Origin of the sequence: Salipiger abyssi (assembly GCF_001975705.1) — a bacterium.
Classification (GTDB): Bacteria; Pseudomonadota; Alphaproteobacteria; order Rhodobacterales; family Rhodobacteraceae; genus Salipiger; species Salipiger abyssi.
The window spans coordinates 112,675-331,340 of record NZ_CP015093.1; the positions used below are offsets into that span (position 1 = coordinate 112,675).

Here is a 218,666-nt window from a genome sequence, read left to right on the forward strand (position 1 = left end):
GGCCTGGCTTCTCTGGGTGATGGCAGGTGTGGCCGGGACAGCCGCGGCAGCTGCCGTAGGCGGGCTGGCGCTGGCGCTGGCGGTCACTCTCTCCGTCCCACGTCTGCCCTCGGCCGCCCGCTGGCCGATCGTCGCCGCATGCGCCGGGCTGTCCCTGATCGCAGTTCCCCAGTTGACCAAAACGGAAGCGACCGAAGTCGCGGTCTCTTCGCTCAGCTGGATGCCCTTCGACCGGGCGGAAATCGCGCGGCGCGTGTCGCGCGGAGAGGTCGTCTTCGTCGATGTTACGGCCGACTGGTGCCTCACCTGCAAGGCCAACAAGGCACTGGTCATCGAGCGCGATCCCGTGCTGACCGCGCTGCGCGCCGAGGGCACCGTCCCGATGCAGGCCGACTGGACGCGACCGGACGAGACCATTTCTCGCTATCTCGAAAGTTTCGATCGCTACGGCATCCCGTTCAACGCCGTCTACGGCCCGGGCGCCCCTGACGGTATCGTGCTGTCGGAAATCCTGTCGGGTGAGGCGGTGATCAACGCGCTGCGCTCCGCCTCGGGCGGCCGGGCGACCACGTCTGGCCTTTTTGATCAGGACTGGTGACCACCGACGCTACGCGGACGCTGCCTGGCATTGGCACGGGTGAACCGCGATATTCGGGGTGTCCCGCGTGGTCTGCCAGGTGAGCAGGAACCCGGCGAACAGCAGGAGCGCACCACCATAAACGGTGCTCGCCGCCGGGATTTCCGCCAGGATCAGGAAACCAAGCAGGGTCGCCACGACCGGCGAGACGATAATGTCGATCAGCGAATAGACATTGGCGTTCAGCCTCTTGAGGACCAGAGAGATCCCGAAATAGGCGAAGCCCGTTGAGACGAGTCCCAGCGCCAGAGCCCATATGCCGACCGGGACCCCGCCCTCCCCCATGCCTGGCGTTGGTGAAAAGACCTGTCCGGGCCCAAAGATCAGCACCGAAGGGGCAAGGATCAGCGCGGCCACCAGCATCGACCAGGCAATGTCGTTTCCGGTCTCGGATTTTCCCTCGTGCCGCATGTAGGTGACCATCGCGGCATGGACGGCTCCATCAGCCAGCGCCACGAGATTGCCGAGCATGTGTCCGCCGGACAGCGGCTTGGCAAGAACGATGCCGACGATCGCGATCCCGAAGGTCAGGACGTTCCCGAGGGTCGCTCTTTCTTTCAGGAAAATGGCCGACAAGATGAACGTAAAGAACGGTGCAACGCTCCAGAAAATCACGGCGTTCGCGATAGGAACAAGCGTCATCGCCAGGTTGAAGACGCTGATCTGCGTCGCAATGAGCACGCCGATGATCACGGTGTCGGTCATGTTTCCCCAAGGCAGCCGCAAAGGCTCACCATTCAGGACGGGCATCGTCAGCATGAGGAACAATGTCGCCGTCAGCAACGCGTAGAAGTTCAAGGTGTGGATGGGAATCAGTCCGCCGGTGAGCTTGACGAATATGCCGATCGTCGCCTCGGAGACGGTGATCAGGGCCAGCAGCAGTAGCGTGCGCATGAAACCTCCAGCCTAAACAGACCGTGCCCGCGCTGCCCAGCACATGTCGCAGACGGAGTCGCCGTGCGACAGCGTGTGCGGACGACGGTAATGGCCCCGCGAAGCATCGCTTGCAATCAGGTCGGCGCCCGGCCAATCGTAGGTGCACCAGCTCCGGCGGAAGGTCTCCAGCGCGTAGGGATCGCCCTCCGTCTCGGCCACCCGGCGAACGAAACTCTGGGGCGGACAGCAGGTGAAATGGGTCAGGATGTCATCGCCCTCACGCCACGCTTTCACCTCGTATCCGGGCGCTCCGGGGGCGCTGAAGGGAAAGACCAGCAGCATTCGGATGGTCCACCTCAGGCGCTGTCCGGGATCCCTCGCCACGAGCCGCACGGGCAGAGAGCTGAGGCTCAGCATCCTGCTGTAGATTTCCCAGCCGAGGTCGGCCACCACCTGTCGCGCGGTCTCGGGCGAAATGCCGGATTTCCTCAATGCGCGGTCGGCGGCGGCGGTCCAGATCGCCATTTCGACCATCAGGCGGTTCCCGAAGCGGTCAAGTTCGTCCAACCGCGCGTGCCGGCGAAGAGCAACCGCTTCCGCATCCATTGCGGCCAGGTAGGACTGGATCTCAGGACCGAGCCAGCGGATCGGGTGGCCTTGCGTGTCCGTCATCTGCCGGTTGGCAATGCCGCTGCGCACTGCACATCTGACAGTCTGCCGGATGACTTGTCGCGTGACACGAAGCCGAAGTGACGGCTGCGATCCTCGGACTCTTGCGGTCATGGTTCGTCTACTGTCTCGGCAGGGCCACTGGTCACGTCGATCTTCTCGGCGCCGCTCTCATCCAGGCACCGGGTTTCGATCTGAAGAGTGACGAAGAAGAAACCGAAATCCGATTTCAACATCGTATTCGCATCTTTCAGCACTGCCTGCGTATCGGCGTCTTGAGAAACCCTCAGATGTCCGGAAAACACGTTGCGCCCGCTGGTCAGAGTCCAGGCGTGGACATGATGGGCATCCTGCACTCCGTCCATTGCCTCCAGCGCCTCGATCACCCCTCGCAAATCCACCTCGTCGGGCGTGCCCTCCATCAGCAGCCGCGCCGCGTCGCGCAGGATGCCCCAGCTCGCCCATAGCAGCACGACCCCGAATGCCATGCCGAGGATCGGGTCGATCAGTAAGAATCCAGTAAACTTGATGACCAGTGCCGTTACGATGATCAGAAGGCTCCCGACGAAGGTCTGGATGATGTGCCAGAGAGCGCCACGCACGTTGAGGTCGGTCTTGCTCTGCTGCCAGATCAGCCAGAGCGAGATCACCTCGGTGAAGAGCCCGCCCGCGGCCGCGATCAGCATCGGCCCGGTCGGCAGGTCTATCGGCGACCCGAGGCGCATCGCGGCCATGTAGATGACGACCAGTGCCATGCCGAGCAGAAAGCCACCGTTGACCAGCGCACCGATGATCTCCGAGCGATACCAGCCGAAACTGAAGGTTTCGTCTGCCGGGCGCTTGGCAAGCCGAGCCGCGGCAATTGCGACCAGCACGCCGCCGACAGCCGAAAAGGTATGAAACGCGTCCGAGATTACCGCGATCGACCCGGTCCACAAGCCGATGCCCATCTCGATCACGAAATACACGCCCGTCAGCCAGGCCGAAATTGCCATGCCCCGACCGCCCGAAGGCATGTGGCCGGCGTGCGGGTTGCCACGCGAACTCATCACTCTCTCCTCCTTGCCGTGTCCTTCACCATCGATCCAGCGGGCGGCCGCCTTGTCCGACAGATGACCTCGGCAGATCCTAAAAAAGGCCATCTCAGGCCCCTTCGGCACTACGTCACCCCTGGAGATCCCGGAGAGCTTTCTCGACGATCTGTCTTCGAGGGTCGTCTTGAGCCGCGGCTTCCAGCAGTTCCTGCGCACGGCTGTAGGCCTCGATGGCGTTCTTGCGCTCGTTCAGGACCTTGTAGGCATTGCCAAGCCTCATCCACCCGTCCAGGTCGTCCGGTTCCGCTTCCAGCCGGGATGCAAGACGATCGACCATAGACCTGATAAAGTCGGCTCTGTCGCCCTCGGACATGTCGCGCGCCGCCGCAACGTCTGCGGCACTGGGACCGCGCGGAGCTTCGGACGCGTAGTCCGAAACCGCGACGCGCGGCTTGCCTGTCTCCTGTGCGAGACGATTGATCCGGGCCACGTAGCTATCCATCCAGGCCGCATATCCGTTCGCTTCCGTCAAGCGGGTCGTGAGCAGATCGTAGGCCTTGGCATCGTCGCCTCCCTGGCTTTCGGCCAGCGCGGCGTAGAATGTGGCCGCCGGGTTCATTGCGTCGATCTCCAGGGCTTGTTCGATTGCCGCCTCTGCGCGCGGAACCACCGTCCCGGCGTTGGCCCCGATCAAGGCTTCTGCCAGCATCGACCAGGTCGCCGAGGTTGCATCCGAGCGATCCGCGACCGTCTCGAAGGCCCTCACGGCGTCCTCGAAGCGCTGCATCCGCATGTAGGTCTGACCGAGAAGCATCCAGCCTTCGCTCGCGCCGCCATTCGGATCGTTCTGCAAGCGATCATGGAGTTGCTGCGCCATGTCCACGATCCGGGCCTCCTCCGCGCGCTCGGGGGCCCTCTCCGCGAATGCCAGGGCCGGGACGTCAGGAGCCCCGTTCACGGTGTAGTATCCAAAGGCCATGAGCGGGACGAAAAGCGCGGCAAGGATCGCGCCGGCCCGTCCGCCGCCTGCGCCGGGACCATGTTCTTCACTCGTTGTTCTGCGAACGACAGACAGAATGCGTTTCTTGATCTCCAGCTCCGCAGCCTTGGCTTCGGCGGCGGAAATAAGACCACGGTCCAGATCACGCCGGACTTCTTCCAGCTGATCGGCGAGCACCGCCGGGATCGCGTCGGAGCGAACGACGGCCGCCGTATCCGGCCTGAAGATCGGAAAGAGCGCGAAAGCTGTCGCGACAAGAGCCATCACAAGGAAAGCAACCCAGATCATTTTTCGTCTCTCCTACCATGTCTTGCGAGGACCTCGGCGACGAGCGCCTCTTCCTCATCGCTGAGGTCCTCGACCGAAGCGGGTCGCCGTGCTCTCCAGAGGAGTATTCCGCCAATCACGAATGCGGCAGCGGGCAGAGCGAACGGCGCGATCCAGAGCGCGTAGGTCTGCGGTTTGAACGGAGGTTTGAACAGGACGAAATCACCATAGCGGGCGCGGACGAAGTCGATGACCTCCGTGTCGCTGTCGCCCGCCGTCAACCGCTCGCGCACCAGAAGGCGAAGGTCGCGCGCTACGCCTGCATTCGAACTGTCTATATCCTGGTTCTGACAGACGACGCAGCGCAGCTCCCTCGATATCTCGCGGGCCCGCGCTTCGAGGTTCGGGTCAGCCAGCATCTCGTCCGGCTCCACGGCATTCGCCAGCCCAGGCAACCCCAGCATGATGATCAGAAACAGGGCCCGGATCATGAGCCCAACTCCCGGTCAAGGGCCCCGGCCTGGGTCAGTGCGGTGGTGAACTTCGCGACAGCCTCCTCCCCCACGATGGGGCCGACATAGCGGTAGAGCACCGTCCCATCGCGGCCGACGATGAAGGTTTCGGGGACGCCGGATATGCCCCATTCGATGCCCGCGCGTCCTGAACGATCCGAGCCGATCCGCGCGTAGGGGTTGCCCAGATCCGAGAGCCAGGTCGCGGCGTCCTTGGGTTCGTCCTTGTAATTGATCCCGAAGAGACGCAGGCCGTAACGCTCGACGAACCGCGTCAGCACGGCATGCTCGGCCTTGCACGGGACGCACCACGAGGCGAAGACGTTGATGACCACGGGGCCCGGGGTGTCCGTCAGGTCTGCGCGCCCCAGGCCCGGCACATCGACACCGGGAACGGAAGGCAGATCGAATTCCGGTGCGGGCTGCGAAATCAGGACCGACGGAATTTCGCTCGGGTCGCGTTCGGGATTCAGCCCCCAGAGGAAAAATCCTCCGAGCACTACGGCGACAACCAACGGCACCACTGCAAACAGGCGTTTCATGGGGTCTCCTATTCTGCAGGCAGGCGCAGGTCGCCATGGGGGCGGGTTCGACGCGGCACCCCCACGCGCAGCCTCCGATCCGATAGCGAGAGCGCGCCGCCTGCCACCAGCATCAAGGCACCGAGCCAGATGAAATTGACCAGCGGTTCGTAGAGAATGCGCAGCGTCCAGGCTTCGCCGCTGGCCGCCTCTTCCGAGGCGGGCTCACTGATCGAAGCATAAAGGTCGCCCGCAAGTGTCGACCGGATCGCGGATTCCGTGGTCGTGCTTTGCGCCACGGGATAGCTCCGCCGCTCCGGGTAGAGCGTTGTCACCGGCTCGCCGTCTCGCCGGACCTCGAGCCTGCCGCGATCCGCGATGTAATTCGGGCCGCGCAGACGCTCGGCACCGGTAAAGGTCACGTCGAATCCGGCGATCGTTACGTCGGTCCCCGGCGTGACGAAGACGATCTCTTCGCTCTTCCAAGCGCTTGATCCGATCATGCCGATCATTGCCACGGCGAGGCCGACGTGCGCCAGCGTCATGCCGTGCGATGCACGCGGCAGATTGCGCGCCCGGCGCAGCGTCTCGCTCAGAGGAGCTTCCATGAATTTGATCCGCAACGCCCATTCCCGGAGAGTCGCCAGAAGCAGCCATACCGCGATCAGAATGGAAACATAGGCCAGGAAAGGACCGCCGCTGATCAGGTACCAGACGGCGAGCGTGACAAGAACCGCCAGCCCGGCGACGAACCGGATCCGTTGAAGAACGCCGGCAAGATCCGCGCGCTTCCATGACAGGAAGGGGCCGGCACCCATGAAAAGGCCGAGCACGAGCATCATGGGCACGAACGCCGCGTTGAAGAAGGGCGGTCCGACGGAGATCTTGTCGCCCGTGAGGGCCTCGAGGAGCAAGGGATACAAGGTTCCGAACAGGACGGTTCCGGTTGCGGCCGCCAGGATCAGATTATTGACCAAAAGCCCGGCCTCGCGGCTGATTGGACGGAACAATCCGCCGCCCTCCATGACCGGCGCGCGCCAAGCGTAGAGCGTCAGCGAGCCGCCGATGGAAAGGGCCAGGAGCCCGAGGATGTAGATCCCCCGCTCCGGATCCACGGCGAAGGCATGGACCGAGGTTAGCAGCCCCGAGCGCACGATGAAGGTGCCCAGAAGCGACAGCGAGAACGTCAGGATGGCCAGGAGAATGGTCCAGCTTTTGAATGCATCGCGTTTCTCGGTCACGATGGCCGAATGCAGGAGTGCCGTGCCGAGCAACCAGGGCATAAAGCTGACGTTCTCGACCGGATCCCAGAACCACCAGCCGCCCCAGCCCAGCTCGTAATAGGCCCACCACGACCCAAGGGCGATCCCCGCGGTCAGGCTCATCCATGCGGCCAGGGTCCAGGGCCGGACCCATCTCGCCCAGGCGGCATCGATGCGTCCCTCGATCAGGGCCGCGACGGCGAAGGAAAACACGATCGAGAACCCGACATAGCCGAAATAGAGCAAGGGCGGATGCATCGCGAGCCCCACGTCCTGCAGCAGGGGATTGAGGTCGCTGCCGTCCGCGGGAGGCGGGAATACGCGGTCGAACGGATTGGAGGTGAACAGCAGGAAAGACAGGAACCCGACGCTGATCCAGGCCTGCACGGACAGCGTGCGCGCCTTCGTGGCTGCCGGGATGTTCGATCCCAGCACGGCCACGCCGGCACCGAATACCGTCAGGATCAGCACCCAAAGAAGTAACGAGCCTTCGTGACTGCCCCAGGTCCCCGCGATCTTGAACAGCAGTGGCTTCAGGGAATGCGAGTTCTCCGCCACGTTCCTGACGGTGAAGTCGCTGACCACGAATGACCGCATCAGCGCCGCGAAGGCCACTCCAACGAAAAACACCTGCCCGATCGCGGAAGACCGGGCAGACTGCATCCACCGCACGTTGCCGCGTGAGGCCCCGAGGATTGGCATGACGCTCTGGACCACAGCGAGGGACAAGGCCAACGCGAGGGCGAAATGCCCGATTTCAGGTATCATGATGTCTGTCCCTCTGTCTGTCTTTCACTGGTCCTGATGCGTCACGCCTCGCGCCTCACTCCTCGAGCGCGGCCTTCCGCCGCCGGAACTCCTCTTCGTCGATTTCACCTTTCGCCAGCCGCTGACGCAGGGTTTCGAGCGCGTCCGAGGACTTGCCGCCGATGCCGCTGTTGTCGCGCAGCCAGTGAACCGCCAGCACGATCAGGGCGATGATCACGCCCCAGAAGACCAGCATCATCAGGCCGCCGAAGACGCCGTAGCCGCCGCCCCACATCATGTGCCCGTCCCATGAACCGTCGGGATCGGCCAGGGCCGGCGAGGCGGCAAGGCTCGCAAGGGCGGTCATGCTCCAGAGTTTGAAGGTCATCGTTCTCTCCTTTCTTCAGGTGGTTTCGGGGCGAGCGGGATCGAGATCGCCGCGCGCAGCCCGCCGGTTTCCCGGTTTTCGAGCGTGATGTCACCGCCATGCGCCTGGACGATTGTCCGCGCGATCGACAGGCCCAGGCCGTGCCCCCCGGTTTCGAGCGAGCGCGACTCCTCGATCCGGTAGAAGGGGTCGAAGACCTTCTCGAGCTTGTCCCGGGGAATGCCGGGACCATCGTCCTCGACCGTCACCACGAGGGTATCGCCCTGGCGATGCCAACCGACTGTGGCGCCGCCCCCGTAGCGGATGGCGTTCTCGATCAGGTTGCGCAGCGCCCGCCGCATGGCATTCGGCCGCAGGCGCGCTTCGATCCGGGGGCCGGCGTCGATGGCGAACCCGCCGGGCATGTCCGCGCACAGGGCCTGGAGGAAGTCGTGCAGATCGACGGTCTCGGGCGGCTCGGACCCGGTCAACCCGCGCGCGAAGGTCAGCGTCGCATCGACCATGCCCTGCATTTCCTCGACCGAGGCGACGAGGCTGTCGCGCGTCTCGGTGTCGTCGACCATCTCGGCCTGCACGCGCATGGCGGTCAGCGGCGAGCGCAGGTCGTGCCCCAGCGCGGCCAGCATCCGCGTCCGGTCGCCCACGAACCGCGTCAGGCGGTCCTGCATGCGGTTGAAGGCCCCGGTCAGGTCGCGCACTTCGGTCGGTCCCGCCACGGGAAGCTCGGCCACGTCCTCGCCCCGGCCAAGGCTGTCGGTCGCTCGGGCCAGCCGCCGCAACGGGCCGGTCAGGCGCGTCATGACGAACCAGATCACCACGACGAGCAGAAGCCCCGCCGACATGGCGAAGGTCAGCATCGAGTAAAGCGGCCACTGGATCGGCGGACGCTCGAACCGGGTTCCGACGTTCAGCCACTGTCCGCCCCGGATCGCGATGGAGAGGTTCATCTCGACCGCCGTCAATTCGCCCCGCATCATCGCCATGTGCATGTCGGTCATTTCACGCGACAGGTTCGGCAACGGCATCAGTTGGCCTTCGACCTCGTGCAGTTCGACACGGATATCGCGGCTGTAGCTGTCGTCGAGCAGGGTCCGGATCCGGGCCTCGACAAGACCGCCGTCGGAATGATCCGAATGCTGAACCGATGCGATTCCGGACAGATCGAAGCGCACGAGCGGCGAATTCGCGGCCCTGACGATCGAAGGGTGAAGGTCGGACGGCGCCTCCTCGATCAGCCGCGCCACGTTCGCCGCCCGGCCTGCCGCCTCGAACCCCAGGGCGGCGCGGATCGCAAGGCTTCGCTCATCGGCAAAGAGAAACAGGCTGACCAGTTGGCCCGCGACAAGTGCCGCGACGACGAGCAGAATCAACTGGACCCGCAGTGAACTGATATGTCGCGAGATCACGCCTGCTCCTCCACGTCCGTGGCCAGGCAATAGCCGCCGTTGCGCACCGTCCTGATGATCCTCGGACGCAGGACATCCGGCTCGATCTTGCGGCGCAGGCGGCTGATCTGGTTGTCGATCGTCCGGTCGAGCGGTCCCGCCGTGCGGCCGGCCGTCAGGTCGAGCAGCTGGTCGCGGCTCAGCACCATCCGCGCGCGCTCGAGCATGACGACCAGCAGCCGGAACTCGGAGTCGGTGAGAGGGATCTCGCCCTGTTCGTCGTCGACGAGGATCTGCCGGTCGGTGTCGAGCACGAGATGCTCGAACCGCACCCTCCGCCCGGCCAGCTTGCCGGCGAGGGGCTCACCCCGGCTGCTCCGCCGCAGGACCGACCTGATCCGGGCCAGCAGTTCGCGCGGGTTGAACGGCTTGGCGAGGTAGTCGTCGGCCCCGATCTCGAGCCCTGCGATACGGTCCGGCTCTTCTCCGAGAGCGGTCAGCATGATGACCGGCACCGCGCCCTCGGCGGCCAGCCTGCGGCAAGCCGAGAGCCCGTCTTCGCCGGGCATCATCACGTCCAGAACGACGAGATCGAAATGACCGGCCGCGAGCTTCGCATCCATGTCGGCGGCGTCCTTCGCCGCGGTCGCGCGCATCCCGTTCTTCGCGAGATAGCGCGTCACGCTCTCGCGGATCTGCGCGTGATCGTCCACGACAAGAATATGCGGAGGCTGGCCCATGCCCCTGATTTTACCGGAATACAGGACCGGGTTTCATCAATGGAATTGTAGCGGTTTGTATCAGGCAACCGCTCTGCGACAGACCGTTACAATTCCGCTGATGCACTTACATTCAATTTTGCGCAATCATGGCGATGTCATGGGTTATCGACCCGAACAAAGGAGGATTCCATGCCGACACTGGCACGAACAGCAAGCATTCTCGCGATCACCGTGCTGACCACCGGAGCAGCCCTGGCCGACAGCGGCCACCACGATCGCGATGGCTCGGGGCCTCGCATGGGCGCCGACGAGCCGCGCATGGGCCGCGACGCCATGCCGATGGGCGGCGACGGGCACGAGATGATGGAGCACATGATGCGCATGATGATGCAGATGCACGGCTCGGACGCGATGGGCCCGGGCACGGGCATGGGGTTCATGGGCGGCCCCGGCATGGGCGGAATGTCCATGATGGACCGCGACATGATGCAGATGATGATGGGACCGGACATGATGAACGACATGCCCGGCCAGATGATGCAGTCGCGCCTCGAGGACTACGACGCGGGTGGCGACGGCGCGCTGAACCTCGACGAGTTCGCCGAGTGGCACGCCGCGATGCTGCGCGAGACCATGGTCGACCGCTTCCAGCATCTTGACGCGGACGGTGATGGCACGATCACCTCCGGGGAAATGAAGGCCCTCGCCGGCCGCGTGGCCCGGATGCGCGGCGGCGAGCCTGACAGGCGGCCGATGATGCAGGGCGATGACACGGGCGACCGCCCGATGATGCAGGGCATGCCGGACCAGAACTGAATCGGCTGCACTGCGTTGACCCGTGGCCCGGTCCGCCGGACCGGGCCCGACCAATCGGAAAGGAGCAGTTCCATGAGCTACACGCACGACCGCCTGCTGAAAGGCGTCTCCATCGACGATGCCGAGGCGCGCCTCCGCGCGTCGCTCTCGGATGCCGGCTTTGGCGTCCTGACCGAAATCGACGTCCGGGAGACGATGAAGAAGAAGATCGGCGCCGAAATGGACGGCTACCGCATCCTCGGCGCCTGCAACCCGAAGATGGCCTACGAGGCGATCGGGATCGAGCCCCGCGTCGGCGCGATGCTACCCTGCAACGTGATCCTGCGCGAGACCGATGGCGGGACCGAGATCAGCGCGATCGACCCCGTCGCCTCGATGACGGCCATCGACAACGACGACCTGCACACCGTCGCCGGCCAGGTCCGCGACATGCTGATCGGTGCCGTCGATGCCGCCTGATCCCGTCCGGTCATGACACTTGCCGCGATTGCCATAGGAGTGGGCCTCGTCGCCCTCGTGGGCCTTGTCCACCACTACGCCCTCTACGCCCTCGGACGGGCGGCGCCGCGGCCGGATTCCAGCTCGACGATGGCGATACAGTCGACCTTCATCGGTCTGCTGCTTCTCCACGTCGCCGAGATCCTTGGCCTCGCCGCGGCGAACCGGTGGCTGCTGGGCTGGGACGGCCTGGGCGGACCCGCCTCCGCCCCCCTGTCCTGGGCCGACCTCATCTACCTGACCGGGGTGAACTTCACCACGCTGGGCTACACGCAGATCGAGCTCGCCGGTGACATCAGGATCGTGACCATGCTTCAATCCCTGGGCGGCTTCATGATCCTGACCTGGTCGGCCACCTACCTCTTCACCGTGTGCCAGAGGAGCTGGCGACGCGCCGAGAACGAATGACGGAAGCCACGGGGAAGCGGACACTCAGGATCGTCGCGGCGGGCGCCGGGGTCCTGCTGCTGGCCGCGTTGGTCGTGGCCTGGCTGGCCGGCTGGCCACCCGATGGCCTCGACCGTGAGACCGTCGCCCGCTGGGTCGCGGGCGCCGGACCGTGGGGGCCGCTTGCCGTGATCGGCCTGATGACGGCGGCGGTCGTGGCCAGCCCGCTGCCCAGTGCGCCGATCGCGCTCGCCGCCGGGGCGGCCTACGGACATTACGCGGGTGCGGCCTATGTCGCGCTCGGCTCCGAGCTCGGCGCGGTCTCGGCCTTTCTCATCGCGCGCGGGGCCGGCCGCGGCGCGGTCGAGCGCATGCTCGGCGACAAGCGCGACTACGGCCTGCTCGGCTCGCAGAACGCGCTGACGCTGACCGTCTTCGTCAGCCGCCTGCTGCCCTTCGTGTCCTTCGACGCGATGAGCTACGCCGCCGGGCTGAGCCGCCTGCACTTCTGGCGCTTCGCGCTGGCCACCCTGGCCGGGATCCTGCCGGCCAGCTTCGTGCTCGCGCATTTCGGCAGCGTGGCCGTGCAGGGCGATTTCGGCACGGCGGAATGGATCGCCCTCGGCCTCGGGCTGCTGACCGCGGTGCCGCTGGTGCTGCTCGCCCTGCGCGGCGGAACGGGCGCGAACCGACGGCAGACCGAACAGATACAGGACAAGGAACACATCAGATGAGCTCCGACTACCGGGAAAACAGCATCACCCTTCTCGACGCCATCGCCATGGGCACCGGCGTGATGATCGGCGCCGGCATCCTCGCGCTGACAGGGCAGATCGCCGACCTGGCCGGCCCGCTCTTTCCCTTCGCCTTCATCGCCGGCGCGGTCGTGACCGCCTTCAGCGCCTATACCTACATCAAGATGTCGAACGCCTACCCCTCGGCGGGCGGGATCGGGATGATCCTGCAGAAGGCTTATGGGCCCACCACCGTCGCCGCCGGCGCCGCGCTGCTGATGGCGCTTTCGATGGTGATCAATGAAAGCCTCGTGGCGCGGACCTTCGCCAACTACCTGCTGCGCGGTCTCGACATGCCCCGCGACACCTGGCTGGTGCCCGCGATCAGTGTCGGCGTGATCTTCTTCGCGTGGCTGGTCAACATCTCGGGGAACCGTTCGGTCGGGTGGCTGTCGGTCCTCATGGCCGCCCTCAAGGTCGGGGGCATCACGCTCTTCGGCGCGGCGGCGCTCTGGGCCGGCGGGTTCAGCTTCGAGGCCACGGGCCGCGGCGGCGAAACGACGGGTGCAGCCGGCTTTGTCGCCTCGATGGCGCTGGCCATCCTCGCCTTCAAGGGCTTCACCACCATCACCAACAGCGGCGCCGAGATCACCAAGCCGCACCGCAACGTCGGCCGCGCCATCGTCATCTCCATCGCGGTCTGCACGCTGGTCTACCTGCTGGTCGCCTTTGCCGTCGGCAGCAGTCTGCCGCTCGACCGGATCGTGGCTGCCAAGGACTATGCCTTGGCCGAGGCCGCCGAACCCGCGCTCGGGCGCACCGGCTTCTACCTCACAGTCGCGCTTGCACTGGTTGCCACGGCTTCGGGCCTGATTGCGAGCGTCTTTGCCGTGTCGCGGATGCTGGCGATGCTCACCGACATGAAGATGATCCCGCACAGCCATTTCGGGATGCCCGGCGTCATCCGCGACCACACGCTGGTCTACACGGTGGTGATCGCCTCGCTGCTGACGGTCTTCTTTGACCTCAGCCGCATCGCCTCGCTCGGGGCGTTCTTCTACCTGGTCATGGACATCCTCATCCACTGGGGCGTTTTCCGTAACCTGCGCGAGGAAGTCGGCGCCCGCGGCTGGATCCTGCTGACGGCCATCGGGCTCGACGCCGTGGTGCTTGCTGCTTTCGCGGCGATGAAATGGCAGGCAGACCCGTCGATCGTGCTGATCGCCGTCGCCGGGATGGCGGTGGTCTTCGTCTTCGAGCACGTCTTCCTGCGGCTGCGCCCGCCGCCGCGTCATCACCATCAACATGGCCCTTGACCCTTCAGTGACTGGAAGCCCTATGCCTTGTCGTGTGAGAAGGAGACGGTCATGTCCGAACACGCGAAACACCACCACCATCACTCTCATCACGACCATGACGCGCATATCTCCGAAGGCGCGCAGACCGCGACGGACCCGGTCTGCGGCATGACCGTCGAGGTGACCGGCGACACCCGGACGCAGGCGTTCGGCGGCGAGACCTATCATTTCTGCTCGGAAGGCTGCGAGGAGAAGTTCAAGGCCGATCCGTGGTTCTACGCCTCGGGCAACGCCGACAAGGCCGGGCAGCAGGTCCAGCCGGGCACGCAGTGGACCTGCCCGATGCACCCCGAGATCGTGCGCGACGAGCCCGGCGCCTGTCCGATCTGCGGCATGGCGCTGGAGCCCATGGTGCCCACCGACGAGCCCTCCGAGGAGCTGACCGACTTCACCCGCCGCATGTGGATCAGCGCGGCGGCGGCCGTACCGCTCATCATCCTGACCATGGGCGAGCTGGTGGGCCTGCCGGTGCGCGACTGGCTCGGCCACCGCATCGCCACCTACATCGAGTTCCTGCTGGCCACCCCCATCGTCCTCTGGGCGGCGCTGCCCTTCTTCAGGCGCGGACTCGACTCGTTCCGCAACATGTCGCCCAACATGTGGACGCTGATCTCGCTCGGCGTCGGCGCGGCCTATGTCTACTCGCTCTTCGCCACCTTCCTGCCCGGCGTCTTCCCCGAGGATTACCGGATGGGCGAAGGCGTCGGCACCTATTTCGAGGCCTCCGTCGTGATCGTCGCGCTGATCTTCGTGGGCCAGGTGCTCGAGCTGCGCGCCCGCGAACGCACCGGCGACGCGATCCGCGCGCTGCTGGACCTCGCCCCCAAGACCGCGCGGCGCATCCTGCCGGACGGAGCCGAATACGATGCCCCGCTCGAGAACGTGGTCGCGGGCGACATGCTCCGCGTTCGCCCCGGCGACAGCATCCCCGTGGATGCCGAGGTCGTCGAGGGCCGCTCCTCGGTCGACGAAAGCATGATCACCGGCGAGCCGGTCCCGGTCGAGAAGACCGAGGGCGACCGCGTCACCGGCGGCACGATCAACAGGAACGGCACGCTGGCGATCCGCGCCACGCAGGTGGGCGCCGACACGGTGCTGGCACAGATCGTCGACATGGTCGCGGGCGCCCGCCGGTCGCGCGCGCCGATCCAGGGCCTCGCCGACCGCGTGTCCGCGATCTTCGTGCCCACGGTGGTCGGCATCGCGGTGCTCGCCTTCTTCACCTGGCTGGCTTTCGGTCCGGACCCGGCCCTCGCCTTCGCCATCGCCTCGGCGGTCTCGGTTCTCATCATCGCCTGCCCCTGCGCACTGGGCCTCGCGACGCCGATCTCGATCACCACCGCCGCCGGGCGCGGCGCTCAGGCGGGCGTGCTCATCAAGGACGCCGAGGCGCTCGAGCGCATGGCGCGGGTCGACACCGTGATCGTCGACAAGACCGGCACGCTGACCATGGGCAAGCCCAGTCTGACCGACGTGGTCGCGCTCGGGCAGACCGGCGAGGCCGAGGTGCTCGCCCTCGCCGCGGCCCTCGAGCGCGGCTCGGAACATCCGCTGGCCGAAGCGATCCTGCAGGGCGCGCGGGAGCGCAACGCCGAACGGCGCGACGTCACCGACTTCGACGCGGTCACCGGCAAGGGCGTCACGGGCCGCGTTTCCGGCCGGGACGTGGCCCTCGGCAACCGCGCGCTGATGGAGGCGCTGAAGATCGACGCCGCCTCCGCCGAGGACAGCGCCGACGCCCTGCGCGCGGACGGCAAGACGGCGATGTATGTGGCGGTGGACGGCACCCTCGTCGGCCTCGTGGCCGTGGCCGACCCGATCAAGGAAACGACCGAGGGCGCCATCCGCGACCTGCACGCGCTCGGCCTGCGGGTCATCATGGCGACCGGCGACAACCAGCGCACCGCCGAGGCCGTCGCGCGCCGTCTCGGCATCGACGATGTGCGCGCCGGCGTCCTGCCCCAGGACAAGAAGGCGCTGGTCGAGGAGCTGCGCGCGCAGGGCGCCTACATCGCCATGGCGGGCGACGGCGTGAACGACGCTCCTGCACTCGCCGCCGCCGATGTCGGCATCGCCATGGGCACCGGCGCCGACGTCGCGGTCGAGAGCGCGGGGATCACCCTGCTCGGCGGTGATCTCGTCGGCATCGTCCGCGCCCGCAAGCTGGCCACCGCGACGCTGCGCAACATCAAGGAGAACCTCTTCTTCGCCTTCGCCTACAACGCCGCCGGCGTGCCCGTCGCGGCGGGGATCCTCTATCCCTTCATCGGGCTCCTGCTGTCGCCCATGATCGCCGCCGCGGCGATGAGCCTGTCCTCGGTCTCGGTCATCACAAACGCGCTGCGCCTGCGCCGGGTGAAGCTTTGACACCCCCTTGTCACGGGCCTGTGACCACCAACGGAAGCCAGGCGTGAAGATACCTCTTGCCTGTTTCTTTGTACGCGGCAATGGTCGCCGCACGATGACAAGTCTCCGCGCAATCATGGCAAAATACGTGCTCGTCCTGGCCCTTCTGGTGCTTGGGGTCGAGCCCGTGATGGCACGGACCGCGGCGCTGGACTGCGTGGCGAGGACCGCCCCCACGGTCGCCGTCATGCAGGGTGTGCACGAGACGCACCGGCTCCACGCCGATCACGCGGCGGAAGAGCAGACAGAGACGTCGGACGCGCAAGCGGCGCCCGGCATATGCTGCATCGGCATGTGCGGTCTTGCCATGAACCTTTTGCCGCATGTGGACCGGACTGAGTCCACCCTCATCATCGCACGGCATCACGGGATGAGTGAGATCGGCGCGAACCTCGTCGATCCCAAAGGCCCGAGGAAATCGCCCAAGGGCTGAGTGTCCCATGCCGGCTCCGCCGGCACGCGCGACACTCATCCCAGGAAGCATTCCATGATATTCCGAATTGCGGCCACGGTGCCGCTTGTTCTGGCCGACTGCGCAACGTTGCCGGACCTTCCCGAGACCGCCGCTCTCATCGAGCCGGCGGTGTCGCTGCAAACCGCCCCGCCGCCGACCCACGCCATCGTCACGCAAAAGTCCCGACGGATCGAGGCACCCGCCGACTGGAGGAGCCTGAACGACGCACAGGGGCCGGGAGGCGGAGCGTGAGGGTGCTGGGCATGACCGTTCTTGCGGTCCCCGCGCTGCTCGCCGCCTGCGCCGACACCGCCACCGTTTCCGAGGCCGCCGGCCCTCGTCCGGGCTTCGTGATGGTGGATACGACCGCGCGCGCAGCTACCGGGTCAAGCCCGACCTGGGCCCAGAGCAGCGCCGAGATCGAGGAGCGCGTCAGGGCGCTGATCCACGGCAAGACGATCGGTCCCGAAACCGCCGTCCAGGTCGCCCTGATCAACAACCGCGCGCTTCAGGCCGCCTTTGCCGATCTCGGCCTTGCCGCGACCGACCTCTGGGAGGTCGCGCTTGGCCCCAACCCGAGCCTCGGCGGCACGATCAGCGGCATCGGCGAGGTCGGGATCGCGCGAAGCGTCGAGGCGGCGGTCGTCGGCTCCCTGCTCGAGCTTGCGACGCGGAACCAGCGGCGCGCCATCGCCCGGACAGTCTCGCGCTCCGAATCGAGCCAGGCGCCCAGGCGATCGAGAGCGATTTCGAGGTGGGAGACGTCGGGCGCAGGCGCGGCGACATGGGTTAGGACGATCGAGTTCATGCGAACCTCCGTAGCGATGTGTCCGGGGCATTCCGCCCGAGGGCCGCGTCGGAAACGACGGCGAGGGTTACCGCTGCGGCCGTCAAGAAGGGGTCGCAAGGTCTTGAATGAGGGGTCCGGGTCTCCGTCTGTCGCTCCGTTCGGAGGGGATTTTGTCCGGCCGCCGGACTGGCGAAGAAGAAAATGCACCCGGCCCGGCGGTTTAGCGTTCCAGCCCGGAAGCGCCGCAGGCCCTCCGTATGGCTTAGAGCATCTGCAGTTCGTCGTGGGCGGAGACGGGCCGGCGCGGCGCCACCTCGTAGACGTCGCGCTCGGGCTCAAGCTCAACCGCGTAGCCGAGGCGCTCCAGGAGATCGCTTGCCTCGGCGCGGACCCGGCGGCGCCGGTCGCGGTCCTCGTCGACCCCGTGAACCACGACGAACGCGATGCGGTTCGGCGGGCCGACATGCGCCTGCGCGTAAATGCGCAGGTGCGGCAGGTCGCGGTTGGCAGCCCGCAAGGCACTCTGGGACCAGCCCAAGCGATCGGGCGGGTATCCTGTATGGAGCGCATGTCGCTCCTCTTGCTCCATGCAATGGAGCTTGGCCAGATCGGGCATCGACGAGACCGAGAACCTTTTCCCTCGGTCGGGTCCCGCGCGCGACATGATGTGTCGGCATTTCTCGATCAACGACGATCGCCGACGACGGCCAAATGTTGTTGCTATTTTTCTGCTACTTGACTCTGCGAGGCGTATTATTCAATTAAGATCAATGACCTACGAAGCGTTGCTCCAATCCATCATGGGGGCAACAGACAGCCGAGAGGCCGCTGATGCATTTGATTTTTCTGAACTTTCCAGAGTCATCGAGTCATACCACTTCGGCGCATTCTGCCCCATTTACCCCATCTAGGCACACCGTACGACTCTCAGTCATACAAATTTTGGCGGAGGCATACGAGATGGCGAGCATCAGAGAACGCACCCTCGGGGATGGATCGAAGGCATGGGCTCCCCCGAAATTCGGACACTGACATAAGCTACGATTTGCAGTCAGCTGATCTTTGACGAGAAGGAGATCAGAGATGTCGAAACGCAAGAAGCACGCGCCTGAGTTCAAGGCGAAGGTCGCGCTGGAAGCCCTGAAGGGCGAGGGTTGGAGGGACCGTCGCGCCAGTGGCGCGGCGTAAGCCCGAACAACGCCGCCGAGCTGGCAAGCCGGTTCGGGGTGCATCTAGGACCGGCAGGTGTTTGCATGCAAACACCGAGAGGCGACGATGATCCATCAATGGAAGCGGGCCCTGCTCGAAGGCGCGTCCGGCGTGTTCGAGCGCGGGGGCCGCAAGAAGCCGGAGATCGACGAGGAGCAGGTGAAGGAGCTCCATGCCAAGATCAGGGAGCTGGCGGTGGCCAACTCTCTTTTGGAACGAAAGCTGAAGCCCTGGGGCGGTAAGTGAGGCACGGCATGATCGAGCCTGACCACCCGGACTTGTCGATCGGCCAGCAGTGTAAGCTGTTGTCGATCGCGCGCTCGTCTTTCTACTACACCCCCAAGGGCGAGTCTGATCAGAACCTCGGCCTGATGCGGCAGATCGACGAGCAGTTCCTGGAGACCCCGTTCTTCGGCGTTCGGCAGATGACCTGGCATCTGCGTAACGACGGACACCTTGTGAACGAGAAGCGAATACGGCGACTGATGCGCCTGATGGGGCTCATGCCGATTTACCAGAAGCCCAACACGAGCAGGCCGGCGAAGGGGCACAAGACCTATCCCTACCTGCTACGAGGTCTGCGGGTGGATCGCCCGAACCAGGTCTGGTGCTCGGACATCACCTATCTGCCCATGCGGCGCGGGTTCCTCTACTTGGTGGCGATCATGGACTGGCATACCCGCAAGGTTCTGTCCTGGCGGATCTCGAACACGCTGGAGGCCGACTTCTGTGTCGAGGCGCTGACCGAGACCATCCACAAGTTCGGGCCGCCAGAGATCATGAATACAGATCAAGGATCCCGGTTCACGTCCTTCGCCTGGACGGACCGGCTCCGCCGATCCGGCGTGCGCATTTCGATGGATTGGAAAGGCCGGTTCCTCCCCTCTCATGGTTTGCAGGCAAACCACTGCAAGGCAGTGGACAACATCTTCATCGAGAGGCTGGGCGCACCCTGAAATACGAGTGCGCCTACCTGCATGCCTGGGAGACAGGATCGGAAACGAAGGCGGCCATCCGAACATGGATGACTTTCCACAACCACCAGGGCCCGCACTCAGCACTCGGCGGCAAGCCACCGGCGCGGGTCTACTGGCAGAGAAATGATATCAACCAACCCGATCAGCAGGTGCAACGAGTAGCTTAAATTACGCCAGATCCTGTCCAACGATCGGGGAGTAGCTCAGCCCCTTTGGCTCCGCCATTTGTCAAAATGACCTGAAGCTTAACGCCTGCCCCGAACTCCCGCGAGTTCCTCTCGTCCCGCTGGTTTGCTTGCCCCCGCCCTGCACCGCCGGATTACGGGCAACGGTCTCTAGCTGATCGCACGCGAACGTTCCCGGGAGCGGAACAAGCCCAACATCTTCAAAGGGCGGTTGTTGCGAGAGGCCCAGTCCTCTGCCGATGGCCGTCGGTCGACGCTCAAGAGCGCACCCGGTCGCGCGGCTGAAACCCCGACAGGCCGATCTGGGCCGGCAGGTGGCGCTCAAGCTCCGCGGCATCCAGAAACCCCTCGCGCATAATCGCCTCCCTCAGGGAAATACCCTGTTTCAGCGCCAGCTTGGCGGCAAAGGCGGCTTTCTCGTAGCCGATGACCGGCACCAGCGAGGCGGCCATCGCAAAGCTCTTGTTCAGCAGCTCGGCGCAGCGTGCCTCGTCGGCCTCTATGCCCGCGACGCATTTTTCATTCAGCATGTTGGCCGCGCGGGTCAGCAACCGTGTGGAATTGAGGATGCTGTAAAAGATCACCGGCTCCATGGCATTCAGTTGCAACTGCCCCGCTTCGGCGGCCATCGTCACGGTGACATCCCGGCCAATGACCTCATAGGCGACCTGGTTCACCGCCTCGGGGATGACCGGGTTCACCTTGCCCGGCATGATGGAGGAGCCCGCCTGAACCGGCGGCAGACGGATTTCGCCGATACCGGCAAGCGGGCCGCTGCTGAGCAGCCGCAGGTCATTGCTGATTTTTGACAGCTTCACCGCGACCCGCTTCAGGATGCCCGAATAGGTGACAAAGGCGCTTTGATCGTAAGACGCCGCCAGAAGATTCCTGTGCGGCGTCAGCGGCGTTCCGAAAATCTCCGAAAGGCGAGCGACCGCCAGTTCCTGATACCCCCCGGGGGCGTTCACCCCGGTTCCCACTGCCGTGCCGCCCAGGTTCACCTCTCTCAGCACTTCGGAAATCTGCAACAGCCGCCGGATGTCGTTCTGGATGGCGTCCGAAAAGGCCGCGAACTCTTCGCCTAGGGAAATCGGAACGGCATCCTGAAGCTGGGTACGCCCGACTTTCTGAATATCGGCAAACTCCCTCGCCTTGAGATCGAAAGACCGGCACACACCCTCAAGCGCCTCCACCAGCGCGGCGCATTTGCTCATCACCGCCAGCCGCATGGCGGTGGGATAGACGTCATTGGTGGATTGCGAGCGGTTCACCGTGTCATTGGGGTGAATCTCGCTGTGATCCCCGAGCCTCCTGCCCAGTTTCAGCGAGGCGAGATTGGCGATGACCTCATTGGCATTCATGTTGGTGGAGGTGCCCGCACCGCCCTGAATGACATCCACGGCAAACGCATCGTGATGCTTGCCCTCGATGATCTCGTCACAGGCGGCAACGATCGCCGCCGATGCCCGGGCGGAAATCGCCCCCAGCTCGGCATTGGCGAGCGCGGCGGCCTTTTTCACCATGGCGAGCGACACGACGATTTCGGGAAAGTCCTTCAGATGGACGTCCGAGAGGTTGAAATTGTCCAGCGCGCGGGCGGTCTGAATGCCATAGAGCGCATCAGCGGGCACCGTCCATGTGCCGATGTTGTCTGTTTCCTCGCGGTAATTGCGTGCCATTCGTGCCGTCTCCGTTGTCTTCAGCTTGCCCGGGGTGGCGCAAGACACCGAAGTTGCGTCACAAGGCGCGCCGTCCATCAACAGCCTTTCGACAGTCCGGACCACCTGCCGTGCGGATATCCTGCCAATTTCCGGCTGCGCATAATTTTTTCTTCTTCTGACGCACGGCCAAAACTCATGGCACCCGCCCCTGCCACCGCCCGGCCTCCGCTGAGCGCGACCTGATTCTTGGGAAGGTGAAATGCGCCGGATGCGCGCTCCCTTGGGCGATGCCCGCTGCCCGGCTTCGATCAGGGCAAGACGCCCGGCCCGGACACATAACAAAATGTACACCATCCAAGCTGCATTAGTCGGTTGTTTCACGGCGGGATGGGCGGCCTACTAAGGAAAACAGAGAAACACGGGGAGACGGAAATGGCGGAAGCCTGCGGAAAAGAGGCGCTTATTTCGCTGACCGGGATAGACAAGATCTACCCCGGTGCGGTGGCGCTTTCCGGTGTCGATTTCGATCTGGCCAGGGGAGAGATCCACGCCCTGATCGGAGAAAACGGGGCCGGAAAATCCTCTCTGATCAAGATCCTGTCCGGCGACACCATGCCCAGCGCGGGCCAGATCAGAGTCGGCGGGTCGCTTGCGAAATTCACCTCGCCGCAGGATGCGAGAGACGCCGGAATCGTTACCGTTTTCCAGGAGCTTACGATCATTCCCAGCCTGACGGTCGCGGAAAACGTCGTGCTTGGAAAGCTGCCGATGGCCGGGCCGCTGAAGTCCGTCTACTCAAGAAAAACGGCGCGCCAGATTGCCCTGCGCATCTTTGACCGGATGGGGATCGACCTGGATCCGGACGCCAGGGCCGAGACCCTCTCCACCGGTGAAATGCAGCTTGTCGAGATCGCGCGCGGGCTGACCCTGGACCCGCCCGTGCTGATCCTCGACGAGCCGACGGCGTCGCTGTCCGACGTCGAAGCTGCACAGCTTTTGGGCATCATGAAGCAGTTGCGCGATGCCGGGCACAGCATGATCTTCGTCTCTCACCGCCTCGACGAGGTTCTGGAGGTGTCCGACCGGATCACCTGCCTTCGCAACGGGGAACGGATCGACGTTCGCGACCGCCGCGATGTGCGCGACACCAACGAGCTTGTCAGCATGATGGTCGGCGGGGTGCTCGAAAAACTGTTTCCGCAGGTCAATACGAACATCGGCGGCGTCCATTTCCGCGCCGAAGGCCTCACCCGGGCGGGGGTCTTTGAAGACGTCTCTTTCGAGGTGCGCTCCGGCGAGATCCTGGGCTTCAGCGGGCTGGTCGGCGCCGGCCGGACCGAGGTCATGCGGACCATCATCGGTGCGGATCCACTCGACAGCGGCACTATCGTCAAGAACGGCGTTCACTTCCGGGCGCGCAATCCGCGCCACGCCATCGAGGCGGGCATTTCCTACCTGTCCGAGGATCGCAAGGGCTCGGGCGTGGTGCTGTCCATGTCCGGATACGAAAATGTGGTGATGTCGGCCATGCCGCGGATCTTTCCCTCCGGTTTCGTCAACTGGAGAAAGGTCCGGTCCGTGGCAGAGGAAATCGCGACGCGGATGCGGTTTCGCGGGCAGCTCTCCAATGACACCTCGACCTATTCCGGCGGCAACCAGCAAAAGATCGCAATCGGGAAACTGATCCTGTCGGGCGCGGATCTGCTCATACTGGATGAACCGACCCGCGGTGTGGATGTCGGCGCAAAGGCAGAGATCTATCAACTCATCCACGAGGCCGCCGAAGACGGCGCCGCCATCGTGGTCGTGTCCTCCGAACTGCCGGAACTCCTGAATGTGTGCCACCGCATCGTCACGATGTCGGCGGGCCGGATCATCCGGGAATTCACACGCGATGCGTTCGACGAGCAAGACATCCTGCAAGCGGCCTTCGCGGGCCATGCGACCGGCCACGGAACGCCGGCCTGACGCCCAAGAACGCCCTAGACATCAAGGAGCCAGCCAATGACGCAAGAGACAGCAAACGCGCCCTCCGCGCTCAACACCCGTTCAAAACTCAAGGACTCCCTGATGAACCGAGCTCGCGAGCTCGGGATGCCGGTGGCCCTTGTCCTGCTCATCATCTACTTCTCGGCGAATTCGGACGTCTTCCTGACCGCCCAGAACTTTCGCAATGTCGCGCTTCAGGCCGCGGCCCTCGCCGCGGTGGCGATCGGGCAGACATTTGTCGTTCTGAATGCCGATCTCGACCTCTCCGTCGGATCCATCGTGGCTTTGGTCAGTGTCGTCGCGAGCATGGCGATGGCGGCCTATGGCGCGCCGGTGGGTATTCTGGCCGGGCTGGTCACGGGCGCTCTGGTCGGCCTGATCAACGGCGTGATCGTGACGCGTTTTCGGGTGATGGCCTTTATCGCCACGCTGGCGATGCTGTCCATCGCGCAGGGCGTCGCGCTGAACATCAGCAAAGGTATTCCGATCACGGGGATGCCCGGCAGCTTTGCCGATATCGCCTTTTCCCGGTTCCTCGGTGTGCCGGTGCCCTTTCTGATCTCGCTGGCGCTGTTCATCGCGGCGGCGATCACGCTCCACTACACCCGGCTCGGTCGCAATATCTATGCGGTCGGCGGCAATGCGGCAGCGGCGCGGCTTTCCGGCGTTCCGGTGCGAAAAACCAAGACCTGGGCCTACGTCATCTCCGGCATTTGCGCGGCGGTTGCATCGCTGATCCTGACCGCGCGGGTCGGGTCCGGTCAGCCGACCCTCGGCTCGTCCCTGGCGCTGGAATCCGTGGCTGCGGTCGTGCTGGGCGGTGTCTCGCTCTTTGGCGGCCGGGGGACGATCATCGGGGTCGGCATCGGCGTGGCCTTTGTGTCCATCCTCTCCAACGGCCTGAATCTGCTGAATGTCTCGTCCTACACCCAGCTGATGATCGTCGGCATCGCGCTGATCGCGGCGGTGGCTGTCGATCAGGCCATGTCCAAACAGAAGTAATCCAAAAGATCCCCGACAGGAGGGGCAACCATGCCCAACAGCATCAAGATCGTTTCAGGCGTCAACGGAACCTGTCTCGGTCGCCCTTCACCACACCGTACAGACGGCTGGAAGAAAGGCGCCCGCGTTGATGGGCGATATTGAGCCCACCTCCCGGGGCCCGAAGCACCAATCCAAAAAACCGAAAGCAACAGGGAATACGACAATGAAAAAAGACCTAAAGACATGGCTCGCAAAAGGCTCGGCAACGGCAGCGGCCCTGCTGATGACCGCAAGCGCCGTCGCGGCAGACGGAAAGACACTGGGTGTCTCGATGCCCATTCTTGCCGGGCCGTGGTACACGGCCATCCTCTACGGGGTCGAAACCAAGGCCGAAGAGCTGGGCTATGAGGTTGTCGTGCTCGATGCCGGTGGCTATTCCAACATCGACCGGCAGCTCTCGCAGGTGCAGAACCTGATCACGCAGCAGGTCGACGCGATCCTCGTGGACCCCGCCAACCCCAGCGCGTTCAACGGCGTGGCCCGCGAAGCGCGCGGCGCGGGTATCCCCCTGATCGGGGTGTCCAGCCCCATCGTCGCAAGCGACGTTCCGCCCGATGGCGCGGTGTCGTCCAGCCATTGCACCCTGGGCGAGATGATGGCCGACGGTGCAGAAGCGGTCCTGCCCGAGGGCGGCACGATCGGCGTTCTGGCCGGTCCGGGCGGCGCCTTCTGGGCCGAAGAGCGCCTGCGCTGCTTCAAGGAAAACACCGCGGACAGCGGCATCGAGATCGTGGCATCGCTGTCCACGGAGCAGGATGTCGCCACCGCGCTGACCACCGCCAATGACATCATCCAGCGCTTCCCCGACGTGTCGATGCTCTACGCCGCCGATGACACCTATGGCGTGGGCGCGGCGCGCGCGGTTCAGCAGGCCGGGAAATGCGGAGAGATCAAGGTGCTCTTTGCCGTACTCGGCGAAGCGGCTCAGGATCTGATGGAACAGGGCTGCGTCGATTACGTCGTTGCGCAGAAGCCTGTCACCATCGGGGCGCAATCCGTCGATCTCGCGGACAAGCTGATCTCCGGAAGCGCCGAGCACGGCGCGGTGCGGACGATTTCGCCCGTGGCGGTCTATCCCGAAAATCTGGCCGAGATCGACCTGACCGAGATCAGGCAACCCAAAGGCTGGCGCCCGAAGAATTGACACATCGCCAGGGCGGGGCTGCGCGTCACCGCCCTGGCAAACCATCGTCCAATCGCCTCGGTGACCCGAGGCGGTTTGGCGGAAACTTCCGGAATACCGGCGAAAATCGCTCCGGCGAACCAAGTGGTGATCAGAATGACCAAAGAGAAACAACCAATCAAAGTGGCCGTTGGCGGGTTTGGCGCCATCGGAAAATTCGTCGCCAAAGCCCTCGATGACGGCATCGAGGGACTGGAGCTGGTTGCGGTTTCCGCACATAATGTCGCCAAGGCCGAAGCGCATATCGCCGCGAACTTTTCCCGTCATTACAACGTCGTGGCTCTGGAAGAGCTGGCGCAGGACGCGGATGTTGTGGTGGAATGCTGTCCCGCCGAATTGCTGTCCAATGTGGCATCGCCCGCGCTGATGCAGGGCAAGACCGTTGTCGTGATCAGCGTCGGGGCGCTGCTGTCCAACCCGCATCTGGAAAAGCTCGCCCGGGACTATGGCGGCAGGATCCTGGTCCCCTCCGGTGCGCTGCTTGGGCTGGACGCGGTTCAATCCGTCGGACAGGGCGAGATCTACGAGGTCAACATGATCACGCAAAAGCCGCCGATCGGTCTCAATGGCGCTCCGGCGCTTGTCGCGCAGGGGTTTGACCCGGCGGCGATCAAGGAACCGACCAAGGTTTTCGACGGAACCGCGGAACAGGCCATCGTCGGTTTCCCGGCAAACCTGAATGTTGCCGTGGCACTGGGACTGGCCGGCTCCGGTGTCGCCAACACCCATCTTGAAATCTGGGCCGATCCGACCGTCGTGCGCAATACGCACACCATCACCGTCCGGTCGGACAGCGCGGATCTGACCCTGAAGATCGAGAACATTCCCACCGAAGACAATCCGAAGACGGGAAAAATCACGCCGCTCAGCGTTATTTCGACGCTGCGCAGACTGTCGGCCCCGGTTGTGATCGGCGCCTGATCCGGCGGACACCCAACAGGGGCGGCAGAGGCGCCAAGCGCCTCGCCGCCTCTCTCGGAACCAGGGGGCCGCGGCAATACGTGTCGCGGCCTTTCCCGCTGTCATCACATCGCGAACAGATGTGGGCAATTGCGAGAGACGACGGCCCTCGGGCAGCGGTCATATCTGGTCGCAACAGAGCGCCGATCCCTGATCCGCCCGAACATGATCGGGATGCGGTTGCGCCGCCGACAAAACGGATCGGACGACGCCAGCCATCGCAGATGGCATGCCGCCTGGCGGTCATCCTCCGCTGGCATGTCCGACCATACCGCGCTCAGACCGACCGCATGACGACGCGCCTTCCGCCAGGTCGCACAGGTCATGACCGCTTTCTCCCTGCCCTGCTCGACCGCCAGCCCCGCCAACATCCGAGAAAAGACACCCGACCTTGGATGGAGACCCATGGATTTGGGGCGATCCCCGCACCGACAGGTCTCACCTCCTGAATGTCAGGCGGCGTGAGAGGTGCCCCCCCGGCTGACCAAGTCGCAATCGGCGCCCTTGCCCCCGACCCTCCCCAATACCGTCGCTGGCCCCGGATGCGGAGGAACAGGAATGCCGGCAAGCCGGTCGCGGTTGCGTTCGGGCCGGATGTCGGAACGGTGATTACCCAGGTCCGCTGCGCGCCGGGCGTTGGGCGGGTCTCGCACCGATACCGGCGACGATGCGGGTGCGAGACAGAGCTGCGGAGAGGCCCGCCCGCCTCAGACAAGGGCGGCGACGCTGACCGATGCAGACACGCTTTCAATCCGGGCGGAGATACACCGCAATCGCGGGGCGGGCGCAGTGCAGGACCGCCCTCACATGCGAAAGGGGCGGACGGCCTGTCCACCCCTCTCATCGAGACTTGGGTCTGTTGGCGCTGAGGCCGGACAGGGATCTACTTGTCCTTGAACAGGACCAGCTCGTCATACTCTGCGCTGCTGACCAGCGCTTCGATGATCACCGGGCCATCCGTGGCGAAGCCTTCTTCCAGCTTCGCCCGCAGTTCCTCAGGATCGCGCGCCTGCATCACCGGCACGCCAAAGAGGTTGTCCCCGCCGATATTGCCTTCGCGTTCGCGGACCGGCGTGCCGAAGATCGGATTGCCCTTGCGCTGTTGCTTGATGCGGATAAGCGCAAGGTCGTTGTCGGTCAGAATGACAATCACGATGTTGAGGTTCTCGCGCACCGCCGTCGAGAGCTCGCCGGCGGTCATCAGGAACCCGCCATCGCCCAGCACCGCACAGACCGGCGTTTCGGGGCGGCACAGCTTGGCCGCGATCGCCGCGGGAAGCCCAAACCCCATCGCCGACCAGCCGTTGGTCATGAGCTGCGTCATCGGCGCGCGGGTTTCCCACTTCTGACCGATCAGATGGGTATGAGCCCCCACGTCGCAGCTCATGATGCCGTCATCCGGCAGGACATCGCGCAGGGTATCCAGCACGGCGCAGGGACCGAACTCTGCATTGTTCGGGCGCATCTGCGCAAAGATCTCATCCATGCGCCGACGGACATCGGCCATATCCCAGTCGTTGCCGGTCTCTTCGAGCGTGGCAAAGCTGCGGAAATTGGACGCGATGTCACCGCCCAGATGCAGGGTGTCCTGATAGACCGACCTGTCGATATCCAGCGCCGCGTCGTCGATATTGATCAACGTCATCGGGTGCAGCCAGTTTTCGTAATTGAATTCGACCGGATCATAGCCCACGGCCACCATGAGATCTGCCTGAGCGTGGATACCGCCCACCTTGTCGCTCAGGGCGTGGAACACGACGCCGGCATAGGAGGGATGGGATTCCGGGATCATGCCCTTGGCCATCGGCGTCAGGATCACGGGAATATCGTGCCTCTCGGCGAACCGCAGCACATCGGCCTGAAGCCCTGCGCGAACCGCACCGAGGCCCAGGACCATCGCGGGCTTGCGAGCGCCGGCAAATGCGGCCCGTGCCGCCTCGACGCTGGCGGTCGATGCAAGCGCCGGTCGCGCGGTGATGTCAGACGCACTTTCCGTGAGCGTCGCGGGTTGGCCGGTCAGGTCGACCGGCATGCCGATATGCACCGCGCCGGGACGGCCCGAGGTCGCCACCTCAAAGGCCTTGTCCAGCGTCTCCGTCACATTGTCCGTGGTCAGACGGGTGGTCATCTTGGTGATCGGCGCCATCAGTGCCTGATGGTCGATATTCATCTGCACGACGCGGTCGCGGTTGGTGGCCGACATTTCATCGGTCAGCGCGATCAGCGGCGAGCGGTCCAGCTGGGCAGAGCCCACGCCGGTCGCCAGGTTGGTGGCGCCAGGCCCGAATGTCGCGAAACAGACACCCGGCACGCCGGTCAGCCGGCCCGCCACATCCGCCATGAAGCCCGCACCGCCTTCATGTGCCGTCAGAACAAAGTCGATCCCGTCGGTGTTCCGGATGGCTTCCATGAAGTCGACCCAGCCTCCGCTGGGGACACCGAAGACATGTTTGACACCGCGGTCACGCAGGCCTTCGATCATTGCTTGAGCTACTTTTTTGGTCATGATTTTTGTTCCCTCATAAAGATGGTCAGGCCTGAATGCAGACATATTGCGGTTCGGTGTATTCGAGGATGCCGAGGCGCGAGCCCTCGCGACCGATGCCCGACTGCTTGACCCCGCCAAACGGAATGGGCGCCCCGGTCAGCTTGGCCGTGTTGACGGCAACCATGCCGTATTCCAGCCGCGAGGGCAGTGTCTGAGCGCGCGATGCATCGCTGGTATAGGCATAGGCCACGAGGCCGTATTCGGTGTCGTTTGCGGCCTCGACAACCGCATCCTCGTCATCGAAGGGGATCAGGGCAGCGACGGGGCCAAAGGTCTCTTCCCAGGTGATGCGCATGTCCGGGGTGACATCGGCCAGCACCGTTGGATTGAAGAAAAGACCCCCCTCCTCGGGCTGGTCGCCGCCGCACATCAGGCGCGCACCCTTGGAGACCGCATCCTCGACATGCTCCATCGACTTTCGCAGCGTCGGCGAAGAGGCCAGCGGGCCGATATCGACCCCTTCCGCAAAGCCATCGCCGAGTACCAGCTTTTGCGCCTCCTCGGTGAAGCGGGTGACGAAGCGGTCATAAAGGCTGCGGGCCACATAGATGCGGTTCGCAGCCAGACAATCCTGCCCGCCGGTCTGGTACTTGGCCGCGATCGCGCCCGCCACCGCGGCCTCGAAATCCGCGTCGCCGAACACGATGAAGGGCGCGTGCCCGCCCAGCTCCAGCGACACACGCTTCACCGTGGCGGCGCATTGTTCCATGATATTGCGGCCCACTTCGGTGGACCCGGTATAGGAGACGGCGCGCACGGCGGTGTGCGCGCACAGCTCGGCCACCAGTTCCCGCGCATGGCCGGTCACGACCTGGAACACCCCCTCGGGCACCCCGGCCTCATGCGCCAGCATCTCAAGCGCAAGCGCGGAGAACGGGGTCACCTTGGACGGGATCGACACGACCGGACAGCCGGCGGCCATGGCGGCTGCCGCCTTGCGCGTCAGCATCGCCGAAGGAAAGTTCCAGGGGGTGATCGCGCCCACGACACCCACCGGTTGCTGGGTCACTTTCATGGATTTTCCCGGCAGATGGCTGGGAATGGTGTCGGCGTAGAGGCGGTTTCCCTCCTCCGCGAACCACTCGACAAAGCTGGCGGCGTAAGCGATCTCACCTCTGGCATCATCGACAGGCTTTCCCTGCTCCAATGTCAGCAGTGCCGCGAGACGGTCGGCGTTCTCCAGCATGAGCCGGTGCCAGCGCATCATGATCGCGCCGCGCTCTCTGGGCAGCAGGGCCGACCATGCGGTCAACGCCAGGCTTGCCCGCTCGACGGCCCGCGCGACACCATTTGCCCCCTCGTTGGCGACAACACCGATCACCTCTCCGGTGCTGGGGTTTTCGACTTCGATCACCTCGCCAGAGTTGGCGCGACACCGTCTGCCGCCCATCACTTTGTCCAGCATGAGGACGGCAGCCGCCTTCGTGCTGTCATCGAGAAGCAGGTCGATTTGAGAGCTGTGGTTCATGTTTTCATCCGGTGCCATCAGGGTTACGCCTCTGGACAAACTGCCGCAGGCCACGCATCCGGACAAACGACAATCGGACAGACACACCCGCATAAAAGGTTATGCATGATTGCGAATGAGATCTATAAATATACAGTACGATAAACTATTTCTCATATATTGAACCGAAAGACCCGGCGTTCGGGCCAACCGGGCCTTCCGCTCATGAGCAGCACCCCTCCGGCGCGATCTGGCGGATGAACGTGTCTGTCCCGGGCGTCGTTCAGGACTGGCCGGGCGATTGACGCAGCGCGGCGTCAAGCGCGCAGGCGAGCGTCAGCAATGCCCGGTCAGAACCGGGCGCGCCGACGATCTGCACCGCGGCAGGGACCGCCTCATTGACGGGGATCGGGATGCTGATCGCGGGCAGACCCAGCAGGTTGACCCAGCGATTGAGCGACAACAGCTCCAGCGAGAGCCTGCCGATTGCTTGCGGACCCCCGCCTTCGCCCATTTCCGAAACCTTGAGACCATGGCGATTGACCACCGGCGCCAGTATCCAGCCGCAGCCCGTGAAGATGTCCCGGCGAACGCGCCCCAGACAGGCGGACCGGTTCGCCTGCGCAATGCCGTAGACAGGGTCGGACACCGCCAGACCGACTGTCAGACGGCGCCGAACACTGTCCGGGTATTGATCGGGATGCTGCGCCATGCGCGGACCGTGAAAGCGCGCCGCTTCGTAGCCGGTGATCAGGCCCGCCGCCGCGTTCATCCGCTCAAGATCGAGCTCCGCGACAGCCCGATGTTCGATTCCAAGGCCTCTCAGCGCTTTGGTCAGGCGGTCACGCCCGAATTGAGCTTGCGGGCTGGCCTGGCTGAAAAGCCCGTCGGGGATGCCGGCAACGGGCCTGGGCAGTGTCGATCCGTCTTCGGGCAGTGTCGTCAGAACCTCGAAGACCGACCGCAGCACCGAAGGATAGTTCGCCAGCAGCCCGATAGTGTCCTGGGTATCGCCCAGCGGCACGGCCCCTCGCTCGGGAATGGCGCCCTTGCTGGGCTTGAAACCATAGACACCGGACAACGCCGCCGGGATGCGGATCGACCCGCCGGTGTCGCTGCCGAGGGCGACCTGAACGGCCCCGGACGCAACCGCCGCCGCAGAGCCGCTGGAAGACCCGCCCAGCAAGAGCCCTTCACCGAGCGGATTGCGCGGCGGGTCTACATCGTCGTTCAGCTCAAGCGGCAGGTAGCACCAGGCGGAAAGCTTGGTGGTCGCCGCAATATGACCTCCGGCGGCGCGCAGCCGCGCGATCAGGGGGGACGGAGGCAGGCCAAGGTCATCCGGTGCGTGCGCCAGCCCCGCGGTCGGATAGTGATCGTCAAAGCGGAAAATATCCTTGATCGCGATCTTCAGACCGTCCCCCGCCTCTGCCGGAGGGAAAATCTTCAGAAAGCACCCGGACTCTTCTTGCGCCTGCGCCACGGAGGTCTCGGTCGCGGCGACCGGCTTTGCAAGCAGTCCGTGAACGGCCCGCTTGGAAAACCGCTTCTCTTCGTTTGGTGCCGTTTGCGGAGCGGGCGCGGCGGTCGGATCGAGCCGCCGGAACTGATCCGCCACCGCCATGGCTGCGGCGTCCTTTTCCGCGAGGCCGATCTCCATGCCAAAGCGTTCGAGCTTCAGATCAAGGCAGGCGCGCGCCTGCATGAAAGTGTCTCCGTGCATCGCCTGACCGCCCGCCCAACTATGTCGGCTAGTTACCGGAGGCCGGAAACAGGCCCGCGTAGTGGTCGGCAATCTCGCCCGCCGTGGCAAACCAGATGTCATCGGAATGCTGGTTCAGGAAATCGAGAACGCGCCGGAACTGGCGGATGCGGAACGGCTGGCCGACGATGAACGAGTGGATGGTGATGCCGCAAGCCAGCGGCTGGCGTTTGGACTGCTCCAGCATCTCGGCGACATTGTCGATACACATATCCGCGAAAGCCGATGCGGTGCCATCGTGCAGCACGATCATCGGCACGTCGTTGACCTCATGCGGATAGGGCACGCTGAGGAGCGGGCCGTTCTTTGTCGACATCCATGTCGGCTGATCGTCGATGGGCCAGTCCAGCGAGTATTCGTAGCCGAACTCCGCCAGCAGATCCTCGGTGACCGCGCTGGGATGCGCGCCGGGGCTCATCCAGCCCCTGGGCTGGGTGCCACCGTTGCTCTTGATCGCCTCGGTGACCTCCCGGATCATTTCGCGCTCGTCTGCGGGCGTCAACTGGTTGGGATGCTCGGAATTCGTCTGGCCATGCGCGACGATTTCGTCGCCCCGCGCCGCAAAGGCCCGGATCAGTTCGGGGCAATGATCGTAGCAGGCGGTGTTCAGCAAGACGCTCAGCGGCAGCTTGTACTCTTCATAGAGCTCCATAAGCCGCCAGCCGCCAACCCGGTTGCCGTATTCCCGCCAGCCCCAGTTGTAGGAGTTGGGGTGATCCAGCCCCGGCGAATACGGCAGGCCGCCTCCGGTCCCGTAGGAAAAGTGCTCCACGCAGAGCGCCGTATAGACGGCGAGCCTCTTGCCCCCGGGCCAGGAGAAATCCGGGCGGTCGGTGATTGCGCGGTAGGGAAACCTGGTGTTCGGCTGGATTTTCATCAGTGGATCTCAACTCTTTGGCGTCGCCCCGAAACGGTCGCAGACAACGGTGGGACGCCAGGGTTCCGTCAGGGGTCATCCGCACCCGGCCTGGCATGGATGTTAATCATGCCACCATCGGATTGACTTGTGCAAAAGAGTTTTCCTGCTACGGTGTATTACTTTGAATTATCCACCTCTGGGGGCAAGATGGCGCGCCGGTTTCCTTCGCTCAATGCGCTTCGGACCTTCGAAGCGGCTGCACGGCATCTCAGTTTTTCGGCGGCGGCGGATGAGCTGAGCGTGACGCAGGCGGCGGTGTCCCGTCAGATCCGCGCTCTGGAAGAGGATCTCGGCGTCCGGCTGTTCAAGCGCATGACCCGCGCCGTCGATCTGACCGAAGAGGGCACCCTGCTCTTCCCGCCGCTGCGCGATGCGCTGGATCAGATCGAACGCGCCACCAACCGGATCTGGGGCAACAAGGGCAGCGGGATCCTTACGATTTCCGTTCTGCCGACATTTTCGGTGAAGTGGCTCATGCCGCGGCTTCTGGATTTCTCGGAGAAGCATCCGGATATCGAGGTTCATCTGGTGAACTCAATCAAGCCCGTGGATTTCGAGAAGGAGGAAATCGACCTAGCCATTCGCGTCGGAACCGTCGAGGCCGGGCTGAAGACCGAAGGCAGGCCGCGCATTGACCTGGTGATGGCCAAGGCCTGGGCACAGCTTCAGGTCGAGCCGCTCCTGCCCGACGAGCTGATCGCCGTGGCCTCACCGGGCTATATCGAGCGGCATGGCGAGCTGACCGACGCAGCACAGGTCAGCGGTGTGACCCTGATCAACATGGCGACACGGCCGAATGCCTGGAGCGATTTCTTCAAGGCCATCCGCTGGGACGTCGACATGCGGCAGCACGATCTTTCCTACGGGCATTTCTTCATGTCGATGCAGGCCGCGATCGAAGGGCGCGGGATCGCGCTGGTGCCCCAGGTTCTGGCGCAGGGCGATCTTGCCGCCGGCCTGCTCGTCCCCGCCATGCACCGCCGGATTACCAGCGACGGCATGTACTTCCTGATCGGGCGAAAGCGCTCGTGGGAACAGGGCAAGGTCAAGATCTTCAGGGACTGGCTGTTGCAGGAGGTGAAATCCTCTGCCGGCGGTCGCCGAATGACGGCCACGTCCGAAATCGGCCGGGCGGCGGCGAAGCCGGCTGGCTGACCCGGGCTTGCAGGTCACGTTCAGACTTCGACACTTCCCGCACACGCTCGCGCACCGCCTCCCGCAGCGATCTGCCAAGCGTCAGGGCCAGCCTGGCGGTAGATGACACCTTTCTGTAACAACCGAGGATCGCGGTGGCGCGACGAAGGCCAGTCACAGCGCGACCGGCGCGCCGCGAGTTCATCGGGGCGCAAACCGAAACCGCTTGGGTGATCGGTCGAAATGCGGGCCGGTTCTGGCTCGCTGCGCCGCTCAGTCTAGTTCAGAAAACCTCTGAACGACCTCAGCGACACGACGAAGAACACCGCCGCGATCCCGGTGAGCCACAGCATCTGCGGCCAGACCACATCCAGACCGGCGCCGCGGAACAGCACCGATTGCGACAGAATCACGTAGTGGGTGTTGGGCGCGATGAGCATGATGTTCTGCACCAGCTCCGGCATCGACTCGCGCGGGGTCTGGGCGCCGGAAAGCACCTGCAAGGGCAGCAACACGAGGATCATCATGATGCCGAATTGCGGCATCGAGCGCGCGAAGGTTGCCAGAAAGATCCCCAGCGAGGCGGTGGCGAAGAGATGCAGCGCCGTGCCCAGCATGAAGAGCGCCAGAGAGCCCTGTAGCGGGATGCCCAGCACCATGTTGCACATCACCACCAGCGCGAACAGCGTGCCCAGGATCACCACGAGCGACATCGACCAGAGCTTGCTGATCATGATCTCCAGCGGCGTGACCGGCATCACCAGAAGATGCTCGATCGTGCCGTGTTCGCGCTCGCGGATCAGCGCCGCGCCGGCGAGGATCAGCGCCAGCAGGGTCACGCTGTTGGCGATGCCCATCACCGCCTGGAACCAGCCGCCGTTGAGTTCGGGATTGAACCGGGCGCGCAGTTGCAGATCGACGGGCGGCTGCGGGTCCGCGCGGTAGCCGTCGAGGAATTCGGAGACCTCTTCGGACACGATGGTCTGGACATAGCCCGCGCCGGAAAACGCCTGGGCCATCTGAGTGGCGTCGACATTGAGCTGAATCTCCGGGCGCTTGCCGGCCAGTAGATCGGCCTGGAAATCCGGCGGGATATCCAGCGCGAAGGTGTCGAGCCCCTCGTCCATGCGCCGGTCCATCTCGTGCCAGCCGATGCGGCGGGGCTCGGTGAAAAACGGCGGCTGAAACGCCTGCTCGATGCGCAGACTGAGCGGTGACTGGTCCTCATCGACGATGGCGATGGGGGCGTGATTCAGTGTCTCGCTGGCGGAGTTCGCCGACGAGGTGATTTGCAGGGTGAAGGAGAACAGGATCAGGAACATCATGATCGGATCGCGCGCCAGCCCACGCAGTTCCTTGATCCCGAGATGAAAGACATTGCCCAGATCCATCTCACTTCTCCTGTTTGCGCATCAAGAGCGCGCCGAGGCCGATCAGCACCGGGATCGACAGCGCCAGCGGCCAGAGCGCCGAGGACAGCTCGGAAAATCCCAGCCCCTTGGAAAAGGCGCCGCGCGAGATGGTCATGAAATGGGTGGTGGGATAGGCGCTGGATATCAGCGCGCTGAGCCCCTCCATCGAGGAGACGGGCGTGACCATGCCGGAAAACTGCACGGCGGGCAGGATCGTCCCCAGCGCGGTGGCAAAGACCGCCGCAAGCTGGCTTTTCACGAAGGCCGAGATCACCAGCCCCATGGCGGTGGCCGCCGAGACATAGAGCACGCCCGCCAGAAGGAAGAAGGCCAGATCGCCGGTGAAGGGCACCCGGAAGAGAAAGATCGCCAGCAGTGTCAGAAGGATCAGATTGACCACGGCCAGCACCGTATAGGGCAGTTGCTTGCCGAGCAGGAATTCCAGCCGGGTCACCGGAGTGACGTAGAAATTGGTGATCGAGCCCAGCTCGCGCTCGCGCACCACCGAGAGGGCCGAGAGCATGGCGGGAATGAGCAGCAGGAGGATCGGGATCACCGCCGGCACCATGGCCACGAGGCTCTTGATGTCGGGATTGTAGCGATAGCGCAGTTCCAGCCCGAAATCACCCGCCACCGCGGCGGGCCCGTAGGCCTCGCGCATGCCGGAGCTCAGCCAGCTCTGATGCATGCCCTGCACATAGCCCATCGCGGTTTCCGCCCGCGTCGGGTTCGATCCGTCGATCCAGCCGCCGACCTCCACATCGCGGCCCCGCAGCATGTCGCGCCCGAATTCGGGCGGGATCTCCAGCGCGAGATCGAGCAGGCCCGCGCGCATGCGCCGGTCCATGTCGGCGTAGCTGGTGATCGGATCCTGTTCGACGAAATAGCGCGAGCCGGAAATCTGGTCGATGTAATCGCGGCTCACCGTGGACTGGTCGTAATCGAGCACGGCAAAGCGCAGATCCTCGACATCCATGTTGATGCCGTAGCCGATCACCAGCATCAGCAGCAGCGAGCCGAAGACCGCCAGCGCCGCGCGGATCGGATCGCGGCGCAGCTCCATCGCCTCGCGCATCGCATAGCTCAGCATCCGGCGCAGCCCGAAGGTCGCGGGGCCGGAAGCCGGCTCATGCGGCGCGGGTGCGCCCGGGGTTGCCTCGGGCGCCTCTTCGGTGACGGTTTCGCCGGTGGCCTCTTCCAGATGTGCGATGAACGCCTCTTCCAGCGTCTCCGCGCCGGAGTCCGCGACGATCTGCGCCGGGCGGTCCGAGACCAGCACCCGGCCCGCATGCATCAGCGAGATGCGGTCGCACATCATCGCCTCGTTCATGAAATGGGTCGAGACAAAGATCGTCACCCCGTCGTTGCGCGACAGGTCCGCGAGGCTCTGCCAGAACGCATCGCGCGCCACCGGATCGACGCCGGAGGTCGGCTCGTCGAGGATCAGGATGTCGGGCGCGTGGATCATCGCCACCGCCAGAGACAGCCGCTGACGCAGCCCCAGCGGCAGCGCATCGGGGCGGGAATTCAGCACCTCGCCCAGATCGAAGCGGGCGACCATCTCGTCGATGCGGCCCGGAATGTCTTCGAGCGGGATCTTGAACAGCCGTGCATGCAGGTCGAGGTTCTGCGCCACGGTCAGCTCGCCATAAAGCGAAAACGCCTGGCTCATATAGCCCACGCGCCGGCGCACGGCGATGTCCTGCGGGTCGACCTCCTTGCCGAAAAGCTTCGCGGTGCCGTCGCTTGCCTCCAGCAGCCCGGTGAGCATTTTCATCGTGGTGGTCTTGCCGCAGCCGTTGGAGCCGAGAAAGCCAAAGATCTCGCCCCGGGGAATGCGGAAACTCACCCGGTCCACGGCGGTGAAATCGCCGAAACGCTTGGTCAGCCCCTCGGCCTCGATGGCGTAATCGCCGTCCTCTTCGCGGATCGGCGGGATCACCACCTCCTTATGCGCGGCGCGCTCGTCCTCGGGCAGAAGCGCGATGAAGGCGGCGTCGAGCGTATCGGTGCGTGTGCGCGCCATCAGCGCGTCGGGCGCACCGGTGTCGAGCACCCGCCCGGCATTCATCGCGATCAGCCAGTCGAAGCGCGCCGCCTCTTCCATATAGGCGGTCGCCACCAGCACGCTCATGCCGGGGCGCCCGGCGCGGATGCGGTCGATCAGATCCCAGAACTGCCGGCGCGACAGCGGGTCGACGCCGGTGGTGGGCTCGTCGAGGATCAGCAGGTCGGGGTCGTGGATCAGCGCGCAGCAGAGCCCCAGCTTCTGCTTCATCCCACCCGAGAGCTTGCCCGCCGGGCGGCCGCGAAACGGCTCCAGCCCGGTGGCGCGCAGCAGATCGGCGATCCGGCCCTCACGCTCGGCGCGGTCCTGATTGAAGAGCCGCCCGAAGAAGTCCACGTTCTCGAAGACCGACAGCGTCTCGTAGAGGTTTTTCCCCAGCCCCTGCGGCATATAGGCGATGCGGGGGCAGACCTGCTGGCGATGCCGGGCCGACCGCATGTCGCCGCCCAGAACGGTCAGCGTGCCCTCCTGCATCGTCCGGGCGCCCGAGATCAGCGCCAGCAGGCTGGATTTGCCGACCCCGTCCGGGCCGATCAGCCCGACCATGTGGCCGGAAGGGATATCCGTGGACACGCTGTCGAGCGCCTGCACCTTGCGGTAGGAGAGGCTGACATCGCGGATTTCTGCGATGGCGGAAGGCGTGGTCATTCGGCGAGCGTCTGCTGAAGAAACTCAGGCCACTCTGCCTCGGGATCGACACGCACATAGGCCATGCCGGGCAGGCCGGTCTTCACCTGCGTGATATAGCGCTGCAACAGATCCGGGTCGATCCGGGCGCGGACCCGGAAGGTCAGTTTCAGCCGTTCCTGCTCGGTTTCGACGGTGCGCGGGGTGAACTGCGCCACATCCGACACGAAGGAGACGCTGGCCGGAATGGCGATCTCCGGCGCGGCATCCATGACCAGCCGGACCTCGGTGCCGATGCCGGTGCGGCCGGCCTCTTCGGTGGGCAGGAAGAAGCTCATATAGACATTGGAGACGTCGATCATGTTGATCACCCGCCCGCCGGCGCCCAGCACCTCGCCGGGTTCGGCGAGGCGATACTGCACCCGCCCGTCGCGCGGCGCGGTGAGCGTGGCATCTGCGATCTGCACCTCGATCCGGGTGACCGAGGCCTGCGCCGCCTCGACCGCGGCCTGCGCATCGACGATCATCGCCTCGGCAGAGCCGATCGCCACCTTGGCGGCGGCCCGCGACGCCTGCGCCGAGGCCAGCGCGGCGCGGGCCCGGCGTTCGGCGGCGCGGTCGTCATCCAGCGTCTGCTGCGAGACGGTATTGCTCTCGGCGAGGCGCTCGGAGCGTTCCAGGCGCGTGGCGGCGGCATCCAGATCGGCCTGCTGCAATTCGACGGTCGCCTCGGCGGCGTCGAATTCCGCCTGCCGCTGCGCCACGAGGCTTTTCGCTGTCTCCACGGAGATTTTTGCCCGGCGAAGCTGCGCGGCGGCCTCGGCGCGCTGCGCGGTAAGCTCGGTGGTGTCCATCTGCGCCAGCACGTCGCCCGCGGTGACGAAATCGCCCTCGGAGACCAGAACATCCTCCAGCCGCCCGCCGGTCTTGGCCGCGATGTCGATATCCACGGCCTCGAGCCGGCCATTGGCGCTCACGAGCCCCTCCGGCTGCCCGTTTGTCGCCAGCCCCTGAAAGGCCATCCAGCCCACCAGAGCCACGATCACGACCCCCAGAGCCAGCCATTTCGGTTGCAGTTTCATTCAAACCCTCATTTCTGGACAGGCACGGACCCCGATCCGGTCTGCCTGTTTCCCGTCTCTTGCCGATGACGCAGGCCGGCCGTCATCCCAGACCTGCGATAGTGTCGCGCGGCGTGTCGCGACCCGCCTCTGAAAGGGCCAGATGCTCTGTGGTCACACGCCGGATATTCTCCAGATACCGTGCCACCACCTCCAGCTCCGCCGCGGTGAATTCATCCGTGATCTGCGTATAATGCGCGTGCAGCGCGGTATAGTCCTGCAAGGACTGCGCGGCGGCCTCTTTATCCAGAGAGATCAGTACGCCGCGTCGGTCCTTCGGGTTCGGCTGGCGCGAGATCAGGCCGGCCGTCTCCAGTCTCAGAAGCAGGGCGGTGACCGCGCCCGATGTCAGCCCGAGCGCATGCCCGATCTCTGTCGGGCTCATCGGGGCCTCGTATTCCCCCAGCAGGCAAACCGCCCGAAAGTCCGTCGAATGCATTTCACTCGACTGCGCGCTATGCTCATAAACCACCTCGATCTGCTGCATGAGACGCAGCAGCGCCTTGCCCACGCGGCGCACGGCGCCGTATCTGTCTGGCCTGTCACTCATACTTTATCTTAATGGAAAAGATACTTTACCGTAAAGGAAGTTTTCGGTCACCCGTCATGCAAAAAGCGGGGATAGCAAACGAGGGCGAGCGCGGTGATCTGAAGGCCGGGCTTTGAGCTGTGGGAATCGGTCTCGCCGGACACACGGTTCGGGCTCCGCCTGCACCGGGCCGACCGGGGAGAGCTGGATCTCGACGAGCGGCTGAGCCTGACCGGCGCGCGCCCCTCGGTCGCCGCGATACACGTCACCCCGACCCGGGCGCCCTTTTTCGGGCGCCCTATGGTTTTCCTGCCGGAAACCCGTGGTCCCGCGCCGCAAAGCTCAGCCCCCAGGCCAGGGCGATCAGGATCAACAGGCTCGGCGCCAGGCTCTCCGGCCCCAGGCGCCCGAGCAGCAGCCCGCCCGCCAGCCCGCCGCCGGCAATCGCGGTGTTCCACATGGTCACCAGCATGGATTGTGCCAGATCCGCCGCCGGGCCGGCAGCCTTGGCGCTGGCGGTCTGGAACAGCGTCGCGCAGCCGCCGAAGGCCAGCCCCCAGATCGCGCTGGCCGCATAGATCGCCGGCGGCGCATCGCGCCAGAGCCAGAACATCCCCGCCGCCAGCGCGAAAAGCGCGATACTGGCAAGGGTGAGCGCCCGCAGCCGGCTGTCGATCAGCACCCCGACGATCCAGATGCTGACCAGCGAGGCAAGGCCGAAGACCAACAGCACGGCATCCGTGCGTTCGACCATCCCGGCGCCGGCTAGGAAAGGCGCGATGTAGGTATAGAGGATGTTGTGGGCCAGCACGAAGCTCAGCACCACGCCGAGCACCGGGCGGATGCCGGGGAGCCTCAGAACGCTGCGCAGGGTGCGGCGCCGGCCTGCGGGCGCTCCGGCGAAATCGGGCACCTTGGCCAGCACCCAGACGATCAGGACCAGCGTCAGAAGGCTCATCAGGCCGAAACAGGCGCGCCAGCCGAGGATCGCCCCGAGGAAGGTGCCGGCGGGCACGCCGAGCGACAGGGCGAGCGGCGTGCCCGCCATGGCGACGGCAATCGCCCGCCCTTTCAGGTGATCGGGCGCCATGCGCGCGGCATAGCCCGCCGCCAGCGCCCAGAGCAGCCCCGCCGCGACCCCGGCGACGAAGCGCGCCAGCAGCGTCAGCGCATAGCTGGTCGACAACGCCGTGACCGTGTTCGCGATCAGGAAGCCGACGATGGCAGTCATCAGCAGCGGCCTTCGGCGCAGGCCCTGCGTCAGGGTCGTCAGCGGGATCGCGGCCACCAGCGAGCCGATGGCATAGACCGTCACCAACTGCCCGGCCCCGGCCTCCGAGACGCCCAGCCCCTGCCCGATGGCAGGCAGCAGCCCCGCCGGCAGGGCTTCGGTCAGGATGGTGATGAAAGCCGCCATGGAGAGCGCCAGCAGACCCGCCCAGGGAAACGCTGCCCCGGTGGCGCGGGCCGTGGCTGTCATGGGCATATCACTCATGGGTGGCCTCCCGCGCATCGGGGGCGGAGCGCCCATCGGGCAGAGCACGGCCTGTCACCCGAGCCGATCGGAAAGTGCAGATCATCTTGTGTCCTCAGTCGGTTGAAATGTCTGAGCGACTCTGAGGGCTTTGCCATTGCGGAAAAACAGGCTTCAATTCCGATGACTTCGGACTAAAATGTCCGCCATGCCGATCCCCACGGACAGCCTCGGCGCCCTGAACGTCTTTGTGCAAGCGGCGGAAACGCGCAGCTTCACCGTCACCGGGCGGCAGCTCGGCGTGTCCCCGTCGGCGGTGGGCAAAGCGATCGCGCGGCTCGAGGACCGGCTCGGTGTGCGACTGTTCCACCGCTCGACCCGGGCGATCACGCTGACGCCGGAGGGGCAGATGTTCCTCGAACGCTGCCGCCGCGTGCTGAGCGAGATGGCGGCGGCGGAGGCGGAGCTGGCACAGACCCGCACGCGCCCCGCCGGGCAGTTGCGCGTCAGCCTGCCACGGGTCGGGATGCTGATGATGCCGACCCTCTCGGCCTTCATGCGGGCCTGGCCCGAGATCGCGCTGGATCTCGATTTCAGCGACCGTCTGGTCGATGTGATCGAGGAGGGATTCGACGCGGTGATCCGCACCGGCGCGCCAACGGATTCGCGCCTGATGACGCGCCGTCTCGGCACTTCGCGCTTTCGCATCGTCGGCGCACCGGCCTATTTCGAGCGGCACGGCATGCCCCGGAGCGTCTCGGACCTGACCCGGCATCGCTGCCTTCATCACCGCTATCCCAGCACCGGCAAGCTCGAACCCTGGCATATCGACGGAGTGCCGGATAGCGCGCTGCCCCGCACGGCGATCACCAGCGCCATAGAGCCGCTGCTCGACATGGCCGAGCACGGCCAGGGCATCGCCTGCCTGCCCGATTTCGCCGTGCGCGCCCATTGCGCCGACGGGCGGCTTGTCGCGCTGTTCGACACTGCGGTGACAGGCACCGCCGAGTTCCGCATCTACTGGCCGTCGAGCCGGCACATGTCGCCGAAGCTGCGGGTCTTTGTCGACTTCATGGCCGGGACGCTGTTTGCGGACGAGCCGAAAGGATGACCGGCACACAACGGCCCGGAGGCGGCCATATCCCGACCTCCCGCTGATCGCCGGCGCGGCAAAGCTCTGACTCTGCCCCTTGCCGAGAATAAGATACGCGGGCGTCCGATGTCCGAAAACGCCCCGCTCAATGGTCTTGTTGTCGAGGCAAATGACGAGGCGAGACATCATGAGCGACGGCAGTCCCGACCCGAAAGGGACCGACCGGCATCGGCTTCAGACGGCACTTGAGGCGATTGCGCTACCCGGCGGCGCCCGCGCCTCCTGCGATATCTCAGAATCGGCCCGTAACGGACTGACATGTCATGATTATTTCACGGACGACGCGGCGCTGGAGGAGGCCTTTGCCTACCAGCGCAGCTTTTGCGAAGGCGCCGACCGCAAGGCCTGCGCGACCTTCATGCTGTCGGATTATCTCGCGACGCTGATGGCGGTGCTCGCGCCGCTTTTCGTCATCCACCGGATCGTGCCAAGCCTCGCCCCGGACGACGTGGCGCTGCGGTTTCAGACCGAAGCGACGCCGCCCGACCACCCCGGGCCGCCGCTGCGGCGGATGCATCTCTGCTTTCTCTCGCCCGATCCCGCCGCGACCGGCGGGCAGGCCGAGCGCGCCCCGACGCCGGAGCTCACCGACCGGTTCCGCAGCGAGATCGAGCGTCATTCCGCGCCGCTGATCTCGCGGCTGAGTGCTCTCACCGGCCTTGCCCCCGCCGCGTTCTGGCGACTGGTCGCCGATGCGATCGCGGCGGCGTTTCTCATGGCCGGAAGGGAGATCGGAAGGCAGCCCATGACCAAGGATCTGGCGCTGAAGATCATGAAAGGCGCGGGCTCGCCGCTGCACAACCCGCAACTGCATTTCTTCGAGCTCGATCTGGCCGATGGCAGCGAACCGCCCCGACTCATGTCCTTTCGCGGGCGCGGCGGGTGCTGCCGGTTCTATGCGGTCGAGGGCGGCCGGCTCTACGCCACCTGCGTGCTGAAAGCCCCTGCCCCGCGCGACCGGGATCTGCGCAGCGCCATGCGGCGACGGCTGGGTCTCGGCGGCTGACAGGCCGGAGTCCCATAAATTTTGTAAGTTTTTTCTTCGCCGCATGTCCCGGGCATGTCGTGCCAATCGTCATCTAGACGGACGAATCAAAGGGGCGCGCAGACCGGCGCCGATCCGAACGCGGCGCGCACCGACCGACATGCCGGACGAGACCGGATGCTCCGCCTAGATATGCAAGGCAAGGCCGCGTCCAGAAAGCGCCGCTTCCTGTAGCGTCTCGCCCAGCGTGGGATGGGCGTGGATCGTTTCCGCGATATCCGTCAGGGTCGCGCACATTTCGATGGCCAGCGCGAATTCCCCGGCCATTTCGGCGCAACCGGCGCCCACCGCCTGAATGCCCAGAACAAGCTCGTTCTGCTTGTCATAGACCACCCGGACAAAGCCGTCCTTGCGCTCCAGTGTCAGTGCCCGCCCGTTGGCCTGAAGCGGAAAGACGGCGGTGGCGGTTGTCTCCTGCGCCGCGCGGGCGGCGTCGGGCAGAAGGCCCACGGTGACGATCTCGGGATCGGTGTAACAGACGGCGGGGATGCAGCGCTTGTCCCAGTGCGCGCTGTCTCCGGCCAGGTGTTTCGCCACGATCTCGCCCTGTGCAAAGGCACGATGCGCCAGCATCGGGTCGCCGGTCACGTCGCCGATGGCATAGACGCCCCGCATCGACGTTTGGCACTGCGTGTCGATCCTGATGAACCGGCCCTCCATATCGAGCGACAGGGACTCGATCCCCGTCCCCTCGATCACGGGGCGGCGCCCGACCGCGACCATGACCTTCTCCGCCGCGATACCGGTCTCCTCATCACCGCGCGCCACGGTCAGGACAGCTTTCTCGGCATCATGCGCCTTTGCCTGTACGCCAAGCTCGAAGGCGACGCCAAGCGCCTTCATCCGCGCCATGACAGGCTTGGTCAGCGCGGTGTCGTATTGCGGGAGGATCGTCTCTGCCGCCTCGACCACGGTGACCTTGGTGCCGAGCTTGGCATAGGCGCCGCCGATCTCCAGCCCGATATAGCCACCGCCGACGATGGCCAGCGTCTCGGGCCGTTCGGTCAGGCCCAGCGCGTCGGTCGAGGACAGCACCGCCCCGCCAAAGGGCAGCCCCGGCAGGTCTGCGGGCACCGACCCGGTGGCAAGCACCAGCGCCTCGCAGCGGATGGTGACCGGCTCGGCATCGGTCTCGACGCGCACGGTCTTGCCGTCGACGATGGTGGCGGTGCCCTCGATCTGCCGGACGCCGGCCTTGCGCAGGAGCCCCGCCACCCCGGATGTCAGGCCCTCGACGATGCCGTCTTTCCAGACCTGCGTGCGGGAAAGGTCAATCCCCGGCGCGCTCGCGCTCAGCCCCAGGGCGGAGTCTCCCCGCGCGGCTTCGGTCAGAACATGGTGCTTTTCCGCGACATGGATCAGCGCCTTGGACGGGATGCAGCCGACATTGAGGCAGGTGCCGCCGACGCGGGCCTTCTCCACGACGATGGTGTCGAGCCCCGCCTGTCCCGCGCGCACCGCGCAGACATAGCCGCCCGGGCCGCCGCCGATCACCAGCACCTTGCAGTTGAGAGTGTTCATGGGCTCAGCCTTTCACAAAGATCATGGCGGGGGTTTCCAGCATGGATTTGATCCGGTTGACGAACAGCGCCGCGTCCCAGCCGTCGATCACGCGATGATCGAAGCTGGCCGAGATATTCATCATTTTGCGCGGCACGAAGCGGGTGCCGTCCCAGTGCGGCCGCGTGGCCATGCGGTTGACGCCGAGGATGGCCACTTCGGGCCGGTTGATGATCGGGGTGGTGGCCAGCGCGCCGAGCGGGCCCAGCGAGGTGATGGTGATGGTCGAGCCCGTGAGCTCCTCGCGCCGGGCCTTGCCGGCGCGGCAGGCCTCGGCCAGCCGTCCGATTTCCGCCGCCGTATCGAACAGATCGCGCCGTTCCGCGTGCCGCAGGACGGGCACGATCAGCCCGGTATCGGTCATCGTCGCGATCCCCGCATGCACCGCGCCATACCGGTGGACCGCGCCGGCATCGTCGTCGTAATGCGCGTTCATCTCGGGGTGTTGTTCGCGCAGCCTGACGAGCGCCGCAGTCAGGAAGGGCAGCATGGTGAGCTTTGGCCGGTCGCCGCGCTCGGCGTTCAGCTTGCTGCGCAGCGTCTCGAGATCGGTGACGTCGATTTCCTCGACCACGGTGATATGCGGGATGCGGCTGTTCGCCTCGCTCATCCGTTCGGCGATCTTGCGGCGCAGACCGGTGACCCTGATGGTCTCGTCCGGCGCCGTGGGGCGTATGTCGGGCGCCTGCGGCGACCAGCCGTCAAACACCGCGTCGAGATCCGCCTGGGTGATCCTGCCCGCCGGGCCGCTGCCCCGGACCTGGCGCAGATCTATCCCGCCCTCGCGTGCCCGCGCCCGGATGGCGGGCGAGGCCAGAACGGCGGCGCCTTCGGGACGCGGCGGCGTAGCCGGGCCGCTTGCCGCCGCGGGCCGTGCCGCCGGCGCGGCGGCGGGTTTCTCGGGCGCCTTTGCCGCGACCGGGTCGGGGCGGCGGCGGGCGCCTGCGTGTCGGCCTCTGGTGCCGGGTCGCCGTCTGCGCTGTCTGCCTCCGGCTGGTCAGTCTCTATCTTCAGGAGCGGCGCGCCGACGGCCAGCGTGTCGCCGACCTCGCCCGCGACCCAGACGACCTTGCCGCTATAGACAGAGGTGATCTCCACGGTGGCCTTGTCGGTCATGACCGCGGCGACAGGATCGTCCTCCCGGACGTGATCGCCGGGTTTGACCTGGATCTCGGCCAGTTCCGCCTCGGTGACGCCTTCGCCGACATCCGGCAGCTTGATGGTTCTCGTCGCCATGTCAGTCCTCCAGCGCGGTTTCGAGAGCCCGGGCGACACGCTCGGGTCCGGGGAAATAGCTCCATTCCTGAGCGTGCGGATAAGGCGCGTCCCAGCCGGTGACCCGCAGGATCGGAGCCTCGAGATGATAGAAGCAGGCCTCCTGCACGACGGCGATCAGCTCGCCGGCAAAGCCCGAGGTCTTGGTGGCCTCGTGCAGCACCACGCAACGCCCGGTCTTGCGGACCGAGGCCTCGATGGTCTCCAGGTCGAGCGGCAGAAGCGATCTGAGGTCGACGATCTCGGCGTCGATCCCGGTGGCTTTCGCCGCCGCCTCGGCGACAAAGACCATGGTGCCATAGGCCAGCACCGTCACCGCGCTGCCTTCGCGGTGAATGCGGGCCTTGCCGAGCGGGACGGCATAATGCCCGTCCGGCACCTCGCCCAGCTCATGCGATTTCCAGCCCTGCGACACCGCGGTGTGATCGCCGCTGAACGGGCCGTTATAAAGCCGCTTCGGCTCCAGAAAGATCACCGGATCGGGATCCTCGATAGAGGCGATCAACAGCCCCTTTGCATCGTAGGGGTTGCAGGGCTGCACGACTTTCAGCCCGGCGACATGGGTGAACAGCGCCTCGGGGCTCTGGCTGTGGGTCTGGCCGCCGAAGATGCCGCCGCCGGTCGGCATCCGGATGACCATCGGGCAGGAGAACTGCTGATTGGACCGGTGCCGCAGCCGGGCGGCTTCCTGGGTGATCTGATCGTAGGCGGGAAAGACGTAATCGGCGAACTGCATTTCCACGCAGGGTTTCATGCCCTGCGCTGCCATGCCGACGGCGAGGCCGACAATGGCGCTTTCGTTGATCGGCGTGTCAAAGACGCGCGGTTCGCCGTATGTCTTCTGAAGCCCCGCCGTGCAGCGGAACACGCCGCCGAAATAGCCCACATCCTCGCCGAAGACGACCACGCCGGGATCGGTCTCCAGCATCACATCCATGGCGCTGCGCAGCGCCTCGATCATCGTCATGCCAGCCATGTCAGACCCCCATTTCCTGGCGCTGCCGGCGCAGATGTTCCGGCATCTCCGCGTACACGCCTTCGAGAATGCCGCGCGCGGACATGTCCTGCGGCTCGACCTGCGTGCCGGCGGCCTCGACCTTTTTCTGGACCTCGCGGATCTCCGACAGGATCTCCGCCTCGGCCTGCGCGTGACGCTCCTCGCTCCAGTCGCCGCGCGCGATCAGATGCGCCTTGAGGCGCTCGATGGGATCTCCGAGCGGCCAGGCCGCGGCCTCGTCCCTTGGCCGGTAGGCGCTGGGATCGTCGGAGGAGGAATGCGCGGCGGCACGATAGGTGACCCATTCCACAAGCACCGGCCCGTGGCCGGCGCGCGCCCGTTCCGTGGCCCATCTGGTGACCGCCGTCACCGCCAGATAATCGTTGCCATCCACCCGCAGCGCCGGAACGCCGTAGCCGAGCGCCCGCGCGGCATAGGAGTGTCCGCGCCCCTGCGCGACGCCGGTATAGGTCGAAATGGCCCACTGGTTGTTGACCACGTTGAGCAGCACCGGCGGGTTGTAGACCGAGGCCGAGAGCAGCGCCGTGTGGAAATCGTTCGATGCCGTGGCCCCGTCGCCGATCCAGCCGACGGCGATGTCGTCGCCGCCGGTCAGCGCGTTGGCCATGGCCCAGCCCACCGCCTGCACGAACTGGGTGCCGAGATTGCCGGAGATCGAGAAAAACCCGTAATCCCGCGCGGAGTGCATGATCGGAAGCTGGCGCCCCTCCAGCGGATCGAAGGCGTTGGAATAGAGCTGCCCCAGCAATGGCTCTAGCGGATAGCCCGCCGAGATCAGCAGGTTCTGCTGCCGGTAGGTCGGGAAATTCATGTCGCTCTTGCGCAACTGCCGCTGGACGGCGCAGCCGATGGCTTCTTCGCCGGTAAGTTGCAGGTAGAACGAGGTCTTGCCCTGCCGCTGCGCGTTCATCATCCGCTGGTCGAGGAGGCGCGACGTCATCATGTCCCGCAGCCCCTGAAGCAGCGCGTCGGCCTGTCCCTCGCCGAGATACTCGGCCCAGGGGCCAACGGCCTCGCCCGCGTCGTTCAGCACGCGGATCAGGCCGTTTGCGTGATCCGCGCAGCCGGTCGCCGCCACATCGAGCGGCGGCACGCCGAAGGTCTCGGCCTCGGCAAGGTGCAGCCCGGAGAAATCCGGTGTTCCGCCCGGGCGCGCCGGCGGACCGGGAAAGGTCAGAGAGGTCTTGAGGGTCATTTCGAGGTCATCCTCGTGGCGGCGTCGAGACGGATCACGCTGCCGTTGAGCATGGAGTTCCCGACGATGGAGGTTGCAAGTTCGGCGAATTCATGTGGCGCGCCGAGCCGTCTGGGGAATTCCGAGGTTTCGGCGAGGGCGTCCTGCACCTCCTGCGGAAAGCCGGTCACCATCGGCGTCGCAAAGACCCCGGGCGCGATGGCCATGACCCGGATGCCGTGGCTGGCCAGATCGCGCGCCATGGGCAGGACCATGGCGGCCACCGCGCCCTTGGAGGCGCCATAGGCCACCTGACCCATCTGGCCCTCATAGGCGGCAATCGAAGAGGTCAGCACGATCACCCCGCGCTCTCCGTCCGGGCCCATGGGGCTCGCCTGCGTCATGCCGGCGGCGGACTGGCTGGCGGCGTTGAACGTGCCGGCGACATTGACGCTCAGCACGCGGGCGAAGAGGGCCGCGTCATGCGGTGCCCCGCGCGAGACGGTCTTGGCCGCGGGCGCGATGCCGGCGCAGCAGATCAGGATGCGCTCCTGACCCTGAGCCTTGCGCAGGGCCGCCAGCGCGGTGGCGAGGCTATCGGGGTCGGTCACATCCGCCGCGGCGCCATGGCCGCCGATCTCGTCCGCCACCGCCCGCGCGCCCCCGGCATCGAGATCGAGAATGCCCACGGGGGCACCGCTCTGCGCGAGATGGCGGGCCACCGCCGCGCCCAGCCCGGAGGCGCCGCCGACCACGACGGCCGGTGTGTCTGGTCCGATATTCATGCTGATGCTCCGCTGTTGAAATGCCGTGCGATGATCATGCGCTGCACGTCGGAGGTGCCTTCGTAGATCTGGCAGACCCGCTGATCGCGGTAGATGCGCGCGAGGCCGTATTCTTCGAGATAGCCATAGCCGCCGAGGGCCTGGATCGCGGCGCTGGTGACGGTCTCCACCATCTCGCTCGCGATCAGCTTGGCAATGGCGGCTTCGCGCAGGCAGGGCGCGCCCGCATCCTTGAGCCGCGCGGCATTCAGCACGAGCTGACGCGCCGCCTCGATCCGCGCATCCATATCGGCAAGGCGGAACGACATGGCCTGATGCTCGATGAGCGGCTTTCCAAAGGACGTGCGGTCTTGGCTGTAGTCCAGCGCGATGCGGAACGCCGCCTCCGCCATGCCGACCGACTGCGCCGCGATGCCGATGCGCCCGGCCTCGAGCGAGGAGAGCGCGATGGAATAGCCTTTCCCTTCGTCGCCGATCCTGTTGCCGGCGGGAATACGCAGATCTTCGAAGCTCAGCGCGCAGGTGTCCGATGCCTTCTGGCCAAGCTTGGCTTCGGCGGCGCCGACGATGAACCCGGGCGTATCGTTCTCGACATAAAAGGCCGAGATGCCCCGCTTGCCCGCGCCGGGATCGGTCACCGCAAAGACGATGGTGGCGCCGCCGATGCGCGCCGAGGAGATGAACTGCTTTGACCCGGTCAGCACATAGTGATCGCCGTCGCGCCGCGCCTGGCTGCGCAGGGCGGCGGCATCGGTGCCCGCCTGCGGCTCGGTCAGGGCAAAGGAGCCGATGAAGCGGCCTTCGGCGGCGGGCCTCAGCCACTGTTCCTTTTGTATGTCAGTGCCGTAGCGGTCGAGGATGGCGAGAAACGGGGCGTTGTGCACCGACATCATGGTCGAGACGGCGCCGTCGCCCGCCGCGATTTCCATCAGGGCCAGCGCATAAGAGATGTAATCCGCGCCGACCCCGCCCCAGTCGGGCGGGATCGTCATGCCGAGAAAGCCGAGCTCTGCCAGCGTGTCGCGCAGCCCGGGCTCGATTTCTCCCGCCGCCTCGCGCGCCGCCGCGCCGGGCGCCAGCACCTTGCGGGCGATATCGCGGGCGGTGTCGCGGATCATCCGCTGTTCGTCGGTCATGTTGGGGCTCATGGTCTCACTCCCGTTCGATGGCGACGGCCAGCGCTTCGCCGCCGCCGATGCAGATGGTGGCGATGCCGCGCTTCAGCCTGCGCGCTTCGAGCGCATGCAGGAGGGTGACGATGATGCGGGCGCCGGAGGCGCCGATGGGATGGCCGAGCGACACCGCGCCGCCATTCACGTTCACCCGTTCCGGATCGAGGTCGAGATCCCGGATGAAGGCCATGGCGACCACGGCGAAGGCTTCGTTGACCTCCCAGAGATCGACATCGCCGACCCGCCAGCCGATCCTGTCGAGCAGTTTTCGCACCGCAGGCGCGGGGGCCGTGCTGAACCAGACCGGCTCCTGCGCGTGCCCGGCATGGCCGACGATCCGGGCCCGCCGGCGGGCGCCCGCCGCAGACAGGGCGGCGCCACTGCCGACCACCAGCGCTGCCGCGCCGTCCGAAATGGTCGAGGCGTTGCCGGCGGTGATCGTGCCGGCCTCCCTGAAGGCGGGGCGCAGCCGCGACAACCCGCCGCTGCGTGCCAGACCGGGCTGTTCGTCCTGCGAGACGGTGCGCTCTTCTTTCCTGTGCCTTACGGTCACCGGGCAGAGTTCCGCCGCGAACCGCCCCTCTTGCAGCGCCGCCTGCGCCCGGGCGATGGACCGTTCCGCATAGGCGTCCTGATCCTCGCGGGTGAAGCCATAGCGTTGCGCGCATTCCTCGGCGCAGCTTCCCATCAGGCGACCGCGGTCATAAGCGTCTTCGAGACCGTCATGGAACATGTGGTCGATCATGCGGATATGCCCGAGCCGGGCGCCGCCGCGTGTCTTGTCGCTGAGATAGGGCGCGCGGCTCATGCTCTCCATGCCGCCCGCGACGACGATATTCGCGCTGCCGGCGGCGATGCGGTCGGAGGCGTCGATGACCGCGCGCATGCCCGATCCGCAGACCTTGCTGACAGCGGTGGCCGGAACGCTGAGCGGCAGCCCGCCATGAACGCCTGCCTGCCGCGCGGGGGCCTGACCGAGACCGGCGGCAAGGACATTGCCAAGCACGACCTCATCGACAACGCCGGGGGCGACGGGGCCCTGCTTGCAGGCCTCTGCGATGGCCGCGCCTGCGAGTTCCGGTGCGGAGAGGCCGGACAGCGCGCCCTGGAAAGTCCCAAGCGGCGTGCGCTTTGCGGATGCTATGAATACGTCCAACGGCAACTCCCTCGTCATGTTTGGTCGGGCTCTCCCGACGACATGAAACTATGAGGATTGCGGCAAAATTGTCGTTCTTTGTTATTAGGTTTTGGCGTATTGCGGAAATATATAGTTGCTATTATCCTGAATGGCATTCAGATATTTCAGGCTCGCAGATGACAATTTCTCTCGACGAGATCGACCGCAGGATTCTTGCCGAGCTGATGCGCGACGCGCGTCAGCCGAACACCCAGCTTGCAAACGCGGTGGGGCTCTCGCCGCCGCCCTGCTGGCAGCGCGTGCGCCGGCTGGAGAAGGCGGGCATCGTCCGGGGATATTCCGCAAGGCTCGACATGGCGGCGCTTGGCAGCCCCGAGACCGCGCTGATCGAAGTGTCTCTGGGGGATCACAAGAACTATCCGCTGGAGGCGGTTTGCGAGAGCATCGCGGCGATTCCGGAGGTGCTCGAAGTGCATATCACGACGGGGGAGTTCGACTGTTTCGTGAAGGTCGCCGTCGCAAGCAACCGCGATCTGGAAGAGTTCCTGCGGGAAAAGCTCTACAAGATCGAGGGGATCCGCAGCTCGCGATCGAGCCTGTCGCTGCGCTGCTTCAAGTCGGAGCAATCGGTGTTGCCCTGACGATGGCCCCGAACCGGTGCCGGTTCGGGGCAGGGAGACAATGCTCTTCCGGACGGTCCGCTAGCAGGCGGTCGCGAAGCGGGGAACGAGCGACAGAAGCTCGGACGTGTAGGGATGCTTTGGCTGCTCGTAGAGCTCTTCGACGACGCCCTGCTCCTGGATCCTGCCGGCCCGCATCACCGCCATCTCGTCGCACATCTGCCGGATCACCGCCAGATCGTGCGAGACGAACAGCATCGTCAGGCCAAGCTGGTCTTGCAGATCGCGCAGCAGGTTGAGGATCTGCGCCTGCACGGAAACATCCAGCGCCGACGTCGGCTCGTCGCAGACCAGAAAGCGCGGGCGCGTGGCCAGCGCGCGGGCGATGGAGATGCGCTGCCGCTGCCCGCCGGAAAACTCGTGCGGAAACTTGCGCGCCGCCGCCTTGCCGAGCCCGACGATGTGCAGCAGATCCTCGGCGATCTCCCAGGCCATCTTGCGCGAGCTGGCGAGCTTGTGCAGCAGGATCGGCTCGATCAGGATGGAACCGACACGCTGGCGGGCGTTGAGCGAGGAATAGGGATCCTGAAACACCATCTGCATCTGGCGCCGCATCTCGGTCGTGCCCCGGGCGTCGAGGCTGGAGATGTCCTTGCCGGCAAAGCGCACGCTGCCGGATTTCTGCCGGTATATCCCGGTGATGACCCGGGAAATCGTGGATTTCCCCGAGCCGCTTTCGCCCACCAGACCAAAGGTCTTGCCGGGCGCGATCTTGAACGAAATGTGGTCGAGGGCCCGAAACCAGCTGCGCCGCGACGGCAGGAAGCTGGGCCGCGAGAGGAAGTCGAGGCAGACATCCTGCAACTCCAGCAGCGGCGTGTCGATCTCGTCGAAACCGCGCGCCTCGCCAAGCCAGTGGTTCCCGAGATCGACGGCCGGATAGCCCGCATCCTCGATATAGGTCACCTGCGGAAACCGGTCGAGCTTGCGGTCGATCGGCGGAACCGCAGAGAGCAGGCTGCGCGTATAGGCATGTTCGGGGGCGGAGAGCACCTGCCGCGTCGGCCCGGTTTCGACGATCCGCCCGCGATACATGACCGCGACCCGGTCGGTCACCTCGGCGATCACCCCCATGTCGTGGGTCACCAGGATCATCGCGACCCGCTGCTCGTCGCAGAGCCTGCGCAGCAGCTTGAGGATTTGCGCCTGAACCGAGACGTCGAGCGCCGTGGTCGGCTCGTCGGCGATGATGACCTCGGGCTCGCTGGCAAGCGCCAGCGCGATCACCACGCGCTGCCGCATGCCGCCGGAAAACTGGTGCGGGTAATCGTCGACCCGATGTTCCGGGTCGCGGATGCCGACCTTGTCCAGCAATTCGACGGCCCGCGCGCGTGCCTCTGCCTCGTTCATCCCCAGATGCAGGCGGATCGTCTCGATCAGCTGGGCGCCGACGGTTTCCACCGGATTGAGCGAGGTCAGCGGGTCCTGAAAGATCATGCTGATCTTTCTGCCGCGCAGGCCGGAGAACTGCCGGCTGTCGGTCGGGTCGATCCGCTTGCCGGTGAGCCGGATCTCGCCGCGCGTGATCCTGCCGGGGCGGGAAATCAGCCCGATGGCGGCGGCGCCGACGGTCGATTTTCCGGCGCCGCTTTCGCCGACCACGCCGACGATTTCGCCCGAGTCGATTGTCAGGCTGACATCCTCGACGGCCACGAAAGTGCCTTTCCGGGTCGGGTATTCGACCCGCAGGTCTCGAATTTCCAGGTGGGTCATGATCACTTTCCGAGCTTGGGATTCAGGGTGTCGCGCATCCAGTCCCCCAGAAGGTTCACGGCCAGCGACAGGGTGACCAGCGCCAGGGCGGGAAACAGGGTGATCCACCATTCGCCGGAGAACAGGTACTGGCTGCCGATGCGGATCAGCGTGCCGAGGCTGGGGCTGGTCGGGGGCACGCCCAGCCCGAGAAAGCTCAGCGAACTTTCGATCATGATCGCCAGCGCGAAATTGATGGTGCCGATCACGAAGACCGGCGTCAGGACATTGGGCAGGATGTGGCGAAAGACAATCGCCCGATTGCTCAGCCCCATGACATGGCCGGCAAGCACATATTCCTTGCGCTTCTCGCTCATCACGAGCGCCCGGACCGTGCGCGCGTATTGCACCCATGTCGAGATCGCGATGGCGCCGACGATCACCCAGATCTGGAGATCCGCCAGCCAGTCGGGCGGCAGCACCGTGCGGGCGATGCCGTCGATGAGCAGCGCCAGCAGGATCGCGGGAAACGCAAGCTGGATATCGGCGAGGCGCATCAGCACCGCGTCGACCCAGCCGCCGAGATAGCCGGCGGCGAGCCCGACGCCGATACCGATCAGCACCGCGATGGCCACGGAGGCGATGCCGACGATCAGCGAGATCCGCGCGCCGAACAGGATGCCCGACAGGAGGTCTCTGCCCTGATCGTCGGTGCCGAGCAGATATCTGGTGTCGCCGCCCGCCGTGAAGGCCGGGGGCAGGTTGCTGTCCATGATATCCAGCGCAGCCGGGTCGAACGGGTTCTGCGGCGCCAGCCAGGGTGCCAGCAGTGTGGCCACCATGAACAGCGCGATTGTCAGCGCCGAGAGCACCGCCACCGGCGAGGTGCGGAAGGCATAGGCGATGTCGCTGTCCCAGAGCCGCGACAGGGCAGGGAGCCGGACGGCGCGGGGGATTGGCTGGTCATGCATGGCGCAACCTCGGGTCAATTTGCACATAGAGAAGATCGACGGCCAGATTGACGGCCACGAAGACGAAGGCGACCATCAGCAGATAGGCGGACATGACGGGCACGTCGGCATCGCCGATGGCCTGGATGAACATCAGCCCGACACCGGGCCACTGAAACACGCTCTCGGTGATGATCGAGAAGGCGATGATCGACCCGATCTGGAGCCCCATGACGGTGATGACCGGGATCAGCGTGTTCTTCAGCGCGTGGCGGAAATAGAGCGATTTCGCGGGAATGCCGCGCGCGCGGCAGAAGCGGATATAATCGGTTGCCAGCACGTCGAGCATCTCGGCCCGCACCAGCCGCAGGAACAGCGTCAACTGAAACAGCGCCAGGGTGAAGGCGGGCAGCACCAGCGAGGCCCAGCCCGAGGCGGTCAGAAGCCCGGTGCTCCAGCCGGCGATATCGACCACCTCGCCGCGCCCGTAGGTCGGCAGCCAGCGGAGCCAGACGCCGAAGACCAGGATGAGCAGGATGCCGATGAGGAAGGTCGGCAGCGAAACCCCGATGAGCGAGCCTGTCATGATGAGCTGCGCCAGCGGTTTCCGGCGGTGGATGGCGGTGTAGACCCCCAGCAGGATGCCGACCGAAATCGCGAGGATGGTGGCGACGAGCGCAAGTTCCAGGGTTGCCGGCAGGCGCTCTGCCAGGAGGTCGGCAACCGGGATGCGGTGCCGGTAGGAGACGCCGAAATCGCCCTGGACGACATTGGCGAGGAAGCGGCCGAACTGGACGAGGACCGGATCGTCGAGACCCAGCGCGTCGCGCAGTGCCGCCCGGTCCGACAGGCTGGTATCCTGCCCCACCATCGAAGACACGGGGTCTCCGACGAAGCGGAACAGCAGGAAGGCGATCAGGGCGACGACAAGCAGCACGAGAATGCTCTCGGTCAGTCTCTTCAGGATTAAGGCGGGCATGTTGGATCCTTGGTTCAGCCACCGCGCCGGAACGCGGCGGCTGCTGGGCGGGTCATTGGGCGATGGTGACGGTGCGCAGATCCAGCACGTTGTCGGCGCGCTGGACGGCCTCGACACCGTTGGCAAGACCCCAGCTGATCGGTTGCTGGTGCAGCGGGATATAGCCGTAATCCTCTTTCGCGATCTCGAAGGCCCGGCTGATCAGCGCCTGCCGTTCTGCCGGATCGACCTCCACCGCGATCTGTTTCGTCAGCGCGTCCACCTCGGGGTTGCAGTAGCCACCGAGGTTGAACGGGCCGGTCGTGGCCTCTTGGTTGCGGCAGGACATCAGCAGGTTCAGGACCTCGTATGCATCCATCGAGCTGGGGGTCCAGGCGAGCAGATAGAAGGAGGTGTCATAGCCGCCTGCGGCGAGGATCTTGGCGAAATACTTGGATTTGGTCTGCGCCAGCAGATCCACCGTGACCCCGATGCGGGCCAGCATGCCGACCACCGCCTGACAGATCATCTCGTCATTGACATAGCGGTCGTTCGGGCAATCCATCTGAAGCTCGAACCCGTCGGGATAACCGGCCTCGGCGAGCAGGTCCCGGGCCTGGTCCGGATCATAGGCATAGGGATCGTTCAGCGCCGGATCGAACCCGGTGACCTGCGGCGCGACCATCAGGCCCGCCGGGCTGGCCGAGCCCCGCATGATGCGGTCGACAATCGCGGGGATGTTGATCGCGTGGGCAAAGGCCTGACGCACCCGGATGTCCTTGAACGGGTTGGCGTCGGTTACGTCGGAGCGTTCCAGCGTCGCGCGCATCTGGTCCATGCCCAGATAGACGGTGCGCGCCTCGGGGGTGACCATGACGCGCACGTCTTCGGTCTGCTTCAGGCGGTCCCAGTCCTGCAGGGGGATGGGATAGGCGAGCTGCACCTTGCCCGACAGCAGCGCCGCAACCCGTGTGGGGTCTTCCTGGATCGGGGTCAGCACCGCCTCGGTGACGTTGCCGGGAATGTCGGTCCAGTACCCGTCAAAGCGTTCCAGCACCGTGCGCACGCCCGACTGGCGCTCGACCAGCGCAAAGGGGCCGGTGCCGTTGGTGTTCAGGTTGGCGTAATTGGCCGAATTGGTATCGGCGACGCTGGTCGCCTCCGTCGCGCCGTTGGCTTCGGCCCAGTCCTCGTCGAGAATGTAGAAGAAGACGAGATCCTGCATCAGCGTCGGGACCGGCCCGGCGGTGGTGATGACAATCTCGTGGTCCGAGATCTTTTCGATATCCTCGATAAGCCGCGCGCGGCCTTTCTGGTCCGAGCCCTCGGTCAGCGCGCGCCGCCAGGAGAAGATCACATCGTCGGCGGTAAAGGCGTTGCCGTTGTGAAAGCTGACGCCCTCGCGAAGCGTGATCTTCCAGGTGGTCGGCGACATGGTCTCCCACGCGGTGGCCAGCGCCGGCTGGATGGCCATGTCGCCGTCATAGGCCGTCAGCCCCTCATAGATATTGCCGAGAAAGCCCAGCGTGAAGGTCTCGTTCAGCGCTTGCGGGTCGAGGCCCTGCACATCGCCCTGATAGGCATAAGTCAGCGTCTCGGCCTGCGCCGTGGCCAGGTTCAGAGACAGCGCACAGACGGCGCTGCCAAGCAGGCAGGTCAGTTTCATTGGATTCTCCTTGTTGAGATGTGCCGCCGATTTTTCGGTCTTGTTTTTTTTGAGTGTTTCCGTTTCGGACGCTCGGTCGTCACGATGTCCCCGGCGGGGCCGTGAGCAGGCGCGCCCCGACCGCGTCTTTCAGGGTTTTGGGATCGACCGAGAAAACATGTCGCGGCGATCCCGCCGCCGCCCAGACAGAGGGCCAGGCCAGCAGCGCGGGGTGGATGAAGACCGGCAGCGGATGCAGATGGCCGAGGGGCGCGACCCCGCCAATCGCAAAGCCTGTCTCGGCCCGCACCTTCTTGGGGTCGGCGCGCGTCAGGGCGCCGCCGATATCGCTGGCGGCGGCGTTCAGATCGGCCTGCATATCCCCGGGGATGAGCAGCAGCACGAGGCTGCCGTCGTCGCTGCGCTCGAAGATCAGGGATTTGACGATCTGCGCGGTCTCGCAACCGCAGGCCCGCGCCGCGTCCTCGGCGGTGCGCGTGCTTTCGGGCATCGCCAGAACCGTGATCTCCAGCCCCGCCTCGGCGGCCGCGTCCTCGACGCGCCGGGTGCTCTTGCTGCTCATGCGACACCTCCGCCCGGCATCGTCAGCCTGAGATAATTGCCGCCGAGGATGCCGCGGATCTCGTCCTGACCGAAGCCGGCGGTTTCGAGCTCCGCGACCAGATCGCCGAGCTGTTCCGGCTGGAAAAAGCTCCATGGCGGCGTGGGATAGCCGCGCGGCCACCGCGCCTTGTTCTTGTGATAGAAGGCATAGTCGCTGCCTTCGAGATACATGAAGTCAAAGCCCAGCCCGACGCGGTCGGCGCCGATGATCCCGGAGATATGGGCGATGTGGCGCGCGACCTCGCGCGGCAGGTCCGGGCCGTCCGCGCCCAGAAAGAACCCGACCCCGTTGACGCCGACATAGCCGCCGGCCTCCGCAACCGCCCGTATCTGTTCGTCGGTGATGTTGCGCTCGTGGTCATAGAGCGCGCGGGCGTTCGAATGCGAAAAGATCGGCGGCTGCGACAGGCCCATCTCCAGCACATCGAAGGTGGTTCGCGCGCCGCAATGGGTCAGGTCGACCCGCATGCCGGCGCGATCCATCCGCACCACCAGCTCGCGGCCATAGGCGCTCAGCCCGGCATTGCGCGGCTCATGGCATCCGTCGGCAAAGACATTCGCCTCGTTATAGGCCAGGATCGCGCGCCCGATGCCGGCCTGAAAGAAGGCATCGACCAGTTGCAGATCGCGCGAAAACGGTGTCGCCGACTGGAAGTGCAGCGAGGCCGAGAAGCGCCCCTCTTTCTGCGCGGCGGCAATCTCCTCTGCGGTCCGCGTCAGGACAATGCCGGCGTCGCGTGTCAGCCGGGACAGCTCGCCGAGATTGGAGAGCGCATCGGTCTCGGATTCCCGTCCGCTGGCCACGGTTAGCGACACATGGGTGATGCCGGCGGTCTGAAAGCGCTGCATCTGGTCGGCGAAATTCGCATCCGCCGGCAGGTAGGGGCGCGACCAGGGCAGAAGCCCGTCGATCACGGGCGCGCCGTCGAGCCATGGGAAGCGCTTGACGAGTGCATTGCTCATTGCGCGCCCTCCGGAGAAAAGGCCGTCACGGCGATCTCCACCCGGTATTGCGGCGCGGCCAGGCCCGATTGCACACAGGCGCGGGCGGGGGCGGCCTCCTTGGCCACCCAGCCGTCCCAGACCGCGTTCATCGCGTTGAAATCGGCAATGTCGGCCAGCCAGATATTGGCGGATACGAGATTGCGCCGGTCCATGCCCGCCGCCGCCAGCAGCGCGTCGATCTTTTCCAGGATTGCGGCGGTCTGCGCCGTGGCGTCCGCGCCTTCGGCGACCTGTCCCGCGACAAAGAGGAAGCCGCCGGCGCTGATCGCCTGGCTCATGCGGGGGCCGGGCTCGAAACGTGCGATGCTCATACCGACCAGGCCCTCCGGATGCGGTCGCGCAGATCGCTCATGCGGGAGACCGGTTCGTTGGCGTAGACAAAGCGCAGATAGCGGCCCGCCTGCGCGTCTTCGCCCCAGCCGGTCATCGGGGTTGCGGCGATGGCGCCATGATCGAACAGGTGCTGCGAGGCCTCGCCCGGCGCCATGCCCAGAGCGACGGTGTCAATGAGCAGCGACCAGCCGCCATCCGGCGAGACGACCGGCAGGCCGTCCATGCTCGACAGGATATGATCGCGCCGCGCCTTCCATTCCGCCGTAGCCGCGGCCACGCCGTCATCCTCCGCCGTCAGGGCCGCCGCCGCGCCCATCATGGCGATGCCGCCCTGGCACACGACATTGGTGAGGCTGACCAGAGCGATGTCCTTCATGATCTCGCGCGGGCCGACGATCCAGCCCACGCGCCAGCCGATCATCCGGTATTCCTTGGAGGCGGCGCCGATGGTGATCACCCGATCTGCCATGCCGCTGAAGCTGGCGGGGTGAAGGACCGGCGCATCGGTGAAGAGGATGCGCTCCATCGCGGCGTCATGCACGATCCAGGCATCCGTGGCCTCCGCCGCCTCGCAGATCGCCTGCCATTCCTCATGGGTGTGCACGATCCCGCTCGGCATCGAGGGGCTCATGGTCAGGATCGCCCGGACCTTCGGCGAGACCGCCTGTTTCAGCGCGTCGAGATCGAGCCGCCAGCGACCGTCCTGCACCACCAGCGGCACGAGTTTCGGGATGCCGCCGGAGAGGCGGATGCGGTTGAGCAGCCCGGCATAGGCCGGATCCGTGATGATCACCTCGTCGCCGGGCTCGATCAGCGCCAGCAGCGTGTTCAGCACGCCCGAGAGACCGCCGGACGAGATGATGCATTCCGCCTCCGGGTCGTAAGTGACGCCTGTCGTGGCAGAGACCCGGGCGGCCGCGGCCCGGCGCAGCTCGTGCAGCCCCAGGAAGGGCAGGTAGCTGTTGGCATCGTCCCGGGTCACCGCCGCCCGCGTCGCCTCGATGGCCGCCTTGGGCGGTGCGATGTCGGTATCGAGGTTTTCGAGACGGAGCATCTCGGCACTGTTGAGCGCGTCCGCCGCGTTCCCCATCCGGTCGACGCCGATCCCCGGGATGTGCGCAATTCTTGAGACTGTCACATGATTCTCCATATTGGATCCAATTTTGAAGATAATAAGTCAGAGAGTCATATTGCCTGTCAAGGTTTGCGTTGCTAAGAGATTTTCATGAGCGAGGCACAGACGAAGCGCGGCGACCGCGCGCAGCACATTCATTTCCTGATCCGCGATGCGATCATCACCGGCAAACTCGCGCCGGGCAGCGCCCTGCGTCAGGAAGAGCTTGCCAAGACCTATGCCTCCAGCCGCATGCCGATCCGCGAGGCCCTGCGATCGCTGAGCGCAGAAGGGCTGGTGCAGCTCATCCCGAACCGCGGTGCCATCGTCGCGCCGATCGACCCGAACGAGCTTCGCGAGAATTTCGAGATGCGGGAGGCGGCGGAGACCCTCGCCATCCGTCTCGCCCTGCCACATCTGTCGAACGCCCATATCGACCGGGCGGCCGAGATCCAGGACCAGATCGAGAGCTGCAAGATCGAGGATTTCGGCAGACTGAACAAGGCGTTCCACCTTTCGCTCTACGAGCCGTCAAACCGTCCCAGATTGTTGGCGCATATCGGCAGCCTGCACGATATCGCCGAGCGCTATCATCGCTTTACCCTGCAACAGCTCGACTATTTCGATCGCTCGTCAGCGGATCACAGGGCCATTGTCGACGCGTGCTACAAACGGGACGCGGAGAGGGCCATCAGCCTGACATCGTCTCACATCGTCGATGCCGGCAAAACGCTCGAAAGCTACCTGCGAAACGTGTGAGCGCTTCGGAACACGCGTGATTTCCGGTACGGTGCGCCTTCCTGGTCAGGTGCGTCTCTCTTGAGGTGACAGCCAGAGTTGTCGAGCGTTGCCCGTCCCGTTGCACCGGTGTGGCTTGCCGACCAGCTGGCGAAAAGACCTGTCCCGGCCCCTCCGCAGCGGTCGCCCGGAACGCTTCATGGCGGCGCGGAAGACGAAGAGAGGCCACGACAGGGCGCGCGGAACGATCCTGCCGCAAACGGGACGAGACGGCGATCCGGGACGATCTGAGCTGGCTGGGCGAAGAGCTTTCCGCACAGGCAGCGCCCCTGCCCGGCGCGGTCATGGTTTCATGACATCTCGTGTGCCGGTCACATCTCCGCATCACGGCCAGGCGCAGGGCCGGTATACTGCGCCCGAGGGCGGATCAGCTTGCCCTCGCCATATTGCTCCAGCGCATGGGCGATCCAGCCGACCGTGCGGCCCACCGCAAAGACGACATGCCCGCTGTCCTTCGGCAGGTCGAACGCGAGGCGGATCGCGGCCAGCGCGAAATCGACATTCGGCAACTTGCCGACCGTCTCCGCCATGACCGAGACAAGCGCATCCCTCTCGGGATCGGGCGGCAGCAGCGGCAACAGCGCCGCCGCCCTCGGATCTCCATCGGGATAGAGCGGATGGCCGAAGCCGGGCACCCCCTCCCCCCGCCGCAGCCGCGTCTCGACCTCCGCTTCGGCATCGCCGTGACAATCCTCAAGCAGCCGCTCGACAAGGCTGATCGTTCCGCCGTGCAACGGCCCGCTGAGCGCCGAGAGCCCTGCGGTCAGGCAGGCCCCAAGCGACGCGCCGGTCGAGGCGACCACGCGCACCGCGAAGGCCGAGGCGTTCAGTTCGTGATCGGCCAGCAGCACCAGCGCCCGGCGGACGACTTGCTCCGCCGCAGGATCGAGCCCCCAGGCCGACGAGAGATGTTCGTGGACGGGCCGAGCCCCCGGCGCCGTGCCGCTGGCGGCAGCGGCGGTGGCTCGCAACAGCGCCACCGCACCGTGCCAGAGCCGCGGGCTGGCGCGTTGCCACGCGGTCGCCCGGCCCGCCGCGACGAAGGGCAGCAACGCCTGACACCGCTCCGTCAGCGGCAGCCCCGCCGCCCGCTCCAGAAGCCCGCCATCCCAACCGGCCTCCGGTGCCGCCGCCCCGGCAAAGGGGTCGCTGTCGCCACAGGACCAGAGCAGGCGCGCGGTGTCTTCCAGCGTCGCGTGCCCGGCCCAGTCCACGGCATCCTGACCGCGAAAGCCGAGACGTCCGCGCTCGATCTGTGAGATGCCGGAGGACAGCACGGGAAAGCCCCAGTCGAGCGTCGTCGCCGCCACGTCGCGCGGGCGCCGCCCGACACTCTTGCGCCGCCGCATCTGTTCGATGTCATGCAGATCGTAGAGGCGGCGGCGTGGATCTCCCTCCACGTTCACGGCGCGGATCAACCCCCGGCTGACATAGGAATAGAGCGTTGCGCGGCTGATGCCGAGGGTCTCGGCGGCCTGTTCCGCGCTGAGATAGGTATCTGCGTCGGGCATCTTCTCACATTGATTAATTTAATCAAGATTGATCAATATACCTAGGGTCATCATCTTGCCGCCTGTCAATCAGGAGGACCAAGATGACCGATCATGTGAAATCCCTCTCGCCCGCCCAAGCCGCCCCAGGGCTTGACGATGTCATTGCCGCCGAGACCGGCCTTTGCCTCGTCGACGGGGCCGTCGGACGGCTGGTTCTGCGCGGCTACGATCTGCATGCCCTCGCCGACTGGAGTTTCGAGGCGGTTCTTGCCCTGCTGTGGCAGGGTCTCACCCCGGCAGAGATGACGGAGGCCGAGATTCGCCATGCGCTCGGCACCGCGCGCTGCCGGCTTTTCGCGAAGGCCGAGGCGCTCCTGCCCGCGACCGACGACCTGTCTCCGGTCGAGGCGTTGCGGCTGCTGCTGTCGTCGCTGGCCGATGCCGAACGCATGCCGCATCATATCCTCGCGGTGGCAGCGGCACCGGTCTTCGCCGCCGCAATCGCCCGTCGCCGGGCCGGTCAGGCGCCGGTTGCGCCGGACGCAACGCTTGGCCATGCCGCCGATTTCCTGCGCATGCTGCGCGGCGATCTTCCCGGCGCGGCGCATGTGCGCGCGCTCGACACCTATCTGGTAACCGTTGCCGATCATGGGCTGAACGCCTCGACCTTCACCGCGCGCGTGATCGCCTCGACGCGGGCGGGGCTAATCTCTTCGGTGGTCGGCGGGCTCTGTGCCCTGAAGGGGCCGCTGCATGGCGGCGCGCCAGGCCCGGTTCTGGACATGCTGGATGCGATCGGATCCGAGGCCGATATCCGTCCGTGGATCACTGCGGCGCTGGCGCGCGGCGCGCGGCTGATGGGCTTCGGCCACCGGATCTACCGCGTGCGCGATCCGCGCGCCGATGTGCTGAAAGGCGTTGTCGGAAGTTTGCGCGCCGACGGCACCCGCATCGCCTTTGCCGAGCAGGTGGAAGCCGAAGCGCTGGCACAGCTCGCCGAAAAGAAACCGCTGCGCCCGCCGGAGACCAATGTAGAGTTCTACACCGCGCTGGTGCTCGAAGCCCTTGGCTTTCCGCGCGACAGCTTCACCAATGTCTTTGCCGTCGGACGCATGGCCGGCTGGACCGCCCATGTGCTGGAGCAGGAGGCGCAGGGGCGGCTGATCCGTCCGCAATCGCGCTATGTCGGCCCGATGCCGGGGCATGCAAGCGCGGCTGGATAGGCCCCGGCGGCGGTGGGCGCGGGGCGGCTGAGGGGCGGTCCCGCGGCAGAGACGCGTTGAAACCGCCGCGCATCTTGATAGGGTGGCGGCACCCTAGGGGGGTCCCGACAAGGGGCTGAGAGTCTGATGGCACGGCGGCCGCGACGGCCACGGGCAGCGCAGTGACCCTTTGAACCTGATCCGGATCATGCCGGCGAAGGGACAGGACCGCAGTGCTTTCTTGCCCTTGCCGGCCTCAGCAACAGAGGCCGCAATGCCATCCCACCCGATACACGACCGCCCCATTCCCGCGATTCTCGCGGTTGTCCTGCGCGGCCCGGACATCCTGCTTGTGCGCCGCGCCAACCCGCCCGATGCCGGCCTCTGGGGCTTTCCCGGCGGCAAGATCGAGAGCGGCGAATCCCTGCAACAGGCGGCCTTGCGCGAGCTGAAGGAAGAGACCGGCGTCAGCGCCGAGGCGCTTCGCGTCTTCACGGCGGTGGACGTCTTCGACCGCGACGAGGCAGGCAGCCTGCGCCGGCATTTCATCCTGGTCGCGATGCTCTGCCGCTGGACCGCAGGCACCCCCATCGCCGGCGACGACGCGCTCGAAGCGCGCTGGGTCGAGGCGGAGACACTCGCCGATGGCGATCTGCCCCTGAGCCGCGATGTCGCCGAGGTCGCGGCTCAGGCCGCCGCGCTGATGCGGGAGATGCCGGCATGATTCCCAACGTTCTCAGCATCGCGGGCACAGATCCCTCGGGCGGCGCCGGGATCCAGGCCGATATCAAGGCCTTCTCGGCGCTCGGCGCCTATGCCTGCTCGGCCATCACCGCCGTTGTCGCGCAGAACACGCGCGGCGTCCGGTCCTTTGTCGCGCTTGAGCCGGAATTCGTCGCCGAACAGATCGACGCCGTGCTGGAGGACGTGCGCATCGACGCGGTCAAGATCGGCATGATCGCCAATGCCGCGATTGCCGAGGCCATCGCCGACCGGCTGCGCCACCACCAGGTGCGCAATATCGTGCTCGACCCGGTGATGGTGGCCAAGAGCGGCCATGCGCTGCTCGCCCCCGAGGCGGTCGATGCGGTGCGCGACCTGCTGGTGCCGCTGGCCACAATCGTCACGCCGAACCTGCCGGAAGCCGCCGTTCTGCTCGACCGTCAGCACGGCTGGAGCGCCGAAACCATGCAGGCCGCCCTGCCCGAGCTTCTCGCTCTGGGATCAGACTGGGTGCTGCTGAAGGGCGGGCATCTGGAGGGCAGCGCCACGAGCGCCGACCTGCTGGCGGGACCGGCCGGGTCTGTCGAGACCTTCTCGGCCCCGCGCCTGCACACCAGCAACGATCACGGCACCGGCTGCACGCTCTCCTCCGCCATTGCCGCGCTGCTGCCCCGCTACGGGGTGGCCGGGGCGGTCGGCCGGGCCAAGGCCTATCTGCATGCGGCCCTTGCCGGGAGCGAGGCGCTCGATGTGGGCGGCGGCCACGGGCCGGTGCATCACTTCCACGCGCTCTGGGCCGCAGAGGTGGCCTGACCCGCTGGGACGGCCTTGCGGCGAGACGCAGAGACATATTCGCGCCACCCGCAAATGCCCGCTGCGGGTCAGGATGGCCCCGACCCGCAGCGCTGTCTTCCCGGCCTCACACGTGATCAGTCATCGTGATACGGCAGCACCTCGCCGGTCACCGGGTTGAGATAGGCCTCCACCCGCATGCCGCGCGCGTCGGTCATCTCCACGTCGTAGCGCCCACGCTCCAGTTCGATCTCGTGTACGGTATAGCCCTGCTCCTCCAGCATCGTGGAGATTTCGGCGATGCTCATCCGTGCCTGAGCGCCGGTCTGGGCCGCACCCGGATCCTGCGCCTGAGCGCCAAGCGCAAAGAGCCCGACGGCGGCAGCCAGAGAAGCGGTGAAAAGAATGTTGCGTTTCATGTGTTTGTCTCCTTGTCCAAAGCGGCCTGCATGGCCGCCGATGACGGAGTTCTGCACCGACTCGCCTGACAGCCCCCTGACCTCCGCTGTCAGCTTGCCGTCAGCTTCGCCGCGGTAGACACTGTCGCCATGACACGCCTCGCGCTCCTCCTCTGTTGCCTCGCCCTGCCCGCCCTGGCGGATCGCGACGATCACGATCGCGCCCGCCGCGCGCTTGAGGCGGGAGAGATCCTGCCCCTGTCGCAGATCCTGACGGCGGCGGAGGCGGCACGCCCCGGCCGTGTGATCGAGGTGGAGCTGGACCGCGATGACGGTCTCTGGCGCTATGAGCTGGAGCTCATCACGCCCGGGGGACGGCTCTACGAGATGAAGATCGACGCCGCCACCGGTACGGTTCTGGAAATCGAGCGCGAGGAGGACGACTGACATGCGCGCGCTTGCGGTCGAGGACGATCCCCGCATCGCCGCGAATCTGAACGCGGCCCTCTCCGCCGCCGGGTTCCGCGTCGAGCTTGCCGGCGATGGCGAAGAGGCGTGGTTCCTCGGCGATACCGAGGATTACGACCTGGTGGTGCTTGATCTCGGACTGCCGGAGATCGACGGGCTGTCGGTGCTCAAGCGCTGGCGGGCGAACGGTCGCACCATGCCGGTGCTTGTGCTCACCGCGCGCGGCACATGGCAGGAACGGGTCGAGGGCATCGAGGCCGGCGCCGACGATTACCTGCCGAAACCCTTCCGGATGGAGGAGCTGGTCGCCCGCGCCCGCGCACTTGTCCGCCGCGCGGGCGGCCATGCGACCGCCTTGCAGGAAACCGGTGCGCTCAGCCTCGACACCAACCGCATGGAGGTCGCCGTGCACGAAGTCCCGGTGAAGGTCTCGGCGCTGGAATACCGGCTGCTGGCCTATCTCATGCAGCATCGCGACCGCCCGGTGCCGCCGGTGGAGCTGCTCGAACATCTCTATGGCGACGACGACGCCCGCGAGGCGAACGCGCTGGAGGCCGTGGTGGCGCGGCTGCGCCGCAAGCTCGGTCCGGGCGTGATCGGCACCCGGCGCGGCTTTGGCTATTATCTGGAGCAGACATGAGCCTGCGCCTCAGGCTCGCAGTCGCGGGCGCCGTGGCGATCCTGCTGGCGCTGGGGCTGACGGCGCTGGGATTGTCGGCCCTGTTCGGGGCCCATGTGGAGCGCCGCGCCCTGGCCGAAATGGGCGTGCAGCTCGATCAGGTTCTGGCCGGTCTTGAGATGCGGCCCGAGGGGGTTGCGCTTGTCCGGCCGCCCGCCGATCCACGGTTCGCGCAGCCCTATGCCGGGCTCTACTGGCAGATCGAAGGGCCCTGGGGCGTCGAACGGTCGCGCTCGCTCTGGGATGCGGCGCTGGATCTGCCGCCCGACACGGTGGGCGACGGTGGCGTGCATGTGCATCGCCTGCCCGGCCCCGGCGAGCAGCGGCTGCTGGTGCTGGAGCGCTCCGTCACCCTGCCCGAGCGGCTGGGCAGAGGCTCCGCCCGCGCGGCGGTGGCGATGGATGACGCCGAGCTCGACGCCGCGCGCCGCGCCTTCCTCGCCGATCTGCTCCCGTCGCTGGGCGTGCTGGCGCTGGCACTGACGGCGGCGGGCTGGGCGCAGCTCTGGGTGGGGCTGCGTCCGCTGAGCGGGCTCGGCGCCCGGGTCGCGGCCCTGCGCGCAGGCACAACCGACCGCATGGGCGCGGACTGGCCGCGGGAGGTACGTCCCGTCGCCACCGAGATCGACGCGCTGCTGACCGCCCGCGAGGCCGAGACCGAACGCGCCCGCGCCCGCGCCGCAGACCTCGCCCACGGGCTGAAGACGCCGCTACAGGCGCTGATGGGCGAAGCCGACCGTCTGCGCGGCTCCGGCGCCATTTCGCAGGCCGAGGCGATCGACGACACCGCCCGCGCCATGCGCCGCACCGTGGACCGCGAGCTGGCGCGCGCCCGCACAGCCGCCCGCACCGCCGACGCCCGCGCCGATCCCGCACAGGTGGCCGAGCGCCTGATCGCCGTGCTGCGCCGCACCCCCGACGGTGCGCGGCTCGACTGGCGTCAGACCATTCCCCCCGGCCTTGCCGTGGCGCTGCACGAGGCCGATCTGGCCGAAGCGCTCGGCGCGATCACCGAAAACGCCGCCCGCCATGCGCGCGGCGGCGTGACCCTTTCAGCGAGGCCCGAGGGCGATCGGTTGTTTCTGAGCGTGACCGATGACGGCCCGGGCATTCCGGCCGCCCGGCGCGAGGCGCTGCTGCGCCGTCACGCGCGGGCGGACGAATCCGGGACGGGCCTCGGCCTCTCCATCGCTTCGGATATCGCTGCCGCGTCGGGTGGCGCACTCTCCCTCTCCGATGCGGCTCCGGGCCTCACCGCCACGCTTATCCTGCCACGCGCGAGGATCCGCGAAGGCTGAGCCTCGGGTCGATCTGACCGGCCCGGGCGCCCACACCCATGCTGTCGCCGCCACTCAGGATAGGCGAAGAGATCGGCCTGCGATTGAAAAGCGCCGCTTGCCGCCAATAAGAAGAAAATCTGGATCGGCGGACATCGCGCGGGCGATCCGCAAGCTGCGCTCCAACTTCAGCCTCTCGAACATGGCGCTCGCAGGCGGGGTGGCCGCCCTCGGGAAAAGGCCGCTCGGAAGAACTGGTGCGCTTTCTGCTGCGCGAGCGCGACCGGATGGCGGCGGCGCTGTCACCGCTCGGCTTCAGGCCACTGCCCGGCGCGGCGAATTTCCTGGCGCTCCTTTCGCCGGAAGGCCGCGGCGATCTCACAGAGCCGCTGCGCGAGGCCGGCATCTATGTGATCGCCTTTACCACGGGCGCGCGCGACGCCCTTCGCGTCGCCATCGGCACACCCGAAGACACCGATGCCGTCACCGAGGCCCTGAGCGGGATCCTTGACCGGCATCGGTGATTGTGAGGCGCCCCGAACTCAGAGCTTCGTCGCGCGCAGCCGCAGCGCGTTGCCGATGACCGAAACCGAGGACAGGCTCATCGCCGCCGCCGCCACGATGGGCGAGAGCAGCGCCCCGACGAACGGGTAGAGAATGCCCGCCGCCACCGGCACGCCGGCAGTGTTGTAGACGAAGGCGAAGAACAGGTTCTGACGGATATTGCGCATGGTGGCCACCGCCAGCTTGCGGGCGCGCACGATGCCGGTCAGGTCGCCCTTGACCAGCGTCAGCCCGGCGCTTTCCACCGCCACATCGGCGCCGGTGCCCATGGCGATGCCCACATCCGCCCCGGCCAGCGCCGGCGCGTCGTTGACCCCGTCGCCCGCCATGGCGACCGACAGGCCCTCGCCCTTCAGCTTGCGCACCAGCGCGCCCTTGTCCTCGGGCGAGACGCCGGCATGCACCTCGTCGATGCCGAGCTCGCCCGCCACCGCCCGCGCCGTGGCCTCGGCGTCGCCAGTGGCCATGACGATGCGCAGGCCGAGATCGTGCAGCGCGCGGATCGCGCCGGGGGTGCTCTCCTTGATGCGGTCGGCCACGGCGATCAGCCCGGCGGCCTCACCCTCCACCGCGACGAACATCGCGGTCTTGCCCTCGCCCTGAAGCGCCTCCGCCCGCTCCGCCAGAGCGCCGGGCTCGATGCCCAGATCCGCCATCAGCGCAGCATTGCCGAGCGCCACCCTGCGCCCGCCCACCGTGCCGGTGACGCCCTGGCCGGTCACCGCCTCGAAATCCTCGCTGTCGCGCTTTTCGGCACCGCGCTCCTCGGCGCCAGTCACGATGGCCTCGGCCAGCGGATGCTCGGAGCCGCGTTCCAGCGCCGCAACCAGCGACAGCAGCTCCGCCTCCTCGATGCCCTCAGGCTCGACATCGGTGAGCGCGGGCTTGCCCTCGGTCAGCGTGCCGGTCTTGTCGACGATCAGCGCATCGACCTTGGCGAACCGCTCCAGCGCCTCGGCGTCGCGGATCAGCACGCCGGCATTCGCGCCGCGCCCGGTCGCCACCATGATCGACATCGGCGTCGCCAGCCCCAGCGCGCAGGGACAGGCGATGATCAGCACCGATACCGCCGCCACAAAGGCATAGGAGAGCGCCGGCGCCGGGCCGAAGATCCACCAGACGATGAAGGCCAGCAGCGCCACGCCGACCACGGCGGGCACGAAGAACTCGGCCACCCGGTCGGCCAGCCCCTGGATCGGCGCGCGCGAGCGCTGCGCGCTGGCGACCATCTGCACGATGCGGCTCAGGGTGGTGTCGTCGCCCACATTGCGCGCCTCCATCAGGAAGCTGCCGGTCTTGTTCAGGGTGCCGCCGGTGACCTCTTCGCCCGCGACCTTCTCGACCGGCACCGGCTCGCCGGTGATCATGCTCTCGTCGACCGAGGAGCGCCCCTCGGTCACCACGCCATCCACCGGCACGCTCTCGCCCGGGCGCACCCGCAGGATGTCGCCCGCCGCGAGATCGTCGAGCGGCACGTCCTCCTCGCTGTCCCCCGTCACCCGCCGCGCGGTCTTGGGCGCCAGATCCATCAGCGCGCGGATCGCGTCGCCGGTGCGCTCGCGCGCGGCCAGCTCCATGACCTGCCCGATCAGCACCAGCACCAGGATCACCGCCGTCGCCTCGAAATAGACCGGGGTCATGCCCATGCCGTCCTGCATCTGCGCCGGCAGCAGCCCCGGCGCCAGCAGCGACACGATGGAAAACAGATAGGCCGCGCCGGTGCCGAGCGCGATCAGCGTCCACATATTGGGCGAGCGGTTCACGATGGAGGACCAGCCGCGCTTGAAGAACACCCGGCAGATCCAGACCACCGGCGTGGCCAGCGCGAATTGCAGCCAGCCAAAGGCGGTGTGGCCCATCCATTCGGCGAAGGGGATACCGATATGGCTGCCCATCTCCAGAATGAAGACGGCCAGCGCCAGCGGCGCGGCGATCCACAGCCGGCGTTTGAAATCAATGTATTCCGGGTTCGGCCCGCTCTCGGAGGACGGCGTCACCGGCTCCAGCGCCATGCCGCATTTCGGGCAGTCCCCGGGCGCGTCGCGCACGATCTCGGGATGCATCGGGCAGGTGTATTGCGTGCCCTCGGGCATCTTTTCCGGCGCCGGCGCATCACCGAGATAGGCCTCGGGATCGGCCTCGAACTTTTCCTGACAGCGCGCCGAGCAGAAATAGACCCGCTCGCCCGCGTGCTTGATCATGTGCTCGGCCGAGGAGCGGTCGACGCTCATGCCGCAGACCGGATCCCTGGCCGTCTGATAGGCCTCCGGGTCCGCAAGGAACTTGTCCCGGCACCCTTCGGAGCAGAAATGATAGGTGTGGCCGTCATGCTCGGCCTGCGGCTTGCCCGCGCCGGGATCGACCGTCATCCCGCAAACGGGATCGCGGACGATGTCGCCGGTCTGGTGATGATTTACCTGCGCCTCGGCCATGGGATGTCCTTTCCGTCGGAGAAGAGGATAGAGCGAAGAGATGGGGTCTCCAGTCGCTGGAAGGTCAAGGGGCGGGGTCGAAGGTTTTCTGGCATCCGGGTGCCGCATCACGAAAAGCGTGAGGTGCCGGAAGAATTTGACCTGCCTCCTGTCGCTTGCCGGAAATCGGCGTATAGTCGGGCCGGAAACAGCTTGGAGAATGTGACGTTTGTCACAGGAAACGCAGCAGGACGGGCGCGTCGTCGCGATTCGCGGGGCGGTGATCGACATCGCCTTCGACAGCGGCGCGCTGCCCCCGATCAACGATGCCCTCGCCATCCAAAGCCCCGGCCTGCCGGCGCTGACGGTCGAGGTTCAGGCCCATCTCGACGCGCGCAGCCTGCGCTGCATCGCGCTTCAGGACACCACCGGCCTGCGGCGCGGCGCGCCGGCGCGGCATCTGGGCGGGCCGGTCACCACGCCGGTGGGCGAGGCCGTGCTCGGCCGGCTGCTCGACGTCACCGGGCGCACCGGCGACAAGGCCCCGCCCCTGCCCGACGACACCCCGCGCCGCCCGATCCACGCCGCCCCGCCGCCGCTGCGCGCGCAGAGCGGCACGTCGGAGATCTTTTCCACCGGCATCAAGGTGATCGACCTGCTGGCGCCGCTGGCACAGGGCGGCAAGGCGGCGATGTTCGGCGGCGCAGGCGTCGGCAAGACCGTGCTGGTGATGGAGCTGATCCACGCCATGGTGGCGCGCTACGAGGGGATCTCGGTGTTTTCCGGCGTCGGCGAACGCTCGCGCGAGGGGCACGAGATGCTCTCGGACATGACCGAGGCCGGGGTGCTCGACCGCACGGTGCTGGTCTATGGCCAGATGAACGAGCCGCCCGGCGCGCGCTGGCGGGTGCCGATGACCGCGCTCGCGATCGCCGAGCATTTCCGCGATGCCGATCACCGCAACGTGCTGCTCTTGATGGACAATGTGTTCCGCTTCGTCCAGGCGGGCTCGGAGGTGTCGGGGCTGCTCGGGCGCATGGCCAGCCGCGTGGGCTATCAGCCGACGCTGGCGACCGAGGTGGCCGAGTTGCAGGAGCGCATCGCCGCCACCGACAGCGCCGCGATCACCGCCATCGAGGCGGTCTATGTGCCCGCCGACGATTTCACCGACCCGGCGGTGACCACCATTGCCGCCCATGTCGACAGCACCGTGGTGCTGAGCCGCGCCATGGCGGCGGACGGCATGTATCCGGCGGTCGACCCCATCGCCTCGGGCTCGATCCTGCTCGACCCGCTCATTCTCGGTGAGGAGCATGTGGCCGTCGCCAACCAGGTGCGCCGCGCCATCGAGCATTACCGCGAATTGCAGGACGTGATCTCGCTGCTGGGCATGGAGGAGCTGGGCCGCGAAGACCGTCACATCGTCGAGCGCGCCCGCCGCTTGCAGCGCTTCCTCACCCAGCCGTTTTCGGTGACCGAGGCCTTTACCGGGCTCGAAGGCCGCTCGGTTGCCATCGAGGACACCATCGCCGGCTGCAAGGCGATCCTCGCCGGCGAGGCCGACGACTGGGACGAAAGCGCGCTCTATATGGTGGGCGATTTCGAGGAGGCCCGCGCCAAGGAGGAGGCTGCCCGCAAGGCGCAGGACGCGGCATGAGCGGCGCGCTGCATCTCACCGTCACCACACCCATGGCGCTGCTGGTGGAGGAGCCCGCCGCGCTATCGGTGCGGGCGGAGGACGAGAGCGGCTCTTTCGGTATCCTGCCCGGGCACACCGATTTCCTCACCACCCTGCCCGCCTCGGTGCTGCGCTGGCGCGACGCGGGCGGTGCGCTGCATTTCTGCGCCCTGCGCTCTGGCCTGCTGACCGTGCGCGACGGCAACCGCGTGGCGGTGACCTGCCGCGAGGGCATTCTGGGCGACGATCTCGGCGCGCTGAGCGAGGACGTGGCACAGCTCCGTAGCGAGGAGGCCGATTCCGACCGCCGCGCCCGGGTCGAGCAGATGCGGCTGCACGCGCAGGCGGTACGCCAGCTCATGCGCTATCTGCGCCCCGGCCAGACCGACGCCTTCGCCCATCCGCCGCAGATCGCCGAGAGCGGCGACGGGGCCGCGCGATGACCCGCGCCCCGGACGAGACCGCCCGCGCGGCGCGGCGCTCGCAGGAGCGCGAACGGCTGGCGCGCGAGACGCCCGAGCCCTCGCTGGGATCGCGGCTCGGGCAGATCGGCATTCTCGGCTGGGCCATCGTCATGCCGATGCTGCTGGGCGTGGTGCTGGGGCGGCTCGCCGACCGGCATTTCGACACCGGCGTGTTCTTTACCGCCCCGGCGATCATGATCGGCGCCGCTATCGGGCTGCACGCCGCCTGGAAATGGATGCACCGCCAATGACCACAGCCCTCACCGACCTGCCGCTGCTCTCCGCCGCGCTCGGCCTGCTGGCCGGGCTGGCGCTGGGGCTCTTTCACTTCGCCACCCTGCGCCGGGTCACCGATCTTTATCTCAGCGGCACCGCCCCCGCCCGCGCGCTGGCCTTCCAGCTCGCCCGCTTCGCCCTGCTGATCGGCGCGCTGGTGCTGCTCGCCATCGCCGGCGCCGCGCCGCTGCTGGGCGGGGCGCTCGGCATCCTGCTGGGGCGCGCCATCGTGCTGCGCCGGACCCGCGAGGCGCCGTGATGGAGAGCCCGCTCAGCCTGGAACCGCTCTTTCACCTCGGGCCGGTGCCGATCACCGCGCCGGTGGTGGTGACCTGGGCCATCATGCTGGCGCTGGCGCTTTTCGCCCGCCTCGCCACGCGCCGGCTGACACTGATCCCGGGCAAGCTGCAAACCGTGCTGGAGCTGCTCGTCACCACCATCGACGACCAGATCCGCGACACGATGCAGCGCGACCCCGCGCCGTTCCGGGCGCTGATCGGCACGATCTTTCTCTATGTGCTGATTGCCAACTGGTCGTCGCTGATCCCCGGCATCGAACCGCCCACCGCGCATCTGGAGACCGACGCCGCGCTGGCGCTGATCGTATTCGCCGCCACCATCGCCTTCGGCATCTCCGGGCGCGGGCTGAGGGGCTATCTCGCCACCTTCGCCGAGCCCTCCTGGGTGATGATCCCGCTCAACCTGATCGAACAGATCACCCGCACCTTCTCGCTCATCGTGCGCCTCTTCGGCAATGTCATGAGCGGGGTCTTCGTGGTGGGGATCGTGCTGTCGCTCGCCGGGCTCTTCGTGCCGATCCCGCTGATGGCGCTGGATCTGCTCACCGGGGCCGTGCAGGCCTATATCTTTGCGGTGCTCGCCACCGTCTTCATCGGCGCCGCCGTGGGCGAAACCGATGCCGCCGTCTCTGAACAGAAGGACACACCCGATGCCCGATAACCTTGTCGAAATCGTCTCGATCATCTCGGCGGCGCTCGCCGTCGGCTTCGGCGCCATCGGCCCGGCGCTTGGCGAAGGCCGCGCCGTCGCTGCCGCGATGGATGCCATCGCCCGCCAGCCCGAAGCGGCGGGCACGCTCAGCCGGACGCTGTTTGTCGGGCTCGCGATGATCGAGACCATGGCGATCTACACCCTCGTCATCGCGCTGCTGGTGCTCTTCGCAAACCCCTTCGTCTGAGGGGCGGCCACTCATGACCATCGACTGGTGGACGCTTGGGCTGCAAACCGTGAATGCGGTGATCCTGATATGGATCCTCGCGCGGTTCCTGTTCCGCCCGGTGAGCCGCATCATCGCCGAACGGCAGGACGCGGCGCATGCGGCGCTCGACGCGGCAGAGGCGGCGCGCGAAGAGACCGAGACCGCGCGCGACGCCGCCCGGCGCGAGGCCGAGGCGCTGGCGGCGGATCATGCCCGCCGCATCGCCGAGGCGCAGGCCGCCGCCGAGGACGAGAAACGCCGGCTGATGGCAGAGGCCCATGCCGCCGCCGACAAAGCCCGCGCCGAGGGCAAGCGCGATCTCGAAAAGCTGCGTGCCACGCAGGCGCGCGAGCTCTCGCAGGAGGCCGGCACGCTCGCCGCCGACATCGCCGCGCGGCTGCTGGACCGGCTGCCCGAAGAGGCCCGCGTCACCGGCTTTGTCGACGGGCTCGCCGAGGCCGTGGCCGAGCTACCCGAGGCCACCCGCGCCAGCATCGGCAGCGAGGGTCCGGTGACGCTGCGCGCCGCGCGGCCGCTTGCCGACGGTGAAGCGCAACAGATCGCCGAGCGGCTGGGCACGGTTCTGGGCCGCCCGCCCGCGCTGAGTGTCGAGACCGAGCCGGCGCTCATCGCCGGGCTGGAGCTGGAGACGCCGCATGCCATTGTCCGCAACCATTTCCGGGCCGATCTCGACCGGATCCGGACGGAGCTCGCCCGCCATGACTGACGACACGCCGCTCTCGCACTGGCTCGACCGTGGCCGCGCCGCGTTGGGCGACACCCCGCTCACGCCCGAGGCCGAGGCGGTGGGCCGCGTCCTGCGGGTGGCCGACGGCATCGCCCAGGTCTCGGGTCTGCCCGACGCGGCGCTCGGCGCGCTCCTGCGCTTCGAGGGCGGCCAGACCGGCTTTGCCCACAGCCTGAACCCCGAGGAGATCGACGCGGTGGTGCTGGATGCCACCGACGCCATCGAAGCCGGCCAGAAGGTCACCGATACCGGCGAGGTGCTGCGCGTGCCGGTGGGCGAGGCGCTGCTGGGCCGCGTCGTCGATCCGCTGGGCCGCCCGCTCGACGGCGCCGCTCCGCCCGACACAGCCGAGACCCGCCCGGTCGAGCGCCCCGCCCCCACCATCATCGAGCGCGACAACGTCTCGCAGCCGCTGGAAACCGGGGTGCTGGTGGTCGACAGCCTGTTTGCGCTCGGGCGCGGCCAGCGCGAGCTGATCGTCGGCGACCGCGCCACCGGCAAGACCGCGCTCGCCGTCGATGCCATCGTCAACCAGAAGGACAGCGACGTGATCTGCGTCTATGTCGCCGTCGGCCAGCGCGCCACGGCGGTGCAGCGGGTGATCGAGGCGGTGCGCGAACACGGGCGGATCGAGCGCTGCATCTTCGTCGTCGGCGGTGCCGCCTCGGCGCCCGGCCTGCAATGGATCGCACCTTTCGCCGGCATGACGATGGCGGAGTATTTCCGCGACAAGGGCCAGCACGCGCTCATCGTCATCGACGACCTGACGCGCCACGCCGCCACTCATCGCGAGCTTGCCCTGCTCACCCGCGAACCGCCGGGGCGCGAGGCCTATCCCGGCGATATCTTCTACCTGCATGCCCGGTTGCTGGAGCGCGCCGCAAAGCTGGCGCCGGAACAGGGCGGCGGCTCGCTCACCGCGCTGCCCATCGCCGAGACCGATGCCGGCAACCTCTCGGCCTATATCCCGACCAATCTCATCTCGATCACCGACGGGCAGATCGTGCTCGACAGCCACCTCTTCGCCGCGAACCAGCGCCCGGCGGTGGATGTCGGCCTCTCGGTCAGCCGGGTCGGCGGCAAGGCGCAATGGCCGGCGCTGCGCAAGGTTTCGGGCCGGGTGCGGCTGGACTACGCGCAGTTTCAGGAGCTGGAGATGTTCACCCGCTTCGGCGGCATCACCAACCCGCGCGTGCGCGGCCAGATCGCCCGCGGCGAGCGCATCCGCGCCCTGCTGGAGCAGCCGCGCTTTGCCGGGCTGCGCATGGCCGATCAGGTGGCGCTGCTTGCAGCCCTTGCCGATGGCGCGCTCGACGACACGCCCCCCGGGGCGATTGCCACGCTGCGCGCCGAGCTGCCGCGCTGGCTCGACGCGCGCGCCGGCGAGGCGGTGGCAGCGGTGCAGTCCGACGGCACGCTGACCGACACCACCCGACGCGCGCTGACAGGGGCGGTGGCCGCGCTGGCGCAGGAGATCGCCCGGAGGGCGGCGGCGGAATGAGCGGACGGCTGGCCGATGTCGAAGCGCGGATCGGGACGGTGCACAAGCTCGCCTCGGTGATCTCCGCCATGCGCGGCATCGCGGCGGCCCGCGCGCAGGAGGCGCGCGAGCATGTGGACAGCATCCGGCTTTTCGCCGGCACCATCGGCGAGGCCATCGGAGAGGCGCTCGCCCTGCTGCCCGACCCCGCCGACACCGCCCATGGCGCCGGCGAGGGCCGGCACGCGGTGATCCTGCTGGCCGCCGAACAGGGCTTTGCCGGCACCTATAACGAACAGGTCTTCGATGCCGCCGCACCGCTGCTCGCCACGCCGCACAGGCTGTTCGTCGCCGGCGGGCGCGGGCTGCTGGTGGCCGCCGAGCGCGATCTGCCCGTCGACTGGTCGGCGGCGATGATCGCCCATCCCGCGCAGGCCGCCGGGCTCGCCACCCGGCTTGCCGACGCGATCTTCGAACCGCTGGCCGAGGCGCGCATCACCCGCGTCTCGGTGGTGCATGCGGCGCCCGGCGAGGCCGGCGGCATGGAGGTGGTGAGCAAGCGGCTCGTGCCCTTCGATTTCTCGCGCTTCCCGCCCGCCCTGCGGCGCGGCGCCCCCGGGATCACCCTGCCGCCCGAGCGGCTGCTGGCGCGGCTTGCCGAGGAATATGTCTTTGCCGAGCTGGCCGAGGCCGTCATGCTCGCCTTCTCCGCCGAGAACGCCGCGCGGATGCGGGCGATGATCGCCGCGCATGACAACGTCATGGAATCGCTCGATACGCTGGTTGCCGCCTCGCGCCGGCTGCGGCAGGAAGAGATCACCGACGAGATCGTCGAGCTCGCCACCGGCCGCCAGCCGGTCCGATAGACCACCCCATGAGGAGGCGCCATGCCCCGCCCGGACCCAAGCGGCAAACCCCTGCCCGCGCATGAGACGCAACGCCAGATCGAGCTGCCGGAATGCGCGCCGAAACCCGGCGCCGAGGATCGCGACGCGCCCGCGCTGGTGCGCCGCATCATGGCGGCGCCGAACTACGTGATCGCCGATGAGGACACCGATTTCCTCAACCGCGACGAGATGCGCAGCACGCGGCTCCAGCTCGATTACCAGAAGGCCGAGACCCTGCTGCAAGAGAACGGCATCGCCCATTCCATTGTGGTCTTCGGCGGCACGAGGATCGGCGAGCCGCGCCACACCGAGGCGCAGGTCGCAGCGCTGGAGGCCGCGCAGGCGCAGGCGCCGGAGGATCGCGACATCGCCCGCCGCCTGGCCGTGACCCGCCGCCTGCACGACAAGAGCCGCTATTACGAGATCGCGCGCGCCTTCGGCCGCATCGTCGGTGCCGCCGAGGGCTGCCACGGCAACCGGCTGGTGGTGGTGACCGGCGGCGGCCCCGGCGTGATGGAGGCCGCCAATCGCGGCGCCCATGAGGCCGGCGCCCGCACCGTCGGGCTCAACATCACCCTGCCGCACGAGCAGTTCCCCAACCCCTATGTCACGCCGGAGCTGTGTTTCCGCTTCCGCTATTTCGCGCTGCGCAAGCTGCATTTCCTGCTGCGCGCCCGGGCGCTGGTGGTGTTCCCCGGCGGCTTCGGCACGCTGGACGAGCTCTTCGAGACACTGACCCTGATCCAGACCCGCAAGATCCGCCCGGTGCCGGTGATTCTGGTGGGCGAGCGCTATTGGCGCCGCGCCTTCGACGCGGACTTTCTGGTGGAGGAAGGCGTGATCGAACCCGAGGACCGCGACCTCTTCTGGTATGCCGAAAGCGCGCAGGAGATCTGGGACGATATCCGCGCCTGGTACGACAAGGCCGGCCGTCCGCTCACCGGCCCGCCGGGCCCGATGCAGGAGCCCTGAAACGCCGCCGCGGGCCGCGACATAGCCGGCCCGCGCATGGCCCTGACGCAAGGCACAAAACGCGCTGTAAGCCGCTGGCTTTGCAGATATAAAACTGTTCGGGAAATCCGGAAAAGTGGCAGCCCGTAGGGGAATCGAACCCCTCTTTCCAGGTTGAAAACCTGGCGTCCTAACCGATAGACGAACGGGCCAGCGCTGCTGGTGAGGGGCCTTTTAGGCAAAGCCCGCAGACCTTGCAAGCGCAAAATTACGAAAAAAGCGCCCCTCGCGCGGTTTTTTCAAAAAACAATCCGGGATGGCAATTCCCGCAACGATCACAACCGCTTAAACGGCCCTCCTCAGGCCGGCGCCGCGTCCTCAAGACGCAGTTGCACCGTGCGGCGCCCGTTCCATTCGTTGATCTCCAGACGCCCCGCCACGTGGAATCGTCGCCCCTGATGCCCCGACAGTTCCGGCCCCAGCGCGCCGTCGAAAGCGCCAAAGCAGATCGCCTCGAGTTTCGCCCCCAGACCGTCGCCGAGAGACAGTTTCAGATGCCCCGCGCCGACCTGTTTGGCAAAGCCGATCTGCACATCCGGCAGCGCGAACCGCGGCGCCGGCGCGCCCGCGCCGAAGGGGCCAGCGCGCTCCATCCCCTCGCAGAGATCCAGCGTCGCCGCCCCCGGCATCAGCACCCCGTCGAGCTTGAGATCGGCGGCGCCGCCCTGCCCAGCGCCCTGCTTCGCCAGCAGCTCGGAAAGCCGCGCCATGGCGCTTTCCAGCGCCTCGCGCGCCACGGTGAGCCCGGCGGCCATCTTGTGCCCGCCGCCCTTCAGCAACAGCCCCTCGGCCGCCAGCCGCTGCACGCTGGCGCCGAGATCGACGCCCGAGACCGAGCGGCCCGAGCCCTTCCCCTCGGCGCCGTCGAGCCCGATCACCACCGCCGGACGGTTGGTCAGCTCTTTCAGCCGCGAGGCGACAATGCCCACCACACCCGGGTGCCAGCCCTCGCCCGCCGCCCAGACCAGCGGCGCGTCGAGCCCGCGCTCCTCGGCCTGCGCGAGCGCGGCGGCGCGCACCGCCTCCTCGACCTCGCGGCGCTCGGTGTTGAGCTGGTCGAGCCGCTCCGCCAGCGCGCCGGCCTCGTGCCGGTCGCGGCAGGCCAGCAGCCGCGCGCCCAGATCCGCCTGCCCGATGCGCCCGCCGGCATTGACGCGCGGCCCCAGCACATAGCCCAGATGATAGGACGAGGGCGCGGTATCGAGCCGCGCCACATCCGCCAGCGCCACCAGCCCGGGCCGCGCGCGCCGCGCCATAACCGCGAGCCCCTGGCGCACCAGCGCCCGGTTCACCCCCTTGAGCGGCGCCACGTCGGCCACCGTGGCCAGCGCCACCAGATCCAGCATGGCGATCAGATCCGGCCCGCGCTCGCCCGCCTCGCGCAGCTGCCGGCCACATTCCACCAGCATCAGGAACACCACCCCCGCCGCGCAGAGATGCGCCAGCGCGCCGTCCTCGTCCTGCCGGTTGGGGTTCACCACCGCCACGCAATCGGGCAGCGTCTCGCCCGCGAGGTGGTGATCCAGCACCACCACATCCGCACCCGCCGCCGCGGCGATGGGACCATGCGATAGCGTTCCGCAATCGACGCAGACGATCAGGTCATGCGTTTCGGCCAGCTTCGCCATCGCCGGCTCGTTCGGCCCGTAGCCCTCGTCGATCCGGTCGGGGATATAAAGCGTCGCCGCCATGCCGCGTTGATGCAGCCAGTCGAGCAGCAGTGCCGCCGAGGCGCCGCCATCGACATCGTAATCGGCAAAGACCGCCACCCGCTCGCGCCGGCTTACCGCCGCCAGCAGCCGCGCCGCCGCCACCTCCATGTCGCGCAGGCTGCGCGGATCGGGCAGCAGGTCGCGCAGCTTCGGCTCCAGATAGCCCGGCACCTCCGCCACATCGACACCGAGCCGCGCCAGCACCTGGCAAAGCCCGCGCGGCAAGGCTGTCTGCTGCGCCAGCGCCTCGGCCTGACGCTCCTGCTCCACCCCGGGCCCGACCCAGCGCCGCCCGGTCAGCGAGGCCTCGACTCCAAGATAGCTCATGCCCCTGCCCCCATGTCTGAAACCGCCCCCGCCTTAACGCGAAAAAGCAGGGACCGGAACACCGCCCCCTGCTTTCATCTTTCCAAAAATACTCACATGCCGACCCTGCGGCCGGGCGCCCCCTCAGTTGAAGGGGTTGCGATAGATCACCCGCCGCACCGAGCCGGTCTTGGAGCGCATCAGCAGCGTCTCGGTGGTGATCCAGCCGATCTCGCGCTTGATGCCCGACAGGATCGAGCCGTTGGTCACGCCGGTGGCGGCAAAGATCACATCCGCGGTCACCATCTCGTCGCGGGTATAGATCTTGTTCAGATCGGTGATGCCGGCCTTGGCGGCGCGCGCCTTCTCGTCGTCGTTGCGGAACAGCAGCCGGCCATACATCTGGCCGCCCATGCATTTCAGCGCCGCCGAGGCGAGTACGCCCTCGGGCGCCCCGCCCGAGCCCATATACATGTCGATGCCGGTGATATGCGCCTCGGCGCAATGCATCACGCCGGCCACGTCGCCATCGGTGATCAGGCGGATCGCGGCGCCGGTGGCGCGCACCTCGGCGATCATCTCCTCGTGGCGCGGACGCTCGAGGATGCAGACGGTGATATCGGTGTTATCGCAGCCCTTGGCCCTGGCCAGCGCCTCGACCCGCTCGGCGGGCGACATGTCGAGCGTCACCACATGATCGGGATAACCCGGGCCGATGGCCAGCTTGTCCATATAGACGTCGGGCGCGTGCAACATCGAGCCGCGCGGCCCCATGGCGATCACGGTCAGCGCGTTGGGCATGTCCTTGGCGGTCAGCGTGGTGCCTTCCAGCGGGTCGAGCGCGATATCGACCCCCGGGCCGCCCTGGCCGACCTCTTCGCCGATGAACAGCATCGGCGCCTCGTCACGCTCGCCCTCGCCGATCACCACGACACCGGAAATCTCGAGCTTGTTCAGCTCGTTCCGCATGGCGTTCACGGCGGCCTGGTCGGCGGCCTTCTCGTCGCCGTGGCCGATCAGCTTGGCCGAAGCGATGGCGGCCTGCTCCGCCACGCGGGCAAGACCCAGCGACAACATGCGGTCATTGAAATCCTTGGGGGTCGACATTGGGGCTTCCTTTGAAATGTTCGTCGCTGAGGGTGTAGCCCGCCGGACAAAGCACTGGCAAGTCCGGTCGCGCTAACGCGGCGGGGCGGCGCCGGGCGCCGCCCCGCCCGGGTCAGACCTGCTCGATCCGCAGCACCACCGGCGCGTCATTGACCACGCCGGTCGCGGGCATCGCCGCCAGCGCCGCATCGAGCGCCGCGCGGGTGGTCTTGTGGGTGACGATCAGCACCGGCGCGGCATCGGCGGCGTGATCGTATTGCCGCATGCGGTTGATCGAGACCCCGGCCTCGCCCAGCGCCGAGGCGACCTTGGCCAGCGCGCCCGGCTTGTCGGCCAGCGCCAGCCGCAGGTAATAGGGTGCCGGCGTCGCGGCCTTTGCCGGGGTGGAGGCCACCAGCCGGCTCGCCGGCGCACCGAAGGTGGTGACCCGCGTGCCGCGCGCGACGTCCATCACGTCGCCCATCACCGCGCTCGCCGTCGGGCCCTCGCCGGCACCGGCACCGCGCAGCACGATCTGGCCGACCTGATCGCCCTCGATCACCACCATATTGGTGCCGCCCTCGAGCTGGCCCAGCGGCGAGGTCGCCGGCACCAGGCAGGGCGACATCGACTGTTCCAGCCCGCGCCCGGTCATCCGGCAGACGCCCAGCAGCTTGATCTTGTAGCCCATATCCGAGGCCTGGCGGATATCCTCGATGCTGACCCGGCCGATGCCCTCCAGCTCCACCGCGTCAAAGGCCACCTGCGTACCATAGGCGATGGCCGAGAGCAGCGACAGCTTGTGCCCGGCGTCGATGCCGCCCACGTCGAGCTCGGGATCGGCCTCCAGATAGCCCAGCCCGTCGGCCTCGGCAAAGGCCTCGTCATAGCTCAGCCCGCCGTTTTCCATGCGCGTCAGGATATAGTTGCAGGTGCCGTTCATCACCCCCATGACGCGGGTGATCTCGTTGGCGGCCAGCCCCTCGGTCAGCGCCTTGATCACCGGGATGCCGCCCGCGACCGCCGCCTCGAAGCGCAGCACGCAGCCATTGGCCTCCGCCAGCTCCGCCAGCGCCTGACCGTGATGCGCCAGCAGCGCCTTGTTCGCGGTCACCACATCCTTGCCGGCCTTCAGCGCCGCCTCGACCGCCGCCTTGGCCGGCCCGTCCGAACCGCCGACCAGCTCGACGAAGACGTCGACATCGTCGCGGGTGGCCAGCGTGACCGGGTCGTCTTCCCAGGCGTAGGAGGTGAGCGGCACGCCGCGATCCTTGTCGCGGTTGCGCGCCGAGACCGCCGAGACGGCGATTTCGCGCCCGGTGCGCGCCTCGAGCAGCGCCGCTTTCTGGCGCACGATCTTGACGACGCCGGCACCGACGGTGCCCAGGCCCGCGATCCCGAGACGGAGAGGGTCTGACATGGGTGGGCTCCTTCTGTTGTTTTCGCGATGCGATCGGTTCCGATCCGCCTTAGCCGCAAGGCGCGGCAGGTGCAACGGGATGCGGCGGGGAACGCCCGGCCTTTCCCCCGCCCGCCCGGCAGAGCGCCGACAAGAGCGGCGTTGTCAGGCCCCAGGCGCGTCGCGGCGCGGCCATTCCGTGCGCAGCAGCGCATAGATCAGCTCGTCGCCCCAGACCCCGTTGAAGCGGTCGTTCTGCACGAGATGCGCCTCGCGCCGCAGCCCGAGACGCTCAACCACCCCCACCGACCCGGCATTGAGCGGGTCGAGCCGGGCAAAGATCCGGTGAAAGCCCATCTGCCCGAAGCCCAGATCGAGGATCGCCCGCACCGCCTCGGTGGCATATCCACGCCCGGCGAAATCGGGGTTGAAGATATAGCCGACTTCCCCCTGGAGCGCCGCAAGGCTGGCGATGCTCAGCGAGACCTGCCCGAGCAGCGCCGCATCCGCGCGTCTGGTGACCGCGAGGCGCAGCCGGTCGCCCTCGGCGGCGAAGGGCGTGTCGAGAAAGCCCGCGAATTTCTCCGCCATCGCGTCGCCTTCGGGGATCTCCTGATAGAGATAGCGATAGACCTCGGCGCGGCTGTGATAGGCGGCGAAGGCGGGCAGATCGTCAGGACGGAAGCGCCGCAGCGACAGGCGCTCGGTCGCCAGCGGCAGGCACGCGAGATCGCGCCTCAGATCGCCGTCCTCGGCACCGGTCAATACGGCCACGCGATCCCCTGCGCCATCCGCGCCCGGTCGCTGGCCGGGACCACCGGCCCCTGAAGCCGCGCCGCGCGGGCGCGCAGCCCGGCCACCCGACCCTCGATCCCCGCGCGCATCTCGGGCGTGGCGCGTGGCTCAGGCCCTTCGAGCAGCCCGTCGAGCGGCAGCAGCGCCGGAAAGGGCATCGTCTCCACCCCGGGCGTGCGCGCGGCGTCGAGCTCGGGGAACTGGGTGCAGCCGACAAGGGCGAGCAGGAGCAGAGAAGGCGAAAGGCGCATGGGCAGGTCCGTCTGGTCTGTCACCCTCTTGCCGCAGTCCGGCGCGCGGGGCAAGCACCCGGCTTGATCTGAACGTATGTTCAGATAGCCTGTAGCAATGGCCCGCACCCAAGGATCGCATTCCGACATCACCGGCCCGCGCGTGCGGGCGGCGGCGCTGCGTCTTTTTGCGCAGCACGGTTATGCCGCCGTCTCCATGCGCCAGATCGCCCGTGAAGTCGGGGTCCAGGTGGGCGCGCTCTACAATTACACCCCCGACAAGCAGGCGCTGCTGTTCTCGCTGCTCAAGGGCCATATGGACGATCTGCTGGAGGAGTGGCAGGCCGAGCAGCGCCCCGAGGCGTCCCGCGCCCGGCTCGAGGCCTTCGTGCGCTTTCACATCCGCTTCAACCTCGCCCGGCCCGAGGCGATCTTCATTTCCTATATGGAGCTGCGCAATCTGACGCCGGAGAATTTCGCGGTGATCGAGGCGCTGCGCAAGCGCTACGAAGGCGCGCTGGAAGAGATCCTACGCGACGGTCAGGCGGAAGGCGCGTTTTCCGTGCCCGATACGCGGCTGGCCTCCTACGCGCTCATCGCGATGCTGACCGGGGTCAACACCTGGTATCGCGCCGGCGGACGGCTCTCGATTGCCGAGGTGGCCGATATCTACTGGGACATGGTGCGCAAGGCGGTCTCTGCCGACGATGCGACCGGAGCGCCTCAGCCGGCGTAGGCCGCGGGCTCAGCCCAGGAAGATGCCGATGATCACCATCATCAGACCGAGCACCGACAGCATCAGCGCGCCCATGTTCAGCGGCACCGCCTTGCGGACCACCTCGCGCAGCGCCTCGTCCGACAGCCCCGCCCGGCGTGCGCGCCAGACCTTCGCGATGCTCCAGAAGAGACCGCCCAGTCCCAGCGCGGACACAGCCGCTCCCAGCCAGATCAGCCATTCCATCGGGTCCGTCCCCTCATCCCATGCAAACGCGGCTTCGCGTAATCCATCGCCGGTGCTGCCGCAACCCCTTGATGGTTGCGCACCGCTTGGGCTACTCAAAGCGTAAAATCGGCAGGAGACAAGAACGATGCAAGACGAAGGTTCGAGCAACAGCTACGGCGTTGCCGCAGGCGAGCTGCGCAGCTTTATAGAGCGCTATGAGCGGCTGGAGATGGAAAAGAAGGAAATCGCCGACCAGCAAAAGGAAGTGATGGCCGAGGCCAAGGGGCGCGGCTATGACACCAAGGTCATGCGCAAGGTGATCGCCCTGCGCAAGCGCGACAAGGACGACATCGCCGAGGAAGAGGCGGTGCTGGACATGTACAAGGCCGCGCTCGGCATGGAATGAGCGCCCGGCAGGGGCTTTGACAGGGGCTTTGACCACGGGCGGGCCGGCATCCGGCCCGCGTCCCCCCTTTCCGGCGGCTCAGGGCGTGATCAGCGTGACGCCGGGCAGCCTGCCGATCTCGAGCATATCCTCGTCGTAAAGCTCGGCCAGCATATCGACATAGGCGCCGTCCCAGCCCGGCAGATCGAGCTCTTCCTCGATCGCGTCGTCGAGCGCAAATTTGTCGAGGATCGCCACCATCACCCGGCGTTTCTGGGCTTCGTTGACGCCGGGATTTTCCTTGAGAAACGCCCGGAAGCGCCGCATTCCCTCCGGGCTGACGATCTGGGAAAAGATGTCGAAGCTGCCGATGATCTTGCGGCTCATCTCGATCCCGGCCATGTCGCGCAGGATCTGCCCCCAGAGCAGCGGCGTATCCTCGTTGCACCAGACCGTCACCGGCATGTCGGGCACCGCCGCGCGCATGCGCTTGATCACCTGCGACCAGCGCAGATGCATCGGGTCGGCGCCGCTCAGGAAGGCCTCGAAGGTCGGGTACTGGGTCTTGCGGTAGATCTCCGGCAGGAAGGTGGCGAAATCGCGCAGCCCCAGAAAGATCTCGATCTCGTCGCCGGCAAAGAGCTGCCGTACCGTGGCGAGCCGCTGTTCGAGCTTGCGGTAGGGCACACCGCCATCCAGCGCCAGCTTGGGCATGGAGAGCAGGTTTTCATGGCTCAGGATGAGCCGCTGCACCTGCTCTGGGTCGTCGTCTAGGATCGCGTCGATCAGCACGTCGCGCGCCTCGTCCGAGGGCGTGCCATCGCCGAGCGAGTTGATCGCGTCCAGCAGCAGCCGGCGGTAGCGGCTCGGGCCGGGGATCGACACGCCGTCCCTGCGGAAATCGCCGGCATTGCGCAACAGCCCCTTCAGCAACCGGTCCTCATCGGTACAGTGGACGCCGAGATGAAGAATGATCTGCATTGCCTGCCCTTTTGGTTGGCCTGCGGCTGCACTATAAGATCTTTCGCCGCGAGGAAAACAGCAATCGCCCGAGGGACCGCGAGATGAGCCTGGCAGACCACAGCCGCCGCAAAGCCGATCTGCGCCTGCGCTGGCCGAATCCGTGGTCGGCGGGGGCGGCGCTGATCGCCGCGCTGGTGGTGGCGCCGATCCTGGCGGTGATCTGGATCGCGCTGTTCCCGGCCGAGAACATCTGGCCGCATCTCGTCTCCACCACCCTGCCGCGCTACCTGCGCAACACGCTGGTGCTGATGTTCGGCGTCGGGCTGCTCGCCGGGGCCGTGGGCTCCGGCGCGGCCTGGCTGATCGCGCGCTACGAGTTTCCCGGACGGCGCTGGCTGGAATGGCTGTTGCTGCTGCCGCTGGCGATCCCGGCCTATGTGGGCGCCTATGCGCTGGTGGATTTCCTCGAATATGCCGGCCCGGTGCAGACCGCGCTGCGCGGGCTCTTCGGCTGGAGCAGCGCCCGCGATTACTGGTTCCCCGAGATCCGCTCCATGGGCGCGGCGATCGTCGTGCTGGCGGCGGCGCTCTTTCCCTATGTCTACCTGCTGGCGCGCAACGCCTTCCGCGAACAGTCCGGCGCCTCGGAAGAGGTGGCGCAATCGCTCGGCACAGGCGCCTTGGGGCGGTTCTGGCGCGTGGGCCTGCCGCTGGCACGCCCCGCCATCGCCGCCGGCATGGCCATCGTGATGATGGAATCGGTCAACGATTTCGGCACGGTGGATTATTTCGCCGTGCAGACGCTGACCACCGGCATCTTCTCGGTCTGGCTGCAAAGCAACAATGCCGGCGGTGCCGCGCAGATCGCCGCGACGGTGCTGGCACTGGTCATCCTGCTGGTGCTTCTGGAAAAGCACTCGCGCCGCAAGATGCGGTTTTTCAACCTCTCCACCCATCACCGCCCGGTCGCCCGCAAGCCGCTGCCGCCGCGCGCCGGCTGGCTGGCGACGCTGGCCTGCGCCCTGCCCTTCGCACTCGGCTTCGTGCTGCCCGCCGGGGTGATCCTGAGCCACGCGCTGCGCAACGCGGCGAACTGGGCCGAGCCGGCGCTCTGGGAGGCGGGGCTGCACACGCTGATGGTCTGCGGCATCGCGGCGGTGCTGACGGTTCTGGGCGGGGTGTTCCTCGTCTACGGCGTGCGGCTCTCGGGCCGGCAACTGCCCCGGCTGCTGCTGCCGGTGACGACCATCGGCTACGCCGCGCCCGGCGCGGTGCTGGGCGTCGGCATCCTGATCCCGCTCGCCGGGCTCGACCATGCGCTGGCCGACACGGTCGAGGCGGTGACCGGCCGCGATATCGGGCTGGTGCTCACCGGCTCGGCCTTTGCGCTGGTGCTGGCCTATTTCGTGCGATTCTTCGCCATCGCCCAGGGCGCCGCGGATGCGGCGATGGGCCGGGTCTCGCCGAATCTGGCGCTCGCCGCCCGCTCGCTCGGGCGCAATCAGGGCCAGACCCTGGCCGAGGTCTATTACCCGATGATCCGCACCTCCATCGCCTCGGCGCTGCTGCTGGTCTTTGTCGATTGCGTCAAGGAGCTGCCGGCGACGCTGCTCCTGCGCCCGTTCAACTACGAGACGCTGGCGACGCGGGTGCATGAGCAGGCCTCGCTGGAAAATCTCGGCGACGCGGCACCGGCGGCAATGCTGGTGATCGCCGTCGGGCTGACCGCCGTGGGGCTTTTGGCCCGCGCAAACCGATAGATAGCGCTTGCGCAGGGGGGCGATGCTGTCATATCCCTTGCGCCACGGTGCCCCTATAGCTCAGCTGGTAGAGCAACTGATTTGTAATCAGTAGGTCCGCGGTTCGAGTCCGTGTGGGGGCACCACTAGCCAAATTCAGCATTGAAAACATTCAGGTTTTAGCGATAAGTGCCCCACGCAATTTCCCGCGTGGGGCACATTCTGGAATCCAGCCCGGTTTCACCACTGTCCGCCCCATCAGCGCGGCGCCGTACACACATTGCCGGTTGCCCTAGGATTTCTGGCACCTGATAAACGACATCTATTCCGATATCGACTGCCGATAGTCCCTTCATAGCAAGCCAAACCAAGCTACGCTCCATGGCTCCACCCATAGCGGACCTCCGCCGGATGGCCGACCCGCCCGCACGCTCTGCACCTGAACCGGTCAAACACATGCGGCAGTAGGAACCAGGGTGGATCTCCAAGATACTTTGGCGGGAAGTCGGCCAGCATCCTAGATGACTGGTGCCCGCACTCGCACGCCAAGAGGATGAAATGACCTCGTCTCATGCGGCAGACTCAGTCGAACGGCTCGATCAGTTCGGGACCGTCATCCTTGCCCCCGAACCGCGCGACGGGATGATGCCTAAGCATCGCCCCTGCCCCAAGATCGGTCTCATCGCTGCCGTCCAACCAGGCGTCCCGCTCGTCGGAGTTGAGGATCACCGGCATCCGGTGATGGACATCGGAGACGTCCGCGTTCGCCGCTCTTGTCATGATCGTGCAGGTGAGCAGCTCGCCCCAGCGCGACGCGAGCCCCGCGAACCATAGGGTTTCTTCATTGCCGGCGGAGCGGATGAAATGCGGTTGTTTAGCGCCCTTCTCTCCCGTCCATTCGTAATAGCCCGCGGCCGGGATCAAGCAGCGGCCATGGCGCCAGACCGCCCGATAAGTCGGCTTGCTCGCCGCGTCTTCGATGCGGGCGCTAAACGTCGTGGCTTTCCAGTCCTTCAGTTCTCCCTTGTGCCAGGACGGTACGAGCCACCAGCGCGCGTAGTGTGCCTCGCGTTGCCGCTTGGCGAACAGAAGGACATCCTGCGTCGGCTTCACGTTGAAGCGACGCGGTATCGGGTCGATCTTGATCTCGGAATGCTCGAGATCGGTCCCGCGCAGGTTTGGATCTACGAATCGGCCACACATCCGACAAACGTGAGCGGAAGGACCAGCTCCGCACAACTATTTTCAAGCTGCCTAAGACAAACGTCGCGACGAGCACAGGATGAGGTTTGGAGCGATGGGCGGGAAACCGACCTTCGCTGCATGCTGATCCAATGGCGGCTGTGCGCAGCAAAGCAGTCATGTCTAATTGGACGGGGCTGTTCTTTGTTGGTGCATCTAACGCGCTTCGCAATTTCGCTTTAGTAACAGTGGGTCAAGCTGCATTCTGTAAACGTTGGACATTTGCGCAACCCGCGGCTACCAAGAAGCTGAAGAAGATGACCATATCTTTGTGGATTAGTGATCGGAGCGACCAGTGTCTTGGAGCCAACTCGAAAATCGTGTCAGAGAAATCTCAAGCCTAAGGTATGGAACGCCTGCCGAAGCAATACGACTAAAGAATGGGGTACATCACGACTGCGTTTGCAAGGTCTCGGAGCGGCATTGGATCATCGTAGAAATAACCAAAAACAACACGGTCGATAAAGTCCGAGGCGACGTCAACAGACTTGTGATGACGAGAAATCAGTTCTTTATACAAGATCACGTTATGTGCGAATGCTGGATAGTCATCAATCTTGAGCCAACAGCCTCAATGCGCGCTGCGGCCGAAGAAAATGGCATCAAGATATCTTCAATTGACGGGTATATTTCTGAATTCTTTGATCAGCGCCAGTACTCTAACATTCGACAAGATGAAAAATTTGGGAGCGCGGTGGATATCATTTCAGGGGACCCGGACAAGAAGCCATTCATCCCTGTCGCCTATGACGACACAGTGAGATCAAAATCCTACCAAATTTCAGATATTTGCGACTATTTGACGCAAGGTTTTAACGTCGTTCTCACAGGGACATTTGGGAGTGGGAAGAGTCGCTGCTGCAAAGAAGTTTTTGAAGCTCTTAATGTGAGAAGTGATATTAACTTTCTATCCATTGACCTTAGAGATGTTGGGGCGTTGGCGTCTGCTAACCAAATTGTTCGTGCGCATTTCGAAGGCCTTGGGCTGGATGGCCAGGCAGAAGCGGCAATTCGACTTTTGAATAGTGGAAAGCTGATATTGCTACTTGACGGCTTTGACGAGATGGGTGGGACGCAATGGAGCGATGACCCGCAGAAACTTCGAGATATTCGTCGTCGCACTTTAAAGCCGATAAGGGAGATTGTTGAGAAAGCACACAGCACAATCATTACGGGCCGAGAGCACTACTTTAATTCAGATGATGAACTGCTAGATTCAGTTGGCGTATCGAGCAAAAAGTTCTTACACTTGGAGTGCCGTGAGGAATTTAGCGCCGAAGAGATCTCGAGCTTCTTGAAGACCTTTAAGATCGAAATGGACATGCCTGAGTGGTTGCCGAAGAGGCCGCTACTCTATCAAATCCTAGTCGAACTGCAGGGAGACATATCTAAAATAAGACTAGATCAAGCCAGCGGCCAAGCTGAGCTGTGGTCCTACATCTCCACATTGATATGCCGAAGAGAGGCAAGGATTAATGCAAACTTCGAAGAAGACACGATTTTTGCGATTCTAAAGAGATTGGGTCGGGAAAGTCGTCATTTTCTCAAAGATGTTGAGCCTGTAACTCTAGAAAGCCTAAAATCTGCTTATAAAGCGGTACGCGGTTACGAGCCCGCCGAAGAGGATGCGGTTCTACTACAGAAGCTTCCGGGTTTGGGGCGGATATCTTATGACTCCCGGGATAGAAGGTTCGTCGATAAATATCTCGTTGATGGCTTTAGGAGTAGCGATCTTGCGGACTACATTTCGTTTCAGGACGAAGACCTTTCGGAAACCCGCTGGGTCAACTCGCTCGATACTCTAGGACTGTCAGTAGTCGGAAAAGCACTATCAGAGCAAATGAATGATAGATCCGCTGTCGCTCTCGCTAAGAGAGCTGCAGATAGGGAAAACTCGGTACTAGCCGCCGACATACTTGCCGCCCTCGGATTTTCTGATGCAGAAGAGGTCAACGGCAGCAACATTCAGATTTCGGGCGCTGAAATTCGCTTTCTCGACATGACGCTAGCACACTACAAGAATATTACTTTTGAATCTTGTATTTTTCATAGACTTCAGATTGCGGATTATGAAGTCGAAGGTGTTGAAATTCGCAATTCTATTATCACAGAGATACTCGGGGTTCCGAACGAGGCTGGCGTTCCCTCGTGGATTTCTGATAGTGAAATCACATCCTTTGATGATGCGGGAAATGTGGCAAGTATCAAAAATTTGAAGCTTAGCGCTCCGCAAAGAATTCTATGTGTAATTTTGCACAAGACGTTCTTCCAACCGGGGCGGGGCCGCCAAGAAGAAGCCTTGCTTCGTGGCCTTGGGCAAGTTGATCGGCATAAAAATACAAAGGAAATTCTGAAAATTCTTCAAAGAGAAGGGCTTCTTGGCGTAGATAGGGGCCGCCATGGGAACTTATATCTTCCAAATATTGCCAAAAAACCTCTGGCTTCAAAAATCTTGAGCCTACAGAGTCAATGTAATGAGCCGATTTGGCAGGAGGTGTCTGCCCTTCCTTCTTGATGTGGGCCCTGCGTTCAAAGAACGACGCTCCCATTACAATGGATAACTGCGTGAACTTGCTTGTTGAAAGCATACTAAATGATGCCGCGATCAGTCATCCGCTGCGTCTGGCACGAATGTCGGCTCCGGGCCGGGAGCGACGCGCACCGCAGATGACCAAGCGCGCGCCATGCGGCAACGCCGCAGGTCCGCTCCGAGCCCACACCTACCGTTATTGTTTAGGTAGACGATAGACCTCAACCTCGCGTTCACAGGTTGGATCAATCGTTCGTCGGTCAAAAATCATGCCGAGCTTTTGCATGATGCGCGCCGACGCGCCGTTCTCGAGCTGGTAAATACTCACGATATCGGTGATGCCCAGTTCGTTGACGCCGAATGAAAGAGCGGCAGCCGCCGCTTCGCTTGCGAAGCCTTTCCCCCAACTCGGCTTGGAAAACCTCCAACCGATTTCGACGGAGGGTAACACTTCAGGTAAGAAGTCCGGCCAAGACAACCCTGTGAAGCCGATCAGGTCACCGGTTTGCTTGGATTCGACAGCAAACAACCCAAAGCCCCGCTCTTTCCACTCTTTCTTGAAGGACGCGATGTATCGTGCCGCGTCGTCCGCGGTTCGCGTTTTCCCATTTCCGATGTAGCGCATGACGTCGGGGTCAGCGCACATTGCCGCAAATGGTGCGTGATCATCAGGCTTCCAGCCTCGCAGCAGTAGTCGTTTGGTATTGATCGTGCGCTGTAACATGGCGCTCTTTAAGCACATTGCCCAATGGCAGCAAAGTCCGCGTCGTCGGCCTTTACCATCCGATTTCGCTGCACGTGGCCATCAAGGACCGGTTCGGGGAAGCTGCGCTGTGTCATGGGGCTGTAAGCGAACGGCAGGTTGGGGCCGGCTACAGACGCACCGGCCCTTCGCTTATCAATCACATCACAGGGCGTCCGCCCCCCTCACGTCTCCCCACCAAGCGCCTTTGCCCAGCGGGACCAGGCGAAGGTGCCGCCCGCGCCGGCGCCATAGATCAGCGCTGCCAGGGCCATCGAGGCGGCGTTGATGTCAATCGCAAGCACGCCTGCGGCGCGGTCGAGGTCGATGAACGGCAGCGCCGCCAAGAGCCCGGCGGCGGGGAGCAGGATGAAGACGCGAAGGAAGAGCGCGATTTTGCCAGTCATGAGGATGTCCTTTCGATTAGCGCCATAGGCGCGTGGAAATGCCGCGCGCGGCGGCGGAGAAGACCGGCGCTAGGCGCCGGCCAGTGATTGATGAGGTCACGCGCCGGCCAGGGCGCGGCTTGCCGTGTCGCGGATCTGCGCCAGAGCGTCGGCCAGGGTGTCAAAGCGCGAGGGCGCAGGCGGCGCCCCTGCCCCGGCGGCCACCAGCGCCGCATGCAGCGCGGCGCGGGTCTTTGGCCCGGCGATGCCGTCGACACTCAGCCCGGCATCGTCCTGGAAGAGCCGCACCGCCTCGGAACCGTATCCGAGCAGCACCAGCGCGGCGCGGGTGTAGCGCGCGAGCCGGTCGCTGTAGCCGTTCAGCCCGCCATTGATCCGGCGGGTGACCATCTCGGTATCGCCCTGATCGGCGTAGCGGTTGAGATCGCGGCTTTGCCAGTACCAGACCGGCCCGAGCCCCTCCCAGGGATCACTGTTCATCAGGTCGGGATCGGCGACAAAATCCGGCGCGGCGGGGTCGATCTCGGCCCGGCACCAGTCGCGGAATGCGCGGGTGTTCGCCTTGCCGGTGATGTGCATGCCGGTGCGACCGCGATACTTGTACCCGTCGCCATCGGCGGCAGCGGTGTTGCCGAGATCGGTGCGGGTGTCGTAGCGCCGCTGCGCCGCGGTCGGCCCCCAGATCTCCTCATCCCAGAGGAAGCCGCCCATCTCATGGGCGAGCTGCCCGAGATACTGCGCCAGGCGATGCGGCAGATCGAGCCCCGCCGCCTGGCCGTGGGTCTGGAGCCCCAGCAGAATGGAGCGCATATTGTCATTGGCCGGCCGGCCCGCAATGGCCGCCAGCTGGTCGATATTGATCATCGGAGATCTCCAAAGAAAAAGCCCGGCGCGAGGCCGGGCGGTGGTGGTTTGGTGGTGTGTGAATGGCCGTCAGTCTGCGCGCTCGATGCGCTCCAAGCGCGTGTCGATCCGGTTCAGCAGATTGTAGATCCCTGCAAGCCGTTCGTCCTGCCGCGCCCCGGACGCTTCCAGCGCCCGAATGCGACCCTCAAGGCCAAGCATCAAACTCGCGGATGCCTCACGCCGCTCCTCGATGTAATCGAGCCGCGTCTGCATCTGGCCGTAGGTGACAAAAAACCCCCCAAGCGATGTGACCACCGCCACGAGGGCGGCAATCGTTGACCAGTTCCAGCGGTTTTCAAATCTTGGAGAAGTCATTGTGTCACCGTAAAAAAGCCCGCCGGCGGCGGGGTCTGTCGTTGTCAGGTTTCGAGCGTGGTCAGGTCGGCCAGTGCGCATCTTCGGCGAAGTCTGCCGGGATCTGGCCACTGTCGATCATGGTCCAGCTCGCCTGCATCACCGCCTCGATCCACGCGGTCGCGGCTGCGGCAAGCTCCAGAAACTGCGCCGCCGTGAGCTCGTGCATGGCGTTCTCGGCATCCCGGTAGGTCAGCGTCGTGGTCGTGTCCCCTGCGGATTGGAGTGCCGCGGCGCGCTGGGACAGGCCCAGGATCACGCTTTGATCGAATGCGCGCCCCTGGACGGGGATGGAGCCGAATGACAGGGCAAGCACAGTGCCGGCCTCGACGCGGCGGCTGCGTTCCGCATGCAGCGCCGACTTGCGCCGCGCCTGCTCCGCCGCCGTCTTGTCCTCGGCGGTGATGATCCTGGTGAGGTCGATATTGCTCATGCCTGGGGCTCCTCTGCGGGCTCGTCGTAGATCGGAAGCGCCACCGTGCCGTCAGGCACATTCTCCAGCGGCGCGGGGAAGCGGGTGGCCTCGGGCGCGGTCGGGCCGTGCGGCAGGGCTACCGGCACGATCAGCGCGCCGGCCTCATCGCGCTCGACCTTGCCGGTGATCCAGTCCGAAGAGATCGCATCGGCCGGCAGCGTGGCGCCGGCGGGGAGAGCCGAAAAGTCGAACGCCTCCCCGTTGAAGGTCAGCACATCGCCCGCTTTGGTAAGCGTGAGCGGCAGGTCGCGACGTTGCGGGTGCAGGATGATTTTCATGAGGTTGCTCCTTAGAACCAGCGTCCGGTTGCGAAGAGGTGGACCGGGATCGTGTCGCCGTTGCCCGCCGATGCGCCAATCGACGCGCGGGTCACCCATTTCGTGGTGCCGCTGGCAAAGGCGACGCCGCCGCGATCACTCCATTGTTGCGCGATGGCGCCCGTGCCGCCGTTGACGCCGATGTCACCGCCAGCGACCGTGCCCACGAAGGTCACGGGGAAAGACCAGTCCTGCCCCTGGCCATCGTCGAGATCGTGATTGACGATGCGCCAGCACTGCATGGTGCCGTCGGCAAACTTGACATACTCACCGCTGGCGTTGCTGCCGCGCTCGATGATCTTACCGGTGGGCGTGCCGGCAGTCTGAGCGACCGCGCCCACCACCCCCGTTTCCTGCGTGACGATGCGGTGCCAGAGAATGCTGTTGTCGCCCTGCTGCTCGCCGATCCACGCGAAGCACTCGGCCTGGGTCGACCCATCCCGATAGACGAGAAACCGACGCCGACCCGTGAAGTTCTTATGGGCCAGCATCGAGTAAGCGTAGGGCAGGCTTTCCGGGCCGCCGGGCTGCGTGGTCCCGCCGAAGGAGTAGAACCCGTTCTGCATGTCACGGTCACTGAGGTTGTCGCCGCCGGAAAGGGCTGCCGCGGTGTCGCCAAGGCCGAATGCGCCGACCTTCATCAGCTTTGTGAGATCATGATCGACGTCATCGCTCTGCACGGCGCTGCCGGTGATCGGAACGTCCACCCGCATCTCCGAGGTGGTCAGCAGCACGCGGCGAATGCCGTTGGTGGCGAGGCCCATCTGATTTGCAGCGGCGCGATAAAGGCCGGTCGATGTGTTGCTGAGAAAGCTGATCGCCGGCGCCCCGGCCGAGCCATCGCCGAAACGGCCGGACAGAGCGCCGTCGATATGCCCGTTGATCGTGGAGACGCCGGATTGAAGCGCATCATAGGCCGCTTTCAGGAACCCCTTGATCGGCACGATCTCATAGCTCTGCCCGCTCTGCGTCGATCCCGTGAAGTTCCGCGCCAGCGTCAGCTCCGTGTCGCTCACGATGGCTTCGATCTCGTAGCCGTCACCATTCAGGAGCCTGAACTCCTCCCCGACTTTGGCGTTCGCGACCCATGCGGTGCCGCTTCCGGTCACCGTGTTGCTGCCAGTTGAGACCGACACAGTGCCGGTTCTGTACCAATTTGCCATGATTGCTCCTTTCGCTTCAGCGCACGATGGCCCGCACGTCGATCAGCAGATTTCGGATATTGTTCTGGACCGGCTCGGCGTTGTCTTCGGTCTGCAACAGCAGCCGCATATCCAGCGTGCCAGCCTGAAGCATGTCGGTTTCGTCCAGCAGCTGAATGGGGTCGAACAGAGATCGGCGCTGCCAGCTCGACTCGGCGTCCCAGTTCAACAGCGTGTGCCAGGTCACGCCATCGGTTCTGACCTGAGTTTTCAGGTAGGTGTTCTTTTCCCCGCCAACTTCGCCGGAGGCGGTGGCGTATCTGAGATCCGCCCGAAGCATCAGCGTATAGAGGATCTCAGGCGCATACTCTCCGATGCCCAATTCCTCCCAGATGATCGTTTCATCCGAAACCTGAGCGCCATCCGCGTAGAGACGCGCCCGGGCGCCATTGGAAACCGCGCCGTCGACAATCGAATCCCGGGTGATCAGGCTGTTAAACTCGGCGTCGCCAGCCGTGGTGATACGCCAACCGCTTACTCCCGAAACGAAATCGTCGCTTTCAAGCCCACCGCCGAACACCGCAAGCCCGGATGCGGAGAAACTGCCCGTGTCGAGGTGGCCGACATTGATCGCCCCGCTCGCAATATTCAGCGTGTCCACCGTCAGGTTCGTGATGAAACCGTTATCGACCGCAAGGCTGTTGATCACCGCCTGGTCGATCTGCGTCAGACCGGTGATCTGCACATAGTCGGCGGCAAGCCGATAGGTCACGGTCGCGCCGGTCGTGCCGTCCGCGACGCTCACCATCTCCATGACGTTCTGGTCATTCAGCCGCCAGACATAGCCGGCCTCGATGCCGCCCGCCTGCGCATTGGCGAAGGCCGTCGCCGAGGCCATCGCCGTCAGGCTGCCAAAGCTGGCCGATATCTCCTGCTCGACAGCGGTCACCGCCTCGGCAGAGGTCACATAGGCGCCCTCGATGGTCGTCACCCGCGCCTCGACGGACCCGACAGAGGCTTCGAGCCCGGAAAGGCTCGAGGCCTGCGCGGTGAGCCCGGTCTCGGTGTCCTTCACCCGCGTGTCTATGCCCGCGATGGCCGAGGCATTCCCGGCAACGCCCATCTCGGCGCTCGACAGGTCAGACTGCAACTGCGTGATCTCCGAGGCCTGCGAGGTGATCGTGCCCTCGGCGTTCGTGACACGGCTGTCGAGATTGGAGATCGCCGACGCCTGTCCAGTGAGATTGCTTTGGGCGGCGGTCAGCCCGCTCTGCAACTGGGTGATCTCACTCGCCTGCGAAGTGATGGTCCCTTCGGCGTTTGTGACGCGGGTATCGAGCGAGGCGAGTGCGAACCCATTGGCATCGACACCATTGGCCACATCCGAAACATCGGCTTGCAGGGTGATCAAGCTCTGCGAGATCGAGGAGATCTCCCCCTCTGCGTCGGTCACCCGCGTGGACAGGTTCGACAGACCGGTGGCCGTCGCGGCGATGTTCCCCTCGGCCGTGGTCAGGTCGTTTTCCAGCGAGGTAATCGCCTGGCCTTGCGAGGTGATTGCGCCCTCCGCAGATGTGACCCGCGTATCGACCCCGGCGATTGCGGCGCCGTTCCCCGCGATATCATCTTCCGCCGCAGAGAGGCCCGATTGCAGGGTCACGATATCGCTGGCCTGAGAGGTTATCGTGCCCTCGGCATTGGTGACGCGGCTGTCGAGGGTCGAGAGGGCCGATGCGGTGGAGCTGATAGTCCCCTCTGCGGAGGTCAGATCGTTCTCCAGCGCCGTGATCGCCTGCCCCTGCGAAGTGATGGTCCCTTCGGCGCTCGTGACGCGCGTGGTCAGCCCGGAAAGCGCATCTCCGTTGGCGGCGATATTGCCTTCCGCAGCCGCAAGCCCGCTCTGGAGCTGCGTGATTTCGTTCGACTGAGAGGTGATCGAGCCTTCGACAGAGGTCACGCGCGTGTCGATTCCGGAGATCGCGGCGCCATTCGCCGAGATGGCCCCGGAAGCGACCGAAAGCGTCGCCTCCAGATTGTTGATCTCCGAGGCCTGCGCGGTGATCGTGCCCTCGGCGTTCGTGACGCGCGTAGAAACCTCGGTGATCGCAGCGGCATTGCCGGCAACCCCTGCCTCGGCATCGGACAGATCGGCGGTGAGCTGCGCGATGTCCTGCGCAAGCGCCTCGTCATGCGTCGCGCGGGCGGTGCGCTCCTCGACGATAGAGGCCTCGGCATCGGCCAGCGCCGCGCCCAGCACCAGACGTTGCGACGCCTCCGCCTCCAGGCCCTCCTCGACCCAGCTGCGCATCTGCTCGCCCGCAACGGCGATCCCCGCGCGCAGATCCTCCTGCCCCCGATGACGCTCCCACAGCTCGACAATGCCCAGCTCGGCAAGATCTTCCTGGTCGTCCCCGATATCCCGCACCGAGGCGGTCAGAACGGTCTGACGTTCGGCCTCCGCCTCCAGCCCGCCCTCGGTCTCGCTCACACGGGTGGTCAGATCGTCCAGAGCATCCGCCTGCGCCGCAACCGTGCCGCCGGTGGCGGTCAGATCGACCTGCAACTGCGTGATTGCCTCCGCCGCGGCTTCGGCGTCCGATGCGCGGGTCTCAAGCGTCTGCTCGATCTGCGCGACGCTGGTCCCTACCGCGCTGCGCAGCTGCGTCACATCCTCGACAATGGCCTCGTCCCGCTCGTTGATATAGGCCCGCAGATCCGCCCTGCCTTGCGCGTCGGCCACGCGGATCGCGTCGTCTCCCGAGAAACGCTCCCAGGTCTCGATGATCGAGCGTTGCAGGGCATCGTCGAGATCATCCGACAGCACACGGGAGGCCTCGACCGCGCTGGTGATCGCCGCCTCATCGGGAAAAGACGAGATCGTCTGTTCGGCGGCGGTCAGCCGGGCCTCTGTCGTATTGAACTCGGTATAGGTCACCCGGTCGGAGATCTGCCCTTGCAGGCTGTCCAGCGTCTGCGTGACCGTCGTCATGGTAACAAGCTCGCCCTCGACCGTGAGCGTATCGGCGAGCGTCGTGATCGTTCCCTCGACCGCATCGAGGGTGATCTCGGCGGTGGAGATCCGGGCCGAGAGATCGTCGATGAGCGGGATCTGCGTCGGGTCGAGCACCGCGTTTGCCACGGTCTGATTGACATAGGCGACGGTTGCGCGCGCCGATAGCTCGGCTTCCACGGCGTCGAGATTGATCTGCACGTCGCTGTAGCGGCCTTCCAGATGCTCGACCGCGACGATCCTGACCGTGCCGTCCTCGGGGCTGACATAGACGCCGGCGTCCCGGATCATGGTCTCCGTCGCAAACAGCCCCTCTCTGAGATCAATGAGGCGCTGCCAGATGTCATCCGTGCTGTCCTCCATGTCGTAGATGCGGGGCAGGACAAGATCGAGGCGGTCGCGTTCCATGTCGATCTGCGCCGAGAGCGAGACCGGCGCGGAGAGCGGGCCGAGCGCGGTCTCAATCGCGGTGATCAGCGGCGTCTGTTGCAGATAGACGTCCAGCGCCTCGAAGCTCGGAACACCCGCAAAGCTCGCCAGGATCGAGTCGCGCAACGCGCCAACCGTGCCCGTGGCATCCCCCAGCACCTCGTCATGCCGGTCGAACGCGGTGTCGATCCGCTCGCGCAGCTCATCCGCGATATCGCCGGCGGTCAGCCGCAGATCCGGCGCGGTCACCGGCAGCCAGTCCGACCAGTTGCGCAGATCCGGCGCGCCGGTCACGAAGCTGGCCCGGATCTCGTAATCGACGCCAGGCAGCAGCCCGTCCGAGAGGGTGATCGGGGTCTCCGATGCCTCGGCAAAACGACCCTGATGGATCACCTCTCCGGTCGCGGCCACGCGCAATTGCCAGGTCACGCGCACCGTGCGGTTGGTCGGAGCCACCCACGAAAGGCGGATCGCCGGGCGGCGGGCGGTGCCACTGTCATCGGCAATGCTGGCCGGAACGGCAGACACAACGATCGCAGGCGGCGCCGGTGCGGCTGTCGTCGCCGTGATCTCTGCGGGCGCAGCAACCCAGCCGCGCGTCTTTCCGGCCTGCCCATAGGTCCGGACCTCCACCAGATAGCTCACACCCTCGTCGAGTGCGCCGGTGAGCATGCTGTACTCACCCGCCGGCACGGCTTCACTATAGGTCCAGCCCGTTTCATCCTCGTCAGCCTCCCGCCAGCGCAGCTGCAGGGTGACCCCCTCAAGATCCGCGCGGGACGCAATGGGCGCCAACTGCACGGCGATGCGCGGGCGGACAGACAGGTCCGGGAGGGTGAGTTGTGTGAGGCTATTGGAATAAGCGGCGGTGATGACCGGCGCCGGCGGCAAGTCAGAGGCCGCGGGGCGCGGAATGGTGATGACCGGATCATAGGGCGGGATCTCGGTTGTGGCCGCGTCCAAAACATGCGGAGCAGCGTCCACCACCTCGATCAGCGCGGTTTCGTCCTGCTCCGGACGCACCGCCATCACCAGCATGTCGGCGCTGCTCTGCTCGGTCTCTTCGATGGCCACCAGATCTCCCACCGCTATGTCACCTTCGATCACCCCCACAGTCGGGGTCCAGATGCGAGCGTGCGGATCCACCGGCGAGGCCACGGCGAAGGCGTGAATGCCGGCGGTCACATTGCGCACCACCATCCGGAAGCTGGCCTGATCGAAGTCGAACACGTCATCCAGCGTGATGCTTGTGACGAGGCCATTCTCGACGGTCAGCGCCTTCACGCGCGCCTCACCAACGCCGATAAGGGGCACGTCATGCACCAGCCGGATCTTGTCGCCCTGCTGGATATGAATGCTCTCCCAGTCCGCCTTGAACGAATGTGTCTCAGGACGGTGCAGTGCCGCCGCGAGGTGGTAGCGACCAAGCCGGTAGGTGTTGCCCTCGTCCTCGTCATCGGCGGTCACCACGGTGCCGGGCAGTTGCAGGGTCTCAAGCTCGGTCGCGGTGTCCCGGGTGAACCCGTCCATCAAAACGAGCACTTCGTCTTCCTGCCATTCGAGACGCTCGGAACGGACCATGCAGCGGAAGCCGTGGATCTCGCGAGGGAATGTCAGCTTCGCGCGATAGTCCCACGAGTTGCGCGGCGTGAAGACCTGACGCACCGGCCCCGCCGCCCCGTCGCGCACGACGCTGTAATGCAGATCAGCCAGCGTGCGGCGGGCACGCCCGGCGGCGCAAATGATGTCGAGCACGTCCGCAAGCTGGGTCGCGGTGTCCACCACGTAATCGCAGGTCCAGTGTGGCTCCTCTGCCGCCCAGGCATAGAGCGCGGCAAGGTCGATCCGGTCATCCGTCACCGGGCGGCGCAGATGCGGCCCGCGCAGGGCCTGCGCGTAGATCCATGCCGGATGGCGCACCGGGCGCGGCTCGGTCCATTGCAGATTGCCGTCGAGCTCCGGCGCCAGCTGCTGCACGACGGCGTTGAGGCTGTCGATCCGCCCGTTGAGCTGGTCGTTGGCTTTAATGCGCAGGGCGATCTCGGCAATGCCCTCGTGGCTCGGCAAATTGCCGTCGCGCACCGAGCGGATCGCGGTGACATAGCCGGCATTCTGGTCGCCGGTGTCATTGTCGATCTGGTTGAGCCGCTCGACACGGATCGCATATTCGCCGGGCTCGGGGAACGAGATATCCTTGGTGAAGCGGATCAGCGTCGTGCTTTTGGCGCGGTAGGTCTCGCTGCCGGCATCGACCCAATCCGCCTCATTGACGCCGCCGGCGACGGGCTGCCAGGAAAAGCGAAACTGCGCCTCGTGCTTGTGGGTATCGCCGTCGTTGCTGTCATAGAGTCCGGAGGTGAAGCTGATATCGACGCTGGCCGAAATGCTCTCGTCGCGCGTGTAGCGCACAATCGGATCGTTCTTGTCTGGCAGGTCGTTATAGGCGTCCTCGGCGACATCGTTCGGATAGAGACGCATGGTCTCTGTCCCATAGCGCCAGCCTGTCGCCTCAACCTGATATGTCGCTTTGGCATTCGTCACAGTGGCGGCGTCGGCAAGGCCGGTGAGCAGCGCGAACTGGCTGGTGCCGGCCTCCGCCTGCAAGCTCACACCGGTCACCCGCAGGCGCCAGCGCCGGCGAATGCCGTCGGTTCCAAAATCCTCCGAGGTCCAGCTGACATCGCTGCTCACGGCGGCCCAGCTCTGCACCTCGGACCAGGTGTCACTGCCGACCTCGGACACCTCCAGCACCAGATCGAGGCTGGCGATGTCGCGTTGTGCCGTCACCGAGATCTCGAGAGACGCGCTGCGCGCCGCAGCCGCTGGCGTGAAGGTGTAGGCGTCCCCGACCTCGCGTAGCCGGGCTTTCGGCGTCAGTGACTCCTCGGAACGCGGCTTTACCAGCTCTGCCAGCTCGGGCATGGCCGCAAGGGTGCGGTCCTTGTCGATGTTGAGCATTTCCAGCTCAACGCCCTTGAACTCCCAGATCGGCGTGTTGCCGATGCGCAGATCCTCCAGCATCACCCCCGCATCTCCAGCCCAGCCGAAGGTCATGCGGGCGCGATAGTGGATATCCTTGCCCACGGTCTCGGAATAGCCCGAGGCGGTCAGGGTCGGAAACATACGGTGGCGGCCAAGCACCGATGGGTAGACGCCATAAGGGTTGGCCGCGTTGGCGGTGCCGGTGATCGCGTAGTTCTGCGGCCCGCCTGCCCCTCCCTGCTGCGCCGGCGGGATAAGGCTGTTGATCGCCAGCGAACCGACAACGGTGATCGCGGCCACGGTGAGGCTGTAGGCGAGGCCGGTCAGATGCAGGGCGCCAGCCGCCCAGGCCGCCGCCTGCGGCAGAGCAGCAGAGGCGATCAAAGCCAGCGATCCGGGATCGCGAACTGGGAATGCAACCTCGACGCGGGTTCCAGCCGTCGGACGAACCTTGCGCCACATGTCGATAGGCACAACCGACATCTCAGTGCCGCGGATGAGGCGCACCAGTGGAAGGCCGAAGCGCTCTGTTTCGAGATCCATCGCGCGCACGATGTCAGCGACGGTGGCACCACAGAGGATCTCGGGGCGCACAACGTCCCGGCGCAAAGGGTGCTTCTGGCCGACAACGTCGAGCAAAGAGGTATCATCGAGCACGATAAATTCCTTCGAGCTTTCCAATCCAGCGCATGCCGCGCCAGCAGTCCACGCGGCTTCCGCTATGGGCTTCGATGTGGAGCATGTCCCGGTTGCCCAGGGCGTAGCCGAGATGCAGCGGACGACCAGCGGAGAGAAACAGGAGGGCGTCCCCCTCTTTCGCTACCTCGACCCGTTCGAAGCTTGGCCGCAGGTCATCGACGACAGAATGCTTGAGCGCCGCTTGCATCGTGCAATCGGGATCCGGGATCTCGCGCCCGAACCGCACCCGTTGCAGCGCGAGATAAAGCCCCAGGCAATCGAACGCCTCCGGCCCCCGCCCACGCTCCGCGTATGGCAGGCCGATCCAGTCGTCGGTCCACATGTCAGATTTTCCAGAGAGTTCAGTGAAGTAGCCGCCGGGCGCTGGACTCAACGTCCGGCGGCAGTCACCATCAGGTCACCACAACCAAAGATGGAGAATCACAGTGAGCGCAGTAGCCAAGATTACATGTGATCCTGTTGGAACTACAGGAAAAGCCAGAGTAGCAATCCGTTTCAAAGATGGTGAGATGGTGTCCTGCAATTTTCGCTACGAGCGCAAGCCCGACTATTCCGTTAGTCAGGAAGAGGAAGAGCTCAAGAGCATCGCGATGGATATTCTCCGCTCTTCGATGAAAGCCATCGCCTAGCGGTCTGTGAGCTCCGCCGAGAGTGCGTCAAGATTATCTGCAACGCTTTCCAAGGCCGAAACATCGGCCTTGGCCTCCATCACGCCTTCCAACGCCGCCAGCCGGGTTTCAAGTGCAACCACCTGCGCCTCAAGGCTGACGATCCGCTTTGCATCCAGATCGGCCCCCTGCACAACCGCATGGACCTCGTAAGCAGACATTTTGGGTTCGTCGTTCATGGGTGTTCTCCGTTCTCGTGGGAATGGTGGAAGGCTCATCAGCCCTTGGGCTTCGGGCGGATCCCGTGCCGGCCGCACATCTCGTCATGACGGGCAAACGCCGCGTCGATCCTGTTTTGCAGCTCATCATCGAATTTCTCGCGAGCCGCCGCCCCTTCAAGCGCTTCGAGGCGCGCCTTCAGCTTGGCGACTTCGTCTGCCACAGCCTTGGCGCGGCAGACACCGCAGCTATCGTCGGTGCAGCGGCAGAGCTGGGTCACCGATTTCCATTGTGACGCGATCTGCCCTTCGGCATCGGCAATGCGAGAGGACAGATCGCCTGTATAGCTGACCCCATCGGTATCAGGGGTCACGCGAATATCGGTGACGGAGGAGGAGATGGCGCACGCATCCTTGGAAACCTCATCCATCTCCTCCGGCGTAAGCTGCCGGCAGCCCGGAACCGGCACGTAATCCGCCCTGATCCGGCAAGTGCCATCCGACAGCTCCATCAAGCCGCCGTCTGCAAGCTTCCAGCAATACTGCCCGGCCACGCTTTCGGCGGCATTTTCCGTCGCCTCCGCTACATCGTCTGCGCCCAGCAGGATCTGCAACCACAGCTCGGCGGCGAGGTCGGCATCGTGACCAGGCTGCTGGATATACCCCCGCAGGTAGGCAGCGGCCTCTTTCACGTATTCGGATTTCATGGTGGTTCTCCTTACTCGGTCCCGCTATCAGCTCGCGCTGCTCGGATCATCTCCGCCAAATTCTGGTTGATCTGGTCGGGAAGTGAGATTGCGTCTTTCAGGCCTGAAACTTGGCGCCGCAGATCAATCGTGAGGAACAGCGCGAGACCCATCTCGAAAATCAGGACGGCGGACACAGCCATGATAGCGAATTTCAGTTTCTGCATGCCACACCTTCAGAACAGCGCCGGGGTGTTGCCCGGCGTCATGGTGAGCCAGCCGAACTGTTCCTCCAGCACCGGCTCAAGGGTCATCGTCCCGCTGATTTTGAGCGCGTCATATTCGACGCCATAGATCTGCACCTCGAACGGCCCGCGCTCGACCACGTCCGGGGTCGAGGTCAGCACCCACGCCACCCGCGCGTAGATCTCGCCGGTGATGCTGCGCAGTTGCGGGATCAGCTCCCGCGTGACGTTCTGCGCCTCCCAATTCAGAACCGGCAGCACGCCCTCCTCACTCTCAGGCAGCGTCAGAGTGAAGGGGAACGGGTGATAGGTCTCCCCGCCGTGGATCAGCGGCTCGCCGTTGCTCACGAGGCAGACAGGGGCCTCCCATGCGGGATGGGTCATCCGCAGGATCGTGGTCAGGATCTCAGGGCTTTCCTCCGCGTAGATCGCCGTGCGCAGGCGCGTGCTGATCTCATGCGTCATGGCAGGATCTCCAGGGTGGCGGTGACGGCGAACTTCTGCCCCCGGCGCCGGACATCGTATGAACCGATGAACCGAAACTCGCGCTCTAGGCCATCCAGCGGATCGGAGGCAGAGAACCGCATCGCGCCCATCCCCAGATCCTCACGGAAGAACGTCTCGAACTGATGCAGTTGATCCAAGGTGAGGCTGGGCATTTCCCCGCTCCGGGTCATCGTGGTGGCGCTCGTGCGCCGCCGAACCTTCTCCGGCCCCTTGTCCATCCGGGTTCGAAGAACAGCGCCCTCCGGGCCGCTACGCTGCATGCTGTCCACCGCCGCGAAGAACGGCAGGCTTTCGGGCCAATCTGGCATGTCAGGATCCTTTCGGGAGAGGGCGGCCACCCCAGCGACGACGCATTGCGCTGTCCATGCTGCCACTGGCGAGCTCCTCACGCATGAACCGGCGCACCATGCGGATATTCATGCCGCCATCGGGCGTCTGGGTAACCTCGGCGGTGGTGCCCGCCAAGGTCTCGATGTTGACCGGCATGCTAACGACAGGAGGCACCGCAGAAGCACCGGCGCGACCGGATGCGGGCGCAACAGGTCGCCTGCCAGTGCCACCAAAAGCCGCGCCCGAGGCGAACTGCCGCACGGCGTCGATGCGATCTTGCGACACGCCAGACATTGACACCCCAAGGATGCCACCCACGCGGGTCAGGGGCAGAAGGCTGCCGTCGTCTCCGCGCACGGATAGACGGCCATCCTTTCGCGCCAGAGGCATCACAGCCTCCGGCCCGGCCTCACCCATCTCACCGAGCTTGCCATCGCCCATCCGGAAGAGCGTCGGCGTGCTGACGATGCTGTTTGTAAAGGCGCCGCCTTTCGCGAATGGTTGCACTTGGCCAGACGACGCAAACGCATTCCCCTTAGCGCTGCGCGCGGGCGTGCCGGGGGCAGCGCCATCACCAAAGGCCCAACTGAAGAAGCTTCCAATGCCGCCCATGACGCCACCCTGCCCCGACATGTTGGCCAACTGATCTACAAGGTCACGCAAAGCGGCTTGCAGCGTCGCGTCGAGGATCCACGACCGCAGCGCGTCACCGACGCTTTCCCCAGCGCGCCTCGCGTCCAGAAGCGCCTGCGTCAGCCCTTCATAGCCCCGTTTGATCGGCTCGAAGTCCGGCACATTGATCTCGACGTCGCTGCCTTTGAGACCTGCCAGAGAGTCCTGATAGTCCCGCAGAATCTCTGCGCGGAGCTTTAAGCTCTGCTGCAAGCCGATTTCGCCGGCGCGCTCAGCCTCCGAGATTGCAGCAAGCTCGGCACGATGAGCGCCCTCAAGGACGCCGCTGTAGCGCTCAATCAGCGTAGCGCGCCGGTCCAATGCCTCGGAAACCGTGCTTTCTCCGTCCTGGACCGCTTGATCAAGCTTTGAAATCTCCGCATCGAGAGACCCTTCAAGCTGCTCGCCGTACTCTTTGAATAGCTGGGACCGCGCGGCGAGACCTTCGGCGAGAGTGGCCTGACCGTTGGCTACGGCCTCGTCCATCACCTCCACCGCCGCGTTGTATTTTTGCTGCGCTGCGAGGATCGGGTCCATGGATCCGAGAAGACCGTCCCAAGCCTCCTTCGATTGCTTCAGGGCGCGGGCGCGGTCTTTGTCCGCCTTCTCAGCTTCCCGGTCAGCTTCTTTCTGCGCCTTTGAGCGCGCGTCCTGCGCGGCAATCGTCGCCGCAGGATCGCCGAACGCGCGGGCTTCCTCGCGGCGCCGATCGCGGTTCACGCCGTTGTTGTGTGAACCCAGCTCAGCAATGCGCTGCGCCACTAGCTGGTCGTTACTGCCATTGAGCGCCTCAAGCACCTGCGCCAAATCGCCGCCCTGCCGAAGCTCACCCTCGCCGTAGTTGTGCAACAAGGAGGCGAGCGCGGCTTGCTGAGACGCCTCAAGGTCATTGAAGCGCTCGAATCCAAGGCGGTCAATCAAAGTATTGAAGTAGCCCGAGATCCGGCGCTCAAGGTCACGCTCTGCATCCTCGAAGCTCACAGCAGACCCTTGCGTGACCGTGCGAACATTGCCCTCCGCATCGGTGGCCGTGTCGCTTCCGTAGCCCGCGCGCCAATGGTTCACATCCCAATATGGATCGGTACGGAAGCCCTCACGCTCTCGGATCAATGCCTTCGCCGCATCCGTTCCTTCGGCGCGGGTCATCCAGTCTTCTACGGTATCACCAATACCGTCAAACACACCGCGCATCATACCGGAGATGTCCAGACCGGACATTTTGGAGAGCCAATCGAACGCCCCCTTCGCTTGCTCGGCCATCTCGCGCAGGGCATCCTTCAGCTCGAAGGTCTTGAGGATCTCAGCGTCGAGGACTTCCAGCGCTTTCTCGGCACGGCGAACCCGCGCCTCGTCTGCTGCCTCTGTCGCCTCCTGAAGCTCCCTCTCAATAGAGGAGCGCTCACGGCCAAGTCGCATAACATCGCTCTCGGCATCGGCATATTTCCGCAGTAGGCGCTCAGTCTCAGTGATGCCCGCGTTTGTCTGCTTCGCGGCATTCTCGATAAGATCTGCCAAGCCAGTGAACGTCTCACCAAACTGGTCGCCGGCTGCCTCCACCGAGCCTGCCAGTGTGATCATGAGTGCCTGCAAAGCCTGCGCAGCGGCCAAGATGTCCTCTGGCCCCTCGGCGCGGCTCAGATCGCGGAACGCACTCATCACGTCCTGCGCCTGAGCTTCGGTTAGGTCGAACTCGCGGCGGATCCGGCGGAACGTCTTCGCGACCTGATAGGCCGCCTGCCCGTCATCATCGTCTGCGCCGGGAACGAACTCGGCGATGCTCCCCATGCCCTCTGCGATATCATCTGCCGCAGACTGCAAACGACGACTGGCCTGCACGCCAGCCAGTTCCTTGGTCACCTCAAAGGCACGCTGCATCTCGTCCGCGAGAGATCCATATTCCTCGCGTAGATCGGCCAGAGGGCGCCGGGCCGCTTCTGCGGCGTCTGCATAGGCGTCCGTCGCCTCGTTCAACCCCTTCTGCTTGTCGGCGGCGCTCTCTGCCTCATCGCCAGCGGCGAAGAATGCCGCAGCCAAGGGCGCGCCGATGGCGAGGACCGCACCCGCAATCGCCCCATACGGCCCCATGACGCCCAAAAGCTGTGAGCCCTGCTGCGTCAGAGCGGTGATTGCGCTCGTGCCGCCCTGGATCTGCACGGCGGCGTCACCGACCTGATAGCCGAGCTGCTGGAACGCTGCCTTGTTGCGGGTCACGGTCCCGATCAGACCGCCGTGGGCGTTGTTGTTCGCGGCCAGCGCGGCAGTAAAGCGGTTCGCCTTATCTATAGACTGGTCATATTCCCGCTGGATTCCGTCTTGCAGGCGCTTGAACTGCTGCGCGTCGATCTTACCCGCGTCGAACTGCTTCGACAGGCGACGCATGGCCCTTTCCTGCTTTTCGACGGCCCGTGAGAGAGGATCATAGGCCTTTTCTAACCGTACGATCTCTCGCGCAGCCGCACGGGCCTCTCTATCGTGCGCGTCCTTCTCCAGATCCAGCAGGATGCGGATGCGCTCGGTGCGTTCGACAGCTTCAGCCATATTTCCTCACCAGTTCCGCATATTCATCAGCCGTCGGCGCCTGCACTTCGTCGCTTTGCGCCTCGTTCCAGCCGATGATGAAATTGCCCAGGTCGCGCGGGGTCATGGCGCGCACGTCCGCCGGTTTCAGGCCGGTGGCGACGACGGATCGGATGCGACCGGGGACGTCCCATCGGTCGCTGTCCCGCCCGGGGTGCCGGACGAGCCATCCGTATCGCTTTTTTTTTCCGGATTCTCAGGCGTGAAGGCCGCGAGGATCATGTCGCCCGCGATCTGCCGCAGCGTGAAATTCGCGCTTGGCGGCATGGACGCAACAATCTGATCCGCCGCGCGATCCGGCTGCCCGCCGCCGACCAGCCCTAGCGCCACGAGGTCGCGGATCTGATGGATCTTCGGGGCATCACCATCGCCGAACAGCGCATCGAAGACAGTGAAGATGCCGCAGCCGTGATGCTTCTCGAAGCGCTCGATCTCTTCGTTCCGCAACAGGAGTGGGCGAGTTTTCCCGCCCAGCTCCGCCACGATGCCGCCAAGAGGCGGCTCAGCCGTGATCGCCATCAGGCTTCTGCCGTGAAGGCCGGCGGGCCATTCGACGCCATCGTGAGCGAGTAGGTGATCTCACCCTCCTGCGGACCAACACGTTCGAACTGCGAGACGTGGAACTCCGCTTCGTAGGTGCCATCACCCGGAACGATCACTTGGAAGTTGCCGACAGCATCGACGGTATCTGCCGGACCGGAACCAATGCAGATGGAGCGCATGCGTTCGAGCGTTGCGTGGTCCTCGAAGAGACCGGTGCCGCTGACGTTGAGCCTGCGCGCACCCGAAACGCCCCGCGTCCAGATCTGCCCGCCGGGGTTTTCATAGTCTGCCTGCGTTGCATCCGACTCGTTCACGGAAAAACCGAACGTCTTTTCACGCAGCCCGCAGAGGGTCGAAAACTGTTCTGTCTCTTGCCCGTCGCCGATTTTGACCAGCAGGAGACGGCCTTTTTGCGTTGCCATGGGGAGGCTCCATATTTGGGGTAGCGCCTTGCCCAAGGGCGCAAAGAGGGCCAACCTGCCGGTTCAACCGGAGGTAATTGCATGCGATTCTTGATCATTTTGGCGCTGCTCGCGTCACCCGCGAGCGCTGATTTGCTAACCTTCTCGATGAAGGACGAGATTGCTGGGACGGAGAATTTTTTCGTTCTCATTAAGGCGGACAATTACCGCAGGATCGAATGGGAGAACGCTATTTGGTTGACCTGCAACGGTGACGGGTCCACCACGGCAAAGTGGCACAATGGCGGACACTACTCCGGCTGGGATCGCGGTCCGAGAGAAGTTGTGACCGCTAAGTTTGATGACGAGCCTCCGGTCGACATGACGATCAGTAGCCTTGTTGCGCCGCCCTTCATCGACAAGATCCGAACGGGATCGACGCTCATTGTTCGTGATCGCGGCGCGACGACTACCTCGCGATTTTCATTATCCGGTACATCCGAGGCTCTCGCTGTATTCAAGTCTCAGTGCGGTGTTTAGCAAAGGCGATCTCCAGCCGTCAGCGCATCACCCCACCACCGCCTCAAAGCCCCTGATCTCGAGGTAACTCTCGCCGTCATCGTCACGCCCACCCGTCGCCGCGCCAGGCATCCATTGCAGGCGCGACAGCGTGTATCCGTCCACGGTCACCGCCTCCTCATTGTCGCTGAGAGCCTGGACCAGCGCCGCCGCAATCAGCATTGCCTCGGTGCGCCCGGCTGCGATAGGCCGGCTGTGAACCTCCAGCGAGAACGTGACCAGGCAGGCAGTGCCGCAATCCGTCCGCACCGGCGACGGGTTGAGGTTGCCGAAGCGGACGAAAGGACGCGTGGACCCCTGCGGCGGCTCATCATAGATCCGGCCCCCGACCAGCGCGGCCACGCCAGCATCTGCCCGTAGCGCGGCGACGAGCCCGTACCAAAGCGCAATTTCAGGAGCCGCCATTCTTCTCCGCCTCCGTCACCGCGTCCCGCAGAGCCTTCGCGAGGCGCTCGTTGCGCGCGTCTTCCGTCGCCCTCTCTGCCGGCCTGACGAACGGCAGCTTCGGCCCCTTCCCGGTGCCCTTGCCGCTCTTGTGGAAGCGCTCTTGCGTTCCCCCCTCCAGGATTGAGGAAAGCGGCCCGAAATCCATGAGTTGCCCCTTTCCCTGCTTGGTGGTCCGGATCGCCGCCTTGGCACGACCAGTCTCGCCCACCGGCACAAGGATCTTTGCCACGCGAACCCACTCGTTGGCGTTATCCTCGTTTGCATCCTCAAGGTGCTTGCCAGTGGTCTCCGGAAGATTTGCCATCATCTTCTGGACGCGTTTGAACCCGACCTTGCGCACGCCCATCAGGTGGCCACCCCCGTCTCACAGGTGAACTCCAGCATCCGCCCTGCGCGGTCGATCTGGACCGGGCCGCTGCGAATGTTCCAGACCGCGCCGCGCGCCACCAACCGGTCTGCCGGCGTCACACCGCGCGTTCTCGTTTCCGCCCACACTCGGATCGTCGCCAGCCGCGTGCTCTCCAGCTGCCCGGCCGCGATCCTCTCCTTACCCGGCGCCTCTCGAATGTCGGCCTTCACACTGAACAGATCGCGGAACTCGCCGGTGCTGTTGCCCAGCCCGTCGATGGGGTTGTTGAACGGGTCGGTCGGGCCACCCGGTGTAGTCGGTCCGTCGCTCGTCTTGCGCTGGAATGTGACCCGCTCGCGCAAGGCGCCTGCGCCGCTCATGAGAACACCCGATAGCTTGACAGGAGGTCTTTCCACAGGAGCGGCGGTTCGGTCAGGGGGCCCTCCTGTGTCGCCTCGCGGTCGCGGAACATGGCCGCGACATGTTGCAGGATCGCGGTGCGGATCGGGGCGGGGAGCCCGTCCGGATACTCGACCGCAAACTCGCGGCGCAGGTAGCGCTCGGCATGGGTCGTCGCGGCGGAGAGGAGGCCGCCGATCAGCGTATCGTCGTCGTCGAACCCGATATTGAGATGGGCTTTCGCCTCGGCAACCGTGATGCTCATCGCGACCGTTCCCGCCTCAGGCCTTGTCCGCGCCCGGCGCGGCGCTCAGCTCTGCGATCTGCTTGGCGAGCGCATCGCGTTCCGCCGCGACCTCTTCGAGCTTTGCCGTCGATGCCTCGAGTTTCCCGGCGAGATCTTCGGCATTGGCTTTCTGCTCATCGACGGCCCCGGCGAGCGCGTCGCGTTCCGCCGCGATCTTTTCCCGGTCGGCAGCGGCGGCGTCGAGCTGGCCGGTCAGCTCTTCGATCTGCGATGTCAGCGCCGCGATCTGCGCCCCGGCCTCCGCATCGTCCTCGCCTGGCGCCACATCCTCCGCATAGACCAGGCCGATGGCCTGCGCGCCGGTCTTCTCCGCCTCCTCCGCGCTCAGCTCGGACAGCACCGGGCGCTTGCCGGCGGTGAGCGTCTTGATCACCTTCCGCGCCTTCGGGCTCTTGTCGTCGAGCCGGTAGACATGGTTGCGGCGCAGCGTGCCGATCACGGTGTGGCGGGTCGAATTGCATTTCACGAACATCGGAAGCTCCTCTCTCTGGAAGGGGTTGGACCGGCGCCCGGGAAGACGCCGGTCGCGGGCCGGACGGATCAGGCGAAGGTGAAGTCGCCCTGCACCATCGCCAGCGCCCGCTTGACCGCCATCGCGACGCGCTTGCGCGCCTTCACGGTGACCATGTCCTCGATGAAGTTGGTGCCGTGTTCGGTGGAGAACAGCACCTCGGCCTCGCGGCGGTCATAGTAGGTCGCCGCCAGCGCGAGATCGCCGACCAGCCATTCGCCGGCCGTCATCGACGTGCTGTCGACCACATCCTTGCCCCAGAGCACCGGCGTGTTGCCCGTGCCCGGGTTGCCCCAGACATAGCGGTTGTCGGTGCCGCCGACCTTGAGCAGCTCGATTGCGGCCCAGTCCAGCGGGTTCAGCAGGATCGAGGTCGGGATGTAATCCTCCAGCGTGACCTGCAGGATGCCCAGGCGCAGACGGTCGATCCGGGTGGCGTCGGGCAGACCCGCCGGCGCCACGAAGGCCGGCGCCTCGGTCAGAAGGCCGGTCAGGTTCTCGCCGGTGCCGTCGCCCGCGAGGATCTGGTTTTCCTCTTCCAGATCCAGCCCGTAGCGCAGCTCGCCGTCGATCTCGGTCATCAGCTGATCGGCATCGGCAAGCGCCTCCTCCGAGACATGGGTGATGTGGCCGATCTTCTTGACCTGCTCGGTGGCTTTCTCCCAGCCGTATTCCGACGCCTGATAGGTGCCGCCCTCGGCCACCATGCCGGCGGCGTTGCTGCGCACCACCTGCTTGCGATAGGTCACCAGATCCGAGCTGGTGCGCCCCGACATCAGCAGCTGGCGCACCAGCAGCCGGCGGCGCGGCATGCGCACGGGGTCGCGCTCCTCCTCGTGGAAGATCAGCCCGCCCGCCGAGCCCTCCGCCGTGGTGATCGCGTTCTTCACATCGACCGACAGGGTGCCGCCGTTGAAGGCCTTGATCTTCTCGTGGCTGTCGATCACCGCCTGCCCGAGCGATTTCACCCCCGCGCCACCGGTGCCCGGCAGCCCGTCGGAGATCTGCTGCGCGATGTCGAGCTGCTTCTGGTTCACGCCCTCGAGCTGGTCGGTCAGCGATTTGAGCTGATTGGAAAGCGCGGTCTGCGCCGAGAGCAACTGGTCGGCGGCGGCCTTGGTCTCCGCCGAGACCGCGCCGGCGCGTTTCGCCTCGTCGAGCGCGGTCTCGGCGGTCTGCTTGGTCTCGCCGGTGAGCTTGTCGAGCGATTGCTGCACCTGTTTCAGCATCTCCTCGGTGGAGCCGCCCGCGTCCATGCGCGGCCCGCACAGCACCGCCTGCGGCATGCGCGCCGCCAGCCCCGCCACCGCAATGGCGGGCATCTTTGCCTGTTTCATCGTGGATTTCCTCAGATCGAGTTGAGCTTGGTAAGGAGGGCCGACAGCACCTCCCGGTCATCGGCAGCGCCAGACATGCCGGTCGGGGCAGCGCCAGACTTGCCCCCCTTGAGAGCGGCGAGAAGCTCCCGCCGTTCGGATTTCGTGGCCCGCGTGCCCGTGGCCAGCATCAGGTCGAGCTTTTTCACCGCCGCCAGCTCCGCAGAGGCCGCGTTCGACGGCGCCGCCTCGACCTCGTCCGCGTCGAGCAGCGCATCGGCAAAGCCCTGCGCCACCGCCGCCTCGCCGCCGATCCAGGTCTCGCGGTCGAGCATCGCGCCCAGCTCTGTCTCGGCGATCCCGGTGCGCGCGTGGTAGATCCCCACCGCCGCCGCATCGAAGGGGTTCAGCCAGTCGGCCACCTCGCGGAAGGCGTGGCGGTCGCCGGCGGCCACCACCCAGGTGTTGTGGATCATCAGGAAGCTGGCCCGCGCCATCTCGATCCGGTCGCCCGCCATCGCGATCACCGAGGCCGCCGAGGCCGCCATGCCCAGCACCCGCACCGTCACCTCGCCCCTGTGCTCGCGCAGCAGGTTGTAGATCGCCAGCCCCTCGAAGAAGTCGCCGCCCGGCGAGTTCACATTCACCGTGACCGGCCCCTCGCCCATCGAGCGCAGCGCCGCCGCGATCCGCTTGGCGCTCACCCCGTCGCCCCAGACATCCGCGCCGATGGCGTCCAGGATCGAGATGCTGCGCCGGTCGTCCTCTCCCGCCGCCGCCCGGATATCCGGGTTCCAGCGGGTCACCACCTTGTCCGATACCTGCGACGTCACCCCGGGCCGCGCCGCGACAAAGGCCTTCGGCAGATCACGCTTGCTCATTGCTCTTTTCCTTTCCCAGATCCTCGAGCGGCGCCAGCGCCGTCTGCGCCAGCAGCGCGTCGGCGGCCGGGTCGTCATGCCGGGGCAGGTTCAGCTTCTGGCGCCGCTCATTCGCCGTCATGGTGCCCGACTGGCCCATCCTGGCCATGAACTCGCCCTTGGCCCTGCTGTCCATTTGCAGCAGCGCCTCGCGGTTGTATTCGCAATACCAGCGACCGCGCTTTTCCGGCGGCACGATATCGCGCTGAAGCCGCGCCTCGATGCGGCTCAGCAGCGGGTTGAGCCCCAGCGTCAGCCAGGACAGCATGATCTGCTCGACCCCGCTGCCCCACATGGTCTGCCCGTCCCCCGCATGCCCGATGATGATCGGCGGCACGCCGAACCAGCGGCACACGTCCTCGACCTGGAACCGCCGGGTCTCCAGCAGCTGCGCGTCTTCCGGGTTCATCTGCAGCGGCTCGAACTTCAGCCCCGCCTCCAGCACCATCACCTTGCCCGCCCGGCGCGAGCTGACATAGCTGTTGATGATCTCACCGAGCTGCGCGCGCTGCTGCGCGTCGAGCGTCTGATCCGAGGCCAGAACGCCGGCGACCATCATCGCATTCGAGAACACGCTGCCGGCGGTCTCGTCCGCCGCAAGCGCCGCCCCCATCGAATTGGCGCCGTATCTGATCGTCGAGAGCCCGATGCCGTTGCCCGGATCGAAGGCGCGCAGATGAAAGACCTTGTCCTTCGGCAGCCGCTCCAGCTTGCCGCGGTCGTAGAACTCGTAAACGATCCGGCCCTCGGCATTCACATAAGGCGTCAGGTTCGGCAGCGGCGACAGCCCGACCATATTGCGGCCCAGGACTTTCTTTTCCGCCACCGCATTGCCGCGCATCGAGAGGTTGGCGACCATGCCCTCCCAGAACTCGACCTGTGTCTGCACGCTGTTCGGCTGGCGACAGATGATATCGGCAAAATCCGGCTCGATCTCGACCCGACCGCCATTCGCGCTCTTCTCATAGACCTTGAGCGGCAGGGTCGCCGCCGTCTGGCTGAGCTTGCGCACGCAATCCCAGACCGCCGAGACCGTCAGCGCGCTGTCCTGCGACACCGGTTTGCCCGCCGTCGAGCGATAGCCCGCCTGCGGAAACACCCCGGCGCCCGAGAGCGCGACCCAGCCGGACTCGCCGGCCGCCAGGGACGCGCGCGCGCCCTGGATCGCGCCCTTCATCAGTCGCGCAAGCTTCATATCGCCATCACCGGGTTGTTCAGAAAGTCGTTGAGATTGCCGCGCCGATGCGCGACCGGGTTCCAGCTCATCAGCATGACGCTGTTGAACATCGCCATGAGCGGGTCGATCTTGGCGCTGCCGCTCTGCGCCTTGGTCACGATCACCGCATTGCCCCGCGCCTCGGTCCTGGCGTTGCCGACGCACCAGGTCATGATCCGCTGGCCGCCATGCACCATGCTGCCGTTCTTCAGCTTCACCGGCGCCGTCTTGATCGCCGCATTGAGCTTGTAGCCCTGGCTGATCGCCCGGATATCCTCGATCCGGAACCCCGCCTCCACCAGCGCGTCGATGATCGAGCCCACGCCCTCCGGATCCATGCCGATGCCGTCCTGCTCCGGAAACAGCCCGGCATCGCGGATGCGCGCGCAGATCTCCACGATCTCCGGGTTCGCCTCCTCCTCGATATTGTCGACCAGGATCAGTTCGCCCGCCTGTTCCAGCGCCACCAGCTCCGGCGCGATCTTCTTGCGCAGCGTCAGCACGTCGCGATCCGCCCAGGCCCGCGCCCAGCCCTGCCAGCGGCTGGTTTCCGCATGCCGCCCCAGCACGAAGAGCCCGAGCAGATCGTCGAGCCCGCCGCCGTCGATGCCGACCACACAGACCTCCGAGCTGGCCAGGATCCGCGCCAGATCGAGATCCGCCCGCGCCGCCGTCGGCCAGTAATCCGCCCCGACCCAGCGGCCCGATTTGAGCCCGAGCCCGATCTGCACGTTCAGGTGCTGGCTGGCAAAGAGCGCCAGCGCCTCCGGCCCGTCCTCCTCCGCCTTGCGCATCTCGCGCTGCAGATAGGCCCGCGACACCGAGCGCTCGAGGTTCGGATTGACCATCCCCCAGGTCTTCGGATCGCGCCACGCCTCCGCCTCGGCCATCTTCGCCGGCAGCTCGTAGAGCACCGCGAGCATCGGCAGGTCGATCCTGCCGTCGCGCACCGCCCGCGCGGTCTCCAGCTCCTTTTCCCACTGGCCGGTCGGGCGGTCCTTCGATTGCGTGGTGATCTGGAGCAGGAACCCCTCGGGCCGCGACGCCAGCCCGCCGCGCAGCTCGACGAAGATGTCCGGCGCCTTGGGCTTGCTGCCCAGCACATGGGTCTCGTCGACAAGGATGAACGTGCCCTTCGAGCCGGTCACCACATCGCCATCCGCCGAGAGGATCATGATCACCGCCCCGGTGACATGATGGGTGATCTCCTTGAGATGATTCTGCACCCGGAAGAGCCGCACCAGATCGGCGTCGAGCGCGATCATGTTCTTCGCCTGCTTGAAGGCGATGCCGGCGATCTTCTGCGTCGGCGCGATCAGCAGGAGCTCCGCCTGCGGCCGTTCGTTCATGATCGCGGCGGTCACGATGATCGCCGCCGCGATGGCGGATTTGCCGTTCTTCTTCGGCACCAGCAGGAAGAACTCCTGCAGCATCCGTTTTTTCAGGTCGGGATCGTAGCTGCCGAAGATCACCCGCACGAGATCGAAGACCCAATCCTCGCACACCTCGCCATAGGTCGGCGTGCCGATCAGATCGGGCACGCGCAGCCGCTTGAAGATCCGCAGCGCCTTGTCGGCCACCGCATCGAAGAGCGGCAGATCCGGCAGCAGCGACCGTCCCGCCACGATCCGCGCCTCCCAGTCCGGCACCGCCGTCGACCAGGCCGGATCGAAGAGCGCCTCCGCGCCCTCCATCAGTGATAGCTCCCCGGGCTCAGATCGCCGCCCCAGAGATCGCCGCCGCCCGTTTCCGCCACCTGCTCGGCGGCGCGCCGGGCGCGTTCCTTCTTGCCCACCGGCACCTCCGGCGGCTCCTCCTCGCCGGCGCGGTCGATCCGCGCCGCCGCCAGCCGCCGCTCGTTGTCCTCCATGAGCTGGCGCACCTGCCGGATCGCCCCCATGTCGCCCTCCAGCGATTTGCGCACCGCCGTCGAGAAGATCAGCAGCCGCAGCCGGTCGGGCATCTGGTCGCGCATCCGCAGCAGAGGCCCAAAATTCCGCTTCAGCGTCGAGACCCCGATGCCCAGCGATTTGGCGATGCGCTGGTTCGTCCAGCCCTGCATCAGACCCGCCTCCAGCATGTCGAGGTCGGTTGCCGTCAGCTCCTTGCGAGGCCGCCCAGGCGCGCCCTTGCCGGCCCGCACGGGGTTGCCGAACAGGTCTGTTTCGCGGATGTCGTTCAAAAACCCGGTCTCCGAATAAAAAATCTCCCGGTGAGGGGGGCGCGGGTCTGGCCGCCCAAAGCCCCCGACTTTGACCCCACCCCCCGGCCCGTCACGCCAGGCCGCGCTTTTCCCGGCTCTGCTTCACCCGGTCGTGCCATTCCTTGCTCACCGACTGGAGGTTGGCCTCATCCCAGAACAGCGCCGGGTCGCCGCGATGCGGGCGGATGTGATCGACCACCGGACTGTCGCCGGCAGGGTATGTGCCGATCAGCAACACGCCGGTCTGCCGGCAGACATAGCCGTCCCGCGCCAGCACCTTGCGCCGCAGCTTTTGCCAGCGCGCCGTGTTCAGCCAATCCGTCGAGCGCCGCGCCGGCGTATCCCCACTGGCAGGCGCCGCCCGCCGCAGCCGCGACCCCGGCGCACCGATCCGTGACGAGATGCCCCGCCCTTTCAAACGTCCCATGCCCATGGTCCAGAAACGACAAAGCCCCGCTCTTGGCGGGGCTTCGGGCACATTGAAGGCGTGTCAGACGTGGCGTGCAACCCGTCCGCGCCGCCCACCTACCCGGGTATCAGTCCGCTTTGCGGGGCACTCCGGGCCTGAGGCTGTGTGAGCGGCACGTTACGAGCGATCCATGCCGCCTGTCAAGCCGCCCCGGAAGATGGCGCAACAAGGTCGTCTGGCGAGGCAGTCGCCGGCGTCGGGCGGCCGAACAGCTCCAGCTGCACCCGGGCACCGCCATCGGCCAGCAACTCGACCACCTCGCATTGCAGACCGGCGAACGGCCCGGCGCGGAACAGCGCCGTATCGCCGGCCCGCACCCGCCGCGCCGCCGCCGGCGCTTTCTTCCTCGCCCGCCGCTCCTGCTCCTGGCGCTCTTCGCGGATCCGCATCTCATGGAGCGCCCGAAGACGTTTCGGCCCCAGCACACCCCATTCACCATCCCGCCGGCACAGCGCCCCGAAGAGAAACGGCGACGTCAGCACCCGATGCGCCACCGGCACGCCGGCAAAGCGCGCGAACACATAGCCCGGCAGATACCGCCGGTGATACTCCCGCACCCGCCCACGTTGCCGCGACCGGCGCACCGTCACCGGGTGGAACGCATAGACCCCGCGCGCCGCCAGCCAGGCCTCCGCCTGCCGCTCGCGCTGCGGCGCGCAGAGCAGCGCATACCACCCCGCCGCCCCCGGCTTGCAGAGCGGCGCCACCGCCTTGTCGCCGAGAACCACGTCGCCGACCTCCAGTGCCCGATAGTCCGGCTCTCCAAACCACACCATTCCTGCGCTCATGCCAGATCCTTTCAATATTTAGGGCCAACTTTACCCTTATAGACCATATGTTGATTTTCGATTGTAAAGAGAACGGCTTGAACGGCCCGAGGGAGACAGGGCACGGCCTGAGACACAGAAAGCCCGTGAACAGGTAAGCCATTGAAATGATGTGAGAACGAAGGCGGATCACGGCCCGAACGGCCCGAACGGCGTGAGATGCCAACTAACGCATAAGACGGCTCTTCCCCCACACCCCCTTTCTGTCGCGCGCATGCGTTACCTCGCATTTCAGGCCGTTCGGGCCGTTCAGGCCGTAGAACCCGCGCAAGGGATTGAAATCGCGACATTTCCCCCGAACCCCATGTCGCGCCGTCGAGCCGTGACAGCGGCATGTCGGGCCGGTCGAACCGTCCTGAATTCCGAAAGAAGGGTGAGGGGTGCGGGGTGCGGGCCGCGCTTGCGCGCCGGGCTGCGCCCCGGGGGATCATGGATCGAGGCCTTCCGGCGGCAACGCGCGCAGCCAGGCGTTCACCTCGGACGCAGGGATCTCGCAAACCGAAACCGATGCCGCGGACTGCACGGCCCCGCCGGCCGCCTGCCGGCGCGCGGCGGTCTGATCGTAAGTCGATTGTCGCGCGCGGCGGAGCAGCCGGGCGCAGTCGGCTTTCGTGCGCGGTCGCGAGCAGAGCGCCAGCGCACCGGCCCGCGCCGCCTGCCCCAGCATCTCGTCGAGCGCGGCGCGCGGCAGCCGTTCCAGGCTCAGGCCGCAGAGCAGCCAGTATTTGTCCGGCAGGGCCATCAGTCGGCGCCGCCTCCGGCACTGGCGGTCGCCGCCACCGGACGCCCCTTCGCATCGCGCGGCGCCGTATCGAAGCTGCGCCGGAACAGATCCACGAACCTGATGCCGCGATACCCGGTCGCCTCGCGCTTACCGGGGCTGTAGGTCTTCCCGGTTCGCGGATCGCGATATCGGTTCGCGAGCCCCTTGAACTTGAGCGAGACCGTCCGGTCGCCCCACATGCCCTCGCCGCGCAGATCGAGCCACAGGTTGAAGCCCTGAATGATCTCGCGCGCCAGCAGGAAGTCGCCGGGATCACCGGTGACCAGGCAGGCGTCGCCGAGGAAGGTGCCAATCGGGTCGCTATCGGCGCGATATTCCTGTGTCGCGTCCAGCACCTGCTGCGGCTCCTGGAGCCCGCCTTCCAGATATTGCACAAGCCCGTCGACCAGCCAGTTCAGGATGCCCGCGCGCTCCGCCCAGAGCTTTTCGCCAAGCTTCTCGTCACGCTCGGCCGCCGGGATCTGCACATCGAACGGCACCAGAAGAACGCGCCGCCAGATCCCGTCATCGGTGCCGCGAATGTCGGGCTTGTGGTTGCCCGACATGGTCAGCTTGAAGAACGGATGCACCTCGATGAAATCGGCATGCAGCTGGCGCACGAGGATCGGCTCCCCGCCGGTCAGCTCCTTGATCAGCCCCTCTTGCAGCCGCTCACCCTCTTCCGGCTCGGAGGCGCGCACCATGCGGGCATTCATCAGCGGGAAGATGTCGGGCGTCGCGTCGCCGCCGCCGCGGCGGTTCCGGCCCGTGAAGGATTCGATCTTCGCCGCATGGGAATAGTCGCTCATCATCCTGGCGATCAGATCGACCAGCACCGATTTGCCGTTCGCGCCGGCCCCGTAGAAGAAGGCGAATTTCTGGATCTTCAGCCCGGTCAGTGAAAGCCCCAGCCAGCGCTGGAGAAAGCCGCGCATCTCGGCATCCGGCTGCACCCGGTGCAGGAAGGCATCGAAGAGCGGGCATGTCGCATCGGGGTCGTATGTGACCGGCATCATCTGTGTGATCAGCTGCGGCGCATTGCGGCCGGGGATCGTCACCTCGCGGGCATGCGGCTCGGGCGCGACATCGGCCGTCTTCGAAAAGCCGCTATCGCCGCCGCCATCGACCGAGAACCGCAACAGGCCGGATTCGGTGTTCACCGTCAGCGGATCGGCATTCAGATCGTCGACCTCGCGCGCCAGCTCGACCGTCGCCTCGGTCAGCATCGCGTCGATCTTGGCCTTGTTGCCGCTCGACTTGGCAAAGGTCCGGTGATCCGATTTCATCGTCGAGCGGCGATCCTTGAGCTTGCGGATCCAGCTCAGCCGCTGTGTCAGCTCCTCGAGCGCGACCTCCTGCTCGGTGGTCGGCGTGCCGGCTTTCAGCTCCGCGCGCAGCGCAGCCTCTCGCCTGCGGATCTCGACCTCTTTGCCGATCTCACGCTGCTGCCAGTCCTCCAGGACCAGATGCGGGATCTCGCGGATGATGTGGTGCTGCACGCTTTGGGCATGGCGACGCACCGAGATATCGTCGGGATCGAGCTTCCAGCGCCGGCCATCCCAGACATGCCAGCCCACGCGCGGCACGACCATGGCGTCCTGGCCGCAATAGAGCGCGAACCGCCGGCCATTGCCGGTGTCATTCAGCGGCAGGGTCGCGCCCTGCGCCTCCGGCGGCTCTTCGGTCGCACTGCCGGCGCCGCCATTATCGCCATCGTCTCCGCGGCCCGTTGTCTCGCCCGGGTCATCTGGAAGCGGCATGTCATCCGGCATGTCCACATCCTCGGGCGCGGCAAACCGCGCGCGCACCTCGTCCAGCCTGTCGCTCATCCGTCCGCGCCCCGCCCGGCCAGCACGTCATTCAGGTCGACACCCTGCCCCGCCTGCACGATCTGGCCGCGCAGCCCGGGCCGCAAAGCCATGGCGCGGCGCAGGCCGCATTCGAGCTTGTGGCGCGTGGCGCGGGGGTCGGAATCGCCGTCCTGGATGAAGATCAGCCGGCGCACCCAGGGCGGAGGCACAAAGGCCTCGGCATCGCTCATATCCGGCAGGCCGGCATACCTTAGGCCGGCGCCCCGCTGCGCACGCCCCGCCATGTTGCCCAGATCGACACCGGCCCAATAGGCCGCGCCGGGAACCGCATCCGCCGCCAGTGCCGAGAGCGTGGTCTCGATCCCCTCGCCCATCACCAGCGCCTCTGCATCGTCAGGCGTGACCAGCCGGATCGCGCCACCCTTTTTCGAGCCGCGCACCAGTTTCGCCGGCAGCGCATCGCCCTGCCACGCGATCCGCGCCTTGCCGTGAGGCGGCTCCGGATCAACCCATGTCTGATGCACCGCCGTGATCTCGCCCGCCGGGTTCAGCACCCCCGCGATCATGCACGGCCCCCGATGCACCGTCACCAGCTCGCCGCCGATCTTCTTGACATAGGGGTGATCGGTCAGGAACCGCAGCGCCGGCGGGATGCTCGGCAACGCCCCGGGCGCGATGCCGCGGGCCGTCAGATAGGCCCGCACCACGCCCTGGGCGCCCGGTCGTGACCGCGCCCAGATCGCGCGCGCGTCAGCAATGGCCCGCTCGCGATACCGATCCTGCGCCGCGCGATCACGGCGCGCCCGCTCCTCCCCCGCTGCCGCCGGCGCGCCAGCTCCCCGGGATCGACCTGCGCCGGCGCATCGCCGCAAAGCCAGGTCAGCGCCGCGCGAAAGTCACAGCCCAGAACCGCCATGACCAGGGCGATATTGTCGCCGCCGCGAATGTCGCAACGGCGGCACAGAAAGGCATGGCTGCTCAGGTTGATCGCGAACCGGTCGCGCCCGCCGCAGAGCGGGCACGGCCCGATCAGCTCACCGCCGCTGGCCTTCAGCCCGACGATGCCGAGCCGGTCGACCATCTCACGCGCCGAGATCGCCTTCGCTTCGTCCAGACGTGGATCCGTCACAGCGTCACCCCCAGCTCCCTTGCCCGGGCGCCGAGCAGCGCCGGCTCCCCGGTCTTGACCGGTCGCAATTTCCAGACGAACACGGCCGCCCACCAGCCGCGCAGCTCATCGACCGACAGGTCGGGAATGCGGGCGAGAACGTCGCGCGGGAGGGTCCGCGGCTCACTCAAGACCGCAATCCTTCCTGGCACACCAGTCGTGAATTCGCTCCGCCTCGATCCCGCGAAGAACGCCTTCGGGACGGCGGAAATCCATCTCCGGCAGCCAGTTATCCAGCCAGGACAAAAGCCGGTCGCCCGCGCGCGCGGCGTCGATCCTCACGGCGGCAAAGAAATCCCGCACCGCGTCTCTGGCGAAGGGGTCGTCATCGACCCAATCGAACATGGCTTCGACCAGCACGATCTGATCCCTGCCCGTCAGCACCCCCGCTTTGGCCTTCAGCGCCACCGTTGCCGCCTGAAGGCCGAACGCGACCCGCGGCGATTTCCGCCCGTTCATGGCCAGGCCTCCACGGCATCGGCCACGGCGCGCAACTCCGCTGCGAGGCGGCGGCGCTCACGCGGCTGGTCACAGAACCCGTTGGCCACTGGCGCCGGTTTTCCCTCCATCCCGCTCGGCGGCACGAAACGTAGCGACCACATGAAGTTTCCGCAGGTCGACCGGCTCAGATCCATGGTCAGATGCGCGACCGGCAAGCTCCGCTGGCCGGCCATATCGAGGGGGTAAGGTCCGGAACTCATGAGCGCCACCAGCGGCGTGTCATGCCCCCATCGCGGTTTTCCGGTTTCAGGCACTGGCAGACAGGCACACCACGCGCCGCACACTCCGCCTCGTGCCGCGCCTCGTCATCCCGAACCCGCTTGAACAGCCCGCAGACGGCAGCCCGTGAGCGCCCGGCGCGCTGGCCGATTTTGGACGCGCTCAGACCATCGAAATCACGCATGTCGAGCATGTTCAGAAGCATTTCATCATCGGTGCGCGAGGGCATTCGTGCGGGCATGTCAGATCTCCAGCGGAAAAAGCTACGGCGCCGGGGAGGACGCCGCGCGGGAAGGGATAAGGTCGTTGGTCATGCCGCATCCCCTTTCCGCACGCCCATCATCGCCTTGAGCCTTGCCATGGCTCCCGCGGTCAGGTCGTGCACATCGGCCAACTCGGCATAGGCCCTGGCCACCGCCTGCGGATCGTCCGGATTGGCTTCGAACTCGGCCAGCGCCGTGACCCCTTCGGTCGCCTCGCGCAGCATGTCGAGATGACAGGCCAGCTCAGACCGCGCCGGCCCGCCGGTGACCTCGCGGCTGCGCATGTTGAGAAACGGATACCGGCCCGAGGCGTTCTCAAGCGCGCTCGCCCAGGCATAGGGCACCTCCGCATGCCCGTTCTGCACCTTCGAGATCGTGCCCCGCGACACCGTGTGCCCGACCGCCGCCTCTATCGCCGCCGCCGCCGCGTCGACACCGCCGACCGCCTTGACCAGCTCTCCGAACATGTGGGCCCGTAGCAGGATGCTCATGGGAAACCCCTTTTTCTTGGTGTTGCGTCGGCGCTGCCCCATGGTCGAGGCATGGGACAGCGAGGGGATTCAGGCGGCGCCATCGACCGGCGGCATGAAATCGGCGGGTGTGAGCTCGACGCCGTTCTCGCGTGCTACCTCCATCAGGCGGGGGACATGACGGTAAGGGATAAGCCCGTTGGTGCCGCCCCGCTCGCGCGGAGCCTGCCACATCGACACACGCGTGCGGTGAATGCCAATCGCTGCGGCGACCGCTGTAGGCCCTCCGAGGGCCGAAATGATGCTGCTTGCCGGTTCCATGGCACGTTGGTAGCGATTTTAGCTACAATCAGCAAGACGCAATGTAGCGATTTTCGTTACAGATGATGTTCGCATGTAGCGATATTCTGTTCGCCGACATGATCGCGCGAACACCCATCTCCACGCCGCTGAATGAGTGGCTCATCCAAGCCCTTGATTTCTCGGGCATGAGCCAATCTGCACTTGCAGAACGCCTTGATGCGGTCGTGCCGAAGAAAGTGGATCGCTCAACCGTTAACAAAATGGCCCTCGGAAAGCGCGCAATCTCTGCAGAAGAGCTCCTTAGGATTGCCGAGATCACAGGGTTTGACGTGCCTGGTGAGATACCCTCCACACCGACCATCGCCATCGCCGGAACGGTCGGCGCCGGAGCGCAGGTTCCAGTTTTCGACGCCTACCCTAAGGGTGGTGGGCCGCAGGTAGAATGCCCGCCAGGCCTGTCACCGCATGGCGTCGTGGCGGTCGAAATCGCAGGCGACAGCATGGAGCCCGTGTTCAGCGCGGGTGACCTGCTTTTCTATACGCGCCACACACATGACGGCGTGCCCAACGACGTGATCGGCCATCGCTGTGTTGTTGAGGATGAGGACGGCATGGGGTGGGTGAAGCAGGTAAAACCCGGCGACGAACCGGGCCTGTTTCATCTGATTTCTTTGAACCCCGGGGCAAACACGATGTGGAACAAGGGCTTGAAGTGGGCGGCGAGGGTACGGCTGCACTGGCCGGCCGAGCTTGCAAGAAAGATCTAAAGCGTAGCGCGATGTGAAACTGGTATGGCGAAAGGTGCCGAACATCTTGAAATCAGCACGCCCTCAGCTTTGGAAGAAGCAACCCAAGGCGGTTATCAAAGATACCGGCTGGAAGTCGGGAGCCATCCCCCCACGTAACGCACCGATCTTCGTAAGAAGCAAACCTCTGCCGCCCGCGTGGCGATGGCGATCACTAGCCCTGAAACTACCAGATCAGTCAGAGGCGCACTGCCTGTTTGAAGTCGCGCCAACGTTCGATAAGTGGAAGGCCTTGTTGATGGTGCCGGCAGAAGGAGGAGAATGGTCAGCGATTATTCGCCTAGAAGACCAACCACGTCAGTCAGGTCTTCACGTTCATGTGGCATGTGATGGAACTCTGACGCCCGGACCACGATCTATTGATCTGCCGGATAGACTTCCTGAACACGGAAAATATCACAGGAGGCAGAGAACTTGGACACCAACGACGTTCTTCCACACCGCTTGCGATTTTCTTGCTATCCTGACTGATGAGCAACCCGGTCTCTTTGATGAAATCTGACGAACTCAAAAACCTAATTTGTCGCGAGTTTTGCGGCGGACTGTCGGTGTCTACGGTGCCGGCAGGATTTGCTGTGTCTACAGATGTTGCAAAGTCATTTGGCGACCCCATCAGCTTCTACCTTTCAGAGGCCAATGGTGAGTTCACCGTCGAAGATGATGGCGACTTCATCGCCACTGCTATCGCTTCGGGGACATTTACGGACACAGGAACAAGAGCATCTGTACTCGATGCAATGCTGGAAGAGCATGGTTCTTATTTAGACCGTGACAGCTGCCAAATCAGACGGGAACCGATCGCTGGCGAAGGTCCAGCTCGCGCAGCATTGAGCTTCCTTTCCGCCATGATCAGGGCACGAGATATCCTGCTGCTCAACCGTGAGAATGTTGCCTCCACCTTTGCTGACGATGTGCGGAGCGCCATAAAAGAGAATTTCGGCAACGACTACGTGATCGAAGATGAAACTGAAGCAGACAATCCTGCAGACGTTCTACTGAAAAGTAAACGCACAGGGCTTCGAGCTGCCCTCATCTATGCAGCAAACTCAAACGAGAAACTTATGGCCGCGCTGTTGCGGCACCAAGAACGCGAAGACGATGAGGCCCCCGTGATCGCAGTGGTTTCAGGTCTAAACAAAGGCGGGGTATCCACTCGCCGATTTGAGATGGCACAAAATAGAGGCCTGCTTATGCCCTTCTTCTCATCCGGGCCGAAGCAGGCGATCAACTACATACGCGACCACGTCAGGGCTGACGCAGCATAAACCCACCCAAGATCAACCTGAGCTGAACCCACGCCAGGCGCTTCTGTCAGCCGCAACGCCGGCAGGACTATTAAAGCCCTCAAGCAGAATGTAGCGAATTTTACTACAACGCCCCTTGCGAATTGTAGCGATTTTCGCTACTACCCTTCATCACCCCGCCGAAGACGCCTCCGGCTGATCGCGGGCTCAGAGATGGAGGACACAATGCTTCACCCCACACGTTTCGCCGGCCTGTCCCGCATGGTGACCACGCCGGACCTGGTCTTTCACAGCCCCGTCGCCGTGCAGGACGCCTGGTTGCAGCTCAAGGAAGAGCAGCGCCGCGAAGACGGCAGCTCGGCGCGCATCGAGGGGCGCCATGCCGCCCGGCTCGAAGCCTATCCGAGCCACTATCCGGCGCCGCAGCGCCCCAACGAGGTGGACGCGGCGCGCGTCGCCGCTCTGCCCTCCATCCGCGCCGCTGTCGATGCGCACAAAAACCGTCGCGGCATGATCGCCCGCATGATGGGGCGCGGCGATGGAGGCGCCGCATGAGCGCCGTGACGATCCAGAGCGTGCTGGCCGAAATCGACGAGATCACCGATCTGCGCGACCGGGCGCGGGCGGCAGCCGCCAGCGCGTCCGGCCCGGCGGCGCTGGTCTTTCACGCCATTGCCAGCGACGCCGATACCCGCCTCCGCGCCCTGCGCCGCAGCTCGCGCAGGGTCGGGCACCAAGCCATAGCAGAGGGAGCATTGTGATGAAAAACAAGCTCACGGATCTCAACAATCACCTGTTCGCCCAGCTCGAACGACTGTCAATCGAAGAACTCAGCGCCGAAGCCATAGAGCAGGAGGTGAAGCGGACGGAGGCTATCGTAAAGGTGGCCGATCAAATCACCGGCAATGCCGACCTCCAACTCAAAGCCGCAAAGCTCTTCGCGGAGCATGGCCAGGGCGTTCTTCCGATGCTGCCCCAGATCGGCAACAACAAGGGAGACGATGCATGAAGGGTCGCCCCATCGAATACAGCGATGCGGAACTGTTCTGGATTCACGACAACCACACGCGCCCGCGCCGCGAGGCGCATGCCGAGTTCGTCGATCTATGGGAACGCCCGGATGTTTCGCTGACGAACTTCAACAGCCTCTGCAAGCGCAAGGGCTGGATGACGGGCCGCACCGGTTGCTTCGAGAAAGGCCAGGAACCGCCGAACAAAGGACGGAAAGGACATTGCGCACCAGGGAGCGAAAAAGGCTGGTTCAAGAAAGGCGAACGGCGCGGGCGCGCGGTCAAGCTCTACAAACCCATCGGCACTGAGCGCATTAGCAAAGACGGCTATATCGAGCGCAAGATCCATGACGACATGCCGCTACAGTCGCGCTGGCGTGCCGTCCACCTGATACGATGGGAAGAGGCCCATGGCGCTCTTCCCGAGGGTCACTGTCTGAAGTGCCTGGACGGCGACAAGAGCAACACAGCTCCAGAGAATTGGGAGGCGATCCCACGCGCCCTCCTGCCGAGACTCTCCGGAGGGCGCTGGTATCGGGGATACGATGAGCTTGAACCGGAAGTGCGTCAGATGGCGCTTGCTACGGCAAAGCTCGACCACGCCGCGAGGAAGCAGAAGCGCCGGAGGAAGAGCTGATGGCCAAAACTGCCGCACCATCCATGCCAACCCCGCGCCAGATCGCGGATGCACTCGATGCCGTCAGAGCGCTAAATCCCGGCGCTCGCATCGTCTCCGTCGGACCGGACGGGGTGAAATTCGACTATGCCCAAGACGAAAATCAGGGCAACAAGGTCACGACGCTCAAGCGATACGGTGAAAAATGACCCCCCCGAACCCCTTCCCCGGCTGGTATTCCGAGACCCTGCCGTCTGGCAACATCCGGCATATCGTCCGCATGAAGGGGAAGAAGGCGAAAAAGATCACCGTTCCAGTCGGCCCGGATCACCCGGACTTTCTAGAGCACTACCGCGCCGCCCGCGTCGGTGAGAAATGGGAGGGGGCGCCAGTCGCCATACAGGCGCCCCGCGAAAGCCTGGATTGGCTGCGCGAGAAGTACCTCGCCCACCTGACGCGCATGGTCGATGGCGGCAACGCAAGCCCCGCCACGCTAAAGCAACGCCGCAGCCTGCTCACGCGCCTTTGCGACGAGCTGGACGACGACGGTGACCGCTACGGGGATCTGCATCTGGACCTTCCGACGCACGCCCTTGTGCGTGTCAGGAACGCCCGCGCCGCGACCCCAGCCGAAGCTGACAACATGATGAAGGCGGCGAAGGCGATGTACAAATTCGCCATTGAGATAGGCGCGGCTGAGATGAACCCCGCCGAGGGCGTGGGAAAGATCCACAAGAGCAAGGGCGGAACAAAGCCATGGACCGCCGACGACATGCGCCAGTTTGCCGAGACGCACCGGCCCGGCTCTACTGCCTTCCTGTGGCTGACCCTCGCGATGTTCACCGGGGCTCGCATTGGGGATCTGTGCATCCTTGGCCGCTCGCATGAGGTGACGCGCAACGGAATCGTGCGACTTGAATGGCAGCCGGGGAAAAAGGGCAGCGCGCCCGTGTCTCTGCCGATCCTGCCGCCGCTTCTCCGAACGATCCGGGCAATGCCGGTGATCGGCCCGGCCTACCTGCTGTCGGAGCGCGGCAAACCCTTCAAAAACGTCGAGACGCTGCGGACGCGGGTTCGCCGTTGGTGCGACGACGCCGGCCTGCCCGAGAGGTCGTCCCACGGTGTACGCAAGGGAATGGCGACGATGCTTGCCGAGGCTGGCGTTAATGACCAGCAGATCGGCGCGGTGCTGGCTCATACCCAGCCATCGACCACCCGGATATACACCGCGAAAGCGCAGCGCGGGATGCTTTCCGAGCAAGCCCTCGCGACCATCGCTGACATTGAGTGGGGATAAAAACCGTGGGGCACCCCTATTCTAACCCATTGATTCGAAAGGGGCGGAATAAGGCGATCCGTGGGGCACCCGCATGTTGAAAACGTTTGGAAAAATCGCAAACAGGGTGCGCCGTGTGGGGGCACCAAATCGCCTGAAATCATTAGGTTTTTTGCCGAGAGGGGCCAGTCGAGGGGCCTTTGGCTCATTTGGTGGTCCTTCGCGCAGGGCGACACCTCTCGATCATTTCACCGAGCTCAATCTGCAAGGCTGCAGCCCAGCGCCAGGGGCACGAGTACACTTCCAAGTGTTGGGTCGCCCCTGCGCTGATCCGTTTGCCATTGGTCCGCTCGCCACGGCCCGTCACATGCGTCATTCGCTTAAAGCCCTTGCGAAGGTCGGTCCGATGCAGGTCACAACCGAGGGCAAGCTTCGCGCCTGACGGCGCTCGCGACCACCACACCCGACATCGGTTCCGCTACATTTACGGACCGGCCCAGCACAAATTCGAATCACTCAATCCTGTTCTGGTTCACAAATCTTGACATTAGTCAAGATGTATGTTATTGATCGTGATGCAGGTTGAATTGAGGGCGGGGTCCTCAGTCAGCCGATCTCCTCACATCAACAACGACCTGACTAGCAGGATACACCCTTGGACCGCCTTTACATCAAACACGACGACGCCGCCGCTGCGCTCGGCTGGCAGCCGAACGAACTTCGCATCCTTCGCCGCCTAATGGACTGCCCACTGGCACAGCGCCGCGTCAGCGGCAGCAAAGCACTGCAATTCGAAGTCGGCCCTCTGATCGAATGGCTCGGCCTCGTACTGCCCCGGTTTTCGCCAGTGCGGGAGCAGCGCATCCTTGAAGCGGCGCGTCCAGCGACCGCCCTCAGCTCCTGACAGAAAGAGCATAGCCAATGACTAAGAGCTTGACCCACGAACAACGGCTGGCAGAAGCGCGTCAGCGTGTGCGCCTCGACCGCCACCTCGCCGACCAGGGCGTTCCCGAAGCCGCGCGCGACCACTTCCTCGCTGAGCTGACTGGGACTGAACTGATCCGTAGCTACCTCAACGGCGCGCCGGAGCCGACCATCGACGAAATGACCAAGGCCGTCTACGCGACCGAGCAGGGCAAGCTCCTGCGTGAAATTCTTGACGAGGCCGGGCAATTGGACGCAGCCCCGAAAGCGACGGCGCGGGAAGAGCAGCTCCGTCATTTGGCCACGCTCCCGGCTGCGAAACGGATCACCGAAGCGCGCCGCCTCGGACTGGCTTAGTCTCATGACTCTCCACGACGAGATCGTCTCCGGCTCCGTGGAGTTGGGGGACGCTCAGCGCGAGTCTTTCGCCACCAAGGTCGCCCGTGGCGTACAGAAGCTCCGGGCCTACAAAGAGGCCTTCGGCGACATGGCTGAAGACGGCGATCTCGCAGAGGTGTCAGTCCGGAGCCGCGCCACGCGGCTGTCGCAGGTTTCCGAAGTCCGGGACCGCATTCATTTCCTTCGTCGTGAACGCGATGAGAGCGCCGCAGAGAGCCTCCCTGACCGCTGGGATGCCCGTTCTCTGGCAGATGTGGCGGTCGAGGCGACACACGCCCTGAGAGACGCTCTGCGCGTCTGTGAGGCTGATCCGAGCGTTCCGGAATCGGCCCGAAGTGCGATCCGCCGTGAAGCTGTCCGTCATGCGGGTAGGGTACATCGCGCAGGGGCGAGAGAACACGATCACACGCTCCCCCGCGACGGTAAGGTCTCGGCGGCGCTGGCCGAGACGCTGCGGGATCGGTTGACGCTATGCACCTGCGGCACAGGCAAGGAGAGGGGCTGATGTCCATCGAGCGCGATCCGCACGCCAGTCTCGTTGCCGAGGCCGCTATATCGAGTCTCAAGGCCCTACGGCTGGCCGTCGATGACCTCCGTGCAGGACGCAGCATGGCCTACAGGCGCGTGGCGGAAGAAGCTGCGACCCTCGGGCAGTGCCTCGGGAAGATTGCAGCATGGCTAGACGAAATGCCGCCCGCCGAGCGCGCCGAAGGGGAAGAACGCAAGTCTGACCCGACGCTACTCGCCGCCGCCGTTCTGACGCTCGACCGGATGAAGCGACTCCAGATGTTCGGGCCTTGCCCCGCGTGCGGCGGGGTCCGATGACCGTCTAAACACTCCACCTGCGCGTTGGTGAGACACACTCAGGCTCCTTGCGCTCGCCGGGTGCGCTCTCTTCTGCGCTTCCGAGCTGAGCCTCCCGCCGGAGGGCCTTGGCTTCGGCGGAACTTTCTTCTTTCAGAATTCGTCGTCGCCCGCCGGGGCGGCGATGGATGGGCTGGGCGGTAACTCGGCAATCTTGCCACGGGGAGACGCCGCTCAGCTCACAAACCCTGACCCGGCAACAATAGGCTAGGTTCCCCCCCCCCGATCTGCTCACCTGCCCATTCCTCGCGGGACCGCAGAGCCAGCCAATGATCACAACGAGGAGCACATTATGAAAGGCATCTAGACGATGTATCAGCACTTCCAACAAAATGCCCGCCTTGCAGCCCTCACAGGCCGCGTCCTCGGTGCATCCGACACACCATCCACGCCCGATCAAGCCCGCGCGCTGGGCATGTCGATGTTGTGGATGATGTCCGACGAGGATGCGCTTGAAGCACAGTGCCTCGCCGCTGAACTGCGCGACCTGTCCGACGAGGCGCGCGACCGTTTCGCGTCCACCCGCCTTCGTCTGCGGATGACCACTATCACCCCACATGTCAGCGACGAGATTGGCTGCGTGGCCGCACTACTGGCCGGTTTCTTTTTGGTCAATCTCGGTGACGCCATGCGTCCAGAAGACTGGCGGGACTACGCGGACCTGTGTGTCGCCGACGCTGGTGTGGCGACGGTGTCGATCCCGCCGCAATACTCGTGGACCGGACGGCAGTTCGTAAGCAACGAGGACTAAGCTCCGTTCTCATTCGTCAACACGATACTTGCACCATGCAAAAAAATGACATGAAATCATAGTGTTATTGCAATCATGCGTATCGTCGTGCTACAAACGCAGAGCAGCCGCCCTGTTAACGATCGACGTTGGCGCGTGGATCAGGGCGGCTGCTCATACTGTCGTAATATCAAGTGGTGATACCCGAAATGTCCATGAAAGACAATCCTTCCAGCGGGCTGGAAGGACGTAAGCACGCTATGTCCAGTGCTCCGATTACGAAGATCGCAGAGTTCCTCGATGAGGTGTGCCCGAACGCCAAAACCGTGTACGTCTTTGACCGCTCCAGCCCTGATGTAGGGGGCGAAGTGGCGCGTGTCGGTGTGGAAAGCGCCATCGCGAGGTTCGATGATCCGTACCTCTGTCTCGACGACGAAGAGGGGGAGGTGCTGACCGTTGCCCTGAAGGCTCATCAGGACCAACCTGTCGAACACATTTCCATGCGAATGACCGGGCCGGACAAGACCGTGATTTGTGTCTACTACCTCGCGGACCCCGTCAAACTAGACGATTTGCCCGAAGGTGTATTCATCGACGCGTTGCCGTTTCCTGTCGGGCGCTGGACGGCTGAACTTGGCGAAGAAGAACGGCTGCACCGGATTGATGGTAATCAGATCGTCATCATCGAAGACGACGCCGAGGATCCCGAGGTGGAGAATCCGGGTGAAGGTGAGGAGGTTGGCGACCATGAATTTCTGAACGACGCCACGCTCATCGGGACGGAATGCCCGGAGTTCGAGGCCATGCTTGAACAGGAAGCCACCTTCCTGACCGGCAAGGTCTACCCGGACAAGCCGCACAAGAGCACGCAGGCGGGCCAGTGGAAGCCCGTGAAGATGAAGTTCATCCAGCACATCATCGGCTTCGAGGCGACCTCGAACAGCCCGGCCTACGGCCTGTCGCGCCACCCGGTGGGAAAGACCAAGGACGGACTGAGCTTCGTCATGGGGTCGTCCATTGGCGGGCAGCGCAAGGCCAAGGCGATGGACACGATGTACGCCATCGGCCTCGACATCGACTCCGGTGCCACGCTGGAGACGGTGCGCGCCAAGATTCTCAAGATGGGCGTGGCCTGCTTCCTCTACACCTCGTGGAACCACGGGAAGAGCGGCGTGACCCTCAAGCGCGATGACGTTCTCAAGAAGCTGGAGATCGACGGCGATCCGACGCTGGAGCAGGTTCACGACTACCTGCGCCACCACGGCAAGAACCGCTTCGAGGAAGGCTTCATCAAGCGTGTGACCATCGCGAAGCAGAAGGTGCAGGAAGAGGATGGTGTGAAGATCGTCCTCGACACGCCGCCCATCGACAAGCTGCGCCTCATCTTCCCGCTGGCCGAGCCGGTGAAGATCATCGAGCTGTCCGAGCGCCACGATGATGCCCTCGCGATCTGGGAAGACAAGATCACGGGCCTCGCGCAGAAAGAGCTTGGCATCCACTTCGATACGAGCTGTACGGACCCCTCGCGCCTCTTCTACACGGCGCGCCACGACCAGAAGTCGAAGGATTGGGTCTGCGAGATCGTTCAGGGCAAGCCGCTCGTGTTCGACGAGATCAGGTCGATGCGGAAGTCGCTCTACACCCGGAACCGCGATCTTAACCCGTTCGTCGAGGCGGACGACTTCTCGCAAGGTGGGCAGGTCCCGAACATCTTCCTGCCGTCTGGCCGCTCGCTGAACGACTGGCACAGTAAGTATGGCAAGTCCAGGTTCCAGATCGCGGACATGCTGCAAACCGGATGTCCCGAACGCATCCGCGTTAGCGGCGGCGAGGCATCGGGATCGGTCCATACCGAGTGCCCCTTCGAGCACCTCCACACCAAGGAGGGTGGCACGGCCACGATGGCGACCAACGCCCTCGACAGCCAGTCCGGCTACTGGACGTGGTTCTGCCACCACGACGCCTGTCAGGACCGGCACAAGCTGGAGTTCCTCGGAGAGGCGATCAAGGAGGGATGGTTCCCCGAGGAGGTTCTCTTCTCGGATGACTACCTGCTCCCCGCCGAAGAGGAAGTGGTCGAGGACGACCCCGAGGACTACAAGCCGTCCGAAGACCCGGAGACCCCTCCGGAGCCGAAGACCCCGCTTGAGCTGGCCCAGAAGATCACAGCTGAGTCCTCCGACGAGGATGTGCAGAAGCTCTTCAAGCGCCTGATCCGCCGCAAGGTGGGCGAGATGGACAAGGAGAACGTCATCACGGACATCGCCAAGCGCACCCCTCTGGGCAAGAAAACGCTCAACAAGTGGTGGCGCGAAATCGTCAAAGTGCACAAAGAGAAGCAGGCCGAAAAGGACCTAGACCCGGACGCGCTGATGAGAGTGGGCGACCTTATGGATGTGAACAACGACCTCCCTGTACTCGTCCAGCACGCCAAGGCGGGGATCATCGCCGCCAACACGAGCGAAGCTCAGTTCTTTCACTTCATCGACGCGCCCGCCTTCGTAAGGCCGGACGCATCCGGCAGGCAGAAGATTCACGCGATCACGACGCAGCGTGCGATGCGGGCGAAAATGGATGATATGGCGAGGTTCGGGAAGAGAACCGCGGGCGAAGACTCCAGTTTGAGGCATGTCCTTACCCCCGCAGACGTTGCCGACAAGGTGCTTTTTGACGACCTCAGCTTCCTCCCCCCACTAACTTCTGTAACCAGCACCCCGTTCTTTGCGGCTGACGGAACGCTCATCGACAGGGACGGCTACCACTTCGCCTCTGCGACCATGCTGCGGCTCCCGTCTGGTTTCGAGATGCCTTCGGTGGCAGAGAAGCCCACCGAAGAGGATGTACTGGAAGCTAAGCGCCTGCTCGTGGAGGAAGCCTACGGGGACTTTCCCGTGAGCGGCGTCAGCCGCAATGACTTGGTCGCGGAGGCGCGGGGCGAGGAGGCGATGACCGAGGTCGAGGCCGCAGGTCTTAGCCACCTGATTGCCGCGACCTTGCTACCGTTCTGTCGCAATATGATCGACGGTCCGACGCCGGGGCATCTGTTGAACAAACCCGCCCCCGGAACGGGCGCATCTCTCTTGACCGACACCCTGTCGATTGTGGCAACCGGCACTCCCTCCCCGGCGCAAACGTTCCCGGCGAACAGGGAGGAGGTAGGTAAGACGATTACAGCAACCCTGATGGCGGGGAATCCCATCGTCTATTTCGATAACATCAGCCATGAGCTGGACACTGGAGAGTTGGCTTCGGCGATGACGGCACCGACCTACTCGGCGCGCATTTTGGGTGAGTCTGCAATGGTAGAAACCGAGGTGCGCTGTATGTGGCTGCTTACCGGCAACAAGGTGAAGATGTCCGGGGAACTGGCGCGCCGGTGCATCTTGATCCCGTTGGATGCGAAGACCTCGGAGCCGGACAAGCGCACCGGCTGGCGGCACAAAGATATTCGTGGCTGGGTCAAAGCCCGTCGAGGTCAGTTCGTTTGGGCCTGCCTTACCCTGATTCAGAACTGGATCGCCAAGGGCAAGAAGCCGTGTGATACCGAACTGGCCTCCTATGACCGCTGGTCGGAGGTGATGGGAGGTATTCTGCGCGAAGCTGGACTGCGGGGCTTTCTCGCGAACAACGATCTGCTCAGGGAGGCGGTGAAATCCGGGCTGCAGGAAGGGGTGCGCGACCTTCTGGATTTGCTTGCAAGTCTTCCAGACGGCTCGGTCATCCGGCTGGGTGGGTGGGCGAAGCCGCGATGTTACAAGGATGAGGAGCGCATCGTAGTATCTCTCATGCATCTCTTGAACCGCGACCCCGATTTCAATGCGAAGCTACCCAAGGCTCTCCATGCAGAGGCTTCGGCTGAGAAGATCATCGTAGCGGGCTGGGGTTACAACTTGCAGGCGGAAGAATACAAGACCGCCAACAAGATCGGTGTTGAGTGGCGCGCGCTGGCAGACCAACCGCAAGAGGGTTTTTGTGCGGAGGCGGAGGCCGTGGTCCCGCTGCGGTTCGAGGCGAAAAAAGATGAGAGGGGAAAGGATTACTGGTTGCTCCGAAGGGAGTGAGGCGTTGGGGTGGCCTAGGCTATTGGGTGGGGGCGGCGTCAGTCGCCTCCTCTTCGCATCATTCATGGCGGAGGCGCGCACCGCATGGGGTAAATTTACCTCACATCCCGCCTCGATATGGGGGCGAATTTTATCTTTATGATTTCAATGCCTTAGTTGCATTCTCCCCGCATCACCCTATTAAACGAGGCGACTAGTTGAGCAGCAGAGTCAAAAATTCCCGCGCAGCGCATCGGCCTTCGCTGACAGGTAAAATAAATGCATGCCCGTCCTTGCACGAGGAGCAGCGTTTCATGGGGGGATGCGGGGAGGTCTTCCGTATGGGTCTGATTTGTAACAACTTTTTCTGCGCTCATATAGTGGGAGCATGCGGCGTATATGCTCCCGAGGCGGCTGTCGATCCGTGTCGGAGGAAAATGTCAAAAAGTTGCGATATGGGGTCAATACATTATCCGCTGCATCGCGCGGCGCTACCTAAGCTCAGATCCCAACCCATTCAGATGTCGGACGCTCCCTTGACCAGTGGCAACCTCGATAGCGCCGCAATACATCGGCCACTGTGAATCATGTCCGCACACCGCGTCCAGCTTGTTACCCATAGTCAGCTCCGAGTACGCGGATGGTCTTCCACGCTGATAGCGGAATTCTTCCCGCAGTCCGGCCCAGCGCGTCTGTACGCCCTTCCCGCAGTGCTGCGGGCAGAGCGGACCGAAACCTTCACAAGAGCGCCCCGTGCCCTTTCGCCGGGTGAGCTAGCATACCTTCGCGCCGAGATCGAAATCGACACATCTCTGACGCTCGCAGAACTGCACGCCGCTGCACGCCGCAGGTGGCAAGGCCGCCATTCCGCCGCTCCGCCACCGACCGGGCGGGAGCATCTGGATCGGCTTGCCGTGAATCACGCGCGGCACAAGCTGAGTAACCTACACAGCTTCTATGGCAAGGTTCGCCCATTCGCATGTCAGGTGGCCCGCAACATGATCCTCGCCGAGATCGCAGTGGCCTGGCCGGAGTTGGCAGCGGAGGCCTTTGGTCAGATGTCTCTAACCGACCCAATTGGCGAACTCGCGGCTCTGGAGACCCCTCCGGCCTCAAATCCGAACTGACTCGCGACCATTTCGCCGCAACGCTGTCTTGACGCTCGCTTGTTTTGACAGGAAAGCATTTTGTGTCTGCCAGCGGCGAGAACCCATCCTCTGGCGAGCGCCACCGCCATTTCTGATCGCGGCACCCGGCTCGCGCCCTATTGCGCAGGCTCTTGCTGTGGGAGCGCTCCGTTGTAATCATCGCGCGATGCAAGCGTTCCTCTCTTTTGCCCTTCTCGCGATCTTCGTCTTTCTGATCATGCCGCACTAGGGAGCGGCAATCCAAACGTCATCCCCCTCGTTTGCCTCCGTTGGGGCCTCTCATTGCCGTTCACACCGGATCGCTTCCGATACCCTTCGGCTAGACCGTTTCGGATCCTGCTCTGTGTCCAATAGGCTATACCTCTGTGGTCGCTCCGCAACGCTCGCAAAAACATGTCCGAATAGCTTGCGAATCATTAACGGACACCTCTACAAACGGACGCAAGTTAAACGGACAGATGGAGTGCCAGATGACCCCGACCGCCAAGACAGTCCTGTATGTCCGTGTCTCGACCGCCGGACAGACCAGCGACCACCAACTCACGCAGGCCCGCGCTGCCGGGTACGAGATCAAGGATAACCACGTCATTACTGATCACGGCGTATCCGGCGTGAAGACGGTCCTCAAAGAGCGCGATCAGGGCAGGCGTCTATATGACCTCCTCCAGCCCGGTGATACGCTCCTCGTGCGCTGGGTGGATCGCCTGGGCCGGACCTACAGTGACGTGAAGCAGGTCATCGAACACTTCAACGCCATGGGCGTGACCGTGAAGACCGTCATCAACAACATGACCTTCGAGGCCGACTACAAGTTGGAAGACCCCACCTTGCGCGCTGCACGCGATGCCATCCTCGCCTTCATGTCGGCAATAGCAGAGGCCGATGCCAAGGCGAAGGCCGAGGCACGGCAGGCTGGTATCGACCACGTCAAGGCGTCACCGGACGCGAAGCGCAAGTACCGTGGAAAGCCCCCCAGCTTCGACCGTGCAACCTTCGCGCAGGTCCAGAACATGCTGTCACAGGACGGTGTGACGATCAGCGAGATTGCCCGCGAGGCAGGTATCTCCCGGCAGACGGTCCATAGGATCAAGGACGATCCGGTCAAAGCAGAGGAGGCGCTGACGCGCTGGGGCATGTAGACCTCAGCCGGACCATCCACCGGCCACGCCCTGCCGCCAGACGGACTCACAAGCCCGCTCAGACAGCCATCTGGGCGGGCTTCTCACGTCAGGACCATAAAGCCTCGACGACCGATCAGACACACGCTTTATACCCTCGCCATTGCCGCGCGCGACGCCGTCTCTGTCATCATGGTCGAGATGGTGCGCAGGGCAGTATGCAGGCGAGGCCGATGCGGGGTTGTGGTGACGGGTCGCCAGGGCAGCACCGCGACCCTGCACCCTGATTGCTGGACCGATGCACTGGACAGCGCGTCAGACTGCGCGAATCAATGGGCCACGTTCTGGCCCGAATTGAAGGAAAACCACGCCCGACCACCTAAGCGACACGTTTCCAGGCTGCGCCCAATCTGGGACCCAGGGTGGGTATAGGGCGCCGTCTGGAAACAGGCTGCAGTAGCTGGAACGAAGTCGGAATTACATGAGCGTTGCCGTTGCCTTGGCAATTATCGTGGCGGCACGCTGCAAATTGTGGAAAATCTGTTTTGAAATGAATTTGGAAAATATTACCCTTCAATCTTCCTGGCTACATTTCCATTGCATCTGAAAAATTTTCTGCCGTTCCAATGGTGCGTCAGTGCTACACTTGGTTGCGCGCGAAAATCGTAAGATGCTGTCGGTAAGATATAAATTCGTTGACTCTCGATCGTCGCTTCTCACCATTTTTGGGAGTTAAATCCAAAAAGGAGGGCTATGTGTGAAAAAAATAAGTGCGCACATTAATCGCGGTGCAGCTCTTGCAAATTCGGGTCCGGGGAGCTTTAAGGCTCTGTTCGGCGGTGATAATAAAAAGTACTGGCGCGCATTGAAGCGGCGGCAGGCAGAAATGACCCCGGCGGATGTTTTGTTTCCTGAATGCCTGCGTGGACGACGGCGTGTGTCTGAGATCGTGGCGGAAGGGCGGCGCTACCCGAACCTAAAGGAGGCTTGCAGGGATTTGCAGCCCTTGGCGTCGGAGAAGACCATCTACCGATGGATCAAAGGAGGGATGTCCCCTGAGGAGGCGTTTTGCAGAGTTCCCAATCGGGGAATTGCCGATGGCATCATCTACGCGGTCCGTCATGGGGCGTCGGGCAAAGCCTATGTTGGGCTGACCGTTCAGACCCTGGAACGTCGCTGGGAGTTCCATTGCTATCAGGCCACTCGTGGATCGATCACTGGCTTGGACTCGCTGCATGCAGCAATTCGTGAACACGGTCCTGACGCCTTTTCGATGGTGGAGCTGGACCGTGGCGCAGCAAAGAAAGACCTGGAGGACAAGGAGCGTCGTTGGATCAGGAAGCTCGGTACTTTGGCACCCAACGGATTTAACCTTCACGCTGGCGGTGTGTCTGGCGGCAGGAACAAGGTCCCGCAAGTTGTGGATGGCAAACCTTTCCCTGGTTTGACGGAGGCTGCGGCGTATGTTGCGAAAACCCGCAATATCTCGGTCGCCGCCGCCAAGAAACGCATCCAAGTCGGTCGCATTGATGTACGGACTCCGGCAAAGCCTGGGCAAAGCCTCGTCAAAACCAAAGAGTACAAGGCGTGGTCTCATATCGTCCATACCGTGATCAATCCGAAAGCTGCGAAGGACCACATCCCCGGCGTCACCCTTTACGAGCCTTGGCGCGACTTCCATGTGTTCCTCGCAGACGTCGGCGAAGCCCCCGGTGAGCGGTACGCTCTGTTCCGCGTCGACCGGGATCGCGGGTACGAGCCGGGCAATGTGCGCTGGATGCCCAGGGACGAGGCCTATGAGGTCGCGGGGTACGGGGGGCAGTAGTCCTACACAGGGACGGCTGGCGCAGTCGGCAGCGATCAATCCGTAGCCTTGAAAACAGCAGAAAAATCCGACGGGTCGTGCGAAAGCTCGGCCCGTTCGCTTGTATTGCCGCCACTGTCCTGCCGTGTATAGATGGCACGCAAAAGGCGAGTTTTCCCAATGAATCCCATTACGCAGCAGGAAATCAACAAGGCAGCATGGGGCGCGTGTGACACCTTCCGGGGCGTGGTCGATCCCTCGATCTACAAGGACTACGTCCTGACCATGCTGTTCCTGAAATACATCTCCGATGTGTGGAAGGACCACAAAGCCCGCTACGAGGCGGAATACCCCGACGCCCCCGAACTCGTCGCTGCGATGATGCAGCAAGAGGCGTTCGCGCTCCCCGAGGGTGCCGGGTTTGATGCGCTGCACAAGCGTCGCTTCGAGGCTGGCAATGGCGAGCGGATCGACAAGGCCCTGCACGCCATCGAAGAGGCCAACGGCACCAAGCTCAAGGACGTCTTCCAGGACATCAGCTTCAACTCGAACAAGCTGGGCGACGAGGAGCAGAAGAACGACATCTTGCGCCACCTCTTGGAAGACTTCGTCAAGCCCGCTCTCGACCTGCGCCCGTCTCGCGTCGGCGCGCTCGACATCATCGGCGGGGCCTACGAATACCTGATCTCGCGTTTCGCGGCGACGGCGGGCAAGAAGGCGGGTGAATTCTACACCCCCGCCGAAGTCTCCGAGCTGATGGCACGGCTGGTCGATCCGCAGGAAGGCGACGACATCTGCGACCCGACCTGCGGCTCGGCCTCGCTGTTGATGAAATGCGGGCGGCTGATCCGGGAACGCACCGGCACGAAGCGCTACGCACTTTTCGGGCAAGAGGCCATCGGTTCGACTTGGGCGCTCGCCAAGATGAACCTCTTCCTGCATGGCGAAGAGAACCATCAGGTCGAATGGGGCGATACGATCCGAAACCCCAAGCTGCGCACCTCGGACGACATGCTGCGCCACTTCGACGTGGTCGTCGCCAACCCGCCGTTCAGCCTCGACAAGTGGGGGACCGAAGCGGCAGATACCGACAAGTTCGCCCGCTTCCGCAGGGGCATCCCTCCCAAGACCAAGGGCGACTACGCCTTCATCCTTCACATGATCGAGACCCTGAAACCGGGCAGCGGGCGCATGGCCGTGGTGGTGCCGCACGGCGTTCTGTTCCGGGGATCGACCGAGGGTAAAATACGTCAGAAGCTGGTCGAGGAAAACCTGCTCGCCGCAGTGATCGGCCTGCCGGAGAAGCTGTTCTTCGGCACTGGTATCCCGGCGGCGATCCTTGTCTTCCGCAAGCGCAAGGCGGATGACAGCGTGTTGTTCATCGACGCCAGCCGCGAGTTCGTGGCAGGCACCAACCAGAACGTGCTGAGCGAAGCGAACCTGGCCAAGATCGTGGACACGCATCAAGCCCGCGAGACGGTGGACAAATACGCCTACCGCGCCACGAAGGCAGAGATCGCAGAGAACGATTTCAACCTGAACATCCCTCGCTACGTCGATACCTTCGAGGAGGAGGCCGAGATTGACCTGAAGGCTGTGCGCAGCGAGCGGGCACGGCTCAAGGACGATCTTGCCGAGCTGGAAGCCCGAATGGAAGGGTATCTGCGGGAGCTGGGTTTGGCATGACATGGGAAAACCAACGGCTCGGCGACTTCATGTTCAGTCGCAGAACCAAAGGAGAAGACGGGCTTCCGACCCTATCCGTCACGCTAGATCGTGGGCTGGTGCCGCGCGATAGCTTGGAGCGCAAGACGGATACGAACTTGGAGGCTGGGGAGCACCTCCGAGTACTGCCCGGAGATATTGCCTACAACATGATGAGGATGTGGCAGGGCGCATCTGGTCTGGCCGAGCAAGAGGCGATCGTTAGCCCGGCCTATGTCGTGCTCGCGCCTAAACCAAACCTCGCACCTCACTTCGCCTCATACCTTTTCAAGACGCCTCGAATGATCCACAGCTTTTGGGCGTATTCCTACGGGCTGACGAACGACCGCCTGCGGCTCTATCCAAAAGACGCTCTTAAGGTGCCGGTTGCGATCCCCCCCCTCCCTGAGCAAAAGAAGATCGCGGAAATCCTCTCAACCTGGGACGAGGCCATCGAGACGACGGAGGCGCTGCTAGCCATCGCCCGCACCCAGAAACGCGCTCTCATGCAAACCCTCCTCACCGGCAAACGCCGCTTCCCCGAGTTCGAGGGGCAAGAGTGGCGCGAGGTGCGGTTGGGGGACATTGCGCGCACTTGGTCTGGTGGAACTCCTTCGCGGAAGAGACCAGAATTTTTTGGTGGAGCGATACCTTGGATTAAATCGGGCGAAGTCAACGCGGCCCGCGTTTTGTCCACAGAAGAGACCATAACGGAGGCCGCGCTTGCTGCCTCCGCCGCAAGGATGGTTAGTCCCGGAAACATTCTCGTGGCAATGTATGGTGCCACTGCTGGTGTCGTATCAATTTCAGGCATCCCCGCAGCGATAAATCAAGCAATCCTTGCAGTTGAACCCAGTGCCGGAACAGATGGTGCCTATCTGCATCGTTCAATCGAATTCGCCATGGATAAGACCAAGCGCCTTACCCAAGGGGGGCAGCCAAACTTAAATGCGGCAATAATTCGGTCCACCAAGTTATTTCTTCCGGAACTTGAAGAGCAGCGACTCATAGCGGGTGTAATCGATGACGCGCAACGTGAAATTGACGCGTTAAGAAACCAAACCGAAAAACTTCGTACCGAGAAGAAAGCCCTTATGCAGCAACTCCTGACCCGCAAGCGACGGGTGCAGGTCGATGCTTAACAGCCTCGCCCGTCTGGCCCTGACCGCCACGGCCATCGCTCCCGTGGGTTTCACCTATGCGTTCGTCGCTTTCTTCAACGATGCACTGAAAGCGATGTTCTGGCTTCTGGCTGGGTCGGTGGTCTTGGTGGTCATCTGCTTATGGGTCTTGCGCACCACGCGCAGCCGGCGGGCACCAGCGGCGGAGCGCCACAAGATCACGACCGTCGAGCCGGCTGACCGCGAAAACATGGCGATCATGCTCCTGTACCTCCTGCCGCTCTTCACCGCAGACTTCGACAAACTGAACTGGGTCATGTGGGTACCGACAATTGCGATCTTTGCCTTCATTGCCGTGACGAGCCACAGCTACTTTTTCAACCCCTTGCTCGGCGCGTTCGGGTGGCACTTCTACCGCGTCGGAACGCCGCAAAACGTGACAAACATCCTGATCACGAAACGGACGATCCGAAAAGGCGACCAAGACATTTTCGGGATCGAGCTGGGTGACTACGTTATTTTGGAAACGGAGAAATAGATGCCGAGAACACTGTTTGCGTTGTGTCGTGAGGACGGCGGGAGTGTTGTGCGCCGGGTGCCCCTAGAAGCGGGAGTACAGGGCGATGTCGAGGAAATTTTTGACGCGCAGGAGCAGAGGTTTTTCGCCGACAAGGACGAGCCAATCGAGTTCAACGGGGACTGGAAGCCGGATGGCAACGAACTCCTCTGCATCACTGACGCCGACCTATTGGCCCAAATCAATGAAACCTTGGTCAATGGAGCTGGCGCTTACGATCATCTGGACATCACGGACTACGAAGCTGCCGGGGTCAAAGCTCTTGACCTGCTCCCCATAGAGTCCGCGTTTTTTAGTTCGCTCTGTTCAGGGTTTGGTCCTCTACTGACCGTTGGTGATACTCCCACGGTGTGAGCCCGTCGAGGCTCGTGTGGGGGCGATGGTGGTTGTAGTCTTCGCGCCAGGCCGAGATAAGCTCCCGGGCGTGGCGCAGGTTGGCGAACAGGTGCTCGTTCAGGCACTCGTCGCGCAGGCGGCCATTAAAGCTCTCGACGAAGCCGTTCTGCATGGGCTTTCCTGGCGCGATGTAATGCCACTCGACCTTGCGGTCCTCCTGCCATTTCAGGATGGCATTCGATGTCAGCTCCGTTCCGTTGTCACTGACCACCATACATGGATAGCCGCGCACCCGGGCGATGCTGTCGAGCTCACGGCCGACACGTTGCCCCGACAGCGAAGTGTCCACGACCGTCGCCAGGCATTCCCGGCTGAAGTCGTCGATGACGCACAGCACCCGGAACCGGCGCCCGTCTGAGAGGCTGTCCGAGACGAAGTCCAGGGACCATCGCTGGTTCGGCCCTTGTGGGATCGCCATCGGGGCCCTCGTTCCGATCGCGCGCTTGCGACCGCCGCGCTTGCGCACTGTCAGGCCCTCTTCCCGGTAGATCCGGTAAAGCTTCTTCCAGTTCACCTTCCAGCCTTCGCGACCAAGAAGCAGGTGCAGCCTTCGATAGCCGAAGCGACGCCGTTCGCTGGAAATCGCCTTCAGCCTCTCCCGCAGCTCGGCGTCTACAGGTCTAATTGATCCACGTCGATACACACGCGGGTCGATCCCGGCCAGGGCACAGGCCCGCCGCTGGTTGTAGTTCTTCTCTGTCATGGCCCAGTCCACGGCTCGTCGCCTTGCACCGGGCTTCAGAAGTTTTTTCCCAGCATCTCCTTGAGCGTGGCCACATCCAGCATCTGCTCCGCGAGCATCTTCTTGAGCTTCGCATTCTCAGCCTCCAGCGCCTTCAGCCGTTTGGCCTCCGACACCTCCATGCCGCCATACTTCGAGCGCCACTTGTAGAACGTGCCGTCACTGATGCCATGCTTCCGGCACAGCTCCTTGGCACCTATCCCGGCCTGGTGCTCCTTTAAAATGCCAATGATCTGCTCTTCGCTGAAACGGCTTTTCCGCATTGTCTGTCTCCTCGTTTGGAGAACAGGCTAACTTCAAAACGCGGACTTTTCAGGGGAGCAGGTCACTCCATCTCCAACCGCGTCGGCAGGTCTTCCTCGTCGTAGCCTTCGGAGTGGAACCACGCTTCGATCTCTGCTCCTGACCGATGAGACCCATCCAGCCCCGGCCTTTCTGGATTCGATTCAAGGTAATCGCGCAGCTTCGCCTGACGGCGCTGGGCGTTCACCGATGCGCTCTCTTTGCTGGTTAGGAAATCGGCCCACTGCTGCATGACCGCGAGCCGCTGGGGCAGGAGTTTGGACCGCAGGTAGGCCGCGTCCGATGCTTTCTCGACCTTGTGCTGGATGCACCGGATGGCCATGTCCTTGTCGCAGATTTGCTCGTCGCCGCACCACGTTGCAAAGGTCGCCCGGAAGCCATGAGCGACGGCATGACGACCATCGGCTGCTTTCCAGTCATGGTCCTTCAACCACTTCCCCCATGTGTTTTCGCTGATGACGCCCTTCTTGCGGGCGGTCGGTGACGGGAAGATGTAGTCGCTGTCCTCTACGGCGAAACGGCGCTTGGCTAAGCGGAGAAGGTCTAGCGACTGCCGCGTCAGCGGCGCTGCGAAAGGTTCTCCTGTCTTCGTCGTCTCTGGCGGGATGTCCCAAACCATCGCCTTCATGTCGATCTCGGCCCATCTGGCCTGCGTCACGTTTGAAACGCGCGGGACGTTCAACAGATAGAACTTGAGGCCGATGTGCGCCACGCTGTCGCCCAACGCCATCCAGAGATCGGGCATGTCCCGCCAGTCGAGCGCAGGGTGTCCCACGCTCTTCTGGTTGATCCGGGGAAGCTGCGCCTTCACGAGCTTCTTCACGTCGCTCAGGTGCGTTTGCTCACGCCCCTTGGCGTGATCCATCACAAGGTTCAAGCGGTCCAACGCCTTGCGCCCCACATCCCGACCGTTGATGGGCCGGATCACTTCAATCAGATCGTCGAGGGAAAGCTCCGCGACCGGGCGATGTCCGATCTTTGGGAAAACGTGCGTCTTGAGAGGTGATAGCCACCGCCCCGCTTCACCGCCGCCTTTCAATCCACCCTTGTAAAGCTCGAAGAACTCGTAGGTTATACCCTTGAAGGTCTTCGACCGGGCAGGCTTGGCCCAGAGCTTCCGGGGGTCCCTGCCTTCGGCCACAGCCTTCCGGCACTCCTGTGCCTTCTCCCGCGAGCGCTTCAAGCTCACCGCAGGGTAGGCCCCGAGGCCCATCTTCGAACGCTTGGCCTTGCCATCGACCGTTTCGGTCCAACGGAACTTCCACGAGCGGGAGCCTGTCTTCTTCACGTCAAGGAACAGCCCGCCGCCATCGTGTAGCTCTCCGGGACCGGCGTTCCGGCACTCTGCGTCAGTCAGTTTTTCCATCACCATGATCGGCTCATAGCACCGCCAAACAGAGCTTTCCAGAGGGGCCAATCGAGGGGCCAACACTAAGACCCATAGACACGCTTGGGTAGAGTATATATATCGTAAGATACTGAAAATACTACGTTTGACTCGAATCCTTGCGGCTGATAAGAGTGAAAAAATGTGCCGTGTGGGGGCACCAGTTTTAGTGGCCTATCGCGCAGGGCGCTGCTTGAGGCCGGGTTGGTTGGCCTATCGCGCGGGGCGCTACTTGAGGCCGGGTTGATTGGCCTACCGCGCAAAGCGCTGCTTTAAGCCGGGTTATCCTAGAGACCTACCGCGTTACCCGAACTGTGTGTCAGCCATCTACTTTTGAGCCGATCAGGACAGGGCGATATCTCATCGCCGCCGGGCTCAGCCGTTCAGGTCGTCGAAATTCCGACCGTTCTTGATCAGCTCCGCGAAGACCGGCTCCGGCGTCCAGAAGGCGCGGTCGGGGTGGTCGAACGCCTCCATCGCGCGGCGCAGGGAGAGCAGGCCGATCACGCCGGCCAGATGCATCGGACCGCCGCGCCAGCGCGGCAGATCCAGCGCCATGATCGCCGCCAGGTCGATATCCGAGGGCCGCGCCGCCATGCCCGAAGCCAGCATGCGCGCGCCCTCATTGGCCATGGCGCCGAGCATGAGCTTGCGGATCGCATCCGGCGTCATCGGCTCGGCAGACGGGCGCTCGGCCTCCAGCAGCGGACGTAGCGCGGGATCCGGCCGGGGATGGCCCGGCTCGGTCTGCCAGTCATACACGCCCCTGCCCTGCGCGCGGCCCCCCGCCCCTGGGCGAGCAGCAGCGCCGACCAGTTGCGCGCGCCCTCGGCACGGCTGCGCTGCGCCAGCTTGTCGAGACCGATCCGGTCGCGGAACTGGAACGGCGGGCGCTGCCAGCCCCAGTCGCGCAGCGCACGGTCGATCGCATAGGGATCCTGCCCGGCATCCACCAGAGCATCGGCGGCGCGCTGGCAGGCCCCCATCAGCCGCGACGCGAGGCTGTCGCCTTCCGAAGTCACCTTCACCGGCACCTTGCCGAGTGCCCGCGCCAATGAAAGCGCCGCCGCGAGCTGCGCCGGCGTGGCGGAGGGACCCGCGATCACTTCGACGAGCCGCATCGCATAGACGGGTTGAGCGAAACGCAGCCCCAGCCCCTCGACGCGCCCGGTGCAGGCCACCGCCCGCACCACATCCCCGGGCGCCGGCACGTCGCCCTGGCCGGGCGCCGCATGCAGGATCATGTCGCTGTCACCGGTCATGTCGGTGCTGTCGCCCACACGCAGCCCGCCCATGCGGTCGCGTGCGGTGTCTTCGTCGATCACCCCGTGCGCAACGCTCTGGCGGAACATCTCGTTGACCTGCGGAACGCCGATGCGCAGCCGCGCCGGATCGCGCGTGCCCCAGTTCACCGCCAGTCCCGCATTCAACGCCGCATAGACGAGCTGCGCCGCAAGCGGCCCGCCGCCCAGCACCGCGATGCGCCGCAGCTCCGGCAGCTCTGTCCCCGCCGGCAAGCCAAAGCGCAGCGCCCGGCGCTCGGCCACCTGCGCGGCGCGCAGCGCTTTCGACTGCTCCGATCCGGCGCAGGTCTCGAACGCATCGGCCTCGAAGGCAAGCCCCGCCTCAAACGGCAGCAACAGCGCCGCCTCCACCGCCGCGACGATTTCGCGCGGGGCGAGCTCTGGCTGCGCCGCGACGCGCTCGCGGCACCGCGCCACCTCCTGCTGATAGGCGGGGGCATCGGCAAAACCGCGCCGCAGTTCAGCGCTCTGGCGCGGCCCCTTGTCCTCCGCCAACAGCTTGCGCACGAAAGCACCGGTGGCGCCGAGCAGATCGCTCTCCGCCACCGCGTCGACCAGACCGCGCGCCGGCGGCGCGTCGATGGCATAGAGGGCACCGCTCAGCATCATGTCGAGCGCGCCCTTGGCGCCGATCATCCGGGGCAGCCGCTGCGTGGCCCCGGCAGACGGGAGCAGCCCCAGCCGCACCACGGGCAATCCGACCCGCGCCGAGGCAAGCGCAACCCGGTAATGCCCGGCCAGTGCAAGCTCCAGCCCGCCGCCCAGCACATGGCCATGCAGCGCCATCACCACGGGCAGCGGGGCGGTCTCGATCCGCGAACAGAGATCCGCGAGCGAGGGCGCCGCGTTCTGGCGGACGACCTCCTCTGCATCGGTCACAATGGGAAAGCTTTTGCCACGGCCATGGATCACAACGGCCCGCGCGCCGGGCTCGGCAAGGGCGCGATCAAAAGCCGTGAGCAGCGCCGCGCGCAGCTCGCGCGTGAGCACATTCGACGGAGGGGGCGGCAGGCCGAGCCAGACCACCCCGTCTCGATGGGAATATTCGACCGCGTCCCGCGACTCTGTCATCCGCCTGCCCCCGCAAACCGGCCCGATCACCGGACCGGCGCCTCTGGTCTTCGCGCTTTTCCGCGCGATTTCGCGGCATTAGACGGGAAACTCGCGATTATGGCAAGTTTGAAGCAGCCTCGCCTCAGATCGGCATATTGTCGAACTGGTCTTCGACCTCGTTGTCGCCATCCGGGCGCACCAGCTTCAGCGCGCTCTGCGGCACCTTGCCGCCGCGCGCCTCGAGCTCTTCCACATGGCGCTCCAGATCGTCCAGCAGATCCTTGTAGGCGGTTGCATCGGCCGAGGCCGTGGCATGTCCGATTTCGGCCTCGAGCTCGGCGATCCGGGCTTTCAGGGCTTCGATCATCTCTTCACTCCTCCTCTCTCTGTTATCTCTCAGACCGGGACCATCCCAGCCTATCTCTTCTGTCCCCCGGCGCAGGCGGCGCACAGCGGCGCCTCGGGCAGCACGTCGAGCCGTGCCTCGGAAATCGCCTCGCCGCAGTTCAGGCAGTAACCGTATTCGCCCTCGTCCATGCGGTTCAAGGCCGCCTTGATGCGGGCGATTTCGGTCTGTCCGCTGGCGCCGAGGCTTTCCAGAACCTCGTCACCCTCGCGCTCGACGGCGCTTTCCTCCCAGTCCTTGGGCCGCGGCGCCTCCAGCGAATCCTCGATTTCCTCGAGACGCGCGCCCAGCTCCTCCAACCTCTTCAGCAACATGGCTCTGTATTTTTCATATGGCATCGGTCTGTCCTGACACACTACACCGCCCGATAAGATGCCGCTTTCAGCATGCCTCCACCATGACACAGGTCAAGTACAACGAATCCTTGCTTACATATTCACCTTTGAATATATGATTTCCCAAACTGGAGGATACCCCCATGATGTCACCCGAAGTCACCGCCTTCTTCGACGACGCCACCAACACGATTTCCTATGTCGTGCGCGATCCCGAAGGGTCGTCCTGCGCGATCATCGATTCCGTGCTGGATTTCGATTACTCCTCGGGCCGGACCGACACCCGCTCCGCCGATGCGGTCATCGCCTTCGTCCGCGAGAAGGGTTACAAGGTCGAATGGCTGCTGGAAAGCCATGTCCATGCCGACCACCTCAGCGCCGCGCCCTATATCCAGGAGGCCGTGGGCGGCAAGATCGGCATCGGCGACCGCATCAAGATCGTGCAGGACACGTTCGGCAAGGTCTTCAACGAAGGCACCGAGTTCCAGCGCGACGGCTCGCAATTCGACCAGCTCTTTCAGGAGGGCGACAGCTTTCACATCGGCCAGCTGCGCGGCGACGTGCTGCACACGCCGGGCCATACGCCCGCCTGCCTGACCTATGTGATCGGCGATGCGGCCTTTGTCGGCGATACGCTCTTCATGCCCGATTTCGGCACCGCGCGCTGCGACTTCCCCGGCGGCTCGTCGGAGACGCTCTACAACTCGATCCAGAAGATCCTCGCCCTGCCCGACGAGACCCGGATCTTCGTCGGCCACGATTACAAGGCGCCGGGCCGCGAGGAGTATGCCTGGGAAACCACGGTGGGCGAGCAGAAGGCCGCCAACATCCATGTCGGCGCCGGCAAATCCAAGGACGAGTTCGTGCATATGCGCGACAGCCGCGACGCCACGCTGGCGATGCCGAAACTGATCATCCCGTCGTTGCAGGTGAACATGCGCGCGGGCCAGATGCCGCCCGCCGACGAGCAGGGCGACGTCTTTCTCAAGGTGCCGGTGAACAAGCTCTGAGCACCCAATGGCGCCCCCGCCGCGAACCGGGGGCGCGATCGCAACACACGACCAAGGGAACGCGCGAACAATGGAACAGGACTGGATCTGGGGCCTGATCGGCGGCTTGCTGATCGGCACCGGAGGGGCTTTTTATTTGCTTTTCAACGGGCGGATCATGGGCGCCTCCGGCATCATCGGCTCGCTGGTGGACGGCTCGGCGGGCAATACGAAATGGGAAAAGCTGGTGTTTCTGGCAGGCGTCGTGCTGCTGCCGATCCTGCTCTTCCCGGTCTATCGCGAGGTGGATCCGCATATCACCGACAATGTCGCGGTGCTGGTCGCCGCCGGGCTGCTGGTGGGCGTGGGCACCCGCATCGCCAATGGCTGCACCTCGGGGCACGGCGTCTGCGGCATCTCGCGGCTCTCGGTGCGCGGCATCGTGGCGACGGTCTGCTATATCCTCGCGGGCGGCGTCGGCGTCGTCATCTTCCGCCATCTCCTGGGGGTGATCTGACATGCAACGGCTGATTTTCGCATTCATCGCCGGTGGGTTCTTTGGCGCGGGGCTGTTTGTCTCGGGCATGACCGACACCAGCAAGGTGCAGGGCTGGCTCGACGTGTTCGGCGCCTGGGATCCGACGCTGGCCTTCGTCATGGGCGGCGCGATGATCCCGATGTTCATCGCCTGGGCCATCGCCGGGAAACGCAGCGCCTCGGTGCTGGGCACGCCGCTGCCGCCGGCCCCGTCGAGCCGGATCGACCGCAAGCTGATCATCGGCTCGGTGCTGTTCGGCGCGGGCTGGGGGCTGGCCGGGATCTGCCCGGGCCCGTCCATCGCCTCGCTCAGCTATGGCGGTACGGGGATCTATATTTTCGTCGCGGCGATGCTGACAGGCATGGTGCTGGCACCTTTCCTGCGGACACGTCTGGACAAAATGGTGCCTGCCGAGTGATCTTGCCGCCATGGCATTGATCGAACTCACCCCCGGCTATTTCGTCTCCCCGCAAATTGCGGTGGAAGAGGTGCCCGCCCTCGCTGAGGCGGGCATTTCCCTTGTAATCTGCAACCGTCCCGATGACGAGGTGCCACCCTCGCATCAGGCGGCGGCGCTCGAATCGGCGGTGCGCGCCGCCGGGATGGACTTTGTCCACATCCCGGTGACCAACGACACGCTGACGCTCGACCAGGTGGCGCAGCAGGCGGCGCTGATCGAGGCGGCGGAGGGGCCGGTATTTGCCTATTGCCGCTCCGGCACGCGCAGCTCCATCGTCTGGGCCATGGGCCAGGCCGGCAAGATGGAGACCGACGCGATCCTTAGCGCCGCGACCAAGGCGGGCTATCAGCTCGACGGGCTGCGCCCGACGCTCGACGCGCTGGCCGCGCAGAAGGGCTGAGACTCAGGACTCCTCGATATCGAGCGGGGCGGCGGCGAAGTCGAAATCGAAATCGCCGCCCTCCTCCGCCTCGTCCTCGCCGGCCTCTGCCGGTTCCGCATCGAAACTGAAATCGCCTGTGTCGAACTCCATCGGCGGCAGATCGGGCAGATCGCCGGCCATCTCCTCCGGTTCGAGATCCGGCATGGGCGCAGGCTCCTCCTCCATCGGCAATTGCGGCGCGCGCGGTTCCGGCGCCGGGTCATGCTCTTCCATCACCGGCGGGGCAGCACCCTGCGGCGTGCCCTCGGGCCAGGCCAGCCGCACCGCGCGCATGCCGTTCATCTGCCCCAGACGCCCGCCCGCCACCGCCGCGCCGGAGCCCGCGACAAAGGACACGCCGTCGAGCGCCTCCGGCGGCAGCGGGATCAGATCGCCGGGCTTCAGCCGCTGCGCCGCGCCGAGCGGCAAGCTGAGACGGCAGAGCACCGCATCCATCTGCACCGGCAGCAGCTTCATCTTGCGCTCATGCGGGCCGGGCGCATCATCGCCACCCTCCGCATCGGGCGCCGCCTCGCCCGCATGCGGGCGGTCGGGCAGCACCAGCAGCAGCTCGCCGCGGCGGCGGCCCAGCGCCAGATCCACCGAGACGCGAAAGCTGCGATAGCCCGCCGCGTCCAGCAGCAGCCCAGCGGCGCGAGCATCCTCGATCATCGCGCCGTAGCGATAACCCTCGAATTGCGGTTGCAGCGGGTGGCCGTCGAGATAGCGCGCCAGCCGCTCCATCGTCGCGTCGATCAGAGGCGCCACCATGGCCGCGTCGGTCTGGGTGAGCGGGCGATCCTCGACCGGCATCTGGGTGACCTGCAACAGCGTCTGCACCTCGATCAGCCCGGTCATCACCTCGCGGTCGATCATGGCGAGGCCCAGCGCGCCCTCGGGGCCGTCGAGCAGCAGCAGCAGGGTGTTGGCGGGCAGCATCTCGACCACGCCGTCCTGATCGGCCATCTCCTGGCCGACGCCATGGGTGACCAGCGCCAGATCCCACAGCACGTCGGCCGCGCGCGACAGCGCCCGGCGCAGGGCCTTGGCCGGCGACATCCCCCGCGCCTCGAATACGCGGCGGGCGGCGCTGGCCTTCTGGCCCAGAACGTCATCCTGTCTGACGGTTTCTCCCATCACCTGCTTGGCCTGTTCTCCGGCTGACTCCCGACCCTGTATGGCGGGATTTGGTTACCAAGCGCTTTAAGGGGCCGGGATTTCCCCTCTGCCCCGGTTACTGCGCCGCCATGGCGATATCGGCGGGCAGGATCACGCGGAAGGCGCCGCCGCCCTGCCCCGGCAGATAGGCGATCTCGCCGCCCAGCCGCGTCATGATCTGCCGGCAGATCGCCAGCCCCAGCCCGGCACCGCCGGCCTTCTGGTCGCTCACCCGGCTGAATTTCTCAAAGATCACATCCTGCGCCTCGGAGGAGATCCCGGTGCCGTTGTCGATGAAGTCGATCACCACCTCCTCGCCGGTGCGCACGCGGATATCCAGCGCCGGCTGCGCCGCGTCGCAATATTTGCGGGCATTGGCCACGAGGTTGATGAACACCTGGCTCAGCCGGTCGAGATCGGTGTTGAGCCAGATCCGCTCCGCCGCCGGGTCGCGGTCGATGCGCAGCCGCGCGCCGTGCTCGTCCGCCGCCGCCGCCGCAACCGCCCGGTCGAGCACCTCCGACAGCAGCCCCTCGCGCAGGTTGAGGTTCACCTGCCCGTTCTCCAGCACCGAGAGATCCAGCAGATCGTCGAGCAGCCGGGTCAGCCGGATCGCCTCGTCATGGATGATCGAGGCGTATTTGCTCTGCTCCGGCGCGCTGAGGCCCGTGGTGTCGCGCAGGATCTCGGAAAACGCGCGGATCGAGGTCATCGGCGTGCGCAGCTCGTGGCTGATCTGGCTCAGGAAGGCATCTTTCTGCACCGAAAGCCGGGTCAGCTTGGCATTGGCCTCGCGCAGCTGCGCAGCGGTGCGGGCGAGCTCCTGGCTCTGCGCCTCCAGCCGGGCGGAGTATTCCATCATCTGCGCGGTCTCGTCGGCCACCGCCATCAGATCCTCGACCGAGACCGAGGCACCGCCGACGATCTGACCGACCATGGCATGCGCCGTGGCCGCGCCGACCGAGCCCGCCAGCTCGCGCTCCAGCGTTTCGAGGAAATCCGGTGTCGGCGCCGGCAGCCCGCCGCGCAGCCCCTGGCGCTGCGCCTCGCGCTCGAAGAGCAGCCGGGCATCGCGGGCGCCGAGGATGCGCTGCGCCATGACCATGAGGTCTTCGGTCGGCGCCACCCGCCCGGCCCAGCTGCGCGGGCCGGTGGAATGCTCGAAGACATTCACGAACTGCGCGCCCTGCAAGCGCTCCAGCGGCTGCGGAAAGCTGGCGAGCGAGGCGAGGACGAAGCCGCCGGTATTGAGTGCCAGCGACCAGAACACCGCGTGCAGCAGCGGGTCCATGCCCTCGATGCCAAAGAGCGCGTGCGGGCGCAGCCAGTGCAGGCCGAACGCGCCGTCGAGCAGCCAGACCTCGGGCAGCACCGCGCCGGGGCCGAAGCTCGGCAGGAACAGCGTGTAACCCCAACAGCCGAAACCCAGCGTCAGCCCGGTCAGCGCGCCCAGCCGCGAGGCACCGCGCCAGAAGATCCCGCCCAGCATCGCCGGCAGCACCTGCGCGACGCCGGCAAAGCTCACCAGCCCGATGGAGGCCAGCGCCGCGCCGCCGCCCGAGAGCCGGTAATAGAGATAGCCCAGCATCACCACGCCGATGATCGACAGCCGCCGCGCCAGCAGCACCACATGGCGCACATCGCCCGAGACCTTGGCGCCGCCCCCGGCAAAGCGCAGCCAGAGCGGCATCACCACATGGTTCGACACCATGGTCGAGAGCGCGATGGCCGCCACGATCACCATCGAGGTGGCCGAGCTGAACCCGCCGAGGAAGGACAGCACCGCCAGCCCGTCACGGCCCTGGCTCAGCGGCACGGTCAGCACGAAGAGATCCGGGTTCGAGCCCTCGGGCAGCATCTCCAGCCCGACCACGGCGATGGGCACGACAAACAGGCTCATCAGCCCCAGATAGAGCGGAAAGGCCCAGCTCGCGGTGCGCAGATGGGTCTCGTTGTCATTCTCCACCACCAGCACCTGAAAGATCCGCGGCAGGCAGAGGAAAGCGGCGGCCGAGAGCATCATCAGCCCCGCCCAGCGCCCGCCGTCGATCTCCCAATGCCCCAGCGGCGAGGCGTCGATCTTGTCGAGCGCGCCCGAGACCCCGCCCGACAGGCCCCAGACCACGAAGACCCCCACCGCCAGCAGCGCCGCGAGCTTGACGATGGCTTCCAGCGCGATGGCCATGACAACGCCGTTATGGCGTTCGTTCGCATCCAGATTGCGGGTGCCGAAGATCACCGTGAAAAGCGCCAGCCCCGCCGCCACCCAGAGCGCGGTGTGGCCCTTCTCCTCGCCGGTGGCGAGATCGCCGACGCCGAACACCTCGAAGCTCAGCGTCACCGATTGCAGTTGCAGCGCGATATAGGGCGTGGTGCCGACCACGGCGAGGATCGTCACCCCCACCGCCAGCAGGTTGGATTTGCCGTAGCGCGACGAGATCAGGTCGGCCACCGAGGTGATGCGCTGGCTGCGTCCGATGCGCACCAGCTTGCGCAGGATCCACCACCAGCCGACCAGCACCAGCGACGGGCCGAGATAGATCGTCAGGTATTCGAACCCGGAGCGCACCGCCGAGCCGACGGCGCCGTAAAAGGTCCAGGCGGTGCAGTAGATCGACAGCGACAGCGTGTAGACCATGGGCGAGCGCAGCCATGTCGCCTGGCCGCGCAGCGCCGCGCGTTCGGCGGCAAAGGCCACGACGAAGAGAAAGAGCGCATAGGCGCTGCACACGGCGACCAGCGTGTTGAGCATCGTCATCCGCCCTCACCGCCGGGCTCGGCGCCATAGCGCCCCTGCGCCGCCAGCCGCGAGGACAGCACCACCGCGCCCAGCACCAGCAGCGCCCAGACCCCGAAGAGATAGAGGATGGCGCTGGAGGAACGCACCGCCGCCGCGCCCTCCTCGGCCCAGAGCAGCGGCACCAGCCAGAGCAGCATGCCGATAAAGGGCAGCACCCGTGCCGTGTCGATCACCCGGCGGCGGCGATAGGATTGCCGCTCCAGAAAGACCGGGGGCTTGCCCCGGCGCGGAGGCCCGGCCTCGCTCATGCGCCTCCGGCGACCAGCGTGCGCACCGTCGCCAGCATCTCGGCATTCGAGAAGGGTTTGGTCATGAAGGCCGACACGCCCGCGCGCTCGGCCATTTCGCGATCACGCGACTGGCCGCGCGCGGTGAGCATCAGCACCGGCAGTTCGGCGGTATCCGCATCCTCGCGCAGTTCGCGCAGGATATCGTAGCCGCTCTTGCCCGGAAGCATCACATCGAGGATCAGCAGATCGGGCCGGCAGGCCCGCAGCTTTTCATTCGCGGTGGTGCCGTCGGAATGGGTGTCCACCGCCAGCCCCTCGCGCGACAGGATGAAGCTGATCGCCTCGATGATGTTCGGCTCATCCTCGATCAGCATCACACGTTTTAACATCACGCCCCCTTGCCCCCGGCCCCGGACCGTGCGGCCCGGAGAACCGTGGTTTTCCTCCCCTGTAAAAAACTTATCGCCAATGTGACGCCGGGTGTCAAAAGATCAAAAGCCCGGCTCGCCCAGCAGCGAGGGCTCACGCCGCGCCGGACAGGGCGCGCGCGGGCAGATCCGGCAGGTCACGCCGACCTCTTCGGGACGTTCCTCCGTGCGCGCCCGCGCGGGCGCGATCATCATATGCGCCTCGAAAACCGGCTCGCGGTTGATCTCTGGCGGGCCTGCCGGCTGGGCAAAGGCGATGGCGGTGACCGCGCCACTTTGCCGCCCGGCGGAGTGCAGCACCCGGCTCAGCACCGACATCGGACGCGAGAGCGCCGCGAAGAGCGGCCAGAGCGGGCAGTCGGCGCCAAAGCGCGGGATCGGGAAATCCGGCAGCGGCTTGCGGAAGGTAAACACCCCCGAGGCGTCGCAGATCGCCAGCCCGACCTGGCCGCAGGGCGCGCTCGGCGGCAGCGTCGCCAGCCGCCGCATGGCGCGGGCCGGATCGGTGCCGAAGCGCCGCGCCAAGGCCAGCGGGTCGGTGCCGGTGACCACCACCGCCTCCAGCACCTGCGGCAGCGGAAGCGCTGCGGCATCGGCGGCGTAGCGTTCGAAGGCGCGGCGCAGCAGCGCCCGGGCGGTGGGCGAGAGCGCCGCACCCAGCTCCTGCGCCACCTCTCCCGGCAAGCCACCGGCGTCGAGCGGCGCGATATGGTAATCCGCCGCCTCGAACAGCGCCTCGACCTCCTCCTGCGGCGTGCCGCTCTCGGCGGCGGCTTTGCCCTCGGCCTCCAGATAGGAGGCGAGGCTGCGGCTGCTCTCGGCAAGCCGGGCGCTGTCTTCATAGATGTTGCGGTGAAAGCGGCGCTGCCAGTCCGGGTCGATCTCGCCCGGCTCGGCGAGGATCGAGGCGGCAGAGCGGATCGCGGTCACGGTCGAGAGCATCTCGTGCAGCGCGTCGGCCAGATGCGGGTCATGCGCCAGCCGGTCGGTCAGCGCCTCCACCGAGCGCTCCAGCGTCTCGATCCGCGCGCGACTGTCGGCCAGGAGCCGCGCCCAGCCGGGAAACCGCCCGGCGAATTCGTCGAGCCGGTCAAGCTCCGCCCCACTGCTTTGCGCATGCAGCGCCGCCTCGCGCAGCGCCGCGATCAGCGCGGCCTCGGCGCCTTCGGTCAGCATGGAGGGTTCGACGCCGAGAATCTCGGCGATATCGAGCAGCAGCTTTCCGCCGATTCTGCGCCGGTTGTGCTCGATGAGATTAAGATATGAGGCAGAAATATCCGCCCGCCGCGCCAGCTCCGCCTGCTTCATGCCCAAGATGATCCGCCTTTCGCGGATGCGCGAGCCGGTCAGCGTGTCGCGGGCCATGACGCTTTTCCTGTCCTTTCAACGCCTTTCTGCGGCGCCACATAAATCAGTTTACAGAAGACTGTAGTATACCGTTCATTCGTTGACAAAAAAATTGTTTACCAAAAAGCAATTGTTGCGTGGTTTTCATTCACTCGCCGATACTGGCTTTGCACGAATTCGTGTTCGCGCCGGAGGGAAGAGGAGCCCGCCCGCGCAGCTTACAAAATGGGAGGATTTTATGTCCAAGACGACTCTGACTCGCCGTGGCGTGCTGAGAACGGGTGCCGTGGCCGGCGCCGGCGTCGCGCTGCCGACGATCTTTACCGCCTCGTCGGCCCGCGCCTTCACCAACGCCCCCACCGGCGGCTCGGTGACGCTCGGGTTCAACGTGCCGCAGACCGGCCCCTATGCCGATGAGGGCGCCGACGAGCTGCGCGCCTATGAGCTGGCGGTCGAGCATCTGAACGGCGGCGGCGACGGCGGCATGCTGAACACCTTCAGCTCCAAGGCGCTCGACGGCAGCGGCATCCTCGGCAAGAAGGTCGAGTATGTGACCGGCGACACCCAGACCAAATCCGACGCCGCCCGCGCCTCCGCCAAGTCGATGATCGAGAAGGACGGCGCCATCATGATCACCGGCGGCTCGTCCTCGGGCGTGGCCATCGCCGTGCAGGGGCTCTGCCAGGAGGCGGGCGTGATCTTTATGGCCGGCCTCACCCACTCCAACGATACCACCGGAAAAGACAAGAAAGCCAACGGCTTCCGCCATTTCTTTAATGCTTACATGTCGGGTGCCGCGCTGGCGCCGGTGCTGGCCAAGATGTATGGCGCCGACCGCAAGGCCTATCACCTGACCGCCGATTACACCTGGGGCTGGACCCAGGAGGAATCGATCAAGGCCGCCACCGAGGCCCTGGGCTGGGAGACCGTGAACGCGGTCAAGACCCCGCTCGCCCAGACCGATTTCTCCTCCTATATCGCGCCGGTGCTGAACTCGGGCGCCGATGTGCTGGTGCTGAACCATTACGGCGGCAACATGGTGAACTCGCTCACCAACGCGGTGCAGTTCGGCCTGCGCGAAAAGCAGGTGAACGGCAAGAATTTCGAGATCGTCGTGCCGCTCTACTCGCGTCTGATGGCGCGCGGCGCCGGCGAGAACGTCAAGGGCATCTTCGGCTCCACCAACTGGCACTGGTCGCTTCAGGACGAGGGCTCCAAGGCCTTCGTGCAGAGCTTCGGCACCAAATACGGCTTCCCGCCGAGCCAGGCCGCGCACACCTGCTATGTGCAGACGCTGCTCTATGCGGATGCGGTGCAGCGCGCCGGTTCCTTCGATCCCTGCGCCGTGGGCGAGGCGCTGGCCGGGTTCGAGTTCGACGGGCTCGGCAACGGCCCGACGCTTTACCGCGCCGAGGATCACCAGTGCTTCAAGGATGTGCTCGTGGTGAAAGGGAAAGAGAACCCCACCTCGGAATTCGACCTGCTCGAAGTGGTCGAGGTCACGCCGCGCGCCCAGGTGGAATACGCACCCGATCATCCGATGTTCGCGGGCGGTTCGCTCGGCGCCTGTAACCCGGGCGCCTGACACCTCCGCAGCTCATACGACCGCAACCGTTTGTTTCCGTGGTCGTATCCCCAGCGTTCCCGGCCCCCGAGCCGGGAACGCACCCTCTCCCTTTGACCTTGAAGGCCGGGACATGGACGCAATCATCCTTCAAATCCTGAACGGGCTCGACAAGGGCTCGGCCTATGCGCTGATCGCGCTGGGGCTTACCCTCATCTTCGGCACGCTGGGCGTGGTGAACTTCGCCCATGGCGCGCTTTTCATGATCGGCGCCTTCTGCGCGGTGACGCTGAACCGCCTGCTGACGCTGTCGCATCAGGTGGTGGACGAGACCCGCACCGATTTCCTCGGCAACCCGCTGAAGGTCGATGTGCCCTATATGCACGATCTCTTCGGCGAGGCGACCGGCGCCGCCATCATCGACTGGTCGGTGCCACTGGCGATCCTGTTCTCGATCCCGGTGATGATCGCCGTCGGCGTGATCATGGAGCGCGGGCTGATCAAGCATTTCTACCGCCGCCCGCATGCGGACCAGATCCTGGTGACCTTCGGCCTCGCCATCGTGTTGCAGGAGATCATCAAGCAGATCTTCGGCGCCAACCCGATCCCGACGCCGGCGCCCGACGCCTTCACCGGCTCCTTCGATTTCGGCGTGCTGCTGGGCTTTGACCCCAACGCCATCATCTACCCCTATTGGCGGCTGGTCTATTTCGCCTTCGCGGCGCTGATCATCGGCGCGGTCTTTGCCTTCCTGCAATTCACCACCTTCGGCATGGTGGTGCGCGCCGGCATGGCCGACCGCGAGACCGTAGGGCTGCTGGGCATCAATATCGACCGGCGCTTTACCATCATGTTCGGGCTGGCCGCCGCCGTGGCCGGGCTCGCGGGCGTCATGTATGCGCCGATCAACTCGCCCAACTACCACATGGGCATGGATTTCCTGGTGCTGAGTTTCGTTGTTGTGGTCGTCGGCGGCATGGGCTCGCTTCCGGGCGCCGTCGCCGCCGGCTTCCTTCTGGGAATCCTCGAAAGCTTCGCCTCGATGAATGAGATCAAGCAGATCCTGCCCGGGATCGACCAGATCATCATCTATCTCGTCGCCATCATCATTCTGCTGACCCGTCCGCGGGGCCTCATGGGCCGCAAGGGCGTGATGGAGGACTAAGCCTGTGTTCGGACTCGGCAAGAAAGACTTCACCCTGTTCCTGATCGTCGCGGTGCTGGCGCTGTTCGCACCCTTCATCCTGAACCCCTTCCCCACCGATAGCGGGCTGGCGCAGTTCAATGCCGGCTACCCGGACCTGATGCAGCGTTTCGTGATCTTCGGGATCCTCGCCATCGGCTTCAACATCCTGTTCGGCCTCACCGGCTATCTCAGCTTCGGCCACGCGGCCTTTCTCGGCGTCGGCTCCTATGCGGCGGTGTGGATGTTCAAGCTGCTGAGCATGAACGTGATCCCGGCGATCCTGCTGTCGATGGTGGTCGCGGGCCTCTTCGCGGTGGTGATCGGCTATGTCAGCCTGCGCCGCTCGGGGATCTATTTCTCGATCCTGACGCTGGCCTTCGCACAGATGAGCTACAACCTCGCCTATTCGGTGCTGACACCGATCACCAATGGCGAGACCGGGTTGCAGATCACGCTGGACGATCCGCGCGTGCTCGGCGTCTCGGCCACCGCCGATGGCGGCATCCCGGTGACCAACCTCTTCGGGATGGAGATGCGCAGCTTCGAGACGCTGAATATCGGCCCCTGGGCGTTTCAATTCTCGGTCGGCTACTACGTCGCCGCGATCATCATGCTGATCTCCTTCTACGTGGCGATCCGCATCTTCCGCTCGCCCTTCGGCATGATGCTGCGCGCAATCAAGTCGAACCAGAACCGGCTTTACTATACCGGCCTCAACGCGCGCCCCTACACGCTGGCGGCCTTCGTGATCTCTGGCATGTATGCCGGGCTCGCCGGCGGGCTGCTGGCCTGCATGGATCCGCTGGCCGGTGCCGAGCGCATGCAGTGGACGGCATCGGGCGAGGTTGTGCTGATGACCATTCTCGGCGGCGCGGGCACGTTGATCGGCCCGGTGCTGGGCGCGGGCTTCATCAAGTATTTCGAGAACATCTTCTCCAAGATCAACGACCAGGTGGTGCATGGCTGGGTCTCCTTCCTGCCCGACGGGCTCGAGGATCTGGTGGTCGCGCTGATCCACCCCTTCGTCGGCAAGGGCTGGCACCTGACGCTGGGCCTGCTGTTCATGCTGATCGTGATTTTCCTGCCCGGCGGGCTGGTGGAGGGCGGCCAGCGCATCGCCCGCCGCCTGCGCCGCAAGCCGGCCAAGGACGACGCCAAATCCGCCAGCACCACCCCCGCCGAATAAGGAGACGCGATTATGGGCATTCTCGACGTCAAGGACGTGAACAAGCGCTTCGGCGGGCTGAAGGCGCTGAGCGAGGTGAACCTCTCCGTGCAGGAGAACACGGTGCACGCCATCATCGGCCCCAACGGGGCGGGCAAGTCGACGCTGCTCAACTGCCTGGTCGGCAAGCTGATCCCCGACACCGGATCGGTGATGTTCGACGGGCAGTCGGTGCTGGGGCGCAAACCCTTCGAGATCAACCAGATGGGGATTTCGCGGGTCTTCCAGACGCCGGAGATCTTCGGCGACCTGACGGTGATGGAGAACATGATGATCCCGCTCTTCGCCAAGCGCGACGGGGTCTTCCGCCTGCACGCCATCGAGTCGGTCGAGAACGAGGCCACGCTGCGCGAACGGGCGGAGGCGATGCTCTCGGATGTGAACATGCTGGAAAAGCGCAACATGCATTCCGCCTCCATGTCGCGCGGCGACAAGCGGCGGCTGGAGATGGCCATGTGCCTGGTGCAGGAGCCGCGCCTGCTGCTGCTCGACGAGCCCACCGCCGGCATGGCCCGCGCCGACACCAACAACACCATCGACCTGCTGAAGGAGATCAAGGAGAAGCGCGACATCACCATGTGCATCATCGAGCATGACATGCATGTGGTGTTCTCGCTCGCCGACCGGATCACGGTGCTGGCCCAGGGCACGCCGCTGGTCGAGGACATCCCCGCCAATATCAAGGGCCACCCCAAGGTGCAGGAAGCCTATCTCGGCGAACACGCCTGAGCCCGCGCAACGTGCCCCGGACCTGATCCGGGGCCTCAACGCATGAGGTCCCGGATCAGGTCCGGGACGGGAGGATCACAGAAATGAACGTCAGACCGGATTTTTCCAAGAACGCCAATATGGCCGAGACCGCGCCGGCCTTCCTCTCCGTCTGGGACATGCATTCCTATTACGGCGAGAGCTATATCGTGCAGGGCATTTCCTTCAACGTGCACGAGGGCGAGATCGTCGCGCTGCTCGGCCGCAACGGCGCCGGCAAGACCACGACCCTGCGCTCCATCGCACGGCTCGGCTCGCCACAGGTGCAGAAGGGCGAGATCTGGCTCGATCACCAGCCGCTGCACAAGATGGCCTCGCATGAGGCGGCGGCGCACGGGCTGGGTCTGGTGCCCGAGGACCGGCGCATCATCCCCGGCCTCACGGTCGAGGAGAACCTGCAACTGGCGCAGATCGCGCCGCCGGTCGGCTGGTCTCTCGACCGGCTCTACGAGCTCTTCCCCCGTCTCGGCGAGCGTCGCCGGCAGGAGGGGGTGACGCTTTCGGGCGGCGAGCAGCAGATGCTGGCCATCGCCCGGGCGCTTGCCCGCGACATCAAGGTGCTGCTGCTGGACGAGCCTTATGAGGGGCTGGCGCCGGTGATCGTGGACGAGATCGAAAAGACCCTGCGCCACATCAAGGCGCAGGGCATGACCACCATCCTGGTCGAGCAGAATGCGGTGCGCGCGCTGCAACTGGCGGATCGGGCGATCATCCTCGACACCGGCGCCATCGTCTTTGACGGCACCGCCGCCGAGGTGCTGGAGAACGAAAGCCTGCGGGCGGAATATCTGGCGATCTGATAGCGCTCGCGCCGCGGAGGCGCCCCGCCTCCGCGGCACCGTGCAATATGTGCAAAATTTATGCGCGGGTTGCTGAAACATTGCACCAAATGCCTATTGCCATCCCCTGCCCGCCGCGCTTCCCTTGGGCATTGAATTTCGTGGAGGAGGAACCCACCGATGTCCGACACCTACCCGCCGTCTTCCGATTTTGTTTCCGGGGCGCATGTTGACGCTGCGCGTTATGACGAGATGTATGCGCGGTCACTGAGCGATCCGGACGGGTTCTGGGCCGATCAGGCGCAGCGGCTCGACTGGATGGCGCGACCGACCAAGATCAAGAACACCTGCTTCGAGTTCGGCAAGGTCGATATCAAATGGTACGAGGACGGCGTGCTCAACGTCGCCTATAACTGCATCGACCGGCACCTCAAGACCCGCGCCAACCAGACCGCCATCATCTTCGAGCCCGACAACCCCGAAGACCCCGCGCAGCACATCACCTATGCCGAGCTCTACGACAAGGTGAACCGCATGGCCAACGTCCTGCTCTCCCAGGGCGTCATGCGCGGCGACCGCGTCGTCATCTACCTGCCGATGATCCCCGAGGCCGCCTATGCCATGCTGGCCTGCGCGCGCATCGGCGCCATCCATTCCATCGTCTTCGCCGGCTTCTCGCCCGACGCGCTGGCCAACCGCATCAACGATTGCGGCGCCAAGATCGTCATCACCGCCGACACCGCCCCGCGCGGCGGCCGCAAGACCGCGCTCAAGTCGAACACCGACGCCGCCCTGCTGCACTGCTCTGACAAGGTGCGCTGCCTCGTCGTCAAGCATACCGGCGACCAGACCTCCTGGATCCAGGGCCGCGATGTCGACCTCAACTACCTCATGGAGCACGCCGCCCCCGACTGCCCGCCGCGGCCGATGAACGCCGAAGACCCGCTGTTTATCCTTTACACCTCGGGCTCGACCGGCAAGCCCAAGGGGGTTGTGCACTCAAGTGGTGGATATTTGGTTTACGCCGCCATGACGATGGAGATCAGCTTCGATTACCACGAGGGCGACGTCTATTGGTGCACCGCCGATGTGGGCTGGGTGACCGGGCATTCCTATATTGTTTACGGGCCCTTGGCCAATGGCGCCACGACGCTGATGTTCGAGGGCGTGCCGACCTACCCCGATGCCAGCCGGTTCTGGCAGGTTTGTGAAAAACATAAAGTAAATCAGTTCTACACCGCGCCGACGGCCATTCGCGCGCTGATGGGCCAGGGTGACGATTTCGTAACCGGTTGCGATCTATCCTCGCTCAAGGTGCTGGGCACCGTGGGCGAACCGATCAATCCGGAGGCGTGGAACTGGTATAACGACAAGGTGGGTCAGGGCCGCTGCCCGATCGTCGACACCTGGTGGCAGACAGAGACCGGCGGCCACCTGATGACGCCGCTGCCGGGCGCGCATGCGACCAAGCCGGGCGCGGCGATGAAGCCGTTCTTCGGGGTCAAACCCGTGGTGCTGGAGCCGACAAGCGGCGAGATCATCGAGGACCGCCCGACCGAGGGCGTGCTGGCGATTGCCGACAGCTGGCCGGGGCAGATGCGCACGGTCTGGGGCGATCACGAGCGCTTCGAGCAGACCTATTTCCAGCAATACAAGGGCTATTACTTCTCCGGCGACGGCTGCCGGGTGGATGCGGATGGCGATTACTGGATCACCGGGCGGGTCGATGACGTGATCAACGTCTCGGGCCACCGCATGGGCACGGCAGAGGTCGAATCGGCGCTGGTGGCGCATGCCAAGGTGGCCGAGGCCGCGGTGGTGGGCTACCCGCACCCGGTCAAGGGCCAGGGCATCTACTGCTACATCACGCTGATGAACGAGGTGGAGCCGTCCGAGGAGCTCAAGAAGGAGCTGCGGACCTGGGTGCGCACCGAGATCGGCCCCATCGCCTCGCCGGATCTGATCCAGTGGGCGCCGGGCCTGCCGAAGACCCGCTCCGGCAAGATCATGCGCCGCATCCTGCGCAAGATCGCCGAAAACGATTTCGGCGCCCTCGGCGATACCTCAACACTCGCAGATCCCTCCGTCGTCGACGACCTCATCGAAAACCGCGCGAACAAGGGCTGAGCCCGGGCGCGTGAAAGAGCGCAACGGGCGGGCGTCGGATGGCCCCGCCCGTTTGCGTTTCCCGGGCGATGCAACAAGCCGTTAACCAAGAGACGGAAAACACGGAAGAATTTTACGAAACCGCTGCCCTGGCCCACTCTTTGTGTTAAGCTCGAATAGGTGGGGGCCTTGTATCTGATGGAGAGACTCCATGCAGTTCACGGGTGTACCCCCCGCGGTGGCACCTCTGGCCACCGGGCATCCTCTGGGCCTTCCCGCCGTGCCGGACGGGCCCGCGCGGGAAACCAAGGTCCAGCCTGTCTCGGAACAGGCCCGCACCGGCACCGATGCCGAAACCAGCGGGCAGCCGCCGGCGGATTTCTGGCGCGGCCTGACCGGGCTTCCCAACCCGGCCAAACATGTGGCGCCGCCCTCGATCATGCAGATCAAGATTTCCGCGATCCTCGAGGAACAGGCCGAACGGCTGACGCAAGACCTGCGCCCGCCGGAACCGGCACCGACCGGGTCCGGCGCCAGAGACGAAGCAAGCCCGCCGCCCGACGCGCCGACGCGCGCCGACAGCGCCGAGCGCTCGCCGGAGCCGGAGACCGAAACGAAGGCGCCCGACGAGCCGAGCACGCCCGCCGCGCCCTACGCGGACGCCGCCGCCGTCGCCGCGCCATAGGCCGGGCCACCCCGGCACCGGCCTATGATTCGAGACAACGCCCCCGGCACGCGCCCGGGGCGCCTTCACGCGTGGTCAAATGCGCCGAAGGGCCTCTATTTCCCGCTTTCCCTCGCTTTTCATGGGCCGACGCTTGGCCTATAAGCGCCAAATCAAGGGGCCAGGGCAAAAAGGCCCGGCAAATCACCGGCGAGGATTGCATGAGCAAAGACACCCACGAAGCCGACGTGGCCTTCATCAAGGCATTGGCGGAACTGCTCCGGGACAACGATCTGACGGAGCTTCAGGTCAAACGCGATTACGGCGAGGATGACAGCCTCAATGTGCGGGTCAGCCGCATGATGCCGCAGGCGGCGCCCGCCGTCACTCAGGTCGCAGCCCCTGCGCCCGCGGCAGCACCGGCAGCCGCCACCCCCGCCGCCGAGACCGCGCCCGAGGATCCCGCCGCCCATCCCGGCGCGGTGACCTCGCCCATGGTCGGCACCGTCTACATGCAGCCCGAACCCGGCGCGCCCTCCTTCATCTCGGTCGGTCAGCAGGTGCGCGAAGGCGACACGCTGGTGATCGTCGAGGCGATGAAGACCATGAACCACATCCCCGCCCCGCATGCGGGCACGGTCAAGCGCATCCTCGTCGAGGACGGCGCCCCCGTCGAATACGGCGCCCCTCTGGTCATCCTCGAGTAAGGGCCGCTCATGTTCGACAAGATTCTCATCGCCAACCGGGGCGAGATCGCGCTGCGCGTCATCCGCGCCTGCCGCGAGATGGGCATCGCCAGCGTCGCGGTGCATTCCACCGCCGATGCCGATGCCATGCATGTGCGCATGGCCGACGAGACCATCTGCATCGGCCCCGCCCCCTCGCCCGAAAGCTATCTGTCGCCGCTGGCCATCATCTCGGCCTGCGAGGTGACCGGCGCCCAGGCGATCCACCCGGGCTATGGCTTTCTTTCCGAAAACGCCCGCTTCGTGCAGATGGTCGAGGATCACGGCCTGACCTTCATCGGCCCCTCCGCCGAGCATATCCGCGTCATGGGCGACAAGATCACCGCCAAGGACACGATGAAGGCGCTCGGCGTGCCCTGCGTGCCCGGCTCCGAGGGCGGTGTGCCCGATGTCGAGGCCGCCAAGAAGATCGGCCGCGAATTCGGTTACCCGGTGATCATCAAGGCCACCGCTGGCGGTGGCGGGCGCGGCATGAAGGTCGCCAATTCCGAAGCGGAAATGGAGCGCGCCTTTCAGACCGCGCGGGCCGAGGGCAAGGCCGCCTTCGGCAATGACGAGGTCTATATCGAGAAATACCTGCAAAAGCCGCGTCATATCGAGATCCAGATCTTTGGCGACGGCAAGGGCAACGCGGTGCATCTGGGCGAGCGCGACTGTTCGCTGCAACGGCGCCACCAGAAGGTGTTCGAGGAGGCCCCCGGCCCCTGCATCACCCCCGAAGAGCGCAAGCGCATCGGTGAGACCTGCGCCAAGGCCGTGGCCGATCTGAAATACTCCGGCGCCGGCACCATCGAGTTCCTCTATGAGGACGGCGAGTTCTATTTCATCGAGATGAACACCCGGCTTCAGGTGGAACACCCGGTGACCGAGGCGATTTTCGGCGTCGATCTGGTGCGCGAGCAGATCCGCGTGGCGGAGGGCTATCCGCTCTCCTTCACCCAGGAGGATCTGACCATCGACGGCCACGCCATCGAGGTGCGGATCAACGCCGAGAAGCTGCCGAACTTCACCCCGTGCCCCGGCAAGATCACCCAGTATCACGCGCCGGGCGGCCTTGGCGTGCGGATGGATTCGGCGCTTTATCAGGGCTATGCGATCCCGCCCTATTACGACAGCCTGATCGGCAAGCTGATCGTCAAGGGCCGCGACCGGACGGAGGCGCTGTCGCGGCTCAACCGGGCGCTGGGAGAGCTGATCGTTGACGGTGTCGACACCACGGTGCCGCTGTTCCACGCGCTGCTGCAAGAGGACGCAATCCTCGCCGGCGATTACAATATCCACTGGCTGGAGAAGTGGCTGGCCAAGGATCCGTTCTCCGCCGGCTGATGGCGGGGCGCGGCGGATACGGGCGGCAGGGGCAGTCATGATACTGACGCCGGAATTGCTGCTCCAGGCCTACCGCTCGGGCATCTTTCCGATGGCCGAGCATCGCGACGATCCGGAGCTGTTCTGGGTCGATCCGCGGCGCCGGGGCATCATCCCCATCGGCGGGCTGCATGTCTCGCGCAGCCTCGCCCGCCGTCTGCGGCAGGACGATTACAGCGTTACGGTGGATACGGATTTCGCCGGCGTCATCGACGCCTGCGCCGACCGCAGCGAGACCTGGATCAATGCCGAAATCCGCGAGCTCTTCATCGGCCTGCATGCACGCGGACAAGCGCATTCGCTCGAAGTCTGGATGCAGGGCGACCTGGCGGGCGGCATCTACGGGCTGGAGCTGGGCACGGTGTTCTGCGGCGAGTCGATGTTCTCGCGCCGCCGCGACGGCTCCAAGATCGCGCTCTGCTGGCTGATGGATCTGGTCACGCGCGCCGGCTTCACCCTCTTCGACACGCAATTCCTGACCGAGCATCTTGCCTCCATGGGCGGAGTCGAGATCTCACGCGCGCAATATCGCGCCCGGCTCGAAGAGGCGCTGGTGTTCCGGGCGGATTTCGCGGGAACCGAGCTGGCCGCCTCCGGTCAGGACGTGGTGCAGCGCATCACCCAGACGTCGTAACGCTGGTGATCCATGGCGTTGAGCGCCGGCGAAGAGGCGATCATCCAGCCACGAAACACCGGCTCGGCCTCGCCCGCCTCACGCACGGTGATGAAGGCAAAGGCATCCCCCGCGGGGTCGTCCTGCGGGTAACGGCATTCGCGCAGGCTGATCTCGATCCGGCCGAAACGCAGCGTCTCGCCCGCCGAGATCTCGATATCCGAGGCCTTGCCGGTAAGCTTGTCGAGCCCGCGCATCTCCGCACCGGTGCCTGTGCTGGTCGCTTCCTGCGCCGGCAGCGCGCTTGCGGCGAGCCCCAGCGCGAGTGCCAGAATGCGGATCATTCCTCGCTCCCTCCGGCGACGTATTTCAGCAGCAGCGAGATCAGGCTGACAGAGCCCTGGGTGTCGAGGATCTCGTCCCCCGCCTCGTAATAGAACAGCGAGCCGCCGGGGCTGATTTCCACGAAATTGCCGCCCAGAAGCCCCTCGGAAGAGATCACGATGGCGCTGTCGTCGGGGATCTGGATCTCGTCCTGCACCGTCATCGACATGTCGGCGCGGTAGGTCTCGGGATTCAGCGCGATGCCGGTGACCGTGCCGACCTTGACGCCGGCCAGTCGCACGTCGCTGCCCACGGTGATGCCTTCGAGCGAGCGGAAGCTGGCGCTCAGCGGATAGCCGGCCTCGCCCAGGCGAAAGCCCGTGCTCGTCACCGCATAGGCGCCGAACGCGATCGCGGCGGCGAGCACCGCGCCGCCGACCAGCACCTCTGTGGTGGACGTGCTCATGAGGTTATTCCGGGCTCCAAGCCTCGTAATCCTGACGCGGCTTCGGCTCCACCTTGCGGATAGAGCCCTGCGGCGCATAGGCCAGCGCGGTGCCGGTCAGGTTTTCGATATGCGGCTTTTCCCAGCTCTTGTGGGGCAGCGGCCGGTCGGTGGGCGGCGCGTCAAAGGTGTGATGCAGCCAGCCATGCCAGTCGGGGCTGACCCGGCTCGCCTCGATCTCGCCGTTATAGATGACCCAGCGGCGCTTGCCGTCCTTGGTCTGGTAAAAGGTGTTGCCCTGCTCATCCTCGCCGACGCGCTGGCCGTTGCGGCTGCTCCAGAGACGGGTGTTGAGCGTGGCCCCGTTCCACCAGGTCAAAGCGCTCAGGAGCGAGTTCAGAATGCCCATGGACGACTCCTCGGTATCTTCCTGTCCCGTGTATGGCGAATTCGGCGCCGAAGGTCCAGCGCGCATCGGCGCCGAGCGTTACCCCGCCGCCAGCGCCGTCACCTCGATCTCGATCCGGTATTGTGGCGCGATCAGGTTGCATTCGATCATCGTGGCCGCCGGCGGGTTTTCCCCGAAGGTTTCCGCCAGGATCGGCCAGCAGGGTTCGAACTCCGACGCATCCGGCAGGTAGTAATTGACCCGCACCACATCGGCAAAGCTCACGCCCGCCTCGGCCAGCGCCTTGCCGATCACATCGAGCGCCGAGCGGCACTGTTCGGTGACCGTCTCGCCCTGCCCCACGGTGCCGGCCACATGCACGAAGCCACCGGCCACGACGGCGCGGCAATAGCCGATCTTCGCCTCGAAAGCGCCGCCGGAAGAAATCCGCCTGATTGTCATGAAACACTCCTCTGAGCGGGCCTCCTGCCCGCGCCTGTTCCATGCCCGAGACGCGGCGCGTTTCCAAGCCATGACGCGCGGCGGCGCCATAAAAAAGCGCCCGCCCCGGGGGTCGGGACGGGCGTTTCGTTCGAAACGGGCGGGATGTCAGGCCTCCGCCATCATCCCCTGATCCTGCGCCAGATCGCGCATGCGCTTTTGCAGCTTTTCAAAGGCGCGCACCTCGATCTGCCGGATCCGCTCGCGGCTGACATCGTAGACGCCCGAGAGCTCCTCCAGCGTCACCGGCTGTTCGGCCAGACGGCGCTGGGTGAGAATGTCGCGCTCGCGCTCGTTCAGCACATCCATCGCCTGAGCCAGCATGGTTCGCCGCGCCTCAAGCTCGTTGCGCTCGGCGTAATCGGCGGCCTGGTCGGCGTCTTCGTCCTCCAGCCAGTCCTGCCACTGCATCGAGCCGTCGTCGTCGCTGCCCACGGTCGCGTTCAGCGAGGCGTCGCCACCCGACAGGCGCCGGTTCATCGAGATCACCTCGTCCTCGGTCACACCGAGATCGGTGGCAATCTTTTCGACATGCTCGGGGCGCAGATCGCCCTCTTCCAGCGCGCCGATGCGCGACTTGGCCTTGCGCAGGTTGAAGAACAGCTTCTTCTGCGCCGAGGTGGTGCCGAGCTTCACCAGCGACCACGACCGCAGGATATATTCCTGAATCGACGCGCGGATCCACCACATCGCATAGGTCGCCAGGCGAAAGCCCTTTTCCGGGTCGAAGCGTTTGACCGCCTGCATCAGGCCGACATTGGCCTCGGAGATCACCTCAGCCTGCGGCAACCCATAGCCGCGATAGCCCATGGCGATCTTGGCCGCGAGGCGCAGGTGGCTGGTGACCAGCTTATGCGCGGACGGCGCATCCTGATCCTCGACCCAGCGCTTGGCCAGCATGTATTCTTCTTCCGGTTCCAGAAGCGGAAACTTCCGGATCTCGGACAGGTACCGGCTCAGGCCCGCTTCGGGCGATGGTGCCGGGAGATTGGCATAATTACTCACCTACCCTGATCCTCCAATGTTACGGGTCTTAACATCCCAGATGGGGCTGCCCCGTGTGAATTTCAAGCCCTATGGCGCTTATGGCTTTTGGCTTTCTACGACGCTAACGCAGCTTTCCGTCGGACGGATCCGCCAAAATGACGCGCTCACCACATTGGGAAGTTTATATCAATCGTGCGCTGATGTTGAAATGCGCAAAATAGACACGCGCTATGTGCGAAAATGATCAGCTCGCGCCGATATCCCGCAACGCGCCCAGCAGCGCGGCCATATCCTCGGGCAGCGGCGCCTCGAAGCGCAGATGCGCGCCGGTCACCGGATGCGCGAATCCCAGCTCGGCGGCATGCAGCGCCTGGCGGGTGAAGCCGCTCACCGCCTCCGTCGCCTGCGGCCCCAGCGCCTTGAGCGGCGGCTTGCGGCGCCCGCCATAGACCGGATCGCCCACCAGCCCGTGCCCGGCATGGGCCATGTGCACGCGAATCTGATGCGTCCGCCCGGTCTCCAGCCGGCATTCCACCAGCGCCATGGCGGGCGGCGTGCCGAAGCTCTCCAGCACCCGTGCGCGGGTCACCGCGTGCCGCCCCTGCCCGTCGAAATAGACCGCCTGACGCTGGCGATCGGTCCTGTGCCGCGCCAGCCCCGACTGGATGCGGATCACCCCGCCGGGCTCCACCGAGACACCGCGCGTGCCCACCAGCCGCGGATCGCCCGCATCGGGCACACCGTAAACCACCGCGAGATAGGCGCGCTCGGCGCTATGCGCCTCGAACTGCGCCGCAAGCCCGTGATGCGCGCGATCCGATTTCGCCACCACCAGCAGGCCGGAGGTGTCCTTGTCGATCCGGTGCACGATACCCGGCCGCGCCACCCCGCCAACGCCGGAAAGCGCCCCGCCGAAATGATGCAGCAGCGCGTTGACCAGCGTGCCCGTGGGCGTGCCGGGCGCGGGATGCACCACCATGCCGGCGGGCTTGTTGACCACCACGAGGTCGGCATCTTCCCAGACGATCTCAAGCGGGATGTCCTCGGGGCCGATATGGCTCTCCTCGGCCTGCGGCACGGCGATGACGATCTCGTCGCCCTCGGCCACCTTGCCCTTGGGATCGCTCAGCACCTCGCCGCCGCGTGTCACCGCACCCTCGGCGATGAGCTTTGCCAGCCGCGTGCGCGACAGCGCCGCTGCCTCTGGCACATCGCGCGCCAGCGCCTTATCAAGGCGCGGCGGCGGGGCCTCGCCGATGACGATGCGCAGAGGAGTGTCCATGTCCCAGACTCCAGACCCGGAAAAGCTGCCCGAACCGGCCAATCTGCGCTTTCTGCGCCTGCTGGTGACGGTGCTCACGGGCGTGATGATCGCCGGGCTTCTAACCATCCTCGCGATGATTGTCATCTCCTACCGCAGCGCCCGCGCGCCCTTGCCCGAGATCATCACCCTGCCCGGCGGCGCCATCGCCACCGCCTACACCCAGGGGTCGGACTGGTATGCGGTGGTGACCGAGAGCGACGAGATCCTGATCTTCGACCGCGCCAGCGGCGATCTGCGCCAGACCATCCGGATCGAGTCGCAGCGCTGAGAACCGAGCGGATGGCGTCATTCACGCCCGCGCCGTATTCGCATCCGCGCCGTAAATGCGCATCCGCCCGTAAAAGGGATTCCGGCGCCGCTGTCAGCCGCAAGACTACAATCCTGCCACAATACTGGGGAATGGCCCCCTTTGTCCGAATTCATGCAGCGAAACCGGAGTGTATTTTCGCGCTTATTGCATGTCCAAGAAATTAACGAATAATGAATCCGGTGTCAGTATGATTGGAGATCGGAAATATGGAAGTGCTTTTGCTGCTCGGGCTTGCCACATTTGGCATCGGATTTATCTCTCCATCAGACAATGACGACGACAGCGACGACGCCGTGCCCGACGATGATGGCGATACCGGCGGGGAACCTTCTACGGGTGACGATTCCGACGAGACGATCACCGGGACGGACGGTGACGACACGATCGCCGGCGGGCCCACCGACCTGATGGATTTCATCGTTCGCGCAGGGGCCGGAAACGATCTGATCGAAATCGAAGATGAGGCGCTATATTCCGGCGAGACGCAAACCGATGTGCGTGGCGAGAGCGGCGACGACACGATCTTCGCTGGAAGTCTGGCTCGGCATTTCGAACTCGATGGCGGCGAAGACAATGATAATATTATCGTTTCCGGGACGGCCGGCACTGGCCTGATCGACGGCGGAGACGGCAACGACACAATCTCCTTCACCCCAGGCGGGATCCTGGTCGATGGAGGAGACGGCGACGATCTGATTACAACCGATGGGGAATTCTTCGGCGAAGTTTCCACGATACACGGGGGCGACGGCGATGACACATTGGCCAGCGATGCCCTGAACACCGCCGTCTATGGGGACGCGGGCAATGACGTCGTCATGGCGTTCAGCCAGAATTGGCAAGGCACGGCCTATTACACGAGTTTCGATGGCGGGGATGGCGACGACACCATCGTCATCGAGGAAAATGCGATCACCGGCGGCGATCCCGAAACCGGTACGTTCGACGGAACCTACGCCAATACGGTCAACGACATCTTTGGCGGTGCCGGGAGCGACACGTTCCAGGCAACTGTCAATGAGGGCATGTTGAGCGAAAGCGAGATACCAGATTATTTTATCGACAATGTTCTTCAGGAGGATGGCACGCTGCTGCTCGACGTCACGCGGATCGCCGATTTCGAGCCGGGTGTCGATATGCTCCTGATCGACGGCGATCCGCTGGATGACGGCTTTACGCTTTCCAATGCGCGAATCGAATATACTGCCGATGCCGAGGGCAATGCCGGCTCGGAGGTGATCCTGCGTTACGAAAGCGAAACGGACTCCGCCCGCGATGTGGTGATCACTCTGGACGGGGCCACGGTAACCTGGGACGATATCGCCTTCAGCGGCGACCAGATCCCGGAGCTGGCGCCAATCGCCGCATAACGGCACAGCAAGCGGCGCCGCTTCCGCTCACCGGCCGGCGCCCTTCCGGCAAATCCGGCAGTTTTTAGCGCACCCCACCGGGCGCCATCACGCGTGCAGCGCTGCCCCGGCACCAGGGGCGCGGTCGGTGACGTGTTTGATTTCCAGATTGAATGTCAGAGGGAAAGTGGTGGGCGACCTTGGAATCGAACCAAGCGTGCGTCTCCGCGAGGGAGTTACAGTCCCCTGCCACACCTTGCGGCCTGTCGCCCACTTTCCCGCCGGTGACCCGGCGTGGTGGGCTGATTACAGTCGACCAAAACCATCGTCAACAGGAAAATCCCTTGCGATGCGGACAGCAGAGAGGCAAGGGAACGGCACCGCAGGAAAAGGGGCGTGTCATGGCGAAAAAACCGAAATGGGTGGTGGAAAAGGAGCAGGCGAAAAAGGCCCGCTCCGCGGAAACCGTCTGGCTCTTCGGTCTGCACGCGGTGCGCGACGCGCTGGTGAATCCGCGCCGCGAGAAGCTGCGCCTGATCGTGACGCCCAACGCGCAGATAAAACTCGCCGACGCCATCGAAGCGGCAGGCATCGCCCCCGAGATCCACGACCCGCGCAAGTTCCAGGCGCCGCTCGATCCGCAATCGGTGCATCAGGGGGCGGCATTGGAGGTCAAACCGCTCGACTGGGGGCGACTCGCCGATGTGGCGCTCGGCGACGGCACCCGCCCGCCCCGGCTGGTGCTGCTCGACCGGGTGACCGATCCGCATAACGTCGGCGCCATCCTGCGCTCCGCGGAGGTGTTCGGCGCGCAGGCGGTGATCGGCACGTTGCACCATTCGGCGCCCGAAACCGGGGCGCTGGCCAAGACCGCAAGCGGCGCGCTCGAACGCCAGCCCTATCTGCGCGAACGCAACCTCGCCGATACGATCCACGCGCTTCAGGAGATGGGCTATCTGGTGCTCGGGCTCGACGGCGAGGCCGAAGGCACCATCGAAGAGGCGCTCGACGGGCTGCGCGACCGCGCCGTGGCGCTGGTGCTGGGGGCCGAAGGTCCGGGTCTTCGGGAAAAGACGAAAGACACCGTGGACCGGCTGGTGCGCATCGACTTCGCCGGGGGGTTCGGCTCGCTCAATGTCTCGAACGCGGCGGCGGTCGCGCTCTATGCAGCGCGCCCGTAAATCAGCGCTCTATGCAGCGCGCCCGTAACCTCGCCTGATCTTCCCGACCGGCGCTTGCAGCCTGCCCCGCGCCGGCCCATATCGGATCCCATGCCGACCACCAAGATCGCCACCTGTTCCTATTGCGGCACCCGCGCCGCGCTGATCCTCGATGCCGGGCGGCACGAGCTGGTCTGCGCCTCCTGTGGCGCGCCGCTGCACGAGCTGAAACAGCTCCGCCCCGAGCGGGTCGAACGCGACGCCCCGCGCCACCGCCCTTCGGCCTTTCGCGAAAACCCGAAAAAGCGCCACAAGGCGCCGCGGAAGGCCAAGACAAAAAAGAAGAAATCCTTCGGCAGGAAAGCCGCCAAGGGGCTTTTTGACCTGCTCGACGACATCTTCGACTGACCCCGGCCCTTCATCTTTCTCCAAATACTCCAAAAGCCGTGGTCACCGCCACGCGCAAAGCGGCCCGACTCAAAACCGCCCTAGCCATTTCCGCCGGTTTCTCTTATCTGGCAGGAACGATACAGGAGGCGCGAGATGGCCGATTACGAAACCCCGGGGCCCGTCGAGACGGACTGGACGGATGCGATTTCCTCGGTCGAGGAGATCATCGAGGATGCCCGCAACGGGCGCATGTTCATCCTGGTCGATCATGAAGACCGCGAGAACGAGGGCGATCTGGTGATCCCCGCGCAATGGGCGACCCCCGACGCAATCAATTTCATGGCCACTCACGGGCGCGGGCTGATCTGCCTCTCGATGACGGCGGAGCGCTGCGACCAGCTCGGCCTCCAGCTCATGTCCACCAACAATTCCTCGCGCCACGAGACCGCCTTCACCATCTCGATCGAGGCGCGCGAGGGGGTCACCACCGGCATCTCCGCCGCCGACCGCGCCAAGACCGTGGCCGTGGCCATCGACGCCGCCAAGGGCGCGCAGGATATCGCGACCCCCGGCCATGTCTTTCCGCTGCGCGCCAAATCCGGCGGCGTGCTGGTGCGCGCCGGCCATACCGAGGCGGCGGTCGACGTCTCGCGCCTCGCCGGGCTCAACCCCGCGGGCGTGATCTGCGAGATCATGAACGAGGACGGCACCATGTCGCGCCTGCCCGAGCTGGTCGCCTTCGCGCAGCGCCACGGGCTCAAGATCGGCACCATCTCCGACCTGATCTCCTACCGCCGCCGCAACGACAACCTCGTGCGCGCCGAGAAGGAAGAGACCGTCAGCCTGGAATTCGGCGGCGAATGGCAGATGCGCATCTACAGCGACACCACCCATGGCGACGAGCATATCGTGCTCAGCAAGGGCGACATCACCACGCCGGAACCGGTGCTGGTGCGCATGCATGCGATGGATCCGATGATGGATATCGTCGGCACCGGCCATCCCGGCCGCGCCGACGAGTTCCGCGACGCCATGCATGCCGTGGCCGAGGAAGGCCGGGGCGTCGTGGTGCTCTTGCGCGACACCGCGATGAAGCTCGACCCGCAGGAAGGCACCTCGCCCAAGACACTGCGGCAATACGGGCTCGGCGCGCAGATCCTCTCCTCGCTGGGCCTGTCCGAGCTCATCCTGCTGACCAATTCCCCCACCCCGAAGATCGTCGGGCTCGAGGCCTACGGGCTCGAGATCGTGGGCACCCGCAAGATCGGAGGCGCCTGATGGCCTCGAACGAAGAACATTACACCCTGCCGCGCCCGTCCTTCGACAAGCCGGTCAAGATCCTCATCGTCGTGGCGCCCTATTACAAGGACATCGCCAACGAGCTGGTGAAGGGCGCCACCGACGAGATCGAGGCCGCTGGCGGCTTTCACGAGGTGATCGAGGTGCCCGGCGCGCTGGAAGTGCCCACCGCCATCGGCATCGCCGAGCGCATGTCGAATTTCGACGGCTACGTGGCGCTCGGCTGCGTGATCCGGGGCGAGACCACCCATTACGAGACCGTGTGCAACGACAGCTCGCGCGCACTGGCGCTGCTGGGGCTCCAGGGGCTCTGCATCGGCAACGGCATCCTGACCGTGGAAAACTACGAGCAGGCCCGCGTCCGCGCCGAGGCGGCGGGGCAGAACAAGGGCGGCGGCGCGGCCGCTGCGGCCTTGCATCTGCTCGCGCTGGCCCGTAGGTGGGGCGGCGCCCGCAAGGGGGTGGGATTCGTACCCGCCCGGGACGAGTTCCAGGTGGCGGGCGGCTCGCAAGGAAAAGACAGCGCATGACCACCCCGGACGCACCCCCGGCCCTCTCCGGCAATCAGAAACGGCGGATGAAATCCGCCTCGCGGCTCTATGCCGTGCAGGCCCTCTACCAGATGGAGGCCGCCGGCCAGACCGCCGAGAAGGTGCAGTCCGAATTCCTCGATTACCGCTTCGGCGCCGAGATCGAGGAAGGTGTGGAGATGCTGGAGGGCGATATCGAGCTCTTCGGCAGCATCACCTCTTCGGCTGTGAACTGGCAGGCCAAGATCGACCAGATGACCGACCGGGCGCTGGTGGCGAAATGGCCCATCGCGCGCATCGACCCGACGCTGCGCGCCCTCTTCCGCGCCGCCGGGGCCGAGTTCGTCGACAGCGACGCGCCGCCCCGGGTGGTGATCTCGGAATATGTCGACGTGGCCCGCGCCTTCTTTCCCGAGGGCCGCGAGGCGAAATTCGTCAACGCCGTGCTCGACCACATGGCCCGCGAGGCAAAGCCCGAGGCGTTCTGAGCGCGGCCCCGCCGCCGCTCTCCCGCACAATCACGACGGCAGCACCAGGTCGCGGGCCACCCTGCGACCCTGCGCCGCTTGCGCTTTGGCCAAAGACATTCCAGATTGGGGATATAGCAGGCAGGGGCGCCGCTTTGCCCTTGCCAAACCGACGCGGCGCGATACCTTCTTTCGCGCAGCAAGGAGATCTACCATGCCCCGCCTCGTGCGCCTCTACATCCTGCAAGTCTTCGCCGGGTTCGGCCTGTCGACGGTCTTCGTCGGCCTGCTGCTCTGGCTGAACGTCGCAAATCTCTATCATCTCGTGACCCATTCGGAGGCCGGCCTGCTGGCGGTGTTCCTGCTGTGGCTGTTCAACGGGCTGGTCTTTGCCGGGGTGCAGTTCGCGATCACCATCATGCGGATGGAAGACAAGGGCACGCCCCCCGCCGGCGGCAAGCGCCAGCGCCTGACCACGCTCACCCCCGCGCCGGTGCCGGCGGAAGCGCCCGGCAACCGCAAGGCACGCCGCCGTCTGCTCTGAGCGCGGCCTCCGCAGAGACCTTGAACGAAAGCGCCCCGAGGGGCGCTTTTTCGTTTCGGATCAATCTATTGGGAAATCTGCGGCGGGAACCACACCAACCGTGAGGTTATCTCATTCCCGAGGACCTGTATATACAGGTGGGCGCCAGGTAACCAGACCACGGTCCGGACAGAGCCAGCTCCCTCGGAATTGCTTAAGGCCACCGGAATGCAACCATGACACGAGAAGGGCAGAACCCGCCTGACCCCGAGATAGGATGCCGATGCGGGCGCGGCAAGAGCCCATCGCGCAAATCGTGACCGCAGCCCGCGCGCTTGCATTTGTTCACGTAATGTTCATACTCTTCGCTCATGACACTCGCCCCCGACTCTCCCCTGATGCCGGGCCAATGGCTGGCCCGCGGCGTCTGCCGTCACCTTTCCGCCGGGCATGGTTTCTCGGTGATCGAGGAATTCGTGCCCGAACGCGGCAAGCGCGTCGATGTGATGGCGCTGGGGCCGAAGGGCGAAATCTGGGTGGTGGAATGCAAGAGCAGCCGCGCCGATTTCCTCTCGGACGGCAAATGGCAGGGCTATCTCGACTGGTGCGACCGCTATTTCTGGGCGGTGGATTCGGAGTTTCCCACCGAGCTGCTGCCCGAGGGCACCGGGCTGATCATCGCCGATGGCTATGACGCGGAAATCCTGCGCATGGGGCCGGAGACGAAGCTCGCGGGCGCGCGGCGCAATGCGCTGATCCGGCGGTTTGCGGTGCATGCGGCGCGGCGGTTGCAGGCGCTGCGCGATCCCGGCGCCGCGCTCGACGGCTGGGGCTGAACAGCTGGGGCCCGTGGGCAAATTCCTTTCAAGGAATTTGCAACTCTCTTCCAAGAGAGTTGTCCCGGCCTCAGCGCTTCGTCTTGACCTTGCGCGCGGCGGCGGCGGCGGCGCGAAGCTCTTCGGCGATCTCCTCCGCCTCTTCGGGATCGAAATCCATCGGCATCTCCATCTCGCCCGCGCTGACGAACAGCCGGACCATGCCGTGATCGGTCGGTCCGATCTGCAAATTCGCTTCGAGATCGCGTTCGGTGTTGATACCCATGGCCTGTCCCTTCCTGCGGCCGTCCGGCGGCTGCGGCATCTCTGCGCATTATCCCCGGGGCGCTTGATTTGCAAGCCGCCCGGTGGAACCCTGCCCGCATGACCGCGCCCGTGCTGAAACCCTATACCGCCGCCGACCGCCCCTGGCTGGTCGAGGCCCATGGCCGGCTCTATGCCCGCGACGAGGGGTTCGACGAGAGCTTTCCGGCGCTGGTGGACGAGATCCTGCGCGGCTTCGAGGCCGGGCACGACCCGGCGCGCGAGGCCGGCTGGATCGCCTGGCAGAGCGGGCGGCGCCTCGGCAGCATCTTCTGCGTGCGGCTCGACGACGACACCGCAAAGCTGCGGCTCTTCCTGCTCGACCCCGCCGCGCGCGGCAAGGGGCTGGGCCGGCACCTGCTCGACACCTGCATGGCATTCGCCCGCGCCCGCGGATACCGCCGCATGACCCTCTGGACCCATGAAAGCCACCGCGCCGCCTGCGCACTTTATGCCCGCAACGGCTTTGCCTGCATCAGCGCGACCCCGGTGCGCAGCTTTGGCGTCGAGCTCGTGGAACAGCATTGGGAACGTGCACTTTAGCCCAGGATTTCGGCTTGCATTCATCCGGAGGCGACGCTATTCCCCGCGAACGTGCCGCCTTAGCTCAGTAGGTTAGAGCGCTTGATTGTGGATCAAGAGGTCCCCCGTTCGAGCCGGGGAGGCGGTACCATTCAAACCAGCTTACATCACCGCGACTGACCCTGCGCCTCTAAGGCGCGGTCCCGCTTTCGGATTTTTCCGTTGATCGAGCGCGATGTGGGGCAGCGGTCGCGCCCGGCGCGGCATGCTGATGCCCATCGAGGCCCTCAGTGCGGCGTGATCTCCAGCGTGACGCCGGGATCGGGGCGCACCGTCATGTGCATGATCGGCTCGGGGCGCGGGCCCTTTGGCGCGAAACGGTAGCGCGACAAGAGCGTGGCCAGGATGATCCCCGCCTGCATCATGGCAAAATTCGCCCCCACGCAAACCCGCGGCCCGGCGCCGAACGGCAAGTGCAGGTAGCGGTTGCGCTGCTGGTCTGGGCCAAAGCGCGTGGGATCGAAATGATCAGGCCGCTCCCAGTAATCGTGGTGACGGTGCAGCGACCAGGTGTTGACGAAAATCGTCTCGCGCGGGCGAATCTCGCGGTCGTAGAGCGTGTCGGCCTCGCGCACATTGCGCGCCAGCATGCCCACCGGCGGGTAAAGCCGCATGGTCTCGTCGAGGATGGCGGTGATGCCGGGCATGCGGTCGAGTTCTTCATGGCCGCAGGGACCGCCCTGCAACACGTCTTTCGCCTCTTCCCGGGCGCGGTCCTGCGCCGGCTGGTCATGGGCCAGCAGGTAGAGCGCCCAGGCGAGCGACAGCGCCGTCGTCTCATGCCCCGCCACGATGAAGAACTGCATGTTATGGAGCAGATCGCGCGGCGACATAGTGCGCCCGCTTTCCGGGTCGCGGGCGGCCAGCATATGGTCGAGCAGATCGTCCGCCCCGCCCGTCGCCTCGCGCCGCCGGGCCTCGATGGCGCGGGCCACCATTGTGTGCATGGTCTTGACCGCGCCGCGCCCGAAAAGCTCCGCCGGGCGTGGCACCCAGTGCGGCACCTCCAGGAAATCCAGAAGCGAGGCACGTCCGACCGTCAGGAAATAGCGGGTGATGGCCTCGCCATAGGTCTCCGCGTCGAAATGCTCGCGCCCCGACAGGGCCACGTCGCAGATCACGTCGAAGGTTGCCGAGAGCATTTCAGCGACCATCTCGGCGCTGCCTGCACCGGCGAGGCGCTCGCAGGCGCGTTCGGCGGTGGCGGTCATCATCGGCGCCAGCGCCTCGACATTGCGGGCGGCGAAAACCGGCGCGATGGCGCGGCGCTGCCAGCGCCATTGCGCGCCCACGGAAGTGAACAGGCTGTCGCCGACCGCCGGGCGCAGCATCCGCAGCATGACCTCGGATTTCGGGTAGTTTTCGACATTGTCCAGAAACAGCCGCTTCATGCCCTCGGGGCCCTGCACCATGTGCCAGCGGGCATGACCGGTGGTGCCGGTGACGATAGGCTGGGTATAGGCGATGGCGGGAATGATGCGCAGCACATTGCTGCGGGCGGCCCTGAGACTGGCCAGCATGCCCAGGGGCTGGGTCGCGGGCTCGATGCGGGGCGGCAGGGGCTGCGTCATGATCCGTCCTTGGTTGGATGATGGGAAAATATTCCCCTTTGCCCCGCGATCAAGCCATCCCCTTTCGCCCGTCTGCGTCCACTCAGCGCAGCGCAACCACGGGAGAGTGGCGCCGAATCAAGGACCGCCCCCGTTCGGCGGAACAAGGAGACGCCCCCTGCTTCGACCGTATCACGGCGTGGCCGACCAGAAATGGCTGCCGAAGCGCGGTCGCGGCATGAGCGGTTGACCCTCTGCTGTCTTCTGGGGCAGATTTGCCGTCGCATGGAAACGGAGCAGCCTTGCGTATCTTCGTCTTGATCCTTCTGACGGCGTTTCTCTCGCTGGTTGCCTTGCCGCAGTCCGGCCTCGCAATGCCCATGGCCGGGCATATGGATCATCTACACGACTGCCCCGGTTGTGCGGAATACGGCACGGATCAGGAGCGGACCCCCGCCGGCCATCCCGACTGTCCGCATATAGCAGGCTGTGCGACGGCGGCCCTGCCCGTCGCCGACAGCCCGGCGCTCGCAGTAATGGCGCTCCGCGATGTCCATCCCCTGCCCCCGTCCGAGACCGGACGGGCGGTCTGGCTCGACCGAGACCTGCCGCCTCCGCGCGCCTGAACGGTCGCAATCCAGAGCCCTGCTCCGCGCACCCTGCGCGGGTCAGACCTGACAGGACCATGCACACGGCCCCATCCGTCGTGCCCCCAAGGACATCGAGATGAAATACATTGCCATCGCTGGCGCGACCGCTGTTGCGGTCGTCGCCGGTGCCACCTTCATGATCACCCGCGACGGATCGCGGACGCAGGCGGAAACCGCGACACAGCCGCCCGCCGCCGGCGCCGCCATGGTCGAGGTCAGCCTACCCGACAGTCTCTCGGCGCAGGCCGAGCTCGGAAAGCGCGGGTTCGAGGCCGTCTGTGCCGCCTGCCACGGTCAGAACGCCGCCGGGAAGCTGGGCCTTGGCCCGCCGTTGGTCCACAAGATCTATGAGCCGTCACATCACGGCGACATGGCGTTCTTTCTGGCCGCCGAGCGCGGCGTGCAGGCGCATCACTGGCGCTTCGGAAACATGCCACCGCAGCAAGGGCTGACCCGCGCCGACGTGGCGAACATCGTGAGCTATGTTCGCGCATTGCAGCGCGCCAACGGAATCGACTGAGATAGATCCGAGCTTCCTCAGCCGCCGCGCGTTCTGTGCCTGCCTTGCCGGCCCTATTCCGGCGGCTCCGCCACAGGCCGCGCGGCAAAGACCTCCCTGGCGGCGAACAGCCCGTTCAGCGCTGCGGGAAAACCGGCATAGACCGCCATCTGCATGAGGATCTCGGTGATCTCCTCGCGGCTCAGCCCGACATTCAGCCCCGCCTCGATATGCACCTTGAGCTGCGGCTGCGCGGTGCCCATCGCCGCCAGCGCGGCAATGGTGGCGATCTCGCGGTCGCGCAGCGAGAGGCCCGGGCGCGAATAGATATCGCCAAAGGGGAATTCGAACAGGTAGGTGGCGAAATCCGGCGCGATATCGGCCAGCGCGTCGATCACGTTTTGACCGGCCTGCCCGTCGATGGCGTCAAGCGCGCGCTGACCGCGCTCCAGCCGGCTTTCCGTCGCAGGAGTGTTCTGTATCGTCATGGGAATGCGTCCTTTTTTCCGCTTCGACATAGGTGTCGATCTTGGTGTCGAGGACGAGAAGACAGGCCTGCAAATCGGCCAGATGGGTGCGCACCCGGTCGCGATGCGCCTCCAGAATGCGGCGCCGTTCCGGGCCGGTGTGATCGCCCTCCGCGCGCAGAGCCGCATAGTGCAGCATCTCGCGGATGGGCATGCCGGTGGTCTTCAGCCGGTCGAGAAAGCCGATCCAGACGAGGATCGACTCGTCGTAATCGCGCCGCCCGCCGGCATCGCGATCGGCATAGGGCAAGAGCCCGATCCGCTCGTAATAGCGGATCGTATGGGCCGACAACCCGCTGCGTTTCGCAAGCTCGCCGATTTTCATGACACCTGCTTCTCATCAAGACGCATCCGAGCCTAGGGGCTCGAGCGCGCTCTAAGTCAAGGCGTTATTTTCGCGCTCCGTGCTCAGCCCGCGCGTGGCATCGGTGCGGCACTCTCGGCCTGCTCCTGCGCCATGGCGGCAACCGCCCGCGCCACCGCCGCGTCGTCATGGGCGATGCGGATCTCGGTCATCGGCAGCTCGGGCAGCCCGTCTGCCACCGGCACCGCGACGAGGTCGCCCTGCGCCAGCGACATCGGCAAGGCCGCCACCGCGAGATCGGCACGCAGCGCCGCCATCTGACCCATCGCGGTGTCGCTGCTATAGGCGACCCGATAGCGCCGCCCCGACGCGCCCAGCGCGCTCAGCGCCGCGTCGCGCCAGGCACAGCCCTGCTCGGCGGTCGCCAGCGGCAGGACCGGCTCGGCATGGGCGCGCCCGCCGCGCGCCATGACCCAGGCCAGCGGCTCGGACCGGAGCCGGCGCGAGGCGATGGCTGGCGGGCCGACATCGTTGAACAGCACCACATTGCTCTGCCCCCCGACAAAGCTGTCGAGCACGCTGCCAGAGTCCCCGAGACGCACATCCACATGCACGCGCGGGTAGCGCTCCGCCACCCGTCGCAGCAGCGCCGGCACCAGCGACACGCCGAGATCATGCGGCGCGGCAAGCGTCAGCCTTCCCTCCAGCATGGGCGTGCGGAACATCGCCATGGTCTCGTCGCTGAGCGCCAGGATGGAGCGCGCCTGAAGCAGCAGGCGCTCGCCCTGCTCGGTCAGCGCGACCCGCCGCGCGTTGCGGTCGAGCAACCGGTGCCCCAGCATCTCTTCGAGCTTGCCGATCTGGAGACTGACCGCAGAGGGCGACAGGTTGACCCGCGCGGCAGCGAGGCGGAACGACCCGGTCTCGTGAATCGCAACGAAGCTGCGCAGGGCGTCGAGATTCAGCGTGCGGGCAGTCATGATTGAGATTCCTCAAACCATAGGATGACATAGTTTCGTTTTTCTAATTATTGGCCGCGTCCTATCGTGCCGTCAACCGATGGAGACACGCATGACACAGCCTTCCCGCACATTCGGCCCCGGCCTGTTCTGGGCCTTTCTGGCAATCCTGATCTGGTCCGGCTCGCTGGTGCTGCTGCGCCTCGGGGTGACCACCGGGCTCACCGCGCAGGATCTGACCGCCCTGCGCTTTGCGGTCGCGGCGGCGCTGCTGCTGCCGGTGCTGCTGCGCCGGGGGACCGGGTCGGATACGCTGCGCCCGGCCGGTATGCTGCTGATGATCGTCACCTTCGGCGCGCCCTATATCCTTCTGGTATCGCAGGCGATGGTGACGGCGCCCGCGGCGGCGGCGGGCGCGCTCAATCCCGGCGTGATGGCCATTGCGTCGCTGTTTCTGGCGCGGGCGCTTGGCGGCGCGCGGCTCACCGTGGCGCATATCGCCGGGCTCGGGGTGATCCTGCTCGGGCTCTCGGGCTTCCTCCTCACCGGCGAGGGCGTGACCACCGGCCATATGCTGCTGGCCCTCACCGGCGTGCTCTGGGCCAGCTATACCGCCATCGTGCGGCAAAAACGGGTGCCGGCGCTCAATGCAACCGCGCTGGTGGCGGTGGGCTCTGCCGCGCTCTACCTGCCGGTCTATGCGCTGGTCCTGCCGAAGCAGATCGCTGCGGTGCCGCTGTCCGATATCCTCTTGCAGGCGGTCTTTCAGGGCGTGCTGGTCAGCGTCATCGCCTTCTACGCCTTCACCCGCTCCACCGAGCTGCTGGGGCCGGTGGCGGGGCCCAGCCTGCCGGCGCTGATCCCGGTCGTCACGCTGGGACTTGAGGCGCTGATCCTCGGCGAGCGGGCGGACCCCGCCGAGATCCTTGGCGCGGCGCTGGTCTCTGCCGGGCTGGCGCTGGTCCTTGCCAGTCCAGCCCTGCTGCGCCGGGCGCGTCAGCCCGACGCGCCGAGAAAGCCGGCAATCGCCGCCGCGACCGCCTCGGGGCATTCCATCGGCGACAGGTGCGGCCCGTCGATCCAGCCGAGCCGCGCACCCGCGATGCCGGCGGCCAGCGCAACGGAGGCCGAGGGCGGCACCATCTGATCGTGGCGGTTGCCCAGCACCAGCGTCGGCGCACGGATCGCCGCCAGATCCGCCGAGACATCGACGATCTTGTCGAGCATCGCCTGCCGCGCCATGCCCTCCCAGTGCGTCACCTCCACCATCTGCGCCACCACCGCGTCGAGATCGCCCATGCCGGCGACGAAATCGGCGCTGAACCCGGTCAGCAGGATCAAACGGGCAAGCGCCTCGCGGTCGCGCCCCGCCAGCTCGACCCAGTGATCGAATTGCAGGCGCGAGCGCGGGTCGCCGCCGGTGACGAAACCGCCCAGGCTCACCAGCCGGCGCACACGGTCGGGATGGCGCGCCGCGATCCGCAGCGCCACCGCCGCGCCCAGCGAGAACCCGGCAAGGTCGAAAGTCTCTACCCCGGCATGATCGGCGGCGGCCAGCACCTGATCCGCCAGACGGTCGAGCGTCAGCCGCTCTGTCGCGTCCTCCGTCAGGCCCGAGCCCGCGTAATCGGAGCGCAGGATGCGCCGCCCCGGCAGGCCGCGCAGCACCTCGCCCCAGTTGTCCTCACCGTCACCGCCGGTGCCATGCACCAGCACCAGCGCCGGCCCGTCACCGTCGTCGCGATAGCCGATCCGCGCACCATCCGCCTGAACATACTCGATTTTCGACATTTCTCCGGTCTCCTTCTTGATCCGACCGGCCCCCTCCTGCACCCTGACAGCGCTGTCAGGGTCAAGCGAAAAGGACGCGGCAATGAAGATCGGCGAGATTTCCGAGCGCAGCGGCGTGAGCGTGCGGATGCTGCGCTATTACGAGACCGAGGGGCTGCTGACGCCGCTCCGGCGCGACAGCGGCTACCGCGATTATTCCGAGGCGGATGTCGAAGAGGCCCGCCGCATCCGCCAGCTCGCCGATGCCGGGCTGACCGTCGAGGCGATGCGCGACCTGCTGCCCTGCATCATCAGCCCCGAGCCGCGTTTCGATCCCTGCGAAAACCTGCGCGCGCGGCTCGACGGCGAGCTGGAAAAGCTCGACCGCAAGCTCGAGGACATGGCGCGCTCGCGCGATCTGATCGCGAGCTATATCGCCAGCCTGTCGCCCTGAGACCGCGCCGCTCTGAACCGGCGGGCCATTTTCCCGAAGATAGCATCTTCCCCACGGGCCGCGTCCCTGCCAGACATGCGGCAAACACCCGAGGCCCCGATGACCACCCCGTCCCCCATCACACTTCTGACCGGCCGCGCCACGCCCCTGCCCGGCAGCAAGGCGCAAAGCGGCATCGCCAAGGCGCCGGTGGACCGCCCGCTGCCCCTCGGCCCCGAAGGGTTCGAGGGCGACGAGCAGGCCGACCGGCGCGTGCATGGCGGCATCGAGAAGGCGGTGCATCATTATCCGTTCGAGCATTACACCATCTGGCGGGCAGAGCTGGGCGCCCTGCCCCAACTCTCAGCACCCGGCGGCTTCGGCGAGAACATCTCGGCCACCGGGCTGAGCGAGGAAACGGTGGCGGTCGGCGATATCTTCCGGCTGGGCGGCGCTCTGGTGCAGGTCTCGCAGGGGCGCCAGCCCTGCTGGAAGCTCAACAAGCGCTTCGGGGTGCCCGACATGTCGCGGCGCGTGCAGCAAAGCGGGCGCAACGGCTGGTATTACCGCGTGCTTGAGCCGGGCCGCGTGGCGCCGGGCGACCGGCTGGAGCTGACCGACCGCATGGCGCCGGACTGGACGCTGCGCCGGCTCTGGCACGCGCTCTATGTCGACCGGCTGAACCTTGCGGAGCTGGAAGGTATTGCAGCGCTCGGCGTGCTCGCCGAGGGCTGGCGCAAATACGCGGTCCGGCGGCTGGAAAACCGCCGGGTCGAGGACTGGAGCAAGAGACTGGACGGCACTGCATGACACCTCCCCCCTTCGTGATCTCGATCCAGAGCCAGGTGGTCTTTGGCCATGTGGGCAATTCCGCCGCGCTCTTCCCGATGCAGGCGGCGGGGCTGGAGGTGGCGGCGATCCCCACCGTGGTGTTCTCGAACACGCCCGATTACCCCACGCTGCGCGGCCGCGCCCTGCCGCCGGAGTTCTTTTCCGACCTGCTGCAAGGCGCCCGCGAGCGCGGCCTGCCGGAACGGGCGAATTACATCCTGACGGGCTATATCGGCTCGCTCGACGTGGCCGAGATGGTGGCGGATTTCGTCGCCGAGGCAAAGGCGGTGAACCCCGGCCTCACCTATCTCTGCGATCCGGTGATGGGCGACGAGGGGCCGGGCCTCTACGTGCCCGAGGCCATCGCCGATGTGATGCGCGAGCGGCTGCTGCCAATGGCCGACATCGCCACGCCCAACCCGTTCGAACTGGCCTGGCTCACCGGGCAGGAGATCCGCACCCTCGGCGATCTTGAGGCCGCGCGCGAGGCCCTGCACATCGCCCCCGGGGCGCATCTCGTCGCCACCGGCTGCGCGCTGGAGGATACGCCCGAGGGCCATATCGAAAGCGTCATCCTCGGCCCCGGGGGCGACAGCCGCCACCCGACCGAACACCTGCCCATCGCCCTGCCCGGCACCGGCGATCTCTTTGCCGGGCTGATCGTGGCTGGGCTGGGACAGGGCCGCGCGCTGCCGCAGGCGGTCGAGACCGCCCAGACGCTCACCGCCCGCGCGCTCCGCCACGCTAAAGCGCTCGGCGCGGGCGAGGTGGTGCTGAGCGAGCCCGCGTTTCGCCGCGCGCTCCTGCTCCCCAGCGCCGAGTGAGAAACCCCAACCATCGCTGAGCCGTGTATAAAAGGATATGGGCCCCTTTCGGGCACAAAGCGTTGGCTGCCGAAAAACGGCGCTCCCTCAGGGCCTTGGCTCTTTAGAAAATACGGGCGGCGCGCGCCGTTTCAAAGAACGGCACCGCGCAGGATCAGGGGCCGTTCGCTCGCTATTCTTGCAGCGAAGGCACCATCACGAAATCATAGTCCGAGCGCCATGCGCCCTCCCCGTCCCGGACGAAGGGGGCGACGAGGGTCTCTTTCACGCCGAACACCGTGTCGTCGCCGATATAGCTGTCCTCGCCGACGAAGGTATGGGTCACGATGGTCTCATAGCCCTCGGCGGTCACCAGGAAATGCATATGCGCGGGCCGGTAGGGGTGACGTCCGAGCGCGCCCAGCATCTTGCCCACCGGGCCGTCATCCGGGATCGGATAGCTGACCGGCTTGATGCCGACAAAGCTGTAGCGCCCGTCCTCGCGGCTCATGAAGCGGCCCCGGTTGTTCCATTTCGGCTGGATACCGGGCTGCTGAACATCGTAATAGCCGTCCGAATTGTCGCTCCAGACATCGACGCAGGCGCCCGCGATGGGGTTGCCGTCGAGATCCAGCACCCGCCCGGTGAAATGGCAGGGCTCGCCCTTGCCGTCGAGCGAGATCGTCGCGCCGTATTCCCGCACCGGCGCATTGGCGACGTGGAACGGGCCGAAGACGGTGTTCTCGGTCGCGCCCGCAGGGCGGCGGTTGTTGATCGCGTCCACCAGCATCGAAAAGCCCAGAACGTCCGAGAGCAAAATGAACTCCTGCCGTTCCTCGGTGCAGATCTGCCCGGTCTTTGTCAGGAACTCGATGGCCAGATCCCATTCGGCCTGGGTCAGCTCGACCTCCTTGGCGAAGGCATGCAGGTGGCTGACGAGGCTGGTCATCACCTCGCGCAGGCGGGGATTGATCTCCCCGCCCATGCGGGCATTTACAACGTCGACCGACTGGTCTTCGGAAAAATATTTTGTCATGCGTGCGTCCTTTCCCGGCTTAGCTGCCGATATCGAGCGACCCGGTCCGGCGGCGGCGCAACTGCGCGGAGAGCGCAATCGCCAGCACCACGGCGGCGCCGTTGAACACATCGGTGATCCAGGGCTGAATGCCCACCAGCGACAGACCGCTGATCGTGGTGCCGAGGAAGAAGATCCCGATGATCGTGCCCTGCACGGTGAACCGGCCCGGCTGCCAGGTGGTCGCGCCGAGGAAGGCGGCGGCCAGCGCCGGCAGGATGAAGGTGATGCCGACGAGCTGCGGCCCGGCATTACCCTGCGCACCGATCTGGAGCACCCCCGCGATGCCCGCCAGCGCACCGGCGATGACAAAGCTTTGCATCACCACACGCTTGCTGCGGATCCCCGCGAGCCGGGCGGAATCGGCATTGGCGCCGACGGCGGCGAGGTTGCGGCCATAGGGCGTCTGGGTCAGCACGAACCAGACCGCCACCGCGATTACCGCCATGAGGATGAAGAGCACCGGGATGCCCAGCACCGACTGGATCGAGATATCCGTCAGGATCGGCGAGAGCCCGCTGCTGATCGGGATGCCGTTGGTATAGCCGGTCACGACGCCGCCGAGGATGGTGGCGATGCCCAGTGTGCCGATGATCGAGTTCACCCCGAGATAGGCCACGATGGTACCGTTGACCGCGCCGATCAGCGCGCCCGAGAGAACGCCGAGGCCAATGGCCGCCGCCAACGGCAGCTGGAAATGGCTCATGGCCGAGGCGGTGACGATGGCCGAAAGCCCCAGCGTCGCGCCCACCGAGACGTCGAACCGCCCGCCGATCAGCGGCACGATGAGCGCGATGGCGGTCACCGCCATGACCGGCTGCACCGTCGCGATGCTGCGGAAATTCGCGTAGGTGGCGAAGGTGTTCGGCCGCAGAATGGCGAACACGACGATCACCACCAGCAGCAGCAGGATCAACCCCGAGCGTTCGAAGAACTCGGTCCAGTTGACCGAGCCGCCGCCCTTTGGCGGGTTTGCGATATGTTTGGTGTCCTTGACCATGGTCATGCGGCATCCTTTCCGCTGGCGAGTACCAGATGTGTCATTTGCTGGCGGGTGATGTCCTTGCCCCGCAATTCGTCGGTGATGCAGCCGTCGCGCAGCACGACCACGCGGTCGCAGATCTGCGCGAGCTCGTCGAAATCCGAGCTGACGGCGATGACGGACATGCCGTCCGAGAGGCTGGCGCGGATCGCGGCATAAAGATCCTCGCGCGCGCCCACATCGACGCCCTGGGTGGGCTCGTCGAGCAGCAGCAGCCTTGGCTTGCGCCGCAGCCAGCGGGCCATCACCACCTTTTGCTGATTGCCGCCCGAGAGCGACGAAATGAGCGCCGCGTCATCGGCGGTCTTGATCCGGTGATCGGCAATGGACTGCCGCGCCTCCTGACGCTCGCGCGTGCCGTTGATCCGGCCCGCACGGGTGAAACACCCCAAGTCGGCAATCGAGAGGTTGTGCCGCACCGAAAGCCCCTGAAACACGCCCTCGCGGTTGCGATCCTCGGGCACCAGCGCAACGCCGGCCGCCATCGCCTCGCGCACCTCGGCGAAGCGCACCGCGCTGCCGTCGAGCGTGACCGTCCCGCCCTCGCGGTCGAGATCGCCGAAGAGCATGCGCAGCAGCTCCGTGCGGCCCGAGCCGAGCAGCCCGGCGATGCCCAGCACCTCGCCGCGCCCGACATCGAAGGACACGTCGCGCAGCGGCCCGCCCGAGAGGTTGCGCACCTCCAGCCGGGGCGCGCCCTGCGGCGCGGGCGTGGTGGCCTTCGCCGAGGCATAGGATTTCTCAAGGCTGTGGCCCACGATCAGCTCGATCAGCCCGCTTTCCGAAAGCCCCTCGGTCGGGCGCGTCACCACATGGCGCCCGTCGCGCAGGATGGTCACGTCATCGGTAAGCTGGATCACCTCGTCCAGCCGGTGGCTGACATAGATGATCGTATGCCCGGCGGCGGCAAAGCGGCGCACCGCATCGAGCAGGATCTCGACCTCGTGGTCGGGCAGCGAGGCGGTGGGCTCGTCCAGCACCAGCGCCGAGACGGCGTTTTCATCGGCATCCTGAAGCGCCCGCGCGATGGCGATCATCGTCTGTTCGGCCTGCCGCAGATCGCCCACCATGTCGCCGGCGCGGGCGTCGATCTCGAACCGGTCGAGCAACTCCTGCGTGTGGCGGCGCAGCGCCTTCCAGCGGATCTTGCCCGCCGTGGTGGGAAAGCTGGCGCCGATGGCGATATTCTCGGCCACGGTCATCGAGGGAAACACCGCCGGGTTCTGGTGCACAAAGCGCAGCCCCAGCGAGCGCGACAGCTCGGGCGTCATGTGATCGGCGGCGACCCTGGTGCCGAGAAACTCGAAGCTGCCGCCATGATCGGCTGGCTGCACCCCGGCCAGCGCCTTGATCAGCGTCGACTTGCCCGAGCCGTTGCCGCCGAGCAGCCCGTGAATGGCGCCTCCCCGGATCTCGAAACTCACCTCGTCCAGCGCCTGCGTCTGGCCAAAGGATTTCGACAGGGTGTTTATCCGCAGCGCAGAGGTCACCTCTGCCCGCTCTGTCATGTTTTGCATTGGGTCCTCCCTCTTCCGCAAGGGCTGCGGAACGGCGATCAGGGGCATGGTGAGCCTGTGCCAGACCGCGCCCGGATCGTCTCCGGGCGCGACAAGTGGTCAGCCGTTCCAGACCGACAGATAGGCCGCGCGGAAATCGAGCTTCGGCTCCAGCATCTCGCCCGGTTCCGGCAGGTTGTGCTCGGCATCGACAAAGATGAAGCCGGTGCCCTGGTTCGGCATCTCGGCGGGATCGTCGCCCGCCAGCACGCGGTTCATCGTGTCGGCCACGGCCCAGCCGAACCATTTGAACGGCAGCGCGATGGAGAAGGTCTGCGTGCCCCGGCGGATCAGGTCGAAATTGTTCGGAAAGCCCTCGCCACCGCCGACCACCAGATCGCTGCGGCCCGACTGCCGCACAGCGGTTTGCAGCCCCAGCTCCATCAGCGCGTCAATGCCGTATTCCACCGCGACCGCGTCGGGGTTTTGCAGCAGCGCCGATTGCCAGATCTGCGTCGCGGGGCTCGGCACCTGACCGAAGTTGAACGTCGATTCCGCGACCTCACAGCCCTCGCATTTGGCGATGGTGTCCATGAACCCCTTGTGGTTCATCTGCTGAACCTGCTGGCTGGTCTCGGCGATGGAGATCACCTTGCCCTGCCCTTCGGTCCTGGCAATCACGTAATTGGCGCGCAGCTCGCCGAAGCGATAGTAGAAATCGCGCGCATCGGTGGAGCCCAGCATATTGACCGAAGCGGTAAAGAGCGGCTCTTCGCTGCCGAACACATCGGCGCTGCAATCGATCGACTGGACCGAGACGACGGGGACGCCCTCGGCCTTAGCCTGCAACAGCGCGCTTTTGATGCCCGGGCAGTCAAAGGCGGAAATCGCGATGCCATCGGCCTTGGCGGCCACCGCCTGGCGGATGATGTCGCTGGCGACCGAGGGGGTCGCCTTGCCGTCCTGGATGCTGATCTCCCAGCCCAGATGCTCCGCCGCTTCGGCAAAGCCCTCGGCCTGCTGGGCGCAGAGCACAAAGGCCTGCCCGCAGGAGATATACCAGATCGTCTTGCCCGTGACGGCGGCGGGACCGGTTTCCGGCGGCGCCTCGTAAAGCCCCGCATAGCCCTGCTCGACCATGGCCTTTGCCTCGGCCAGCACGTCACCCGCCAGCGCCGGCTGCGCCAGCGTCGCGCCGGCGATCATCGCCGCCAGCGAGACGCCCCTGCCACTCACATGCGTGAAATAGGTCATAATGTTCCCTCCCTTTCGGCCCCCCTCCCGGGGCCTTCGATTGCGACGAAGCCTCGCGCGGCCCCGCCCTCCTTCAGCGCGACGCCCGGTTGTCGACGCGCATGCTGAAGGGGTGAATATTGATCTCTTTCCAGATGCCGGCCTTGTTGAACGGGTCGGCGGCGTTGAAGGCCTGCACATCCTCGATGCGCTCGGCCTCGACGACAAAGAGCGAGCCGATCATGGTTTCGTTGTCCCCGGCCAGCAGCGGGCCGGAGATCACCGAGGCCATCGGCGCCGTGGCCAGATAGGCCTTGTGAGCGTCGTAATGGGCGAGCCGGTCGTCGGTTTTTCCGGGATGATCAAGGCAGTGGATTGCGAACAGCATGGTTTCTCCTCTTCCCGCCGCCGCCCCCTCCCGGGGCCTGATGCGGCGCGGTCCGGCCCCCGAACCGTCTGGTTAAAGCATCATGGCATTTCCCCAAACGCGGGATAATCTGGCATTTTCGGGAAATATTTTTGCGCCATCCGCAAATCAGAACCGACGGACGAATGGCAGACACCCGATGCGCGCAACACTCTGCGCGCATCGGCAAGCGGCCTGGCCCGCATCGCGAGCCAGGGCCGCGCAGAGGCTGGATCAGGCCTCGTAAAGCGGCAACGGCACCGGCGGCTGCGGGATGAAGCCGCCATTCTCCTCCATGGCCTCGTTGAGGAAATCATGCGAGCTTTCGAGCCTGGCCACCGCCGCCTCCGGATCGACATGCAGCAGCGGCCCGCCACGCTTGACGATCTTGCCATCGACCAGAACCGTGTGGACATTCCGGCTATTGGCCTGCGACACGACCATGCTGCACGGATCCTTGCGGTTCCAGCCGGCAAAGGCGATGCCGCGCATATCCAGAAGCACGATATCCGCCCGTTTGCCCGGCGTCAGCGAGCCGGTGATGTCGTCGACCCCCGCGGCCCGCGCGCCGTTGATCGTGACCCAGGCCAGCGCGTCGCGGGTCGTCCAGTGGATCTTTTTCGGGTGGCTGAAATTCTCGTAATGCACCGCATCGCCATGCCAGCGGGTGCATTGCAGAACGAGCCGCGCATGGGCCAGCATGTCGCCGCTGGTGCTGCTGGTGCAGTCCATCCCGAGGCTCGGCCCCGCGTCGGTGTAGCGCGTCGCCTCGACGGCGACCGGAAAGCCCATGCCCATCTGCATCTCGGTTTCCGCGCAAAGCGTCACGGAGGCGCCGGAGCCATCGAGAATGTCCCATTCGTCCGGGTTGGTGAAGGTCATATGCACGAGGTTCACATCCGGCCCCAGCAGCCCGTGCTCCGACAGGGTGTGCATGTCGCGCATGCCGCCATTGGGCACGGCCACCTGATTGCTGTGGAAGGTGATGCGCGAATTCAGCTCCCGCGCCAGCTCGAACTCCTGCTCCACCTCGGCGGCGGGGGCAATCGCCAGTTCCTGCGGCGCGATGCCGAAGCGCAGCAGGCCATCGTCGGAGAAATACTCCTTGCGGATCTCGCGCGCGGTCTCATAGCGCCAGTTGTGGCTGAGATCGGCGTTTTCATTGCCTTCGGACAACCCGCGCCCATCGGCAAAGGTGTTCTCGGTCACCGGCACCATGCCGTGCCCGTAGAGCCCCCGCACGCCGGAGGCCTTGAGCCCTTCGACGGAGGCGCGGGCATAGTCTTCGTTGATGATGTTGTGACAGTAATCCACCAGGCCGGTCACGCCGTTCTCAAGGCAATCGAGCCCGCCGGCATAGTTCGCGGCATACATGTCCTCGGGGCGATAGAGCGTCGCCATCTGAATGCGGAAGCCGCGCAGATAATCGGGGATGCGGCCATCGGCGAGGATGCCGCGCAGCCCGGTCTGCCAGGTGTGGCGATGCGCGTCCCAGAGGCCGGGAATGGCGATCATGCCCTCGGCGTCGATCACCTCGGCGTCGATGCTCGCATCGGCATCCATATCGGGGCGGATCTCCTTGATCGCGCCGTCCTCGATCAGGATATCCGCCTTTTCGAAATCGCCAAGCGCGTCATCCATGGTGACGGTGGCGGCATTCTTGATCAGAAGTCTTGTCATTCTCTCTCTCCCTTGAACATTCGGCCCCTCCTCCGGGGGTGCGCGCAGAGGCGCACAGCGCGGCAAAGGCCGGCCGGTCTCTTTCACATGAAGCGGTGCGGAGGCGCCTACGCGCCGGCCAGATGCGGGGGCAGTCCGGCGAGATTTCCCAGCTCCGGGTAATGCTCGGCCAGTGCCGCCGCCATCGCGTCACGATTGGTTTCGTCGAAGGGCAGCTCGCCGCGCTCGATGCGGCGGGCCATCTCGACGGTAAAGATATTGAGCGGCGCCTTCAGCCCGTTGGTGCGGGCGATCCCGGCGACATAGCCGTTCAGCTCCTCGACCTCGTTGCGCCGGCCCTTGCGCCAGTCCTGCAAACAGGTGGTTTCGGTGTCGGGCAGGCAGAAGGAGGACAGCACCTTGCCGAACAGCGCATCGGCAAAGGCCGCGGGATCGGTGGTGTCGACATCCTCGGGCATGCCGAGGATCGGCATCAGAACCGCGCCATCAGCCGCCGCCGCGGCAACCGCCTCGCGCCCGGTGGCCAGCATGAAGTTCAGCAGCGCGGGGTCTTTCGCCGCGTGCATCAGCGGCAGCCCGACCAGCGCCGAGGTCACCAGCTCGGCGGCGTTCACCGCGAGCTTCATCCATTTCGCCGAGTGGATATCAGCCACCACATCGACCCGCCCCGCCGCGCCCAGCACCTCGGCGGCGAGCGCCACGCGCTCCGGTCCGACGGCGGTGCTGTCTTCGAGCGCGAACCAGCTTTCCTCGCGCGGGCTCTGCCGGTCGACGCGGCCCGGCTTATACATGTTCGCGGTGACCTCGATCACCGCGCCAAGGCAGCGCTCCGGCCCGACAATGGAGGCGATGGTGCCCCGGGTCATGCCGTTCTGCATGCCGATCACCACGCCATCCTCGGCCAGCATCGGCTTGATCAGCTCGACCGCCCAGCGGGTGTCATAGGCCTTCATGCCGAGATAGACGAGATCGAAGGGCTGGCGCATCTCGGCCACTTCGCACAGATGCCGGACATGCACCTCGGAGGTCTCGGAGCGCCCGCCCGGCAGATCGACGATGATGCCATTGCGGCGCATCGCCTCCACATGGTCGGGCCATTGCTCGATCATGGTGACGTCATGGTCTGCATTGGTCATGTCGGCGGCGATCCCGGCGCCGTTCGCGCCAGTGCCCAGATAGGCGATCCGCGGTTTGTTCATAGCTCGTCCTCCCCTTCCCCGGCGGCCCTCCGACCGGCATCGGCTGTGCGTCTTCCAGAAGGCGCCGCCGGGCATCGCCAGGCTGGCTCGATGCCCTCCGAGTGGCCATGATCCTAGGAGCGCGGTCCTTGCGCTGTCCAGATGCCCGGACCGCCACAAATCCGGTCAACCGCGCCATTCACCCGAATTTCGCACAAGTCCGGAAACGCTGCGGAAAGCGGCAAAACGGAGACGCGGCGCCATCGGGTACGCCCGATTATAATGCTTCAAAATCAGATAGTTGATCAGTAAAATATTATCAAAACCTCACATCTCATCCGATCTAAAACCGACATTCATACGCCCCCGGAATGTCCTTTAACCGCAGGATATTTGCCGAATCCGCAAAGATGTTTCCCACCCTCCCGGCGTTCCAAGAGCCACGCGCAACTGCCAAGATTCCGGCTGTTCAACGCAACGCTCGCACCCGGATATCCCGCAGGAATCCGGCGCGAGATCGGGGAGGAACCCATGCACAACTTCACCTACACCGCGAATCCCGGGCGCATCCTGTTCGGCTTCGGCACGCTCGACAAACTGGCCGACGAGATCCGCAATGCCGGCATGACCCGCGTGCTGCTGCTCTCGACGCCGCAGCAGGCCGAGCAGGTCGGCGCCGTGGCCAAAAGCCTCGGCGATCTCAGCGCCGGGATCTTCAGCGACGCCCGCATGCATACGCCGGCAGAAGTCACCGAACAGGCGCTGAAATCGCTGAAATCGCTGGGCGCGGACGGCATCGTCTCGCTCGGCGGCGGATCGACCATCGGGCTGGGCAAGGCGCTGGCGCTGCGCACCAACCTGGCGCAGATCGTCATCCCCACCACCTATGCCGGCTCCGAGATGACGCCGATCCTGGGCGAGACCACCGACGGGGTGAAACGCACCCTGCGCAGCGAAAAGGTGCTGCCGGAAACCGTGCTCTACGATGTCGAGCTGACCATGAGCCTGCCGGTCGAGATGTCGGGGCTCAGCGGAATGAACGCCGTCGCCCACGCGGTCGAGGCGCTCTATTGCAAGGAGGCCAATCCGATCACCGCGCTGATCGCCGCCGAAGGGGTGCGCGCGCTGACCGACGCCCTGCCGCGCATCGCGCAGGATGGCGGCGACCGCGAGGCGCGCTCGGATGCGCTCTACGGGGCGTGGCTCTGCGGCACCTGCCTCGGCACGGTCGGCATGGCGCTGCACCACAAGCTCTGCCACGCCATAGGTGGCGCCTATGACACGCCGCATGCGGCCACCCATGCCATCATCCTGCCCCATGCGCTGGCCTATACGGCGCCCGCCATTCCCGAGGCGATGGAGCGGCTACGCGCCGCGCTGAAGACCGACGATCCCGCCGGGCGGCTTTACGAGATCGGGCGCGAGATCGGGGCGCCCGAGGGGCTACAGGCGCTCGGCATGCCGGAGGACGGGATCGAGCATGTGGTCGAGCTGAGCCTCAGGGATCCCTACTGGAATCCCCGCCCGCTGGAACGCGAGGCGCTGACGCTGCTGCTCGGGGATGCCTTCCATGGCCGCCCGCCGTCCCGGCACTGACAAGACCGGATCCCGGCGGGCGCCCGCCTGCCGGGGGTGCTCAGAGCGCGCCGCCGGGAACGTAATCCACCTGGTAACGGGCGATCCGCATATTGCCCAGCTCCTCGCGCACCTTGAGATGCAGCGGGTGGCTGGCATAGGCGGCCAGGGCCTCGCGCGACCGGAACACGGAATAGAGTACCACGTCACAGGCATAGCCCACCTGGCTCTCGTCGATACCGATCTCGAGCTCGATCAGCCCGGGCACGGCGTCGCGCAGACCCTCGAACTTCTCCTTGACGATCTGCGCCGCCGCGTCGCGCTCGGCCGCCGTCTCCCCCGACATGTTCCACATGACGATATGCTTGATCATGATCTTCCTTCCGGTGCGGCACCGATATGACCGGCAAGCCCCGCACCTGCTCCTCCAGCCAAATATCGGATCAGCCTACCTTTCCGGGTTCCGAAAGAAATCGGCCCCGGTGAAAAAAGAAATTTGCGAAATTCGCAATAATGAACTGCAATGCCAGCAATCGCGCCCGTATTTCTCAAAGACGGCGCCGGCCAGCGAAGAGGGAGGAACATGGACAGGTTCACCGAGATCGAAGTGCTCGTGCAGATCGTCGAGCAGGGCAGCATCAGCAGGGCGGCGGAGGTGCTGGGCCAGTCCGTCTCGGCCACCAGCCGCTACCTCGCCTCGCTGGAGGAGCGGCTGGGCGTGCGTCTGGTCAACCGCACCACGCGGCGCATCTCCTTCACCGAGGAAGGGGAGCTCTTCTGCTCCTACGGCAAGTCGATCCTCGCCGAGCTTCAGGACGCCGAGGCGCTGATCGGCAGCGTCTCGCATTCTCCCTCGGGCACACTGAAGCTGACCGCCTCGACCTCGTTTTCGCTGCTTCACCTGATGCCGCTGATCCCGGAGTTCACCCGGAAATACCCCCGCATCCAGGTCGATGTGACCGCCTCCAACCGCTATCACGACATCATCGAGACCGGCGTCGACCTCGCGATCCGCACCCGGCGGGTCGAGGAGGACAGCTCGATCACCATGCGCAAGCTGGCCAAGACCCGCCGCCGCCTCGTCGCCTCGCCGGAGTATATCGGCGAGATGGGGATGCCGCGCCATCCGGAGGATCTGGAGCGCCACCGGCTGCTGATCTACATGCTGGCCGACGACCCGATGCGGCTGCACATGCACAAGGGGAAGTCCCGGACGACGATCAACGTGACGCCGGTGCTAGCCAGCAACGAGGGCCAGCTTCTGATGGCCGCCGCCCGCGACGGCATGGGCATCATCGCGCAGCCCTCCTACATCGTGCAGAAGGATCTGGAAGCCGGCCGACTGGTGCGCGTGCTCGACGACTGGGATCTGCCGCAACTGACGATCAACATGGCCTTCCCCGCCCGTCGCCACATGCCTGCCAAGACCCGGCTGTTTATCGAGTTCCTGTCGGACCACTTCAAGGCGAACAATTATGAGGACATCTGGATGTCCTGACAGCGTTTCTGTGCTTGCCGCTGCCGGGTGCGCCACTCCCCTGGCCACACGGTCATTCCGTCCGCATTTCAGGGTCGCCAAAGACCGGCGCAGCCCCGATCTGCGCAACTGACTTGGCGATGAGAGGTCATGCCGAACATCGCCCCTGCGGCCAGTGCCCCCTCTCCGCCACGTCTATGCCGCCATGCACCGAAAAGAGAGCCCATAGCAAGTGAAGGCGCCGAGTCCTTCAATCAGGACATCGGCTCTTGGGATACCAGCGGTGTCACATCGCTCGTCCGAATGTTCTTCGAAGCCAGTTCTTTCGATCAAGACCTCGGCGCACGGGACATTTCCTCGATGGAAGACACAACGGACATTTTTGGCAATCGGGGCGACTCCGGCATGAGCATGGAGAGTTTCGATGCGACGCTTGCGGGATGGGCGCGGCTCGCCCCCGGAGAGGCGCGGATCGCAACGGGAATCGATCTGGCGGGTGTCGGCGTCGAACTCTCCAACGACGACGCTTTTCACATGCTGACGACACAATATGGCTGGACGATCCGCGCGGATTACCGACTGAGCGCGCCAAGTGACAGCGATGTGGTGGACGCCTCCAACGAGACACGGGCGGTCAACCTGATGGCGTTCCGCCAGATGCTGATCGGCTCTGATTTCGACGATATCTTGCGGACTGGCCGTCCTCCAGAGACCACAGTTCCGGGAGGGCTCGGGCAAGACACAATCATTGGCGACTATTTTGGCGAAACGCTCTATGGCGGCCTGCGCGACGATGACCTGGAAGATGACCTCGGAGACCGCATCTATGGCGGTGGCGGCAACGATTATATCGACGGTGGCTACGGCAATGACGAACTGCGTGGCGACGCACTGAACGATACCCTGATCGGCGGGTTCGGCGGCGACGTCTTCGATCTGTTCGGCTGAGGTTCCGGTTGAAGAGGCGATGCGGAGGGGCGCCTTGACGCGCCCTTCACTCGCTTTTCGGCACCACCCACCCAGGCCGACGATCCCGAGCCGCATCGGGGTCAGCGCAGCAGGACGTTGCCACCCCCAAGAACGGCGCCCAAAAGCCTGCGACGCGCTTCCCGCGACCGGCGTCATATTGTGAAATCCGGAAAAGTCGGTGGCGCACCCGATAGGATTCGAACCTATGGCCTCTGCCTTCGGAGGGCAGCGCTCTATCCAGCTGAGCTACGGGTGCCTGCGCGGTGGGTGATAGTGCAAAGAAACCGCGCCCGCAATCGGAATTCTCGCTTGCGGGCGCTTTCGCAACCCTACTCGGGGCGCGTCGCCACGGCGAGCATGGTCATCTCGGGAATCATCGGATCGACGCTCACATCGGTGAAGCCCAGCGATGTCAGCTCGGAGGCCAGACCCTCCGCATCGACCGAGCGCGCCTCGGGGGTGAAGGCGGTGTGCTGGAGCTGCCAGAGCGCCGCGAGCGCCGGGCCGCTGCGGTCGGCATGGACCATGAAATCATGGATCAGAAGCTTGCCACCCGGCGCAAGACAGTCGAAGGCGCGCTTCATCAGCCCTTCATGCGTATCGCCCGGCACGCCCGAGAACAGGTAGGACATCAGGATCACATCCTGCCCGCCCGGCCATTCGGTCTCCAGCGCGTTGCCGTCGATATAGGAGATCCGGTCGGAGAGCTCCGCCTTCTCCACATAGCTGCGCCCCAGCGCCGCGACATTGGGGAAATCGACAATGGTGGCCGAGAGCTCTGGGAAGGCCCGGCAGAAGGTGATCGCATAGGCCCCCGTGCCGCCGCCCACGTCGAGCAGCTTTTTCGCACCCGAAAGATCCACCCGCCGGGTCATCTGCCGGGCCGGACCGTGCGAGCCGGCGTGCTGGCTTTCGGAGTAAAGCCGGGCCTCTTCGGGATCCGAGAACCACTGTTCGTAAGACGCGGTGGCGCCCTCGTCGAGATCGCCCGAAACGGCGGCGCCCAGCTGGCCCATGAGCCCGTACATCTGCTTGCCGACCTGAAGCCGGATATAGTCGCCGAAATCGTATTTCGCGCCCTTGACCAGAAAGGCCTCGGCGGCGGGAGAGTTGGCAAAGCGCCCCTCCGCCACATCGACGAGCCCCAGCCCTGCCAGCGCGGTCAGCAGCGTCTCCGCGCGGTCACGGTGCAGGCCGCTCTTGGCAGCGATCTCGTCGGCGGTCAGGGGGCCGTCGGCGAGATGGGTGAAGACCCCGTGATCAAGCGCCGTGAACAGCGCCTGCGATCCCATGAATCCAAAGGCAATTTGCGAGATTTCGTCGGCTTCCGTCAGCGGACCCATACATCTTCTCCATGTGGTGAATGTTGTAGGGGAGGCTAACAGGCGCGAGTCGAGAGTCCAGCCGACAGGCGGAAACCGACAGGGAAATGTCGGTTTCCGACAGGTTAGGCAAAAAGTTCGTGCGCCAGTTCGAGCGCGTCGATCAAAGCATCGACCTCTTGCTCGGTATTGTAGAGGCCGAATGAGGCCCGGCAGGTGGCCGAAACGCCCAGGTGATCCATCAGCGGGCCGGCGCAGTGATGGCCGGCGCGCACCGCGACGCCCTTCTTGTCGAGGATGGTCGAGATGTCATGCGCATGCGCCGCGCCCTCCAGCGTGAAGGAGAAGATCGCCGCCTTTCCCGGCGCATGCCCCTGCACCTGGAGCCAGTTGAGCCCCTCCATCCGCGCCTTGGCGTAAGCGGCAACGCTGGCCTCATGCGCGGCGATGTTCTCCATGCCGAGATCCATGAGATAGTCGAGTGCCACGCCCAGACCGATCTGCTGCACGATGCCCGGCGTGCCGGCCTCGAACTTCATCGGCGGATCGGCATAGGTGACGCTGTCCTTGTGAACCTCGCGGATCATGTCGCCGCCGCCCATGAAGGGCCGCATCTCGTCCATGCGCTCCTTGCGGATCCAGATCGCGCCGGAGCCCGACGGGCCGTAGAGCTTGTGCCCGGTGATGGCATAGAAATCGCAGCCGATCTCCTCGACATTCACCGGCATGTGCACCGCACTTTGCGATCCGTCGATCAGCACCGCCACGCCGCGTTGGCGCGCCGCAGCACAGATGGTTTTCACATCGACGACCGTACCCAGCACGTTCGACAGATGGGTGATGGCGATAAGCTTGGTCTTCGGGCCGATGGCGTCGATCACCTGTTGCGGGTCAAGCGCGCCGGTGGCGTCCACATCGACCCATTTGATCACCACCCCCTGCCGTTCGCGCAGGAAATGCCAGGGCACCACATTGGCATGATGCTCCATCACCGACAGGATGATCTCGTCTCCCGGCTCGAGCCGGGGCATCGCCCAGCTATAGGCCACGAGGTTGATCCCCTCGGTGGTGCCGGAGGTAAAGACCACCTCCTCCTCGTCCCTGGCACCGAGAAAGCGCGCCACGGTGCCGCGCACCGCCTCGTATTTCTCGGTTGCGAGGTTGGAGAGGAAATGCAGCCCCCGATGCACGTTGGCATATTCCTCGGCATAGCCGCGCGTCACCGCGTCGATCACGACCTGCGGTTTCTGCGCCGAGGCGCCGTTGTCGAGATAGACCAGCGGCTTGCCGTTCACCTCGCGTGAGAGGATCGGAAAATCGCGGCGGATTTCGGATACATCGTACATCAGATGGACATCCCGTTCGGTGTGACCCCGAGAAGGGTAAAGACAAAGCTCAGCGCAAACACAAGGGCGACAGAGCCGAGGACCAGCAGCATCAGCGCCTTGCCCAGACTTTCGAACCCGTGCGCGACATCGAGAAAATTGATCATGATCCAGATCCCGGCGATCAGCGCCGCGATCACGAGAAGCGAGGCCAGCGCGCCGGAGACCGCCGCCGCCAGCGCCACGGCGACCTGCCCCAGCGCCCGCAGCGCCTGAAGCCAGATCAGCAGCAGCGCGATATCCTCCGCCCTGCCCTGCCCGCCCAGGATCCGGCCCAGCCAGGTCATGAACAGGATCGAGGCGGTCAGCATCGCTGCCAGCAGCGCCGCGATCACCCCGGGCGAGATCAGAAACGGCAGCGCCGCGCCCGGCAGGCCGCTCGCCTGGATGAGCCCGACGACCAGCGCGTTCAGCACCACGACCAGCGCCAGCGCGGTCAGCAGCGCCTCATGGCCGAGCCGCAGCGAGAGCAGCAGCTTCGCCACGTCGCGCGGCGCCACCAGCGTCTGCCAGGCGAGCCGGAGAAACCCCGCCGCCGTCATGCCGCCGGCGCCTTCTGCGCGGCACGCATGCCGCTCAGCCAGAACCACAGGAAGACCGCGAACCAGATCAGCCCGACGAGTGTGAGCTGCGGCCCGGCGCCCATGAACCCGGCGACCAGCCCGTTCAGCAGCACCAGCGGCGAGGCCGCCAGCAGCGCCCAGAACAGCGCCAGCCGCGCGCCATAGCCGCTGCCCTTGCCGCCAAAGAGCTTGGCGACGATCTGCGCGACAAAGGCGAGCAGGTAGAACAGCAGCGGCGCGATCACCAGCCAGGCCAGCAGCGCGCCGCCCAGCAGCGGGTTCAGCTCAATCTCCTGCATATGCGCCTGACGCGCCAGCGCGGGCATCTGCGCGACGAAGAACAGCGCGCAGGCCGCCATGACCAGCACCAGCGCCCGGTCCTCGCGCGGACCCTGCGAGAGCAGGCGCGCGACGACCGCGCCCGGCCCCCGATAGGTGGCCAGGATCTCGCGCGAGAGCGACATCAGCCGCGCCGCCGGGCCAGCCAGCCCTCGACGCGGGCGACGATCTCGTCCTGAAGGCGCTCGTCCTCGATCTCCTGCACCGCCTCGGCGATGAAGGCGATGGTCAGAAGGTCTTCGGCGGCACCGCGCGGCAGGCCGCGGGCACGCAGGTAGAAGAGCCCTTCCTCGTCAATCGCGCCCGAGGTGGAGCCGTGTGAACAGGCGACATCGTCGGCATAGATCTCAAGCTCGGGCTTGGCGAGGAACTGACTGTCGCCGTCCAGCAGCAGCGATTGCGAGATCTGGTAACCGTCGGTCTGCTGGGCGCCGGGCTTGACCAGGATCTTGCCCTGGAACACGCCGGTCGCGCCGTTGCGCAGCACCTTCTTGAACACTTGACGGCTTTCGCAATTCACCGCGTCATGGGTGATGAACACCGTGTCGTCATGGTGGAAATCGCCATCGCCCATGCAGGCGCCGGCGACATGCGCCACCGCGTCGTCGCCGGTCAGCTCGACCACGCATTCGTTGCGGGTCATCACGCCATTGGCGGTGAGCGTGAAGGTCTTGAAGGTGCTCTCGGTGCCGAGCCGCGCAAAGATATGCGTGGCGGCCTGGCGCTCGTGATCGCGGCCCTGGGCGCGGACATGGTGGAACCCGCCCCGGTCGGCCACATCGACCTCCATCACCTTGTTGAACCGCGCCGCCGCCGGGCCGTTCTCCAGAATGGTGACCTCGGCGCCCTCCTCGACCTTCACCACATGGTGCAGCGTCGCGTCGGAGGTCTCGGAGCGGTGGTAATAGACCAGGCTGATCGGCTTCTCGACCTTGCCGGTCACCCGCATCAGCAGCCCGTCGCTGGCAAAGGCGGTGTTCAGCGCCGCCAGCGGCCGCTCCACCGGGCTCTGCCCCGCCTCTTCGAGCTTGCCGTAAAGATCCTGCGCCCAGTGGATATCGGCGCCGTCGGAGAGACGGGCGAATTCCACGCCCTCAAGCTCCAGCGCATCCGAGGCCTCCGGGTCGAAGACACCGTCGACAAAGACGATCTTGAGTCGGTCGACATTGCCGAAAAACGGCCCCTCATCGGCATCGAACACCGCCGCCGGCGCCGGTTCCGGCGCGTTGAGGCTGTGCGGACGGGTGAATTTCCAGTATTCGTCGCGCGCACCGGGCAGCCCCATGGCACGCAGCCGCGCCAGCGCGGCCTTGCGCGCCGGCACCGACCAGCCCGTCTCGGGCATGCTCAGCGTGGCGAGCCGCGCCTCGGTGGCGTCGATCTTGGGTTGCGGAAGTGCCATTACGCCTGCTCCTCGATCAGATGCGCGTAGCCCTCGTTTTCGACTTCGAGCGCCAGCTCGGGGCCGCCGGTCTTGATGATGCGGCCATTCGACATGATGTGCACCACGTCCGGTTTGATGTGGTCGAGCAGGCGCTGGTAGTGGGTGATCACCAGAAAGCCCCGACCCTCCGAGCGAAGCGCATTCACACCGTCGGCCACCAGCCGCATGGCATCGACGTCGAGACCCGAGTCGGTCTCGTCGAGGATGCACATCTTGGGCTCCAGCATCGCCATCTGGAGGATCTCGTTGCGCTTCTTCTCACCGCCGGAAAAGCCGACATTGACCGGGCGCTTCAGCATCTCGGCGTCGATCTGGAGGCTTTTCGCCTTTTCGCGCACCAGCTTGAGGAACTCGGTGGAGGACATCTCCTCCTCGCCGCGCGCCTTGCGCTGAGAGTTCACCGCGGTGCGCAGGAAGGTCATGTTGCCGACGCCGGGGATCTCCACCGGGTACTGGAAGGCCAGGAACAGGCCGGCGGCGGCACGTTCCTCGGGGTCCATGTCGAGCAGGTCCTTGCCGTCGAGCGTCGCTTCGCCGCCGGTGACCTCATAGCCCTCCTTGCCGGAGAGCACATAGGACAGCGTCGACTTGCCCGAGCCGTTCGGGCCCATGATCGCATGCACCTTGCCCGCCTCGACGGTCAGGTCCACACCCTTGAGGATCTGCTTGTCCTCTTCTTCAAGTTTCACTTGCAGGTTTTTGATTTCCAGCATCTTTTTCTCTCCTCACGGGCCGCTCAGGGCCGCATGGTCAATTGCATGATCCGCAGCAGCCGATGCGCCGGCACGGGCTGCGGGGCGATGTCGAACCGGGCCATGCGCCCGGTCAGTTGCGGGGTGCCGAGGAATTCCTCGACCTTGTGATATTGCCTGCGCTGCTCGTAATCGTCGAAGAGCAGCACCAGCGGCTTTTCGGTCAGAAAGGCGGTGGCCAGCGCACAGCCCTCGCGGAACCGCCCGTCGACCAGCACCAGATCGGGCTGGCGGAACTCGGGCAGGCTCCAGACCTCCAGCGGATAGCGCGGCCAGCGCCGCCATTCGCGCTCGTCGACGGGCCGCCCCCATTCCTTGGTGGGGCCGATATCCGACCAGATCACATCCACCTCTGTGCCCGCGACAGGCGGGTTCTCGTCGAACCAGCGGCGCATCATCTGCGCCCAGTCGCGGTCGCTCTCGACGGAAAACACCGTCTTTCCGGGCTGTTCCGAGGCATGGACCGTCGAGCCGCCGGAGCCGTATTCGAGGATGACCTCGGCACGCCCGTAGAGATCGCGCAAGAGCGCGGCCTCGGCCTCGGGCATGGTCAGCTCGGGGCGCGATATGGGCGCCGCGCCGGTCACGCGATCACCACCGCCGTTCCGGAGGCGGAGACCATCAGCATCGAGTTGCCGACCACCTCGTAATCGAGATCGACGCCGACCACCGCGTTGGCACCGAGCGCGGCGGCGCGCTGCTCAAGCTCGCGCAGCGCGGTCTCGCGGCCTTCCTGAAGCTTGCTCTCATAGGCGCCCGAACGGCCGCCGATGATATCGGTGACCTGCGCAAAGAGATCGCGCACCACATTGGCGCCCATGATCGCCTCGCCCACCACGATGCCCTTGTAGGCGGTGATGGAATGGCCCTCAATCGTATTGGTCGTGGTGACGATCATGCTTTTCTCCCAGGGGTTTGCCACGCGTTCCTCAGGTTCAGCCGGTGAAATACTTCATCGCCATCATGACGATCATGGCGAGCCCCGCCGCAGCGCTCGCGGTGACGAAGACCGAGCCGGCGAGAAGCCCGTCGGTCTTGCCCTTGCGCTTGCGCATGCCGAGCCCGATGAGCACGCCGATAAACACACCGACGCCGGTGCCGAGCGATTGCAGTGCCAGCTGCTGGATCATAGCGTTTCCCCGCGTAGGGTGGGCAATCCTGCCCACCGCCGCCCGTCAGCCCACCGAGCCTTCGAGCGAGATCGCAACCAGCTGCTGCGCTTCCATGGCGAATTCCATCGGCAGCGCCTGAAGCACCTCCTTGGCAAAGCCGTTGACGATCAGCGCCACGGCCTCCTCCTCGTCCATACCGCGCTGGCGGCAGTAGAAGAGCTGCTCGTCATCCACCTTGGAGGTCGTCGCCTCGTGCTCGCAGCGCGAGGAATTGTTCTTCACCTCGATATAGGGCACCGTGTGCGCGCCGCATTTGTCGCCGATCAAAAGGCTGTCGCACTGGGTGTAGTTGCGCGAGTTCTTGGCCTTCGGGTGCATCGAGACAAGCCCGCGATAGGTGTTCTGCGCCACCCCCGCCGAGATCCCCTTGGAGACGATCCGCGACTTGGTGTTCTTGCCCAGATGGGTCATCTTGGTGCCGGTATCGGCCTGCTGGTGGTTGTTGGCGATGGCGATGGAATAGAACTCGCCCTGGCTGTCGTCGCCGCGCAGCAGGCAGGACGGGTATTTCCACGTCACCGCCGAGCCGGTCTCGACCTGCGTCCACATCACCTTGGCCCGGTCGCCACGGCAATCGGCGCGCTTGGTGACGAAGTTGTAGATGCCGCCCTTGCCGTTCTCGTCGCCCGGGAACCAGTTCTGCACGGTGGAATATTTCACCTCCGCGTCTTCCTCGATGACGATCTCGACCACGGCGGCATGCAGCTGCGCGGTGTCGCGCTGCGGCGCGGTGCAGCCTTCGAGATAGCTGACATAGCTGCCCTTATCGGCGATGATCAGCGTGCGCTCGAACTGGCCGGTGTTTTCCGCGTTGATGCGGAAATAGGTCGACAGCTCCATCGGGCAGCGCACGCCCGGCGGCACGTAGACAAAGGAGCCGTCGGAGAACACCGCAGAGTTCAGCGTCGCGTAGAAATTGTCCGAGACCGGCACCACGGAGCCGAGATATTTCTTCACCAGCTCCGGATACTCGCGGATCGCCTCGGAGATCGAGCAGAAGATCACCCCTGCCGCCTCCAGCTCCTTCTGGAAGGTGGTGCCGACGGAGACGCTGTCGAACACCGCATCGACGGCAACCTTGCGGTCGCTCTCTTTCGCCTCTGCCGGGGCCGCCTCGGCGCCCTCGACACCGGCGAGGATCATCTGTTCCTTCAGCGGGATGCCCAGCTTTTCATAGGTGGCGAGCAGCTTGGGATCGACCTCGTCGAGCGATTTCGGCTTTTCCGCCATGCTCTTGGGGCGGGCGTAATAATACTGCTCCTGAAAGTCGATCTCGGGATAGGTGACCATCGCCCAGGTGGGCTCTTTCATATTGGTCCAGCGCTCATAGGCCTTGAGCCGCCATTCGGTCATCCACTCCGGCTCGCCGTTCTTTTCCGAGATCAGGCGCACGATGTCGGGATTGATGCCCTTGGGGGCATATTCCATCTCGATATCCGTGTCCCAGCCGTATTTGTAGGTCGAGACGGCCTCGACCGCATCCACGGTTTCCTTCTCCACCCCTTCCTTGACGGTCACGTTGTCGAAGGCTGCCATGTGCTCTCTCCTGTCATCGCACCGAAGGTGCGTCTCGTATCACAACACACCGAAGGTGCGTCTCATTGCAAAGCGCACCCAAGGTGCGTCTCATATCCATCGGCACCAGAGGTGCGTCTCATGCGTTCCGGCACCCGGGGTGCCTGCTGTTCCGCGGGCGGCGCCGGTGCCTCCGCCCCTGTCTCAAGCTGCATCTGCGATACAGCTTATCCGGCAAACCGGCGCCGGCGGCGCCTCTTATCCTGTCACGCATGCCGCGCGCGGTGTTTCTCGTACTGGCGCAGCCAGGCGTCGGCAAAGCGCATCACGTCCTCTTCCGTCACACCCGGCCCCAGGCTCACGCGGATTGCGCTGCGGGCGATGTCGTCGTCATGTCCCATCGCCTGCAACACCCGCGAGGGGCGCAGCTTGCCGCTGGAACAGGCCGAGCCCGCGCTGATCGCGAACCCCGCCAGATCCATCTGCATCACCTGCGTCTCTCCCTTCCAGCCCGGCAGGGCAAAACAGGAGGTATTCGGCAGGCGCGGCGCATCATTCCCGACAAAAATAGTCTCTTTTGCGCGCTCCGCAATGGCATTTTCTAGAATGTTTCTAAGTTTTTCCACCTCTGTCCAGTGGCCTTGCTCCAATTCGCGGATCGCCGCCTCTGCCGCGGCGGCAAACCCCGCTATTCCAAGGATATTTTCCGTCCCTGCCCGGCGCCCCATTTCCTGCCCGCCGCCCTTCAGCATGGCGTCGAGATCGGTGCCGCGCCGGATCACCAGCGCGCCGATTCCCTTCGGGCCGCCGAGCTTATGCGCCGAAACCAGCGCCGCCGTACAGCCCACCCAGTTGAAGGCAAAGGGGATCTTGCCGAAGGCCTGGGTCGCATCGACCACGGCGAGCCCCTGCGGCAGTGCCTGAATCACCCCGGTCTCGGAATTGGCCGCCTGCAACGCGGTCTCCTCCGGCACCGCGACCTGCACCTGCCCGTGCGCATCGACCGGCAGCACCGGATCGACCCAGGCCGCCAGCGCGTCATGCTCGACCCAGGCGCCCTTGAGCCCGCGCCCGGCACAGGCCAGCGCCGCCGCCTCGGTGGCGCCCGAGACAAAGATCACATCGGCCCCGTCCGCCCCCAACGCAGTGGCGACCTGCGCCCGGGCGCGCTCCATCAGCGCCTTGGCCGCACGGCCCTCCGCATGCACCGAGGACGGATTGCCCACCACGTCCATGGCGCCGATCATCGCCTCGCGCGCCTCGGGCCGCAGCGGCGCGGTGGCGTTCCAGTCGAGATAGCTCCGCCTCACCGCCATCTGCCTTTCATCTTTCCCATAAATACTCCGGGGTCCGGGGCAGCGCCCCGAATATCGCGGCGCCGGGCCTCAGGCGTCATCCACCACCGAGAACAGCGTGGGCACCGCCGGACAGGGCGCCAGCGAGTTGTCGACAACATCCGACAGGCGCGTCTGGTGCAGGAACACATAGACATGCGCCGAAAGGCTCTGCCACAACCGATTGCTCAGCGACTGCGCCCGGCTGCCCGAAGCGCCGCCGCTGGCGCCAGCCCCCTTGTGCATGGCGTTCACCGTCTCGTCGACGGCGGCAAGGATATCCACCACCCGGATCTCGGACGCCGGGCGCGCCAGCCGGTAACCGCCGCCCGGGCCGCGCACCGAGGCCACCAGCCCGGCCCGACGCAGCTTGACGAAGAGTTGCTCCAGATAGGGCAGCGACACGTCCTGCCGCTTCGAGATATCGCCCAGCGTCACAAGGTCGCCCTCGGGCTGGAGGGCGATATCCGCCAGTGCCACCATCGCATAGCGGCCTTTGGTACTCAATTTCACAACGCACCTCCCGGGCCCGCACAGCCCTGACGATTGACCTTGCCGGGGCGATTGCCTATCTGCAATTCAGCCCGCCCGGAGCCGCCTCCGGGTTTTAGAACCGTTCTAAGGTGCCTGAGAAGTTTCGTCAAGAAACCCCGGGTGCCCTTACAGGAGCCCACTGCACCGATGCCCGAGGTCATTTTCCCAGGACCCGAAGGCCGCCTCGAAGGCCGCTATCACCCCCAGAAAGAAAACGACGCACCGATCGCGATCATCCTGCACCCGCATCCGCAGTTTGGCGGAACGATGAACAACAAGGTCGTCTATAACCTTCACTACGCCTTTTACAATATGGGCTTTACGGTGCTGCGGTTCAATTTCCGCGGCGTCGGACGCAGCCAGGGCGAATACGACCAGGGCATCGGCGAGCTTTCCGATGCCGCCTCGGCGCTCGACTACCTCCAGTCGATGAACAACAATTCCAAGCATTGCTGGGTCGCGGGCTTCTCCTTCGGCGCCTGGATCGGCATGCAGCTGCTGATGCGGCGACCGGAGATCACCGGATTCGTCTCGGTCTCGCCGCCGGCGAACATGTACGATTTTTCGTTCCTCGCCCCCTGCCCCTCCTCGGGCCTGATCATCAACGGCACCGCCGACCGCGTGGCGCCGCCCGCCGATACCACGGCACTGGTGAACAAGCTCAAGGAGCAGAAAGGCATCACCATCACCCACGAAGAGGTCGAGGGCTCGGGGCATTTCTTCGAAGAGCCGCATATGGATACGATGATCGGCGGCGTGACCTCCTATGTGAAGCGCCGCCTCACCGAAACCTCGCGCTGAGCGCAGCGGTTCAGGACGTCTCCGCAGCGTCGTCTCGTGGCGGCGTCCGGTCCAGCGCATCGGCCAGGTGCATCAGCGGCTTCGGGCGATAGGCCGAGGGCGCGTGATGCCAGCGCTGCTGCGCCGGTTTCGAGACATCCCAGATATAGGGCGGCGCATAGGCGCCCACGCGGTCCAGCACATTGCGCCGCAACAGCCGGGCGACAAAGCCCGGCTTTTTCGTCTGATTGCAGAGCGGCGCCGAAAAGCACTCTTCGGCCACGCAGGCCTCCAGCTGCGCCGTATCAAAGCCCAGCCCCTGCTCCGCCGCGCCCTCCGCCACCCAGGCCAGCGCGATATTGGACAGGCCGACAATATCGCCGCCGCCGCCCACCGAACCGTGATCGCCCGGAAACCAGTGCTGGAGATAATAGCGCTTGCGGTCGGGATCGTCCTGATTGAGATCGCCGAGATTCTCCCAGATCGTCGGTGGGAAGGTCTTGCGCGTTTCGTCGATCGACACCGCGTGCCGCGCCGCCTTGACGCTGCTCGACAGCTTGAGATCGTGGAAGCCGTGGCTGCCGTTGAAGATCCGCGCGAGGATCCGGTAGTGGCCCGGCACGCCCATGGCGCCCACCGTGTCCCATACCCCCATATACGTGATGCTCAGCAGCGGCGGTCGCGCCATCCCCTGCGCCTCGCGCCAGTCCTGCTCTTCGGGGCTGGTGGCGAGATGCGGGCAGAACTCCGCCCGGAAGGCAAAGCTCTCCGGCGTGTCGGGCCGGGTCTCGGGCGCATCGTCGCGGTAGCGCTTCAGCGCCTCGCCCTCGCGATAGGCCTGATCGTGCCGCGGCAGGCCCGAGGCGCGGATCAGCCCCGCCAGCGAGCGCGCGGTAAAGGCGCCGCGCGAAAAGCCGAAGATGAAGATCTGGTCGCCCGGCTCGTATTGCTCTGCAATGAAGCGGTAGGCGGTCATGATATTGCGCGTCACGCCAGCGCCGAACACGCCGCCCCGGATCTTGTCCCAGGTCTTGGCAAAGCCGGTCATGCCAAAGCCCGTGCCGACCCCCGGGATGTATTTCGGCAGTTGCGTCACCCCGTCCCCGGCGGTCTGCCGGGTGGCACGGTGCAGCTTGTAGACATTGGTGGCAAAGGCCGCGTCTGGCCGGTTCCACGTTCCATCACAGAATATCGCGATGCGCTTCATGAAAATATCTCCTGAAAAATCGTCTGCCATACGGGTGTCAAACCGGACGACGCAACCACAGATAGCACAGTTCCGCAAACGAGTCCCGGCGGGACAAAACCCTACGCCGCATGCTTTCCTCCAGCCCGCCCATTCCGCTATGAGGGGTCAGGACCGAAAATGTGCGCGAGGGAACCATGTCGCTGACGCAGGAGCTGGCCGAGAAACTGGCCGAAGACACCTTCAAGGTGATGGACGCCACCGGCGACGACCGGTTTTTCATGGAGGTCGCCAAGGTGATCGGCGCCTCCTCGACCACGCTGGAAGAGGCCTATCTGACCGCGGTGCGCGTGCGTATGGCGGAACGCAGGGCGCGCGCCTTTCTGGTCGAACGGCTGAAACAGGTGCAGGCCGATGGCGCCGGGGGTGATCAGGCATGAGCGCGCGGCTCGATGCGCAGATGGCCTTTCTGATGGAGGCCGACCGGCTGAAGGCAATCACCCGCGCCACCCGCAATCACGACGGGCGCCGCGAGAACTCCGCCGAACACAGCTGGCATCTGGCGCTCTTTGCGCTGGTGCTGGAGGAGCACGCGCCGGAGCCGGTGGATATTCACCGGGTGATCCGGATGCTGCTGATCCACGATCTGGTGGAGATCGACGCCGGCGATGCGCCGATTTACGGCAAGACCGACGCCGCGGCGCAGGCCGCCGACGAACGCGCCGCGGCAGAGCGGCTCTTCGGCCTTTTGCCGCAGGCACAGGGCGCCGAGCTGCTAAAGCTCTGGGAGGAGTTCGAGGCGAACGAGACCCCGGATGCGCGGTTTGCGAAATCGCTCGACCGATTCCAGCCACCCAATCTGAACCTGCTGAATGGCGGCGGCAGCTGGACCGAGTACAACGTCACCCAGGATCTTTTCGAGAAACGCGTCGGCACCAAGGTCGCGCGCGGCGCCCCGGCGCTCTGGGCCTGGCTGCAACCGCGCGTCGCGGCGTTTTTCGGCAAGGCCTGAGCCCCGACCGGCGGCCCCGCCAAGATTTTTCGTACGAAAAATCTTGGCGCCCGTGTCAACGCTCAGTAGTGGATCGCCCGGCCCCAGGCGTCGAGCACGCTTTCATGCATCATCTCTGACAGGGTCGGGTGCGGGAAGACGGTGTTCATCAGGTCTTCCTCGGTGGTCTCGAGCTGACGGCCCACCACGTAGCCCTGAATGAGTTCGGTCACCTCGGCGCCCACCATATGCGCGCCAAGCAGCGCCCCGGTCTTGGCGTCGAACACGGTTTTCACCATGCCCTCCGGCTCGCCCAGAGCGATGGCCTTGCCGTTGCCGATGAAGGGGAAGCGGCCGACCTTGATGTCATAGCCTTTCTCCTTCGCCTGCGCCTCGGTAAGGCCGACGCTGGCCACCTGCGGGTGGCAATAGGTGCAGCCGGCGATGCTGTCGGGATCGACCGCATGCGGATGCCCGCCCGCGATCAGCTCGGCCACCATCACGCCCTCATGGCTCGCCTTGTGCGCCAGCCAGGGCGCGCCGGCGAGATCGCCGATGGCATAGACCCCCTCGACGCCGGTGCGGCAATATTTGTCGGTGACCACATGGGTGCGGTCGACCTTGATGCCCTGCTCTTCGAGCCCCAGGCCTTCGGTATTACCGACGATGCCCACGGCGGAGATCACCGTGTCGAACTCTTCGGTGGTGGTCTTGCCGCCCTGCTCGATATGCGCGGTCACCTTGCCCTGGCCGCGGTCGAGCTTTTTCACCATGGCCTTTTCGCGGATCTTCATGCCCTGCTTCTCGAACTGCTTCTTGGCGAATTTCGAGATCTCCTCGTCTTCCACCGGCAGGATGCGGTCCATCACCTCGACCACGGTCGTGTCGGCACCGAGCGTGTGGTAGAAGCTGGCGAATTCGATGCCGATAGCGCCGGAGCCGATCACCAGCAGCTTCTTGGGCATGCGCTTGGGCGCCAGCGCGGCCTTGTAGGTCCAGACCAGATCGCCATCCGCCTCCAGCCCCGGCAGTTCGCGGGCGCGGGCGCCAGTGGCCAGCACGATGGATTTGGCGGTCAGCTCCTCGGTGCCCTTGTCGGTTTTCACCGACACCTTGCCCTTGCCGGTGAGTTTCGCCTCGCCCATGATCGCCGTCACCTTGTTCTTCTTCAGAAGATGCGTGACGCCGGAATTGAGCTGCTTGGCCACCCCGCGCGAGCGCTTGACCACCGCGTCGAGATCGAAGCCGATCTTCTCCGCCGTCAGCCCGTATTCCTTGGCGCGGTGCATGTAATGGAAGATCTCGGAGCTGCGCAGCAGCGCCTTGGTGGGGATGCAGCCCCAGTTGAGGCAGATCCCGCCCATGTGTTCGCGCTCCACACAGGCCACTTTCAGCCCGAGCTGGGCGCCGCGGATCGCGGCCACATAGCCGCCGGGTCCGGCGCCGATCACGATCATGTCGAAGCTTTGCGAAGCCATGGCTCTCTCCGTCGAGTTAAATTAGTTTGGCATTAAACCATTTTCCGGAACGGTTCAACGGCAAGCAGGTTCCGGAGGCAGGTTTCCCTCCCCTCCCGACCTAGCGCTTCGGCGTGAAAAGGCCCGCGCGAATGTCTCCGCGCGGGCCTTTGTCAAAGAGATCAGCATCTTGGACGGGATCAGGCCGCCTCCGCCTGCAATTTGCGCAGGGTCGCGCCATAGCCGCCGGCATCCACATAGGCGCGTTCGGCGGCGGTGGAGGCCCGCTCCAGCGCGGCGTTGCGCGTCGGGAAGCGGCCGAAATCGCGGATCACCTCGCGATGGGCGCGGGCATGCAGCAGGTTGGGCGCGCCGGTCTCGGGCATGCGCTCCTTGACCAGCCGGATGCAGCGGTCCTGATCGCAAAGGTTTTCCGAATGCATCAGCGGCAGGTAGAAGAACTGCCGTGCCGGCTCGTCGATCTTGAGATCCCAGCCGCGCCAGATCGCCTGCTTGGCCGCGGCCAGCGCGATCTCGTCCGAGCCAAAGGCCCTGCCGTCGCCGCGGAACATGTTGCGCGGAAACTGGTCCATCAGGATGATATAGGCCAGAGCGCCGCTGGGATAGGTCAGCCACAGGCCGAAACGGCCCTCCATCGCCGCCTCCCAGGTCTCCATGAATTGCTCGCGGATGCGGGCGTCGAGCGCCTCATCCACCGCGTACCATTTGTCCCGCCCGACCTCGTCGAGCCAGAACGCCAGAATGTCTTCGGGCCCTTTCATGGCCTCATGCTCCTCTCAC

Annotated in this window: 229 protein-coding genes, 5 tRNA genes, 2 pseudogenes and 1 riboswitch (1 of these 237 running past the window's edge); of the genes and pseudogenes, 102 read left to right on the forward strand and 134 right to left on the reverse strand. The window is 65.3% G+C overall.

Translation table 11 applies throughout. The features are described 5' to 3' along the window. Positions 1 to 598, forward strand: the 3' portion of a protein-coding gene (locus Ga0080574_RS04095; RefSeq protein ID WP_156876268.1) for a protein-disulfide reductase DsbD family protein. It extends 1,523 nt beyond the left edge of the window; only the last 598 of its 2,121 coding nucleotides appear in the window; its start codon lies off the left edge, out of view; the stop codon is at positions 596 to 598. Positions 599 to 607: 9 nt separating this feature from the next. On the opposite strand, the gene Ga0080574_RS04100 is transcribed toward Ga0080574_RS04095, so the two are convergent. From Ga0080574_RS04100 to Ga0080574_RS04145, 10 genes are all read right to left on the reverse strand, one after another. Further along, a complete protein-coding gene (locus tag Ga0080574_RS04100; protein ID WP_076695403.1) occupies positions 608 to 1,531 on the reverse strand; it encodes an EamA family transporter in 924 nt (307 codons plus the stop codon). 12 nt (positions 1,532 to 1,543) lie between these two features. After that, on the reverse strand, positions 1,544 to 2,212 hold the full coding sequence (locus tag Ga0080574_RS04105) for a hypothetical protein (protein WP_076695405.1): 669 nt from the start codon (positions 2,210 to 2,212) through the stop codon (positions 1,544 to 1,546). Between the two features lie 80 nt (positions 2,213 to 2,292). Continuing rightward, entirely contained in the window at positions 2,293 to 3,324 is a 1,032-nt protein-coding gene (locus Ga0080574_RS04110; RefSeq protein WP_442975565.1) for a cation diffusion facilitator family transporter, read from the reverse strand. A 22-nt stretch (positions 3,325 to 3,346) separates the two neighbouring features. Next, positions 3,347 to 4,504: a c-type cytochrome biogenesis protein CcmI gene (gene ccmI, locus Ga0080574_RS04115; protein ID WP_076695409.1), complete on the reverse strand. Its 1,158-nt coding sequence runs from the start codon at positions 4,502 to 4,504 to the stop codon at positions 3,347 to 3,349. Further along, a complete protein-coding gene (locus Ga0080574_RS04120; protein ID WP_076695411.1) occupies positions 4,501 to 4,974 on the reverse strand; it encodes a cytochrome c-type biogenesis protein in 474 nt (157 codons plus the stop codon). Before Ga0080574_RS04120 ends, ccmI begins: the two co-directional genes overlap by 4 nt. Further along, positions 4,971 to 5,537, reverse strand: a complete 567-nt coding sequence (locus Ga0080574_RS04125) for a DsbE family thiol:disulfide interchange protein (protein WP_076695413.1) — start codon at positions 5,535 to 5,537, stop codon at positions 4,971 to 4,973. The genes Ga0080574_RS04120 and Ga0080574_RS04125 overlap by 4 nt, the downstream gene beginning before the upstream one ends. Positions 5,538 to 5,545: 8 nt before the next feature. Then, entirely contained in the window at positions 5,546 to 7,546 is a 2,001-nt protein-coding gene (locus Ga0080574_RS04130; protein WP_076695414.1) for a heme lyase CcmF/NrfE family subunit, read from the reverse strand. A gap of 55 nt (positions 7,547 to 7,601) precedes the next feature. After that, the gene (locus Ga0080574_RS04135) at positions 7,602 to 7,913 is read right to left on the reverse strand and encodes an SHOCT domain-containing protein (RefSeq protein ID WP_237219317.1); all 312 of its coding nucleotides are present in this window, start codon (positions 7,911 to 7,913) and stop codon (positions 7,602 to 7,604) included. Further along, positions 7,910 to 9,319, reverse strand: coding sequence for an ATP-binding protein (locus Ga0080574_RS04140; RefSeq protein WP_156876270.1), 1,410 nt, complete (start codon positions 9,317 to 9,319; stop codon positions 7,910 to 7,912). The genes Ga0080574_RS04135 and Ga0080574_RS04140 overlap by 4 nt, the downstream gene beginning before the upstream one ends. After that, positions 9,316 to 10,038, reverse strand: a complete 723-nt coding sequence (locus Ga0080574_RS04145; protein ID WP_076695416.1) for a response regulator — start codon at positions 10,036 to 10,038, stop codon at positions 9,316 to 9,318. The genes Ga0080574_RS04140 and Ga0080574_RS04145 overlap by 4 nt, the downstream gene beginning before the upstream one ends. Positions 10,039 to 10,209: 171 nt before the next feature. Between Ga0080574_RS04145 and Ga0080574_RS26170 the strand changes: the two genes are divergently transcribed. The 10 genes and pseudogenes from Ga0080574_RS26170 to Ga0080574_RS26905 all read left to right on the forward strand — a co-directional run bounded on the left by Ga0080574_RS26170 (position 10,210) and on the right by Ga0080574_RS26905 (position 19,816). Next, positions 10,210 to 10,836 (forward strand): penta-EF hand family protein, encoded by a 627-nt coding sequence (locus tag Ga0080574_RS26170; RefSeq protein ID WP_188758773.1) that lies wholly within the window; start codon positions 10,210 to 10,212, stop codon positions 10,834 to 10,836. A 72-nt stretch (positions 10,837 to 10,908) separates the two neighbouring features. Continuing rightward, the gene (locus Ga0080574_RS04155) at positions 10,909 to 11,295 is read left to right on the forward strand and encodes a DUF302 domain-containing protein (RefSeq protein WP_076695418.1); all 387 of its coding nucleotides are present in this window, start codon (positions 10,909 to 10,911) and stop codon (positions 11,293 to 11,295) included. A 129-nt stretch (positions 11,296 to 11,424) separates the two neighbouring features. Next, positions 11,425 to 11,742, forward strand: a complete 318-nt coding sequence (locus Ga0080574_RS04160) for an ion channel (protein ID WP_237219318.1) — start codon at positions 11,425 to 11,427, stop codon at positions 11,740 to 11,742. Beyond that, complete coding sequence (locus Ga0080574_RS04165; protein WP_076695422.1) at positions 11,739 to 12,455, forward strand: TVP38/TMEM64 family protein; 717 nt, start codon at positions 11,739 to 11,741, stop codon at positions 12,453 to 12,455. The genes Ga0080574_RS04160 and Ga0080574_RS04165 overlap by 4 nt, the downstream gene beginning before the upstream one ends. Beyond that, the gene (locus Ga0080574_RS04170) at positions 12,452 to 13,771 is read left to right on the forward strand and encodes an APC family permease (RefSeq protein ID WP_076695424.1); all 1,320 of its coding nucleotides are present in this window, start codon (positions 12,452 to 12,454) and stop codon (positions 13,769 to 13,771) included. The genes Ga0080574_RS04165 and Ga0080574_RS04170 overlap by 4 nt, the downstream gene beginning before the upstream one ends. A 51-nt stretch (positions 13,772 to 13,822) precedes the next feature. Next, positions 13,823 to 16,180, forward strand: coding sequence for a heavy metal translocating P-type ATPase (locus Ga0080574_RS04175; protein WP_217621192.1), 2,358 nt, complete (start codon positions 13,823 to 13,825; stop codon positions 16,178 to 16,180). A gap of 43 nt (positions 16,181 to 16,223) precedes the next feature. Then, positions 16,224 to 16,652 carry a hypothetical protein gene (locus tag Ga0080574_RS04180; RefSeq protein ID WP_076695426.1) on the forward strand — a complete coding sequence of 143 codons (429 nt, stop codon included), beginning with the start codon at positions 16,224 to 16,226 and terminating at the stop codon, positions 16,650 to 16,652. 54 nt (positions 16,653 to 16,706) lie between these two features. Further along, entirely contained in the window at positions 16,707 to 16,925 is a 219-nt protein-coding gene (locus Ga0080574_RS04185) for a hypothetical protein (RefSeq protein ID WP_076695428.1), read from the forward strand. A gap of 11 nt (positions 16,926 to 16,936) precedes the next feature. After that, positions 16,937 to 18,202, forward strand: a complete 1,266-nt coding sequence (locus Ga0080574_RS25785) for a hypothetical protein (RefSeq protein ID WP_156876272.1) — start codon at positions 16,937 to 16,939, stop codon at positions 18,200 to 18,202. A gap of 344 nt (positions 18,203 to 18,546) precedes the next feature. Next, a pseudogene (locus Ga0080574_RS26905) lies at positions 18,547 to 19,816 on the forward strand (IS3 family transposase). A gap of 275 nt (positions 19,817 to 20,091) precedes the next feature. Here the strand turns inward: Ga0080574_RS26905 and Ga0080574_RS04210 are convergent. Beyond that, complete coding sequence (locus Ga0080574_RS04210; RefSeq protein WP_076695436.1) at positions 20,092 to 21,513, reverse strand: aspartate ammonia-lyase; 1,422 nt, start codon at positions 21,511 to 21,513, stop codon at positions 20,092 to 20,094. Between the two features lie 414 nt (positions 21,514 to 21,927). Here Ga0080574_RS04210 and Ga0080574_RS04215 point away from each other — a divergent pair, with 414 nt between their 5' ends. From Ga0080574_RS04215 to Ga0080574_RS04230, 4 genes are all read left to right on the forward strand, one after another. Then, positions 21,928 to 23,463: a sugar ABC transporter ATP-binding protein gene (locus Ga0080574_RS04215; RefSeq protein ID WP_076695438.1), complete on the forward strand. Its 1,536-nt coding sequence runs from the start codon at positions 21,928 to 21,930 to the stop codon at positions 23,461 to 23,463. Between the two features lie 102 nt (positions 23,464 to 23,565). After that, complete coding sequence (locus Ga0080574_RS04220) at positions 23,566 to 24,486, forward strand: ABC transporter permease (RefSeq protein WP_198039770.1); 921 nt, start codon at positions 23,566 to 23,568, stop codon at positions 24,484 to 24,486. 205 nt (positions 24,487 to 24,691) lie between these two features. Next, positions 24,692 to 25,672: a sugar ABC transporter substrate-binding protein gene (locus Ga0080574_RS04225; protein ID WP_076695442.1), complete on the forward strand. Its 981-nt coding sequence runs from the start codon at positions 24,692 to 24,694 to the stop codon at positions 25,670 to 25,672. A gap of 135 nt (positions 25,673 to 25,807) precedes the next feature. Continuing rightward, on the forward strand, positions 25,808 to 26,632 hold the full coding sequence (locus Ga0080574_RS04230; RefSeq protein WP_076695444.1) for an aspartate dehydrogenase: 825 nt from the start codon (positions 25,808 to 25,810) through the stop codon (positions 26,630 to 26,632). 922 nt (positions 26,633 to 27,554) lie between these two features. On the opposite strand, the gene Ga0080574_RS04240 is transcribed toward Ga0080574_RS04230, so the two are convergent. From Ga0080574_RS04240 to Ga0080574_RS04255, 4 genes are all read right to left on the reverse strand, one after another. Continuing rightward, positions 27,555 to 29,177, reverse strand: coding sequence for a thiamine pyrophosphate-binding protein (locus tag Ga0080574_RS04240; RefSeq protein WP_076695448.1), 1,623 nt, complete (start codon positions 29,175 to 29,177; stop codon positions 27,555 to 27,557). A 25-nt stretch (positions 29,178 to 29,202) separates the two neighbouring features. Then, a complete protein-coding gene (locus Ga0080574_RS04245; RefSeq protein WP_076705664.1) occupies positions 29,203 to 30,687 on the reverse strand; it encodes an NAD-dependent succinate-semialdehyde dehydrogenase in 1,485 nt (494 codons plus the stop codon). Positions 30,688 to 30,949: 262 nt separating this feature from the next. Further along, complete coding sequence (locus Ga0080574_RS04250; protein WP_076695450.1) at positions 30,950 to 32,371, reverse strand: amidase family protein; 1,422 nt, start codon at positions 32,369 to 32,371, stop codon at positions 30,950 to 30,952. Positions 32,372 to 32,417: 46 nt separating this feature from the next. Beyond that, entirely contained in the window at positions 32,418 to 33,305 is an 888-nt protein-coding gene (locus Ga0080574_RS04255; RefSeq protein ID WP_076695452.1) for a polysaccharide deacetylase family protein, read from the reverse strand. Positions 33,306 to 33,494: 189 nt separating this feature from the next. Here Ga0080574_RS04255 and gcvA point away from each other — a divergent pair, with 189 nt between their 5' ends. Further along, entirely contained in the window at positions 33,495 to 34,502 is a 1,008-nt protein-coding gene (gene gcvA, locus Ga0080574_RS04260; protein ID WP_156876277.1) for a transcriptional regulator GcvA, read from the forward strand. 257 nt (positions 34,503 to 34,759) lie between these two features. Here gcvA and Ga0080574_RS04265 read toward each other — a convergent pair whose 3' ends face one another. The 5 genes from Ga0080574_RS04265 to Ga0080574_RS04285 form a co-directional block, all read right to left on the reverse strand. Continuing rightward, on the reverse strand, positions 34,760 to 35,872 hold the full coding sequence (locus Ga0080574_RS04265) for an ABC transporter permease (RefSeq protein WP_076695456.1): 1,113 nt from the start codon (positions 35,870 to 35,872) through the stop codon (positions 34,760 to 34,762). Between the two features lies 1 nt (position 35,873). Further along, complete coding sequence (gene rbbA / locus Ga0080574_RS04270) at positions 35,874 to 38,609, reverse strand: ribosome-associated ATPase/putative transporter RbbA (RefSeq protein WP_076695458.1); 2,736 nt, start codon at positions 38,607 to 38,609, stop codon at positions 35,874 to 35,876. Further along, the gene (locus Ga0080574_RS04275; RefSeq protein ID WP_076695460.1) at positions 38,606 to 39,670 is read right to left on the reverse strand and encodes an HlyD family secretion protein; all 1,065 of its coding nucleotides are present in this window, start codon (positions 39,668 to 39,670) and stop codon (positions 38,606 to 38,608) included. Before Ga0080574_RS04275 ends, rbbA begins: the two co-directional genes overlap by 4 nt. Positions 39,671 to 39,752: 82 nt before the next feature. Then, positions 39,753 to 40,259 (reverse strand): MarR family winged helix-turn-helix transcriptional regulator, encoded by a 507-nt coding sequence (locus Ga0080574_RS04280; protein WP_083716765.1) that lies wholly within the window; start codon positions 40,257 to 40,259, stop codon positions 39,753 to 39,755. 277 nt (positions 40,260 to 40,536) lie between these two features. After that, positions 40,537 to 41,733, reverse strand: a complete 1,197-nt coding sequence (locus tag Ga0080574_RS04285; RefSeq protein WP_237219319.1) for an MFS transporter — start codon at positions 41,731 to 41,733, stop codon at positions 40,537 to 40,539. Positions 41,734 to 41,920: 187 nt separating this feature from the next. On the opposite strand from Ga0080574_RS04285, the gene Ga0080574_RS04290 reads away from it, so the two are divergent. After that, positions 41,921 to 42,823 carry a LysR family transcriptional regulator gene (locus tag Ga0080574_RS04290; protein ID WP_237219320.1) on the forward strand — a complete coding sequence of 301 codons (903 nt, stop codon included), beginning with the start codon at positions 41,921 to 41,923 and terminating at the stop codon, positions 42,821 to 42,823. Positions 42,824 to 42,992: 169 nt separating this feature from the next. Further along, positions 42,993 to 43,871, forward strand: coding sequence for a ferric iron reductase (locus tag Ga0080574_RS04295; protein WP_076695466.1), 879 nt, complete (start codon positions 42,993 to 42,995; stop codon positions 43,869 to 43,871). Positions 43,872 to 44,036: 165 nt separating this feature from the next. Here Ga0080574_RS04295 and lpdA (Ga0080574_RS04300) read toward each other — a convergent pair whose 3' ends face one another. From lpdA (Ga0080574_RS04300) to Ga0080574_RS04330, 8 genes are all read right to left on the reverse strand, one after another. Then, the gene (gene lpdA, locus Ga0080574_RS04300; protein ID WP_076695468.1) at positions 44,037 to 45,431 is read right to left on the reverse strand and encodes a dihydrolipoyl dehydrogenase; all 1,395 of its coding nucleotides are present in this window, start codon (positions 45,429 to 45,431) and stop codon (positions 44,037 to 44,039) included. Between the two features lie 4 nt (positions 45,432 to 45,435). Continuing rightward, positions 45,436 to 46,179 carry a dihydrolipoamide acetyltransferase family protein gene (locus Ga0080574_RS26825; protein ID WP_335743517.1) on the reverse strand — a complete coding sequence of 248 codons (744 nt, stop codon included), beginning with the start codon at positions 46,177 to 46,179 and terminating at the stop codon, positions 45,436 to 45,438. A 62-nt stretch (positions 46,180 to 46,241) separates the two neighbouring features. Further along, positions 46,242 to 46,706, reverse strand: coding sequence for a biotin/lipoyl-containing protein (locus Ga0080574_RS26830; protein WP_335743518.1), 465 nt, complete (start codon positions 46,704 to 46,706; stop codon positions 46,242 to 46,244). 1 nt (position 46,707) lies between these two features. Further along, positions 46,708 to 47,721, reverse strand: a complete 1,014-nt coding sequence (locus tag Ga0080574_RS04310) for an alpha-ketoacid dehydrogenase subunit beta (protein ID WP_076695470.1) — start codon at positions 47,719 to 47,721, stop codon at positions 46,708 to 46,710. Position 47,722: 1 nt separating this feature from the next. Beyond that, positions 47,723 to 48,958: a thiamine pyrophosphate-dependent enzyme gene (locus Ga0080574_RS04315; RefSeq protein WP_076695472.1), complete on the reverse strand. Its 1,236-nt coding sequence runs from the start codon at positions 48,956 to 48,958 to the stop codon at positions 47,723 to 47,725. Next, positions 48,955 to 49,722: an SDR family NAD(P)-dependent oxidoreductase gene (locus Ga0080574_RS04320; RefSeq protein WP_076695474.1), complete on the reverse strand. Its 768-nt coding sequence runs from the start codon at positions 49,720 to 49,722 to the stop codon at positions 48,955 to 48,957. Before Ga0080574_RS04320 ends, Ga0080574_RS04315 begins: the two co-directional genes overlap by 4 nt. Next, a complete protein-coding gene (locus Ga0080574_RS04325; protein WP_380659126.1) occupies positions 49,719 to 50,858 on the reverse strand; it encodes an acyl-CoA dehydrogenase family protein in 1,140 nt (379 codons plus the stop codon). The genes Ga0080574_RS04320 and Ga0080574_RS04325 overlap by 4 nt, the downstream gene beginning before the upstream one ends. Positions 50,859 to 50,874: 16 nt before the next feature. After that, positions 50,875 to 52,050 (reverse strand): thiolase family protein, encoded by a 1,176-nt coding sequence (locus Ga0080574_RS04330; protein WP_237219321.1) that lies wholly within the window; start codon positions 52,048 to 52,050, stop codon positions 50,875 to 50,877. 158 nt (positions 52,051 to 52,208) lie between these two features. On the opposite strand from Ga0080574_RS04330, the gene Ga0080574_RS04335 reads away from it, so the two are divergent. Beyond that, the gene (locus tag Ga0080574_RS04335; RefSeq protein ID WP_156876279.1) at positions 52,209 to 52,673 is read left to right on the forward strand and encodes an Lrp/AsnC family transcriptional regulator; all 465 of its coding nucleotides are present in this window, start codon (positions 52,209 to 52,211) and stop codon (positions 52,671 to 52,673) included. 60 nt (positions 52,674 to 52,733) lie between these two features. On the opposite strand, the gene Ga0080574_RS04340 is transcribed toward Ga0080574_RS04335, so the two are convergent. The 8 genes from Ga0080574_RS04340 to Ga0080574_RS04375 form a co-directional block, all read right to left on the reverse strand. Next, positions 52,734 to 54,425 carry a dipeptide ABC transporter ATP-binding protein gene (locus Ga0080574_RS04340; RefSeq protein ID WP_076705670.1) on the reverse strand — a complete coding sequence of 564 codons (1,692 nt, stop codon included), beginning with the start codon at positions 54,423 to 54,425 and terminating at the stop codon, positions 52,734 to 52,736. Positions 54,426 to 54,427: 2 nt separating this feature from the next. After that, positions 54,428 to 55,375 (reverse strand): ABC transporter permease, encoded by a 948-nt coding sequence (locus Ga0080574_RS04345; protein WP_076695479.1) that lies wholly within the window; start codon positions 55,373 to 55,375, stop codon positions 54,428 to 54,430. Further along, positions 55,368 to 56,333 carry an ABC transporter permease gene (locus Ga0080574_RS04350; RefSeq protein WP_076695481.1) on the reverse strand — a complete coding sequence of 322 codons (966 nt, stop codon included), beginning with the start codon at positions 56,331 to 56,333 and terminating at the stop codon, positions 55,368 to 55,370. The genes Ga0080574_RS04345 and Ga0080574_RS04350 overlap by 8 nt, the downstream gene beginning before the upstream one ends. A 52-nt stretch (positions 56,334 to 56,385) precedes the next feature. Then, the gene (locus Ga0080574_RS04355; protein ID WP_076695483.1) at positions 56,386 to 57,978 is read right to left on the reverse strand and encodes an ABC transporter substrate-binding protein; all 1,593 of its coding nucleotides are present in this window, start codon (positions 57,976 to 57,978) and stop codon (positions 56,386 to 56,388) included. A 79-nt stretch (positions 57,979 to 58,057) separates the two neighbouring features. Then, complete coding sequence (locus Ga0080574_RS04360) at positions 58,058 to 58,540, reverse strand: YbaK/EbsC family protein (RefSeq protein ID WP_076695484.1); 483 nt, start codon at positions 58,538 to 58,540, stop codon at positions 58,058 to 58,060. Beyond that, a complete protein-coding gene (locus Ga0080574_RS04365; RefSeq protein WP_076695486.1) occupies positions 58,537 to 59,544 on the reverse strand; it encodes a dipeptidase in 1,008 nt (335 codons plus the stop codon). Before Ga0080574_RS04365 ends, Ga0080574_RS04360 begins: the two co-directional genes overlap by 4 nt. Then, positions 59,541 to 59,897, reverse strand: a complete 357-nt coding sequence (locus tag Ga0080574_RS04370) for a RidA family protein (RefSeq protein WP_076695488.1) — start codon at positions 59,895 to 59,897, stop codon at positions 59,541 to 59,543. The genes Ga0080574_RS04365 and Ga0080574_RS04370 overlap by 4 nt, the downstream gene beginning before the upstream one ends. After that, a complete protein-coding gene (locus tag Ga0080574_RS04375; RefSeq protein WP_076705672.1) occupies positions 59,894 to 61,057 on the reverse strand; it encodes a pyridoxal phosphate-dependent aminotransferase in 1,164 nt (387 codons plus the stop codon). Before Ga0080574_RS04375 ends, Ga0080574_RS04370 begins: the two co-directional genes overlap by 4 nt. An 87-nt stretch (positions 61,058 to 61,144) precedes the next feature. On the opposite strand from Ga0080574_RS04375, the gene Ga0080574_RS04380 reads away from it, so the two are divergent. Then, positions 61,145 to 61,792: a GntR family transcriptional regulator gene (locus Ga0080574_RS04380; protein WP_076695490.1), complete on the forward strand. Its 648-nt coding sequence runs from the start codon at positions 61,145 to 61,147 to the stop codon at positions 61,790 to 61,792. A gap of 350 nt (positions 61,793 to 62,142) precedes the next feature. Here the strand turns inward: Ga0080574_RS04380 and Ga0080574_RS04385 are convergent, their stop codons facing one another. Continuing rightward, positions 62,143 to 63,342: a citrate synthase family protein gene (locus tag Ga0080574_RS04385; RefSeq protein WP_076695492.1), complete on the reverse strand. Its 1,200-nt coding sequence runs from the start codon at positions 63,340 to 63,342 to the stop codon at positions 62,143 to 62,145. An 83-nt stretch (positions 63,343 to 63,425) separates the two neighbouring features. Between Ga0080574_RS04385 and Ga0080574_RS04390 the strand changes: the two genes are divergently transcribed. From Ga0080574_RS04390 to thiD, 3 genes are all read left to right on the forward strand, one after another. Then, entirely contained in the window at positions 63,426 to 64,547 is a 1,122-nt protein-coding gene (locus Ga0080574_RS04390) for a citrate synthase/methylcitrate synthase (protein WP_076695494.1), read from the forward strand. An 85-nt stretch (positions 64,548 to 64,632) separates the two neighbouring features. Continuing rightward, a riboswitch (TPP riboswitch) is annotated at positions 64,633 to 64,767 on the forward strand. Positions 64,768 to 64,800: 33 nt separating this feature from the next. Continuing rightward, positions 64,801 to 65,250 carry an NUDIX hydrolase gene (locus Ga0080574_RS04395; RefSeq protein WP_083716767.1) on the forward strand — a complete coding sequence of 150 codons (450 nt, stop codon included), beginning with the start codon at positions 64,801 to 64,803 and terminating at the stop codon, positions 65,248 to 65,250. Then, positions 65,247 to 66,062, forward strand: a complete 816-nt coding sequence (thiD, locus tag Ga0080574_RS04400) for a bifunctional hydroxymethylpyrimidine kinase/phosphomethylpyrimidine kinase (protein WP_076695496.1) — start codon at positions 65,247 to 65,249, stop codon at positions 66,060 to 66,062. The genes Ga0080574_RS04395 and thiD overlap by 4 nt, the downstream gene beginning before the upstream one ends. Before the next feature lie 116 nt (positions 66,063 to 66,178). Here the strand turns inward: thiD and Ga0080574_RS04405 are convergent, their stop codons facing one another. After that, positions 66,179 to 66,460, reverse strand: a complete 282-nt coding sequence (locus Ga0080574_RS04405) for a PepSY domain-containing protein (RefSeq protein ID WP_076695498.1) — start codon at positions 66,458 to 66,460, stop codon at positions 66,179 to 66,181. Between the two features lie 129 nt (positions 66,461 to 66,589). On the opposite strand from Ga0080574_RS04405, the gene Ga0080574_RS04410 reads away from it, so the two are divergent. The 4 genes from Ga0080574_RS04410 to Ga0080574_RS04425 all read left to right on the forward strand — a co-directional run bounded on the left by Ga0080574_RS04410 (position 66,590) and on the right by Ga0080574_RS04425 (position 69,387). After that, a complete protein-coding gene (locus Ga0080574_RS04410; protein ID WP_076695500.1) occupies positions 66,590 to 66,886 on the forward strand; it encodes a PepSY domain-containing protein in 297 nt (98 codons plus the stop codon). Position 66,887: 1 nt separating this feature from the next. Then, positions 66,888 to 67,547 carry a response regulator transcription factor gene (locus Ga0080574_RS04415; RefSeq protein ID WP_076695502.1) on the forward strand — a complete coding sequence of 220 codons (660 nt, stop codon included), beginning with the start codon at positions 66,888 to 66,890 and terminating at the stop codon, positions 67,545 to 67,547. Then, positions 67,544 to 68,884: a sensor histidine kinase gene (locus Ga0080574_RS04420; protein ID WP_076695504.1), complete on the forward strand. Its 1,341-nt coding sequence runs from the start codon at positions 67,544 to 67,546 to the stop codon at positions 68,882 to 68,884. The genes Ga0080574_RS04415 and Ga0080574_RS04420 overlap by 4 nt, the downstream gene beginning before the upstream one ends. A gap of 119 nt (positions 68,885 to 69,003) precedes the next feature. After that, positions 69,004 to 69,387, forward strand: coding sequence for an aminotransferase class I/II-fold pyridoxal phosphate-dependent enzyme (locus Ga0080574_RS04425; protein WP_156876281.1), 384 nt, complete (start codon positions 69,004 to 69,006; stop codon positions 69,385 to 69,387). Between the two features lie 18 nt (positions 69,388 to 69,405). Here the strand turns inward: Ga0080574_RS04425 and Ga0080574_RS04430 are convergent, their stop codons facing one another. Continuing rightward, positions 69,406 to 71,859 (reverse strand): heavy metal translocating P-type ATPase, encoded by a 2,454-nt coding sequence (locus Ga0080574_RS04430; protein WP_076695508.1) that lies wholly within the window; start codon positions 71,857 to 71,859, stop codon positions 69,406 to 69,408. A 208-nt stretch (positions 71,860 to 72,067) separates the two neighbouring features. Between Ga0080574_RS04430 and atpD the strand changes: the two genes are divergently transcribed. Genes atpD through Ga0080574_RS04480 form a run of 10 tightly spaced genes read left to right on the forward strand, consistent with a single transcriptional unit; the run spans position 72,068 to position 79,562 of the window. Beyond that, positions 72,068 to 73,495, forward strand: coding sequence for a F0F1 ATP synthase subunit beta (gene atpD, locus Ga0080574_RS04435; RefSeq protein WP_076695510.1), 1,428 nt, complete (start codon positions 72,068 to 72,070; stop codon positions 73,493 to 73,495). Next, positions 73,492 to 73,959, forward strand: coding sequence for a F0F1 ATP synthase subunit epsilon (locus Ga0080574_RS04440; RefSeq protein ID WP_076695512.1), 468 nt, complete (start codon positions 73,492 to 73,494; stop codon positions 73,957 to 73,959). The genes atpD and Ga0080574_RS04440 overlap by 4 nt, the downstream gene beginning before the upstream one ends. Next, entirely contained in the window at positions 73,956 to 74,231 is a 276-nt protein-coding gene (locus Ga0080574_RS04445; RefSeq protein ID WP_076695514.1) for an AtpZ/AtpI family protein, read from the forward strand. The genes Ga0080574_RS04440 and Ga0080574_RS04445 overlap by 4 nt, the downstream gene beginning before the upstream one ends. Then, positions 74,228 to 74,515: an N-ATPase subunit AtpR gene (locus Ga0080574_RS04450; protein WP_076695516.1), complete on the forward strand. Its 288-nt coding sequence runs from the start codon at positions 74,228 to 74,230 to the stop codon at positions 74,513 to 74,515. Before Ga0080574_RS04445 ends, Ga0080574_RS04450 begins: the two co-directional genes overlap by 4 nt. Then, positions 74,512 to 75,216 carry a F0F1 ATP synthase subunit A gene (locus Ga0080574_RS04455; RefSeq protein ID WP_198039771.1) on the forward strand — a complete coding sequence of 235 codons (705 nt, stop codon included), beginning with the start codon at positions 74,512 to 74,514 and terminating at the stop codon, positions 75,214 to 75,216. Before Ga0080574_RS04450 ends, Ga0080574_RS04455 begins: the two co-directional genes overlap by 4 nt. After that, positions 75,206 to 75,454 carry a F0F1 ATP synthase subunit C gene (locus Ga0080574_RS04460; RefSeq protein ID WP_076695520.1) on the forward strand — a complete coding sequence of 83 codons (249 nt, stop codon included), beginning with the start codon at positions 75,206 to 75,208 and terminating at the stop codon, positions 75,452 to 75,454. The genes Ga0080574_RS04455 and Ga0080574_RS04460 overlap by 11 nt, the downstream gene beginning before the upstream one ends. A gap of 13 nt (positions 75,455 to 75,467) precedes the next feature. After that, positions 75,468 to 76,202 (forward strand): F0F1 ATP synthase subunit B family protein, encoded by a 735-nt coding sequence (locus tag Ga0080574_RS04465; RefSeq protein ID WP_076695522.1) that lies wholly within the window; start codon positions 75,468 to 75,470, stop codon positions 76,200 to 76,202. Then, a complete protein-coding gene (locus Ga0080574_RS04470; protein WP_076695524.1) occupies positions 76,195 to 77,724 on the forward strand; it encodes a F0F1 ATP synthase subunit alpha in 1,530 nt (509 codons plus the stop codon). The genes Ga0080574_RS04465 and Ga0080574_RS04470 overlap by 8 nt, the downstream gene beginning before the upstream one ends. Further along, on the forward strand, positions 77,721 to 78,569 hold the full coding sequence (locus Ga0080574_RS04475; RefSeq protein ID WP_076695525.1) for a F0F1 ATP synthase subunit gamma: 849 nt from the start codon (positions 77,721 to 77,723) through the stop codon (positions 78,567 to 78,569). Before Ga0080574_RS04470 ends, Ga0080574_RS04475 begins: the two co-directional genes overlap by 4 nt. Before the next feature lie 21 nt (positions 78,570 to 78,590). Beyond that, positions 78,591 to 79,562, forward strand: coding sequence for an LOG family protein (locus tag Ga0080574_RS04480; protein ID WP_076695527.1), 972 nt, complete (start codon positions 78,591 to 78,593; stop codon positions 79,560 to 79,562). 116 nt (positions 79,563 to 79,678) lie between these two features. Here the strand turns inward: Ga0080574_RS04480 and Ga0080574_RS04485 are convergent. From Ga0080574_RS04485 to Ga0080574_RS04510, 6 genes are all read right to left on the reverse strand, one after another. Next, positions 79,679 to 79,753: transfer RNA gene (locus tag Ga0080574_RS04485), tRNA-Glu, on the reverse strand. A gap of 147 nt (positions 79,754 to 79,900) precedes the next feature. Continuing rightward, complete coding sequence (gene recJ, locus Ga0080574_RS04490; RefSeq protein WP_076695529.1) at positions 79,901 to 81,640, reverse strand: single-stranded-DNA-specific exonuclease RecJ; 1,740 nt, start codon at positions 81,638 to 81,640, stop codon at positions 79,901 to 79,903. Between the two features lie 123 nt (positions 81,641 to 81,763). Next, positions 81,764 to 82,726: a class II fructose-bisphosphatase gene (gene glpX, locus Ga0080574_RS04495; protein WP_076695530.1), complete on the reverse strand. Its 963-nt coding sequence runs from the start codon at positions 82,724 to 82,726 to the stop codon at positions 81,764 to 81,766. Between the two features lie 112 nt (positions 82,727 to 82,838). After that, on the reverse strand, positions 82,839 to 84,125 hold the full coding sequence (locus Ga0080574_RS04500; protein WP_076695532.1) for a homoserine dehydrogenase: 1,287 nt from the start codon (positions 84,123 to 84,125) through the stop codon (positions 82,839 to 82,841). Positions 84,126 to 84,269: 144 nt separating this feature from the next. Continuing rightward, on the reverse strand, positions 84,270 to 84,878 hold the full coding sequence (locus Ga0080574_RS04505; RefSeq protein WP_198039772.1) for a GNAT family N-acetyltransferase: 609 nt from the start codon (positions 84,876 to 84,878) through the stop codon (positions 84,270 to 84,272). After that, positions 84,866 to 85,150, reverse strand: coding sequence for a hypothetical protein (locus tag Ga0080574_RS04510; protein WP_083716768.1), 285 nt, complete (start codon positions 85,148 to 85,150; stop codon positions 84,866 to 84,868). The genes Ga0080574_RS04505 and Ga0080574_RS04510 overlap by 13 nt, the downstream gene beginning before the upstream one ends. 97 nt (positions 85,151 to 85,247) lie before the next feature. Here Ga0080574_RS04510 and Ga0080574_RS04515 point away from each other — a divergent pair, with 97 nt between their 5' ends. Beyond that, a complete protein-coding gene (locus tag Ga0080574_RS04515; protein WP_076695536.1) occupies positions 85,248 to 85,865 on the forward strand; it encodes a TetR/AcrR family transcriptional regulator in 618 nt (205 codons plus the stop codon). A 9-nt stretch (positions 85,866 to 85,874) separates the two neighbouring features. Here the strand turns inward: Ga0080574_RS04515 and Ga0080574_RS04520 are convergent, their stop codons facing one another. Further along, positions 85,875 to 86,090 carry a hypothetical protein gene (locus Ga0080574_RS04520; protein WP_076695538.1) on the reverse strand — a complete coding sequence of 72 codons (216 nt, stop codon included), beginning with the start codon at positions 86,088 to 86,090 and terminating at the stop codon, positions 85,875 to 85,877. Between the two features lie 127 nt (positions 86,091 to 86,217). Between Ga0080574_RS04520 and Ga0080574_RS04525 the strand changes: the two genes are divergently transcribed. Beyond that, complete coding sequence (locus tag Ga0080574_RS04525; RefSeq protein WP_076695540.1) at positions 86,218 to 86,478, forward strand: DUF2312 domain-containing protein; 261 nt, start codon at positions 86,218 to 86,220, stop codon at positions 86,476 to 86,478. Positions 86,479 to 86,556: 78 nt separating this feature from the next. Here the strand turns inward: Ga0080574_RS04525 and Ga0080574_RS04530 are convergent, their stop codons facing one another. Further along, positions 86,557 to 87,438, reverse strand: a complete 882-nt coding sequence (locus tag Ga0080574_RS04530; RefSeq protein WP_076695542.1) for a hypothetical protein — start codon at positions 87,436 to 87,438, stop codon at positions 86,557 to 86,559. Positions 87,439 to 87,521: 83 nt separating this feature from the next. On the opposite strand from Ga0080574_RS04530, the gene Ga0080574_RS04535 reads away from it, so the two are divergent. Both Ga0080574_RS04535 and Ga0080574_RS04540 read left to right on the forward strand, forming a co-directional pair. Beyond that, the gene (locus Ga0080574_RS04535; RefSeq protein ID WP_076705678.1) at positions 87,522 to 89,180 is read left to right on the forward strand and encodes an ABC transporter permease; all 1,659 of its coding nucleotides are present in this window, start codon (positions 87,522 to 87,524) and stop codon (positions 89,178 to 89,180) included. Positions 89,181 to 89,229: 49 nt separating this feature from the next. Continuing rightward, a tRNA-Thr gene (locus Ga0080574_RS04540) sits at positions 89,230 to 89,305 on the forward strand. 436 nt (positions 89,306 to 89,741) lie between these two features. On the opposite strand, the gene Ga0080574_RS04545 is transcribed toward Ga0080574_RS04540, so the two are convergent. After that, positions 89,742 to 90,362 carry an SOS response-associated peptidase gene (locus Ga0080574_RS04545; RefSeq protein WP_076695544.1) on the reverse strand — a complete coding sequence of 207 codons (621 nt, stop codon included), beginning with the start codon at positions 90,360 to 90,362 and terminating at the stop codon, positions 89,742 to 89,744. A 532-nt stretch (positions 90,363 to 90,894) separates the two neighbouring features. On the opposite strand from Ga0080574_RS04545, the gene Ga0080574_RS25795 reads away from it, so the two are divergent. Beyond that, positions 90,895 to 92,916, forward strand: coding sequence for a hypothetical protein (locus tag Ga0080574_RS25795; RefSeq protein WP_156876283.1), 2,022 nt, complete (start codon positions 90,895 to 90,897; stop codon positions 92,914 to 92,916). A gap of 211 nt (positions 92,917 to 93,127) precedes the next feature. Here the strand turns inward: Ga0080574_RS25795 and Ga0080574_RS04550 are convergent, their stop codons facing one another. From Ga0080574_RS04550 to Ga0080574_RS04630, 17 genes are all read right to left on the reverse strand, one after another. Next, positions 93,128 to 93,655 carry a GNAT family N-acetyltransferase gene (locus Ga0080574_RS04550; RefSeq protein WP_156876284.1) on the reverse strand — a complete coding sequence of 176 codons (528 nt, stop codon included), beginning with the start codon at positions 93,653 to 93,655 and terminating at the stop codon, positions 93,128 to 93,130. A gap of 203 nt (positions 93,656 to 93,858) precedes the next feature. Further along, positions 93,859 to 94,080, reverse strand: coding sequence for a hypothetical protein (locus Ga0080574_RS04555; RefSeq protein WP_076695548.1), 222 nt, complete (start codon positions 94,078 to 94,080; stop codon positions 93,859 to 93,861). Between the two features lie 96 nt (positions 94,081 to 94,176). Next, positions 94,177 to 94,944, reverse strand: a complete 768-nt coding sequence (locus tag Ga0080574_RS04560; RefSeq protein WP_076695550.1) for a peptidoglycan-binding protein — start codon at positions 94,942 to 94,944, stop codon at positions 94,177 to 94,179. A gap of 69 nt (positions 94,945 to 95,013) precedes the next feature. Then, entirely contained in the window at positions 95,014 to 95,301 is a 288-nt protein-coding gene (locus Ga0080574_RS04565; protein ID WP_156876286.1) for a hypothetical protein, read from the reverse strand. Positions 95,302 to 95,362: 61 nt separating this feature from the next. Then, on the reverse strand, positions 95,363 to 95,773 hold the full coding sequence (locus Ga0080574_RS04570; RefSeq protein WP_083716769.1) for a DUF4376 domain-containing protein: 411 nt from the start codon (positions 95,771 to 95,773) through the stop codon (positions 95,363 to 95,365). After that, positions 95,770 to 96,093: a hypothetical protein gene (locus tag Ga0080574_RS04575; RefSeq protein WP_076695554.1), complete on the reverse strand. Its 324-nt coding sequence runs from the start codon at positions 96,091 to 96,093 to the stop codon at positions 95,770 to 95,772. Before Ga0080574_RS04575 ends, Ga0080574_RS04570 begins: the two co-directional genes overlap by 4 nt. A gap of 11 nt (positions 96,094 to 96,104) precedes the next feature. Next, positions 96,105 to 97,295 carry a hypothetical protein gene (locus Ga0080574_RS04580; protein WP_076695556.1) on the reverse strand — a complete coding sequence of 397 codons (1,191 nt, stop codon included), beginning with the start codon at positions 97,293 to 97,295 and terminating at the stop codon, positions 96,105 to 96,107. 16 nt (positions 97,296 to 97,311) lie between these two features. Continuing rightward, positions 97,312 to 104,352 carry a host specificity factor TipJ family phage tail protein gene (locus Ga0080574_RS04585; protein WP_076695558.1) on the reverse strand — a complete coding sequence of 2,347 codons (7,041 nt, stop codon included), beginning with the start codon at positions 104,350 to 104,352 and terminating at the stop codon, positions 97,312 to 97,314. After that, entirely contained in the window at positions 104,342 to 104,716 is a 375-nt protein-coding gene (locus tag Ga0080574_RS04590; protein ID WP_076695560.1) for an NlpC/P60 family protein, read from the reverse strand. The genes Ga0080574_RS04585 and Ga0080574_RS04590 overlap by 11 nt, the downstream gene beginning before the upstream one ends. Before the next feature lie 303 nt (positions 104,717 to 105,019). Then, a complete protein-coding gene (locus Ga0080574_RS04595; protein ID WP_076695562.1) occupies positions 105,020 to 105,241 on the reverse strand; it encodes a hypothetical protein in 222 nt (73 codons plus the stop codon). A 38-nt stretch (positions 105,242 to 105,279) separates the two neighbouring features. Next, positions 105,280 to 105,927, reverse strand: a complete 648-nt coding sequence (locus Ga0080574_RS04600; RefSeq protein WP_076695564.1) for a hypothetical protein — start codon at positions 105,925 to 105,927, stop codon at positions 105,280 to 105,282. Positions 105,928 to 105,938: 11 nt separating this feature from the next. After that, the gene (locus tag Ga0080574_RS04605; RefSeq protein ID WP_076695566.1) at positions 105,939 to 106,133 is read right to left on the reverse strand and encodes a hypothetical protein; all 195 of its coding nucleotides are present in this window, start codon (positions 106,131 to 106,133) and stop codon (positions 105,939 to 105,941) included. Between the two features lie 9 nt (positions 106,134 to 106,142). Next, positions 106,143 to 106,616 carry a DUF1833 family protein gene (locus Ga0080574_RS04610; RefSeq protein WP_076695568.1) on the reverse strand — a complete coding sequence of 158 codons (474 nt, stop codon included), beginning with the start codon at positions 106,614 to 106,616 and terminating at the stop codon, positions 106,143 to 106,145. Next, positions 106,613 to 106,966, reverse strand: a complete 354-nt coding sequence (locus Ga0080574_RS04615) for a hypothetical protein (protein ID WP_076695570.1) — start codon at positions 106,964 to 106,966, stop codon at positions 106,613 to 106,615. Before Ga0080574_RS04615 ends, Ga0080574_RS04610 begins: the two co-directional genes overlap by 4 nt. Before the next feature lies 1 nt (position 106,967). Then, positions 106,968 to 110,198, reverse strand: a complete 3,231-nt coding sequence (locus Ga0080574_RS04620; protein ID WP_076695572.1) for a glycoside hydrolase family protein — start codon at positions 110,196 to 110,198, stop codon at positions 106,968 to 106,970. Between the two features lie 126 nt (positions 110,199 to 110,324). Then, positions 110,325 to 110,756, reverse strand: a complete 432-nt coding sequence (locus Ga0080574_RS04625) for a GTA-gp10 family protein (protein ID WP_076695574.1) — start codon at positions 110,754 to 110,756, stop codon at positions 110,325 to 110,327. Further along, positions 110,756 to 111,202, reverse strand: a complete 447-nt coding sequence (locus Ga0080574_RS04630; RefSeq protein WP_076695576.1) for a phage tail tube protein — start codon at positions 111,200 to 111,202, stop codon at positions 110,756 to 110,758. Before Ga0080574_RS04630 ends, Ga0080574_RS04625 begins: the two co-directional genes overlap by 1 nt. Positions 111,203 to 111,283: 81 nt before the next feature. On the opposite strand from Ga0080574_RS04630, the gene Ga0080574_RS04635 reads away from it, so the two are divergent. Further along, positions 111,284 to 111,721 (forward strand): hypothetical protein, encoded by a 438-nt coding sequence (locus tag Ga0080574_RS04635; protein WP_076695578.1) that lies wholly within the window; start codon positions 111,284 to 111,286, stop codon positions 111,719 to 111,721. Between the two features lie 27 nt (positions 111,722 to 111,748). Here the strand turns inward: Ga0080574_RS04635 and Ga0080574_RS04640 are convergent, their stop codons facing one another. From Ga0080574_RS04640 to Ga0080574_RS04730, 21 genes are all read right to left on the reverse strand, one after another. Further along, complete coding sequence (locus Ga0080574_RS04640; protein WP_076695580.1) at positions 111,749 to 112,165, reverse strand: DUF3168 domain-containing protein; 417 nt, start codon at positions 112,163 to 112,165, stop codon at positions 111,749 to 111,751. Then, a complete protein-coding gene (locus Ga0080574_RS04645) occupies positions 112,152 to 112,553 on the reverse strand; it encodes a hypothetical protein (protein WP_076695582.1) in 402 nt (133 codons plus the stop codon). The genes Ga0080574_RS04640 and Ga0080574_RS04645 overlap by 14 nt, the downstream gene beginning before the upstream one ends. Then, positions 112,553 to 112,936, reverse strand: a complete 384-nt coding sequence (locus tag Ga0080574_RS04650) for a phage head closure protein (protein ID WP_076695584.1) — start codon at positions 112,934 to 112,936, stop codon at positions 112,553 to 112,555. The genes Ga0080574_RS04645 and Ga0080574_RS04650 overlap by 1 nt, the downstream gene beginning before the upstream one ends. Next, complete coding sequence (locus tag Ga0080574_RS04655; protein WP_076695586.1) at positions 112,933 to 113,220, reverse strand: head-tail connector protein; 288 nt, start codon at positions 113,218 to 113,220, stop codon at positions 112,933 to 112,935. Before Ga0080574_RS04655 ends, Ga0080574_RS04650 begins: the two co-directional genes overlap by 4 nt. Positions 113,221 to 113,236: 16 nt before the next feature. Further along, complete coding sequence (locus Ga0080574_RS04660; protein ID WP_076695588.1) at positions 113,237 to 113,734, reverse strand: hypothetical protein; 498 nt, start codon at positions 113,732 to 113,734, stop codon at positions 113,237 to 113,239. A gap of 68 nt (positions 113,735 to 113,802) precedes the next feature. Further along, positions 113,803 to 115,110, reverse strand: coding sequence for a phage major capsid protein (locus Ga0080574_RS04665; protein ID WP_076695590.1), 1,308 nt, complete (start codon positions 115,108 to 115,110; stop codon positions 113,803 to 113,805). An 11-nt stretch (positions 115,111 to 115,121) separates the two neighbouring features. Then, a complete protein-coding gene (locus Ga0080574_RS04670) occupies positions 115,122 to 115,970 on the reverse strand; it encodes a head maturation protease, ClpP-related (protein WP_076695592.1) in 849 nt (282 codons plus the stop codon). Continuing rightward, positions 115,957 to 117,204: a phage portal protein gene (locus tag Ga0080574_RS04675; RefSeq protein WP_076695594.1), complete on the reverse strand. Its 1,248-nt coding sequence runs from the start codon at positions 117,202 to 117,204 to the stop codon at positions 115,957 to 115,959. The genes Ga0080574_RS04670 and Ga0080574_RS04675 overlap by 14 nt, the downstream gene beginning before the upstream one ends. Continuing rightward, positions 117,201 to 118,919 (reverse strand): terminase large subunit, encoded by a 1,719-nt coding sequence (locus tag Ga0080574_RS04680; protein ID WP_076695596.1) that lies wholly within the window; start codon positions 118,917 to 118,919, stop codon positions 117,201 to 117,203. The genes Ga0080574_RS04675 and Ga0080574_RS04680 overlap by 4 nt, the downstream gene beginning before the upstream one ends. After that, positions 118,919 to 119,407, reverse strand: a complete 489-nt coding sequence (locus tag Ga0080574_RS04685; RefSeq protein WP_083716770.1) for a hypothetical protein — start codon at positions 119,405 to 119,407, stop codon at positions 118,919 to 118,921. The genes Ga0080574_RS04680 and Ga0080574_RS04685 overlap by 1 nt, the downstream gene beginning before the upstream one ends. Positions 119,408 to 119,498: 91 nt before the next feature. Further along, complete coding sequence (locus Ga0080574_RS26425; protein ID WP_076705685.1) at positions 119,499 to 119,855, reverse strand: HNH endonuclease; 357 nt, start codon at positions 119,853 to 119,855, stop codon at positions 119,499 to 119,501. A 182-nt stretch (positions 119,856 to 120,037) separates the two neighbouring features. Continuing rightward, entirely contained in the window at positions 120,038 to 120,685 is a 648-nt protein-coding gene (locus Ga0080574_RS04695; RefSeq protein ID WP_083716771.1) for a transcription termination/antitermination NusG family protein, read from the reverse strand. A gap of 466 nt (positions 120,686 to 121,151) precedes the next feature. Beyond that, entirely contained in the window at positions 121,152 to 121,466 is a 315-nt protein-coding gene (locus Ga0080574_RS04700; protein ID WP_076695600.1) for a hypothetical protein, read from the reverse strand. Further along, entirely contained in the window at positions 121,466 to 123,316 is a 1,851-nt protein-coding gene (locus Ga0080574_RS04705) for a DNA primase family protein (protein WP_076695602.1), read from the reverse strand. Before Ga0080574_RS04705 ends, Ga0080574_RS04700 begins: the two co-directional genes overlap by 1 nt. Further along, a complete protein-coding gene (locus tag Ga0080574_RS25800) occupies positions 123,313 to 124,005 on the reverse strand; it encodes a DUF7146 domain-containing protein (RefSeq protein ID WP_156876288.1) in 693 nt (230 codons plus the stop codon). The genes Ga0080574_RS04705 and Ga0080574_RS25800 overlap by 4 nt, the downstream gene beginning before the upstream one ends. Beyond that, on the reverse strand, positions 123,987 to 124,427 hold the full coding sequence (locus tag Ga0080574_RS25805) for a hypothetical protein (RefSeq protein ID WP_156876290.1): 441 nt from the start codon (positions 124,425 to 124,427) through the stop codon (positions 123,987 to 123,989). Before Ga0080574_RS25805 ends, Ga0080574_RS25800 begins: the two co-directional genes overlap by 19 nt. Further along, positions 124,424 to 124,597: a hypothetical protein gene (locus Ga0080574_RS25810; protein WP_156876292.1), complete on the reverse strand. Its 174-nt coding sequence runs from the start codon at positions 124,595 to 124,597 to the stop codon at positions 124,424 to 124,426. The genes Ga0080574_RS25805 and Ga0080574_RS25810 overlap by 4 nt, the downstream gene beginning before the upstream one ends. Beyond that, positions 124,590 to 124,925 carry a hypothetical protein gene (locus tag Ga0080574_RS04715; protein ID WP_076695604.1) on the reverse strand — a complete coding sequence of 112 codons (336 nt, stop codon included), beginning with the start codon at positions 124,923 to 124,925 and terminating at the stop codon, positions 124,590 to 124,592. The genes Ga0080574_RS25810 and Ga0080574_RS04715 overlap by 8 nt, the downstream gene beginning before the upstream one ends. Continuing rightward, positions 124,922 to 125,167, reverse strand: a complete 246-nt coding sequence (locus Ga0080574_RS04720; RefSeq protein WP_156876294.1) for a hypothetical protein — start codon at positions 125,165 to 125,167, stop codon at positions 124,922 to 124,924. The genes Ga0080574_RS04715 and Ga0080574_RS04720 overlap by 4 nt, the downstream gene beginning before the upstream one ends. Next, a complete protein-coding gene (locus Ga0080574_RS04725) occupies positions 125,164 to 125,427 on the reverse strand; it encodes a hypothetical protein (protein WP_156876296.1) in 264 nt (87 codons plus the stop codon). The genes Ga0080574_RS04720 and Ga0080574_RS04725 overlap by 4 nt, the downstream gene beginning before the upstream one ends. Positions 125,428 to 125,496: 69 nt before the next feature. Next, positions 125,497 to 125,940, reverse strand: coding sequence for a hypothetical protein (locus Ga0080574_RS04730; protein WP_076695610.1), 444 nt, complete (start codon positions 125,938 to 125,940; stop codon positions 125,497 to 125,499). A 362-nt stretch (positions 125,941 to 126,302) separates the two neighbouring features. On the opposite strand from Ga0080574_RS04730, the gene Ga0080574_RS04740 reads away from it, so the two are divergent. From Ga0080574_RS04740 to Ga0080574_RS04835, 22 genes are all read left to right on the forward strand, one after another. Beyond that, on the forward strand, positions 126,303 to 126,989 hold the full coding sequence (locus Ga0080574_RS04740) for a S24 family peptidase (RefSeq protein WP_198039773.1): 687 nt from the start codon (positions 126,303 to 126,305) through the stop codon (positions 126,987 to 126,989). Positions 126,990 to 127,035: 46 nt separating this feature from the next. Further along, positions 127,036 to 127,530: a hypothetical protein gene (locus Ga0080574_RS25815; protein ID WP_156876297.1), complete on the forward strand. Its 495-nt coding sequence runs from the start codon at positions 127,036 to 127,038 to the stop codon at positions 127,528 to 127,530. Then, positions 127,520 to 128,293, forward strand: coding sequence for a DUF1828 domain-containing protein (locus Ga0080574_RS04745; protein ID WP_198039774.1), 774 nt, complete (start codon positions 127,520 to 127,522; stop codon positions 128,291 to 128,293). Before Ga0080574_RS25815 ends, Ga0080574_RS04745 begins: the two co-directional genes overlap by 11 nt. Positions 128,294 to 128,497: 204 nt before the next feature. Next, on the forward strand, positions 128,498 to 128,827 hold the full coding sequence (locus tag Ga0080574_RS04750) for a hypothetical protein (protein WP_156876299.1): 330 nt from the start codon (positions 128,498 to 128,500) through the stop codon (positions 128,825 to 128,827). After that, positions 128,824 to 129,033 (forward strand): hypothetical protein, encoded by a 210-nt coding sequence (locus Ga0080574_RS04755; protein WP_076695618.1) that lies wholly within the window; start codon positions 128,824 to 128,826, stop codon positions 129,031 to 129,033. Before Ga0080574_RS04750 ends, Ga0080574_RS04755 begins: the two co-directional genes overlap by 4 nt. Further along, on the forward strand, positions 129,033 to 129,281 hold the full coding sequence (locus tag Ga0080574_RS04760) for a hypothetical protein (RefSeq protein ID WP_076695620.1): 249 nt from the start codon (positions 129,033 to 129,035) through the stop codon (positions 129,279 to 129,281). Before Ga0080574_RS04755 ends, Ga0080574_RS04760 begins: the two co-directional genes overlap by 1 nt. Then, positions 129,278 to 129,919 (forward strand): HNH endonuclease, encoded by a 642-nt coding sequence (locus Ga0080574_RS04765; RefSeq protein ID WP_076695622.1) that lies wholly within the window; start codon positions 129,278 to 129,280, stop codon positions 129,917 to 129,919. The genes Ga0080574_RS04760 and Ga0080574_RS04765 overlap by 4 nt, the downstream gene beginning before the upstream one ends. Beyond that, a complete protein-coding gene (locus tag Ga0080574_RS04770; protein WP_076695624.1) occupies positions 129,919 to 130,107 on the forward strand; it encodes a hypothetical protein in 189 nt (62 codons plus the stop codon). The genes Ga0080574_RS04765 and Ga0080574_RS04770 overlap by 1 nt, the downstream gene beginning before the upstream one ends. Then, the gene (locus tag Ga0080574_RS04775) at positions 130,104 to 131,195 is read left to right on the forward strand and encodes a tyrosine-type recombinase/integrase (RefSeq protein ID WP_198039775.1); all 1,092 of its coding nucleotides are present in this window, start codon (positions 130,104 to 130,106) and stop codon (positions 131,193 to 131,195) included. The genes Ga0080574_RS04770 and Ga0080574_RS04775 overlap by 4 nt, the downstream gene beginning before the upstream one ends. Positions 131,196 to 131,829: 634 nt before the next feature. Then, positions 131,830 to 132,078, forward strand: coding sequence for a hypothetical protein (locus Ga0080574_RS04780; protein WP_076695626.1), 249 nt, complete (start codon positions 131,830 to 131,832; stop codon positions 132,076 to 132,078). Positions 132,079 to 132,095: 17 nt separating this feature from the next. Continuing rightward, positions 132,096 to 132,455, forward strand: coding sequence for a hypothetical protein (locus tag Ga0080574_RS04785; protein WP_076695628.1), 360 nt, complete (start codon positions 132,096 to 132,098; stop codon positions 132,453 to 132,455). A gap of 4 nt (positions 132,456 to 132,459) precedes the next feature. Next, positions 132,460 to 133,002, forward strand: coding sequence for a hypothetical protein (locus Ga0080574_RS04790; RefSeq protein WP_076695630.1), 543 nt, complete (start codon positions 132,460 to 132,462; stop codon positions 133,000 to 133,002). Continuing rightward, on the forward strand, positions 133,002 to 133,322 hold the full coding sequence (locus Ga0080574_RS04795) for a hypothetical protein (protein WP_076695632.1): 321 nt from the start codon (positions 133,002 to 133,004) through the stop codon (positions 133,320 to 133,322). The genes Ga0080574_RS04790 and Ga0080574_RS04795 overlap by 1 nt, the downstream gene beginning before the upstream one ends. Positions 133,323 to 133,671: 349 nt before the next feature. Further along, the gene (locus tag Ga0080574_RS04800) at positions 133,672 to 134,112 is read left to right on the forward strand and encodes a hypothetical protein (protein WP_076695634.1); all 441 of its coding nucleotides are present in this window, start codon (positions 133,672 to 133,674) and stop codon (positions 134,110 to 134,112) included. Positions 134,113 to 134,300: 188 nt separating this feature from the next. Next, positions 134,301 to 138,152, forward strand: coding sequence for a hypothetical protein (locus Ga0080574_RS04805; RefSeq protein ID WP_156876300.1), 3,852 nt, complete (start codon positions 134,301 to 134,303; stop codon positions 138,150 to 138,152). Between the two features lie 977 nt (positions 138,153 to 139,129). Continuing rightward, positions 139,130 to 139,258 carry a hypothetical protein gene (locus Ga0080574_RS26715; RefSeq protein WP_257787898.1) on the forward strand — a complete coding sequence of 43 codons (129 nt, stop codon included), beginning with the start codon at positions 139,130 to 139,132 and terminating at the stop codon, positions 139,256 to 139,258. A gap of 491 nt (positions 139,259 to 139,749) precedes the next feature. After that, positions 139,750 to 140,418, forward strand: coding sequence for a recombinase family protein (locus Ga0080574_RS04810; RefSeq protein WP_156876301.1), 669 nt, complete (start codon positions 139,750 to 139,752; stop codon positions 140,416 to 140,418). A 736-nt stretch (positions 140,419 to 141,154) separates the two neighbouring features. Next, a complete protein-coding gene (locus tag Ga0080574_RS04815) occupies positions 141,155 to 142,222 on the forward strand; it encodes a GIY-YIG nuclease family protein (protein ID WP_156876302.1) in 1,068 nt (355 codons plus the stop codon). A gap of 132 nt (positions 142,223 to 142,354) precedes the next feature. Further along, positions 142,355 to 143,887 carry a type I restriction-modification system subunit M gene (locus Ga0080574_RS04820; RefSeq protein ID WP_237219322.1) on the forward strand — a complete coding sequence of 511 codons (1,533 nt, stop codon included), beginning with the start codon at positions 142,355 to 142,357 and terminating at the stop codon, positions 143,885 to 143,887. Beyond that, entirely contained in the window at positions 143,884 to 145,047 is a 1,164-nt protein-coding gene (locus Ga0080574_RS04825; RefSeq protein ID WP_076695644.1) for a restriction endonuclease subunit S, read from the forward strand. The genes Ga0080574_RS04820 and Ga0080574_RS04825 overlap by 4 nt, the downstream gene beginning before the upstream one ends. Beyond that, positions 145,040 to 145,564, forward strand: coding sequence for a KwaA family protein (locus Ga0080574_RS04830; protein WP_076695646.1), 525 nt, complete (start codon positions 145,040 to 145,042; stop codon positions 145,562 to 145,564). Before Ga0080574_RS04825 ends, Ga0080574_RS04830 begins: the two co-directional genes overlap by 8 nt. Continuing rightward, positions 145,565 to 145,957 carry a hypothetical protein gene (locus tag Ga0080574_RS04835; protein WP_076695648.1) on the forward strand — a complete coding sequence of 131 codons (393 nt, stop codon included), beginning with the start codon at positions 145,565 to 145,567 and terminating at the stop codon, positions 145,955 to 145,957. It begins immediately after the preceding gene. On the opposite strand, the gene Ga0080574_RS04840 is transcribed toward Ga0080574_RS04835, so the two are convergent. The 6 genes from Ga0080574_RS04840 to Ga0080574_RS04870 all read right to left on the reverse strand — a co-directional run bounded on the left by Ga0080574_RS04840 (position 145,896) and on the right by Ga0080574_RS04870 (position 151,508). Further along, positions 145,896 to 147,004, reverse strand: a protein-coding gene (locus Ga0080574_RS04840; RefSeq protein WP_156876303.1) for an IS3 family transposase whose coding sequence is annotated in 2 segments (ribosomal slippage) — positions 145,896 to 146,755 and positions 146,755 to 147,004 — 1,110 coding nt in all. Because the reading frame shifts where the segments join, the coding sequence is not laid out codon by codon here. The two genes, Ga0080574_RS04835 and Ga0080574_RS04840, sit on opposite strands and share 62 nt — an antisense overlap. A 62-nt stretch (positions 147,005 to 147,066) precedes the next feature. Further along, positions 147,067 to 148,416, reverse strand: a complete 1,350-nt coding sequence (locus Ga0080574_RS04850) for a tyrosine-type recombinase/integrase (protein ID WP_076695651.1) — start codon at positions 148,414 to 148,416, stop codon at positions 147,067 to 147,069. Positions 148,417 to 148,806: 390 nt separating this feature from the next. Further along, positions 148,807 to 149,103 (reverse strand): 3-hydroxyacyl-CoA dehydrogenase family protein, encoded by a 297-nt coding sequence (locus Ga0080574_RS26430; RefSeq protein WP_076695653.1) that lies wholly within the window; start codon positions 149,101 to 149,103, stop codon positions 148,807 to 148,809. After that, complete coding sequence (locus Ga0080574_RS04860; protein WP_076695655.1) at positions 149,100 to 150,806, reverse strand: enoyl-CoA hydratase-related protein; 1,707 nt, start codon at positions 150,804 to 150,806, stop codon at positions 149,100 to 149,102. Before Ga0080574_RS04860 ends, Ga0080574_RS26430 begins: the two co-directional genes overlap by 4 nt. 124 nt (positions 150,807 to 150,930) lie before the next feature. After that, positions 150,931 to 151,155, reverse strand: a complete 225-nt coding sequence (locus Ga0080574_RS04865; RefSeq protein ID WP_076695657.1) for a hypothetical protein — start codon at positions 151,153 to 151,155, stop codon at positions 150,931 to 150,933. Positions 151,156 to 151,205: 50 nt separating this feature from the next. Further along, entirely contained in the window at positions 151,206 to 151,508 is a 303-nt protein-coding gene (locus tag Ga0080574_RS04870) for a TraR/DksA family transcriptional regulator (RefSeq protein ID WP_237219323.1), read from the reverse strand. Positions 151,509 to 151,675: 167 nt separating this feature from the next. On the opposite strand from Ga0080574_RS04870, the gene Ga0080574_RS04875 reads away from it, so the two are divergent. The 4 genes from Ga0080574_RS04875 (at position 151,676) to Ga0080574_RS04890 (ending at position 153,916) form a co-directional block, all read left to right on the forward strand. Then, complete coding sequence (locus Ga0080574_RS04875; RefSeq protein WP_076705693.1) at positions 151,676 to 152,539, forward strand: MBL fold metallo-hydrolase; 864 nt, start codon at positions 151,676 to 151,678, stop codon at positions 152,537 to 152,539. 70 nt (positions 152,540 to 152,609) lie between these two features. Beyond that, complete coding sequence (locus tag Ga0080574_RS04880; RefSeq protein ID WP_076695661.1) at positions 152,610 to 153,035, forward strand: YeeE/YedE family protein; 426 nt, start codon at positions 152,610 to 152,612, stop codon at positions 153,033 to 153,035. 1 nt (position 153,036) lies between these two features. Continuing rightward, a complete protein-coding gene (locus tag Ga0080574_RS04885) occupies positions 153,037 to 153,474 on the forward strand; it encodes a DUF6691 family protein (RefSeq protein WP_076695663.1) in 438 nt (145 codons plus the stop codon). A gap of 10 nt (positions 153,475 to 153,484) precedes the next feature. Continuing rightward, the gene (locus tag Ga0080574_RS04890) at positions 153,485 to 153,916 is read left to right on the forward strand and encodes a protein tyrosine phosphatase family protein (RefSeq protein ID WP_076695665.1); all 432 of its coding nucleotides are present in this window, start codon (positions 153,485 to 153,487) and stop codon (positions 153,914 to 153,916) included. Between the two features lie 3 nt (positions 153,917 to 153,919). Here the strand turns inward: Ga0080574_RS04890 and Ga0080574_RS04895 are convergent, their stop codons facing one another. From Ga0080574_RS04895 to Ga0080574_RS04915, 5 genes are all read right to left on the reverse strand, one after another. Then, entirely contained in the window at positions 153,920 to 155,074 is a 1,155-nt protein-coding gene (locus tag Ga0080574_RS04895; protein ID WP_076695667.1) for a FliM/FliN family flagellar motor switch protein, read from the reverse strand. 97 nt (positions 155,075 to 155,171) lie between these two features. Beyond that, entirely contained in the window at positions 155,172 to 157,853 is a 2,682-nt protein-coding gene (locus Ga0080574_RS04900; protein ID WP_076695669.1) for an ATP-binding protein, read from the reverse strand. Beyond that, on the reverse strand, positions 157,850 to 158,143 hold the full coding sequence (locus Ga0080574_RS04905; RefSeq protein WP_076695671.1) for a hypothetical protein: 294 nt from the start codon (positions 158,141 to 158,143) through the stop codon (positions 157,850 to 157,852). Before Ga0080574_RS04905 ends, Ga0080574_RS04900 begins: the two co-directional genes overlap by 4 nt. Next, positions 158,140 to 158,514: a response regulator transcription factor gene (locus Ga0080574_RS04910; protein ID WP_076695673.1), complete on the reverse strand. Its 375-nt coding sequence runs from the start codon at positions 158,512 to 158,514 to the stop codon at positions 158,140 to 158,142. The genes Ga0080574_RS04905 and Ga0080574_RS04910 overlap by 4 nt, the downstream gene beginning before the upstream one ends. A 102-nt stretch (positions 158,515 to 158,616) precedes the next feature. Further along, positions 158,617 to 159,918: a helix-turn-helix domain-containing protein gene (locus Ga0080574_RS04915; RefSeq protein WP_076695675.1), complete on the reverse strand. Its 1,302-nt coding sequence runs from the start codon at positions 159,916 to 159,918 to the stop codon at positions 158,617 to 158,619. Positions 159,919 to 160,138: 220 nt separating this feature from the next. Between Ga0080574_RS04915 and Ga0080574_RS04920 the strand changes: the two genes are divergently transcribed. The 10 genes from Ga0080574_RS04920 (at position 160,139) to aat (ending at position 170,937) form a co-directional block, all read left to right on the forward strand. Next, entirely contained in the window at positions 160,139 to 161,485 is a 1,347-nt protein-coding gene (locus Ga0080574_RS04920) for a substrate-binding protein (protein WP_076695677.1), read from the forward strand. Positions 161,486 to 161,597: 112 nt separating this feature from the next. Beyond that, positions 161,598 to 162,629 (forward strand): branched-chain amino acid ABC transporter permease, encoded by a 1,032-nt coding sequence (locus tag Ga0080574_RS04925; protein ID WP_076695679.1) that lies wholly within the window; start codon positions 161,598 to 161,600, stop codon positions 162,627 to 162,629. 4 nt (positions 162,630 to 162,633) lie between these two features. Further along, entirely contained in the window at positions 162,634 to 163,836 is a 1,203-nt protein-coding gene (locus Ga0080574_RS04930; RefSeq protein ID WP_076695681.1) for a branched-chain amino acid ABC transporter permease, read from the forward strand. 12 nt (positions 163,837 to 163,848) lie between these two features. Beyond that, the gene (locus Ga0080574_RS04935) at positions 163,849 to 164,604 is read left to right on the forward strand and encodes an ABC transporter ATP-binding protein (RefSeq protein WP_076695683.1); all 756 of its coding nucleotides are present in this window, start codon (positions 163,849 to 163,851) and stop codon (positions 164,602 to 164,604) included. 83 nt (positions 164,605 to 164,687) lie between these two features. Continuing rightward, complete coding sequence (locus tag Ga0080574_RS04940; protein ID WP_076695685.1) at positions 164,688 to 165,443, forward strand: ABC transporter ATP-binding protein; 756 nt, start codon at positions 164,688 to 164,690, stop codon at positions 165,441 to 165,443. 159 nt (positions 165,444 to 165,602) lie between these two features. Continuing rightward, complete coding sequence (acs, locus tag Ga0080574_RS04945) at positions 165,603 to 167,549, forward strand: acetate--CoA ligase (RefSeq protein WP_076695687.1); 1,947 nt, start codon at positions 165,603 to 165,605, stop codon at positions 167,547 to 167,549. A 190-nt stretch (positions 167,550 to 167,739) separates the two neighbouring features. Then, complete coding sequence (locus Ga0080574_RS04950; protein ID WP_076695689.1) at positions 167,740 to 168,213, forward strand: hypothetical protein; 474 nt, start codon at positions 167,740 to 167,742, stop codon at positions 168,211 to 168,213. Positions 168,214 to 168,413: 200 nt separating this feature from the next. Next, positions 168,414 to 168,899 carry an acetyl-CoA carboxylase biotin carboxyl carrier protein gene (accB, locus tag Ga0080574_RS04955; protein ID WP_076695691.1) on the forward strand — a complete coding sequence of 162 codons (486 nt, stop codon included), beginning with the start codon at positions 168,414 to 168,416 and terminating at the stop codon, positions 168,897 to 168,899. A 9-nt stretch (positions 168,900 to 168,908) separates the two neighbouring features. Further along, a complete protein-coding gene (gene accC, locus Ga0080574_RS04960; RefSeq protein ID WP_076695693.1) occupies positions 168,909 to 170,264 on the forward strand; it encodes an acetyl-CoA carboxylase biotin carboxylase subunit in 1,356 nt (451 codons plus the stop codon). A 37-nt stretch (positions 170,265 to 170,301) separates the two neighbouring features. Then, positions 170,302 to 170,937, forward strand: a complete 636-nt coding sequence (aat, locus tag Ga0080574_RS04965) for a leucyl/phenylalanyl-tRNA--protein transferase (protein ID WP_076695695.1) — start codon at positions 170,302 to 170,304, stop codon at positions 170,935 to 170,937. On the opposite strand, the gene Ga0080574_RS04970 is transcribed toward aat, so the two are convergent. The 6 genes from Ga0080574_RS04970 to Ga0080574_RS04995 all read right to left on the reverse strand — a co-directional run bounded on the left by Ga0080574_RS04970 (position 170,901) and on the right by Ga0080574_RS04995 (position 174,843). Continuing rightward, positions 170,901 to 171,260, reverse strand: a complete 360-nt coding sequence (locus tag Ga0080574_RS04970) for a DUF2155 domain-containing protein (protein WP_076695697.1) — start codon at positions 171,258 to 171,260, stop codon at positions 170,901 to 170,903. The two genes, aat and Ga0080574_RS04970, sit on opposite strands and share 37 nt — an antisense overlap. After that, a complete protein-coding gene (mlaD, locus tag Ga0080574_RS04975) occupies positions 171,257 to 171,706 on the reverse strand; it encodes an outer membrane lipid asymmetry maintenance protein MlaD (protein WP_076695699.1) in 450 nt (149 codons plus the stop codon). The genes Ga0080574_RS04970 and mlaD overlap by 4 nt, the downstream gene beginning before the upstream one ends. A 4-nt stretch (positions 171,707 to 171,710) precedes the next feature. Next, complete coding sequence (locus Ga0080574_RS04980) at positions 171,711 to 172,094, reverse strand: NADH:ubiquinone oxidoreductase subunit NDUFA12 (RefSeq protein WP_076695701.1); 384 nt, start codon at positions 172,092 to 172,094, stop codon at positions 171,711 to 171,713. Between the two features lie 78 nt (positions 172,095 to 172,172). Continuing rightward, positions 172,173 to 172,535 (reverse strand): RidA family protein, encoded by a 363-nt coding sequence (locus Ga0080574_RS04985; RefSeq protein WP_076695703.1) that lies wholly within the window; start codon positions 172,533 to 172,535, stop codon positions 172,173 to 172,175. 147 nt (positions 172,536 to 172,682) lie between these two features. Further along, positions 172,683 to 173,579 carry an RNA polymerase sigma factor RpoH gene (gene rpoH, locus Ga0080574_RS04990; protein ID WP_076695705.1) on the reverse strand — a complete coding sequence of 299 codons (897 nt, stop codon included), beginning with the start codon at positions 173,577 to 173,579 and terminating at the stop codon, positions 172,683 to 172,685. A gap of 226 nt (positions 173,580 to 173,805) precedes the next feature. Beyond that, entirely contained in the window at positions 173,806 to 174,843 is a 1,038-nt protein-coding gene (locus tag Ga0080574_RS04995) for an RluA family pseudouridine synthase (protein ID WP_076695707.1), read from the reverse strand. On the opposite strand from Ga0080574_RS04995, the gene Ga0080574_RS05000 reads away from it, so the two are divergent. Both Ga0080574_RS05000 and Ga0080574_RS05005 read left to right on the forward strand, forming a co-directional pair. Next, positions 174,842 to 175,153 (forward strand): DUF6476 family protein, encoded by a 312-nt coding sequence (locus Ga0080574_RS05000; protein WP_076695709.1) that lies wholly within the window; start codon positions 174,842 to 174,844, stop codon positions 175,151 to 175,153. The genes Ga0080574_RS04995 and Ga0080574_RS05000 overlap by 2 nt on opposite strands. A gap of 248 nt (positions 175,154 to 175,401) precedes the next feature. Beyond that, positions 175,402 to 176,565 (forward strand): calcium-binding protein, encoded by a 1,164-nt coding sequence (locus tag Ga0080574_RS05005; protein ID WP_156876304.1) that lies wholly within the window; start codon positions 175,402 to 175,404, stop codon positions 176,563 to 176,565. Between the two features lie 167 nt (positions 176,566 to 176,732). Here Ga0080574_RS05005 and Ga0080574_RS25820 read toward each other — a convergent pair. Continuing rightward, positions 176,733 to 176,816 (reverse strand) — tRNA-Tyr (locus Ga0080574_RS25820). A gap of 129 nt (positions 176,817 to 176,945) precedes the next feature. Here Ga0080574_RS25820 and rlmB point away from each other — a divergent pair. The 7 genes from rlmB (at position 176,946) to Ga0080574_RS05040 (ending at position 181,749) form a co-directional block, all read left to right on the forward strand. Continuing rightward, positions 176,946 to 177,725 carry a 23S rRNA (guanosine(2251)-2'-O)-methyltransferase RlmB gene (gene rlmB, locus Ga0080574_RS05010; RefSeq protein WP_076695714.1) on the forward strand — a complete coding sequence of 260 codons (780 nt, stop codon included), beginning with the start codon at positions 176,946 to 176,948 and terminating at the stop codon, positions 177,723 to 177,725. A 90-nt stretch (positions 177,726 to 177,815) separates the two neighbouring features. After that, positions 177,816 to 178,112, forward strand: a complete 297-nt coding sequence (locus Ga0080574_RS05015) for a hypothetical protein (protein ID WP_076695716.1) — start codon at positions 177,816 to 177,818, stop codon at positions 178,110 to 178,112. Between the two features lie 135 nt (positions 178,113 to 178,247). Beyond that, entirely contained in the window at positions 178,248 to 179,372 is a 1,125-nt protein-coding gene (gene ribB / locus Ga0080574_RS05020) for a 3,4-dihydroxy-2-butanone-4-phosphate synthase (RefSeq protein WP_076695718.1), read from the forward strand. Next, a complete protein-coding gene (locus Ga0080574_RS05025) occupies positions 179,372 to 179,923 on the forward strand; it encodes a 6,7-dimethyl-8-ribityllumazine synthase (protein ID WP_076695720.1) in 552 nt (183 codons plus the stop codon). The genes ribB and Ga0080574_RS05025 overlap by 1 nt, the downstream gene beginning before the upstream one ends. Further along, positions 179,920 to 180,411: a transcription antitermination factor NusB gene (gene nusB / locus Ga0080574_RS05030; RefSeq protein ID WP_076695722.1), complete on the forward strand. Its 492-nt coding sequence runs from the start codon at positions 179,920 to 179,922 to the stop codon at positions 180,409 to 180,411. Before Ga0080574_RS05025 ends, nusB begins: the two co-directional genes overlap by 4 nt. 193 nt (positions 180,412 to 180,604) lie before the next feature. Then, complete coding sequence (locus Ga0080574_RS05035; RefSeq protein WP_076695724.1) at positions 180,605 to 180,934, forward strand: hypothetical protein; 330 nt, start codon at positions 180,605 to 180,607, stop codon at positions 180,932 to 180,934. A gap of 350 nt (positions 180,935 to 181,284) precedes the next feature. Beyond that, positions 181,285 to 181,749 carry an MmcB family DNA repair protein gene (locus tag Ga0080574_RS05040; RefSeq protein WP_076695726.1) on the forward strand — a complete coding sequence of 155 codons (465 nt, stop codon included), beginning with the start codon at positions 181,285 to 181,287 and terminating at the stop codon, positions 181,747 to 181,749. A 70-nt stretch (positions 181,750 to 181,819) separates the two neighbouring features. Here Ga0080574_RS05040 and Ga0080574_RS05045 read toward each other — a convergent pair whose 3' ends face one another. Then, positions 181,820 to 182,014 carry a DUF6324 family protein gene (locus Ga0080574_RS05045; RefSeq protein WP_076695728.1) on the reverse strand — a complete coding sequence of 65 codons (195 nt, stop codon included), beginning with the start codon at positions 182,012 to 182,014 and terminating at the stop codon, positions 181,820 to 181,822. Positions 182,015 to 182,112: 98 nt separating this feature from the next. Here Ga0080574_RS05045 and Ga0080574_RS05050 point away from each other — a divergent pair, with 98 nt between their 5' ends. Both Ga0080574_RS05050 and Ga0080574_RS05055 read left to right on the forward strand, forming a co-directional pair. Next, positions 182,113 to 182,595 (forward strand): GNAT family N-acetyltransferase, encoded by a 483-nt coding sequence (locus Ga0080574_RS05050; protein ID WP_076695730.1) that lies wholly within the window; start codon positions 182,113 to 182,115, stop codon positions 182,593 to 182,595. Positions 182,596 to 182,648: 53 nt separating this feature from the next. Then, positions 182,649 to 182,725, forward strand: a tRNA-His gene (locus tag Ga0080574_RS05055). A 136-nt stretch (positions 182,726 to 182,861) separates the two neighbouring features. Here Ga0080574_RS05055 and Ga0080574_RS05060 read toward each other — a convergent pair. Then, a complete protein-coding gene (locus tag Ga0080574_RS05060; protein WP_076695732.1) occupies positions 182,862 to 184,205 on the reverse strand; it encodes a cytochrome P450 in 1,344 nt (447 codons plus the stop codon). Between the two features lie 281 nt (positions 184,206 to 184,486). Here Ga0080574_RS05060 and Ga0080574_RS05065 point away from each other — a divergent pair, with 281 nt between their 5' ends. Beyond that, entirely contained in the window at positions 184,487 to 184,810 is a 324-nt protein-coding gene (locus Ga0080574_RS05065; protein ID WP_076695734.1) for a hypothetical protein, read from the forward strand. Positions 184,811 to 184,910: 100 nt separating this feature from the next. After that, entirely contained in the window at positions 184,911 to 185,354 is a 444-nt protein-coding gene (locus tag Ga0080574_RS05070) for a c-type cytochrome (protein WP_076695736.1), read from the forward strand. 53 nt (positions 185,355 to 185,407) lie between these two features. Here the strand turns inward: Ga0080574_RS05070 and Ga0080574_RS05075 are convergent, their stop codons facing one another. The 3 genes from Ga0080574_RS05075 to Ga0080574_RS05085 form a co-directional block, all read right to left on the reverse strand. Next, a complete protein-coding gene (locus Ga0080574_RS05075; protein ID WP_076695738.1) occupies positions 185,408 to 185,821 on the reverse strand; it encodes a carboxymuconolactone decarboxylase family protein in 414 nt (137 codons plus the stop codon). Next, the gene (locus tag Ga0080574_RS05080) at positions 185,760 to 186,185 is read right to left on the reverse strand and encodes a MerR family transcriptional regulator (RefSeq protein WP_076695740.1); all 426 of its coding nucleotides are present in this window, start codon (positions 186,183 to 186,185) and stop codon (positions 185,760 to 185,762) included. Before Ga0080574_RS05080 ends, Ga0080574_RS05075 begins: the two co-directional genes overlap by 62 nt. An 83-nt stretch (positions 186,186 to 186,268) precedes the next feature. Then, on the reverse strand, positions 186,269 to 187,144 hold the full coding sequence (locus Ga0080574_RS05085; RefSeq protein ID WP_076695742.1) for a LysR family transcriptional regulator: 876 nt from the start codon (positions 187,142 to 187,144) through the stop codon (positions 186,269 to 186,271). A gap of 91 nt (positions 187,145 to 187,235) precedes the next feature. Between Ga0080574_RS05085 and Ga0080574_RS05090 the strand changes: the two are divergent. Then, positions 187,236 to 188,078 (forward strand): annotated as a pseudogene (locus Ga0080574_RS05090) (EamA family transporter); the annotation flags it as partial. A 41-nt stretch (positions 188,079 to 188,119) separates the two neighbouring features. Here Ga0080574_RS05090 and Ga0080574_RS26435 read toward each other — a convergent pair. Next, on the reverse strand, positions 188,120 to 188,914 hold the full coding sequence (locus Ga0080574_RS26435; RefSeq protein ID WP_076695746.1) for an alpha/beta fold hydrolase: 795 nt from the start codon (positions 188,912 to 188,914) through the stop codon (positions 188,120 to 188,122). A gap of 82 nt (positions 188,915 to 188,996) precedes the next feature. Between Ga0080574_RS26435 and Ga0080574_RS05100 the strand changes: the two genes are divergently transcribed. From Ga0080574_RS05100 to pdxY, 3 genes are all read left to right on the forward strand, one after another. After that, the gene (locus Ga0080574_RS05100) at positions 188,997 to 189,347 is read left to right on the forward strand and encodes a MerR family transcriptional regulator (RefSeq protein ID WP_076695748.1); all 351 of its coding nucleotides are present in this window, start codon (positions 188,997 to 188,999) and stop codon (positions 189,345 to 189,347) included. Between the two features lie 99 nt (positions 189,348 to 189,446). Next, positions 189,447 to 190,136, forward strand: coding sequence for an MOSC domain-containing protein (locus Ga0080574_RS05105; RefSeq protein ID WP_076695750.1), 690 nt, complete (start codon positions 189,447 to 189,449; stop codon positions 190,134 to 190,136). Then, a complete protein-coding gene (pdxY, locus tag Ga0080574_RS05110; protein WP_076695752.1) occupies positions 190,133 to 190,981 on the forward strand; it encodes a pyridoxal kinase in 849 nt (282 codons plus the stop codon). The genes Ga0080574_RS05105 and pdxY overlap by 4 nt, the downstream gene beginning before the upstream one ends. A gap of 172 nt (positions 190,982 to 191,153) precedes the next feature. Here pdxY and Ga0080574_RS05115 read toward each other — a convergent pair whose 3' ends face one another. From Ga0080574_RS05115 to Ga0080574_RS05145, 7 genes are all read right to left on the reverse strand, one after another. Further along, the gene (locus Ga0080574_RS05115; RefSeq protein ID WP_076695754.1) at positions 191,154 to 191,996 is read right to left on the reverse strand and encodes an intradiol ring-cleavage dioxygenase; all 843 of its coding nucleotides are present in this window, start codon (positions 191,994 to 191,996) and stop codon (positions 191,154 to 191,156) included. A 19-nt stretch (positions 191,997 to 192,015) separates the two neighbouring features. Further along, positions 192,016 to 193,041 carry an ABC transporter permease gene (locus Ga0080574_RS05120; protein WP_076695756.1) on the reverse strand — a complete coding sequence of 342 codons (1,026 nt, stop codon included), beginning with the start codon at positions 193,039 to 193,041 and terminating at the stop codon, positions 192,016 to 192,018. Continuing rightward, positions 193,038 to 194,594 (reverse strand): sugar ABC transporter ATP-binding protein, encoded by a 1,557-nt coding sequence (locus tag Ga0080574_RS05125; protein ID WP_076695758.1) that lies wholly within the window; start codon positions 194,592 to 194,594, stop codon positions 193,038 to 193,040. The genes Ga0080574_RS05120 and Ga0080574_RS05125 overlap by 4 nt, the downstream gene beginning before the upstream one ends. Before the next feature lie 99 nt (positions 194,595 to 194,693). Then, positions 194,694 to 195,827, reverse strand: coding sequence for a sugar ABC transporter substrate-binding protein (locus tag Ga0080574_RS05130; protein ID WP_076695760.1), 1,134 nt, complete (start codon positions 195,825 to 195,827; stop codon positions 194,694 to 194,696). Between the two features lie 73 nt (positions 195,828 to 195,900). Continuing rightward, positions 195,901 to 196,194: a YciI family protein gene (locus tag Ga0080574_RS05135; protein WP_076695762.1), complete on the reverse strand. Its 294-nt coding sequence runs from the start codon at positions 196,192 to 196,194 to the stop codon at positions 195,901 to 195,903. Positions 196,195 to 196,446: 252 nt separating this feature from the next. Further along, positions 196,447 to 197,892: an amidohydrolase family protein gene (locus Ga0080574_RS05140; RefSeq protein ID WP_076695764.1), complete on the reverse strand. Its 1,446-nt coding sequence runs from the start codon at positions 197,890 to 197,892 to the stop codon at positions 196,447 to 196,449. A 107-nt stretch (positions 197,893 to 197,999) separates the two neighbouring features. Then, the gene (locus Ga0080574_RS05145) at positions 198,000 to 199,091 is read right to left on the reverse strand and encodes a ketopantoate reductase family protein (RefSeq protein WP_076695766.1); all 1,092 of its coding nucleotides are present in this window, start codon (positions 199,089 to 199,091) and stop codon (positions 198,000 to 198,002) included. Positions 199,092 to 199,601: 510 nt separating this feature from the next. Between Ga0080574_RS05145 and Ga0080574_RS05150 the strand changes: the two genes are divergently transcribed. Further along, positions 199,602 to 200,666: a maleylacetate reductase gene (locus Ga0080574_RS05150; RefSeq protein WP_076695768.1), complete on the forward strand. Its 1,065-nt coding sequence runs from the start codon at positions 199,602 to 199,604 to the stop codon at positions 200,664 to 200,666. 40 nt (positions 200,667 to 200,706) lie between these two features. On the opposite strand, the gene Ga0080574_RS05155 is transcribed toward Ga0080574_RS05150, so the two are convergent. Further along, positions 200,707 to 201,018 carry a Dabb family protein gene (locus Ga0080574_RS05155; protein ID WP_076695770.1) on the reverse strand — a complete coding sequence of 104 codons (312 nt, stop codon included), beginning with the start codon at positions 201,016 to 201,018 and terminating at the stop codon, positions 200,707 to 200,709. A 210-nt stretch (positions 201,019 to 201,228) separates the two neighbouring features. Between Ga0080574_RS05155 and Ga0080574_RS05160 the strand changes: the two genes are divergently transcribed. Both Ga0080574_RS05160 and Ga0080574_RS05165 read left to right on the forward strand, forming a co-directional pair. Further along, positions 201,229 to 202,143, forward strand: a complete 915-nt coding sequence (locus Ga0080574_RS05160) for a LysR family transcriptional regulator (RefSeq protein WP_076695772.1) — start codon at positions 201,229 to 201,231, stop codon at positions 202,141 to 202,143. A 129-nt stretch (positions 202,144 to 202,272) separates the two neighbouring features. Beyond that, positions 202,273 to 203,070 carry a BspA family leucine-rich repeat surface protein gene (locus Ga0080574_RS05165; RefSeq protein ID WP_076695774.1) on the forward strand — a complete coding sequence of 266 codons (798 nt, stop codon included), beginning with the start codon at positions 202,273 to 202,275 and terminating at the stop codon, positions 203,068 to 203,070. 200 nt (positions 203,071 to 203,270) lie between these two features. Here Ga0080574_RS05165 and Ga0080574_RS05170 read toward each other — a convergent pair. From Ga0080574_RS05170 to iscR, 13 genes are all read right to left on the reverse strand, one after another. Beyond that, a tRNA-Arg gene (locus Ga0080574_RS05170) sits at positions 203,271 to 203,347 on the reverse strand. Positions 203,348 to 203,420: 73 nt separating this feature from the next. Next, positions 203,421 to 204,434, reverse strand: a complete 1,014-nt coding sequence (locus Ga0080574_RS05175; RefSeq protein ID WP_076695775.1) for a methyltransferase — start codon at positions 204,432 to 204,434, stop codon at positions 203,421 to 203,423. 104 nt (positions 204,435 to 204,538) lie between these two features. After that, on the reverse strand, positions 204,539 to 205,759 hold the full coding sequence (locus tag Ga0080574_RS05180) for a cysteine desulfurase (protein ID WP_076695776.1): 1,221 nt from the start codon (positions 205,757 to 205,759) through the stop codon (positions 204,539 to 204,541). Continuing rightward, on the reverse strand, positions 205,759 to 206,340 hold the full coding sequence (locus tag Ga0080574_RS05185; RefSeq protein ID WP_076695777.1) for a YIP1 family protein: 582 nt from the start codon (positions 206,338 to 206,340) through the stop codon (positions 205,759 to 205,761). The genes Ga0080574_RS05180 and Ga0080574_RS05185 overlap by 1 nt, the downstream gene beginning before the upstream one ends. Next, positions 206,337 to 206,825 carry a YIP1 family protein gene (locus tag Ga0080574_RS05190; RefSeq protein WP_076695778.1) on the reverse strand — a complete coding sequence of 163 codons (489 nt, stop codon included), beginning with the start codon at positions 206,823 to 206,825 and terminating at the stop codon, positions 206,337 to 206,339. Before Ga0080574_RS05190 ends, Ga0080574_RS05185 begins: the two co-directional genes overlap by 4 nt. Beyond that, a complete protein-coding gene (gene sufD / locus Ga0080574_RS05195; RefSeq protein WP_076695779.1) occupies positions 206,825 to 208,102 on the reverse strand; it encodes a Fe-S cluster assembly protein SufD in 1,278 nt (425 codons plus the stop codon). Before sufD ends, Ga0080574_RS05190 begins: the two co-directional genes overlap by 1 nt. After that, positions 208,102 to 208,857, reverse strand: coding sequence for a Fe-S cluster assembly ATPase SufC (gene sufC, locus Ga0080574_RS05200; RefSeq protein WP_076695780.1), 756 nt, complete (start codon positions 208,855 to 208,857; stop codon positions 208,102 to 208,104). Before sufC ends, sufD begins: the two co-directional genes overlap by 1 nt. A gap of 23 nt (positions 208,858 to 208,880) precedes the next feature. Next, a complete protein-coding gene (locus tag Ga0080574_RS05205) occupies positions 208,881 to 209,483 on the reverse strand; it encodes a hypothetical protein (protein WP_380659366.1) in 603 nt (200 codons plus the stop codon). Continuing rightward, the gene (locus Ga0080574_RS05210) at positions 209,480 to 209,794 is read right to left on the reverse strand and encodes a heavy metal-binding domain-containing protein (RefSeq protein ID WP_076695781.1); all 315 of its coding nucleotides are present in this window, start codon (positions 209,792 to 209,794) and stop codon (positions 209,480 to 209,482) included. The genes Ga0080574_RS05205 and Ga0080574_RS05210 overlap by 4 nt, the downstream gene beginning before the upstream one ends. 37 nt (positions 209,795 to 209,831) lie before the next feature. Then, positions 209,832 to 210,026, reverse strand: coding sequence for a hypothetical protein (locus tag Ga0080574_RS05215; protein WP_076695782.1), 195 nt, complete (start codon positions 210,024 to 210,026; stop codon positions 209,832 to 209,834). Positions 210,027 to 210,071: 45 nt separating this feature from the next. Beyond that, positions 210,072 to 211,604 carry a Fe-S cluster assembly protein SufB gene (sufB, locus tag Ga0080574_RS05220; protein ID WP_076695783.1) on the reverse strand — a complete coding sequence of 511 codons (1,533 nt, stop codon included), beginning with the start codon at positions 211,602 to 211,604 and terminating at the stop codon, positions 210,072 to 210,074. Positions 211,605 to 211,849: 245 nt separating this feature from the next. Next, positions 211,850 to 212,893 carry a cysteine desulfurase family protein gene (locus Ga0080574_RS05225; RefSeq protein WP_076705697.1) on the reverse strand — a complete coding sequence of 348 codons (1,044 nt, stop codon included), beginning with the start codon at positions 212,891 to 212,893 and terminating at the stop codon, positions 211,850 to 211,852. Positions 212,894 to 212,968: 75 nt separating this feature from the next. Continuing rightward, positions 212,969 to 213,430, reverse strand: a complete 462-nt coding sequence (gene iscR, locus Ga0080574_RS05230; RefSeq protein ID WP_076695784.1) for a Fe-S cluster assembly transcriptional regulator IscR — start codon at positions 213,428 to 213,430, stop codon at positions 212,969 to 212,971. A 168-nt stretch (positions 213,431 to 213,598) separates the two neighbouring features. Here iscR and Ga0080574_RS05235 point away from each other — a divergent pair, with 168 nt between their 5' ends. Next, complete coding sequence (locus Ga0080574_RS05235) at positions 213,599 to 214,252, forward strand: alpha/beta hydrolase (RefSeq protein ID WP_076695785.1); 654 nt, start codon at positions 213,599 to 213,601, stop codon at positions 214,250 to 214,252. A 10-nt stretch (positions 214,253 to 214,262) separates the two neighbouring features. Here Ga0080574_RS05235 and Ga0080574_RS05240 read toward each other — a convergent pair whose 3' ends face one another. Continuing rightward, positions 214,263 to 215,438: a T6SS phospholipase effector Tle1-like catalytic domain-containing protein gene (locus tag Ga0080574_RS05240; RefSeq protein ID WP_076695786.1), complete on the reverse strand. Its 1,176-nt coding sequence runs from the start codon at positions 215,436 to 215,438 to the stop codon at positions 214,263 to 214,265. A gap of 176 nt (positions 215,439 to 215,614) precedes the next feature. Between Ga0080574_RS05240 and Ga0080574_RS05245 the strand changes: the two genes are divergently transcribed. Next, a complete protein-coding gene (locus Ga0080574_RS05245) occupies positions 215,615 to 215,857 on the forward strand; it encodes a hypothetical protein (RefSeq protein ID WP_076695787.1) in 243 nt (80 codons plus the stop codon). Beyond that, on the forward strand, positions 215,854 to 216,429 hold the full coding sequence (locus Ga0080574_RS05250; protein ID WP_076695789.1) for an HD domain-containing protein: 576 nt from the start codon (positions 215,854 to 215,856) through the stop codon (positions 216,427 to 216,429). Before Ga0080574_RS05245 ends, Ga0080574_RS05250 begins: the two co-directional genes overlap by 4 nt. Positions 216,430 to 216,491: 62 nt before the next feature. Here Ga0080574_RS05250 and lpdA (Ga0080574_RS05255) read toward each other — a convergent pair whose 3' ends face one another. After that, entirely contained in the window at positions 216,492 to 217,886 is a 1,395-nt protein-coding gene (lpdA, locus tag Ga0080574_RS05255) for a dihydrolipoyl dehydrogenase (protein WP_076695791.1), read from the reverse strand. Between the two features lie 179 nt (positions 217,887 to 218,065). Further along, positions 218,066 to 218,647, reverse strand: coding sequence for a DUF924 family protein (locus Ga0080574_RS05260; RefSeq protein WP_076695793.1), 582 nt, complete (start codon positions 218,645 to 218,647; stop codon positions 218,066 to 218,068). Positions 218,648 to 218,666: the final 19 nt, after the last annotated feature.

What these genes read in the sequence shown, in the direction of transcription:
- Ga0080574_RS04100 (WP_076695403.1), bottom strand. Translation starts at nt 1,531, where the DNA reads ATGCGCACGCTACTGCTGCTGGCCCTGATCACCGTCTCCGAGGCGACG.
- rlmB (WP_076695714.1), top strand. Translation starts at nt 176,946, where the DNA reads ATGGCGAAAAAACCGAAATGGGTGGTGGAAAAGGAGCAGGCGAAAAAG.
- Ga0080574_RS05185 (WP_076695777.1), bottom strand. Translation starts at nt 206,340, where the DNA reads ATGACGGCGGCGGGGTTTCTCCGGCTCGCCTGGCAGACGCTGGTGGCG.
- Ga0080574_RS04950 (WP_076695689.1), top strand. Translation starts at nt 167,740, where the DNA reads ATGCAGTTCACGGGTGTACCCCCCGCGGTGGCACCTCTGGCCACCGGG.
- Ga0080574_RS04290 (WP_237219320.1), top strand. Translation starts at nt 41,921, where the DNA reads ATGCCGATCCCCACGGACAGCCTCGGCGCCCTGAACGTCTTTGTGCAA.
- Ga0080574_RS04980 (WP_076695701.1), bottom strand. Translation starts at nt 172,094, where the DNA reads ATGGGCATTCTGAACTCGCTCCTGAGCGCTTTGACCTGGTGGAACGGG.
- Ga0080574_RS04645 (WP_076695582.1), bottom strand. Translation starts at nt 112,553, where the DNA reads ATGGGCGTGCGCAAGGTCGGGTTCAAACGCGTCCAGAAGATGATGGCA.
- Ga0080574_RS04355 (WP_076695483.1), bottom strand. Translation starts at nt 57,978, where the DNA reads ATGAAACTGACCTGCCTGCTTGGCAGCGCCGTCTGTGCGCTGTCTCTG.
- Ga0080574_RS04570 (WP_083716769.1), bottom strand. Translation starts at nt 95,773, where the DNA reads ATGAGCAATATCGACCTCACCAGGATCATCACCGCCGAGGACAAGACG.
- Ga0080574_RS04590 (WP_076695560.1), bottom strand. Translation starts at nt 104,716, where the DNA reads ATGTGGACCGACGACTGGATCGGCCTGCCATACGCGGAGCGTGGGCGG.
- Ga0080574_RS05215 (WP_076695782.1), bottom strand. Translation starts at nt 210,026, where the DNA reads ATGATCCAGCAGCTGGCACTGCAATCGCTCGGCACCGGCGTCGGTGTG.
- Ga0080574_RS04240 (WP_076695448.1), bottom strand. Translation starts at nt 29,177, where the DNA reads ATGACCAAAAAAGTAGCTCAAGCAATGATCGAAGGCCTGCGTGACCGC.
- Ga0080574_RS04615 (WP_076695570.1), bottom strand. Translation starts at nt 106,966, where the DNA reads ATGCCAGATTGGCCCGAAAGCCTGCCGTTCTTCGCGGCGGTGGACAGC.
- Ga0080574_RS05145 (WP_076695766.1), bottom strand. Translation starts at nt 199,091, where the DNA reads ATGAACAAACCGCGGATCGCCTATCTGGGCACTGGCGCGAACGGCGCC.
- Ga0080574_RS04390 (WP_076695494.1), top strand. Translation starts at nt 63,426, where the DNA reads ATGACCGATCATGTGAAATCCCTCTCGCCCGCCCAAGCCGCCCCAGGG.
- Ga0080574_RS05045 (WP_076695728.1), bottom strand. Translation starts at nt 182,014, where the DNA reads ATGGGTATCAACACCGAACGCGATCTCGAAGCGAATTTGCAGATCGGA.
- Ga0080574_RS04470 (WP_076695524.1), top strand. Translation starts at nt 76,195, where the DNA reads ATGACTGACGACACGCCGCTCTCGCACTGGCTCGACCGTGGCCGCGCC.
- Ga0080574_RS04895 (WP_076695667.1), bottom strand. Translation starts at nt 155,074, where the DNA reads ATGGGAGAAACCGTCAGACAGGATGACGTTCTGGGCCAGAAGGCCAGC.
- Ga0080574_RS04850 (WP_076695651.1), bottom strand. Translation starts at nt 148,416, where the DNA reads ATGGTGATGGAAAAACTGACTGACGCAGAGTGCCGGAACGCCGGTCCC.
- lpdA (WP_076695468.1), bottom strand. Translation starts at nt 45,431, where the DNA reads ATGAACACTCTCAACTGCAAGGTGCTGGTGATCGGCGGCGGCCCGGGC.
- Ga0080574_RS04340 (WP_076705670.1), bottom strand. Translation starts at nt 54,425, where the DNA reads ATGACCCACCTGGAAATTCGAGACCTGCGGGTCGAATACCCGACCCGG.
- Ga0080574_RS04670 (WP_076695592.1), bottom strand. Translation starts at nt 115,970, where the DNA reads ATGAGCAAGCGTGATCTGCCGAAGGCCTTTGTCGCGGCGCGGCCCGGG.
- Ga0080574_RS26425 (WP_076705685.1), bottom strand. Translation starts at nt 119,855, where the DNA reads ATGGGACGTTTGAAAGGGCGGGGCATCTCGTCACGGATCGGTGCGCCG.
- Ga0080574_RS04935 (WP_076695683.1), top strand. Translation starts at nt 163,849, where the DNA reads ATGGGCATTCTCGACGTCAAGGACGTGAACAAGCGCTTCGGCGGGCTG.
- Ga0080574_RS04890 (WP_076695665.1), top strand. Translation starts at nt 153,485, where the DNA reads ATGGCATTGATCGAACTCACCCCCGGCTATTTCGTCTCCCCGCAAATT.
- Ga0080574_RS04885 (WP_076695663.1), top strand. Translation starts at nt 153,037, where the DNA reads ATGCAACGGCTGATTTTCGCATTCATCGCCGGTGGGTTCTTTGGCGCG.
- Ga0080574_RS04745 (WP_198039774.1), top strand. Translation starts at nt 127,520, where the DNA reads ATGAAATCTGACGAACTCAAAAACCTAATTTGTCGCGAGTTTTGCGGC.
- Ga0080574_RS26430 (WP_076695653.1), bottom strand. Translation starts at nt 149,103, where the DNA reads ATGACGCCGGATGCGATCCGCAAGCTCATGCTCGGCGCCATGGCCAAT.
- Ga0080574_RS04465 (WP_076695522.1), top strand. Translation starts at nt 75,468, where the DNA reads ATGACCATCGACTGGTGGACGCTTGGGCTGCAAACCGTGAATGCGGTG.
- Ga0080574_RS04370 (WP_076695488.1), bottom strand. Translation starts at nt 59,897, where the DNA reads ATGAGCATCGCACGTTTCGAGCCCGGCCCCCGCATGAGCCAGGCGATC.
- Ga0080574_RS04480 (WP_076695527.1), top strand. Translation starts at nt 78,591, where the DNA reads ATGCCCCGCCCGGACCCAAGCGGCAAACCCCTGCCCGCGCATGAGACG.
- Ga0080574_RS04925 (WP_076695679.1), top strand. Translation starts at nt 161,598, where the DNA reads ATGGACGCAATCATCCTTCAAATCCTGAACGGGCTCGACAAGGGCTCG.
- Ga0080574_RS04230 (WP_076695444.1), top strand. Translation starts at nt 25,808, where the DNA reads ATGACCAAAGAGAAACAACCAATCAAAGTGGCCGTTGGCGGGTTTGGC.
- Ga0080574_RS04175 (WP_217621192.1), top strand. Translation starts at nt 13,823, where the DNA reads ATGTCCGAACACGCGAAACACCACCACCATCACTCTCATCACGACCAT.
- Ga0080574_RS04805 (WP_156876300.1), top strand. Translation starts at nt 134,301, where the DNA reads ATGTCCATGAAAGACAATCCTTCCAGCGGGCTGGAAGGACGTAAGCAC.
- sufD (WP_076695779.1), bottom strand. Translation starts at nt 208,102, where the DNA reads ATGGCACTTCCGCAACCCAAGATCGACGCCACCGAGGCGCGGCTCGCC.
- Ga0080574_RS05000 (WP_076695709.1), top strand. Translation starts at nt 174,842, where the DNA reads ATGTCCCAGACTCCAGACCCGGAAAAGCTGCCCGAACCGGCCAATCTG.
- Ga0080574_RS04715 (WP_076695604.1), bottom strand. Translation starts at nt 124,925, where the DNA reads ATGAACGGGCGGAAATCGCCGCGGGTCGCGTTCGGCCTTCAGGCGGCA.
- Ga0080574_RS04810 (WP_156876301.1), top strand. Translation starts at nt 139,750, where the DNA reads ATGACCCCGACCGCCAAGACAGTCCTGTATGTCCGTGTCTCGACCGCC.
- Ga0080574_RS04405 (WP_076695498.1), bottom strand. Translation starts at nt 66,460, where the DNA reads ATGAAACGCAACATTCTTTTCACCGCTTCTCTGGCTGCCGCCGTCGGG.
- Ga0080574_RS04860 (WP_076695655.1), bottom strand. Translation starts at nt 150,806, where the DNA reads ATGACAGAGTCGCGGGACGCGGTCGAATATTCCCATCGAGACGGGGTG.
- Ga0080574_RS04790 (WP_076695630.1), top strand. Translation starts at nt 132,460, where the DNA reads ATGACTCTCCACGACGAGATCGTCTCCGGCTCCGTGGAGTTGGGGGAC.
- Ga0080574_RS04730 (WP_076695610.1), bottom strand. Translation starts at nt 125,940, where the DNA reads ATGAGCATCCTGCTACGGGCCCACATGTTCGGAGAGCTGGTCAAGGCG.
- Ga0080574_RS05100 (WP_076695748.1), top strand. Translation starts at nt 188,997, where the DNA reads ATGAAGATCGGCGAGATTTCCGAGCGCAGCGGCGTGAGCGTGCGGATG.
- Ga0080574_RS04760 (WP_076695620.1), top strand. Translation starts at nt 129,033, where the DNA reads ATGAAAAACAAGCTCACGGATCTCAACAATCACCTGTTCGCCCAGCTC.
- Ga0080574_RS04665 (WP_076695590.1), bottom strand. Translation starts at nt 115,110, where the DNA reads ATGAAACAGGCAAAGATGCCCGCCATTGCGGTGGCGGGGCTGGCGGCG.
- Ga0080574_RS05105 (WP_076695750.1), top strand. Translation starts at nt 189,447, where the DNA reads ATGACCACCCCGTCCCCCATCACACTTCTGACCGGCCGCGCCACGCCC.
- recJ (WP_076695529.1), bottom strand. Translation starts at nt 81,640, where the DNA reads ATGAGCTATCTTGGAGTCGAGGCCTCGCTGACCGGGCGGCGCTGGGTC.
- Ga0080574_RS05035 (WP_076695724.1), top strand. Translation starts at nt 180,605, where the DNA reads ATGCCCCGCCTCGTGCGCCTCTACATCCTGCAAGTCTTCGCCGGGTTC.
- mlaD (WP_076695699.1), bottom strand. Translation starts at nt 171,706, where the DNA reads ATGAGCACGTCCACCACAGAGGTGCTGGTCGGCGGCGCGGTGCTCGCC.
- Ga0080574_RS05235 (WP_076695785.1), top strand. Translation starts at nt 213,599, where the DNA reads ATGCCCGAGGTCATTTTCCCAGGACCCGAAGGCCGCCTCGAAGGCCGC.
- Ga0080574_RS04970 (WP_076695697.1), bottom strand. Translation starts at nt 171,260, where the DNA reads ATGATCCGCATTCTGGCACTCGCGCTGGGGCTCGCCGCAAGCGCGCTG.
- Ga0080574_RS04525 (WP_076695540.1), top strand. Translation starts at nt 86,218, where the DNA reads ATGCAAGACGAAGGTTCGAGCAACAGCTACGGCGTTGCCGCAGGCGAG.
- Ga0080574_RS05180 (WP_076695776.1), bottom strand. Translation starts at nt 205,759, where the DNA reads ATGTACGATGTATCCGAAATCCGCCGCGATTTTCCGATCCTCTCACGC.
- Ga0080574_RS04365 (WP_076695486.1), bottom strand. Translation starts at nt 59,544, where the DNA reads ATGAGCAATGCACTCGTCAAGCGCTTCCCATGGCTCGACGGCGCGCCC.
- pdxY (WP_076695752.1), top strand. Translation starts at nt 190,133, where the DNA reads ATGACACCTCCCCCCTTCGTGATCTCGATCCAGAGCCAGGTGGTCTTT.
- Ga0080574_RS04380 (WP_076695490.1), top strand. Translation starts at nt 61,145, where the DNA reads ATGAGCGAGGCACAGACGAAGCGCGGCGACCGCGCGCAGCACATTCAT.
- Ga0080574_RS04605 (WP_076695566.1), bottom strand. Translation starts at nt 106,133, where the DNA reads ATGCAGAAACTGAAATTCGCTATCATGGCTGTGTCCGCCGTCCTGATT.
- Ga0080574_RS04800 (WP_076695634.1), top strand. Translation starts at nt 133,672, where the DNA reads ATGTATCAGCACTTCCAACAAAATGCCCGCCTTGCAGCCCTCACAGGC.
- Ga0080574_RS05140 (WP_076695764.1), bottom strand. Translation starts at nt 197,892, where the DNA reads ATGACAAGACTTCTGATCAAGAATGCCGCCACCGTCACCATGGATGAC.
- Ga0080574_RS04600 (WP_076695564.1), bottom strand. Translation starts at nt 105,927, where the DNA reads ATGAAATCCGAATACGTGAAAGAGGCCGCTGCCTACCTGCGGGGGTAT.
- Ga0080574_RS04580 (WP_076695556.1), bottom strand. Translation starts at nt 97,295, where the DNA reads ATGGCAAATTGGTACAGAACCGGCACTGTGTCGGTCTCAACTGGCAGC.
- Ga0080574_RS04755 (WP_076695618.1), top strand. Translation starts at nt 128,824, where the DNA reads ATGAGCGCCGTGACGATCCAGAGCGTGCTGGCCGAAATCGACGAGATC.
- Ga0080574_RS04595 (WP_076695562.1), bottom strand. Translation starts at nt 105,241, where the DNA reads ATGAACGACGAACCCAAAATGTCTGCTTACGAGGTCCATGCGGTTGTG.
- Ga0080574_RS05070 (WP_076695736.1), top strand. Translation starts at nt 184,911, where the DNA reads ATGAAATACATTGCCATCGCTGGCGCGACCGCTGTTGCGGTCGTCGCC.
- Ga0080574_RS05150 (WP_076695768.1), top strand. Translation starts at nt 199,602, where the DNA reads ATGCACAACTTCACCTACACCGCGAATCCCGGGCGCATCCTGTTCGGC.
- nusB (WP_076695722.1), top strand. Translation starts at nt 179,920, where the DNA reads ATGACCACCCCGGACGCACCCCCGGCCCTCTCCGGCAATCAGAAACGG.
- Ga0080574_RS05075 (WP_076695738.1), bottom strand. Translation starts at nt 185,821, where the DNA reads ATGACGATACAGAACACTCCTGCGACGGAAAGCCGGCTGGAGCGCGGT.
- Ga0080574_RS04215 (WP_076695438.1), top strand. Translation starts at nt 21,928, where the DNA reads ATGGCGGAAGCCTGCGGAAAAGAGGCGCTTATTTCGCTGACCGGGATA.
- Ga0080574_RS04565 (WP_156876286.1), bottom strand. Translation starts at nt 95,301, where the DNA reads ATGACTTCTCCAAGATTTGAAAACCGCTGGAACTGGTCAACGATTGCC.
- Ga0080574_RS04135 (WP_237219317.1), bottom strand. Translation starts at nt 7,913, where the DNA reads ATGACCTTCAAACTCTGGAGCATGACCGCCCTTGCGAGCCTTGCCGCC.
- Ga0080574_RS04875 (WP_076705693.1), top strand. Translation starts at nt 151,676, where the DNA reads ATGTCACCCGAAGTCACCGCCTTCTTCGACGACGCCACCAACACGATT.
- Ga0080574_RS04650 (WP_076695584.1), bottom strand. Translation starts at nt 112,936, where the DNA reads ATGAGCGGCGCAGGCGCCTTGCGCGAGCGGGTCACATTCCAGCGCAAG.
- Ga0080574_RS04905 (WP_076695671.1), bottom strand. Translation starts at nt 158,143, where the DNA reads ATGAGCGAGGCCGGGCCTCCGCGCCGGGGCAAGCCCCCGGTCTTTCTG.
- Ga0080574_RS04720 (WP_156876294.1), bottom strand. Translation starts at nt 125,167, where the DNA reads ATGAGTTCCGGACCTTACCCCCTCGATATGGCCGGCCAGCGGAGCTTG.
- Ga0080574_RS04185 (WP_076695428.1), top strand. Translation starts at nt 16,707, where the DNA reads ATGATATTCCGAATTGCGGCCACGGTGCCGCTTGTTCTGGCCGACTGC.
- Ga0080574_RS04900 (WP_076695669.1), bottom strand. Translation starts at nt 157,853, where the DNA reads ATGACGATGCTCAACACGCTGGTCGCCGTGTGCAGCGCCTATGCGCTC.
- Ga0080574_RS04940 (WP_076695685.1), top strand. Translation starts at nt 164,688, where the DNA reads ATGAACGTCAGACCGGATTTTTCCAAGAACGCCAATATGGCCGAGACC.
- Ga0080574_RS04125 (WP_076695413.1), bottom strand. Translation starts at nt 5,537, where the DNA reads ATGAAACGCCTGTTTGCAGTGGTGCCGTTGGTTGTCGCCGTAGTGCTC.
- Ga0080574_RS04285 (WP_237219319.1), bottom strand. Translation starts at nt 41,733, where the DNA reads ATGAGTGATATGCCCATGACAGCCACGGCCCGCGCCACCGGGGCAGCG.
- Ga0080574_RS04245 (WP_076705664.1), bottom strand. Translation starts at nt 30,687, where the DNA reads ATGAACCACAGCTCTCAAATCGACCTGCTTCTCGATGACAGCACGAAG.
- Ga0080574_RS04910 (WP_076695673.1), bottom strand. Translation starts at nt 158,514, where the DNA reads ATGTTAAAACGTGTGATGCTGATCGAGGATGAGCCGAACATCATCGAG.
- Ga0080574_RS04575 (WP_076695554.1), bottom strand. Translation starts at nt 96,093, where the DNA reads ATGAAAATCATCCTGCACCCGCAACGTCGCGACCTGCCGCTCACGCTT.
- Ga0080574_RS05240 (WP_076695786.1), bottom strand. Translation starts at nt 215,438, where the DNA reads ATGAAGCGCATCGCGATATTCTGTGATGGAACGTGGAACCGGCCAGAC.
- Ga0080574_RS04320 (WP_076695474.1), bottom strand. Translation starts at nt 49,722, where the DNA reads ATGAATATCGGACCAGACACACCGGCCGTCGTGGTCGGCGGCGCCTCC.
- Ga0080574_RS04430 (WP_076695508.1), bottom strand. Translation starts at nt 71,859, where the DNA reads ATGGCCGAGGCGCAGGTAAATCATCACCAGACCGGCGACATCGTCCGC.
- Ga0080574_RS04640 (WP_076695580.1), bottom strand. Translation starts at nt 112,165, where the DNA reads ATGGCGGCTCCTGAAATTGCGCTTTGGTACGGGCTCGTCGCCGCGCTA.
- Ga0080574_RS04155 (WP_076695418.1), top strand. Translation starts at nt 10,909, where the DNA reads ATGAGCTACACGCACGACCGCCTGCTGAAAGGCGTCTCCATCGACGAT.
- Ga0080574_RS04415 (WP_076695502.1), top strand. Translation starts at nt 66,888, where the DNA reads ATGCGCGCGCTTGCGGTCGAGGACGATCCCCGCATCGCCGCGAATCTG.
- ccmI (WP_076695409.1), bottom strand. Translation starts at nt 4,504, where the DNA reads ATGATCTGGGTTGCTTTCCTTGTGATGGCTCTTGTCGCGACAGCTTTC.
- Ga0080574_RS04870 (WP_237219323.1), bottom strand. Translation starts at nt 151,508, where the DNA reads ATGTTGCTGAAGAGGTTGGAGGAGCTGGGCGCGCGTCTCGAGGAAATC.
- Ga0080574_RS04535 (WP_076705678.1), top strand. Translation starts at nt 87,522, where the DNA reads ATGAGCCTGGCAGACCACAGCCGCCGCAAAGCCGATCTGCGCCTGCGC.
- Ga0080574_RS04775 (WP_198039775.1), top strand. Translation starts at nt 130,104, where the DNA reads ATGACCCCCCCGAACCCCTTCCCCGGCTGGTATTCCGAGACCCTGCCG.
- Ga0080574_RS04280 (WP_083716765.1), bottom strand. Translation starts at nt 40,259, where the DNA reads ATGAGTGACAGGCCAGACAGATACGGCGCCGTGCGCCGCGTGGGCAAG.
- Ga0080574_RS04220 (WP_198039770.1), top strand. Translation starts at nt 23,566, where the DNA reads ATGAACCGAGCTCGCGAGCTCGGGATGCCGGTGGCCCTTGTCCTGCTC.
- Ga0080574_RS04350 (WP_076695481.1), bottom strand. Translation starts at nt 56,333, where the DNA reads ATGCCCGCCTTAATCCTGAAGAGACTGACCGAGAGCATTCTCGTGCTG.
- Ga0080574_RS04315 (WP_076695472.1), bottom strand. Translation starts at nt 48,958, where the DNA reads ATGACCCTCAAGACCTCTCTGACCTTTCCCGGTCCGCCGGCGCGCCCG.
- Ga0080574_RS04475 (WP_076695525.1), top strand. Translation starts at nt 77,721, where the DNA reads ATGAGCGGACGGCTGGCCGATGTCGAAGCGCGGATCGGGACGGTGCAC.
- Ga0080574_RS04795 (WP_076695632.1), top strand. Translation starts at nt 133,002, where the DNA reads ATGTCCATCGAGCGCGATCCGCACGCCAGTCTCGTTGCCGAGGCCGCT.
- Ga0080574_RS04750 (WP_156876299.1), top strand. Translation starts at nt 128,498, where the DNA reads ATGCTTCACCCCACACGTTTCGCCGGCCTGTCCCGCATGGTGACCACG.
- accC (WP_076695693.1), top strand. Translation starts at nt 168,909, where the DNA reads ATGTTCGACAAGATTCTCATCGCCAACCGGGGCGAGATCGCGCTGCGC.
- Ga0080574_RS04325 (WP_380659126.1), bottom strand. Translation starts at nt 50,858, where the DNA reads ATGACCGACGAACAGCGGATGATCCGCGACACCGCCCGCGATATCGCC.
- Ga0080574_RS04275 (WP_076695460.1), bottom strand. Translation starts at nt 39,670, where the DNA reads ATGAAACTGCAACCGAAATGGCTGGCTCTGGGGGTCGTGATCGTGGCT.
- Ga0080574_RS04550 (WP_156876284.1), bottom strand. Translation starts at nt 93,655, where the DNA reads ATGTTACAGCGCACGATCAATACCAAACGACTACTGCTGCGAGGCTGG.
- Ga0080574_RS04920 (WP_076695677.1), top strand. Translation starts at nt 160,139, where the DNA reads ATGTCCAAGACGACTCTGACTCGCCGTGGCGTGCTGAGAACGGGTGCC.
- Ga0080574_RS04130 (WP_076695414.1), bottom strand. Translation starts at nt 7,546, where the DNA reads ATGATACCTGAAATCGGGCATTTCGCCCTCGCGTTGGCCTTGTCCCTC.
- Ga0080574_RS05005 (WP_156876304.1), top strand. Translation starts at nt 175,402, where the DNA reads ATGGAAGTGCTTTTGCTGCTCGGGCTTGCCACATTTGGCATCGGATTT.
- Ga0080574_RS04740 (WP_198039773.1), top strand. Translation starts at nt 126,303, where the DNA reads ATGATGTTCGCATGTAGCGATATTCTGTTCGCCGACATGATCGCGCGA.
- Ga0080574_RS04820 (WP_237219322.1), top strand. Translation starts at nt 142,355, where the DNA reads ATGGCACGCAAAAGGCGAGTTTTCCCAATGAATCCCATTACGCAGCAG.
- Ga0080574_RS04110 (WP_442975565.1), bottom strand. Translation starts at nt 3,324, where the DNA reads ATGGCCTTTTTTAGGATCTGCCGAGGTCATCTGTCGGACAAGGCGGCC.
- Ga0080574_RS26715 (WP_257787898.1), top strand. Translation starts at nt 139,130, where the DNA reads ATGATCCTCGCCGAGATCGCAGTGGCCTGGCCGGAGTTGGCAGCGGAG.
- Ga0080574_RS04825 (WP_076695644.1), top strand. Translation starts at nt 143,884, where the DNA reads ATGACATGGGAAAACCAACGGCTCGGCGACTTCATGTTCAGTCGCAGA.
- accB (WP_076695691.1), top strand. Translation starts at nt 168,414, where the DNA reads ATGAGCAAAGACACCCACGAAGCCGACGTGGCCTTCATCAAGGCATTG.
- rbbA (WP_076695458.1), bottom strand. Translation starts at nt 38,609, where the DNA reads ATGACCACGCCTTCCGCCATCGCAGAAATCCGCGATGTCAGCCTCTCC.
- Ga0080574_RS05175 (WP_076695775.1), bottom strand. Translation starts at nt 204,434, where the DNA reads ATGGGTCCGCTGACGGAAGCCGACGAAATCTCGCAAATTGCCTTTGGA.
- Ga0080574_RS04500 (WP_076695532.1), bottom strand. Translation starts at nt 84,125, where the DNA reads ATGTCAGACCCTCTCCGTCTCGGGATCGCGGGCCTGGGCACCGTCGGT.
- Ga0080574_RS04395 (WP_083716767.1), top strand. Translation starts at nt 64,801, where the DNA reads ATGCCATCCCACCCGATACACGACCGCCCCATTCCCGCGATTCTCGCG.
- aat (WP_076695695.1), top strand. Translation starts at nt 170,302, where the DNA reads ATGATACTGACGCCGGAATTGCTGCTCCAGGCCTACCGCTCGGGCATC.
- thiD (WP_076695496.1), top strand. Translation starts at nt 65,247, where the DNA reads ATGATTCCCAACGTTCTCAGCATCGCGGGCACAGATCCCTCGGGCGGC.
- Ga0080574_RS04675 (WP_076695594.1), bottom strand. Translation starts at nt 117,204, where the DNA reads ATGAAGCTTGCGCGACTGATGAAGGGCGCGATCCAGGGCGCGCGCGCG.
- Ga0080574_RS04385 (WP_076695492.1), bottom strand. Translation starts at nt 63,342, where the DNA reads ATGCCCGACGCAGATACCTATCTCAGCGCGGAACAGGCCGCCGAGACC.
- Ga0080574_RS04770 (WP_076695624.1), top strand. Translation starts at nt 129,919, where the DNA reads ATGGCCAAAACTGCCGCACCATCCATGCCAACCCCGCGCCAGATCGCG.
- Ga0080574_RS04420 (WP_076695504.1), top strand. Translation starts at nt 67,544, where the DNA reads ATGAGCCTGCGCCTCAGGCTCGCAGTCGCGGGCGCCGTGGCGATCCTG.
- Ga0080574_RS04985 (WP_076695703.1), bottom strand. Translation starts at nt 172,535, where the DNA reads ATGACAATCAGGCGGATTTCTTCCGGCGGCGCTTTCGAGGCGAAGATC.
- Ga0080574_RS04440 (WP_076695512.1), top strand. Translation starts at nt 73,492, where the DNA reads ATGAGCGGCGCGCTGCATCTCACCGTCACCACACCCATGGCGCTGCTG.
- Ga0080574_RS04630 (WP_076695576.1), bottom strand. Translation starts at nt 111,202, where the DNA reads ATGGCAACGCAAAAAGGCCGTCTCCTGCTGGTCAAAATCGGCGACGGG.
- ribB (WP_076695718.1), top strand. Translation starts at nt 178,248, where the DNA reads ATGGCCGATTACGAAACCCCGGGGCCCGTCGAGACGGACTGGACGGAT.
- Ga0080574_RS04210 (WP_076695436.1), bottom strand. Translation starts at nt 21,513, where the DNA reads ATGGCACGCAATTACCGCGAGGAAACAGACAACATCGGCACATGGACG.
- Ga0080574_RS04460 (WP_076695520.1), top strand. Translation starts at nt 75,206, where the DNA reads ATGCCCGATAACCTTGTCGAAATCGTCTCGATCATCTCGGCGGCGCTC.
- Ga0080574_RS05120 (WP_076695756.1), bottom strand. Translation starts at nt 193,041, where the DNA reads ATGACCATGGTCAAGGACACCAAACATATCGCAAACCCGCCAAAGGGC.
- Ga0080574_RS05060 (WP_076695732.1), bottom strand. Translation starts at nt 184,205, where the DNA reads ATGACGCAGCCCCTGCCGCCCCGCATCGAGCCCGCGACCCAGCCCCTG.
- Ga0080574_RS04620 (WP_076695572.1), bottom strand. Translation starts at nt 110,198, where the DNA reads ATGGCTGAAGCTGTCGAACGCACCGAGCGCATCCGCATCCTGCTGGAT.
- Ga0080574_RS26830 (WP_335743518.1), bottom strand. Translation starts at nt 46,706, where the DNA reads ATGGCGACGAGAACCATCAAGCTGCCGGATGTCGGCGAAGGCGTCACC.
- Ga0080574_RS04880 (WP_076695661.1), top strand. Translation starts at nt 152,610, where the DNA reads ATGGAACAGGACTGGATCTGGGGCCTGATCGGCGGCTTGCTGATCGGC.
- Ga0080574_RS04345 (WP_076695479.1), bottom strand. Translation starts at nt 55,375, where the DNA reads ATGCATGACCAGCCAATCCCCCGCGCCGTCCGGCTCCCTGCCCTGTCG.
- Ga0080574_RS05245 (WP_076695787.1), top strand. Translation starts at nt 215,615, where the DNA reads ATGTCGCTGACGCAGGAGCTGGCCGAGAAACTGGCCGAAGACACCTTC.
- Ga0080574_RS05210 (WP_076695781.1), bottom strand. Translation starts at nt 209,794, where the DNA reads ATGATCGTCACCACGACCAATACGATTGAGGGCCATTCCATCACCGCC.
- Ga0080574_RS05115 (WP_076695754.1), bottom strand. Translation starts at nt 191,996, where the DNA reads ATGACAAAATATTTTTCCGAAGACCAGTCGGTCGACGTTGTAAATGCC.
- Ga0080574_RS05080 (WP_076695740.1), bottom strand. Translation starts at nt 186,185, where the DNA reads ATGAAAATCGGCGAGCTTGCGAAACGCAGCGGGTTGTCGGCCCATACG.
- Ga0080574_RS04265 (WP_076695456.1), bottom strand. Translation starts at nt 35,872, where the DNA reads ATGGATCTGGGCAATGTCTTTCATCTCGGGATCAAGGAACTGCGTGGG.
- Ga0080574_RS26435 (WP_076695746.1), bottom strand. Translation starts at nt 188,914, where the DNA reads ATGTCGAAAATCGAGTATGTTCAGGCGGATGGTGCGCGGATCGGCTAT.
- Ga0080574_RS04560 (WP_076695550.1), bottom strand. Translation starts at nt 94,944, where the DNA reads ATGATCAATATCGACCAGCTGGCGGCCATTGCGGGCCGGCCGGCCAAT.
- glpX (WP_076695530.1), bottom strand. Translation starts at nt 82,726, where the DNA reads ATGTCGACCCCCAAGGATTTCAATGACCGCATGTTGTCGCTGGGTCTT.
- acs (WP_076695687.1), top strand. Translation starts at nt 165,603, where the DNA reads ATGTCCGACACCTACCCGCCGTCTTCCGATTTTGTTTCCGGGGCGCAT.
- Ga0080574_RS04145 (WP_076695416.1), bottom strand. Translation starts at nt 10,038, where the DNA reads ATGGGCCAGCCTCCGCATATTCTTGTCGTGGACGATCACGCGCAGATC.
- Ga0080574_RS04255 (WP_076695452.1), bottom strand. Translation starts at nt 33,305, where the DNA reads ATGAAAATCCAGCCGAACACCAGGTTTCCCTACCGCGCAATCACCGAC.
- Ga0080574_RS04250 (WP_076695450.1), bottom strand. Translation starts at nt 32,371, where the DNA reads ATGCAGGCGCGCGCCTGCCTTGATCTGAAGCTCGAACGCTTTGGCATG.
- Ga0080574_RS04915 (WP_076695675.1), bottom strand. Translation starts at nt 159,918, where the DNA reads ATGGCCCGCGACACGCTGACCGGCTCGCGCATCCGCGAAAGGCGGATC.
- Ga0080574_RS05025 (WP_076695720.1), top strand. Translation starts at nt 179,372, where the DNA reads ATGGCCTCGAACGAAGAACATTACACCCTGCCGCGCCCGTCCTTCGAC.
- Ga0080574_RS04520 (WP_076695538.1), bottom strand. Translation starts at nt 86,090, where the DNA reads ATGGAATGGCTGATCTGGCTGGGAGCGGCTGTGTCCGCGCTGGGACTG.
- Ga0080574_RS04545 (WP_076695544.1), bottom strand. Translation starts at nt 90,362, where the DNA reads ATGTGTGGCCGATTCGTAGATCCAAACCTGCGCGGGACCGATCTCGAG.
- Ga0080574_RS05085 (WP_076695742.1), bottom strand. Translation starts at nt 187,144, where the DNA reads ATGACTGCCCGCACGCTGAATCTCGACGCCCTGCGCAGCTTCGTTGCG.
- Ga0080574_RS04655 (WP_076695586.1), bottom strand. Translation starts at nt 113,220, where the DNA reads ATGAGCATCACGGTTGCCGAGGCGAAAGCCCATCTCAATATCGGGTTC.
- sufB (WP_076695783.1), bottom strand. Translation starts at nt 211,604, where the DNA reads ATGGCAGCCTTCGACAACGTGACCGTCAAGGAAGGGGTGGAGAAGGAA.
- gcvA (WP_156876277.1), top strand. Translation starts at nt 33,495, where the DNA reads ATGGCGCGCCGGTTTCCTTCGCTCAATGCGCTTCGGACCTTCGAAGCG.
- Ga0080574_RS04705 (WP_076695602.1), bottom strand. Translation starts at nt 123,316, where the DNA reads ATGAGCGACAGGCTGGACGAGGTGCGCGCGCGGTTTGCCGCGCCCGAG.
- Ga0080574_RS04445 (WP_076695514.1), top strand. Translation starts at nt 73,956, where the DNA reads ATGACCCGCGCCCCGGACGAGACCGCCCGCGCGGCGCGGCGCTCGCAG.
- Ga0080574_RS05040 (WP_076695726.1), top strand. Translation starts at nt 181,285, where the DNA reads ATGACACTCGCCCCCGACTCTCCCCTGATGCCGGGCCAATGGCTGGCC.
- Ga0080574_RS05125 (WP_076695758.1), bottom strand. Translation starts at nt 194,594, where the DNA reads ATGCAAAACATGACAGAGCGGGCAGAGGTGACCTCTGCGCTGCGGATA.
- Ga0080574_RS04165 (WP_076695422.1), top strand. Translation starts at nt 11,739, where the DNA reads ATGACGGAAGCCACGGGGAAGCGGACACTCAGGATCGTCGCGGCGGGC.
- Ga0080574_RS05050 (WP_076695730.1), top strand. Translation starts at nt 182,113, where the DNA reads ATGACCGCGCCCGTGCTGAAACCCTATACCGCCGCCGACCGCCCCTGG.
- Ga0080574_RS05260 (WP_076695793.1), bottom strand. Translation starts at nt 218,647, where the DNA reads ATGAAAGGGCCCGAAGACATTCTGGCGTTCTGGCTCGACGAGGTCGGG.
- Ga0080574_RS25795 (WP_156876283.1), top strand. Translation starts at nt 90,895, where the DNA reads ATGACGAGAAATCAGTTCTTTATACAAGATCACGTTATGTGCGAATGC.
- Ga0080574_RS05135 (WP_076695762.1), bottom strand. Translation starts at nt 196,194, where the DNA reads ATGCTGTTCGCAATCCACTGCCTTGATCATCCCGGAAAAACCGACGAC.
- Ga0080574_RS04660 (WP_076695588.1), bottom strand. Translation starts at nt 113,734, where the DNA reads ATGTTCGTGAAATGCAATTCGACCCGCCACACCGTGATCGGCACGCTG.
- Ga0080574_RS05160 (WP_076695772.1), top strand. Translation starts at nt 201,229, where the DNA reads ATGGACAGGTTCACCGAGATCGAAGTGCTCGTGCAGATCGTCGAGCAG.
- Ga0080574_RS05250 (WP_076695789.1), top strand. Translation starts at nt 215,854, where the DNA reads ATGAGCGCGCGGCTCGATGCGCAGATGGCCTTTCTGATGGAGGCCGAC.
- Ga0080574_RS04830 (WP_076695646.1), top strand. Translation starts at nt 145,040, where the DNA reads ATGCTTAACAGCCTCGCCCGTCTGGCCCTGACCGCCACGGCCATCGCT.
- Ga0080574_RS04160 (WP_237219318.1), top strand. Translation starts at nt 11,425, where the DNA reads ATGGCGATACAGTCGACCTTCATCGGTCTGCTGCTTCTCCACGTCGCC.
- Ga0080574_RS04450 (WP_076695516.1), top strand. Translation starts at nt 74,228, where the DNA reads ATGACCACAGCCCTCACCGACCTGCCGCTGCTCTCCGCCGCGCTCGGC.
- Ga0080574_RS04725 (WP_156876296.1), bottom strand. Translation starts at nt 125,427, where the DNA reads ATGCCCGCACGAATGCCCTCGCGCACCGATGATGAAATGCTTCTGAAC.
- Ga0080574_RS25785 (WP_156876272.1), top strand. Translation starts at nt 16,937, where the DNA reads ATGACCGTTCTTGCGGTCCCCGCGCTGCTCGCCGCCTGCGCCGACACC.
- Ga0080574_RS04610 (WP_076695568.1), bottom strand. Translation starts at nt 106,616, where the DNA reads ATGACGCATGAGATCAGCACGCGCCTGCGCACGGCGATCTACGCGGAG.
- Ga0080574_RS04700 (WP_076695600.1), bottom strand. Translation starts at nt 121,466, where the DNA reads ATGGCCCTGCCGGACAAATACTGGCTGCTCTGCGGCCTGAGCCTGGAA.
- Ga0080574_RS05155 (WP_076695770.1), bottom strand. Translation starts at nt 201,018, where the DNA reads ATGATCAAGCATATCGTCATGTGGAACATGTCGGGGGAGACGGCGGCC.
- Ga0080574_RS04310 (WP_076695470.1), bottom strand. Translation starts at nt 47,721, where the DNA reads ATGGCTGGCATGACGATGATCGAGGCGCTGCGCAGCGCCATGGATGTG.
- Ga0080574_RS04835 (WP_076695648.1), top strand. Translation starts at nt 145,565, where the DNA reads ATGCCGAGAACACTGTTTGCGTTGTGTCGTGAGGACGGCGGGAGTGTT.
- Ga0080574_RS04625 (WP_076695574.1), bottom strand. Translation starts at nt 110,756, where the DNA reads ATGGCGATCACGGCTGAGCCGCCTCTTGGCGGCATCGTGGCGGAGCTG.
- Ga0080574_RS04555 (WP_076695548.1), bottom strand. Translation starts at nt 94,080, where the DNA reads ATGACTGGCAAAATCGCGCTCTTCCTTCGCGTCTTCATCCTGCTCCCC.
- Ga0080574_RS04360 (WP_076695484.1), bottom strand. Translation starts at nt 58,540, where the DNA reads ATGAGCAGCAAGAGCACCCGGCGCGTCGAGGACGCGGCCGCCGAGGCG.
- Ga0080574_RS04530 (WP_076695542.1), bottom strand. Translation starts at nt 87,438, where the DNA reads ATGCAGATCATTCTTCATCTCGGCGTCCACTGTACCGATGAGGACCGG.
- Ga0080574_RS26170 (WP_188758773.1), top strand. Translation starts at nt 10,210, where the DNA reads ATGCCGACACTGGCACGAACAGCAAGCATTCTCGCGATCACCGTGCTG.
- Ga0080574_RS04120 (WP_076695411.1), bottom strand. Translation starts at nt 4,974, where the DNA reads ATGATCCGGGCCCTGTTTCTGATCATCATGCTGGGGTTGCCTGGGCTG.
- lpdA (WP_076695791.1), bottom strand. Translation starts at nt 217,886, where the DNA reads ATGGCTTCGCAAAGCTTCGACATGATCGTGATCGGCGCCGGACCCGGC.
- Ga0080574_RS04170 (WP_076695424.1), top strand. Translation starts at nt 12,452, where the DNA reads ATGAGCTCCGACTACCGGGAAAACAGCATCACCCTTCTCGACGCCATC.
- Ga0080574_RS04510 (WP_083716768.1), bottom strand. Translation starts at nt 85,150, where the DNA reads ATGCGCCTTTCGCCTTCTCTGCTCCTGCTCGCCCTTGTCGGCTGCACC.
- Ga0080574_RS04225 (WP_076695442.1), top strand. Translation starts at nt 24,692, where the DNA reads ATGAAAAAAGACCTAAAGACATGGCTCGCAAAAGGCTCGGCAACGGCA.
- Ga0080574_RS04995 (WP_076695707.1), bottom strand. Translation starts at nt 174,843, where the DNA reads ATGGACACTCCTCTGCGCATCGTCATCGGCGAGGCCCCGCCGCCGCGC.
- Ga0080574_RS05165 (WP_076695774.1), top strand. Translation starts at nt 202,273, where the DNA reads ATGCCGAACATCGCCCCTGCGGCCAGTGCCCCCTCTCCGCCACGTCTA.
- Ga0080574_RS04695 (WP_083716771.1), bottom strand. Translation starts at nt 120,685, where the DNA reads ATGAGCGCAGGAATGGTGTGGTTTGGAGAGCCGGACTATCGGGCACTG.
- Ga0080574_RS04765 (WP_076695622.1), top strand. Translation starts at nt 129,278, where the DNA reads ATGAAGGGTCGCCCCATCGAATACAGCGATGCGGAACTGTTCTGGATT.
- Ga0080574_RS05190 (WP_076695778.1), bottom strand. Translation starts at nt 206,825, where the DNA reads ATGTCGCTCTCGCGCGAGATCCTGGCCACCTATCGGGGGCCGGGCGCG.
- Ga0080574_RS04785 (WP_076695628.1), top strand. Translation starts at nt 132,096, where the DNA reads ATGACTAAGAGCTTGACCCACGAACAACGGCTGGCAGAAGCGCGTCAG.
- Ga0080574_RS04635 (WP_076695578.1), top strand. Translation starts at nt 111,284, where the DNA reads ATGCGATTCTTGATCATTTTGGCGCTGCTCGCGTCACCCGCGAGCGCT.
- sufC (WP_076695780.1), bottom strand. Translation starts at nt 208,857, where the DNA reads ATGCTGGAAATCAAAAACCTGCAAGTGAAACTTGAAGAAGAGGACAAG.
- Ga0080574_RS04865 (WP_076695657.1), bottom strand. Translation starts at nt 151,155, where the DNA reads ATGATCGAAGCCCTGAAAGCCCGGATCGCCGAGCTCGAGGCCGAAATC.
- Ga0080574_RS04335 (WP_156876279.1), top strand. Translation starts at nt 52,209, where the DNA reads ATGACAATTTCTCTCGACGAGATCGACCGCAGGATTCTTGCCGAGCTG.
- Ga0080574_RS05130 (WP_076695760.1), bottom strand. Translation starts at nt 195,827, where the DNA reads ATGACCTATTTCACGCATGTGAGTGGCAGGGGCGTCTCGCTGGCGGCG.
- Ga0080574_RS05015 (WP_076695716.1), top strand. Translation starts at nt 177,816, where the DNA reads ATGCCGACCACCAAGATCGCCACCTGTTCCTATTGCGGCACCCGCGCC.
- Ga0080574_RS04515 (WP_076695536.1), top strand. Translation starts at nt 85,248, where the DNA reads ATGGCCCGCACCCAAGGATCGCATTCCGACATCACCGGCCCGCGCGTG.
- Ga0080574_RS04295 (WP_076695466.1), top strand. Translation starts at nt 42,993, where the DNA reads ATGAGCGACGGCAGTCCCGACCCGAAAGGGACCGACCGGCATCGGCTT.
- Ga0080574_RS04680 (WP_076695596.1), bottom strand. Translation starts at nt 118,919, where the DNA reads ATGGAGGGCGCGGAGGCGCTCTTCGATCCGGCCTGGTCGACGGCGGTG.
- Ga0080574_RS04410 (WP_076695500.1), top strand. Translation starts at nt 66,590, where the DNA reads ATGACACGCCTCGCGCTCCTCCTCTGTTGCCTCGCCCTGCCCGCCCTG.